General features: G+C 72.4%; 192 protein-coding genes, 1 tRNA gene, 1 other RNA gene and 2 pseudogenes (1 of these 196 only partly in view). 100 read left to right on the plus strand and 96 right to left on the minus strand.

Annotated elements, in window-relative coordinates; all coding sequences use genetic code 11:
- Nucleotides 1–1,250, minus strand: partial view of a coiled-coil domain-containing protein gene (locus JK359_RS03030; protein WP_201831270.1) — the 5' portion only. Its footprint begins 157 nt before the window's first position; the window shows 1,250 of its 1,407 coding nt (coding positions 1–1,250); the start codon lies at nt 1,248–1,250; its stop codon lies beyond the left edge, outside the window.
- 207 nt (nt 1,251–1,457) lie between these two features.
- Between JK359_RS03030 and JK359_RS03035 the strand changes: the two genes are divergently transcribed.
- A tRNA-Val gene (locus JK359_RS03035) sits at nt 1,458–1,529 on the plus strand.
- Nucleotides 1,530–1,574: 45 nt separating this feature from the next.
- Here JK359_RS03035 and JK359_RS03040 read toward each other — a convergent pair.
- Together JK359_RS03040 and JK359_RS03045 are read right to left on the minus strand one after the other, a co-directional pair.
- Nucleotides 1,575–1,916 (minus strand): DUF8825 domain-containing protein, encoded by a 342-nt coding sequence (locus tag JK359_RS03040; protein WP_201831272.1) that lies wholly within the window; start codon nt 1,914–1,916, stop codon nt 1,575–1,577.
- Nucleotides 1,917–2,000: 84 nt separating this feature from the next.
- Nucleotides 2,001–2,900 carry a ketopantoate reductase family protein gene (locus JK359_RS03045; protein ID WP_201831274.1) on the minus strand — a complete coding sequence of 300 codons (900 nt, stop codon included), beginning with the start codon at nt 2,898–2,900 and terminating at the stop codon, nt 2,001–2,003.
- Nucleotides 2,901–2,993: 93 nt separating this feature from the next.
- On the opposite strand from JK359_RS03045, the gene JK359_RS03050 reads away from it, so the two are divergent.
- Together JK359_RS03050 and JK359_RS03055 are read left to right on the plus strand one after the other, a co-directional pair.
- On the plus strand, nt 2,994–3,230 hold the full coding sequence (locus JK359_RS03050; RefSeq protein ID WP_201831276.1) for a DUF2277 domain-containing protein: 237 nt from the start codon (nt 2,994–2,996) through the stop codon (nt 3,228–3,230).
- 353 nt (nt 3,231–3,583) lie between these two features.
- Nucleotides 3,584–4,039 (plus strand): DoxX family protein, encoded by a 456-nt coding sequence (locus JK359_RS03055; protein ID WP_201831278.1) that lies wholly within the window; start codon nt 3,584–3,586, stop codon nt 4,037–4,039.
- A 50-nt stretch (nt 4,040–4,089) separates the two neighbouring features.
- Here JK359_RS03055 and JK359_RS03060 read toward each other — a convergent pair whose 3' ends face one another.
- Nucleotides 4,090–5,271, minus strand: a complete 1,182-nt coding sequence (locus JK359_RS03060; protein WP_236677133.1) for a putative hexosyltransferase — start codon at nt 5,269–5,271, stop codon at nt 4,090–4,092.
- 168 nt (nt 5,272–5,439) lie between these two features.
- On the opposite strand from JK359_RS03060, the gene JK359_RS03065 reads away from it, so the two are divergent.
- Both JK359_RS03065 and JK359_RS03070 read left to right on the plus strand, forming a co-directional pair.
- Nucleotides 5,440–5,607 (plus strand): hypothetical protein, encoded by a 168-nt coding sequence (locus JK359_RS03065; RefSeq protein ID WP_201831280.1) that lies wholly within the window; start codon nt 5,440–5,442, stop codon nt 5,605–5,607.
- 176 nt (nt 5,608–5,783) lie between these two features.
- A complete protein-coding gene (locus tag JK359_RS03070) occupies nt 5,784–6,398 on the plus strand; it encodes a DedA family protein (protein WP_201831282.1) in 615 nt (204 codons plus the stop codon).
- A 155-nt stretch (nt 6,399–6,553) separates the two neighbouring features.
- On the opposite strand, the gene JK359_RS03075 is transcribed toward JK359_RS03070, so the two are convergent.
- The gene (locus JK359_RS03075; protein WP_201831284.1) at nt 6,554–7,198 is read right to left on the minus strand and encodes an HNH endonuclease family protein; all 645 of its coding nucleotides are present in this window, start codon (nt 7,196–7,198) and stop codon (nt 6,554–6,556) included.
- A 384-nt stretch (nt 7,199–7,582) separates the two neighbouring features.
- On the opposite strand from JK359_RS03075, the gene JK359_RS03080 reads away from it, so the two are divergent.
- The gene (locus JK359_RS03080) at nt 7,583–8,164 is read left to right on the plus strand and encodes a TMEM165/GDT1 family protein (protein WP_201831286.1); all 582 of its coding nucleotides are present in this window, start codon (nt 7,583–7,585) and stop codon (nt 8,162–8,164) included.
- A 196-nt stretch (nt 8,165–8,360) separates the two neighbouring features.
- Nucleotides 8,361–9,029 carry an HAD-IA family hydrolase gene (locus JK359_RS03085; protein ID WP_201831288.1) on the plus strand — a complete coding sequence of 223 codons (669 nt, stop codon included), beginning with the start codon at nt 8,361–8,363 and terminating at the stop codon, nt 9,027–9,029.
- 259 nt (nt 9,030–9,288) lie between these two features.
- Here the strand turns inward: JK359_RS03085 and JK359_RS03090 are convergent, their stop codons facing one another.
- Entirely contained in the window at nt 9,289–10,317 is a 1,029-nt protein-coding gene (locus JK359_RS03090) for a peptidoglycan-binding domain-containing protein (protein ID WP_201831290.1), read from the minus strand.
- Nucleotides 10,318–10,390: 73 nt separating this feature from the next.
- Here JK359_RS03090 and JK359_RS03095 point away from each other — a divergent pair, with 73 nt between their 5' ends.
- Nucleotides 10,391–12,493 (plus strand): DHA2 family efflux MFS transporter permease subunit, encoded by a 2,103-nt coding sequence (locus JK359_RS03095; protein ID WP_307787948.1) that lies wholly within the window; start codon nt 10,391–10,393, stop codon nt 12,491–12,493.
- Here the strand turns inward: JK359_RS03095 and JK359_RS03100 are convergent.
- Nucleotides 12,486–13,025: a GNAT family N-acetyltransferase gene (locus tag JK359_RS03100; RefSeq protein ID WP_372445338.1), complete on the minus strand. Its 540-nt coding sequence runs from the start codon at nt 13,023–13,025 to the stop codon at nt 12,486–12,488. The genes JK359_RS03095 and JK359_RS03100 overlap by 8 nt on opposite strands.
- Before the next feature lie 166 nt (nt 13,026–13,191).
- Between JK359_RS03100 and JK359_RS03105 the strand changes: the two genes are divergently transcribed.
- Nucleotides 13,192–13,872, plus strand: a complete 681-nt coding sequence (locus tag JK359_RS03105; RefSeq protein WP_201831296.1) for a hypothetical protein — start codon at nt 13,192–13,194, stop codon at nt 13,870–13,872.
- 5 nt (nt 13,873–13,877) lie between these two features.
- The gene (locus JK359_RS38745) at nt 13,878–14,999 is read left to right on the plus strand and encodes a hypothetical protein (RefSeq protein WP_236677134.1); all 1,122 of its coding nucleotides are present in this window, start codon (nt 13,878–13,880) and stop codon (nt 14,997–14,999) included.
- On the opposite strand, the gene JK359_RS03115 is transcribed toward JK359_RS38745, so the two are convergent.
- On the minus strand, nt 14,988–15,422 hold the full coding sequence (locus tag JK359_RS03115; RefSeq protein WP_201831298.1) for a DnaJ family domain-containing protein: 435 nt from the start codon (nt 15,420–15,422) through the stop codon (nt 14,988–14,990). The genes JK359_RS38745 and JK359_RS03115 overlap by 12 nt on opposite strands.
- 99 nt (nt 15,423–15,521) lie before the next feature.
- Here JK359_RS03115 and JK359_RS03120 point away from each other — a divergent pair, with 99 nt between their 5' ends.
- Nucleotides 15,522–15,914, plus strand: coding sequence for an FHA domain-containing protein (locus JK359_RS03120; protein ID WP_201831300.1), 393 nt, complete (start codon nt 15,522–15,524; stop codon nt 15,912–15,914).
- A 16-nt stretch (nt 15,915–15,930) separates the two neighbouring features.
- Here the strand turns inward: JK359_RS03120 and JK359_RS03125 are convergent, their stop codons facing one another.
- The 4 genes and pseudogenes from JK359_RS03125 to JK359_RS03140 form a co-directional block, all read right to left on the minus strand.
- Entirely contained in the window at nt 15,931–16,602 is a 672-nt protein-coding gene (locus JK359_RS03125; RefSeq protein WP_201831684.1) for an O-methyltransferase, read from the minus strand.
- A gap of 309 nt (nt 16,603–16,911) precedes the next feature.
- Nucleotides 16,912–17,757: pseudogene (locus JK359_RS40070) on the minus strand (DUF2330 domain-containing protein); the annotation flags it as partial.
- Nucleotides 17,758–17,908: 151 nt separating this feature from the next.
- Complete coding sequence (proP, locus tag JK359_RS03135) at nt 17,909–19,279, minus strand: glycine betaine/L-proline transporter ProP (protein WP_201831301.1); 1,371 nt, start codon at nt 19,277–19,279, stop codon at nt 17,909–17,911.
- A 260-nt stretch (nt 19,280–19,539) separates the two neighbouring features.
- Nucleotides 19,540–19,932 carry an ATP-binding protein gene (locus JK359_RS03140; RefSeq protein ID WP_201831685.1) on the minus strand — a complete coding sequence of 131 codons (393 nt, stop codon included), beginning with the start codon at nt 19,930–19,932 and terminating at the stop codon, nt 19,540–19,542.
- Between the two features lie 108 nt (nt 19,933–20,040).
- Between JK359_RS03140 and JK359_RS03145 the strand changes: the two genes are divergently transcribed.
- Together JK359_RS03145 and JK359_RS03150 are read left to right on the plus strand one after the other, a co-directional pair.
- Nucleotides 20,041–20,871, plus strand: coding sequence for a helix-turn-helix domain-containing protein (locus JK359_RS03145; protein ID WP_201831302.1), 831 nt, complete (start codon nt 20,041–20,043; stop codon nt 20,869–20,871).
- Entirely contained in the window at nt 20,852–21,112 is a 261-nt protein-coding gene (locus JK359_RS03150) for a DUF397 domain-containing protein (RefSeq protein ID WP_201831303.1), read from the plus strand. The genes JK359_RS03145 and JK359_RS03150 overlap by 20 nt, the downstream gene beginning before the upstream one ends.
- Here JK359_RS03150 and JK359_RS03155 read toward each other — a convergent pair.
- Nucleotides 21,096–22,265 (minus strand): steroid 3-ketoacyl-CoA thiolase, encoded by a 1,170-nt coding sequence (locus tag JK359_RS03155; RefSeq protein WP_201831306.1) that lies wholly within the window; start codon nt 22,263–22,265, stop codon nt 21,096–21,098. The two genes, JK359_RS03150 and JK359_RS03155, sit on opposite strands and share 17 nt — an antisense overlap.
- Nucleotides 22,266–22,495: 230 nt before the next feature.
- On the opposite strand from JK359_RS03155, the gene JK359_RS03160 reads away from it, so the two are divergent.
- Nucleotides 22,496–23,731, plus strand: coding sequence for a cytochrome P450 (locus tag JK359_RS03160; RefSeq protein WP_201831307.1), 1,236 nt, complete (start codon nt 22,496–22,498; stop codon nt 23,729–23,731).
- Between the two features lie 14 nt (nt 23,732–23,745).
- Here JK359_RS03160 and JK359_RS03165 read toward each other — a convergent pair whose 3' ends face one another.
- The 9 genes from JK359_RS03165 to JK359_RS03205 all read right to left on the minus strand — a co-directional run bounded on the left by JK359_RS03165 (nt 23,746) and on the right by JK359_RS03205 (nt 34,610).
- The gene (locus tag JK359_RS03165) at nt 23,746–25,005 is read right to left on the minus strand and encodes a DMT family transporter (protein WP_201831308.1); all 1,260 of its coding nucleotides are present in this window, start codon (nt 25,003–25,005) and stop codon (nt 23,746–23,748) included.
- Nucleotides 25,006–25,064: 59 nt separating this feature from the next.
- Complete coding sequence (locus tag JK359_RS03170) at nt 25,065–25,751, minus strand: YoaK family protein (RefSeq protein WP_201831309.1); 687 nt, start codon at nt 25,749–25,751, stop codon at nt 25,065–25,067.
- Nucleotides 25,752–26,279: 528 nt separating this feature from the next.
- Entirely contained in the window at nt 26,280–26,693 is a 414-nt protein-coding gene (locus tag JK359_RS03175; protein WP_201831316.1) for an aggregation-promoting factor C-terminal-like domain-containing protein, read from the minus strand.
- A 333-nt stretch (nt 26,694–27,026) separates the two neighbouring features.
- Complete coding sequence (locus JK359_RS03180; RefSeq protein ID WP_236677135.1) at nt 27,027–27,995, minus strand: ECF transporter S component; 969 nt, start codon at nt 27,993–27,995, stop codon at nt 27,027–27,029.
- On the minus strand, nt 27,992–29,857 hold the full coding sequence (locus tag JK359_RS03185; protein ID WP_201831318.1) for an ABC transporter ATP-binding protein: 1,866 nt from the start codon (nt 29,855–29,857) through the stop codon (nt 27,992–27,994). Before JK359_RS03185 ends, JK359_RS03180 begins: the two co-directional genes overlap by 4 nt.
- Nucleotides 29,854–30,939 (minus strand): energy-coupling factor transporter transmembrane component T, encoded by a 1,086-nt coding sequence (locus JK359_RS03190; RefSeq protein ID WP_236677264.1) that lies wholly within the window; start codon nt 30,937–30,939, stop codon nt 29,854–29,856. The genes JK359_RS03185 and JK359_RS03190 overlap by 4 nt, the downstream gene beginning before the upstream one ends.
- 316 nt (nt 30,940–31,255) lie before the next feature.
- Complete coding sequence (locus JK359_RS03195; RefSeq protein ID WP_201831322.1) at nt 31,256–31,933, minus strand: SCO2322 family protein; 678 nt, start codon at nt 31,931–31,933, stop codon at nt 31,256–31,258.
- Nucleotides 31,930–33,141 (minus strand): SCO2321 family membrane protein, encoded by a 1,212-nt coding sequence (locus JK359_RS03200; RefSeq protein WP_201831687.1) that lies wholly within the window; start codon nt 33,139–33,141, stop codon nt 31,930–31,932. Before JK359_RS03200 ends, JK359_RS03195 begins: the two co-directional genes overlap by 4 nt.
- Before the next feature lie 422 nt (nt 33,142–33,563).
- Nucleotides 33,564–34,610, minus strand: coding sequence for an ATP-grasp domain-containing protein (locus JK359_RS03205; RefSeq protein ID WP_201831325.1), 1,047 nt, complete (start codon nt 34,608–34,610; stop codon nt 33,564–33,566).
- Between the two features lie 251 nt (nt 34,611–34,861).
- Here JK359_RS03205 and JK359_RS03210 point away from each other — a divergent pair, with 251 nt between their 5' ends.
- The 4 genes from JK359_RS03210 (at nt 34,862) to JK359_RS03225 (ending at nt 38,711) form a co-directional block, all read left to right on the plus strand.
- On the plus strand, nt 34,862–35,455 hold the full coding sequence (locus JK359_RS03210) for a helix-turn-helix domain-containing protein (protein WP_201831327.1): 594 nt from the start codon (nt 34,862–34,864) through the stop codon (nt 35,453–35,455).
- A gap of 166 nt (nt 35,456–35,621) precedes the next feature.
- On the plus strand, nt 35,622–36,089 hold the full coding sequence (locus tag JK359_RS03215; protein WP_236677136.1) for a hypothetical protein: 468 nt from the start codon (nt 35,622–35,624) through the stop codon (nt 36,087–36,089).
- On the plus strand, nt 36,089–37,306 hold the full coding sequence (locus tag JK359_RS03220) for an MAB_1171c family putative transporter (RefSeq protein ID WP_201831332.1): 1,218 nt from the start codon (nt 36,089–36,091) through the stop codon (nt 37,304–37,306). Before JK359_RS03215 ends, JK359_RS03220 begins: the two co-directional genes overlap by 1 nt.
- Nucleotides 37,299–38,711: an FAD-dependent oxidoreductase gene (locus JK359_RS03225; protein WP_201831336.1), complete on the plus strand. Its 1,413-nt coding sequence runs from the start codon at nt 37,299–37,301 to the stop codon at nt 38,709–38,711. The genes JK359_RS03220 and JK359_RS03225 overlap by 8 nt, the downstream gene beginning before the upstream one ends.
- Nucleotides 38,712–38,773: 62 nt before the next feature.
- On the opposite strand, the gene JK359_RS03230 is transcribed toward JK359_RS03225, so the two are convergent.
- Together JK359_RS03230 and JK359_RS03235 are read right to left on the minus strand one after the other, a co-directional pair.
- Nucleotides 38,774–39,805 carry a Strvi_7410 family MBL fold metallo-hydrolase gene (locus JK359_RS03230; protein WP_236677137.1) on the minus strand — a complete coding sequence of 344 codons (1,032 nt, stop codon included), beginning with the start codon at nt 39,803–39,805 and terminating at the stop codon, nt 38,774–38,776.
- Nucleotides 39,806–39,962: 157 nt separating this feature from the next.
- The gene (locus JK359_RS03235) at nt 39,963–40,964 is read right to left on the minus strand and encodes a beta-propeller domain-containing protein (RefSeq protein WP_201831338.1); all 1,002 of its coding nucleotides are present in this window, start codon (nt 40,962–40,964) and stop codon (nt 39,963–39,965) included.
- Between the two features lie 291 nt (nt 40,965–41,255).
- Here JK359_RS03235 and JK359_RS03240 point away from each other — a divergent pair, with 291 nt between their 5' ends.
- The 3 genes from JK359_RS03240 to JK359_RS03250 all read left to right on the plus strand — a co-directional run bounded on the left by JK359_RS03240 (nt 41,256) and on the right by JK359_RS03250 (nt 43,454).
- Entirely contained in the window at nt 41,256–42,707 is a 1,452-nt protein-coding gene (locus tag JK359_RS03240) for an aldehyde dehydrogenase (RefSeq protein WP_201831340.1), read from the plus strand.
- 3 nt (nt 42,708–42,710) lie between these two features.
- Nucleotides 42,711–42,944 carry a ferredoxin gene (locus tag JK359_RS03245; RefSeq protein ID WP_201831341.1) on the plus strand — a complete coding sequence of 78 codons (234 nt, stop codon included), beginning with the start codon at nt 42,711–42,713 and terminating at the stop codon, nt 42,942–42,944.
- Nucleotides 42,945–43,034: 90 nt separating this feature from the next.
- Nucleotides 43,035–43,454, plus strand: a complete 420-nt coding sequence (locus JK359_RS03250) for a hypothetical protein (RefSeq protein ID WP_201831342.1) — start codon at nt 43,035–43,037, stop codon at nt 43,452–43,454.
- Nucleotides 43,455–43,948: 494 nt separating this feature from the next.
- Here JK359_RS03250 and JK359_RS03255 read toward each other — a convergent pair whose 3' ends face one another.
- Nucleotides 43,949–44,572 (minus strand): TetR family transcriptional regulator, encoded by a 624-nt coding sequence (locus tag JK359_RS03255; RefSeq protein ID WP_201831343.1) that lies wholly within the window; start codon nt 44,570–44,572, stop codon nt 43,949–43,951.
- Between the two features lie 220 nt (nt 44,573–44,792).
- Between JK359_RS03255 and JK359_RS03260 the strand changes: the two genes are divergently transcribed.
- Genes JK359_RS03260 through JK359_RS03270 form a run of 3 tightly spaced genes read left to right on the plus strand, consistent with a single transcriptional unit; the run spans nt 44,793 to nt 48,045 of the window.
- The gene (locus JK359_RS03260; protein ID WP_201831344.1) at nt 44,793–46,232 is read left to right on the plus strand and encodes a glycosyltransferase family 4 protein; all 1,440 of its coding nucleotides are present in this window, start codon (nt 44,793–44,795) and stop codon (nt 46,230–46,232) included.
- Entirely contained in the window at nt 46,226–46,978 is a 753-nt protein-coding gene (locus JK359_RS03265) for a class I SAM-dependent methyltransferase (RefSeq protein WP_201831345.1), read from the plus strand. The genes JK359_RS03260 and JK359_RS03265 overlap by 7 nt, the downstream gene beginning before the upstream one ends.
- Nucleotides 46,975–48,045, plus strand: coding sequence for a prenyltransferase/squalene oxidase repeat-containing protein (locus JK359_RS03270; protein ID WP_201831346.1), 1,071 nt, complete (start codon nt 46,975–46,977; stop codon nt 48,043–48,045). The genes JK359_RS03265 and JK359_RS03270 overlap by 4 nt, the downstream gene beginning before the upstream one ends.
- Before the next feature lie 99 nt (nt 48,046–48,144).
- On the opposite strand, the gene JK359_RS03275 is transcribed toward JK359_RS03270, so the two are convergent.
- Entirely contained in the window at nt 48,145–48,438 is a 294-nt protein-coding gene (locus JK359_RS03275; protein WP_201831348.1) for a hypothetical protein, read from the minus strand.
- A gap of 129 nt (nt 48,439–48,567) precedes the next feature.
- On the opposite strand from JK359_RS03275, the gene JK359_RS03280 reads away from it, so the two are divergent.
- Nucleotides 48,568–49,140: a hypothetical protein gene (locus JK359_RS03280; RefSeq protein WP_201831349.1), complete on the plus strand. Its 573-nt coding sequence runs from the start codon at nt 48,568–48,570 to the stop codon at nt 49,138–49,140.
- On the opposite strand, the gene JK359_RS03285 is transcribed toward JK359_RS03280, so the two are convergent.
- From JK359_RS03285 to JK359_RS03305, 5 genes are all read right to left on the minus strand, one after another.
- Entirely contained in the window at nt 49,137–50,147 is a 1,011-nt protein-coding gene (locus tag JK359_RS03285; RefSeq protein ID WP_201831351.1) for an LLM class F420-dependent oxidoreductase, read from the minus strand. The two genes, JK359_RS03280 and JK359_RS03285, sit on opposite strands and share 4 nt — an antisense overlap.
- Before the next feature lie 104 nt (nt 50,148–50,251).
- The gene (locus JK359_RS03290) at nt 50,252–51,061 is read right to left on the minus strand and encodes a DUF5336 domain-containing protein (RefSeq protein ID WP_201831353.1); all 810 of its coding nucleotides are present in this window, start codon (nt 51,059–51,061) and stop codon (nt 50,252–50,254) included.
- Between the two features lie 82 nt (nt 51,062–51,143).
- Nucleotides 51,144–52,142, minus strand: coding sequence for an N-acetylmuramoyl-L-alanine amidase (locus JK359_RS03295; protein ID WP_201831354.1), 999 nt, complete (start codon nt 52,140–52,142; stop codon nt 51,144–51,146).
- Nucleotides 52,143–52,164: 22 nt separating this feature from the next.
- Complete coding sequence (locus JK359_RS03300) at nt 52,165–52,815, minus strand: class I SAM-dependent methyltransferase (RefSeq protein ID WP_201831355.1); 651 nt, start codon at nt 52,813–52,815, stop codon at nt 52,165–52,167.
- Nucleotides 52,816–53,054: 239 nt separating this feature from the next.
- Nucleotides 53,055–54,800, minus strand: coding sequence for an MFS transporter (locus tag JK359_RS03305; protein WP_201831356.1), 1,746 nt, complete (start codon nt 54,798–54,800; stop codon nt 53,055–53,057).
- Nucleotides 54,801–54,957: 157 nt separating this feature from the next.
- Between JK359_RS03305 and JK359_RS03310 the strand changes: the two genes are divergently transcribed.
- The 3 genes from JK359_RS03310 (at nt 54,958) to JK359_RS03320 (ending at nt 57,615) form a co-directional block, all read left to right on the plus strand.
- Nucleotides 54,958–56,145 carry a thiolase C-terminal domain-containing protein gene (locus tag JK359_RS03310; RefSeq protein ID WP_201831357.1) on the plus strand — a complete coding sequence of 396 codons (1,188 nt, stop codon included), beginning with the start codon at nt 54,958–54,960 and terminating at the stop codon, nt 56,143–56,145.
- A 115-nt stretch (nt 56,146–56,260) separates the two neighbouring features.
- Nucleotides 56,261–56,800, plus strand: a complete 540-nt coding sequence (locus tag JK359_RS03315) for a SigE family RNA polymerase sigma factor (protein ID WP_201831358.1) — start codon at nt 56,261–56,263, stop codon at nt 56,798–56,800.
- Nucleotides 56,800–57,615, plus strand: coding sequence for a hypothetical protein (locus JK359_RS03320; protein WP_201831359.1), 816 nt, complete (start codon nt 56,800–56,802; stop codon nt 57,613–57,615). Before JK359_RS03315 ends, JK359_RS03320 begins: the two co-directional genes overlap by 1 nt.
- Nucleotides 57,616–57,729: 114 nt before the next feature.
- Here JK359_RS03320 and JK359_RS39765 read toward each other — a convergent pair whose 3' ends face one another.
- Nucleotides 57,730–58,371, minus strand: coding sequence for a response regulator (locus JK359_RS39765; protein WP_504739948.1), 642 nt, complete (start codon nt 58,369–58,371; stop codon nt 57,730–57,732).
- Nucleotides 58,368–59,657, minus strand: coding sequence for a sensor histidine kinase (locus tag JK359_RS03330; protein ID WP_201831360.1), 1,290 nt, complete (start codon nt 59,655–59,657; stop codon nt 58,368–58,370). Before JK359_RS03330 ends, JK359_RS39765 begins: the two co-directional genes overlap by 4 nt.
- A gap of 380 nt (nt 59,658–60,037) precedes the next feature.
- Here JK359_RS03330 and chsH3 point away from each other — a divergent pair, with 380 nt between their 5' ends.
- From chsH3 to JK359_RS03345, 3 genes are read left to right on the plus strand one after another with little or no spacing between them, the layout of a single operon-like run.
- A complete protein-coding gene (gene chsH3, locus JK359_RS03335; protein ID WP_201831362.1) occupies nt 60,038–60,895 on the plus strand; it encodes an enoyl-CoA hydratase ChsH3 in 858 nt (285 codons plus the stop codon).
- Between the two features lie 25 nt (nt 60,896–60,920).
- The gene (locus JK359_RS03340) at nt 60,921–61,997 is read left to right on the plus strand and encodes a Zn-dependent alcohol dehydrogenase (RefSeq protein ID WP_201831364.1); all 1,077 of its coding nucleotides are present in this window, start codon (nt 60,921–60,923) and stop codon (nt 61,995–61,997) included.
- 20 nt (nt 61,998–62,017) lie between these two features.
- Nucleotides 62,018–62,956 (plus strand): 3-oxoacyl-ACP reductase, encoded by a 939-nt coding sequence (locus JK359_RS03345; protein ID WP_201831366.1) that lies wholly within the window; start codon nt 62,018–62,020, stop codon nt 62,954–62,956.
- An 86-nt stretch (nt 62,957–63,042) separates the two neighbouring features.
- On the opposite strand, the gene JK359_RS03350 is transcribed toward JK359_RS03345, so the two are convergent.
- Both JK359_RS03350 and JK359_RS03355 read right to left on the minus strand, forming a co-directional pair.
- Nucleotides 63,043–63,201, minus strand: a complete 159-nt coding sequence (locus JK359_RS03350) for a hypothetical protein (RefSeq protein ID WP_201831368.1) — start codon at nt 63,199–63,201, stop codon at nt 63,043–63,045.
- 95 nt (nt 63,202–63,296) lie between these two features.
- Nucleotides 63,297–64,757: a hypothetical protein gene (locus JK359_RS03355; protein ID WP_201831369.1), complete on the minus strand. Its 1,461-nt coding sequence runs from the start codon at nt 64,755–64,757 to the stop codon at nt 63,297–63,299.
- 187 nt (nt 64,758–64,944) lie between these two features.
- Between JK359_RS03355 and JK359_RS03360 the strand changes: the two genes are divergently transcribed.
- Genes JK359_RS03360 through JK359_RS03370 form a run of 3 tightly spaced genes read left to right on the plus strand, consistent with a single transcriptional unit; the run spans nt 64,945 to nt 67,826 of the window.
- Complete coding sequence (locus JK359_RS03360; protein ID WP_201831371.1) at nt 64,945–65,784, plus strand: Nif3-like dinuclear metal center hexameric protein; 840 nt, start codon at nt 64,945–64,947, stop codon at nt 65,782–65,784.
- 13 nt (nt 65,785–65,797) lie between these two features.
- Entirely contained in the window at nt 65,798–66,541 is a 744-nt protein-coding gene (locus JK359_RS40075; RefSeq protein WP_201831694.1) for a zinc ribbon domain-containing protein, read from the plus strand.
- Nucleotides 66,542–66,557: 16 nt separating this feature from the next.
- Nucleotides 66,558–67,826, plus strand: coding sequence for a bifunctional RNase H/acid phosphatase (locus JK359_RS03370; RefSeq protein WP_201831373.1), 1,269 nt, complete (start codon nt 66,558–66,560; stop codon nt 67,824–67,826).
- Here the strand turns inward: JK359_RS03370 and eda are convergent.
- Complete coding sequence (eda, locus tag JK359_RS03375; protein ID WP_201831375.1) at nt 67,798–68,460, minus strand: bifunctional 4-hydroxy-2-oxoglutarate aldolase/2-dehydro-3-deoxy-phosphogluconate aldolase; 663 nt, start codon at nt 68,458–68,460, stop codon at nt 67,798–67,800. The genes JK359_RS03370 and eda overlap by 29 nt on opposite strands.
- Nucleotides 68,461–68,533: 73 nt before the next feature.
- Nucleotides 68,534–69,316: a peroxide stress protein YaaA gene (gene yaaA / locus JK359_RS03380; protein ID WP_201831377.1), complete on the minus strand. Its 783-nt coding sequence runs from the start codon at nt 69,314–69,316 to the stop codon at nt 68,534–68,536.
- A gap of 74 nt (nt 69,317–69,390) precedes the next feature.
- On the opposite strand from yaaA, the gene JK359_RS03385 reads away from it, so the two are divergent.
- The gene (locus JK359_RS03385) at nt 69,391–69,609 is read left to right on the plus strand and encodes a hypothetical protein (protein ID WP_201831378.1); all 219 of its coding nucleotides are present in this window, start codon (nt 69,391–69,393) and stop codon (nt 69,607–69,609) included.
- On the opposite strand, the gene JK359_RS03390 is transcribed toward JK359_RS03385, so the two are convergent.
- Nucleotides 69,596–70,162, minus strand: a complete 567-nt coding sequence (locus tag JK359_RS03390; RefSeq protein ID WP_201831380.1) for a hypothetical protein — start codon at nt 70,160–70,162, stop codon at nt 69,596–69,598. The two genes, JK359_RS03385 and JK359_RS03390, sit on opposite strands and share 14 nt — an antisense overlap.
- Nucleotides 70,159–70,983 carry a MerR family transcriptional regulator gene (locus JK359_RS03395; protein WP_201831382.1) on the minus strand — a complete coding sequence of 275 codons (825 nt, stop codon included), beginning with the start codon at nt 70,981–70,983 and terminating at the stop codon, nt 70,159–70,161. Before JK359_RS03395 ends, JK359_RS03390 begins: the two co-directional genes overlap by 4 nt.
- Before the next feature lie 146 nt (nt 70,984–71,129).
- On the opposite strand from JK359_RS03395, the gene JK359_RS03400 reads away from it, so the two are divergent.
- The 6 genes and pseudogenes from JK359_RS03400 to JK359_RS03430 all read left to right on the plus strand — a co-directional run bounded on the left by JK359_RS03400 (nt 71,130) and on the right by JK359_RS03430 (nt 74,556).
- A complete protein-coding gene (locus JK359_RS03400) occupies nt 71,130–71,546 on the plus strand; it encodes a DUF4260 family protein (protein WP_201831384.1) in 417 nt (138 codons plus the stop codon).
- A complete protein-coding gene (locus tag JK359_RS03405) occupies nt 71,539–72,060 on the plus strand; it encodes a TetR/AcrR family transcriptional regulator (protein ID WP_307787938.1) in 522 nt (173 codons plus the stop codon). Before JK359_RS03400 ends, JK359_RS03405 begins: the two co-directional genes overlap by 8 nt.
- A 26-nt stretch (nt 72,061–72,086) precedes the next feature.
- Nucleotides 72,087–72,935 carry an AraC family transcriptional regulator gene (locus tag JK359_RS03410; protein ID WP_201831385.1) on the plus strand — a complete coding sequence of 283 codons (849 nt, stop codon included), beginning with the start codon at nt 72,087–72,089 and terminating at the stop codon, nt 72,933–72,935.
- A pseudogene (locus tag JK359_RS40330) lies at nt 72,932–73,711 on the plus strand (DMT family transporter); the annotation flags it as partial. The gene JK359_RS03410 and the pseudogene JK359_RS40330, both read left to right, overlap by 4 nt.
- 115 nt (nt 73,712–73,826) lie before the next feature.
- Nucleotides 73,827–74,232: RNase P RNA component class A (rnpB, locus tag JK359_RS03425), an RNA gene on the plus strand.
- 48 nt (nt 74,233–74,280) lie between these two features.
- A complete protein-coding gene (locus JK359_RS03430) occupies nt 74,281–74,556 on the plus strand; it encodes a hypothetical protein (RefSeq protein ID WP_201831387.1) in 276 nt (91 codons plus the stop codon).
- 48 nt (nt 74,557–74,604) lie between these two features.
- Here JK359_RS03430 and JK359_RS03435 read toward each other — a convergent pair whose 3' ends face one another.
- Together JK359_RS03435 and JK359_RS03440 are read right to left on the minus strand one after the other, a co-directional pair.
- A complete protein-coding gene (locus JK359_RS03435) occupies nt 74,605–75,126 on the minus strand; it encodes an NUDIX domain-containing protein (RefSeq protein ID WP_201831388.1) in 522 nt (173 codons plus the stop codon).
- Nucleotides 75,123–76,481, minus strand: coding sequence for an NsdA family TPR-like regulatory protein (locus JK359_RS03440; protein ID WP_236677139.1), 1,359 nt, complete (start codon nt 76,479–76,481; stop codon nt 75,123–75,125). Before JK359_RS03440 ends, JK359_RS03435 begins: the two co-directional genes overlap by 4 nt.
- Before the next feature lie 145 nt (nt 76,482–76,626).
- On the opposite strand from JK359_RS03440, the gene JK359_RS03445 reads away from it, so the two are divergent.
- From JK359_RS03445 to JK359_RS03465, 5 genes are all read left to right on the plus strand, one after another.
- Entirely contained in the window at nt 76,627–77,049 is a 423-nt protein-coding gene (locus JK359_RS03445) for an ATP-binding protein (protein ID WP_201831389.1), read from the plus strand.
- Between the two features lie 230 nt (nt 77,050–77,279).
- Nucleotides 77,280–77,546, plus strand: coding sequence for a putative ATP-grasp-modified RiPP (gene tgmA / locus JK359_RS03450; RefSeq protein WP_201831390.1), 267 nt, complete (start codon nt 77,280–77,282; stop codon nt 77,544–77,546).
- Nucleotides 77,546–78,511 carry an ATP-grasp ribosomal peptide maturase gene (gene tgmB / locus JK359_RS03455; protein ID WP_201831392.1) on the plus strand — a complete coding sequence of 322 codons (966 nt, stop codon included), beginning with the start codon at nt 77,546–77,548 and terminating at the stop codon, nt 78,509–78,511. The genes tgmA and tgmB overlap by 1 nt, the downstream gene beginning before the upstream one ends.
- Complete coding sequence (gene tgmC, locus JK359_RS03460; protein ID WP_201831394.1) at nt 78,508–79,632, plus strand: ATP-grasp peptide maturase system methyltransferase; 1,125 nt, start codon at nt 78,508–78,510, stop codon at nt 79,630–79,632. Before tgmB ends, tgmC begins: the two co-directional genes overlap by 4 nt.
- A 451-nt stretch (nt 79,633–80,083) precedes the next feature.
- The gene (locus JK359_RS03465) at nt 80,084–81,016 is read left to right on the plus strand and encodes a tyrosine-protein phosphatase (RefSeq protein ID WP_201831396.1); all 933 of its coding nucleotides are present in this window, start codon (nt 80,084–80,086) and stop codon (nt 81,014–81,016) included.
- A gap of 158 nt (nt 81,017–81,174) precedes the next feature.
- Here the strand turns inward: JK359_RS03465 and JK359_RS03470 are convergent, their stop codons facing one another.
- Complete coding sequence (locus JK359_RS03470; protein WP_201831398.1) at nt 81,175–81,513, minus strand: MazG-like family protein; 339 nt, start codon at nt 81,511–81,513, stop codon at nt 81,175–81,177.
- A 143-nt stretch (nt 81,514–81,656) separates the two neighbouring features.
- Nucleotides 81,657–82,202, minus strand: a complete 546-nt coding sequence (locus JK359_RS03475) for a DoxX family membrane protein (protein ID WP_201831400.1) — start codon at nt 82,200–82,202, stop codon at nt 81,657–81,659.
- A 128-nt stretch (nt 82,203–82,330) separates the two neighbouring features.
- Here JK359_RS03475 and JK359_RS03480 point away from each other — a divergent pair, with 128 nt between their 5' ends.
- Nucleotides 82,331–82,657, plus strand: a complete 327-nt coding sequence (locus tag JK359_RS03480; protein ID WP_201831402.1) for a nuclear transport factor 2 family protein — start codon at nt 82,331–82,333, stop codon at nt 82,655–82,657.
- Nucleotides 82,658–82,868: 211 nt separating this feature from the next.
- Nucleotides 82,869–84,107, plus strand: a complete 1,239-nt coding sequence (locus tag JK359_RS03485) for a D-alanyl-D-alanine carboxypeptidase family protein (protein WP_201831403.1) — start codon at nt 82,869–82,871, stop codon at nt 84,105–84,107.
- A 324-nt stretch (nt 84,108–84,431) separates the two neighbouring features.
- Here the strand turns inward: JK359_RS03485 and JK359_RS03490 are convergent, their stop codons facing one another.
- Entirely contained in the window at nt 84,432–85,190 is a 759-nt protein-coding gene (locus JK359_RS03490) for an SDR family oxidoreductase (RefSeq protein ID WP_201831404.1), read from the minus strand.
- 166 nt (nt 85,191–85,356) lie between these two features.
- Here JK359_RS03490 and JK359_RS03495 point away from each other — a divergent pair, with 166 nt between their 5' ends.
- From JK359_RS03495 to JK359_RS03515, 5 genes are all read left to right on the plus strand, one after another.
- Nucleotides 85,357–86,646 (plus strand): multidrug effflux MFS transporter, encoded by a 1,290-nt coding sequence (locus tag JK359_RS03495; RefSeq protein WP_201831405.1) that lies wholly within the window; start codon nt 85,357–85,359, stop codon nt 86,644–86,646.
- A complete protein-coding gene (locus tag JK359_RS03500) occupies nt 86,598–87,767 on the plus strand; it encodes a serine hydrolase domain-containing protein (protein ID WP_201831406.1) in 1,170 nt (389 codons plus the stop codon). The genes JK359_RS03495 and JK359_RS03500 overlap by 49 nt, the downstream gene beginning before the upstream one ends.
- A 131-nt stretch (nt 87,768–87,898) precedes the next feature.
- On the plus strand, nt 87,899–88,876 hold the full coding sequence (locus JK359_RS03505; protein WP_201831407.1) for a small ribosomal subunit Rsm22 family protein: 978 nt from the start codon (nt 87,899–87,901) through the stop codon (nt 88,874–88,876).
- A gap of 31 nt (nt 88,877–88,907) precedes the next feature.
- On the plus strand, nt 88,908–89,522 hold the full coding sequence (locus JK359_RS03510) for a TetR/AcrR family transcriptional regulator (protein ID WP_201831408.1): 615 nt from the start codon (nt 88,908–88,910) through the stop codon (nt 89,520–89,522).
- 229 nt (nt 89,523–89,751) lie between these two features.
- Complete coding sequence (locus JK359_RS03515) at nt 89,752–90,495, plus strand: bifunctional DNA primase/polymerase (RefSeq protein ID WP_201831410.1); 744 nt, start codon at nt 89,752–89,754, stop codon at nt 90,493–90,495.
- 15 nt (nt 90,496–90,510) lie between these two features.
- On the opposite strand, the gene JK359_RS03520 is transcribed toward JK359_RS03515, so the two are convergent.
- Genes JK359_RS03520 through efeO form a run of 4 tightly spaced genes read right to left on the minus strand, consistent with a single transcriptional unit; the run spans nt 90,511 to nt 94,742 of the window.
- Entirely contained in the window at nt 90,511–91,503 is a 993-nt protein-coding gene (locus tag JK359_RS03520) for an SCO2278 family lipoprotein (RefSeq protein ID WP_201831412.1), read from the minus strand.
- Nucleotides 91,463–92,335 carry an iron uptake transporter permease EfeU gene (efeU, locus tag JK359_RS03525; protein ID WP_201831414.1) on the minus strand — a complete coding sequence of 291 codons (873 nt, stop codon included), beginning with the start codon at nt 92,333–92,335 and terminating at the stop codon, nt 91,463–91,465. Before efeU ends, JK359_RS03520 begins: the two co-directional genes overlap by 41 nt.
- A 3-nt stretch (nt 92,336–92,338) precedes the next feature.
- Nucleotides 92,339–93,589, minus strand: coding sequence for an iron uptake transporter deferrochelatase/peroxidase subunit (efeB, locus tag JK359_RS03530; protein WP_201831416.1), 1,251 nt, complete (start codon nt 93,587–93,589; stop codon nt 92,339–92,341).
- Between the two features lie 16 nt (nt 93,590–93,605).
- On the minus strand, nt 93,606–94,742 hold the full coding sequence (gene efeO / locus JK359_RS03535; protein WP_201831418.1) for an iron uptake system protein EfeO: 1,137 nt from the start codon (nt 94,740–94,742) through the stop codon (nt 93,606–93,608).
- Nucleotides 94,743–95,101: 359 nt separating this feature from the next.
- On the opposite strand from efeO, the gene JK359_RS03540 reads away from it, so the two are divergent.
- Both JK359_RS03540 and JK359_RS03545 read left to right on the plus strand, forming a co-directional pair.
- The gene (locus JK359_RS03540) at nt 95,102–95,746 is read left to right on the plus strand and encodes a PhzF family phenazine biosynthesis protein (RefSeq protein ID WP_201831420.1); all 645 of its coding nucleotides are present in this window, start codon (nt 95,102–95,104) and stop codon (nt 95,744–95,746) included.
- 116 nt (nt 95,747–95,862) lie between these two features.
- On the plus strand, nt 95,863–96,060 hold the full coding sequence (locus JK359_RS03545) for a hypothetical protein (RefSeq protein WP_201831422.1): 198 nt from the start codon (nt 95,863–95,865) through the stop codon (nt 96,058–96,060).
- Nucleotides 96,061–96,111: 51 nt separating this feature from the next.
- On the opposite strand, the gene JK359_RS03550 is transcribed toward JK359_RS03545, so the two are convergent.
- Both JK359_RS03550 and map read right to left on the minus strand, forming a co-directional pair.
- Nucleotides 96,112–96,759, minus strand: coding sequence for a biliverdin-producing heme oxygenase (locus tag JK359_RS03550; RefSeq protein ID WP_201831424.1), 648 nt, complete (start codon nt 96,757–96,759; stop codon nt 96,112–96,114).
- Nucleotides 96,760–96,958: 199 nt separating this feature from the next.
- Nucleotides 96,959–97,816, minus strand: coding sequence for a type I methionyl aminopeptidase (gene map / locus JK359_RS03555; protein WP_201831426.1), 858 nt, complete (start codon nt 97,814–97,816; stop codon nt 96,959–96,961).
- Between the two features lie 58 nt (nt 97,817–97,874).
- On the opposite strand from map, the gene JK359_RS03560 reads away from it, so the two are divergent.
- The gene (locus JK359_RS03560) at nt 97,875–98,105 is read left to right on the plus strand and encodes a hypothetical protein (RefSeq protein ID WP_201831427.1); all 231 of its coding nucleotides are present in this window, start codon (nt 97,875–97,877) and stop codon (nt 98,103–98,105) included.
- A 9-nt stretch (nt 98,106–98,114) separates the two neighbouring features.
- On the opposite strand, the gene JK359_RS03565 is transcribed toward JK359_RS03560, so the two are convergent.
- The gene (locus JK359_RS03565) at nt 98,115–99,383 is read right to left on the minus strand and encodes an MFS transporter (protein WP_201831429.1); all 1,269 of its coding nucleotides are present in this window, start codon (nt 99,381–99,383) and stop codon (nt 98,115–98,117) included.
- A 279-nt stretch (nt 99,384–99,662) separates the two neighbouring features.
- Nucleotides 99,663–100,259, minus strand: coding sequence for a hypothetical protein (locus JK359_RS03570; RefSeq protein ID WP_201831430.1), 597 nt, complete (start codon nt 100,257–100,259; stop codon nt 99,663–99,665).
- A gap of 105 nt (nt 100,260–100,364) precedes the next feature.
- Between JK359_RS03570 and JK359_RS03575 the strand changes: the two genes are divergently transcribed.
- Genes JK359_RS03575 through JK359_RS03585 form a run of 3 tightly spaced genes read left to right on the plus strand, consistent with a single transcriptional unit; the run spans nt 100,365 to nt 102,478 of the window.
- Complete coding sequence (locus JK359_RS03575; protein ID WP_201831431.1) at nt 100,365–101,438, plus strand: sialidase family protein; 1,074 nt, start codon at nt 100,365–100,367, stop codon at nt 101,436–101,438.
- Between the two features lie 43 nt (nt 101,439–101,481).
- Nucleotides 101,482–102,186: an NADPH-dependent F420 reductase gene (npdG, locus tag JK359_RS03580; RefSeq protein WP_201831432.1), complete on the plus strand. Its 705-nt coding sequence runs from the start codon at nt 101,482–101,484 to the stop codon at nt 102,184–102,186.
- A 13-nt stretch (nt 102,187–102,199) separates the two neighbouring features.
- Nucleotides 102,200–102,478, plus strand: coding sequence for a hypothetical protein (locus tag JK359_RS03585; protein WP_236677141.1), 279 nt, complete (start codon nt 102,200–102,202; stop codon nt 102,476–102,478).
- On the opposite strand, the gene JK359_RS03590 is transcribed toward JK359_RS03585, so the two are convergent.
- A complete protein-coding gene (locus JK359_RS03590; protein WP_201831434.1) occupies nt 102,468–103,268 on the minus strand; it encodes a site-2 protease family protein in 801 nt (266 codons plus the stop codon). The genes JK359_RS03585 and JK359_RS03590 overlap by 11 nt on opposite strands.
- 109 nt (nt 103,269–103,377) lie before the next feature.
- On the opposite strand from JK359_RS03590, the gene JK359_RS03595 reads away from it, so the two are divergent.
- Both JK359_RS03595 and JK359_RS03600 read left to right on the plus strand, forming a co-directional pair.
- On the plus strand, nt 103,378–103,866 hold the full coding sequence (locus tag JK359_RS03595) for a DUF6578 domain-containing protein (RefSeq protein ID WP_201831435.1): 489 nt from the start codon (nt 103,378–103,380) through the stop codon (nt 103,864–103,866).
- Nucleotides 103,867–103,880: 14 nt separating this feature from the next.
- Entirely contained in the window at nt 103,881–107,138 is a 3,258-nt protein-coding gene (locus JK359_RS03600) for an AfsR/SARP family transcriptional regulator (protein WP_201831443.1), read from the plus strand.
- Between the two features lie 13 nt (nt 107,139–107,151).
- On the opposite strand, the gene JK359_RS03605 is transcribed toward JK359_RS03600, so the two are convergent.
- From JK359_RS03605 to panB, 3 genes are all read right to left on the minus strand, one after another.
- Entirely contained in the window at nt 107,152–107,973 is an 822-nt protein-coding gene (locus JK359_RS03605) for an ABC transporter permease (RefSeq protein WP_201831445.1), read from the minus strand.
- Nucleotides 107,970–108,995, minus strand: a complete 1,026-nt coding sequence (locus JK359_RS03610) for an ATP-binding cassette domain-containing protein (protein ID WP_201831449.1) — start codon at nt 108,993–108,995, stop codon at nt 107,970–107,972. The genes JK359_RS03605 and JK359_RS03610 overlap by 4 nt, the downstream gene beginning before the upstream one ends.
- Before the next feature lie 205 nt (nt 108,996–109,200).
- The gene (panB, locus tag JK359_RS03615) at nt 109,201–110,067 is read right to left on the minus strand and encodes a 3-methyl-2-oxobutanoate hydroxymethyltransferase (RefSeq protein WP_201831450.1); all 867 of its coding nucleotides are present in this window, start codon (nt 110,065–110,067) and stop codon (nt 109,201–109,203) included.
- A gap of 206 nt (nt 110,068–110,273) precedes the next feature.
- Here panB and JK359_RS03620 point away from each other — a divergent pair, with 206 nt between their 5' ends.
- The 3 genes from JK359_RS03620 (at nt 110,274) to JK359_RS03630 (ending at nt 113,792) form a co-directional block, all read left to right on the plus strand.
- Nucleotides 110,274–111,860 (plus strand): MFS transporter, encoded by a 1,587-nt coding sequence (locus tag JK359_RS03620; RefSeq protein WP_201831451.1) that lies wholly within the window; start codon nt 110,274–110,276, stop codon nt 111,858–111,860.
- A 76-nt stretch (nt 111,861–111,936) separates the two neighbouring features.
- Nucleotides 111,937–112,566, plus strand: a complete 630-nt coding sequence (locus tag JK359_RS03625) for a TetR/AcrR family transcriptional regulator (RefSeq protein WP_201831459.1) — start codon at nt 111,937–111,939, stop codon at nt 112,564–112,566.
- Between the two features lie 188 nt (nt 112,567–112,754).
- A complete protein-coding gene (locus JK359_RS03630; protein ID WP_201831467.1) occupies nt 112,755–113,792 on the plus strand; it encodes an endonuclease/exonuclease/phosphatase family protein in 1,038 nt (345 codons plus the stop codon).
- 229 nt (nt 113,793–114,021) lie between these two features.
- Here the strand turns inward: JK359_RS03630 and JK359_RS03635 are convergent, their stop codons facing one another.
- Nucleotides 114,022–114,861 (minus strand): AraC family transcriptional regulator, encoded by an 840-nt coding sequence (locus tag JK359_RS03635; RefSeq protein ID WP_201831469.1) that lies wholly within the window; start codon nt 114,859–114,861, stop codon nt 114,022–114,024.
- A gap of 76 nt (nt 114,862–114,937) precedes the next feature.
- On the opposite strand from JK359_RS03635, the gene JK359_RS03640 reads away from it, so the two are divergent.
- From JK359_RS03640 to JK359_RS03650, 3 genes are all read left to right on the plus strand, one after another.
- Entirely contained in the window at nt 114,938–115,798 is an 861-nt protein-coding gene (locus JK359_RS03640; RefSeq protein WP_201831471.1) for an alpha/beta fold hydrolase, read from the plus strand.
- Nucleotides 115,799–115,812: 14 nt separating this feature from the next.
- Nucleotides 115,813–117,096 carry an FAD-dependent monooxygenase gene (locus JK359_RS03645; RefSeq protein WP_201831473.1) on the plus strand — a complete coding sequence of 428 codons (1,284 nt, stop codon included), beginning with the start codon at nt 115,813–115,815 and terminating at the stop codon, nt 117,094–117,096.
- Between the two features lie 155 nt (nt 117,097–117,251).
- Nucleotides 117,252–118,469, plus strand: a complete 1,218-nt coding sequence (locus JK359_RS03650) for an MFS transporter (protein ID WP_201831475.1) — start codon at nt 117,252–117,254, stop codon at nt 118,467–118,469.
- Between the two features lie 150 nt (nt 118,470–118,619).
- On the opposite strand, the gene JK359_RS03655 is transcribed toward JK359_RS03650, so the two are convergent.
- Nucleotides 118,620–118,946, minus strand: a complete 327-nt coding sequence (locus tag JK359_RS03655) for a hypothetical protein (RefSeq protein WP_201831477.1) — start codon at nt 118,944–118,946, stop codon at nt 118,620–118,622.
- Between the two features lie 307 nt (nt 118,947–119,253).
- On the opposite strand from JK359_RS03655, the gene JK359_RS03660 reads away from it, so the two are divergent.
- Genes JK359_RS03660 through JK359_RS03675 form a run of 4 tightly spaced genes read left to right on the plus strand, consistent with a single transcriptional unit; the run spans nt 119,254 to nt 121,959 of the window.
- A complete protein-coding gene (locus JK359_RS03660; RefSeq protein WP_201831479.1) occupies nt 119,254–119,409 on the plus strand; it encodes a lasso RiPP family leader peptide-containing protein in 156 nt (51 codons plus the stop codon).
- The gene (locus tag JK359_RS03665; RefSeq protein ID WP_201831481.1) at nt 119,406–121,265 is read left to right on the plus strand and encodes an asparagine synthase-related protein; all 1,860 of its coding nucleotides are present in this window, start codon (nt 119,406–119,408) and stop codon (nt 121,263–121,265) included. The genes JK359_RS03660 and JK359_RS03665 overlap by 4 nt, the downstream gene beginning before the upstream one ends.
- The gene (locus JK359_RS03670) at nt 121,262–121,519 is read left to right on the plus strand and encodes a lasso peptide biosynthesis PqqD family chaperone (RefSeq protein ID WP_201831482.1); all 258 of its coding nucleotides are present in this window, start codon (nt 121,262–121,264) and stop codon (nt 121,517–121,519) included. The genes JK359_RS03665 and JK359_RS03670 overlap by 4 nt, the downstream gene beginning before the upstream one ends.
- An 8-nt stretch (nt 121,520–121,527) precedes the next feature.
- Nucleotides 121,528–121,959, plus strand: a complete 432-nt coding sequence (locus tag JK359_RS03675; protein ID WP_236677142.1) for a lasso peptide biosynthesis B2 protein — start codon at nt 121,528–121,530, stop codon at nt 121,957–121,959.
- A gap of 49 nt (nt 121,960–122,008) precedes the next feature.
- Here JK359_RS03675 and JK359_RS03680 read toward each other — a convergent pair whose 3' ends face one another.
- From JK359_RS03680 to JK359_RS03690, 3 genes are all read right to left on the minus strand, one after another.
- Nucleotides 122,009–123,952 (minus strand): S53 family peptidase, encoded by a 1,944-nt coding sequence (locus JK359_RS03680; protein ID WP_201831485.1) that lies wholly within the window; start codon nt 123,950–123,952, stop codon nt 122,009–122,011.
- 210 nt (nt 123,953–124,162) lie between these two features.
- Nucleotides 124,163–124,795 carry a DUF305 domain-containing protein gene (locus tag JK359_RS03685; protein WP_201831487.1) on the minus strand — a complete coding sequence of 211 codons (633 nt, stop codon included), beginning with the start codon at nt 124,793–124,795 and terminating at the stop codon, nt 124,163–124,165.
- Nucleotides 124,792–125,475, minus strand: coding sequence for a thioredoxin-like domain-containing protein (locus JK359_RS03690; RefSeq protein ID WP_201831488.1), 684 nt, complete (start codon nt 125,473–125,475; stop codon nt 124,792–124,794). Before JK359_RS03690 ends, JK359_RS03685 begins: the two co-directional genes overlap by 4 nt.
- Before the next feature lie 138 nt (nt 125,476–125,613).
- On the opposite strand from JK359_RS03690, the gene JK359_RS03695 reads away from it, so the two are divergent.
- Entirely contained in the window at nt 125,614–126,060 is a 447-nt protein-coding gene (locus JK359_RS03695) for an RrF2 family transcriptional regulator (RefSeq protein ID WP_201831496.1), read from the plus strand.
- A 42-nt stretch (nt 126,061–126,102) separates the two neighbouring features.
- Nucleotides 126,103–126,315: a hypothetical protein gene (locus tag JK359_RS03700; protein ID WP_201831498.1), complete on the plus strand. Its 213-nt coding sequence runs from the start codon at nt 126,103–126,105 to the stop codon at nt 126,313–126,315.
- Nucleotides 126,316–126,353: 38 nt separating this feature from the next.
- On the opposite strand, the gene JK359_RS03705 is transcribed toward JK359_RS03700, so the two are convergent.
- Entirely contained in the window at nt 126,354–127,538 is a 1,185-nt protein-coding gene (locus tag JK359_RS03705) for a globin domain-containing protein (protein WP_201831500.1), read from the minus strand.
- Nucleotides 127,539–127,846: 308 nt separating this feature from the next.
- Here JK359_RS03705 and glnA2 point away from each other — a divergent pair, with 308 nt between their 5' ends.
- The gene (gene glnA2 / locus JK359_RS03710; protein WP_201831502.1) at nt 127,847–129,208 is read left to right on the plus strand and encodes a gamma-glutamylpolyamine synthetase GlnA2; all 1,362 of its coding nucleotides are present in this window, start codon (nt 127,847–127,849) and stop codon (nt 129,206–129,208) included.
- 89 nt (nt 129,209–129,297) lie between these two features.
- Here glnA2 and JK359_RS03715 read toward each other — a convergent pair whose 3' ends face one another.
- A complete protein-coding gene (locus JK359_RS03715) occupies nt 129,298–129,714 on the minus strand; it encodes a VOC family protein (protein WP_201831504.1) in 417 nt (138 codons plus the stop codon).
- A 198-nt stretch (nt 129,715–129,912) separates the two neighbouring features.
- On the opposite strand from JK359_RS03715, the gene JK359_RS03720 reads away from it, so the two are divergent.
- A complete protein-coding gene (locus JK359_RS03720; protein WP_201831506.1) occupies nt 129,913–131,262 on the plus strand; it encodes an MFS transporter in 1,350 nt (449 codons plus the stop codon).
- Between the two features lie 12 nt (nt 131,263–131,274).
- Here the strand turns inward: JK359_RS03720 and JK359_RS03725 are convergent, their stop codons facing one another.
- From JK359_RS03725 to JK359_RS03735, 3 genes are read right to left on the minus strand one after another with little or no spacing between them, the layout of a single operon-like run.
- The gene (locus JK359_RS03725; protein ID WP_201831508.1) at nt 131,275–132,294 is read right to left on the minus strand and encodes a TolB-like translocation protein; all 1,020 of its coding nucleotides are present in this window, start codon (nt 132,292–132,294) and stop codon (nt 131,275–131,277) included.
- Nucleotides 132,291–133,562, minus strand: a complete 1,272-nt coding sequence (locus tag JK359_RS03730) for an MFS transporter (protein ID WP_201831509.1) — start codon at nt 133,560–133,562, stop codon at nt 132,291–132,293. The genes JK359_RS03725 and JK359_RS03730 overlap by 4 nt, the downstream gene beginning before the upstream one ends.
- A gap of 1 nt (nt 133,563) precedes the next feature.
- Nucleotides 133,564–134,451 (minus strand): alkaline phosphatase family protein, encoded by an 888-nt coding sequence (locus JK359_RS03735; RefSeq protein WP_201831510.1) that lies wholly within the window; start codon nt 134,449–134,451, stop codon nt 133,564–133,566.
- 127 nt (nt 134,452–134,578) lie between these two features.
- Here JK359_RS03735 and JK359_RS03740 point away from each other — a divergent pair, with 127 nt between their 5' ends.
- Both JK359_RS03740 and JK359_RS03745 read left to right on the plus strand, forming a co-directional pair.
- Nucleotides 134,579–135,397, plus strand: a complete 819-nt coding sequence (locus tag JK359_RS03740) for a DUF72 domain-containing protein (RefSeq protein ID WP_201831512.1) — start codon at nt 134,579–134,581, stop codon at nt 135,395–135,397.
- Nucleotides 135,398–135,691: 294 nt separating this feature from the next.
- Nucleotides 135,692–138,706: a bifunctional [glutamine synthetase] adenylyltransferase/[glutamine synthetase]-adenylyl-L-tyrosine phosphorylase gene (locus JK359_RS03745; RefSeq protein ID WP_201831514.1), complete on the plus strand. Its 3,015-nt coding sequence runs from the start codon at nt 135,692–135,694 to the stop codon at nt 138,704–138,706.
- On the opposite strand, the gene JK359_RS03750 is transcribed toward JK359_RS03745, so the two are convergent.
- Nucleotides 138,694–139,551, minus strand: coding sequence for a phosphatase PAP2 family protein (locus tag JK359_RS03750; RefSeq protein WP_201831516.1), 858 nt, complete (start codon nt 139,549–139,551; stop codon nt 138,694–138,696). The two genes, JK359_RS03745 and JK359_RS03750, sit on opposite strands and share 13 nt — an antisense overlap.
- Nucleotides 139,552–139,619: 68 nt before the next feature.
- Nucleotides 139,620–140,654 carry a LacI family DNA-binding transcriptional regulator gene (locus tag JK359_RS03755; RefSeq protein ID WP_201831518.1) on the minus strand — a complete coding sequence of 345 codons (1,035 nt, stop codon included), beginning with the start codon at nt 140,652–140,654 and terminating at the stop codon, nt 139,620–139,622.
- A 387-nt stretch (nt 140,655–141,041) separates the two neighbouring features.
- Here JK359_RS03755 and JK359_RS03760 point away from each other — a divergent pair, with 387 nt between their 5' ends.
- The 7 genes from JK359_RS03760 to JK359_RS03790 all read left to right on the plus strand — a co-directional run bounded on the left by JK359_RS03760 (nt 141,042) and on the right by JK359_RS03790 (nt 153,733).
- Nucleotides 141,042–142,316 carry an extracellular solute-binding protein gene (locus JK359_RS03760; RefSeq protein ID WP_201831520.1) on the plus strand — a complete coding sequence of 425 codons (1,275 nt, stop codon included), beginning with the start codon at nt 141,042–141,044 and terminating at the stop codon, nt 142,314–142,316.
- A 101-nt stretch (nt 142,317–142,417) separates the two neighbouring features.
- Nucleotides 142,418–143,422 carry a carbohydrate ABC transporter permease gene (locus JK359_RS03765; RefSeq protein WP_201831522.1) on the plus strand — a complete coding sequence of 335 codons (1,005 nt, stop codon included), beginning with the start codon at nt 142,418–142,420 and terminating at the stop codon, nt 143,420–143,422.
- A 19-nt stretch (nt 143,423–143,441) separates the two neighbouring features.
- The gene (locus JK359_RS03770) at nt 143,442–144,347 is read left to right on the plus strand and encodes a sugar ABC transporter permease (RefSeq protein ID WP_201831524.1); all 906 of its coding nucleotides are present in this window, start codon (nt 143,442–143,444) and stop codon (nt 144,345–144,347) included.
- A gap of 188 nt (nt 144,348–144,535) precedes the next feature.
- Entirely contained in the window at nt 144,536–146,221 is a 1,686-nt protein-coding gene (locus JK359_RS03775) for a glycoside hydrolase family 13 protein (RefSeq protein ID WP_201831525.1), read from the plus strand.
- A gap of 153 nt (nt 146,222–146,374) precedes the next feature.
- Entirely contained in the window at nt 146,375–147,751 is a 1,377-nt protein-coding gene (locus JK359_RS03780; RefSeq protein WP_201831527.1) for an alpha-amylase, read from the plus strand.
- A gap of 184 nt (nt 147,752–147,935) precedes the next feature.
- Nucleotides 147,936–153,338 carry a pullulanase-type alpha-1,6-glucosidase gene (gene pulA / locus JK359_RS03785; RefSeq protein WP_201831529.1) on the plus strand — a complete coding sequence of 1,801 codons (5,403 nt, stop codon included), beginning with the start codon at nt 147,936–147,938 and terminating at the stop codon, nt 153,336–153,338.
- Between the two features lie 32 nt (nt 153,339–153,370).
- Nucleotides 153,371–153,733 (plus strand): 5-carboxymethyl-2-hydroxymuconate Delta-isomerase, encoded by a 363-nt coding sequence (locus JK359_RS03790; protein WP_201831531.1) that lies wholly within the window; start codon nt 153,371–153,373, stop codon nt 153,731–153,733.
- A 7-nt stretch (nt 153,734–153,740) separates the two neighbouring features.
- On the opposite strand, the gene JK359_RS03795 is transcribed toward JK359_RS03790, so the two are convergent.
- From JK359_RS03795 to JK359_RS03815, 5 genes are all read right to left on the minus strand, one after another.
- Nucleotides 153,741–154,430: a TetR/AcrR family transcriptional regulator gene (locus JK359_RS03795; RefSeq protein ID WP_236677144.1), complete on the minus strand. Its 690-nt coding sequence runs from the start codon at nt 154,428–154,430 to the stop codon at nt 153,741–153,743.
- A 36-nt stretch (nt 154,431–154,466) separates the two neighbouring features.
- Nucleotides 154,467–155,540: a PDR/VanB family oxidoreductase gene (locus tag JK359_RS03800; protein WP_201831533.1), complete on the minus strand. Its 1,074-nt coding sequence runs from the start codon at nt 155,538–155,540 to the stop codon at nt 154,467–154,469.
- Entirely contained in the window at nt 155,540–156,436 is an 897-nt protein-coding gene (locus JK359_RS03805) for a metal-dependent hydrolase (protein ID WP_201831535.1), read from the minus strand. The genes JK359_RS03800 and JK359_RS03805 overlap by 1 nt, the downstream gene beginning before the upstream one ends.
- 110 nt (nt 156,437–156,546) lie before the next feature.
- Nucleotides 156,547–158,457 (minus strand): hypothetical protein, encoded by a 1,911-nt coding sequence (locus tag JK359_RS03810; RefSeq protein WP_201831538.1) that lies wholly within the window; start codon nt 158,455–158,457, stop codon nt 156,547–156,549.
- 49 nt (nt 158,458–158,506) lie between these two features.
- Complete coding sequence (locus JK359_RS03815) at nt 158,507–159,025, minus strand: tetratricopeptide repeat protein (RefSeq protein WP_201831539.1); 519 nt, start codon at nt 159,023–159,025, stop codon at nt 158,507–158,509.
- 96 nt (nt 159,026–159,121) lie between these two features.
- Between JK359_RS03815 and JK359_RS03820 the strand changes: the two genes are divergently transcribed.
- Nucleotides 159,122–159,514 (plus strand): hypothetical protein, encoded by a 393-nt coding sequence (locus tag JK359_RS03820; protein ID WP_201831540.1) that lies wholly within the window; start codon nt 159,122–159,124, stop codon nt 159,512–159,514.
- Nucleotides 159,515–159,715: 201 nt separating this feature from the next.
- On the opposite strand, the gene JK359_RS03825 is transcribed toward JK359_RS03820, so the two are convergent.
- The 7 genes from JK359_RS03825 to JK359_RS03855 form a co-directional block, all read right to left on the minus strand.
- Nucleotides 159,716–161,281 (minus strand): DUF1996 domain-containing protein, encoded by a 1,566-nt coding sequence (locus JK359_RS03825; protein ID WP_201831541.1) that lies wholly within the window; start codon nt 161,279–161,281, stop codon nt 159,716–159,718.
- Nucleotides 161,282–161,454: 173 nt separating this feature from the next.
- The gene (locus JK359_RS03830) at nt 161,455–162,108 is read right to left on the minus strand and encodes a LuxR C-terminal-related transcriptional regulator (protein WP_201831542.1); all 654 of its coding nucleotides are present in this window, start codon (nt 162,106–162,108) and stop codon (nt 161,455–161,457) included.
- Nucleotides 162,093–163,370: a sensor histidine kinase gene (locus tag JK359_RS03835; protein ID WP_201831544.1), complete on the minus strand. Its 1,278-nt coding sequence runs from the start codon at nt 163,368–163,370 to the stop codon at nt 162,093–162,095. Before JK359_RS03835 ends, JK359_RS03830 begins: the two co-directional genes overlap by 16 nt.
- A gap of 31 nt (nt 163,371–163,401) precedes the next feature.
- Nucleotides 163,402–164,448 carry an NAD-dependent epimerase/dehydratase family protein gene (locus tag JK359_RS03840; RefSeq protein WP_201831546.1) on the minus strand — a complete coding sequence of 349 codons (1,047 nt, stop codon included), beginning with the start codon at nt 164,446–164,448 and terminating at the stop codon, nt 163,402–163,404.
- Nucleotides 164,449–164,637: 189 nt separating this feature from the next.
- Nucleotides 164,638–165,213: a winged helix-turn-helix domain-containing protein gene (locus JK359_RS03845; RefSeq protein ID WP_201831548.1), complete on the minus strand. Its 576-nt coding sequence runs from the start codon at nt 165,211–165,213 to the stop codon at nt 164,638–164,640.
- A 538-nt stretch (nt 165,214–165,751) separates the two neighbouring features.
- Complete coding sequence (gene glnII, locus JK359_RS03850) at nt 165,752–166,783, minus strand: glutamine synthetase (protein WP_201831550.1); 1,032 nt, start codon at nt 166,781–166,783, stop codon at nt 165,752–165,754.
- Between the two features lie 243 nt (nt 166,784–167,026).
- The gene (locus tag JK359_RS03855; RefSeq protein WP_201831552.1) at nt 167,027–167,491 is read right to left on the minus strand and encodes a MarR family winged helix-turn-helix transcriptional regulator; all 465 of its coding nucleotides are present in this window, start codon (nt 167,489–167,491) and stop codon (nt 167,027–167,029) included.
- A gap of 71 nt (nt 167,492–167,562) precedes the next feature.
- Between JK359_RS03855 and JK359_RS03860 the strand changes: the two genes are divergently transcribed.
- The gene (locus JK359_RS03860) at nt 167,563–168,429 is read left to right on the plus strand and encodes an alpha/beta fold hydrolase (RefSeq protein ID WP_201831554.1); all 867 of its coding nucleotides are present in this window, start codon (nt 167,563–167,565) and stop codon (nt 168,427–168,429) included.
- Between the two features lie 3 nt (nt 168,430–168,432).
- Here the strand turns inward: JK359_RS03860 and JK359_RS03865 are convergent, their stop codons facing one another.
- Together JK359_RS03865 and JK359_RS03870 are read right to left on the minus strand one after the other, a co-directional pair.
- A complete protein-coding gene (locus tag JK359_RS03865) occupies nt 168,433–169,191 on the minus strand; it encodes an SCO2207 family protein (protein ID WP_201831556.1) in 759 nt (252 codons plus the stop codon).
- 119 nt (nt 169,192–169,310) lie between these two features.
- Complete coding sequence (locus tag JK359_RS03870; RefSeq protein WP_201831558.1) at nt 169,311–169,679, minus strand: arsenate reductase family protein; 369 nt, start codon at nt 169,677–169,679, stop codon at nt 169,311–169,313.
- 263 nt (nt 169,680–169,942) lie between these two features.
- On the opposite strand from JK359_RS03870, the gene JK359_RS03875 reads away from it, so the two are divergent.
- Entirely contained in the window at nt 169,943–170,257 is a 315-nt protein-coding gene (locus tag JK359_RS03875; RefSeq protein WP_201831559.1) for a hypothetical protein, read from the plus strand.
- Between the two features lie 46 nt (nt 170,258–170,303).
- Here JK359_RS03875 and JK359_RS03880 read toward each other — a convergent pair whose 3' ends face one another.
- Nucleotides 170,304–171,485 (minus strand): winged helix DNA-binding domain-containing protein, encoded by a 1,182-nt coding sequence (locus JK359_RS03880; RefSeq protein WP_201831560.1) that lies wholly within the window; start codon nt 171,483–171,485, stop codon nt 170,304–170,306.
- Between the two features lie 189 nt (nt 171,486–171,674).
- Between JK359_RS03880 and JK359_RS03885 the strand changes: the two genes are divergently transcribed.
- Nucleotides 171,675–171,947, plus strand: coding sequence for a hypothetical protein (locus JK359_RS03885; RefSeq protein ID WP_201831561.1), 273 nt, complete (start codon nt 171,675–171,677; stop codon nt 171,945–171,947).
- A 16-nt stretch (nt 171,948–171,963) separates the two neighbouring features.
- Here the strand turns inward: JK359_RS03885 and pspAB are convergent, their stop codons facing one another.
- The 4 genes from pspAB to JK359_RS03905 form a co-directional block, all read right to left on the minus strand.
- Nucleotides 171,964–172,548, minus strand: a complete 585-nt coding sequence (gene pspAB, locus JK359_RS03890; RefSeq protein ID WP_201831562.1) for a PspA-associated protein PspAB — start codon at nt 172,546–172,548, stop codon at nt 171,964–171,966.
- Between the two features lie 3 nt (nt 172,549–172,551).
- Nucleotides 172,552–173,472, minus strand: coding sequence for a zinc metalloprotease HtpX (gene htpX / locus JK359_RS03895; protein ID WP_201831563.1), 921 nt, complete (start codon nt 173,470–173,472; stop codon nt 172,552–172,554).
- Nucleotides 173,473–173,626: 154 nt separating this feature from the next.
- Entirely contained in the window at nt 173,627–173,884 is a 258-nt protein-coding gene (locus JK359_RS03900; protein ID WP_201831565.1) for an SCO2583/SCO2584 N-terminal domain-containing protein, read from the minus strand.
- Between the two features lie 100 nt (nt 173,885–173,984).
- Nucleotides 173,985–174,974 carry a GlxA family transcriptional regulator gene (locus JK359_RS03905; RefSeq protein ID WP_201831572.1) on the minus strand — a complete coding sequence of 330 codons (990 nt, stop codon included), beginning with the start codon at nt 174,972–174,974 and terminating at the stop codon, nt 173,985–173,987.
- Between the two features lie 137 nt (nt 174,975–175,111).
- On the opposite strand from JK359_RS03905, the gene JK359_RS03910 reads away from it, so the two are divergent.
- The 3 genes from JK359_RS03910 (at nt 175,112) to JK359_RS03920 (ending at nt 178,616) form a co-directional block, all read left to right on the plus strand.
- Nucleotides 175,112–175,702, plus strand: coding sequence for an isochorismatase family protein (locus tag JK359_RS03910; protein ID WP_201831573.1), 591 nt, complete (start codon nt 175,112–175,114; stop codon nt 175,700–175,702).
- 280 nt (nt 175,703–175,982) lie between these two features.
- Nucleotides 175,983–177,110, plus strand: a complete 1,128-nt coding sequence (locus JK359_RS03915; protein ID WP_201831574.1) for a hypothetical protein — start codon at nt 175,983–175,985, stop codon at nt 177,108–177,110.
- A gap of 15 nt (nt 177,111–177,125) precedes the next feature.
- A complete protein-coding gene (locus tag JK359_RS03920; RefSeq protein WP_201831575.1) occupies nt 177,126–178,616 on the plus strand; it encodes an MFS transporter in 1,491 nt (496 codons plus the stop codon).
- 85 nt (nt 178,617–178,701) lie between these two features.
- Here the strand turns inward: JK359_RS03920 and JK359_RS03925 are convergent, their stop codons facing one another.
- Nucleotides 178,702–179,160: a hypothetical protein gene (locus JK359_RS03925; protein ID WP_201831576.1), complete on the minus strand. Its 459-nt coding sequence runs from the start codon at nt 179,158–179,160 to the stop codon at nt 178,702–178,704.
- A 279-nt stretch (nt 179,161–179,439) separates the two neighbouring features.
- Nucleotides 179,440–180,849, minus strand: a complete 1,410-nt coding sequence (gene glnA, locus JK359_RS03930; RefSeq protein WP_201831577.1) for a type I glutamate--ammonia ligase — start codon at nt 180,847–180,849, stop codon at nt 179,440–179,442.
- A 210-nt stretch (nt 180,850–181,059) separates the two neighbouring features.
- Between glnA and JK359_RS03935 the strand changes: the two genes are divergently transcribed.
- On the plus strand, nt 181,060–181,527 hold the full coding sequence (locus JK359_RS03935) for an RDD family protein (RefSeq protein ID WP_201831579.1): 468 nt from the start codon (nt 181,060–181,062) through the stop codon (nt 181,525–181,527).
- Nucleotides 181,528–181,698: 171 nt separating this feature from the next.
- Here the strand turns inward: JK359_RS03935 and JK359_RS03940 are convergent, their stop codons facing one another.
- Entirely contained in the window at nt 181,699–183,357 is a 1,659-nt protein-coding gene (locus JK359_RS03940; protein WP_201831581.1) for an FAD-dependent oxidoreductase, read from the minus strand.
- A 201-nt stretch (nt 183,358–183,558) separates the two neighbouring features.
- Between JK359_RS03940 and JK359_RS03945 the strand changes: the two genes are divergently transcribed.
- The 7 genes from JK359_RS03945 to JK359_RS03975 are packed head-to-tail and all read left to right on the plus strand — an operon-like array spanning nt 183,559 to nt 188,728.
- Nucleotides 183,559–184,641 carry a SchA/CurD-like domain-containing protein gene (locus JK359_RS03945; protein WP_201831583.1) on the plus strand — a complete coding sequence of 361 codons (1,083 nt, stop codon included), beginning with the start codon at nt 183,559–183,561 and terminating at the stop codon, nt 184,639–184,641.
- Nucleotides 184,642–184,675: 34 nt separating this feature from the next.
- Nucleotides 184,676–185,107: a cupin domain-containing protein gene (locus JK359_RS03950; RefSeq protein ID WP_307787943.1), complete on the plus strand. Its 432-nt coding sequence runs from the start codon at nt 184,676–184,678 to the stop codon at nt 185,105–185,107.
- Nucleotides 185,104–186,363: a beta-ketoacyl-[acyl-carrier-protein] synthase family protein gene (locus JK359_RS03955; RefSeq protein WP_201831585.1), complete on the plus strand. Its 1,260-nt coding sequence runs from the start codon at nt 185,104–185,106 to the stop codon at nt 186,361–186,363. The genes JK359_RS03950 and JK359_RS03955 overlap by 4 nt, the downstream gene beginning before the upstream one ends.
- A 10-nt stretch (nt 186,364–186,373) precedes the next feature.
- The gene (locus JK359_RS03960) at nt 186,374–187,618 is read left to right on the plus strand and encodes a beta-ketoacyl synthase N-terminal-like domain-containing protein (RefSeq protein WP_201831586.1); all 1,245 of its coding nucleotides are present in this window, start codon (nt 186,374–186,376) and stop codon (nt 187,616–187,618) included.
- A gap of 20 nt (nt 187,619–187,638) precedes the next feature.
- Nucleotides 187,639–187,893 (plus strand): acyl carrier protein, encoded by a 255-nt coding sequence (locus JK359_RS03965; RefSeq protein WP_201831588.1) that lies wholly within the window; start codon nt 187,639–187,641, stop codon nt 187,891–187,893.
- A 1-nt stretch (nt 187,894) separates the two neighbouring features.
- Entirely contained in the window at nt 187,895–188,374 is a 480-nt protein-coding gene (locus JK359_RS03970) for an SRPBCC family protein (RefSeq protein ID WP_201831590.1), read from the plus strand.
- Between the two features lie 21 nt (nt 188,375–188,395).
- Complete coding sequence (locus tag JK359_RS03975) at nt 188,396–188,728, plus strand: TcmI family type II polyketide cyclase (protein WP_201831592.1); 333 nt, start codon at nt 188,396–188,398, stop codon at nt 188,726–188,728.
- A gap of 76 nt (nt 188,729–188,804) precedes the next feature.
- Here the strand turns inward: JK359_RS03975 and JK359_RS03980 are convergent, their stop codons facing one another.
- The 6 genes from JK359_RS03980 to lipB all read right to left on the minus strand — a co-directional run bounded on the left by JK359_RS03980 (nt 188,805) and on the right by lipB (nt 194,426).
- On the minus strand, nt 188,805–189,800 hold the full coding sequence (locus tag JK359_RS03980; RefSeq protein WP_201831698.1) for a methyltransferase: 996 nt from the start codon (nt 189,798–189,800) through the stop codon (nt 188,805–188,807).
- Nucleotides 189,801–189,912: 112 nt separating this feature from the next.
- Nucleotides 189,913–190,998: a right-handed parallel beta-helix repeat-containing protein gene (locus JK359_RS03985; RefSeq protein ID WP_201831594.1), complete on the minus strand. Its 1,086-nt coding sequence runs from the start codon at nt 190,996–190,998 to the stop codon at nt 189,913–189,915.
- Nucleotides 190,999–191,369: 371 nt separating this feature from the next.
- Complete coding sequence (locus tag JK359_RS03990; protein WP_201831596.1) at nt 191,370–192,071, minus strand: DUF4191 domain-containing protein; 702 nt, start codon at nt 192,069–192,071, stop codon at nt 191,370–191,372.
- Between the two features lie 56 nt (nt 192,072–192,127).
- A complete protein-coding gene (locus JK359_RS03995) occupies nt 192,128–192,325 on the minus strand; it encodes an SCO2195 family GlnR-regulated protein (RefSeq protein ID WP_201831597.1) in 198 nt (65 codons plus the stop codon).
- A gap of 231 nt (nt 192,326–192,556) precedes the next feature.
- Nucleotides 192,557–193,522: a lipoyl synthase gene (gene lipA, locus JK359_RS04000; RefSeq protein WP_201831605.1), complete on the minus strand. Its 966-nt coding sequence runs from the start codon at nt 193,520–193,522 to the stop codon at nt 192,557–192,559.
- 106 nt (nt 193,523–193,628) lie between these two features.
- Nucleotides 193,629–194,426: a lipoyl(octanoyl) transferase LipB gene (gene lipB, locus JK359_RS04005; RefSeq protein ID WP_201831607.1), complete on the minus strand. Its 798-nt coding sequence runs from the start codon at nt 194,424–194,426 to the stop codon at nt 193,629–193,631.
- A 240-nt stretch (nt 194,427–194,666) separates the two neighbouring features.
- On the opposite strand from lipB, the gene JK359_RS04010 reads away from it, so the two are divergent.
- The gene (locus JK359_RS04010) at nt 194,667–196,136 is read left to right on the plus strand and encodes an NsdA family TPR-like regulatory protein (protein ID WP_201831609.1); all 1,470 of its coding nucleotides are present in this window, start codon (nt 194,667–194,669) and stop codon (nt 196,134–196,136) included.
- The last annotated feature ends 61 nt before the right edge of the window (nt 196,137–196,197 follow it).

Consider the following 196,197-nt stretch of genomic DNA (forward strand, 5'->3'; position numbering starts at 1 on the left):
GGCCGGGCGTGCCGCGGATCGGGGGTCGTCCGGCCCGTCATGGCCAGCCGCTGGGCGTCCCGGATCGCGAAGCGGGTCCGCTCCACCTCGGCCTGCGGATCCTTCTGCACCGCGTTCAGCCGGGCCAGCCGGTCACCGGCGGCCGAGACGGCCTCGTCGGTGGCGTTCAGCAGGGCCCGTGCGGTCGACAGCAGCGAGGTGGCGTCCGGCCACCGCTGGGCCTCCCGCGCCGCCTGGGCGTCCCTCAGCTTCAGCTCGGCCTGCCGCACGTTCTCCGCGGCCTGGTCGGGCACTTGCTGGAGGTCCTGCCAGCAGGCGGCGGAGAACCGCCGCCGCAGCTCGCTCAGCACCGGATCCACCTGCCCGGCGCGGGTGGTCAGCGCCTGTGCCCTGGTCCGCAGGGACACCAGCCGGTGGTCGATCTCGGCGGCCTTCTCCGGCAGCCGCTCGGCCTCGGCGCGGATCGCCCCGGCCTCCCGCTGCACCCGCTCGGCCCGGTCCACCGTCGGCTGCACCCCGTGCTGCCCGGCGCCCTGGTTCAGCTTGGTCAGCTCCGGTGACAGGGCGGCCAGCCGTGCGGCCAGGTCGTCGGCCCGCAGCCCCTTCTCCCGTACGGCGTCCAGGGCGTTGCTCGCGGCCAGCAGCGACTGCCGGGCCCGCTCCACCGCGGGCGCCAGCCGGGCGAGCTGGGTCTCGGCCTTGCCGAGCAGCGGCCCGAGCGAGTCGCCGAACCGTTCCAGCTCCTGCCGGACCCGGACCAGCTCGTCCTTGGCCGCGGTCAGCTCGCCCCGCGCGCGGGAGGCCATGGAGGCTTCCAGGTCGTCCCGGTCCAGGTCGTGGGCGTCGACGGCCTGGATGTAGCGCTGACTGACCTCGTCGATCCGGTGGCCGAGCGCGGCGAAGTCGGAGACGGCGCGCCGGGCGGCGGGGGAGTCGTCCACGGCCGTGATGGTCTCGATGGAGATCCGCAGGTCCCGCTGGGCGGTGTCGAGTTCGTAGAAGGCCGCCGCGGCGGCGTCCTTCGCGGCCTGCGCCTCGGCCCGCTGGCTCTCCGCCCGCCCGCCGAACCACCGCCGGGTGCCCCCGCCGGCGAACGCGGCGGCGAGCACCGGCGCGGCGAGCACCGGCAGGGTCAGCAGGACGAGGGCGTCGCGCAGGGCACCGCGCGGCGGGGCGGCCCCGCGCCGGGGCCGTGCGGCGGACGGCTGCGGGTAGGGCCGTGTCCCTGGCGTGCCCGGTGTCGCCGTCACATCCCTCTCCCGCGTGGTAATCCGCCCTGAGTGGTGTCATTCTCCCACCCGTTGAAGACGAACACACGGGCCGGTCAGTTCGCGATGCGCACCGTGACTTTCCCGCCCGGGGCGTCTTCCCGCACCCGGTACGGATGCCGGGAACGGAAGCGGGGAAGACGGTTTGCGGTGCAGCCCGTCGGGCAATGTAGGCTGTCGGCCTGTCCCGGGTGCGTAGCTCAGGGGTAGAGCGCCTGCCTTACAAGCAGGATGTCGGCGGTTCGAAACCGTCCGCGCCCACCGGTCCGGCCCCTCGGAGCATCTCCGAGGGGCCGTTCCCGTTTCTCACTCCTCCCGCGCCGCCTCCCCGTGGGCGTGCTTCAGCCGGGTGCGGGCGTCCATGCGGTCCGCCGCCGCGACCTCGGCCCAGAAACGGTGGGTGCTGACGAAGACCGCGAGTTCGTGCTCGCGCCGCCGCAGCTTCTCCACCTCGGCCTGCTCGTCCTCCGTCCAGCCGGGGGACGCGGGCCGCTCCAGCTTGCGCCAGCCGTTGTCGTCGCTGAAACCGTCCATCGGTTCCACCGACCAGGGGAGCCGTTTGAGCAGGGCCGACAGCTCGGCCCGGACCTGATGCAGCTCCTCCTGACCGGCGAGGAGGTCACTGGGGAATTCATAGGTCGTAGCCACGCGACAATGCTACGCCTGTTCGATTTTGTGACGCGAGATCGGCTCCGGGGTTCGGGTGGGGTTCATTCGAACGAGTGCCGGGTCTCAGTGACCGGCGGCCCGCAGCTCCTCCACCAGCCGTGCTGTCACCGGTACCGGTACGCCGTGCCGCCCGGCCGCCCGGAGCAGGGCCCCGCCGATGGCGTCCAGCTCCAGCGGGCGGCCGGACTCGGCATCACGCTGCATGGACGACTTGGCCGTGGGCGGGAAGGCGTCGTACCGGGCCAGCGCCCGGGCCGGGTCGGCGGGGGCGCCGCAGGCCCGGCTGACCGCGGCGGTCTCGGCGACCAGCGCCTCCAGCTCTCCCCGGTGCTCGGTGCGGGCCACGCCGAGCGGCACGCCGTACCGGGTGGTGAGCAGGGCGAACGGGGCGAGGAACGCCATCTTGGCCCACAGGGCCGCGGTCTCGTCCCCGACCACCCGGGCGGCCGTGCCGGCGGCCGTGAGACGGCCGGCCAGTGCCGCCAGGCGCTCCGGGGGTACGGCGTCGCCGGCCAGGTCGATCTCCGTGAACGGGCTGCCGTGTTCGATCACCCCTGGCGCGATGCGGGTGGACTCCACGCGGATCACGGCCGGTGCCACCCGGTCGGGGCGGTGCCGGGCCCGGAGGGCGGCCGGGTGTTCGATTCCGTTCAGCAGCGGTACGACGAGGGCGTCACCGAGGGCGGCGGGCGGTACGCGGGTCAGGGCCGCGTCCAGTGCGGTGTGCTTGACGGTGATCAGGCAGGCGTCCACCGGTTCGCGCAGCTCGGTGTCCGCCTCCACGGGGGCGGTGAAGTCGCCGAACTGCGCGCTGCGGACCGTGATACCGGTACGGCGCAGGGTGTCGGCGGTGGTCTCGCCGGCCAGGCAGACGACACGGTGGCCGGAGCGGGAGAGCAGGGCGGCGAGCAGGCCGCCGGTGCCGCCGGGGCCGAGAACGGCCACGGTGAGCGGATGCGTCATGGAATTGTCCTTTCGACGGTCGGCCCCGGGTGCCGGTGGCCGCCTTCGCCGTGATCATCGCAGCGGGCGGCCCCTCTGCGCCAGACTGGGGGCATGTGCCGGAGCATCAAGACGCTGCGCCCGCCCGTGCTGCCCGACGAGGCGACGGACGAGGACATTCGCGCAGCCGCGTTGCAGTACGTACGGAAGGTCTCGGGCTTCCGGGCCCCGGCGGCCCACAACCGCGAGGTCTTCGACGAGGCGGTGGAAGCCGTCGCCCGAGCCACCGCGGAGCTGCTCGGCGGGCTGGAGGTGCGAGGGCAGGCCGTGCGCGGGGTGCAGCAGCGGTAACGCCCCGAGGCGGTGAGGGACATCGCACTTGCGTGGCCTGAGGTGCCGTACGGCCCAAGGTGCCGCACGCTCCAAGTCCTCCTGCACAGGCCGATGTGCTGAACCGTCAAGTCCGTTTCCAGGCAAGGGGGTTCCTTCGGTGTGCCCGCGTGACGGGTGCGCGGGACGGCCCCGGCGGGGGCCCGTCCGGGACGGACCCGGTCACGAGGGGTCCCGGTCATGGCCAGATGTTGAACTTGCAAGCACTGCTTAGGTGTGCCTAACCTGGGCTTCCGTTCGGTACCGCCGCCCCCCACGACCGGCCCCACAGTCCCCGGCCGGCCCGACCGACACCGAAGAGGAGAAACCCCTTCATGTCCGCTCGTCTCGACTCCGCCCAGCCCTACGTCATCGCGCTGTTCCGCGTCGTCGTCGGCCTGCTCTTCGCCGTGCACGGCGCCGCCTCCCTGTTCGGCGTCCTCGGCGGCGCCGCCGGCACCGACGGCGGCACCGTCGCGGCCGGCACCTGGCCCGGCTGGTACGCGGCCGTGATCCAGCTGGCCGCCGGCGCCCTGGTGCTCCTCGGCCTCGGCACCCGGGGCGCCGCGCTGATCGCCTCCGGTTCGATGGCGTACGCCTACTTCGACGTCCACCAGCAGGCCGCCCTGTGGCCCATCCAGAACGGCGGCGAGCTGTCGGTGCTGTTCTGCTGGGCGTTCTTCCTGCTGGTCTTCACCGGCTCCGGCGCGTTCGGCCTCGACCGGCTCCTCACCCGGCGCACCGCGGCGGTGACCGAGCCCTCCGGTGAGAAGGCCCCGGTCACGGCCTGACCCGCTTGACGCGGCGTCCTCCTCCCGGTCCCGGGGCGGGGACGCCGCCGTCAGATGGCGTACGGCCAGACGGTCAGCATGTACGCGCCGTACCAGCAGCCGAACAGCGCACCGCCGCCCAGCACCATCGCGGCGGTGCCGTTGCGCGCCCGGGCGAGCGCACGCGCGAGCGGGACGAGGAACAGCACGGCAGGGACCACCAGGCGCAGCTTGGAGTGGTAGAAACTGCTCTGCCCGAGCGTCAGGACGAGGATGCCGGTGCCGTAGACGACCAGCGGCGGCCAGGTGCGCCGGCGCCAGGTGACGGCGGTGGCGTCGATGAGGGCGAGCAGGAGGACCGCCGTGCTGACGGGCACCCACCCCTCACCGTGCGCCAGCGTCTCGCCGAGGAAGTGCACGAAGGAACCGCCGCTGTCCCAGCGGGTGTCCCAGCCGGCCTTCTGGATCGTGAACCAGGCGTCCGGCCGGCCCGCCCGGCGGCCCACCCACCACAGGTAGAGCGGCGTCCCCGCGCAGCCCACCAGGACCGCGGCGAGGGGCCGCCGGTCCGCTCGGCGGGTCCGCGCCAGCCACAGCGCCACGGCGGCGGCCAGGGCCGCCACCGCCGCCACCCCGGCCGGCCGGGTCAGGCCCGCCAGCAGCGCCGAGACGCCCGCGGTCAGCCAGGCCCGCCGCCGTGCGGCCAGCAGGGTCCCGGCGGACAGGGCGAGGAACAGCGACTCGCTGTAGCCCATGACGAAGACGAGAGCCATCGGCTGCGCCGCGGCCAGCAGTACGACGGCGATGAGGGCCGTACGCCGCCCGTACAGCCCGGTCAGCAGCAGGTCGACCACGATCAGCGCGGCGACGAGGGCCAGGTTGGCGACGACGATCGCGGCGATGTCGTAGTCCAGGCGGGTCACGGCGTGGACGGCGCGGACGAGCAGCGGGTACAGCGGGAAGAACGCGAGATTGTTGCCGGCGACCCGGCCCGTGGGGTCGTACGAGAAGCCGTCGGGATAGCCGTGGGCGGCGATCTCCGTGTACAGCCGGCCGTCCCAGGCGAGCAGCCGGTCCCGCAGGCCGGGTCCGCCCGGCGGGATCATGACGGACAGGACGACGAGGTGCAGGAGGGTGGCCGCGCCGTAGACCGCGAGCAACGGCCACACCCGGCGTGCCACGCGCAGGCCGCGCCGGCCGGCGCGTTCCGTCGGCAGCGCCTTGCCCGGCCACCGCGCCGCACTCCTGGACAAGCGCCGCCTCACCCCGCTTCCCCTGACGCCGGGCCGCGAGCCGGCCGTGCCCCGATACTGCGCCCGATCCCTGCCCGCGGCGACTCGGGACCGGCCCCTGGAGTTGGCATCCGGGGGGCGGCGGTACGACCCTCGGAACATGGACCTCGTCCGAGGGGCGTCCCGGAGGTGAGCCGGCTGGCGCTGCTCAACCCCGAGGTGATGCACGTGATCGCGGGCTTCGCGGGCATCGCGGTGGTCTGCGTGTACGCGCTGCTGGTGATGCTGGTCCGCAAGGTCCACGGCAGACCACCGAGCGGCCTGCCCCCGAGGGAACGGCCCCCGAGCGGCCGCTGAGCGCGGGAGGGGACCCGCTGACCGCCGCAGCGGGGCTGCCGTCCGGAGGGGGGAATGCCGCTGAGCCGGGTCGCCGCAGGGGCGGCCGGCCCGGGACGCGAGCCCCCGCGACTCGCCTGTCACACCCCCCGCGTACGCTGTATGGCTGTCATCGGGGGATCGACGGGGGAGCAGTCGTGTGGGAGAGTGTGGGGTCGCTGGCGGCCGGGCCATGGATCTATGCCGTGGTGGCCCTGTCCGTGCTGCTCGACGTGTTCCTGCCGGTGCTGCCGAGCGGCGTCCTGGTCATCACGGCCGCCACGGCGGCGGCGGCCGGTTCGGGCGCGGCGGCCGGCCGGGTCCCGCATGACGTGCCGGACATCCTGGCCCTGATCCTCTCCGCGGCGACCGCGTCGGTCCTCGGTGACCTGGTCGCCTACCGGCTGGCCTGGCGCGGCGGCGAGCGGCTGGACCGTGCGATAGCCCGCTCGCGACGCCTCACCACCGCGCAGGAACGTCTCGGCGAGGCTCTCGCCCGGGGCGGCGGCGCACTGGTCGTCCTCGCCCGCTTCGCCCCGGCGGGCCGCTCGATCGTCTCCTTCTGCGCCGGTGCCGCGCACCGGCGCCCCCGTGACTTCGTCCCCTGGTCCGCCCTGGCCGGCCTCTCCTGGGCCGCCTACAGCGTCGCCCTCGGCTACTACGGAGCCCAGTGGCTGGGCGCGACCTGGCTCTCGACGGCCGTCTCGGTGGCCGCCCTCTTCGCGGCGGGCGCGGCGGCGGGCTTCCTGGTCCGCCGCCGCCCGGCATCCTGACGAGCAGCAGCGCAGGATCCTCACCGGCGGGGGCGCGCGCGTGGGCGCCGGCCGGTGCAGTTCCCCAGGGACGCGGGGAACTGCGCGGCCGGCCGTGACGGGCCCGCGGCCGGGATCCGGCCGCACGCCCTGCCGCCCTGGTCCGGGCCGGAGGCTCAGCAGCCGGCCAGGTAGTTCGTCAGCGCGCTCTTCTCGGCGGAGTCCACCGAGAGGTTGTAGTAGTACTTCACCTGCACCCACGCCCGTACGTACGTGCAGAGGTACGAGGACCGGGACGGCACCCACGTGGCCGGGTCCTGGTCGCCCTTGGCCTGGTTGACGTTGTCGGTCACCGCGATCAGCTGCGGCCGGGTGAGGTCGTTGGCGAAGGCCTGCCGCTGGGCGGTCGTCCACTTGCCCGCCCCGGAGTCCCAGGCCTCGGCCAGCGGCACGAGGTGGTCGATGTCGAGGTCGGACGCGGCGGTCCAGGTGGCACCGTCGTACGGCGAGTACCAGCTGCCGCTGGTCGCGGCGCAGGAGGAATCGGTGACGACGTTCGAGCCGTCCCGCTTCAGGACCGTCTCGCGGGTGTTGCAGGAGCCGCTGACGGTGATCCAGTGCGGGAACAGGTCGCGGCTGTATCCGGTGCGGTTCTCGGTGGCCACGGTCAGCTGCGAGAGGTAGCTGCGGGCGGTGGCGCCGCTGACCGGCGTCGGGAGGGCCGCGGAGGCGCTGGGGGAGTTGAAGAGGGCGGCGGAGGCTATGAGTCCGGTGAGGGCGGCGAGTATGCTCACCCGTCGACGCGCGTAGAACTTCGGCATGGAGGAACTCCCTTGTGGGGTGGGGGTGTTGGAGCCCGGGCGAGGGAATGCTCGCGGGCCTGTGTTGCCGGAGGGTGAGCGCTCGGTGAGAATGTAGTGACGCGTCCATGTCATGCCAAGGTTGACCGCGGAACCTTCACATCCCGTACGATGGGCGGCGCAGAAGGGGAGTAGCTCTTCGCCGGACCGTCGACATACTGCTCAGCGAGCCTGAGCCGGCGCCCGGAGGCGGACCCTCGATCCCGTCGAGGCCGCCAGCGAGACCTTCGGCAAGCAGTGCACGCCCGTGCCCCCGGCACGGGCGCCGAGTGCGCTGCCGTGCCGAGGTGTCATCGCGTGACGTACCGCACTCTCGGTGGGGCAGCCCCGACCGATTGAGGAACCTTGATCAGCATCACCGTGACGGCGCTCGTCTTCGGCGTCATCTTCCTCGCCGAACTGCCGGACAAGACCGCGCTCGCCGGCCTCGTCCTCGGCACCCGCTACCGCGCCTCGTACGTCTTCGCGGGCGTCGCCGCCGCCTTCCTGCTGCACGTCGTGCTCGCCGTCGCCGCCGGCAGCGTGCTGACCCTGCTGCCGCAGCAGATCGTGCACGCCCTCACCGGCGTCCTCTTCCTCGGCGGTGCCGCGATGCTGCTGCTGAAGAAGGACGAGGACGAGGAAGAGGTCAAGAAGCCCGCCGACCAGTCCTTCTGGAAGGTCGCGGGGACCGGCTTCATGCTGATCCTGGTCGCCGAGTTCGGCGACCTCACCCAGATCATGACCGCCAACCTCGCCGCCCGCTACGACGACCCGCTCTCCGTCGGCCTCGGTGCGGTGCTCGGTCTGTGGGCCGTCGCCGGGCTCGGCATCGTGGGCGGGAAGGCCCTGATGAAGCGGGTGCCGCTGCGGCTGATCACGCAGATCGCGGCGCTGCTGATGCTGGCGCTCGGTGTGTGGAGCCTGTGGGAAGCCGTGAGCGGCTGAGCTGAACTGCGGGTGAACGCTCGACGGGGGTGGTGGCGGGACCCGGCGCTATTTTGTACCGTGGAGAAACAAAGTGGCTCCCGTCCGTTTTCCCTGACCGGCGGACGGGGCCGCCTTGTCTCTCCGGGACACCCCCGGGGGGCCTCAAGGGGGACCTCATCCGTACGTTCCCCCGCACCGTGTCCTGGAGCTGCCGATGCCGGCCACCGCCACGCCCGCCGTTCTCACCGCCCGCGCCCTCCTGCTCGACATGGACGGCACCCTCGTCAACTCGGACGCCGTGGTCGAGCGCATCTGGCGGCGCTGGGCCGAGCGGCACGGGCTCGACGGCGACGAGGTGATGAAGGTCGTGCACGGCCGACAGGGCCACGCGTCCATGGCCGTACTCCTGCCCGGCCGGCCGGTCGAGCAGAACCTCGCCGACAACGCCCGCATGCTCGCCGAGGAGACCGCCGACACCGAGGGCGTGGTCGAGGTTCCCGGTGCGAGCGTCTTCCTCGCCGCGCTGTCCGGGCTGCCGCACGCGCTGGTGACCTCGGCGGACGTCGCCCTGTCCACGGCCCGCATGAACGCCGCCGGGCTGCCGCTGCCCGACGTCCGTGTCACCGCGGAGTCGGTGGGGGCGAGCAAGCCCGACCCTGAGGGTTTCCTCAAGGGCGCCGCGGAACTGGGTGTCGATCCGGCCGACTGCATCGTCTTCGAGGACTCCGGTGCGGGGATCGCTGCGGGGCGTGCCGCGGGGATGCGGGTCGTGGGGGTCGGGCCGCGTGCGGGCGCCCACCGGCCGGACGTGCTCGTGTCCGACCTCACGCAGGTGAGCGTCGAGGGGCCGGCCGACGGCACGATACGTCTGCGGGTCGGCTGAGCGGCGGGCGCTGGGCGCCGGTGCGGTGGCGGGGGCGGGTCTTCGGGTGCGGGCCGGTTGTGGCTGGTCGCGCCGTTCCCCGCGCCCCTCGGGGGTTGGGGTGGGCGTGTTTTGAGGGGCGCGGTGGGGGCGTTTTGCCGTGAGCCGTCGGTCGGTTGTGCGGGTGCGGGCCGGTTGTGGCTGGTCGCGCCGTTCCCCGCGCCCCTCGGGGGTTGGGGTGGGCGTGTTTTGAGGGGGCCCGCGCCCAGCTGGTGGTGTCTCAGGGCGTTTGGGGGGTTGTCGTCTCGGTTTCCAGGGATTTGCGGGTTGCCGGGCCGTACTCGCCGAGGGTGTCGCCCAGGATGCCCCGGGCCAGTTGGTAGGTGCGTACGGCATCTTCCACACGCGCGGTGAAGACGCCGTCGATCCGGTCGCCGTAGAGATTCAGCTGCCGCAGTCGCTGCTGCAGCTCGGTGACCTCCGGGCCGGTGTCGCCACGGCGCAGCACCGGCGCGGCGGCGGGTGTCTGGAGCGGGGTGCCGGACGCCGTAGCGGACGGGGTGGGAGAGGCGGAGCCGGACGCGCTGCCGGATGCCGTCGGGGTCGGAGTCGGCGACGGTGAGGCGGAGACCCGGGACGGGCTCGGGTCGGCCGGCGTCGAGGGGGAGGCGGCCGATGAGCGCGGCGCGACCGGAGGTGCGGAAGCCGTCGCCGACGCGGGTGCCAGGGTGGCCGTGTCCGGGATGCGCTCCCTGACCTCCTGGGCCGCCCGGTCGTGGGTCGGCGTGTGATAGGAGACCAGCGCGAAACCGGCCGCCGCGACGACCGCCGCCGCAGCGCCTCCCGCGACCAGCAACGCGGTGCGCCGGGAACGCCGGGAACGCCTGGGCCGCCGCTCGTCCGCATCGGGCGTGAGGAGGGGCGCGTCCCAGGCCGCATCCCCCTCCTCTGTGCCCGCTCCCGCGGGACCGGACGCACCCCGGCCCCCTGTGCCTGCGCCCGCCGAGCTGGACGTGTCTCGGAGCCCTGTGCTCGTGCCCGTCGAGTCGGACGGTGTCGGTGTCTTGCTGCCCGAGGGTGGTGTGTCGGTGGGGTCAGGGGTTTCGGGGCTTCGTGTCTCCGGTTCGGGCGGTGTGCCGACGTACGGTCGGATGCGCAGCGGATCGAAGTCCTCCGCCGCCGCTGCCTCGGCCGTCCGCGTTTCGCGCAGCGCCTCGGCCGCCCGCTCGGTGCAGTCGCACGACGGACTGTGGTCCGTGCCCCTCGGCGCCCCGCACTCCGGGCAGGTGCGGCCCTCGGAATCACTCACGTGTTCGCCCTCCCCTCGCGAACTTCAGAGACTATGCGCACACCTCCTCCACATCCGAAGGACTCGACAGGCCATAAGTGGTGACTCCGATCACGATGGAAGGGGTGCACCCGAGCCCCGGGAGGTCTCCATGGCCCTGGACACGCACGGCACGGCGGAGGAACTGAGCGGCGGCGAGAACGTTCCGGGAAGTGTGCTGGTGCCGATCGGCGCGCTGCTGCTGGGGCTGCTGCTCGCCGCGCTCGACCAGACCATCGTCTCGACCGCGCTGCCGACGATCGTGAGCGATCTCGGCGGTCTCGAGCACCTCTCCTGGGTCGTCACCGCCTACCTGCTGGCGTCGACCGCCGCGACCCCGCTGTGGGGCAAGCTCGGCGACCAGTACGGGCGCAAGCGGCTCTTCCAGACGGCCATCGTGATCTTCCTGATCGGATCGGCGCTGTGCGGCATGGCGCAGGACATGCCCCAGCTGATCGCCTACCGGGCGCTGCAGGGTCTGGGCGGCGGCGGGCTGATGGTGCTGTCCATGGCGATCGTCGGCGACCTCGTGCCACCACGCGACCGCGGGCGCTACCAAGGACTGTTCGGTGCCGTGTTCGGTGCGACCAGCGTGCTCGGGCCGCTGCTCGGCGGGGTGCTCACCGAGCAGCTGAGCTGGCGCTGGGTCTTCTACGTCAATCTGCCCGTCGGCGTGGTCGCGCTGGCCGTGATCGCCGTCGCGCTGAACATCCCGCGCCGCACCGCCCGGCACGTCATCGACTACCTGGGGACGTTCCTGATCGCCGCCGTCGCCACCTGTCTGGTGCTGGTCGCCTCGCTCGGCGGCACCACCTGGGCCTGGGGCTCGGCGCAGGTCGTCGGGCTCGCCGTGCTCGGTGCCGTACTCGCCGTCGCCTTCGTCGCCGTCGAGCGGCGGGCCGCCGAACCCGTGCTGCCGCTCAAGCTGTTCCGCATCCGCACCTTCACCCTGGCCGCCGTCATCAGCTTCATCGTCGGCTTCGCGATGTTCGGCGCGATGACCTACCTGCCGACCTTCCTCCAGGTCGTGCAGGGCATCTCGCCGACGCTCTCCGGGGTGCACATGCTGCCGATGGTCGCCGGCCTGCTGCTGTCGTCCACGGTGTCCGGGCAGATCGTCAGCCGCACCGGCCGCTGGAAGGTGTTCCCGGTCACCGGCACCGCGGTCACCACCCTCGGACTGCTGCTCCTGCACCGGCTCGACGAGCACAGCCCGACCGCCGAGATGAGCGCCTGCTTCTTCGTCTTCGGCCTCGGACTCGGCCTGGTCATGCAGGTCCTGGTGCTCATCGTGCAGAACTCCGTCTCGTACGAGGACCTGGGCGTCGCCACCTCCGGCGCGACCTTCTTCCGCTCCATCGGCGCCTCCTTCGGCGTGGCCGTCTTCGGCACGGTCTTCGCGAGCCGCCTCGGTGGCGAACTCGCCGACGCCTTCCGGGGCGTACGGCTGCCGCCGGGCGCCACCGCCGACGCGCTGGAGGCCGACCCGCGGGGCATCGCCACGCTGCCGCCCGCGCTGCGCCCGGCGGCCCTGCACGCGTACGCGTCCGCCATCACCGACGTCTTCCTGTACGCCGCACCGGTCGCCCTGCTCGGCTTCGTGCTGGCCTGGTTCCTCAAGGAGGACCGGCTGCGCGGCTCGGTCACCGCGCCGGACGCCTCCGAGACCATCCCGCCCAACCCGGTCGAACGCTCCTCCTACGACGAGGTGTGCCGTGCCCTTTCCCTCCTCGGCACGCGTGAGGGCCGCCGCGAGGTCTACCGGCGGATCACCGAACGGGCCGGGTACGACCTGTTGCCCGCCGCCAGCTGGATGCTGCTGCGCATCCGCAGGTACGGCTCCGTCGAACCCGGGGTGCTCGCCGAACGCAGCCCGGTGCCGCTCCAGGCGGTCATGGCCGCCGCCCGCCAGGTGGAGGAGCGGCGGCTCGCCGAACGCCAAGGCCTGGACCTGGTGCTGACCGACAGCGGCCGTGCGGTCGCCGAGCGGCTCGCCGAGGCACGCGAGGAGTCGCTGGCCGAACTCCTCGGCGACTGGTGGCGGCCCGGCTGCTCGAGCGACCTCACCCGGCTGGTCCGCGAACTCACCGGCGAACTGTGCGGAGCGGAGCGCGAGCGGCCGCACGACGCCGCCGGTACGGCCGCCAAGCTCAGCTGACGGATCCGGCTGGATCAGAGGTCGCGTCCGGGGCCGGGGCGGGTGGCAGCTCCTTGCGGAACCAGTGTTCGGCGTAGGGGTCGGTGTTGTGCGGGCCGGTCTCGGTGTAGCCGAGGCGTGCGTACAGGGCGCGGGCCTCGACCAGGTCGCCGCGGGTGTCGAGGACGATACGCCGGGCACCGAGGGCGCGGGCCGCCTCCTCGGCGGCGGCCACGAGGAGCGCGGCCCCGCCCCGGCCCCGCATCCCCTCGGCCACGAACACCCGGGTCAGCTCGGCGGTGTCCGGGTCCAGCAGCCGCACACCCGCCGACCCGGCCGGCGTCCCGTCGTACCGCCCGACGAGCAACTGCCCGTGCGGCGGGGCGAGTTCCGCGCCGGTGTCGGCCGCGATCTGCCGTTCCAGCTCGTCCGGACCGGTGCGGTGCCCCTGGTGCAGCAGGTACCAGCGGTCACTCACCTCCGTGTAGTACGCCCGCCACAGCGCGGCGGCGGCCGGTGAGTCGTACGGCTCCGGGGTGATCGTCCACGTCATGCCGGTCATTGTCGGCAGGCGTCCCGCAGCTTCCGCAACCCGATATCCGGGGGCGGCGGCGCCGGTGGTGCCGGGCGCGGGCGGGTGCGCGAGCCGTTTGTGGGACGGGTTCCGGGTCACCCGAAGGAAGAGCCGGCCAGCGGGGCCGGCCCGACCGGAGGGCAGCATGTCCACAGGCCTGATCATTCTGCTTATCGTGATCGCGGCGGTCGTGGTCGCCGGGGCGGCCACCTTGATCCTGCGCAGCCGAGCCGGGCACGGCGGGTCCGCCCTGAAGCGGCGCTTCGGACCCGAGTACGAGCGGGCCGTCGCCCTGCACGACGGGGACACCAAGGCCGCCGAACGGGAACTGTCCGAGCGCGTGGAACGCCACGGCGACCTGCGGGAACGCCCGCTCGACGCAGCTCAGCGCGAGCAGTACGCGGACCGCTGGACGGCCGTGCAGGAACACTTCGTCGACTCGCCGCGGCAGGCGGTGGCCGAGGCCGACCGGCTCCTCGGGGAGCTGGCGGCGCTGCGCGGATACCCCGACGGCGGGCGCTACGAGGAGCAGCTCGCCGCGCTGTCCGTGCACCACGCCGAGCACGTCGAGGGCTACCGCCAGGTGCACCGGGTGGCCCGTGCGGGCGCCGGCAGCGGGATGAGCGAGGACGGCCCGGGGACCGAGGAGATGCGGTCGGCGCTGCTCGGGGCCCGCGCCCTCTTCGACGACCTGACCAGCGCGGAGTCCGGCCGTCACCGTGCTGCCCACGGCACCGGCCGGCCCGAGACGCCCGCCGGCAGCCGGTCCCACGCGCGCTCCCACGCGCCGTGGGCCCTGCACCGGAGCCGACCGAAGGAGAGCTGAGCACCATGCCGGACAGGACGAGCGGCGCCGGCGGCGACCGGCGGCCCACGGAACGCTACTCCCGCATGCCGGGAGAGGAGTGGGTGCCGGAGCAGGAGTCGGCGCAGACGGACGAGTGGGCGCCGGGCGATGCGACGCCGGGGCGGCGGGCGCGGAGGGAGCCCAGGGCGGAGGAACGGCTGCCGGGCGAGCCGGCCCCGCCCGGCAGGGCGAGCCCCGGCGCGACCGGCACGGAAACGACGGGCCGCGCCCCCAGCCCCGGCACGACGGGCACGACCGGCACGGGTACGACGGGCCGCGCCCCCGGCCCCGGCACGACGGGCACGACCGGCACGGGTACGACGGGCCGTGCCGCCGGTTCCGGCACCACCGGCACCACCGGCACCACCGGCACCACCGGCACCACCGGTACCGGCCGCGAGGGGCTGACCGGCGATGACCGCACCCCGGAGGACGCCCCGCACCAGCAGCCCGGCCACGCGGCCACGGACGCCGGGGCGCGGCACGGCGCCGAAGGGCTGCGGCCCGGTACGGAGCAGCTGGGGGCCGGGGTGGACGATGGGTTCACGGCCAGCCACCGGTCGGCGACGGCCGCACGCGCCGGAGCGGACCCGGGGACCGGGGCGCCCGGCTGGGAGCCGGGGCCGGGTCCGGACGAGAGCCGGATGCCCGACAACGGGCTCGGCGCGCCGGCCGTCGGCGAGGCCACCGAACGAGAGGCCCGCACCACGGACTCTCCGGCACCGGACGCCTGGCCGGCCGCCGCCGGCAGCCCCTCCGCACCCGGCGCGTCCACGGCGCCCGTCCAGCAGCCCGCACCCTCCGGCACCGGTGCGCCGCTGCTGGCCCGGGAGGAGACCGAGCGGTGGGAGCAGCGGATGCGCGAGGTGGCCGTCGGCTTCGTGGACGAGCCACGCACGGCCGTGGAACAGGCCGACCGCACGCTGGAGGAGATCGCCGCGCGGTTCACCGAGGCCGTCACCCGGCGCCGCCGCACCCTGCGCACGTCCTGGGAGGGCGCGGAGGACACGCGGGGCCGCGGACCCGGTTCCGAGTCCGACACCGAACAGCTGCGCCTCGCCCTGCGCGACTACCGGGACCTGGCCGGACGCCTGCTACACGGCTGACCCCGGCACCTCCCGACCGGCGGCAGCCCTGCGCTGCCGCCACTCGCGCACGACCTCCTCGACGTCGTACGGCTTCTTGCCCAGCGGGGGGCCGGGCGGAGGCTTGAACATCATGTCGCGGATGAGGACGTTCACGTCCTCGATGATCTTCCGGGCCATCCGTTCCGAGGGCGCCGCGTAGGCCGCCTCCAGGGCGTCCTCGGCCTGCTTGCGCAGCGCGAGCGCGGGCGGCAGCACGGCCAGCCCCTCACGCACCAACTTCCTCTTGACCCACCACAGTTCGTCGTACGTGGAGTCGACGTCGGCGGGCAGCGGCTCGCCCCGGCCCGGCAGCCGGTCGAATTCCCCGCGCCCCTGCGCGTCGCGGATCTGCTTGTCCACCCAGGACTCGAACGCAACCCCTGGTGGCTTTCGCTCGGTCATGGCCCCATTGTGCCGGACGCGATCCCGCCGGGCGTTTTATCATGCGGCGGCGGTACGGCAATCCGCCCACCGCACCAGAACGTTTCAGGGGGAGCGCTCGTGCTCGAACTCACCATGGCCGCCGTCTCCGGGGCGGACACGGGTGCCACGGCCGGCATGACGATGGCCGAGGCGCCCAGCGAGCCCGGCGCCGTGCTGCGGGTCGGCCGCGACGCGGCCGTGTGCCGGCTGGTCACCCCCGAGGACTGGCTGTTCGTCTCCCGGGTCCACCTGGAGTTCCTGTGCGGCCCCGACGGCACCTGGCAGCTGACCTGGCTGCGCGGCTCGCAGCCCGATCCGGCGTCCGAGGTGCGGCTCGGCGTCGGCGAGTACGCCCAGCCCCTCGGCTACGGCGCGACCGTGCCGCTGCCGCACGGCGGATCCGGCGAGATCGTCATCCAGGACCGCACCGAGCCGCGCAGCGTGAACGTGGGCTTCTACCACGAGCTGTGAGGGCCGCCCCGGGCGGTCAGGCCAGCACGCGGGCCAGCGCGAAGCCGTCGTGGCCCTTGCTGCCCACCGTCTGGATCGCGGTGCCGCTCAGCCTCGGGTGGGTGGCGATCAGTTCGATCGCCGCCCGGGTGCCGAGCACGTCCGGCTCGCTGCTGCCGGCGTCGGCCACCCGGCCGCCGCGCACCACGTTGTCCACGATGATCAGGCTGCCCGCCCGGGTGAGCCGCAGTGCCCACTCCACGTAGTGCGCGTTGTTGGCCTTGTCCGCGTCGATGAAGACCAGGTCGAAGGGGGCCGGGTTCTCGTCGGCGAGCTGGGGCAGCGACTCCAGGGCCGGCCCGATCCGCACCTCCGCGACCTTGTCCAGGCCCGCGCGGGCGAGGTTGCGGGTGGCGACGTCGGCGTGCTTGGCGTTGTGCTCCAGTGAGATGAGCCTGCCGTCCTCGGGCAGGGCACGGCCCAGCCAGATCGTGCTGTACCCGCCGAGGGTGCCGATCTCGAGGATGTGCCGGGCGCCCTGCACCTGGGCGAGCAGCTGCAGGAACTTGCCCTGCGCGGCCGTCACCGCGATGCCCGGCAGCCCGGCGGCCTCGCTCTCCCGCAGGGCCGCCTCCAGCGCCTCGTCGTCCGGTGAGAGGTTGCTGATGAAGTAGTCGTCGACATCGTCCCAGAGCTGCGACCCGCTCATAGCGCCTGCTGCCTTTCCCGAGTGTCTACCGGTGCCCGCTTCGATGATCTCAGCCGAGCGGCGCCGGAGGGAGACCGGAGGCGGCGGAATCACCGGCCGGCGGGAACGTCGTACGACGAACACGGCCGCGACCGCGACCGCCGCGGCCAGGGCACCGCCGACGGTCAGCGCCCAGGCCGGGATCCCGGCGACCCGGCGCAGCTCGTCCTCGTAGATCACCTGCTGGACGGGCGTGTCCGAGGCCGCCCGGCGCAGCTCGTGGTCACCGGAGATGCGGCTGGGGTCGGGGAAGCTCTGGGTGAGGGCCGTCAGGTACGGGGTGCCGTCCGCCAGTTTCCCGAGGGCGCCCTGACGGGTGCCGAGCCGGCCGGCGAACAGCACGTCGGGCCGCATGCCGCCGATTGTGCCGCCGGTCTCCATCCGGTGCGCGGCGAGCACGTAGAGGCCCAGCGACTGCGGGGTGGTGGCCAGCCGGGACAGGCGCATCGGGTAGACGGGGCGGTCGGCGGCGAAGGTGAGGTGGAGCGGGTCGAGGGCGCCGTTCAGCGGGATGCCGTGCGCGTCCGGGGCGAGCCGGACGGCGACGTACTCCCAGCGGTGGTCCACGTAGGGCCGCAGGGCGGTCTTCAGGCGGGCCGGCAGGGAGAAGCCGTGGTCGTGCAGCCAGTCCTGCAGTGCGGCCGGGTCGGTGGCGGTCAGCCGGGCCACGTCGAACGGGCCGAGCCGCTGGCGGCCGACCACGCCGACGCCGGCGCCGGGGGCCGTGCCGTCCACCGGGGCGTCGGCGGCGATGTCGTGGTCGTCGAAGGGCCAGTCGCCGTTGTGCGGCCAGAAGTGGTAGCGCGGACGGTGGACCGGGGCGACGGCCTCGGCGAGCTGGTCGAACAGGGCGGGGTCGCCGAGGCGGACGGTCGCCCGGTGCGGGACCGGCATGATCCAGGCGGCGTGCTCGGCACTGCCGGTCACGGTCAGCCGCATCACGATCTGCTCCTGCCGGCCGTCCCAGCGGACGACCGACTGCTCGTGGGAGACGGCGATGCGGCGGGCCGGGTCGGGGACCATGGCGCCGCAGCCGCAGGCGAAGGCCGGGGCCATCAGCCAGCTGAGCTGTACGCCGAGCAGGGCGAGTACGACCGTGAGTATCCGAGCACGCATCACGCGCCTACAGACGGCCCCCGCCGAAGAACGGTTCCGCCGGGACCGGCCGGGTGCCTCGACCGCCCCGCGCCCCGTCAGGGGCGCGGGGAACGGCGCGAACAGCCACGACGCACCCGCGCCCGGAACACGGCCCCCGCCCCCGCGGCGCCTACCGGCCCTCGACCGCCCGCGCGGACCCCGGCAGCGGCCGCCCCGCACACTCCGACATCCTCCACACCGCGACACCGCCCACCACAGCCGCGGCCATCATGTAATACGCAGGCATCATCATGTTCCCCGTCGCCCCGATCAGCGCCGTCACGACCAGCGGCGTCGTCCCGCCGAACAGGGACACCGACACGTTGAAGCCGATGGACAGGGAGCCATAACGCACCCGGGTCGGGAACAGCGCCGGGAGCGCGGCCGGCATCGCCGCCGTGAAGCAGACCAGGAGCAGCCCCAGCGCGGCCATGCCCAGCCCCACCGCCACCAGGCTGCCCTGCCGGATCAGCAGCAGCGCGGGGATGGAGAGCAGCAGGAAACCGGCGCAGCCCGCCGCGATCACCGGGCGCCGGCCGACACGGTCGGTCAGCGCGCCCGCGAACGGCTGGACGATCATCATCAGGACCATCACACCGAGCACGACCAGCAGACCGTGCGTCTCGTCGTACTTCAGCTCACTCGTGAGGTAGCTCGGCATGTACGACAGCAGCATGTAGTCGGTGACGTTGAAGACCAGCACCAGGCCCATGCACAGCAGCAGCGACTTCCACTGCCCCACGACCACCTCGCGCAGCGGCACCTTCGGCCGGGCCGCCTCCGCCTTCTCGACCTCCGCCGCGAACGCCGGGGTCTCCTCCAGCCGCATCCGCAGGTACAGGCCGATGATGCCCATCGGACCCGCGATCAGGAACGGGATGCGCCAGCCCCAGGAGGTGAGGTCGTCCGAGGAGAGGAGGGCCGTCATCACGGTGACGAGGCCCGCCCCGCCGATGTAGCCGGCGAGCGTGCCGAACTCCAGCCAGCTGCCGAGGAAGCCGCGCTTCTTGTCCGGCGCGTACTCGGCGATGAACGTGGTCGCGCCCGCGTACTCACCGCCGGTGGAGAAGCCCTGCACCAGGCGGGCGGCCAGCAGCAGGATCGGCGCACCGACCCCGATCGTGGCGTACGACGGGATCAGGCCGATCGCGAACGTGCCCGCCGCCATCATGATCATCGTGAGGGCGAGCACCTTCTGCCGGCCCACGCGGTCGCCGAGCGGGCCGAAGAGCATGCCGCCGAGCGGACGGACCAGGAAGGCCGCGGCGAAGGCGCCGAACGTGGAGAGCAGCTGTGCGGTCGGGTTGCCGGACGGGAAGAAGACCTTGCCCAGGGTGACCGCGATGTAGCTGTAGACACCGAAGTCGAACCATTCCATCGCGTTGCCGAGCGCGGCCGCCTTCACGGCGCGCTTGACGAGCGCGGGGTCGGTGACGGTGACGTCGGCCTTGCTGGCCCGGCGGGTCTTCTGAAGCGGGGTGACGGCTGTGGCGGTCGCCAAAACGGGGCTCGCCTACCTTTCGACGGGGACAGGGACGGACCCGGACGGCGACGGTGACGTGCGACGGGCCGAAAAGCGACCATAGGGGGACTTCTGCCCCCTACGTCCTGTATGCAGTTAGATGCAGAGTGCAGCTAAAGGCTGGATATGCAGGTACGTCTGCCCGCTCCGTCGGCGTCATGCGGCCTGCCCGGTGTGATCCTTCTCGCGCCCCGGCCGCGCAACCGGCGGAGCGGATCACCCCGCCGCGCCGCTCCCGGTCACGTGCCGCCGAGCGCCGGGAAGCCGTCCTGGCCCCGGACCTCGAACCAGACCGTCTTGCCGGCCCCGGCCCACGGGGTCACGCCCCACTTGCCGACCACCGCGTCCAGCAGCGCCAGCCCGCGCCCGCCCTCCGACTCCGGGTCCGCCTCCCGCGGCACCAAGGGCAGCCGGCGGGACGAGTCGCTCACCTCGACCCGCACCCCTACGGCCTGCCGGGCCACCAGGACGGTGCAGCGGCGGTCGGGGACATGCCGTACGACATTGGTGACCAGCTCGCTCACGCCCAGCTCCACGGCGAAGGCCAGTTCCGGCACCTCCCACTCGAGCAGCAGCGAGCGGACGATGCGGCGGATGTGGCGTACCGAGTGCTCGCCGACGGTGAGTTGCATGCGGTACTGGGGCGTGTGGGGAAAGTTGAGGTTCACAGGACGAGGCTGACCTGGCGTCACTACGCTGGGCTACAGGTTGAACACAACAGGTCCGGGAGGGGACTTGTCATGGTGAACATCAACAGCCTCGACCCCGGCGCCTCACCGCTCGACTACTACGGCTTCGAACTGCGCCGGTACCGGGAGGCCGCGGGCCTGACCCAGCGGCAACTGGGGGAGATCGTCAACTACACGGGGTCGCTCGTCGGTCAGGTGGAGACCGCGCGAAAGCTGCCGACACCGGAGTTCAGCGAGCGTGTGGACGCGGCGCTGGGGACGGGCGGGTTACTGTCACGGCTCGTCCCGTTGGTGATGCGAAGCCAACTTCCGGCCTGGTTTCAGCAGGTGGCTGAGCTGGAGGCAAGGGCTACTCAGATCAACACCTTCCACACGCACCTGTTTCACGGCCTGTTGCAGACACCGGCATATGCACGTGCTGTGCTCGGCGTGCTCGACCAGGCCAGGCTCGACGACCGCACTGCCGCGCGTATGGCTCGCCAGCTCATCTTCGAGAAGCAGGAGCCCCCGTCTTTCTGGGCAATCATCAGCGAGGGTGCGTTGCTTCAGGAGATCGGTGACAAGGACGTCATGCGTGAGCAGCTCGCACACCTGCTGGGGTTCGATGACAACCCCCTGATCAACATCCAGATCCTGCCGTTCAAGGCCGGCGCGCACGCGGGGCTGCAAGGCTCGTTCGACCTCTACCACTTCGAGCACGACCCGGCCATCGTGTACACGGAGGGGTATGGCGGCAGCGGGCATCCAACCGCCGACCGAGGCACCGTTAAGAAGTGCTCACTCCGTTACGATCATCTCCAGGCTGCCGCACTGTCCCTCCGGGACTCGGTGAAGCTGATTCGGCGAGTGATGGAGGACCGCTATGGAAACCAACTGGCGTAAGTCCAGCTACAGCGGCGACGAGGGCGGCTCGTGCGTCGAGTGCGCGCCGTTGGCCGGCCTCACCTGGCGCAAGTCCTCGTACAGCGGGGACCAGGGCGGCAATTGCATAGAGGTCGCCGACACCCCCTGCGCCACCCTCGCCATCCGCGACAGCAAGAACCCGGCGGGCCCGATCCTCACCGTCGGACCCGCCACGTTCACCACCTTCGTCTCCTGGGCGTCGGCTACAGCCGCTGAATGATCGTCCCGGTCGCCAGCCCGCCGCCCGCGCACATGGTGATCAGCGCGAACTCCTTGTCGGCGCGCTCCAGTTCGTGCAGGGCGGTGGTGATCAGGCGTGCGCCCGTCGCGCCCACCGGGTGCCCCAGGGCAATCGCACCGCCGTTGACGTTGACCTTCTCCAGGTCCTGCTCGAAGACCTGAGCCCAGCTCAGCACCACGGAGGCGAAGGCCTCGTTGATCTCGACCAGGTCGATGTCCTTCAGGGACATGCCCGCCTTGCCCAGCACCGCGCGGGTCGCGTCGATCGGGCCGTCGAGGTGGAAGTGCGGGTCCGCGCCGACCAGGGCCTGGGCCACGATCCGGGCCCTCGGCTTCAGCTTCAGGGCGCGAGCCATCCGCTTGGACGCCCACATGATCGCCGCCGCGCCGTCCGAGATCTGGGAGGAGTTCCCGGCCGTGTGGACGGCCGTCGGCATCACCGGCTTCAGTGCGGCCAGCGCGTCCATGGACGTGTCCCGCAGCCCCTCGTCCTTGTCGACCAGCCGCCACATGCCCTGCCCGGCGTGCTGCTCCTCCTCGGTCGTGGGCACCTGAACGGCGAAGGTCTCCCGCTTGAAACGTTCCTCCGCCCAGGCGCCCGCCGCCCGCTCCTGCGAGGCCAGGCCCAGCGCGTCGACGTTCTCGCGGGTCAGGCCCCGGTGCCGGGCGATGCGCTCGGCCGCCTCGAACTGGTTGGGGAGGTCGACGTTCCACTCGTCGGGGAAGGGCTTGCCGGGGCCGTGCTTGGAGCCGGAGCCGAGCGGGACCCGGGACATCGCCTCGACGCCGCAGCTGATGCCCACGTCGATCACGCCCGCCGCGACCATGTTGGCGACCATGTGGGACGCCTGCTGCGAGGACCCGCACTGGCAGTCGACCGTCGTGGCCGCAGTCTCGTACGGCAGTCCCATGGTCAGCCAGGCCGTGCGCGCGGGGTTCATGGACTGCTCGCCGGCGTGGGTCACCGTGCCGCCGACGATCTGCTCGACGGCGTCGGCGGGGATGCCGGTGCGGCCGAGGAGTTCACGATAGGTCTCGCCCAGGAGGTAGGCGGGGTGCAGATTGGCTAGCGCGCCGCCGCGCTTGCCGATGGGGGTGCGTACGGCTTCGACGATCACGGGTTCGGCGGCCATGGGTGCGGGTCCTCTCCGAGAGGGCTCTCCTCCAGAACTAGTACGCGTTCTAGTTCTGTTGAGCAGTCTGCTGGCGTGACGTCCATCACTGCAAGGGTCTTGCAGGTACCGGCGGCGCGATCCGCGCGACTTCCGCACGGATTGGGGGCGTCGTACCCCTTGCCACTTGTAGAACCCGTTACTACCTTCACGGCACCCGCTGATGGACCGTCAGATGGCTGGAGCCGCCGATGCCCTGTCCAGCGCTGCCCGACGGGTTCGACCTCACCGACCCCGACCTGCTGCACCACCGCGTGCCCCTGCCGGAGTTCGCCGAACTGCGCCGTACCGAGCCGGTCCGCTGGATCCCGCAGCCGCACGGCGTCGCGGGCTTCGCCGACACCGGCTACTGGGCGGTGACCCGGCACGCGGACGTCAAGTACGTCTCCACGCACCCGGAACTCTTCTCCTCCTCGCTCAACACCGCGATCATCCGCTTCAACGAGCACATCGAACGCGACGCGATCGACGCGCAACGGCTGATCCTGCTCAACATGGATCCACCGGAACATACGCGCGTGCGGCAGATAGTGCAGCGCGGGTTCACGCCACGCTCCATCCGCGCCCTGGAGGACCGGCTGCGCGCCCGCGCCGAGGCCATCGTCGCCGCCGCCCGGGCCCGGTCCGGACCCTTCGACTTCGTCACCGAGGTCGCCTGCGAACTGCCCCTCCAGGCCATCGCCGAGCTGATCGGCGTCCCGCAGGAGGACCGGTCCAAGATCTTCGACTGGTCCAACAAGATGATCGCCTACGACGACCCCGAGTACGCGATCACCGAGGAGGTCGGCGCCCAGTCGGCCGCCGAGATCATCGCCTACGCCATGAACATGGCCGCCGAGCGCAAACAGTGCCCGGCCGGGGACATCGTGACGACGCTGGTGGCCGCGGAGGACGAGGGCAACCTGAACTCCGACGAGTTCGGATTCTTCGTGCTGATGCTGGCGGTGGCCGGCAACGAGACCACTCGCAACGCCATCACGCACGGCATGCACGCCTTCCTCACCCACCCCGGCCAGTGGGACCTCTTCCGCCGTGAGCGCCCCGCCACCACGGCCGAGGAGATCGTCCGCTGGGCGACGCCGGTGAACGCCTTCCAGCGCACGGCGACCCGGGACACCGAACTGGGCGGCGCGCGGATCAGGAAGGGCGACCGGGTCGGTCTCTTCTACGCCTCGGCCAACCACGACCCGGAGGTCTTCGCCGACCCCGACACCTTCGACATCACCCGCGATCCCAACCCCCACCTGGGCTTCGGCGGAGGCGGTCCCCACTACTGCCTCGGCAAGTCCCTGGCGGTCCTGGAGATCGACCTCATCTTCAACGCCCTGGCCGACGCGATGCCCGGCCTCCGCCTGACCGATCCCCCACGCCGCCTGCGCTCCGCGTGGATCAACGGAGTGAAGGAGCTGCGGGTGAGGGTCGGCTGAGTCCGGGGAGGGTGTTACAGGACCGCCTCCGTGGCTCCGCTGGCCAAGTAAGTGAACCCATACCTTTCCAGTACCTGCCCCCATTCGGAGTACGACGGCTCCGCCCGCTCTTCGCCCACAGGCTCCAGAGAAGCGACCAGTGGTGCGAGAGAGCTGGTGTTCTCGGTCCCCAGCATCCACCACAGGGTGACATTCCTGCGTTTCCTTGTGAGGTTTAGGATCTCATTGCTGTAGGTGACCGGTACGGTGTACCTGATGTAAGCAGAGTCCGAGGGAAGATGTGCATAGTTCGCTACCCACTCAGGAGCCTTCTCTCCCTTGCCCATCCGTGAATGATAGATCGCCGGGGGATTGGATTGAAGCATCCTGTCTTTCCGTAGCAGATAAGCTTCGCCTTGCACCCAGATCGCCCTATAAGCATTGGTCGGCAATTCGATGATCTTCTCCTGGGTGTACTTCTGTCCCGGCCCCAGGTCGCTATCGAAAGGTGCCGAAAGCAAACCCAGGCTGACTGTGTAGGGTTCCGGCTTGTCGGCGTAGGTGTGCAGATCGGTCAATCCGTCGGTATCGACTTCCTCGTCCCACTGCTTCACGTTTCTGGGAGTCTGGTAAGTGGAATTCCAGTTGACCCCGCTGACCGCGTAGCTCGCCCCCACGATGTTCGCGGCCACCTTTCCGGTGTTCTCCAACCGGAACGTCACCCCGACGTACGTGGTGTTCTTTTCCTTGCGGATATGCCCGATCTCTGTCGAAAGGGTAACCGTCAGGGGCGAGGCGTAGGGCGTGTAGATCTGCGTGTAAACGAAGTTCGCCACGGTGATCAGCGCGGTGACGGACGCGATCGCCGCGAAGTTGCGGCGGAAGGTGATATCCCGCCACGCCCGGCGTCGGTGGAGCAGCTCCCACAGTGCCCAGCCCGACCACACGATGAGACCCAGCCAGCCCCAGAGCCAGCGGGTGTACTCCTCCAGTTGAATCGCCAGCAGCATCAGACCGGCGCCCAGCACGGCCAGCACACCGAACAGGATTATCGCGGTCGTGTATTTCGTGCCGTGCCCCAGGAATCTGTCGACGACGACGCAGACCGCCGCGGTGAAGGCCACCAGTCCCGCGAGGACGAGGAATCCGCCGAGGAGGCGACCGGCATACGACAGCGCATGAATGGTGTCCGCACGCCCCAGATAGACGAGTAGACCCGCGGCCGCGATCAGTCCGGCAACCATGAACGCGCCGGATATCCTCCCGCGGCCCACGCCACGAGGTGTCTGTTCCATGCCGTCATGCTCATGTGCCGCACTGCAGCACGCCGCCCCCGCTGCTCCGATCGGCCGAGTCACTCCCGCCCCGAGGCCAGGACCGCCAGCACGCCGGAGGCCAGGGCCGCGATCAGCAGGGGGATGCCCAGGCCGTGGTGGAGGACCAGCCATGCGCCCAGGCAGGCGCCGCCGGCCATCGCGAGCACCGAGGCCGTGCGGCGCGGGGGGCGGTGGCCCGTGCCATCGCCGAGGCGGGACTCGGAGGCCAGGCCGGCCAGTGTCATCGTCAGGACGGTGGTGGTCAGATCGGGCACGCCCAGTTTGCGGACCGTCGCATTGCGCAGGCCCATCGCGAAGGCCGTGAGGGCGATCAGGGCGTACAGGGTGCCCTCGGTGTACGGCCGGACGAAGGCCACCGCCGCCGACAGGGCGACCAGCACCGCCTCCGCCGCCAGGGTCAGCCGGACCCACCGGCGCCGGGAGCCCGTGCGGTGGCGGGCCGCCACCCGGCCGCCCGCCACCGCACCGAGCAGGAAGCAGGCCAATGACGTGCCCGTGTGGGGCACGGAGAAGCCCGGGGCGCCGGCGGCGGCGAAGCCGAGGACGACCACGTTGCCGGTCATGTTGGCGGTGAAGACCCGGCCCAGGCCCAGATAACTGACGGCGTCGATCAGCCCGCTCACCACGGTCAGCGTCAGCAGCACGACCACCAGCCGCACCCCGCGCGACTCCGGGTCCCGCACCGGTGGCGTCGGCGTCGTCATCGTTCCTCCGCGGGGACGGGCAGCGGCGCGGGCACGGCCCGGCACGTGCGGGTGGCGGGGCGTGCGGGTGTCCCGGCGCAGCCTGCGTCGGAGGCCGCCGGGACGTGACACCTGACACGCGCGGAACGGTGGAAAGCAGCCCGGTCGGCCCATCCGCACCGCCCGGGGGTCACCTGCCGGCCGTCCGCGTGGGCCTGGCGGTCGCTTGCCGGCCATGCGCGCGGGCCGGCGGTCACCGGCCGGTGGGCAGTGCCCGGACATGCGCGCGCACCCTCGCCCGGCGGGGGCGAGGGTGCGGATGCATGGGGTGGGCCCGGCGGCCACTGCCGGCCCAGCCGGGCCGGGTCGGCCGGGTTCGCGGGCCGGTTCAGCGGTGGGCGCGGGCCGGTTCACGGCGGATGCGCGCCGGTTCAGCGGTGGGCGCGGGCCGGTTCAGCGGTGGTTGCGCGCCGGTTCAGCGGTGGGCGCGGGCCGGTTCAGCGGTGGGCGCGGGCCGGTTCAGCGGGGGAGCGGTGGACTGGAGTCGGCTCAGTACCAGCCGTTGGCCTGCCAGAAGCTCCAGGCCTGGACCGGGCTGCCGTAGCGGGAGTTCATGTAGTCCAGACCCCACTTGATCTGGGTGGCCGGGTTGGTCTTCCAGTCGGTACCGGCCGAGGCCATCTTCGAACCCGGCAGGGCCTGGACCAGGCCGTAGGCGCCGGACGAGCTGTTGGTCGCGGCGGGGTTCCAGCCGCTCTCGTGCTCCACGATCTTGCTGAACGCGTTGAACTGCGCGGCGTCCGGGATCATCTTGTGCGCGATCGCCTGGGCGGAGGAGGCCTGGTCGGTGGCGGCCTGGGCGGGCGCCGCGGTCAGCGCCATGCCTGCGGTGGCGGCGGCCAGGGCGGCGGCGGTGAGGGCCTTCTTCGGGGAAGCGATGCGGCGGATGAAGGAGACGGACACGGAGAACCTCTTGCGTCGGGGACAGGGGATCGCCCGCATGGGACGGACCACGTGCTGTGGCCGCATGCGTCGGCGCCTCGGCCCTGAGGGGCTTGCGGCGCCTGGCGACGTCGTCCAGACAAGCAGCCCGAGAACCCGTCCGCAATGACCCCTTTTACTAGTTGTGGCCGGATCGACGGCAAAAGTCGGCGCTGTGGCGTGGGTCTCAATCCGCAGGTCAGAAGGGGTGCACGGGTGGGCGTATCGGGCAAATGCGACTACGGCCCTCCGTCGTAGGTGACGTGGGTCATGTGGGGTGCTTCACCGGCTTGCTCACCGGCCGGAGGCGAGCCCTCACCCAGGGGGACCGTCGAATGTGACCGCGGTCTCGAAAGCGGCCCGCCGCGTGGCCCGGCGCAGGGCACGCAGCACCGCCGGACCGAGGACGAGGGTCAGTACGACGGTGCAGACCGCCCGGCCCAGGTCCCAGCCGAGCGAGGTGGCCAGGCAGTACGCGACGAAGTGGGCCAGGTTGGTGGCGAGGGGGGCACCGGCGCTGAAGGAGATGTTCGAGGCCGCGGCGCCCAGGAAGGGCCAGCCGGCCAGGTTCATGACGGTGCCGTAGGCGAAGGCGGCGAGGAAGCCGTAGACGGCGAGCATCACCAGCTCGGCGCGACCGCGCAGCCGCACCGGGCCGGGGAGCAGCCCGGCGCCCGCCGTGAACCAGCCCATCGCCAGCATCTGGAACGGCAGCCACGGCCCGACACCGCCGGTGAGCAGCGCCGACGCGAACATCGTCACCGATCCCAGCGCGAACCCGAAGCCCGGCCCGAGCACCCGCCCGCTCAACACCATCAGGAAGAACATCGGTTCGATCCCGGCCGTACCGGCGCCGATGGGCCGCAGGGCCGCGCCGGTGGCGGCCAGCACGCCCAGCATCGCCACGGCCTTGGGCCCGAGGTCCGACTCGGAGATCGTCGCGGCCACCACCGCCACCAGCAGTACCAGCAGCCCCGCGAAGAGCCACGGCGCGTCCTGGGCGTGGGCGCTCAGCTGGGAGCTGGGCGGAGCGAGGAAGGGCCAGCAGAAGCCGATCACCCCGACGGCACTGGCCAGCGCCAGCGCGGCGAGGGAGCGGGGTCCGAGGCGGACGGCGCGGATGCGGGCGGAACCGCCGGGTCCGGCGGGTCCGGTGGAAGGGGCGGGTCCGGCGGAAGGGGCGGGACGGGCGGAAGCGTCGGAACCGCCGGGTCCGGTGGAAGGGGCGGGGCGGGACGGGGGTGTGGCCCCGGCGCGGTGCGGGGAGCGGCCGGGGAGGCTCATCCGAGCGCCTCCCGGATCTCGGACACCGTCAGCCACTGCTGCGGGGCCAGGACCTTCGTCACCTGGGGCGCGAAGGAAGGAGAGGACACCACGATCTCGGCGGTCGGGCCGTCCGCGATCACCTCGCCCTCCGCGAGCAGCACCACCCGGTGGGCCAGCTCGGCCGCCAGTTCCACGTCGTGCGTGGCCAGCACGATCGCGTGCCCCTTCGCCGCCAGTCCGCGCAGCACGGCGACCAGACGGGCCTTCGCCGCGTAGTCCAGGCCGCGCGTCGGCTCGTCCAGCAGGATCAGCGGGGGGCGGGCGGTCAGGACGACGGCCAGTGCCAGCGCCAGGCACTGGCCCTCCGACAGGTCACGCGGATGCGTGGCGTCCGCCACGTCCGGCAGCAGCTCGGACACCAGGGCCCGGCAGGTGCCGGGTGTGGCGCCGGCGTCGTGGTCGGCCGCCGTGCACTCGGCGGCGACCGTGTCCGCGTAGAGGAGGTCGCGGGGGTCCTGAGGGACCAGGCCGACGTGACGGACGAGGTCACGGGGCGGGGTGCGGTGGGGCACGACCCCCCGGACGCTGACGGTTCCGGCGCTGGGCGCCACCACCCCGGCCAGCGAGTTCAGCAGGGTCGACTTGCCGGCGCCGTTGCGGCCCATGAGGGCGACGGTCTCACCCGGGGGGACGGTGAGGTGCACCTGGCGGAGGGCGTCCCCGTGCTCCCGGCGGACGGAGAGGGAGCGGACCTCGGCGAGGTCGGAGGAGGAGGCCGGGGGAGGGACCGGGCCCGCGGAAGGGGTGCGGCGCCGGAAGAGCGAGCGGCGCGGCGGGTTGCCGCCCGCCGAGACCGGCGACGCCTGCCGGCGCCGGCCGGCTGCCACCCCCCGGCCCTCGGCCCCGCTCGAGCGCGGGTCACCCCCGTCGCCCACCCGTACCGCCCCGCCGGCACGGCTGTCCGCGGCCGTGAGGGGGGACGGCTGCCGAGTGGGAGCGGCCTCGGCGGCAGCGCGGTCCGCGCCCCCGGCAGCGCGGCCGGACGTGGCCGTGAGGGTCGGCGTGGCTCGGAGGCGGGCCCGGAGTTCCGGGGCGTGGCGGCGGGCGTCCCGTACGGTCAGCGGGAGGGGGGACCAGCCGGCCAGGCGGCCCAGGGCCACCACCGGGGGGTGCACCGGGGACACGGCCATCACCTCGGGCGGGGTGCCCGTGACGGGAGCGGCCCCGGGGGCGGGGAGCAGGACGATGCGGTCGGCGTAGTGGATCACGCGTTCCAGGCGGTGCTCGGCCAGCAGGATCGTCGTGCCGAGGTCGTGGACCAGCCGCTGCAGGACGGCCAGCACCTCCTCCGCGGCGGCCGGGTCGAGGGCCGAGGTCGGCTCGTCGAGGACCAGGACCCGGGGGTGTGGGGTCAGAACGGAGCCGATCGCGACCCGCTGCCGCTGCCCGCCGGACAGCGTGGCGATCGGCCGGTTCCGCAGCCCGGCCAGGCCCAGCAGGTCCAGCGTCTCCTCCACCCGGCGCCGCATCACCTCCGGGGCGAGCCCCAGCGACTCCATGCCGTAGGCGAGTTCGTCCTCGACGGTGTCCGTCACGAAGTGCGCGAGCGGGTCCTGGCCGACGGTGCCGACGACGTCGGCGAGTTCCCGCGGCTGGTGGGTACGGGTGTCCCGGCCGGCCACCGTCACGCGTCCGCGCAGGGTGCCGCCGGTGAAGTGCGGGACCAGTCCGCTCACCGCGCCCAGCACCGTGGACTTGCCGACCCCGGACGGGCCGGCGAGCAGCACCAGTTCGCCCTCGGGGACCTCGAAGTCGACGCCGGCGACGGTGGGCCGGTCCGCGCCGTCGTACGTCACGCTGACATCCTCGAAGCGGATCACCACGGCTCCTTGGGGACGACGAAGGCGGGCAGCAGGGCGAGCAGGACGGCCGCGGCGGGCCAGAGCGGGAGCGTGGGGGCGACGAGGGGGACGACCCCGGGGTTCAGCGCCTGCGGATCACGGACGGAGGCGAGCGTGAGCAGGGCGGCCACGGCCACGCCCGAGCCCGTGACCAGCCACGCCCGCAGGCCCCAGGGGTCCGGACGGTACCGGGTGCGCAGGGAGCGGCGGCCACCGAGCCGCAGGCCGGCGAGCGCGGCGGCGACGCCGGCGAGCAGGACCGGGATGCCGTACGTACCTCCCTCCGCGGTCAGCAGCCCGTACGTACCGGCGCAGACACCGAGGAGACCGCCGAGGGTGAGGGCGGCTGTGGTGCGGCGGACGGGGGCGGGGACCTCGGCGGTACGGCCGTAACCGCGGGACTCCATCGCGGCGGCGAGTGCGACCGAGCGCTGCAACGCGCCCTCCAGGACGGGCAGTCCGACCTGGAGCAGGCCGCGCAGGCCGCGGTCGGGGCGGCCGCGCAGGCGGCGGGCGGCGCGCAGGCGCTGGACGTCGGCGATCAGGTGGGGGGCGAAGGTGAGGGCGACGACGACGGCCACGCCGGCCTCGTACAGCGCGCCGGGCAGGGACTTGAGCAGCCGGGTGGGGCTGGCCAGGGCGTTCGCCGCGCCGACACAGATGAGGAGGGTGGCGATCTTCAGGCCGTCGTAGGCGGCGAAGACCACGGCCTCGGCGGTGACCCGGCCGCCCAGGCGGATGCCCTGCGCCCAGTGGGGGAGGGGGACTTCGGGGAGGGTGACGAGGGTGTGCGTGCCGGGGATGGGGGAGCCGAGCGCCACCGCGAACACGACGCGGACGAGGAGGACGGCGAGGGCGAGCTTGGCGAAGGCGGTGTAGGAGCGGGACCAGGGGGCGGGGGTGCGGTGCGCCGCCACGACGTAGGCGGAGGCCGATATGAGGAGGGTGAGGAGGAGGGGGTTGGTGGTGCGGGTGGCAGCGGTACCGAGCGAAAGCGCCCAGAGCCACCAGGCGCCGGGATGCAACACCGCCCGCCGCCGGGCCGCACCGCTCACCGGCAGGTCCGGAGCCACGGCCGCCCGGGGCCCGGCTGCACTGCCCCGCGCCCGCAAGGTGCCGCTGCGCCCACCCGTGCCGCCCCAGCGGCACGACTGCCCGCAGCTACGCCGAGACGACCACCCACGGCGCGATTCAGCCTGCGCCGCCCGCAACCCCCCAGGGCCCCGGGGAACCGCGCGCCCGGCCACACCGCATCCGCATTCGCACGGCTGCCCGTACTCTCGGTGCGATTCAGCCTGCGCCGCCCGCATTTCCCCAGGGGCGCGGGGAACTGCGCGAGCGGCCACGCCGCACGCGCACTCGCACGACGGCCCGCAGTCAGCCCGTGTCATCGCGTCGCCGCCGTGCCTGCCACACCGCCGCCCCGGCCAGCGCGGCTACGACACCCGCGCCGATCGGCAGGCCCAGCGAGGGCCCGCTGCCGGAACTGCTGCCGGATCCGCCGGACTTGCCGGAGCCGGCGGTGTTCCCGGGCCCGGCGGAGCCGCCCTTGGCGGAGACCTGCTCTCCGCAGCCCTTCTCCGGGTACCCGGCGATCGCGCACAGCAGGGCATCGCTGTCGTACCGCAGCGGCTTGGCCACAGCGGCCAGCGCCTCCGCGGTGGTCGCGTCGCCGGACACCCGCGCGCACGCCGTCCGCCGCCCCGGCGGCCTCTCCCCGGACGGCGCATCCGCCGCCGTACCGAAGTCGAGGACCAGAGCGACCCGCTTCGTACCGGACTTCGCGGGCGTACGCCCGCAGATCGTGCCGAAGTCCGCCGCGCCGCGCGGCCGGCTAGCGTCCGCGGAGTCCGCGCTCACCGCGAACCGGAAGCCCTGCACGGCACCGTCGTCGGGGCGGACGGCCGAGGGACCCTGCGTGGCGTACGTCCACTCGCCCCCGGTGCGCTCCCAGAACGACCAGTAGCGGTACCCGGTGGCACCCGCCCGCCCCGCGGAGCCGAGCAGCAGCAGCGCGGCGGCGAGCACCGGCACGGCACGGCGGACGGCGGTCACGGCTGCCGCTTCTTCCGGCCGCTGAGCAGGAAACCGATGCCGACGCCGGCGACGAGACCGACACCGACGATCCACCAGACGCTCGTGCCGGAGTCGGCGTCCTCCGACTCCGTCCGCCGCTCCTCCGCCCCGGCCGCCTTGCCGGACCGCGGGGCCGGACCCGTCGCGCCGAGCAGGGCGACCAGGTCCCGGCCGCCGAAGTGCCGCGGGTCGGCCCCCGCGGCGTCGGCCGCGAGGATCAGCTGGGCGTAGGCCGCCGGACCGCTCTTCTCGGCCCAGCCCGCGGAGTTCTTCTCCAGCCACTTCAGGGGCCCCTGCGCCGCCGCGGAACCGTTCTGCACGGCGAGTGCGACGACGGCGTCCGCCGTGTTGCCGTAGTCGGGCTGGTCCTTGGCGCCGGGCAGGACGGACGTCAGGTAGCCGTCCTTCGCGACCGCCTTCGCCAGGTACGCCGCGCCGTTGGCCGCCGCCCGCTCCGGGCCCGGAGAGGAATCGGTGCAGGCGGCCGCCGACTTGGCACCGGCCTTCGCCGACACCATGCCCATGCCCCGCGCGCCGACCACGGCCGCCGCCGTCGCGTCCGCGTTGGCCGCCAACTCGCCCTTCTTGTCCGGCTGGAAGGCGAAGGCACCCCCCTTGTCGCACGGCAGCGCGAGCTTCAGCAGGGCGTCGTAGGGCGACTTGCCGGCCTTCAGGACCTTCCCGGGGCCGTCCCCGGCGGCGGCGAGCGCGCCGATCACGACGGACGTCGAGTTCGCGTCGCTGGCCCCGCCGGGGGCGTAGCCCCAGCCGCCGTCCTTGTTCTGCACGGACTTCAGCCAGGACACCGCCTTGCCGACCTCGGCGTCGTGGTCGCCGAGCGCGGACAGGGCCTGGGCGGCGACGGCCGTGCTGTTGGTGTCGACCATCAGCTTCGTGTCGCAGGCCTTGCCGGGCTCGGCGCGGAACGCGGCGAACGCCCCGCTCGCACACTGCTGTCCGGCCAGCCAGTCCACGGCCTTCGTCGCGGGCTCGACACCGGACCGGTGCTGCGCCAGCAGCGCCAGGGACTGCCGCCAGACGCCGTCGTACTTCGGGTCGGCGGTGCCGTAGAGGCCGGAGGGCAGGGCCTGCGACGGCTCGGGGGACGGGGACGCGGCCACGGCGGGCGCGGCGGCGGCCAGCACGCCCACGGCGGCGAGGGCCGCGGCACTGCGGCGTACGTTCATGGTCGGCGACTGCCTCTCCTGCGAGGAGCCGGGCAGCGCAGGGGGACACCCGCGCGGCTCGGCTCCGTGGATCTCGACGGTGCCGTGCGCGGCGGGCTGCCGACGCACGCGAGCCGGTCAACGTCCCGTCCGGGTCGGTCCGGCTCACCGCCTTCGTCTCGGCGGTGTACGGATCAGGTCTTCCCTGCCCGGGTGGGACCGAGGACTCCGGGAAGGGGCTGCGCCGGAATTGCACCGGCTTCCCCCCGTACGGGTGTGATGACGACCCCGCCACTTTACCGGCCGCCCCGAGCGGGCCGGGGGGTGGCCGTGCGCACACCGCGCCGGTGACCGGGATCACGGCCGCCGCGCCCACCGGGAGCCGGCGAGGAGAGGACCGGCCCAGACCCCCTGCGTGCCGGCTCGGCCGCGTGCGGGCCGGCTCAGGCCGCGTACGTGCCGGCCGTCGGGGTCACCGCCGCGCTCAGGTGGCGGGCCATGCGGCGCAGCGCCTCCTCGCACTCCGGGATGTCCTCGCCCGTCACCACCCAGTGCGCGAGCCGGTCGGTGACGTCCCCGTGCGGGGCCGCCGTCACCGGGTCCCCGGCCCGCCGGGTGAGGACCATCCGTTCGGCGGCCGGCTCCTGCGCGGCGGCCGGGTCCAGGTGCAGATGGGTCAGGCGGCCCGTCGCGGCCGGGTAGGCGAACTGCACGGCGGCGGCCCGCTGCCGGGTCGGGGTCAGTTCCGGCGGCCGGCCGGTGGCCAGCGCGACGGCGGCCCGGGCGAGGTCGACACCGGTCGCCCGCTGCACCAGCAGCGGGATCAGATCGCCGGCCAGGAACGGGGTCACGTCCGTGACCCGCGGGCCGCGGTCGGTCAGCCGCAGCGTGAGGTGCGCGACCGTGTGGGCGAGCCCGAGCGCCCGGACCGTCCGCTCGACGCACTGGCGCAGGAACCGGTTGTGCAGCAGCCCGTCGTGCGCGTGGACGCAGTGCCGCAACGCGCTGCGGGCCGGGGCCGGCCCCGTCGTCGTACGGGTCAGCGCGACGATGCGGACCTCGTCGTCCAGGACGACGGTCTCGGCGGACACCAGTGGCCCCGCCGCGTCCTCGGGGTCGCTGGGCGCCACCCGGTGCCGCAGCAACAGGGTCCGTAACGCGACCGGGTCGGCGCAGGCCGCCGCCGTCTCGTACGGCAGGCCCGGCGTCCCCAGCAGCCCGGCGACCCGCGCGGCGCAGCCCAGGTGCTCCGCGGACCAGGTCAGCACCCCGTCGACCGGGCGTCCGGCCGCGTACCGCGCCACCGCCTCGGCCGTCTCCGTCTCCCGGGCCGGGTCGGCCGCGAGATGGCCGCTCAGGTACGGGCGCGCCCAGGCCGGCGGATCGGGGTCGACCAGGACCACCGGGCGGACCGCGGCGATCCGCGCCAGCGGGAACTCGCCGCAGGTGCCCCGGCGGCCGGCCCCGAGGAGGAGGACGGGCTGCGCCATGGATGCCTGCACCTTCCTCGGGGGGAAGGCGGGCAAGAAACACCCCGGATGCCGCTCCCCCATAGGCGGCACCCGGGGCGGGTCAGATCTTGCTCTCTGTGCGGTGATCCTCACCCACCGCGCCCTCAACTGTCAACGATTGCTGCGTAATTGCGCAGGCGCCGTTGTCACGTCTGGTCGCCGAACGGGCGACCGGGTAGCCTCGCGTCAGCCCAGCCGCCGAACGGACGACACGCCCAGGGGGGACCTCGGTGAGTGACGCCTACTCCTCGCTGGCCGATGTCCTGGACCGGCTCGGCGAGTTGACCGGCAGGCCCGGCCGCCTGCCGGAGGCCCTGGACGTGGCCGGCCTCTCCTACCGCACCGGAGTGCCCGTCGGCACCGTCGTGGAACTGCTCTCCGGCGGCCGGGCCCCCGAGGCCTGCCTGAGCCAGCGGGTGCGCCAGCGACTGGACTTCATCCGGGAGAGCAGGCGCCGTCCCGACGGCAAGCGGTACTCGCTGGACGAGCTGGCCCGGATCGCCGGAACCAGCCGGCAGTGGCTGAGCGAGTGGCGCAAGAGCGGCATGCCGAGCCTGGAGCACGCCGACCGGCTGCGCCGCTTCTTCGGCCTGCCCGCGGGCTTCTTCACCGCGGACGAACCTGAGGCCCTGCACGAAGCCCTGCAGCCGGTGCTGCAGAGCCTGGAGGCGGAGGCGGACCCGCTGCTGCGGCTGCGCGAGAGCGGACTCGTCCGGCTCGCCGCCCGCGCCCCGCAGATGAACGCCCGTCAGCTCGCCACCCTGGCCGACCTCGCCGAGATGATCATCTCCTCGGAACGGGTGAAGGACAGCGGGCGTGCCTGAACCGACCGGCTCCACGCCCCCCGCATCCGGCAGGTCCGCGAAGTACCCGCGGTTAACGGCGTCCTCGAGATCACCGAGGTCCCCCAAGCGCTTCCTCGACCAGCTGGTCCGGGACACCGTCCGCGCCCTCACCCCGCCGACCGGCCCGGAGGCGTTCCTGCACGCGTTGTGCGACACGCTCAGCCCGCAGCTGGACCGCCCGGTCCGGCTGAAGTTCGTCGCCTTCCCGCCCGGCCTGGACGTCTCCGGGATCACCCTCGCCCGGGACGAGGACTACATCGTCGTGGTCGAGGACCGGGCCCCGGACACGCACAAGTTCGTCATCGCCGGGCACGAGATCGGCCACATCCACTACGGCACGCTCGACGTGCACTACCCGTCCGGGCTGCCGGCCGCCGCCCGCCGGCTGCTGTCCCGGGACGAGGACGACATCCCCTGGGGCCGGGTCGTCGCCATGGCCACCCGGTCGCCCGCCGCGGCGGCGGCCGCCGCCGAGTGGGAGGCCGAGGAGTGCGGGCTGCGGCTGGCGGCCAAGTTCTCCAAGGTCGTCGGGCCGGGCGCGGCCGGCCGCGTGACCCAGGACACCCTCACCGACCGGCTGTCCTCCTCGCTGGGCAACATCGGCGGGCCCTGATGAACTGGGACATCGCCGGCTGCTTCGCCGCCTACGCCGTCCCGGCCGGCCTGCTCGCCGTGGCCTTCGTGATCAAACTCCCGGTGCTGCGGCGCGCCTGGCAGGACCCGATCCTGCGGGCCACCGCCCTGCTGCTCGGCATCGGTGCGATCGTCTTCGCCTCGCTGCCGCCCGCCAACCTGCACCGCATCAACCAGCTCGCCGGCATCCCCAACTTCGCCGGTCTGTGGGTCTATTCGCTGCTGACCGCCTACTGCGGCGCCTGCCTGTGGCTCATCATCACCTGGCGCGACCCGCCGTCCGCCGTCCGCCGCCGCAACACGCGGCTGGTCTGGATGACGTACGGCATCATCATCGTCGGCCTGTGGGCGACGTTCCTGCTCGGCGACCACCACGTGGAGCGGCTGCGCGACCTCGACACCTACTACGCCGACACGCCCTGGATGCGCGAGTTCGTCCTGCTCTACCTGTGCGCCCACCTGGTGTCCGCACTGATCGCGGCCGGCATGCTATGGACCTGGTACCGCAAGGTCGAGGACACCTGGCTGCGCCGGGCGGTGATCTTCCTGCAGGAGGCCTACGCCCTCGGCCTCCTCTTCGACCTGGGCAAGCTCACCGCGATCGGCGCCCGGTGGAGCGGCCGGGACTGGGACTGGCTGTCCACGTACGCCGCCCCGCCCTTCGCCATCGCCGAGGCCGGCCTGGTGGCCGTGGCCTTCATCGCCGGGCAGGCCGGGCCGCTGGTGGCGGAGCGCCGGCGGCTGGTGGGCTCCTACCGGCGCCTGAAACCGCTGTGGCAGACCATGCTGACCGTCACCGCACCGTCGGCCCCCGCGACCGGCCGGGTCAGCGGTGCCGCCCTCCGCCTCGAACTGCGCCGGGCCGCCATCAACGACGGCCTGCTCAAACTGGCCCCGCACCTCAGCGGAGCCCGGCGCGAACGGGTCGGGAAGGCGGCACTGGCCGTGGGCTACCCGGACTGCGTCGCGCGGGGCATCGCCGGCGCGGTGGACGTCCTCATCGCGGCGGCGGCGCTGCACACACCCGGCGAGCCGCACGGTGAGCCGCACGGTGAGCCGCCGGCCGGGGACCCCGGGTTCGCCTCCGACCCCGGCGAACTGGAGTCGGTCGCCCACGCGTTGCGGTTCCACGCAGCCGCCATCGAAAGGTTCCGCCGGCAGGCGGTCGCCACGGAAGGTGTCACCTCACATGCCTGACATACCCACCGCCCGCCGCACCGCGCTCGTCATCGGCGGCAGCACGGCCGGCATGCTCGCCGCGTCCGTGCTCGCCGGCCGCTTCCACGAGGTGACGATCGTGGAGGCCGACCGGCTGCCGGCGGGCCCGGAGCCGCGCAAGGGCCTGCCCCAGGCCCGGCACGCGCATCTGCTCTGGTCCGGTGGGGTGGCCGCGCTCGAGGAACTGCTGCCGGGCATCACCGGGGAGCTGACCGGCCGGGGCGCGGGACTCATCGGGGTGATGTCCGACCTGGTCAGCAAGGCGCCCTCCGGACAGTGGTTCCGGCGGTTCACCGACTCCCGGCACCACATGATCGTGTGCAGCCGGGACCTGCTGGACGCGGTGATCCGTGCGGACGTCCTCGCCCGGCGCCGGATCACCCTGCTCGACGGCACCCGGGTGGCGGGCCTGACCGGCGACCGGAACCGGGTGACCGGCGTCCGGGTCCCCTCCGGCACCGGCGGGCAGCTCACCACCCTCCACGCCGACCTGGTGATCGACGCGAGCGGACGCGGCTCCCAGGCGGACAACTGGCTGCGGGCGCTGGGCCACGCCCCGGTCGAGGAACGCGTGGTGGACGCCGGCGTCGCCTACGCCAGCCGCATCTACGCGGCCCCCGACGGCACGGCCGGCCTGCGCTACCCCGTGGTCAACGTGCAGGCCGACCCGCGGGACGCACCCGGCCGCGGCGGGGTCGTCGTACCGATCGAGGGCGACCGCTGGCTGGTCACGCTCTCCGGTACGCGCGGCGGACAGCCGACCGCCGACCCCGACGCGTTCGAGCACTTCGCGCTCACCGGCCTCAAGGACCCGGTCATCGGCCACCTCCTCGCCGGGGCCAAGCCGCTGACCGACCCGGTGACCACCCGCAGCACGGCCAACCGGCGCCGCTACTACGAGAAGGCCGAGACCTGGCCGGCGGGCTTCGCCGTCCTCGGGGACGCCGTCGCCGGCTACAACCCCGTCTACGGGCACGGGCTGTCGGTGGCCGCGCAGAGCGTCATCGCCCTCGGCCGGGTCCTCGACCGGTACGGCCCCACCGCGCCCGGCACCGCCCGCCGCATCCAGCGCGCGGTGGCCCGGCCGGTCGGCAACGCGTGGAACCTCGCGGTCGGCCAGGACGCCTCCTACCCGGGGGCCGCGCCCCAGCCGCCGACCTTCGTCGAGCGTCTCCTCACCGCCTACGTCGACAAGGCCGTGGCCGCCGGCTCCGAGAACCCGCACGCCCTGCGGGGCCTGCTGGACGTGATGAGCCTGAAGACCGCGCCGCCGCGCCTGTTCGCCCCCGACATGCTCTGGCACATCGCCTTCGGCCCCCGCACGGGCCCCCTGCCCGGCCCACCGCTGACGGAGAGCGAACGAGAGGCGGCAGGGCTGCGCTGACGACGCGTACGGCGGCGGGGCTTGAGGGCCGAGGCCGGTGCCGGCCGCGGGGAGCGGGCGGGTCAGGCCGCCACGTAGGTCACCGGCTCGCTGCCGGCCACCGGCTCCGCACGGCCCTGCTTCACCAGGCGGCGGAGATGGGACTCGGCCTCCGACACGGCGATGTTCCGGGAACCGTAGGGGATCTCGGCCCAGGGGCGGTTCCACTCCATGCGCTCGGCGAGCTGCCACGGGGTGAGGGGCTCGGCGAGGAGGGCGAGGAGGCCGGCCAGCCGGCTCGCGTGGTGACCGAGCAGCTCCCGCACCCGGCCGGCGGCGTCGGAGAAGGCGTACTGGTGGGCCGGGAGGACCTCGGCCGGGGCGAGGCGCGCGACCCGCTCCAGGGAGTCGAGGTAGTCGCCGAGGGGATCGGTGACGGTCGCGTCGTCGGGATCCTCGTACAGACCGATGTGCGGGGTGATCCCGGGCAGCAGATGATCCCCGCTGAACAGTCGTCCCCGCCCCGCCGGTCCCCCCGGGTGCTCCTCCTCCAGGTGCAGGCAGACGTGGCCGGGCGTGTGGCCCGGGGTCCAGATCGCGCGCAGCCGGCGGCCGGGCAGGTCCAGCAGTTCGCCCGGCACGATCTCGCGGTCCGGCAGGGCGGGGGAGAGCCCGGGCAGGGTACGGCGGCCACGGGCCGCGCGCAGCGGGGCGACGTGCGCCTCGGGCGCCCCGGCCGCGGCCAGCTTGGCGGCCATGTACGCGTACCACCGCTCGGGCCGGGTCTCCCGCGCCCTGCGCACGATCGCCGCGTCGGCCGCGTGCAGCGCCACCCAGGCACCGGAGGCCTCACGCACCTGCGCGGACAGCCCGTGGTGGTCGGGGTGGTGGTGGGTGACCACGACGCCGTACACGTCGTGCACCGTCGTACCGCATGCCGTGAGTCCCGCCGCGAGGGTGTCCCACGACGCGGGGTCGTCCCAGCCGGTGTCCACCAGCACGGGCCCCCGGTCGGTGTCCACGACGTACACCAGCGTGTACCCGAGGGGGTTGTCCGGGATCGGGACCCGCACCGACCGCACGCCCCCGCCGTGATCGAACGTCTCCGCCACCATCGGTGCCCCGCCCCCTCCGCCCACGACCGCCGCCCACTATAACTAGAACTGGTTCCAGATCAGAGGGGTCTGCGGCCCGATGTGACGGGGCGCGTGCCGGCCGGCCGGGAGGCGGCCGGCGCGGGCCGGGGTCGTGGAGCCGGTGGCGCGGGCGGGATCAGGGGCGCCAGTCCGCCTCCAGGTCGTGGGAGTCGGTCTTGGTGAGCTGCTTCAGGCCGGTGCCGTCGGCGCGTACCAGGAAGAGGTGTTCGGGGTCCGCGTCGTCGCTGCCGCCCCGGGTGAAGACCAGGCGGCTGCCGTCCGGGGACCACGAGGGGTACTTGTCGTTGAGGCGGGCCGAGGTGATCCGGTGCACGCCGGAGCCGTCGGGGCGCACGAGGTAGAGGTGGGCGAAACCCGAGGCGTCCACGCGGCTGAAGGCGATCCGGCCGGTACGCGACCAGTCGGGGGTCCAGTCGTGGGATCCGGCCGGGGTGACCGCCTTCTCGGCCAGCGTGGAGAGCCGGATCCGCATCACCCTGCTGTGCCCGGCCGCGTCCGCGCGGTTGAAGGCCAGATACGTGCCGTCCGGGGACCACGTCGGGTGGAGGTCGTCAGCCGTGGTGTGGGTGAGCCGCTTGGCGGGGGTGCCGTCGACGTCGGCGACGTAGATCTCGCGCTGGGTGCCGACCGGCCTGGCGTAGGCGAGCCGCTTGCCGTCCGGGGACCACGCCGGGTCGGAGGCGCCCTTGGTGCCGGGGACGGCCTTCAGGCCGGCGCCCGTGGTCTTCATGGTCCAGATGCCGTCGATGGCACCACCGGAGCCGTAACGGACGAACGCCACCCGCTTGCCGTCCGGTGACCAACTGGGCATCACGTCGCTGACGGTGGGGGTGTGGGTGAGTTCGACGGGGGTGCCGCCGGAGGGTGAGACGGCGTACAGGTCCTCGATGGACGCCGTCGCGGTGTAGCGGGCGAAGACGATGGAGTGGTCCGCCGCCGCCGCCCCCGCGTCCCCTGCGGCGCCCAGTGTCAGGGGCACGGTCACGGCGAGTGCGGCGGCGGCCACCACCGCCCGGCGGCGCCCCGCCGTCCCCCTCCCGCCGGCCCTGCCGGTTCTCCGGGCCTTCCCGTCGGTTCTGCCGTCGTCGGTGCGCTGTCGATGCGTCAAGGTGTCCACCCGATCCCTCCCTACGGCCCGCCGTGGGCCGCACCGGCTGGAAACATCCCACCCGACGGACGCCACGGGAAGCGCCGTGCGCCTGCGGTGCGAGCCCTGTGACACGTTCCGTACACCGCTGTCACACGGGGCGGCACCGAACGCCCGGACGCTGCGCCGCACACGACTCGAGAGCGGAGTCGCCCCGACATCGGACTCCGGGTATGGCCTAGTCGAAGTAGAACTGGTATCAGTTCTGAAACAGCGTCAGAAACGACGGATGCGGTGCCGTTCGGTGGGAGGCAGTCGGTCATGACCGGGCTCGTGGAACACGGACAGCTGTTTATCGGCGGGGAGTTGACCGACCCACTGGGCCGGGACGTCATCGAGGTGGTCTCTCCGCACACCGAGGAGGTCATCGGCCGGGTGCCGCACGCCTCCCGGGGGGACGTCGACCGCGCCGTGGCCGTCGCGCGCCGCGCCTTCGACGAGGGCCCCTGGCCACGCGCCACGCTCGAGGAGCGCATCGAGGTCGTCACCCGCATCAAGGACGGCATCGCGGCCCGGCACGAGGAGATCGCCCGCGTGATCTCCTCCGAGAACGGCTCCCCTTACTCCTGGAGCGTCCTGGCCCAGGCGCTCGGCGCGATGATGGTGTGGGACGCGGCGATCAAGGTCGCCCGCGACCACCCGTACGAGGAGCGGCGGGACGGCGTGCTCGGCCCGATCCTCGTCCGCCGGGAACCCGTCGGTGTGGTGGCCGCCGTGGTCCCCTGGAACGTCCCGCAGTTCGTCGCCGCCGCCAAGCTCGCGCCGGCACTGCTGACGGGCTGCACGGTGGTGCTCAAGCCGTCCCCCGAGTCCCCGCTGGACGCCTACCTGCTGGGCGAGATCGCGCGCGAGGCCGGTCTGCCCAAGGGCGTGCTCTCCATCCTCCCCGCCGACCGCGAGGTCAGCGAGTACCTGGTCGGCCACCCCGGCATCGACAAGGTCGCCTTCACCGGCTCGGTGGCGGCCGGCCGGCGCGTGATGGAGGTCGCCGCCCGCAACCTCACCCGGGTCACCCTGGAACTGGGCGGCAAGTCGGCGGCGGTCGTACTGCCGGACGCCGACGCGCAGACCGCGGTGTCGGGCATCGTCCCGGCGGCCTGGATGAACAACGGCCAGGCCTGTGTGGCCCAGACCCGCATCCTCGTCCCGCGCGCCCGCTACGACGAGTTCGCCGACGCCTTCGCCCAGGCGGCGAGCGCCCTGAAGGTCGGCGACCCGCTGGACCCGGCGACACAGGTGGGCCCCCTGGTCGCCGAACGCCAGCAGCGGCGCAGCCTCGACTACATCCGCATCGGCCAGGAGGAGGGCGCCAAGATCCTCACCGGGGGCGGCCGCCCCGCCGGCCTGGAGAAGGGCTGGTACGTCGAACCGACCCTCTTCGGCGACGTCGACAACTCCATGCGCATCGCCCGCGAGGAGATCTTCGGCCCGGTCATCTGCCTCCTGCCCTACACCGACGAGCAGGACGCGGTCCGGATCGCCGACGACTCCGACTACGGCCTGTCCGGCAGCGTCTGGACGGCGGACGTCGAACACGGCATCGACATCGCCCGCCGGATCCGCACCGGCACCTACTCCGTCAACACCTTCAGCCTGGACATGCTGGGCCCGTTCGGCGGCTACAAGAACTCCGGCCTGGGGCGGGAGTTCGGGCCGGAAGGGTACGGCGAGTACCTCGAGCACAAGATGATCCACCTTCCGGCGGGGGCGTAGCCCATGGGCGACCGCTGGCACATCGAGGTCGACCGCTCGGTCTGCATCGGCTCGGCCCAGTGCCTCCACCACGCCCCGGCCGGCTTCCGCCTCGACCACGCCCGCCAGTCCCACCCGCTCGAACCCGACACCGACGCGAGCGAACAGGTCCTGGCGGCGGCCGAGAGCTGCCCCGTGGAGGCGATCGTCATCACCCTGCTGGGCAGCGGGGAGGCGGTGTTCCCGCCCGAGGAGTAGCGGCGCCCCGCCGCGGGGTACGCTCCTGCGGTTCGCGGTGAGCGGGAGGTCGTCTGGATCGACCGGCTGTGCCCCATCCGCGGCCGGGTCATGAACGTGCCGGGCAGTGCCGGCCGGCGGTTCGGGGAGATCGTCGTGCACGACGGCGAACCCAGGGGCCACCGGGTCGTCGACGGCCGTGAGTACCCGGTCTTCGACGAACTCCTCCTCTTCGAGGCCTCGGGCGTGCCCACGCTCGCGGTGACGGTGAACGCGGGCGCGGCCGAGGACGTCGAGGCGCTGGTCGACCTGTTCTCGGGTCACGACTACCGCGCCGAGCCCGCGAGCAGCTTCGAGCTGATGTGCTCCTGCTGCAGCGAGGGCACGGTGGAACGCGAGCGCAGCACCCACGGAGGCACGCAGCAGGTGCTGCTCGCCGCCCCGGAGGAAGAGGCCCGCCGCCTGCTGGCGGAGTGGGCCGCCGGGACGGGCCCGGACCGCAGCTGGAGCGGGCTGGAGACCCTCGCCTGAGGGCGTCCGCGGCGCGGTTCGGCCGCTCGCCCGGGGGCGTCCGCCGAGCGGACCGGCCCGGCCGGGACAGGGTGTTGCCAAATGGTGCTAAATGGTGGGTTCCGTCCCCGGTGGGGGATTTATCCTAGAGGAAGCCTACGAGGCGAGTGAGGGAGTCCGACCGCAGTAGCCGACTCAGGCGAGACGCAGAAGCATCCGCCCGGGCCGACAGCGACGGTAGGGCTGAGAGGCTGAAAGGCAGCAGTCAGGCCGGACAGCGACCCCCATCACCTGATCCGGACCATACCGGCGAAGGGAACCCGTCTCGTAGGTCTTTCCTTGCGTGGCCCCGGTGCGCCGTCTTCAGTGCCCGGCCTTCGGCGCCCGGCTTTCAGTGCCCGGCCTCAGCGCCCGCCGTCCGTGCGTGATCTTTCAGCGCCCGGCCTTTCAGCGCCCGCCGTCCGTGCGTGATCTTTCAGCGCGTGATCTTCAGGGGCGGTCCTCAGGGGCGGTCCTCAGCGTGCCGGGCGTCCCGGTTCCGTCAGGTCGATCAGCCGGCACACCGTCTCGATGTCGATCTTCACCTGGGCGATGGAGGCCCGGCCCGACAGCCAGGTGATGAGGGCCGAGTGCCAGGTGTGCTCGATGACCCGGACCGCGGAGAGCTGCTCGGGGGTCGGGTCGGGCTGCCCCATCGCGTCCAGGATGATCGCCGTCGTCTGCCGGGAGACCTGGTCCACCTCGGGCGAGACGCTGCGGTCGGCGAAGGTGAGGGCGCGGACCATCGCGTCGGCCAGATGCGGCTCGCGCTGCAGCGCGCGGAAGGCCCGCATCAGCGTCTCGGCGACACGCCCGGCGGCCGTGTCCCCGGCGGGCGGCTTCTTGCGCAGCGTGCCGTGCATGTGCTCCAGCTGGTCCTGCATGGTGGCCACCAGCAGGTGCACCTTGGACGGGAAGTACCGGTAGAGCGTGCCGAGGGCGACCTGCGAGGACTCGGCGACCTCACGCATCTGCACGGCGTCGAAACCGCCCCGGCTGGCCAGCTGCGCGCTGGCGTGCAGGATCCTGCGTCGGCGGGCCTCCTGCCGCTCGGTGAGCGGGGGCGAGGCAGGACGCGAAGTGCTGGCTTCCGCAGGCATGGGTCCCGTTCCGTGACAGTCGGTGAGGGCGTCTGTAGGGCTCGTGATCAGACAGCATGGCAGGGCCGCGCGCCGTGGCGCGAATCACCCGATCCACTGCTCACAGTGCCCCTACCTGCCGGTAGATTCAGAGCCTCTTGAACGATCAAGTCTGAAACTTGTTCTAGATTAGCGTCCCGGCGTAATCTCGCGGGACAGTGCAGGCAGAAGGGGGCACGGAGTGACCGCTGAGGCCCGGGCAGCGGGTGCCGACCAGGAACCCGCTGCCGACGGCGAGCGACCGCTCGACATCGCGCTTCTGACCTATAAGGGGAACCCGTTCTGCGGGGGACAGGGCGTCTACGTACGGCACCTGTCACGTGAGCTGGCCCGGCTCGGGCACCGGGTCGAGGTCATCGGCTCGCAGCCGTACCCCGTCCTCGACGAGGGGTACCCCCGGCTCACCCTCACCGAGCTGCCGAGCCTCGACCTCTACCGCCAGCCCGACCCCTTCCGCACCCCCGGGCGCGAGGAGTACCGGGACTGGATCGACGCCCTCGAAGTCGCCACCATGTGGACCGGCGGCTTCCCCGAGCCGCTGACCTTCTCGCTGCGCGCACGCCGTCACCTGCGGGCCCGCCGCGGCGAGTTCGACGTCGTCCACGACAACCAGACCCTCGGCTACGGGCTGCTGGGCGACATCGGCGCCCCCCTGGTCACCACGATCCACCACCCCATCACCGTGGACCGGCAGCTGGAGCTGGACGCCGCCGAGAACTGGCAGCGCCGCTACTCGGTGCGCCGCTGGTACGCCTTCACCCGCATGCAGAAGCGCGTCGCCCGCCGCCTGCCGTCCGTCCTCACCGTCTCGGGCAGCTCCCGGCAGGAGATCGTGGACCACCTCGGCGTCCGTGACGACCGCGTCCACGTGGTCCACATCGGTGCCGACACCGACCTGTTCGCGCCGAATCCGGCCGTCCCCGAGGTCCCCGGACGGATCGTCACCACCTCCAGCGCCGATGTGCCGCTGAAGGGACTGGTGTTCCTCGTCGAGGCGCTCGCCAAGGTGCGCACCGAGCACCCGGCCGCCCACCTGGTCGTCGTCGGCAAGCGCCCGCAGGAGGGCCCGGTCGCGCAGACGATCGAGCGGTACGGTCTCGAAGGCGCCGTCGAGTTCGTCAAGGGCATCTCCGACGCCGAGCTGGTCGACCTGATCCGCTCCGCCGAGGTGGCCTGCGTGCCCTCCCTGTACGAGGGCTTCTCGCTGCCCGCCGCCGAGGCCATGGCCACCGGCACCCCGCTCGTCGCCACCACCGGTGGTGCGATCCCCGAGGTGGCCGGCCGCGACGGTGAGACCTGCCTGGCCGTACCCCCCGGCGACCCGGGGGCGCTGGCCGCCGCCCTGAACCGGCTGCTCGGCGACCCGGAGCTGCGGGTGCGCCTCGGCCGGGCCGGCCGCGAACGGGTGCTGCGGAACTTCACCTGGGCCCGCGCCGCGGAGGGAACGGCGGCCCGGTACCGCGAGGCCATCGCCCGCTCCGCCCACGCCCACCGTCCGGCGGCCGTCGACAGGCGCCCCGCGCCCCCGATCCCCGGCCGCTCCGCGGCCTCCGCGAGTGTTGCCCCCGCGACCTCGACGAGTGACACCGGCGTCTACCCCGAAAGCAGGGCCACGTGCTGACCGTCGACTTCTCCCGGTTCCCGCTCGCCCCGGGCGACCGTGTCCTGGACCTCGGCTGCGGGGCCGGCCGGCACGCCTTCGAGTGCTACCGGCGCGGCGCCCAGGTCGTGGCCCTGGACCAGAACGCCGAGGAGATCCGCGAGGTCGCCAAGTGGTTCGCGGCGATGAAGGAGGCCGGGGAGGCGCCGGAGGGCGCCACCGCCACGGCCATGGAGGGCGACGCCCTCGCCCTGCCGTTCCCGGACGAGTCCTTCGACGTCGTCATCATCTCCGAGGTGATGGAGCACATCCCCGACGACAAGGGCGTCCTCGCCGAGATGGTGCGCGTGCTCAAGCCGGGCGGACGCATCGCCGTCACCGTGCCGCGCTACGGCCCCGAGAAGGTCTGCTGGGCGCTGTCCGACGCCTACCACGAGGTCGAGGGCGGCCACATCCGCATCTACAGGGCCGACGAACTGGTCGGCAAGATCCGCGAGGCCGGCCTGAAGCCTTACGGCAGCCACCACGCGCACGCCCTGCACTCGCCCTACTGGTGGCTGAAGTGCGCGTTCGGCGTCGACAACGACAAGGCGCTGCCGGTGCGGGCGTACCACAAGCTGCTGGTCTGGGACATCATGAAGAAGCCGTTCGCCACCCGCCTCGCCGAGCAGGCGCTGAACCCGCTGATCGGCAAGAGCTTCGTGGTCTACGCGACCAAGCCGCACCTGCCCCGGCTCGCCGAGACCGACGGGGTGGCCGCACAGTGACCACCCCCCGGACAGAACACCTCGTCCTGCCCGGGGTCCTCACCGCCGGGCAGGCTGCCGCGACCGTCCGCGGCATCCTGGCGGTGCAGCGGGAGGACGGTGCGATCCCGTGGTTCCGCGGGCACCACCTGGACCCCTGGGACCACACCGAGGCCGCCATGGCCCTGGACGCCGCCGGCGAGCACGAGGCCGCCGAGCGGGCGTACGACTGGCTGGCCCGGCACCAGAACGAGGACGGCTCCTGGTACGCCGCCTACGCCGACGGCGCCCACGACGACGTCACCGACCGCGCCCGCGAGTCCAACTTCGTCGCCTACATAGCCGTGGGCGTCTGGCACCACTACCTGTCCACCGGTGACGACACGTTCCTGGACCGCATGTGGCCCACCGTCTACGCGGCCACGGAATGGGTGCTGCGGCTCCAGCAGCCCGGCGGCCAGATCGGCTGGCGCCGCGAGGACGACGGCACGCCCACCGCGGACGCCCTGCTCACCGGCAGCTCCTCCATCCACCACGCCCTGCGCTGCGCGCTCGCCATCGCCGAGCAGCGCGAAGAGCCGCAGCCCGACTGGGAGCTGGCGGCCGGGGCGCTGCGCCACGCGATCCGCCGGCATCCCGAGCGCTTCCTGGACAAGGACCGCTACTCGATGGACTGGTACTACCCGGTCCTCGGCGGCGCACTGACCGAGGCGGAGGCCAAGGCCCGCATCGAGGCCGACTGGGACCGGTTCGTCGTCCCCGGCCTCGGTGTGCGCTGCGTGGTCCCCAACCCGTGGGTGACGGGAGGCGAGTCCAGCGAACTCGCCCTGGCCCTGTGGGCGGTGGGCCAGTCCGACCGGGCCCTGGAGATCCTCCAGTCCATCCAGCACCTGCGCGATCCGGACAGCGGCCTGTACTGGACGGGGTACGTCTTCGAGGACGGGGCGATCTGGCCCCGGGAACTGACCACCTGGACGGCGGGCTCCCTGCTGCTGGCCGTGGCCGCGCTGGGCGGCCACGACGCGACGTGCGCGGTGTTCGGAGGGGAACAGCTGCCTTCCGGGCTCGAGGTGGATTGCTGCGCCTGAGGGGCGTGGGGTTCCGTCGCACGGCGGGGGCGGTCCGTCGTGGCCGCCCGAGCAGTTCCCCGCGCCCCCTCGGGGGCGCGTTCCCCGACCCGGCGTCCTTCAGTGCCGGTGCATCCGGTTGGCGATGGCGTGGCCGACGAACAGGTAGACCACGGCGGCGAGGCCGTATCCGGCGACGACCCGGGCCCACGCCTCGTCGAACGTGAACAGGTCGTGCGACCAGCCGGCCAGCCAGGCTGCCGCGTCATGGACGAACTGGACCAGGCTGTTGGCCCGGTTCGCGTCCAGCAGGTACATCAGGATCCACAGGCCGAGGATGAAAGCCATGACGTCGGCGACGATCGCGATGACCGTCCCGGCCTGATTCGCACCGTTGCGATATCGAGGGGACATACCTTGCGGATTGCCGGGCGGCGGGCGGTGAAACCCGAACGGAGTCGCCCGAGTGGCGCACGGCGCCGCCCCGGGCGAGGCTGCCGGAGGAAGCCAACCGCTCGGGGAGACACGGTCGGAGGAATCCCTGTGCCCGTACCGATACGGCGCCTCTGCGTGGCGTTGACCCTGTGCTGTGCCCTGCTGGCCGTTTCGACCGCCTGCGGAAGCGGTGACAAGACGACCGGCACCAAGGCGGCCGCGTCGGCGGTCGCCGCGGCCGACGAGGCCACACCCAGCCCGAGCACGTCCGCCGAACGCCAGAAGTTCGCCAAGGCCCGCTTCGTCGCGAACGCGGGCCTCGCCGCCGGCGCCACCTACCAGTGGATCGTGAAGCCCTGGAAGGCCGGCAAGTTCAAGAAGGGCGCCAAGGGCCGCAAGACGGCCCTGGTCAAGGCCGGCCTCGCCGGCGCCTTCGCCTACAACCGGCTCAAGGCGGCCCAGCGCAACGCCCAGGGCGACCCCGCCCTCGCCAAGGCCCTCGCGCCCCTCGCCGGCGGCATCGAGGCCCTGAAGAGCCTCCCGGCCAAGCTGCGCCAGGGCGACGGGAGCGCGGCGAGCACCTTCAACGACATCATCGGCAAGGTCAAGGACGCGGGCAAAGACGCCGGCGCCCCGGTCCAGGACCAGGTGCCCTCCTCCTCCCAGCTGGCGGGCGGCTAGGCGTTCAGCTCCGCCAGCACCCGGAGCGTGTGCCGGTCCGGTGACAGGACGAGCAGGTCCGTCACCGGGCCGCCGCGCCACAACTCCAGCCGCTCGGCGATGCGTTCGCGGGGGCCGACCAGCGAGATCTCGTCGGCGAAGGCGTCCGGCACGGCCAGTACGGCCTCCTCGCGCCGCCCGGCCAGGAACAGCTCCTGGATCCGGCGGGCCTCCGCCTCGTACCCCATGCGGGCCATCAGGTCGGCGTGGAAGTTGCGGGCCGCGTGGCCCATGCCGCCGATGTAGAAGCCGAGCATGGCCTTGACCGGCAGCAGCCCCTCGGTCACGTCGTCGCACACCTTCACCCGCGCCATCGGGGCCACCAGGAATCCCTCGGGCAACTTGTGCACCACGTCCCCGTACACCTCGGGACGGCTCGGCGCCCAGTACAGCGGCAGCCAGCCGTCGGCGATCCGGGCCGTCTGCGCGACGTTCTTCGGCCCCTCCGCGCCGAGCAGCACGGGCAGGTCCCGGCGCAGCGGATGGGTGATCGGCTTGAGCGGCTTGCCGAGCCCGCTGCCGTCCGCACCCCGGTACGGAAGGGGGTGGAACCGTCCGTCCACCTCCACCGGCCCCTCCCGGCGCAGCACCTGCCGTACGACGTCCACGTACTCCCGGGTCGCGGTCAGCGGCGACGCCGGGAACGGGCGGCCGTACCAGCCCTCCACCACCTGCGGCCCGGACAGCCCGAGCCCGAGCATGACGCGTCCGCCGGAGAGGTGGTCCAGGGTGAGCGCGTGCATCGCGGTGGTGACCGGTGAACGGGCGGCCATCTGGGCAACGGCCGTACCGAGCCTGATCGTTGACGTCTGCGCGGCGATCCAGGTCAGCGGCGTGAAGGCGTCCGAGCCCCAGGACTCCGCCGTCCACACGGAGTCGTAACCGAGCCGCTCCGCCTCCCGGGCGAGCGGCACGTGCCCGGCGTCCGGACCGCGTCCCCAGTAGCCGAGTGCGAGTCCGAGCCGCATACGCCTGCCTCCTGACGTGCCGTCAGTTCCAAGCCGGGAGGCGACTGTACGACAACGGCCCCCCGCCCGGAAGGGCGAGGGGCCGGTGCGGTGCGGGCCGCGGCTCAGCCGCGCTGGATGCCCGAGGTGTCCTGCAGCACGCCGCGGCGGCCGTCCTGGGTCTGCGCCACCAGCGCGGCACCGCGCTGCTCGACGGCCAGGTACCAGGTGCCCGGCGCCAGTTCGGCGATCGGGTTCGGCGAGCCGTCCTCCGCGAACAGCGGACGGGTCACCGGCACGGCGAACCAGAACGGCGAGAAGTCCCCGGCCGGAGCCGGCGCGGGAGCCGCCGGGGCACCCTGACCGGCGGCCGGAGCACCCGGCCCGGCCGGCGGCTGCTGCCCGAACGGCTGCCCCGGCTGCGGCTGCGCACCGTAGGGCTGCTGCGGCTGGGCACCCGGGTAGCCGTAACCACCGGGCGGCTGCGCGCCGTAGGGCTGCGGGGCGGCCGGCTTGGGGGCCGAGAGCAGGGCAGCCTGGAGGGCGGGGACCAGCGGGGTGGCGATGGCGGCACCGGCCAGGACGAGAGCGGCGATGAACCCGAGGATCAGGCCGGCACCGGCGTCCGCACGGTCCAGGTCGAGCAGCGTCCACAGCAGCGTCCACGCGGACAGGACGGCGAAGGAGGTCCCGACCGTGGCGAGGTCCAGACCGGCCACCTTGCGCGGCTGCGGCAGGCAACGGTTGACGACGATGAGGGCCGCACCGACCACCGCGCCCATGTAGGTGCCCAGAGCGAGGGGCAGGTTGTCCCAGGCGTTCTGATCTATGTCGTAGCCGGAGATGCTGATGGAGTTGAGGAACGACGCGATGAACAGCACCACCGCTGCTCCGATCACCACGCCGTCGCCTCTAGTGAGGGAGCGGATATTCACTTCAGGTCCTTCGTAGGTCGTCTCGTCGTCGTAGACACTATCGCCCACAAGATCCGGCCGTCCGGCCGGATCCGCCCGTCGGTCACGACTCGCGCAGGAAACTCACGATTCCCTCAGAGATCCCTTGCGCCGCTTTCTGCCGCCAGGCGCCGCTGGTCAGAAGTGCCGAGTCCTTGGTATCGCGCATGTTGCCGCACTCGATGAACACCTTGGGAACCGTTGACAGATTGAGACCGCCCAGGTCCGTGCGCGTGACGAGACCGGTACCTTCGCCGATGTAGTTGGAGGGCGGCTCGCCCGTCTCGCGGACGAAGTTGCCCGCGATGCGCACCCCGAGATCGTGGGACGGGCCGACGATGGCACGGGTGTCGGCCGCGCCGGCGTGCACGGACCCCGGCAGGATCACGTGGAAGCCGCGGTTGCCCTGGGCGGAGCCGTCGGCGTGGATCGAGACGGCCGCGTCGGCGTGCGCGGTGTTGCCGATCCGGGCCCGCTCGTCCACGCACGGTCCCCAGGACGGGCTGTCCCCGTCGCGGGTGAGCTTCACCGTGGCGCCCTGCTCCTCCAGGAGCGTGCGCAGCCGGTGGGCGACGTCGAGGGTGAACCGGGCTTCGGTGTAACCGCCGTTGGTGGAGGTGCCGGTGGTGTCGCACTCCTTGCGGTTGGTCCCGATGTCCACGGGCCGGTTGATCTCGGCGGTGTGCTGGAAGTTGCCGGGGTTGTGTCCCGGGTCGACGACGACGACCTTCCCCTTGAGCGGGCCGGAGGCGTTGGGCCGGGCGGGGGCCGAGGCGGAGCCGCCGTCGTCGTCCTTGCGGCCGTGGTCGGCCTTGCCGTCGTCGCCGGGCGAGGCGGTCAGGGCGGAGGGGGAGGAGGGGGAGGAGGACACCGCGGAGGTGCGCGGGGCCGGTGCCGGGGAGGCCGTGCGGTCCTCGCCGCCCGGCCCGCCGCCGCCCACCGCCTCGTACACCACCCAGCCGAGCAGCGCGCCGGGCACGAGAGCGGCCAGCGCCACGGTCAGGGGGCCCCGCCGGGGCCGGCGGGGCTGTGGGGGATCGAAGTCCGGGCCTGTGTACGACACGTCTGCGACTCTAACCGGGGTGTCAGATCCCTGCCCGCGTTCGCCGCAGGACGCGCAGCGAGCCGGTCGCCGATACCTCGGTGAACGCACCGGACTCCAGTGCCCGCAGGTACACCCGGTAGGGGGCCTGCCCGGTGAACTCGTCCTCGGGGTGCGGGAAGACGTCGTGGATGACGAGCAGGCCGCCCTCGGCGACGTGCGGTGCCCAGCCCTCGTAGTCGGCGCCGGCGTGTTCGTCCGTGTGGCCGCCGTCGACGAACACGAAGCCGAGCGGCGAGTTCCAGATCTGTGCGATCTGCGGGGACCGGCCGACGAGGGCGACGACGTGCTCCTCCAGACCGGCGTGGAAGAGCGTGCGGCGGAAGGTGGGCAGCGTGTCCATCAGGCCGATCTCGGGGTCGACCGTCTCCGGGTCGTGGTAGTCCCAGCCGGGCTGCTGCTCCTCGCTGCCGCGGTGGTGGTCGACGGTCAGCGCGGTGACCCCGGACGCCCGGGCCGCGTCGGCCAGCAGAACGGTCGAGCGCCCGCAGTAGGTGCCCACCTCCAGCAACGGCAGCCCCAGCCGTCCGGCCTCCACCGCGGCCGCGTACAGCGCCAGCCCCTCGTCCACGGGCATGAACCCCTTGGCCGCCTCGAACGCGGCCAGGGTCTCGGGCTTGGGGGCGGTGGGCATGGGGCGGCCTTCCGGTCGTACGACAATCCGCACCCCATGCTGCCGCACCCCCGCCCCCCGACACGACAGGGGGTGCGCCCGTCAGGGGCGCGGGGAACTGCGCGACCACCCCCAACGAACCCGCAGCCACCGACCGGCAGAACCCGGACGGCCCCGTCAGGGGGCGCGGGGAACTGCGCGATCGGCCACACCGAACCCCGCAGCCGCCGACCGGCAGACCCCAACCCCCCCGGCGCGCGCTACGCCGTCACCGTCTCCCCCGGCAAGGCGAGGTCCACGTCAACCGCCCCCTCCGCACCGGAATGCGTCGCCGACGAGGCCAGCGGCCCGTGACCGGCCGCCCGCGCCGCCAGCACGTACGCCCCCTCGGCCGGCACCGCCAGCACATAGCTGCCGTCCTCGTCGGAGACGGTCGCCCCGGCCTGCCGCCCCCGCCGGTCGATCAGCGTGACCTTGGCCCGGGCCACCGGCGCCCCGTCGGCGTCCAGGACCCGTCCACGGAAGCCGCGCAGCACTTCCTCGGCCCGCTCCAGCGCCGCGTCCTCCTCGCTGCTCGCCCGCAGCTGCGTGTGCTGCTGACCGGGGCCCGCGGCCTTCGGCAGGAAGACCGCCAGCAGCAGGCCGACCGCCACCGCGGCCGTGGCGATCAGGAAGGAGACGCGGAAGCCGTGCATGGTCGGGATCTCGACGCCGCCGACGTCATCGGCGGTGTTGGCCAGCACCATGCCGATGACGGCGCTGGAGACGGACGTGCCGATGGACCGCATCAGCGTGTTCAGACCGTTGGCCGCGCCGGTCTCCGAGGCCGGCACCGCGCCGATGATCAGCGCGGGCAGCGAGGAGTAGGCGAGGCCGATGCCCGCGCCGAGCACCACGGACGTCACGATCGTCTGCCAGGCCGCGTCCATCAGGCCGAGCCCGCCGCCGTAGCCGAGGGCGATGATCAGCAGGCCCATGATCAGGGTGGTCTTGGGGCCGTAACGGGCGGACAGGCGGGCGTACACCGGCGCTGTGAACATCATCGTCAGGCCCAGCGGGGCCACGCACAGACCGGCGACCACCATCGACTGGCCGAGGCCGTAGCCGGTGGCCTCCGGCAGCTGGAGCAGCTGGGGCAGGACCAGCGAAACCACGTAGAAGCTGACACCGACCATGATCGAGGCGAGGTTGGTGAGCAGCACCTCACGGCGGGCGGTGGTGCGCAGGTCGACCAGGGGCGCCGCGACGCGCAGTTCGTACAGGCCCCACAGGACCAGGACGACGAGGGACGCGGCGAACAGACCGAGCGTCGTGCCCGAGGACCAGCCCCAGTCGCTGCCCTTGGTGATGGGCAGCAGGAGCAGCACCAGACCGGTGGACAGGCCGAGCGCGCCGAACAGGTCGAAGGAGCCCTCGGCCCGCATCGGCGACTCGGGGACGACGAGGAGGGTCAGGACGATGGCGAGGGCGCCGAGGCCGGCCGCGCCGTAGAACAGGGCGTGCCAGTCCGTGTGCTGCGCGACCAGGGCCGCGGCGGGCAGGGCGAGGCCGCCGCCGACGCCGATCGAGGAACTCATCAGGGCCATGGCCGAGCCGAGCTTCTCGCGCGGCAGCATGTCGCGCATCAGGCCGATGCCGAGGGGTATCGCGCCCATCGCGAAGCCCTGGAGGGTGCGGCCCACGATCATGGTGAGCAGCTCGCTGGTGAGCGCGCTGATCAGGGCGCCGGCCACCATCACGGCGATGCTGAGGATCAGCATGCGCCGCTTGCCGTACAGGTCGCCGAGCCGGCCCATGATCGGGGTGGAGACGGCACCGGACAGCAGCGTCGAGGTGAGGACCCAGGTGGCGTCGCTGGGGGCGGCGTCCAGCAGCTGCGGCAGGTCCTTGATGACCGGCACGAGCAGGGTCTGCATCACTGCGACCACGATGCCCGCGAAGGCGAGCACGGGGATCACGGCGCCGCCCGCTCTCCGGGTGGGCTGATCGGTCGTCGTGTCTGTCATGTGAGGCCTTCCGCGTGTCATGGTGCCGGATAAACCTCGTATGCACAGGCAACTATTCCGTTGCTTCGGGCCTCTAATGAATCTTTGACCAGTCCATGGGTTACTGACGCGGTGTCAGCTCTGGAGAGTTTTTGGAACGCGTTCTAGTCTCCGCGCCATGAAGGCCTATGTCGCCGGCGTCGGGATGACCCGGTTCGAGAAGCCAGAGACCCGGGAATGGCAGTACTGGGACATGGTCCGGGAGGCGGGCGGCGCGGCGCTCGCGGACGCCGGCATCACCTACAGCGATGTGGAACAAGTTCCCATCGGCTACTGCTTCCAGCCCTCGACCGCCGGTCAGCGCGCCGTCTACGAACTCGGCCTGACCGGCATCCCCGTCCTCAACGTCAACAACAACTGCGCGACCGGCGCCACCGCCCTGATGCTGGCCCGCCAACTGGTCGAGGGCGGCGTCTGCGACTGCGTCCTGGCGGTCGGCTTCGAGAAGATGAAGAAGGGCGCACTGGGGGGAGGGGACGGCGGAGCCGACTTCTCCGTCTCTCCCGTGGCCCGGCACTACGGGATCATGGCCGCCCGGCACGGCTTCGCCGCGGCCCCGCCGACCGCGCAGATCTTCGGCGCCGCGGCCCGCGAGCACATGGAGACCTACGGCACGACCGAGGCGCAGCTCGCCGCGGTCGCCGCCAAGAACCACCGGCACTCGGCGCACAATCCGTACGCCCAGTTCCGGGACGTCTACGAGGTGGACGAGATCCTCGCCGCGCGCACGGTGCACCCCCCGCTCACCAAGCTCCAGTGCTCGCCGACCTCGGACGGCGCGGCGGCGGCCGTGGTGGTCTCGCAGCGGTTCGCCGAACGGAGGTCCCTGACCGGCCTGGCCGAGATCGCCGGGCAGGCCATGACCACGGACACCGAGGCGTCCTTCGCCTCCGGCTCCTGCATCGACGTCGTCGGGCAGCCCATGTCCCGGCAGGCCGCCCGGCAGGCGTACGAGCGCGCCGGGCTCGGCATCCAGGACGTGGACGTGATCGAGCTGCACGACTGCTTCTCGGTCAACGAACTGCTGACGTACGAGGCGCTCGGCATGTGCGCGCCGGGGGAGTCGGGGAAGCTGGCCGAATCGGGCGTGACGACGTACGGCGGCCGGTGGGTGGTGAACCCGTCCGGCGGGCTCATCTCCAAGGGCCACCCGCTGGGTGCGACCGGGCTGGCCCAGACGGCCGAGCTGGTCTGGCAGCTGCGCGGCGAGGCGGGTCCGCGGCAGGTGCCCGGGGCCCGGGTGGGGCTCGCGCACAACATCGGGCTGGGCGGGGCGGCCGTGGTGACCCTGCTCCGGGCGGTGTAGTCCCGGGCGGGCCGAACGGGCCGGCGACCGGCGGTGAAGATTTCTCCCGAGTTCTGCGAACCGAGGCAACGGTCCGGGCGGCCCGTGGACTCCTATGACCATCTAGGAGGTGCTCATGGGGGATCGGAAACAGGCTCGGGACGCGGAGTTCCAGAGCTTCATGGTCGGCCGCTGGCCGCGGCTGATGCGTACGGCATTTCTCCTCACGGGGGAGCAGCACGCCGCGGAGGACCTGGTCCAGTCGACGCTCGAACGGGTCTTCGTGGCCTGGCGCCGGGTCGGCTCGGCCGACGATCCGGAGGCGTACGTACGACGCGTGATGATCAACGCTCATGCCCGCAGGCACAGAAGAAGGCTGAAGGAGTTCCTGGCGCCGAAGGACGACTCGGGACTCGTGCGCGAGGTGGCCGACACGGGTGACCGGATCGCGCAGGCCGACGACCGCAGTGCCCTGCTCACAGCGCTCGCCCGACTGCCCGTGCGGCAGCGGGAGGCGGTCGTACTGCGCTACTGGGAGGACCTGACGGAGACGCAGACGGCCGAGGCGATGGGCTGTTCGGTCGGCACGGTCAAGAGCAACGCGGCCAAGGGGATCGCGAAGCTCCGCGCCGTACCGGGACTGGCGGACATGGTGACGCACGGAGGGCGGAAGTGATGAGCGCGCAGGAGAACCACGACATGACACAGACGGACATCGCCCTCCTCCTCGCGGACGCCGCGGACGAGGCCGAGATCGGCATGGCCCCCGTGCAGGCGGTCATCCGCGGCGGCCGGCGGCGCAGGGCCCGGCGGTGGGCGCTGGCGGCGGTCACCACGCTGGTGGTGGCCGGGTCGACGGGCGTCCTGGCGGTGACGGGGCTGCCGGACGGCGGGCATGCGGACCGGCGGACGGATGTGGCGGTGCGGCCGGTCCCCGCCGAGGCGCGGCATGTGTACCAGCCCGAGAGCACCGATCTGGCGCGGGGCACCTACCAGGGCAAGGAGTGGCGGGTCAGCGTGGACGTGTGGGGGGCTCCGCGCACCGAGGCGGAGGCGAACCGGCAGTTCGACGCCATGGCCGAGCTGGGCGTCAAGCCGGCGGACGTCCGCAGGCCCGCCGACCTGATCGGCAAGGTCTCGTACTTCGCCAGCCGGGGCTGGGGCGAGAACAGGCCGCAGCAGGTCATGTTCGACACGGTCGAGAAGTTCGAGCAGTACTCGGGCACGGACCTGCAGGCCGTCGCCACCCGCCTGGGATACGGCGGCGAGAGTTCCGGCCGGCTGGTGATCGGCATGGTCTCCAAGAGCGCCCGGCAGGTCACCTGCCACTGGAAGGACGGCACGACGGCCCTGGCCGAGCCGACCGAGGGCTTCTCCGCCCAGGACACGGGATCGGCGATCCGCACGGTGGACGGCTTCAAGGGCGGCAACTGGTTCGTGTGCACCGCACCGGCGGGGACGTCCTACGGATCGGCGGAGGTGACGAAGTAGACCCCGGCCGCGGCCAATCCTTCGACAGCGGGGGCGGGGACGCGCCGGTGGGCACGGAGGACGCGCCGGTGGGCACGGAGGACGCGCCGGAGGGCACGGGGGACGCGCCGGGAGTCACAGCCACCCCTGCTGCCTGGCCTCCCGCACCGCCTCCGCCCGGTTCCGGGTGCCGGTCTTGCCGATGGCGGCGGACAGGTAGTTGCGGACGGTGGACTCGGACAGATGGAGTCTGGCGGCCACGTCGGCGACGGTCGCCCCGTCCGCCGACGCCTTCAGCACCTCGCACTCGCGGGCGGTCAGCGGATTCGGACCGGCGCTCAGCGCGGCCGCGGCCAGCGCCGGATCGACCACGGTCTCCCCGGTGAGCACGCGCCGGATCGCCTGGGCCAGTTCCTCCACCGGCCCGTCCTTGACGAGGAAACCGGCCGCTCCGGCCTCCATGGCCCGGCGCAGATAGCCGGGCCGGCCGAAGGTGGTGAGTATCAGCACCCGGCAGTCGGGCGCCTGCTCACGCAGCTCGGCCGCCGCGTCCAGCCCGCTGACGCCCGGGAGTTCGATGTCCAGCAGGGCCACGTCCGGCCGGTGCGTGAGCACACCGTCCACGATGCCGTCGCCCGTGGACAGCTGGGCCACGACCTCGATGTCCTTCTCCATGCCGAGCAGCAGGGCGAGGGCGCCCCGCATCATGCCCTGGTCCTCAGCGAGCAGAACCCGGATGCACTTGGCGGGCCGGTGGTCCCGGGGCATCTCGTTCATGGACTCAGATTACGGCGGACACCCGGGCCCGCCCCGGGTGCCGTGGCCGCCACCGGCTGCAAGGACTCTGCGGCCATGGGGAGTTCGGCGGCGACCGTGAAGCCGCCGCGCGGTGCCGGGCCGGCCGTGAGGGAGCCGCCCGCCGCCGCGAGGCGCTCGGTCAGCCCCTTCAGACCGGTGCCGCCGATGCCCTCGCCCGGCGTACGGACGGTCCGGCCCGTGCCGTTGTCGGCGACCGTCAGCCGGGCCCGCTCGACGGTGCCCTCCACGGTGATCTCGCAGCGGCTCGCGTCGCTGTGCCGTACGACGTTCGTGACCGCCTCCCGCACCACCCAGCCGAGCAGCGCCTCGGTCTGCGGATCGAGCGGTGTCCCGGACTGGCGGACCACCGGCTCCACGCTCGCCGCGGCCAGCGCGGAGCGGGCCCGGGTCAGTTCGGTGGCCAGGCTGCCCTCGCGGTACCCGGTCACCGCCTCGCGGATCTCGGTGAGCGCCTGGCGGCCCACCGACTCGATGTCCGTGATCTGCCCCAGCGCCGCGTCCATGTCGCGCGGGGCCAGCCGGCGGGCCGCCTCCGACTTGACCACGATCACCGACAGGGTGTGCCCGAGCAGATCGTGCAGATCGCGGGAGAAGCGCAGCCGCTCCTTCTCCACCGCCCGCCGGGCCAGCTCCTCACGGGCGTCCCGCAGTTCCCGCACGGCCTCCGAGAGGCTCAGGATCGCGGCGGTCACCATGCTGGAGATGAAGGTGGCGTACCCGATGCCCGACGCGTCCCCCCAGCCGCCGCGCAGGTAGGAGACGGCGCCCGCGTAGAGGGCGAGCAGCAGTCCCGTACGGCCCAGCCACGGGCCGCGCAGGGAGGCGCCCGTCGCCAGCCCGAGGAGCGGGAAGAACGTCAGCCAGTCCCCGCCGTACCCGAGCGCCAGACCCGTGGTCAGCAGGCCCATCAGCGCCAGCGCCACCCGGGTGGAAACCGCCTCCCGCTTCGCCCGGTCGAAGGAGCGGAACGTGACGTAGATGTAGAGGGAGTTGAAGGTCAGCAGGCCCAGGCCGCCGATCCACGGGTTCGGGGTCCTGCCCTGGAGCACATTGGAGAGGGACCCGAGGCCCAGCAGCAGCCAGGGCAGCAGGGCGAAGCCGGTGGGCGGCGGCCCCGGGTGGCCGGCCTCCGCGAACGCACGCTTCCTGCCGGCGGCCCGCCCCGCGGCCGTGGAACGCCCGTGATCCGCCTCGCACTCCGTCCGTGCCCCCCGCCGGGCCCGCAGTCTTTCCGCCCATGTCATGTCCGTGTATCCCCCGATCAGCCGGTCCCCGCCGGTCAGCAGGGCGACAGCACAGCGTACGAACCGAACACTACGAAGCCGGACCCCCGTTCCGGCAGATGCCTGTGTACGGAACCGGGCAGTACCAATGTCACTCGCCGCCCCGCCTGACGCCACGTCAGGAGCCTTCACAACTGTGGGGTGCTGGGCTATACAGAGGGCGCCGGACTGGAACGCGTTCTAGATCGGCCCGCAGCGACCCCGGTGCGGCCGACGGTGCGGACGTCCGCGCCGGGGTCTTGAACCGCCGTGTGAACCGCCCGTGTGAACCGTCAGCGCGAACCGCCCGTGCGAACCGCCCGTGCGAACCGCCCGTGTGAACCGCCAGTGTCAGGAGCCGTATGCCCATCGACGCAGCGAAAGCCCTCGCGGCCGGACCCCGGACCGGCGAGATCTCCTGGACCACCAAGGACGTGCAGCTCTACCACCTGGGCATCGGCGCCGGCACCCCCGCCGCCGACCCCGACGAACTGCGCTACACCCTGGAGTCCCGGCTGCACGTCCTGCCCAGCTTCGCCACCGTCGCGGGCTCCGGTGCGCCCGGTGTGATCAGCGGCCTGTCCCTGCCCGGTGTGGAGGTCGAGCTGACCAAGGTCCTGCACGGCGGACAGACGCTCCGGATCCACCGCCCCATCCCGGCCGAGGGCACGGCGACGACGACCAACCGGCTCGCCGCCGTCTACGACAAGGGCAAGGCGGCCGTCCTGGTGCTGCGCACCGAGGCCGCCGACGCCCAGGGGCCGCTGTGGACCAACGACGCCCAGATCTTCGTGCGCGGTGAGGGCGGCTGGGGCGGCGACCGGGGCCCGTCCACCCGGCTGGAGGCGCCCTCCGGCGATGCCGACAGGACCGTCGAACGCCCCGTCCGCGAGGACCAGGCCCTCCTGTACCGCCTGTGCGGAGACTGGAACCCGCTGCACGCCGACCCCGAGTTCGCCAAGCTCGCCGGCTTCGACAGGCCGATCCTGCACGGGCTGTGCACCTACGGCATCACGCTGAAGGCGGTCGTGGACACCCTGCTCGGCGGCGACGTCACCCGCGTCCGCTCCTACGCGACACGCTTCGCCGGTGTGCTGTTCCCGGGCGAGACCCTGCGCATCCGGATGTGGCGGCAGGAGGGGAGCGTCCGGGTGGCCGTCAGCGCGGTGGAACGGGACGACGCGCCGGTCCTCGCGGACACCGTCGTAGAGCACTCCTGAAACCCGTATCGAGGGGAGCCGCACCATGCGCGCAGCCGTACTGCACGAGATCGGCCAGGAAAAGCTGGAGGTCCTCGACGACGTCGAGGCGGTGGGCTTCGGACCCGGCAAGGTCAGGGTCCGGGTGCGCGCCACCGGGCTGTGCCACTCGGACCTGTCCGCGATGAACGGGGTGCTCCCGCAGCCGGCCCCCTTCGTGCCCGGCCACGAGGGCGCCGGCGAGATACTCGAAGTGGGGGAGGGCGTACGGCACCTGAAGCCCGGTGACCGGGTCGTCCTGTGCTGGCTGCCCGCCTGCGGCGCCTGCCCCGCCTGCACGCGCGGGCAGACCCAGCTGTGCCTGGCCGGGTTCATGAACGCGGGCACCCCCAACTTCAAGCGTCCCGGCGGTGACCTGTTCGGCTTCGCGGGCACCGGCACGTTCGCCGAGGAGGTCGTGGTCGACGCCGGATGTGCCGTGCCCGTCCCGGAGGACGTGCCCTTCGACATCGCGGCCCTGATCGGCTGCGGGGTGACCACGGGACTCGGCGCCGCCCTCAACACCGCCGACGTGGAGGCCGGTTCGTCGGTCGCCGTCATCGGGTGCGGCGGCGTCGGCATCTCGGCGGTGCAGGGGGCACGGCTGAAGGGCGCCGCCGAGATCGTCGCCGTCGACCCGGTCGCCTCCCGGCGCGAGGCCGCGCTCGCCTTCGGCGCCACGAAGGCCGTCGCACCGGACGAACTCGCCGACGCCAAGCAGCGGATCACCGGCGGCGAGGGCTTCGACTACGTCTTCGAGGTCGTCGGCAGGTCCGCCACCGCCCGCACCGCCTACGAGAACACCCGGCGCGGCGGCACCCTCGTCGTGGTCGGCGCGGGCGCCATGGACGACTTCCTGCGACTCAACATGTTCGAGCTGTTCTTCGACGAGAAGCGGATCCTGCCGTCCATGTACGGCGGCGGCGACGTGCTGCGCTCCTACGAGCGCACGATCGCCCTGTGGCGGGCCGGCCGGGTCGATCTGGCCGGCCTGATCACCCACCGGGTGCCGCTCGCCGAGATCAACGAGGCGCTGGACCAGATGCGTACCGGGGCCGCCCTGCGTACCTGCATCGAGATCTGAGAGAGCCGAGGACTCCCGCAATGTCACTGCCACTCGAGGGACTGTCCGCGATCGTCACCGGCGCGGGACGCGGGCTCGGCCGGGCCGAGGCCCTGGAACTCGCCCGGCTCGGCGCGGCCGTCGTCGTCAACGACTACGGTCAGCCCGGCCGGGACGGGTCCGGCGCCGCGTCCGCGGGCCCCGCCGAGCAGGTCGCGGAGGAGATCCGCGCGGCCGGGGGCAAGGCCCTGGCGCACACCGGTGACGTCGCCGACTTCCGGCAGGCCGGTGAACTCGTCGGCTCGGCGGTCGCCGAGTTCGGAAAGCTGGACATCCTGGTCAACAACGCCGGCATCCTGCGCGACCGCATGGTGTTCTCCATGTCGGAGGACGAGTGGGACTCGGTGATCCGCGTCCACCTCAAAGGGCACTTCAACACCACCCGCTTCGCCGCGGCCCACTGGCGGGAGCGTTCCAAGGAGGCCGGGGCGCCGGTGTACGGGAGGGTCGTGAACACCTCCTCCGAGGCGTTCCTGGCCGGTTCCGCGGGCCAGCCCAACTACGCGGCCGCCAAGGGCGGAATCGTCGGCCTGACCACCTCCACCGCGCTGGCCCTCGCCAAGTACGGCGTCACCGCCAACGCCATCTGCCCGCGCGCCCGGACCCGGATGACCGAGGACGTCTTCGCCGGCTTCGCGCAGCCGGCCGAGGGCCTGGACCCGCTCGCCCCCGAGCATGTCGCCCCGCTCGTGGGCTATCTGGCCGCACCGGCCGCCGCCCGCGTCAACGGCCAGCTGCTCGTCGTGCACGGCGGCATGGTGGCCGTCGTGGAACGGCCCCGGGTGCGGGCGAAGTTCGACAGCGAGGGGGAGACGTTCACGTACGACGAGCTGGACGCGCTGCTCACGCCGCACTACGCGGACCGGCCGGCGGGGGAGACCTTCGCGGCGGCCGAGGTGCTGGGGCTGAAACGCGGCTAGGGCGGGCCGGCCCGGACCGCGGACGGGGAACGGACATGGAGAAGGGGGCGCTCGTCGGACGAGCGCCCCCTTCACTTCCCCTACCGTCAGGCAGCCGCCTCGGACGCCTCCTGGGCCGGCTTGCGGTGCCGGCCGTGCGGAGCCGTCTCGCTCTCCTGGGCCGCTACCGGGCCCCGGTGCCGGCCGTGGCCGGCGGTCTCGTAAGAGTCGGCAGACAGCTGCTCGGTCGTGCTGGTGTCGCTCATCGGACGTATTCACCCCGTCACATGATCATTCGTACAGCCGGGCGAGTTTAACCGGCGCACCACGGGCCGAATCCAGGAGCACACGCCAACCGGCACTAGTTCGTTACAAGCCGTCCCAAAGGCGCCTGCTGCAACGGCACCGGGCGGGCCGCGACCGGCCCCCGCACGGCCCCGACCGGCTGCGGGGCGCTCGCGACCGGGTCCGGCGCGAGCGGCACCGGTTCCCGGACGGTCGTGGCCGGTCCTCCCGCGACCGCTCCCGGTCCCGGCCGCGACAGGGGCGGCGCGGGCTGGGCAGGGTCCGGTTCCGTCGCAGGCCGGAACGCCTCCGGTGCCCCGTCGGTGACGCCGTCCCGGACCGAACCCCCCATCCCCGCCTCCCCAGACCCTCCGGCTTCTCCCGGCCCACCGGCTTCTCCTGGCCCAGCGACTCGTTCCGGCCGACCTGCTCCTCCTGGCCGACCGGCTTCTCCCGGCCGACCGGCTTCTCCTGGCCCAGCGACTCGTTCCGGCCCACCGGCTCCTCCCGGCCCCCTAGGCACCGTCAGCTCCGCTACGCCGCACGGAGTCGTCTCCGTGGCGTACGGCAGCCGCAGCACCCCCTCCCGCGTCCACAGCCCGGCCCCGGCCAGCCATCCGTCCGGCGCCGGAAGGTGACGGAGCCGCCGCTCGGCCGGCCGCCAGACGCCCACCCAGGTGCCGAACCCCCCGTCCACCCGCAGGCCCACCGCGCAGTTCTCCGGCATCAGGACCTGCCCGGGCTGGATCGCGAACGGCGTCACCGCGCACTCCGGCAGCCGCAGGCACTCCGGGAAGCGCACCGGCAGCGTGCTGCCGAGTACGCCCCAGCCCAATCGTTCCTGCCCGGGGGAGGGCGCGTCGGAGGAGATCAGCAGCAGTCCGCTGTCGGGGTCGGCGAGCAGCAGCCGGTCGTCGCTGCCGTTCGCGATCTGCAGCAGCGGCGTCACCTCCCCGCCACGCCCCAGGTCCACCACGACCGTCTTGGTGCGCCCGCCCAGCTCCCGGTCGAGCGCCAGCAGCCGCCCCCCGTGGTCCAGCCAGACCCCGCCCGAACAGCGCCCCTGCACCTCGGCCAGCCGCTCCGGGCCGGACGACCCGCCCGCCACCAGCCACAGCACACATGAACGCGGGCCGACCGCCAGCGCGTACGCCCGCTCGCCCCCCGGCGCCGGCGGCAGCAGGGTCAGCCGGGTGCCGGGCTCAGGGCACTCCACCGCGCCCAGCGGCAGCTCGCCGGTGCCGGGCCCGGTCGGGTACAGCAGTGAGAAGGCGTGGCGCCCGTCCACCAGCCGGTGGATCAGCACCCGCCCGTCGCCCATGGGCTGCACCTCGGTACCGGGCTCCTCCGGCTGATCGCCGGGCAGCGGCACCGCGTAGGGCTCCGGGCCGTCCAGGGTCCAGCGCTCCGGGAACCAGGAGTCACCGGCCGGCGCGAGCCGGGCGGCGTACGCACCGTCCGCCGTGATCGCGTATCCCGCTCCCGGCGCACCGTCGGCCCCGTCCGTGGACGGGGGTTCGATCGCACAGGCCGTCATCGTTCGGTCACCTCCGGCGACGAAGCTAGTTTTCGCACGCACAGGCGTGGAACCGGCCGACTCCCGCTTCACACGTACGGGTGGCGCAGAACCGATTCGCCTGAGGAAGCCGGGGCGTCTGTGCTGACCGGGGGCAGAGGCGGCGGATGCGGTACAGGCCCGCCGAACAGCCAGGTAGCCTTGGGCCGTGCCCCGTCTGTCTGAAGTCATCGCCGCGCTGGAGAACCTGTGGCCCGCCGAGCGGGCCGAGTCCTGGGACGCCGTCGGCACGGTGGTGGGCGACCCCGACCAGGAGGTCACCCGGGTCCTGTTCGCCGTCGACCCCGTGCAGGAGATCGTCGACGAGGCCGTGAAGCTCGGCGCCGACCTGCTGGTCACCCACCACCCGCTCTATCTGCGCGGTACGACCACGGTCGCGGCCACGCACTTCAAGGGCCGGGTCGTGCACACGCTGATCAAGAACGACATCGCGCTGCACGTCGCCCACACCAACGCCGACACCGCGGACCCGGGTGTCTCGGACGCGCTCGCGGGAGCCCTCGACCTGCGGGTCGTACGGCCCCTCGTGCCGGACCCGGCCGACCCGTCCGGCTGCCGGGGGCTCGGCCGTGTCTGCGAACTCGACCACCCGCTCACCGTCCGTGAGCTGGCCGCCCGGGCCGCCGAGCGGCTGCCCGCCACCGCGCAGGGCATCCGGGTGGCCGGCGACCCCGAGGCCGTCGTCCGCACGGTCGCCGTCAGCGGCGGTTCCGGCGACAGCCTCTTCGACCAGGTCCGCGCGGCCGGCGTCGACGCCTTCCTCACCGCCGACCTGCGCCACCACCCGGCCTCCGAGGCGGTGGCCCACAGTCCCCTCGCGCTGCTCGACGCGGCGCACTGGGCCACCGAGTGGCCCTGGTGCGAGCTGGCCGCGAGCCAGCTCGACGAGATCTCCGACCGTCACGGCTGGGACCTGCGGGTCCACGTCTCCAAGACGGTCACCGACCCCTGGACCGCCCACGCGGCGTCCACCACCACGACTAGCTAACGGGAGCCCCCAACTGAACGCCGCGCCCGCCGACCAGATCCGACTCCTCGACGTCCAGGCCCTCGACGTCCGCCTGCAGCAGCTGGCGCACAAGCGGAAGTCGCTGCCCGAGCACGCCGAGATCGAGTCGCTGACGAAGGACCTCACGCAGCTGCGCGACCTGCTCGTGGCCGCGCAGACCGAGGAGAGCGACTGCGCCCGCGAACAGACCAAGGCCGAGCAGGACGTGGACCAGGTGCGCCAGCGCGCCGCCCGTGACCAGCAGCGCCTGGACTCCGGCGCGGTCACCTCCCCGAAGGACCTGTCCAACCTCCAGCACGAGATCGCCTCGCTCGCCAAGCGGCAGGGCGACCTGGAGGACGTGGTCCTGGAGGTCATGGAGCGCCGTGAGGGCGCGCAGGAGCGGGTGGACGAGCTGACCGAGCGGGTCGCCTCCGTCCAGTCGAAGATCGACGACGCGAACGGCCGCCGGGACGCCGCGTACGAGGAGATCGACGGCGAGGCCGCCTCGGTCACCAAGGAGCGCGAGGTCGTGGCGGGCTCCGTCCCCGCGGACCTGCTCAAGCTGTACGACAAGCTGCGCGCGCAGCAGGGCGGGATCGGTGCGGCCAAGCTGTACGCCCGCACCTGCCAGGGCTGCCGCCAGGAACTGGCGATCACCGAGCTGAACGAGATCCGCTCCGCCGCGCCGGACACCGTGGTCCGCTGCGAGAACTGCCGCCGCATCCTGGTGCGTACGGCGGAGTCGGGTCTGTAGACGGGGGATGGGGCCGGTGCGGGAGTTCATCGTCGAGGCCGACGGCGGATCGCGGGGCAACCCGGGGCCCGCGGGTTACGGGGCCGTGGTCCGCGACGCGGCGACGGGCCAGACCCTGACGGAGACGGCCGAGTACATCGGCGTCGCCACCAACAACGTGGCCGAGTACCGCGGTCTCCTCGCCGGCCTCCGCGCCGCCCACGCCCTCGACGCCTCGGCCTCGGTCCACGTCCGCATGGACTCCAAGCTGGTCGTCGAGCAGATGTCGGGCCGCTGGAAGATCAAGCACCCGGGCATGAAGCCCCTGGCGGCGCAGGCCCGGTCCGTCTTCCCGCCGGACCAGGTCACCTACGAGTGGATCCCCCGCAGCGAGAACAAACACGCCGACCGCCTGGCCAACGAGGCCATGGACGCCGGTGCCAAGGGCGGGCAGTGGTCCGCTTCGGCGTCCCGGGCGGAGCTGGACGCTCCGCCCGCCGTCCCGCAGCCCTCCGGCCCGCCCGGGGACGCGACGGCCGGCGCGGCGAAGGCCCGGGCGGCACTGGCGGAGGGCCGTGCGGCCGCCGCGCCGGGACCGGCGGCGGCACCGGCGGCGGCACCGGCTCAGGAGGCCGCCCCCGCCGAGCAGCGCCCCGGCTGGAGCGCCGCCCCCGACCTCGGCGCCCCCGCCACCTTCGTCCTCCTCCGGCACGGCGAGACCCCCCTCACCCCCCAGAAACGCTTCTCCGGCAGTGGCGGCACGGACCCCTCCCTCTCCGACGCCGGCCGCGAGCAGGCCCGCCGGGTCGCCGAGGCCCTGGCGCGGCGCGGCACGATCGAGGCCGTCGTCGCCAGCCCCCTCGCCCGTACCCGTGAGACCGCCGCGATCGTCGCCGGCCGCCTCGGCCTGGACGTCACGGTCGACGACGGTCTGCGCGAGACCGACTTCGGCGCCTGGGAGGGCCTGACCTTCGGTGAGGTCCGCGACCGCTACCCGGCCGACCTGAACGCCTGGCTCGCCGACCCCGAGGCGCACCCCACCGGCGGCGGCGAGAGCTTCGCCGAGACCGCCACCCGCCTGGCCGCGACCCGCGACAAGCTGGTCGCGGCCCACGCCGGCCACACGGTCCTGCTGGTCACGCACGTCACCCCGATCAAGACGCTCGTCCGCCTCGCCCTCGGCGCCCCGCCCAAGTCCCTCTTCCGGATGGAACTCTCGGCGGCCTCCCTCTCCGCGGTGGCGTACTACGCGGACGGCAACGCGAGCGTACGGCTGTTCAACGACACGTCCCACCTGCGGCCCTGAGTCCGGCCGCGGTCCGGGCCAGTTCCTCGATCAGACCCCAGTCCCCGGCGCTCACCGCCTCCGCCGGCACCATCCAACTGCCGCCCACACAGCCGACGTTGGGCAGGGACAGGTACGCGGGCGCGGTCTCGGGGCCGATCCCGCCGGTGGGGCAGAACCGCGCCTGCGGCAACGGCCCGGCCAGCGACCTCAGGTAGGCCGTACCGCCCGCCGCCTGTGCCGGGAAGAACTTCATCTCCCGCACCCCGTGCTCCAGCAGCGCGACCACCTCCGAGGTGGTCGACACGCCGGGCAGGAACGGCACCCCGGACCCGCGCATCGCCGCCAGCAGCGTGTCCGTCCAGCCCGGGCTGACCAGGAACCGCGCCCCGGCCGCCGTGCACGCGGCCACCTGCTCCGGAGTGATCACCGTGCCCGCCCCGACCACGGCCCGGGGAACCTCGGCGGCGATCGCCCGGACGGCATCAAGCGCGGCCGGCGTCCGCAGCGTCACCTCGATCGCGGGCAGCCCCCCGGCCACCAGCGCCCGGGCCAGCGGTACGGCGTCGGCGGCATCGGAGAGCACCACCACGGGCACGACGGGCGCGACATCGAGCACGGAGGCAGCCGGGGAGGAGGGCAGCGGCGAGGGCATGCCCTCATCGTGCCCACGGAGTGCAGCACACGCAATGATCGTTGCGCATGCTGCAACACCCGGTGGTCGTGGGTCAGTGGACCTCGTCCACCAGCACGTCCAGCGACCACGCCTTGCCCGCCCTGCCGGGGGCCTCCGCCTCCACGACGTACCCCAGCCCGCGCAGCGCCTCCATCAGCCCGGCGGGATCCTGCGGCGCCGCCCCGGCCGTCAGCAGGCTGCGTACGATCCGGCCCTTCGTCGCCTTGTTGAAGTGGCTGACGACCTTCCGGGTCGGCGCGTGCAGCACCCGGACCGTCGCCGTCCGCCCGGCCACCTCGCCCTTCGGCTTCCAGGCCGCCGCGTACGCCGCCGACCGCAGGTCCAGGACCAGGCCGTCGCCGGCCGCCGCGGGCAGCGCCTCGGCCATCGGCGTCCGCCAGTGCCCGGCCAGCGAGCCGAGCCCCGGCAGCTTCACCCCCATCGAGCAGCGGTAGGAAGGGATCCGGTCGGTCACCCGCACCGCGCCCCACAGCCCCGAGAACACCAGCAGCGAGTCCGCCGCGCGCCGCTGCGCGTCCGCGTCCAGCGTGGCCAGGCCGAGGGCGTCGTACAGGACACCGGTGTAGATCTCCCCGGCGGGCCGGGCGCCGGCCGTGCGCAGCCCGGCGTTCTTGGCGACCTCGCCGCGCAGCCCCTCGCTCAGCCCGAGCACCTCGCGCGCCTTCTCCTCGTCGGCGGAGCACAGCTCGACCAGCTCACCGAGCACCGCCTCCCGCGCGCCGGTCAGCCCCGGCAGGGACAGCGACTCCAGCGCCGTCGGGGCACCCTCGCCCGGGTTCGCCTTGCCTTCCGAGGGCGGCAGCAGGACCAGCAACACGTACTCCTCACGTAGACCTCCGCGCCAGGGTACGGCGTGCCGCCCGGGCGGCCCCGGCCCGCGCTCGCCGTATGGAGGCGGCCCTGCTCAAGGACCGGGCCGGGGGCCTCTTCGACGGCTGCGTGGTGGACGTGGGCGAGCACCGGCCGACCAGGGGGACCGTGCAGGTGATCTCCCCGGCGGTCATCGGCCGGATCGAGGGCGAGCACCTGCCGCTCGGCGTCCGCCTGCGGGTACGGCTCACCCGGGCCGAGCCGGGCAGCGCGAAGATCCTTTTCACTCCGGCGTGAGGGCCCGGACCAGGGTGCCGGCGTCGTCGGCGTACAGCCGTACCACGCTCACCCGCTTCCGGCGGCCGAGCACGCTCGTGTGGACGAGGGGCTCGGTGAGTTCCAGCGTCACCGTGGTCCGGGAGCCGACGGCGAGGTCCAGCGTGCCCTCCGCCGGCTCGTGCGTGGTCCGGGTCTCCCGGCGTACGGCGCCGATCGAGGCCAGCGGGATGCGCAGGTCCACGTGGGCGCCGTACCGCACCCGCAGCGCGTCCGGGGTGAGCACGTGCGGGCGCACCGCGCAGGCCGCGTGCAGGCCGGTCAGGAACAGCACGGTGTAGACGTCCAGCACCAGCATCACCTCGTGCGCGACCGGGACACCGCGCAGCAGCACGGCCATGCCGACCGTCTCGACCACGCACACGAAGGCCAGCCCCAGCATCATCGCGCCCTGCCCGCGCACGTACCCGAACGCCCGCCCGCCCGCGGTGCCCTGGGTGCGCCGGGCCAGCCACAGCGGCAGACTCGCGAAGAGGCGCATCTCGTGCCGGGCCAGCCGGTACAGCGTCCTCATGCTCCCTCCCCCGAGAGGATCTCCAGCGTACGGCGGACCGCCTCCGCCTGGGCGGGCGCGAAGTCGGCGTACAGGGCCCGCAACAGGGCGTGGTCCAGGTCGATCGGACCCCCCGTCAGCAGATCGGGCGGTACGCAGTCGGCCAGCATGCGCGCGGCCCGGGCCACGCGCGGGTCGTCCGGGCCGGCGTCCGCGAGCGCGTCGAGCAGCGCGTACGCCTCCCGGGCGCGGGTCACCGTGTCCGGGTCGTCCAGGGCGCCGCGCAGCGCGGTCAGCAGCCGCTCCCCCTCCTCGGCGCCGGCGCCGGTGTCGACCAGGGCGAGGATCTCCCGGTCCTTGGCGGCCATCGGGGAGTCGACCTCGGGCAGCGCGGCGAGCAGGGCGGCGAGCCGGGGTGAGACGGGTCCTTCGGCGGGCAGCTCCCCGGCGTCCAGCAGGGTGCGCAGCCGCTGCCGGCGCTCCCGGATCGCCGCCTCCTGCCGGGCGAGGTCCTCGTCCAGCTCGGTGAGTACCTCGACGAGGTCCTTGCCCTCCCCCGGGCTGCCGGCGCTCGCGGTGCTCCCGGCCGCGCTCGATCCGGTGACGCCGGGGGCGCCGCCGCCTGTGCCCCCGCCCTCGGCGAGCACGTCGCGCACTTCGGTGAGGCTCAGCCCCAGCCCGGTCAGCCGACGGATCCGGGCGAGGACGACGGCGTGCCGCAGGGTGTAGCGCCGGTACCCGTTGGACAGGCGTTCGGGCTCCGGCAGCAGGCCCAGGTGGTGGTAGTGCCGCACGGTCCGCGTCGTGACGCCGACGGCGGCGGCGAGTTCTCCGATCCGCATGCGACCAGTACAGACGTTGACGTTGCGGAAGGGTCAAGCGGCGGTCCGCGGCAGGACTCCGCCCCCTTGACGGCTAACGTCGTTAGCCATACCGTGAGGCTAACGGCGTTAGCCAGCCTGGCCCGCCGTACGACCCGGAGGCAGCCATGACCGCAACAGCCGGCACGAGCACCCCGCGCACCACGACCACCGCCCTGCGCCGCGCCGCCTGGCTGGCGTCCGCCCTGTTCTGGACCGGCTTCGCCGTGCTGGAGTCCGTGAACCACGGCTGGCTCGCCGGCGCCCTCACCCTGGCCTTCCTCGTCCTGCCCGACCTGGCCTTCCTGGTCGCTCTGGACGAGGCCCCCCGCACGGCCAAGGGGCAGCTGGCGCCGCGCGCGGTGCCGTACTACAACGCGATGCACCGCGCCCTGGTCCCGCTCGCGCTCGCGCTCGCCTACACCGCGCTCCCGGTGGACTGGCCGCCCGCCTTCGCGGCGCTGTGCGGCTGGCTGGCCCACATCTCGTACGACCGCGCCCTCGGCTACGGCCTGCGCACCAAGGAGGGATTCCAGCGTGGCTGACCGGCTCACCCCGCGGGCACGGGAGATCGTCGCGGCGGCCCGGGACCTCCTGGAGGAGTCCGGGCCCGACCGGCTCACCATGCGGACCCTCGCCGACCGCCTCGGCATCAAGGCCCCGTCCCTCTACAAGCACTTCCCGGACAAGCACGCCGTGGAGGTCGAGCTGGTCGTGCAGCTGCTCACCGAGACCGCCGAGGTCCTGGAAACCGCCGAGGCCGGCGCCCCCGGCTCGCTGGAGGCGCTCGCCGGGGCCTACCGCGGCTACGCCCTCGCCCACCCCCACCTGTACTGCCTCGGCACCGAACGGCCCCTGCCCCGCACCGAGCTGCCCGCCGGTCTGGAGGACCGGGCCGCCCTGCCGCTGCTGCGGGTCTGCGCCGGCGACACGGACCTGGCCCGCGCCGTCTGGGCCTTCGCCCACGGCATGGTCGTCCTGGAGATCCACGGCCGCTTTCCCGCCGACGCCGAACTGGACGCGGCATGGAAAAGGGGCCTGCGGGCGTTGCACCCCTAGCAGGCGGCGCCGCGAAGGAGAGCCCGATGGCGGAACAGGCACGGTGGACACGGGCCCGGCTGGGCCGCTGCGGGCCCCCGCTCGACCTGCTCACCGCGAGCTTCCGCCGGCACGTCTACGCCCCGCACGCCCATGACGAGTACACCGTCGGCGTCTGCGTCGGCGGCTCCGAGATCATCGACTACCGCGGCGGCCACCTGCGCACAGGACCCGGCACGATCGTCGTCCTCGAACCCGGCGAGATGCACACCGGCGGCCCCGGCAACCCCACCGACGGCTACGCCTACCGCGCCCTGTACGCCGAACCGGCCCTGCTGGCCGACGCCACCCGCGGCGGCCTCCCGCACTTCCGCGAACCGGTCATCGAGGACCCCGCGCTGGCCGCCGCCCTGCGGGCCGCCCACACCGAACTCAGTGCCTGCCCCGACCCGCTGGAGGCCGAGTCCGTTCTGCCCTGGCTGCTGGCCGCCCTCGCCCACCGCCACTCCACGGGCAGACCGGTCCCCGACCGCGTCCCCGGCGCCGGCCTCGTGGCCCGCACGGTCCGCGACCGCCTCGCCGACGAACTCACCGACCCGCCCTCCCTCGCCCTCCTCGCCGCGGACCTCGGCCTCTCCCGCTACCAGCTGCTGCGCGCCTTCCGTACGACGATGGGCGTACCCCCCTACGCCTGGCTCGCCCAGCACCGGGTGACCAGGGCCCGGGCCCTGCTGGAGGCCGGCCTCCGCCCGGCCGACGTGGCCCCCCTCGTCGGCTTCGCCGACCAGGCCCACCTGACCCGCTGGTTCCGCCGGGTGCTCGGGGTGACCCCGGCGGCCTACCGCAACAGCGTTCAAGACGGCCCGTACCGGGGTGGCCGAGACTCGGCCGCATGACTGCACGCGGCTGGTTCCTGTTCTCCCTGATGGGAGTGGTCTGGGGCATCCCCTATCTGATGATCAAGGTGGCGGTGGACGTGGTGTCCCCGGCCACGGTGGTGTTCGTACGCTGCGCCCTCGGCGCGGCGCTGCTGCTCCCCTTCGCCCTGCGGCAACCGGGCCTGGCCCGCACGGTGCGCGCCCACTGGCGTCCCCTGCTGGCCTTCGCGTGCATCGAGATCATCGGCCCGTGGTTCACGCTCACCGACGCCGAACGCCATCTGTCCAGCTCCACCGCGGGCCTGCTGATCGCCGGCGTCCCGGTCGTCGGGGTCGCCCTGGCCCGGTTCTTCGGCAGCCACGAACGCCTCGGCGTACGACGCCTGACCGGCCTCGCCCTCGGCCTCGCCGGCGTCGGCGTGCTCACCGCCCCGCACCTGACCGGCGGCGACGCCCGCTCCCTGGCCGAGGTGCTGCTCACGGTGGTGGGCTACGCCACGGCACCGCTGATCGCCGCGCGTCACCTGAAGGACGTCCCGTCCCTGCACCTGACGGCCCCCTGCCTGGCGCTGGCGGCGCTGGTGTATGCCCCTGCGGCCGCGGCCACCTGGCCCTCGCAGGCGCCCTCGGCGTCCGTCCTCGCCGCGCTGGCCGGCCTGGGCGTGATCTGCACGGCGGTGGCCTTCGTCGCCTTCCTGGAGCTGATCAAGGAGGCCGGGCCGACCCGGGCCACGGTGATCACGTACGTCAACCCGGCGGTCGCGGTGGCCGCGGGCGCGCTCTTCCTGGACGAGCGGCTGACGGCGACGATCGCCGTCGCCTTCACCCTGATCCTGGCGGGTTCGGTGCTGGCCACGGCCGAGAGTCCACAGCGCCCGCCGCGCCCGGTACCATGGTCCACACGGCAGACGAGCCGGGCGGACGGCCGCGTGGAGTCCCCTTGACGGGGGCTTCCCGAGGAACGTCCGGGCTCCACAGGGCAGGGTGGTGGCTAACGGCCACCCGGGGTGACCCGCGGGACAGTGCCACAGAAAGCAGACCGCCCGGGGCTTCGGCCCCTGGTAAGGGTGAAACGGTGGTGTAAGAGACCACCAGTGCCCAGGGTGACCTGGGCAGCTAGGTAAACCCCACCCGGAGCAAGGTCAAGAGGGGCGCCGTGAAAAGCGCCCTGCGCGGACGTTCGAGGGCTGCCCGCCCGAGTCCGCGGGTAGACCGCACGAGGCCGGCGGCAACGCCGGCCCTAGATGGATGGCCGTCGCCGAGGCGCCCGCGAGGACCCTCGGAACAGAACCCGGCGTACAGCCCGACTCGTCTGCCATTGGGGCCCTGCCCGGAGAAAACTTCCTGGTCGGGGCCCCAATGCATGGTGTGGCTGGCTGCATCTGAGCGGAATAAAGGTGGCGATCGCCCGCTGCGCGGCGGCGTCGCTCTTCTGCCGCCTGCTGCTGAGCAGAACCCGCCCTTCCCGGGCCACGATGGCAGCAGCAACATCACGCTCGTCATCGGCGTTCGTGCACAGCCCTACGAGTCGGCGGACTACGTGCGGGAGGAACTGCCCGAGGAGCTTGGGCAGAAACTGTCGGTCCTGGAACTTACTGAGCCGGATCAGGCGCTCACGGAGCGCCTCAAACTCGCGTAGCCCTGAAAGCAGCCATGCCTCGGGGCAAGAGGCGGGCGACACGCATTGTCATAGGAGGGGTGTGCCGTCGCGGAGGTACAGCGGCCGTCCGGCGTCCAGTGCCTTCAGGGCGTGCTCGAACCGGCGCCGCATGCGGTCTCGGAGGCGACCGGTGGCTTCGGCGGCCGTGACGAAGGCGGCTTCGGACAGTTCGTCGTCTCGTGGCCGTAGCTTGTCGGCCTGGGTCTTGTCCAGGGTGCCGCCGTGGAAGATGAACGCGAGCTGATCGTCCCAAGGGCCGTGCGGGGCCACCCAGTCCACCACCAGCAGACCGAGCAGCGTGACGCGTAGGCCGAGTTCCTCCATCAGTTCACGGCGTACCGTATCCTCCGGCGGCTCGTTGGCTTCCGCCATCCCGCCGGGCAGATCCCATCCCGGTTTGTAGGTGGGGTTCACCAGCAGCACTCGGCCGGACGGGTCCCGCAGCAACACGTCGGCCGCCACGCGCTTGCGGGCCTGCTTGGCGTTGCCCTCCGCGAGATACGCGTTCCACGCGTCGGTGTCGGCGGGATCGGGTGCTGTGGGCCTCATGCGGTCGTGCCTCCCGGGGGTGGCGGAATCAGATCAGCCAGCAGGAGCATTCTGGCGCGGCGTGCATCATCGAACCGCGCCAGGTACTCCCGGACCGGCAGGTAGCCCCGGTGCGGCTCGAGCAGCCGGCGCAGCCCGTCGAGTTGCTGGACCACCCGGACCGAACCGAGAGTCGGGCTCGTACTGAGCAGGTCGTGGCCGACGCTCACCGCGGCGTCCAGGTCACCCCGGCGCACGTGGATGTCCACGAGGCTGATCCGGCTGAGCGCCAGGGACCGCGCCCGCCCCGCCTCACGCAGCGCAACAGCTTGTTCGGCGTGTGACAGCGCCTCGTCGTACTGCTCCAGGTCACGCAGAATCAGTGCTGACTCGCTGGCCAGCGCGGCGGCGTCGAACGGGCTCAGCCACGGGTGATCAGCAGCGGGCGAAGCCTCCAGGTCACGGTGCGCGGCCTCCAGCGCGTGCGCGGCCGGGGTGCGCTGAGCCGCGACGGCTAGCGCACGCGCCTGCATGGTGTGCAGCCGCGCCGTCAGCGCGGGAATCCGAGGTCCTTGCGCGGCCAGGTCGAGCCCGGTCCGCGCCCAGCCGACAGCTCCGGCCGCATCCCCGGCCTCAAGGGCAAGGTGGCTGCTGCTCGCAGCGACGTGCGCGGCCAGCGAGAGGTCACCGGAGGTGCGGGCCAGAGGGAGAGCGCGGGCGAAGTGCCGGGCCGCGCGGTCGTCATGACCGGAGTCGTGAGCCATCCAGCCCGCCATCTCAGTCAGCGCGGCTGCGGCGGCGAACACCTGCGGACCGCTGCCGATGTCGACCAGCCGGGGCGCCACCCGGTCCGACAGGTGCCGGATGACAGCCCCGTACAACCTGCCGCCGCCGGTCTGCCGGTCAACGCTACGGAAATGATCCATCGCCACCAGATCGTCACCGTCCGGCGGCGGCCGATCCGTCCGCTCGTGCTCGGCGGTCGCCGGCGCAGGCTCCCACGAGCGTCGAACCAGCCCAAGCAGATGGCCGGGGATGTGGAAGGCGTCGGCGATCTGCTCGAACAGGGCCAGCTTCTCCACCCGGCTCTTGCCGTTCATGTAGTCGTACAGCCGCCCCTGCGTGATGTCGACGGCGGCAGCGATGCGCCGCGTACTGACACCGCGCGCATTGAGCATCCGGAACACCGCACCCATGTCCCGCTGGGCGCACGCATGGAGCAGGCGTTCATCCCCGAGCAGACCGGCGACGACCTCACGCGGGTCCGGTGACAGACGGTCCATCTGCAACTCCCCCGGGTAGCGAACGGAACCGATGCTAAGGCCAACCCCGCCGTCGTGACTCCGCGTTGGAGTCACCTTCTGGAGTCTCCCCATCCCCTACTCCACGCGTTGACTGACTGTCAGCCGCCGGGAGGCGCACCCGTGAATGCACCCCGGCGCCGCCCCGCCCGCAGGCTTCTCCCCGAGGCACGCGGGCGGGGCCTCCCCCAGCCGCCCAGACCAAGGCGTGACGACGACCATGACCAACGAGCGAACGAGTCCAGCGCAATACCCACGCCAGAGCGCCACCCTCACAAGCGAGGCCGTCAGTGTTCCGGTGGCGCGTCAGATAGTCCGCGAGGCATGCGCGGAGTGGGGCATGGACCAGGACGCCGCAGAGACCGGCACGCTCCTGATCTCCGAAATCGTCACCAACGCAGTCCGCCACGGTCACTCCCACAGCGTCCGGGTGATCGCCGAGCAGCCGCGCCCTGACCGACTCCGTGTCGCCGTGGTCGACAAGTCCTGCCGCGTGCCCGAGCTGCACATCGTCGGACCGGACGCCATCGGTGGCCGTGGCCTCCTCCTGGTCGACGCCCTCTCCGACCGTTGGGGAACCGATCTCCTTCCCTGGGGCAAGCGTGTCTGGGCTGAGATCGCGATCAAGGTCGGAGACCGATGACCGGCGCCACCGCATGCCGGAAGCCGACGGGGTGACCACCGGCAGCGCGCGGGACGCTCGCTCACCCCCGAGGGCGACTGCTACGGCCGCCCGCCCCATCCCCTTGGGCGGGCGGCCCAACACCCCCGGCCGCTCGTTCACACCGACTGTCCCGGCCGAGCCCCTCTCGCCGTCCGGAAGCCCCGGGCGGCGGCTGCCACTGCCGGATCACCTGAGAGACGAGGAAACTCATGCAACAGACCTTGACGTCACTGGACCAGGTGAAGCCCTGGGGACTCGGACGCATGCGGCCCTACCCGGCTGCGGCCGTCCTCTCCGCCGCCCGGCCCGTCCTCGACCCGCACACGCAGGTCCCCGCATGGGTCGGCCCCGACGGTGCACCGCTGACGGTGGAGGCCAAGCACAAGCGGTCGGAGACGTCGCAGGAGACGAGCACGAAGACGAGCCTGGACGGCACCCCGGACCAGGGGAGCGACCAGAACGGGGACTCTGACTGATGGCTGTGGGTGGGCCGCCCGTCCTCGTCGTCACGCGCCTGGACGACGCGACTGCGGATGAAGTGATCACCGAACTGAACCAGCGTCGTGTGCCGGTGGTCCGCCTGGACCCCGGCGACTTCCCCCGCGAGGTGACCCTCTCTGGCACGTTCGCCGGCACCGGAACCGGCGGCACTCTCGCCACCGCGTCCCGGAGCGTCGACCTGGGGAACGTCCGCTCGGTGTACTGGCGGCGGCCCACCCCCTACACCGCCGACCTCGCCATGGACGAGCAGACCGGCCGATGGGCCGTCGAAGAAGCCCGCTACGGGCTCGGCGGCATTCTCGCCGCTCTCCCCGGCGCGCACTACCTGAACCACCCATGGCGCAACCGGGACGCCGAGTACAAGCCGGCACAACTGGCCACGGCTGCCGCCTGCGGCTTCACCGTGCCACCCACGCTCATCACCAACGACCCCCACCGCGCCCACACCTTCATCGCCGAACACGGGCCGGTCATCTACAAGCCGCTCAGGGAAACCGAGTACACCGACGCCACCGGCCGCGCGCTGACCGTGTGGATCGAGGACGTCACCTCATGCCAGATCGACAGCCATCTACGTCACACTGCACATCTGTTTCAGCAGCGCGTCAGCAAGTCCGCCGACATCCGCCTCACCGCCGTTGGTGACTACCTCACCGCCGTCCGCATCGACGGTTCACCTGGCGCGGACTGGCGCCGCCACTACGACCGGCTCGCCTACACCCCCGTGCCCGTCCCCCCAGCCATCGTCAAAGGCGTGCGCACCTACCTCGATGCTTTCGGACTCAGCTTCGGCGCCTTCGACTTCGGTCTGGACCGTGATGGCGTCTGGCACTGGTATGAGTGCAACCCCAACGGTCAATGGGCCTGGTTCCCCGACCACATCACTGCTCCCATCAAGCACGCCATCGCCGACTGCCTACAGCATGGAGCCCCCGCATGACGGACCCCGCCGACCTGCGCCGCCAACTCGCCGCCGCCGTCCCTGCGGACGACCCGGCATGGCGCACAGCCCTCGAAACGGTGCCCCGCGAACTCTTCCTGGGCAACGGTCTGTTCCAGTTCGACGGCCGCCACTGGACCCCCGTGCACCGCGACCGGACCGATCCCGGAAAGTGGCTGGGGCTCGTCTACCAGGACACCACCTGGGTCACCCAGGTCGACGGCACCACCGCCGTCGACGCCACCGGACCCGTCACCGGCCGCCCCACCTCGTCCAGTACGCTGCCCTCCCTGATCGTGCGTATGCTCGACGTCGCCGGGATCAGCGAGGGCCACAAGGTGCTGGAGATCGGCACCGGCACCGGATATTCCACCGCCATCCTGTGCAGCCGCCTCGGCGACAACAAGGTGTACTCGATCGAGTACGACTCGGGCTTGGCCGCCGCGGCGGCCGATCACATCCACGCCGCCGGGTATCACCCCACCCTGATCACCGGCGACGGCCTCGCCGGACACGAGACCGACGCCGAATACGACCACATCGTGGCCACCTGCGCCGTCCGCCACATCCCCCCAGCCTGGCTCTGCCAACTACCGGCCGGTGGAACCATCACCACCACCATCAGCGGATGGATGCTCGCCTCCGGACTGGTCCGCCTCACCGTCCAGGACGACGGCACCGCCACCGGTCGCTTCCACCCCGATCAGATCAGCTACATGCTCGCCCGCCCCCACGAACGCCCACCCCGACCCACCTTCCACCAGCATCCCGGCCACACCCGCGCCACCCGCGTCAACCCCGCACTCCTGGAAGACTGGACCGGGCAGTTCCTCGCTCAGCTCGCTGCACCGTCAGCCGAACTCATGACAACCGCCGCGGGGGTGATCCTCGTGGACGTCGCCACCGGATCACAGGCGTGGACCGAACCGGCCAAGGGCGGCTGGACCGTGCACCAGCACGGCCCTCTACGCCTCTGGGATCAAGTGGAAGACGCTCTCACTGTCTGGCAGGACGCGGGCTCGCCCCCACACTCCGACCTCGGCTTGACAGTGGACCCAGACGGCACGCAACGTGTGTGGCTCGGCACACCCGATGGCTGCTCCTGGAACCTGCCGGTCTGACCTACCGATCACACAAGCGCCCGTCCTCAAGAAGCCGGAGGCGGGCGCCATCCGGAGTGGGGTTCAGGGACGACGATGCCTCTTCTGGACCGCTCCGGGGCTGGGGTGACTCGTTACGCAGCCATCAAAGTGCCACGGAAGCGCCCCTGCCTGCACATTCGTGCAGGTCATAGCGCTGCGGTGACTCTCCCCGGCGCACAGCCCGACTCGACTGCCTCTCACGGTGCGGCTCCGGCGGCCGGCGTTGCGCGTCGAGTCGCCGCACCGTCCCGGCGACGCCCCCGGCGTGCCGCGCACCCGGACCCCGGCGCCCCCCGTCTGAGCCCGGAGGGGGACGGCCACGCGGCCTCGGCGCCGCCGATCAGCGGACTGAGCAGCCGTGTCGTCGTGCTTCCTCTCTCAAGATCCAGGCGCTAGCTTCCCGCCCCTGCTTCCAGGAAGGGGTACCTCCATGCCATCCAGGACACACGTCGTCGGCGTCGTCACCCTCTCGCTGGCCCTCGCCGGTTCGCTCGCGCCCGCCGCCGCGGACGCCGCACCGGCGCACCAGGTACGGCCCGTCTCGGTCCGGAACATCTCGGTCCGGACCGCCCCCGCCGGCCGCGTCCTCCCGGTCCCCGGCACCGTCAACGCCCGTGACACCGGCGGCTACCTCACCTACGACGGCAAGAGGACACGGTGGGGGGTGCTGTACCGGTCGGAGAGCCTGGCGAAGATACCGGCGGACGGTACGGCCGCCCTGGCCGCGCTCGGACTCGGCAGTGTCCTCGACCTGCGCACCGCGCCGGAGATCCGGGCCGACGGCGCCGACCGGCTCCCCGCCGGGGTGACCTCCGTGCCGGACGCGGTGGACGACACCGGTCTGTACGCGTTCATCGGGCAGGCGGTGCTCAGCAGGGACCCGGCGTACCAGCAGGCACTCCTCGGGGACGGCAGGGCGCGGGCGCGGATGATCTCCCTCTACCGGGGCTTCGTCACCAACCCCGCCAACCGGGCCGCACTCGGTACCGCCGTCCGGGCCGTGTCGAACTCCTCGAAACCGGTGCTGTTCCACTGCTCGGCGGGCAAGGACCGCACCGGTGTCCTCGCCGACACGGTCCTGCGTGCCGTCGGCGTCCCGGCGGCGACGTCCGAGCAGGACTATCTGCTGTCCGGCCCGCTGCGCGCCGCCTCGGACCAGGCCCTGCGGGACCAGCTGAAGGCGGCCGGCTACATGCAGGACCCCGGTCTGCTGATCCCGCTCCAGCAGGTGAGCAGCGACTACCTCGGCGCGTTCCGGGACCAGGCCGTACAGGACTACGGCAGTTTCGGCAACTTCCTCACCGACGGGCTGGGACTCGACGCGTCCACGCTGCTGCGGCTGCGGATCCGTCTCGTGGGATGACTCCGGGCGGGCGTTCAGGGCCGGGGGGCGAGCGTCTTCACGACGGGGGCCCCGGGCGGGCGTTCACGACGGGCGGCCGGGCGGGCGTCTTCACGACGGGGCGCCGGGGGGCGTTCACGGCCGGGTGGGCGTCTTCACGACGGGGCCCGGGCGGGCGCTCACGACGGGGGGCCGAGCGGGCGGTCCCGCACCTTCCGCAGGTGCGTCTCGAACACCTCGCGGGCCTCCGGGGTCAGTGTGCGCAGGGCCACCAGTGCCGTGATGACCACGTCGCACAACTCGGCCCGTACGTCGTCCCAGTCGTGGGTGACGCCCTTGCGCGGGTTCTGGCCCGTGGCGCCGATCACCGCCTCGGCGACCTCGCCGACCTCCTCGGACAGTTTGAGGATGCGCAGCAGGACGCCCTCCCGGCCGGCGTGCACACGGCCGGCCTCCAGCCGGGACCAGAGTTCGTCGACGGTGTCCCAGAGGGCGGCGGTGCCCTGATGTTCGGTCATGCCCCGCAGCCTGCCACGAGACGGGGAGGGTGGGGAGCGCCGTCCCGTGAGGGTGGGGGAGCGCCGTCCCGTGGGAGGGGGGAAGCCCTGTCACCTGACAGAGGGGAAACCCCGTCACCTGACAGCAGGGAGCGCGCGGGGTGTCATTCCTCGAACAGCGCCTCCTGCTCACCCACCGTCCTGGCCCGCACCCGCTTGTTCCGGGCGCCGACGACCACGGCCGTGGCCGCCGCTGCCACCCCGAGCGCGGCCGGGACCATCCAGCCGCGGTTGAAGACGTCCCCGACGGCGTGGTCGAGGGAGAGGCGGCCCGGGCCGGCGACGGCGAGGCCGGCCGCGGCCAGGCCCAGGCTCGCCGCGTGCTCGTAGCCGCCCTCCTGGGCGAAGAAGCCGTTGGGCACGTGGACCGCCGACGCCCCCGCCATCGCGCCGGCCGCCGCCGCGCCCGCCGCCGGGGTGGCGAGGCCCAGCGCCAGCAGGGTGCCGCCGCCGGCCTCCGCCAGGCCCGCCGCCGTCGCGCTCGCCCTGCCGGGTGCGTAGCCGACCGACTCCATGAACTGGCCGGTGCCCTCCAGGCCGTGCCCGCCGAACCAGCCGAACAGCTTCTGGGCGCCGTGCGCGAAGAGCACCCCGCCCGTCCCCAGACGGAGCAGCAGCAGGCCCAGATCACGTCGGTCGTAACAGCTCACGGTGACTCCCATGCAGACAGGCGGACAGGTCCCTCCCGCGTTTCCACCGTCGCACCCCGTACACCCCCGGGCCCGTCCTGGAGGGCGTTCGGGTGGCGGGACCGGGGGAGCGGTGTGAATCTGACGCCATGACGATTCAGCCAGCCAAGCTCAGCGATCCGGCCGTGCGGGCCTTCGTGAACGCTGTCAACTCCCACGACCGCGAGGGCTTCATGTCCCTCCTCGCGCCGGGCGCGACCATGTCCGACGACGGCTCCGACCGCGACCTCGCCGACTGGATCGACCGGGAGATCTTCTCGTCCCACGGCCACATGGAGGTCGACAACGAGTCCGACGGCGGCCGCACCGTCCTCGCCCGCTACAGCAACGACACCTGGGGCGAGATGCGCACCAAGTGGTCGTTCGTCGTCGAGGACGACGGTCGGATCTCGCGGTTCGAGACCGGGCAGGCCTGAAGTTCGTCAACGTCCCGTGCCCAGAGGGCGCTTGACGTCCGCGCCGGGCGCGGCCATGCGGCGGTGAGGAGCCCTTGGGGCGCCCAGGGCGGCAGTGGTGCGGGGACGGGAAACCGGGGCGGCTCATCGGATTTTCATATGCTGGCAAATTCACCTGCCAGGACCGCATCCGGTGCTCAAACCCCTGGTCGAGCCGGTGTACGGTCCCCGAGTGCGTGAATGTTCCCGGCTCAGCCGGCGTGCCGTTCTCGGGCTGACGGCCGCCGCCCTGCCCCTCTCCACGGCGACCGGTGCCGCCGCGGCCACCGTGATCGGCGGTGAGCGTCTGGCCCGCGCCGGAGTCCAGGTGCGCGGTGCCTCCGGACTGCCGAAGAAACTCACCGCCCGCTCGTGGCTGGTCGCCGACTGCGCGAGCGGGGAGGTGCTCGCCTCCTTCGGCGCGCACCGGCGGCTCGCGCCCGCGTCGACGCTGAAGATGCTGTTCGCGGACACCGTGCTGAAGAAGTTCGACCGCACCCGGCGGTACCGGGTCACCGACGCCGACCTCGCCGACGTCCCGTCCGGCTCCAGCCTCGTCGGCATCAAGCCCGGTATCACCTACACCGTCGAGCAGTTGTGGCAGGGCGTCTTCCTGCGCTCCGGCAACGACGCCGTGCACGTGCTCTCCCACATGAACGGCGGCATCGCGAAGACGGTCGCCGAGATGCAGGCCCGGGCCGAGGACCTGCAGGCCCTGGACACCCATGTGGTCAGCCCCGACGGCTTCGACCACAAGGGACAGATCTCGTCGGCGTACGACCTGACGCTCTTCGCCCGCCACGGTCTCAAGGACGGTGACTTCCGCGGCTACTGCGGCACGCGGACGGCCGACTTCCCGGCGGGCGGCAAGAAGACCTTCCAGATCCAGAACACCGACCGTCTGCTCACCGGGGCGTGGGGCCTGAAGACGTACGAGGGTCTCATCGGCGTCAAGAACGGCTACACCAGCCACGCCGGCAACACCTTCACCGGCGCGGCTACCCGGGGCGGGCGCACCCTGCTGGTCACCGTGATGCATCCGGACTCCGGCGGCAACGCGGTCTACGAGGAGACCGCCGCGCTGCTCGACTGGGGCTTCGGGCAGGGGAGTTCGGCCCGGGCCGTGGGCACACTGGCCGAGCCGCGCAGTGAGGGCGGCGCGAGCGCGAGCCCGGCGCCCGCGCACCGGGCCGTGCAGGCGGCGGCCGGCGCACCGGGCGCGGCCGACGGGGGCGGCTCGGCGTGGCGGACGGCGGGGAGTGCGGCGGCGGCGCTCGCGGTACTGGGGGCCGGGGCCTGGACCGTCCACCGGCGCAGGGCGCAGACGGCGGCCCGGGCGGAGCGCGGGGGACGCAGTGCCGGGGCCGGGCGCGCGGAACGGGGTGCCGAGGCCGGGCGCGGTGTGCAGGGCTCGGGGGACGAGCGCGGGTAGCGGAACTCGGGGCGCGGACGCAGAGGTTGGGCCGGCCGTACGTGGGACCGGTGCCGTGCGATCCGTCACACGGGCCGTCACGCTGGCCGTGCGGCGTCGTGCGGCGGCCGTTCCACCGATCCGGTGCGTACCCCGCGGTGCCGCGAGGTCCACCCCCAAAACTCCGGTCCGGTGGAACGGCCGCCGCCTCCCCCCTCGGAGTGGCTACGGAACTTCCGTGCGTCAACTGTGAAGTTCTGGTGGAGAAAAGTGGAGCACATGTCCGCGACCGGCCGCAATACCGCGGATGTTGAAATTCCGCTTGTGCCGGGCGCGGAGCCGGGCTCAGCCCCGCCCGATGAACGGCATCGTGGTCGCCAGCACCGTCGCGAACTGCACGTTCGCCTCCAGTGGCAGTTCCGCCATGTGCCGTACGGTTCGCGCCACATCGGCCACGTCCATCACCGGTTCCGGGGTTACTTCCCCGTTCGCCTGGAGCGCGCCGGTCTCCATCCGGGCCGTCATGTCGGTCGCCGCGTTGCCGATGTCGATCTGCCCGACCGCGATGCGGTACGGCCGCCCGTCCAGCGACAGCGACTTGGTCAGGCCGGTCAGGGCGTGCTTGGTCGCGGTGTAGGCGACCGAGTGCGGGCGGGGCGTATGGGCCGAGACGGAGCCGTTGTTGATGATCCGGCCGCCCTGCGGGTCCTGCTCCTTCATCCGCCGGTAGGCCGCCTGCGCGCACAGGAACGCCCCGTTGAGGTTGGTGTCCACCACGTGCCGCCAGGCATCGTAGGGCAGCGCCTCGACCGGCACCCCGCCCGGGCCGAAGGTCCCCGCGTTGTTGAACAGCAGGTCCACCCGGCCGAACCGTTCCGTGGCCGCCGCGAACAGCGCCTCCACGTCCTCGGGACGGGACACGTCGGTGCGCACGGCGAGGGAGGCGCCCTCCGGTGCCAGTGCCGCCGTCTGCTCCAGCGTCTCGATGCGCCGGCCGGCCAGCGCCACCGACCAGCCGGAGCGCAGCAGCTCCACGGCGACGGCCCGCCCGATGCCGGAGCCGGCGCCCGTCACCACCGCGATCTTCGCTTGCGTCTCAGTCATGCTCCGCAGCGTAGGCAGAAGGTCCGCGATGTGGAATCGATTGTCCGCCATACGGTTAGTCCGTCGTACGGTCACCCGACCGCGGCCGAACTCGCTCACCTGTGCCTCGGCAGTCTGTGCGAGCTGAGAGCATAGGTGCCCGGTCCGGTACGAGAGGGAGGGACACATGACCGAGCACGCGACGGCACCGGAGGCGCACCAGCGCTCCGGCCCCGCCGGGCCGCCGGCCGCCGCCACCCGCCGCACCGGCCTGCTCGTCACCTTCGTCCTGGGCGGCCTCACCGCCACACCCCCGCTCGCGATGGACATGTACCTCCCGGCCCTGCCGGAGGTCACCCGCTCGCTGCACGCCCCCGCCGCCACCGTCCAGCTCAGCCTCACCGCGTGCCTGCTCGGCATGGCACTCGGACAGCTGGTGGTCGGCCCGATGAGCGACCGATGGGGCCGCCGCCGGCCGCTGCTGGCCGGCCTCGCCGTCTACGTCCTCGCCACCGCCCTGTGCGCGGTGGCGCCGAACGTCGAGGCCCTGGTCGCCTTCCGCCTGGCCCAGGGCCTCGCGGGCGCCGCCGGGATCGTGATCGCACGGGCCGTCGTACGCGACCTGTACGACGGCGTGGCCATGGCCCGCTACTTCTCCACCCTGATGCTGATCTCCGGGCTCGCCCCGATCGTGGCGCCCCTGGTCGGCGGGCAGATCCTCCGGGTGACGGACTGGCAGGGCGTGTTCCTCGTCCTCACCGCGGTCGGTGCCGTCCTCGCCGCCCTGGTCTGGCTGCGGCTGCCCGAGACCCTGCCGCCGTCCGAGCGGCACAGCGGGGGAGTGGGGGAGGCCCTGCGCGCGATGCGCGGGCTGCTCGCCGACCCGCCCTTCACCGGCTACGTGCTGGCCGGCGGCTTCGCCTTCGCCGTCCTGTTCGCCTACATATCCGCCTCCCCCTTCGTCGTCCAGGAGATCTACGGCGCCTCCCCGCAGACCTTCAGCCTGCTCTTCGGCCTGAACTCGGTCGGCCTGATGATCGCCGGGCAGGTCAACGGGCGGGTGCTGGTGGGACGGGTCCGCCTGGACCGGGTGCTCGGCACCGGCCTCGGCGTGATCGTGCTCGCGGCGACCGCCCTGCTGCTGATGACCTCGGGTGTCCTCGGCGAGGTCGGCCTGGCCCCGATCGCCGCCGCCCTGTTCGTCCTCATGTCCGCGATGGGCATCACCCTGCCCAACGCCCAGTCCCTCGCCCTGCTGCGCACCCGGCACGCGGCCGGCTCCGCCTCCGCGCTGCTCGGCACCTCCTCCTTCCTCGTCGGCGCGGTCGTCTCCCCGCTCGTCGGCGTCGCCGGGGAGGACACCGCCGTACCCATGGCAGTGGTCCAGCTGGCCGGAGCACTGGTCGCGACGGCCTGCTTCGTGGGACTGTGCCGTCCCTGGAGGGCACCTGCGGGGCCGGAGGGAGAGGACAACTGAGCGCACCGAGACTGCGCGCCGGCACACCGGAGCGGGCCGGACTCGACCCCGTCGAGCTGGGCCACCTGGTCGGCGAGGTGCACGCGCTGACCGCCGGGGAGCGCCCCTGGGCGGCCGGCGCCGTCGTGCTGGCCGGCCGCGGCCCCCTGATCGCCGTCGCCGAGGCCGCGGGCTGGGCCGTGCGCTACGCCTCCTACGACCCGCAGACCGACACCGGCGTCGAACTGCCGCCCGCCGCCCGCGTGCCGGCCACCGTCGATACACCCTTCGACCTCGCCTCCCTCACCAAACTGTTCACGTCCGTCGCCGCCGTGCAGCAGATCGAGCGCGGCACCCTCGGCATGGACGCCCGGGTCGGCTACTACCTGCCCGAGTTCGTCGGCGCCGCCGCCTACGGCGTCACCGTGCGCCAGCTGCTCACGCACACCTCCGGCCTGCGCCCCGAACTCCCGCTGTACGACTGCCGGGACGACAGGGCCCGGCTCGCCCTGCTGCGGGCCGAGGCGCCGACGGCGGACCCGGGCACCTACCGGTACTCCGACCTGAACATGCTCCTGCTGCAGGCGGTCCTGGAACGCGTCACCGGCCGCACCCTCGACGTCCTCGTCCACGACGGGATCACCCGGCCGCTCGGCATGACCGCCACCGCCTTCGGTCCCTGCCCCGGTGCGGCGGCCACCGAGGACCAGCGGCGGCCGTGGGCCAAGACGGACCGGGGCATGCTGCGGGGCGTCGTCCACGACGAGAACGCCTGGGCGCTCGGCGGGGTCGCCGGTCACGCGGGCCTCTTCTCCACGGCACCCGACCTGGCCGTCTTCTGCCGGGCCCTCCTGTGCGGCGGCTCGTACGGCCCCGCGCGCATCCTCGGCCCCGACTTCGTGGAACTGCTGTTCACCCCGCCCGGGCTGGGCTTCGCCCTGGACCAGCCGTGGTTCATGGGCGAGCTGGCGGGCCGCGGCGCCGCGGGCCACACCGGCTTCACCGGCACGTCCCTGGTCCTCGACCCGGCGACCGACACGTTCCTGATCCTGCTGGCCAACACGGTCCACCCCAGACGCCGCCCACCGAACAGCGCACCACGCGCGGCACTGGCCACGCACCTGGCACGATCGGTGATCTGACCTCCTGCCCCGCCGGCCCGTGCCCGGCTCGGGCCCGGCCTGCGACGGTGCCTCTCCAGTCGGCCGAGCCGGGGTGGGCAGGTGAGCGAACCGGGCCCGGGGGCAACCCCGCCGCGCCGTAGAATCACCGGGTGAACGACCCCCTCCGCACCGCACTGGCCGAACTGCTCGACGGCCTGCCCCCCACGGAGGTGTCCGCGGCAGTGGACCGGCTGATCGCCAACTACCGCGGCGACACCCCCACCACCGCGCCGATCCTCCGCCACCGCGCCGACGTCGCCGCCTACGCCGCCTACCGGATGCCCGCCACCTTCGAGGCGGTCCGCTCCGCACTGGAGGCGTTCACCGAGGCCGTCCCCGACTGGACGCCCGGCAGCCACGTCGACGTCGGCGGCGGCACCGGCGCCGCCACCTGGGCCGTCACGGCCACCTGGCCCGGCGGGCGCAGCGTCACCGTGCTGGACTGGGCCGAACCCGCGCTCGCCCTCGGCCGCGAACTGGCCGCCGCCAACCCGGACCTCCAGGGCGCCCGCTGGCAGCGCGCCCGGATCGGGGCGGACCTCACCCTGGACGCCACCGACCTCGTCACGGTGTCGTACGTCCTCAACGAACTCTCCCCGGCGGACCGGACCGCCCTGGTGGACGCCGCCGCGGCAGCCGCACAGACCGTCGTGATCGTCGAAGCCGGCACCCCGGCCGGGTACGAGCGCGTCATCGAGGCCCGCGACCGGCTCGTCCGGGCCGGCTTCCGGGTCGCCGCGCCCTGCCCGCACAGCGCCGCCTGCCCGATCGTGCCCGGCACGGACTGGTGCCACTTCTCCGCCCGGGTCGGCCGGTCGTCCCTGCACCGCCAGGTGAAGGGCGGCTCGCTGGCCTACGAGGACGAGAAGTTCTCCTACGTCGCCGCCACCCGCCTCCCGGCCGAGCCCGCCCCCGCCCGCGTGGTCCGGCGCCCGCAGATCCGCAAGGGGCAGGTGCTCCTCGACCTGTGCGAGGCCGAGGAGCAGCTGCGCCGCACGACGGTCACCAAACGCCACGGCGACCTGTACAAGGCGGCCCGGGACGCCGGCTGGGGCGATGCCTGGCCGCCGTACGGCTCCGCGTCGTAGCCCGCCCCCGCGGCTTGTTACTTTCGGTCCCATGGTCACCAAGCCCGCACCCGACGCCACCCGCCGCAGCGAGAAGTCGCGCCGGGCGATCTACGACGCCGCCCTCGCCCTGGTCGGCGAGGTCGGGTACCCGAAGACCACCGTCGAGTCCATCGCCGCCCGCGCCGGGGTCGGCAAGCAGACCATCTACCGGTGGTGGTCCTCCAAGGCCGACGTCCTGCTGGAGGCGTTCCTGGACCTCGCGGAGCAGGCGGCCCGGGCGGCGGGGCAGGAGCCGTACGCCATCCCGGACACCGGCGACCTCGCCGCCGACCTGAAGGCGGTGCTGCGGGCCACGGTGGACGAGCTGCTCGACCCGCGCTTCGAGGCGCCCTCGCGGGCGCTGGCCGCGGAGGGGCTGGTCAACGAGCAGCTCGGCCGCGAGTTCGTGAGCAAACTCCTCGAACCGCAGCTCCAGCTGTACGTCGACCGGCTGTGCGCCGCGCAGGACGCGGGGGCGGTACGCGCCGACGTGGACCCCCGGATCGCGCTGGAGCTGTTCGTGTCACCGCTGGCACAGCGGTGGCTGCAACGGACCGGGCCGATCTCGTACGCGTACACGGACACCCTCGTGGACTACGCCCTGCACGGAATCGCCCCCCGCTGACCTCCCACCCGACCACCCGCCCGTAGCCCGTCCGACCACCGCGCACCCGTCCCGGTCGCCTGTGCGGTACCGACTCGACCGGCCGTGGGAAGCCGGCCCGGGCGGCTGTGAGGCTCGTCTCCTCCCGGTCCGGCGGAACCGGCCTACGGACCCCCGAAGCACATGAAGACGGGACGATAAGGCATGCTGTCCGCACACCAGCGAGGCGACCACCAGACTGAGGCGATAGATGAGCGCGACGTTCGGCGGCCGGTCCGGCCGGCAGGGCAAACTGTCCCAGTGGCTGCTCGGACGCCGCTCGAAGGAGACCGGCGCCGTCGACGACGGCGGCCGTGAGGCGCTGCTGCTCGCTGCCGCCGGCGCGGGTCTGCCGCTCGCCCCCGCCGCGTACCCGGCCCCCGGCTACCGCTGTTCCTGTGACCGCATCGGCTGCCCCACCCCGGCCCGGCACCCGGTGTCGTTCGCCTGGCAGACGCAGTCCACCACCGACCGCGCCCAGATCGAGCGCTGGGCCCGGCACCAGCCGCAGGCCAACTTCATCACCGCCACCGGCATGGTGCACGACGTCCTGGACGTGCCCCTGGCGGCCGGCCGTGAGGCGCTGGAACGGCTGCTGGGCGACGGCGTCGAGGTCGGCCCGGTCGCCGAGAGCGACGACGGCCGCATGCTGTTCTTCACCCTCACCCGGGGCACCCCCGAGGACGAGGACGAGTGGTGGCCCTGCGAACTGGACTGCCACCCCGAGACCATGGACGAGCACCCCGGCCTGCGCTGGCACTGCCGAGGCTCCTACGTCCTGGTACCGCCCGCCCGGCTGCCCGGTGACGAGGACCGGCAGGTCCGCTGGGCGCACGGCCCGGAGCATCCGCTGCCGGACCCGCTGTCCCTGCTGGAGGCGCTCACCGACGCCTGCGCCCGGCACGCGGGCGCGGAGACCGGCCACCAGGGCGCGGCCTGGCCGCTGCGGCACTGACGGCCCGCCGGCGGCTCACTCGCCCTGCGCGGCCGTCAGCCCCTGAACCCGCCCCAGCACCTGCACCGCGCCGCTGCCGGCGGGGTCCAGTACGGCCTCGTTGGCGATCGACTCCAGCGTCAGGGACTGCTTGACCTCGCCCTTGACGAGGGCCTGCACGTCCTTGTTCGGGGCCGGCACGGTGCCGCCCGTGTAGGCGGTCCGCTTCTCGTAGTGGTGCGTGGTGAAGAACACGAGCGCCCCGCCGTCCGCCGTGCGCAGCGCGAGCGGCGCGTAGTCGCCGTCGGTGAGCGGCTCGTCGATGAACTGGCGGACCAGGCCCGGCTTCTCGGCCGCCTTCTTGCGGTCCGCGCGCAGCCGGCTGGTGTCACGGCCGTCCGCGAACGTCTTCCCGCCGCTCTTGAGGTAGGTCGCGTACGTCCTGCTCAGCTCGTCCGGACGGACCGCGAGCTGGGAGGTGTCCGCCGGTACCGCCTCGGCCCAGCCGTCCTCGTCCGTCCTGAACTGCGGTACGGCACCGGGCGCCATGAGCGTCAGATACGCCACCTGCCACCGCTCGCCGAGGTCGTTGCGGGTGAACACCAGCACCCAGCGGGCGTCACCGCCCTTGTTCCCCTTGGCGTCGGCGACGAACCAGCGGGGCCAGCCGGCCTTCTTCGGGATCGTGATCTTCACGTCCGTCAGCGTCAGCGGGGTGTGGTCGGCGTTGCCCGACGGGCTGTTGGTGCGCCCGGCCTTCAGCCGGGCGGAGTCGATGTCGGCGAGGGCACCGGTGACGTACGGCGCGTCCAGGGAGCTGTCGTAGGCCTCGTCGGCCTTGTTGTACGCGTCCGTGAACGCGGTCAGCGCCCTGGCGGCCTCGGCACGGGTGGCCGCGGGGAGCACCTCGCGCTCCCCGTGCACCACCACACAGCCGCTCGCCGTCACCGACAAAGCGGTCAGCGAGGCAGCTATGAGTGCGTTCCGGTCACGCCTGCGAAGCCGTCGACGGCTGCGTTCCCTGGTCATCGGGCTCCTTCACCTTCCCCTTCCCGGAGGCGAACCCTACCGGGGACAGGAACAGCGCGAGCACCGGGACCAGATACAGCGCCCACACCGTGATCTGGACGACCGTCGGGTCCGGCTGGAAGTTGAAGACGCCCTTCAGCAGCGTGCCGTACCAGCTGTCCGGCGGGATGGTGCCGCTGATGTCGAAGGCCAGCTTGTTGATGCCCGGGATCCAGTCGGCCTCCTGCAGGTCGTGGACGCCGTACGCGAGCACGCCCGCCGCGACCACGACCAGCATGCCGCCGGTCCAGGTGAAGAACTTGGCCAGGTTGATCTTCAGGGCGCCGCGGTAGAACAGCCAGCCCAGCAGGACGGCGGTGGCGAGGCCGAGGGCGACCCCGACCAGCGGGCGCGGGGTGCCGTCGCTCGCCGCGTGCACCGACGCCCACACGAACAGCGCGGTCTCCAGGCCCTCCCGGCCGACCGCGAGGAAGGCGGTGGCGACCAGTGCGCCCGTGCCCAGGGCGAGGGCGGCGTTCAGCTTGCCGTGCAGCTCCGACCTCAGGTGCCGGGCGGTGCGCCGCATCCAGAACACCATCCAGGTCACCAGGCCCACGGCGACGATCGACAGGGAGCCGCCGAGCGCCTCCTGCGCCTGGAACGTCAGCTCCTGGGAGCCGAACTCCAGGGCGCAGCCGAAGCCCATGGCGATGGCGATCGCGATGCCGATGCCGGCCCAGATCGGCTTCAGGGCGTCCCTGCGGCCGGTCTTGACCAGGTAGGCGATCAGGATGCAGACGACGAGCGACGCCTCCAGCCCCTCGCGCAGGCCGATCAGATAGTTGGAGAACACGGGCTACGCCTCCTTCGAGAACAGCGTGCGACCCCACCAGTCGCCGGAGTCCCGGACGCCCGGGGGCACCGCGAAGACCGCCGAACCCACGTGCTGGATGTACTCGTTGAGCGCGTCCTGCGCCGACAGCCTGCGCTGGACCGGGATGAAGCCCTTGCGCACGTCCCGCTGGTAGGCGAGGAAGAACAGGCCCGCGTCCAGCCGGCCGAGGCCGTCGGTGCCGTCGGTGAAGGAGTAGCCGCGCCGCAGGATGGTGGCCCCGTCGTTGGAGTCGGGGTGCGCGAGCCGCACGTGCGCGTCCGGCTTCATCGCCTTCAGGAACGGCGCGTCGTGCTCCTTGGCCTTGCCGACCGGGGCGCCCTCGCGCTTGTCCCGGCCGAACACGTCCTCCTGCTCCTGCAGCGAGGTGCGGTCCCAGGTCTCGATGTTCATGCGGATGCGCCGGGCGACGAGGTACGACCCGCCGGTCATCCAGTCCTGCCCGTCACCGTCGCCGACCCACACGAACTTCTTCAGCCGGTCCGTCTCGGTACCCGCGATGTTGCGGGTGCCGTCCTTGAAGCCCATGAGGTTGCGCGGCGTCTGCGCGTCGGGGGTGGTGGAGGAGGTCTTGCCGAACCCGAGCTGGGACCAGCGGATGGCGACCTTGCCGAAGCCGATCCGGGCCAGGTTGCGGATGGCGTGCACGGCGACCTGCGGGTCGTCGGCGCAGGCCTGGACGCACAGGTCACCGCCGGTGCGGGTCCGGTCCAGGTTGTCGCCGGGGAACTTGGGCAGGTCGACCAGGGCCTCGGGACGCTTGTCGCGCAGACCGAACTTGTCGAAGAGCGACGGCCCGAACCCGATGGTCAGCGTCAGCCGGGACGGCTTGAGGCCGAGCGCCTCACCGGTGTCGTCCGGCGGGGCCTCGGCGAGCCCGCCGTACGCGCCCTCGCCGACGGCCTTGCCCTGGGTCATCCGGCGGGCCGCCTCGGTCCAGTCCTTGAGCATCTGGACGAACTCGGCGCGGTCCTCGGTCTTCACGTCGAACGCGGCGAAGTGCAGCCGGTCCTGGACCGGCGTGGCGATGCCGGCCTGATGCGCGCCGTGGAACTCCACCGCGCCGCCCGTCTCGGCGGCCACCGGGTCCACGTCGTTGCCCGTCCTGGCCATCGCCACGGCCCCGCCGGCCGCGGCGGCCCCGAGCGCGAGCCCGGCACCGCCCCAGCCGATCAGTGCGCGACGCGACGGAGTGCTTCCCTGGGTCTCGGTCATCGCCCTTGCCCCCCTGCTACTTCACGACCGCGGCGGCGAGCTTGGACAGCGGCTCGGCGAGCGCGTTCACCGCGTCCGACAGCTCCTTGCGCTGGTCCTTGGTGACCTTGTCGTAGGAGACGAAGTCGTACGAGTCCTTGTCCGAGCGGTACTTGTCGAGCAGCGCGTCCAGCGCCGTGAACTGCTTGTCCAGTTCCCCGGCCAGCGCCGGGTCGTTCTTCGCGGCGACCGGCTTCAGCAGCTCGTACGCCTTCTGGGCGCCCTCGACGTTGCCCTTGAAGTCGACCAGGTCGGTGTGGGCGTAGCGGTCCTCCTCACCGGTGACCTTGCCCGTGGCGACCTCGTCGAGCAGTTCCTTGGCGCCGTTGGCCATGGAGGTCGGGGTGATCTCGGCCTTGCCGACCCGGCCCTGCCAGTCCTTCAGGTCCTTCACCAGCTGGTCGGCGAGGGTCTTCTCCTCGGCGCCGATCTTCTTGTCCTGCCAGAGGGCCTTCTCCAGGCGGTGCCAGCCGGTCCACTTCTGGCCGTCCTCCAGGCCGTCCTCGCGGACGTCGACCTTGGGGTCGATGTCGCCGAAGGACTCGGCGACCGGCTCGGTGCGCTCCCAGCCGAGGCGGGAGATGCCATAGGCCTTCTTGGCGGCCTCGAGGTCGCCGTCCTTGACGGCCTTCACGAAGGTCTCGACACGCGGCAGCGTCTCGTCGGCCTGGTCCTGGGCGTACTGGCGGTAGTCGGCGACGGCCTTGTCCAGCCTGGGGTCGCGCTTGGCGGCGCTGCCGCCGCCGGTCACGGTGAGCTTCTGCCGGACGCCGTGGCCCTTCATGCCGGGCCGGCAGGCGATCTCGTACGAGCCCGCCTTCACCTCGGCGGTGAGGGTGTACTTGGTCCCCGGGCCGATGTTCTCCTTCTCGGAGACGATCCGGTCGTCCGGGAAGAGGATCTCGACCTCGGTCGCCTGCGAGCCCTTGTTCTCGATCTTCAGGGTGACGTGGCCGGCCGGGGTGGTCTTGGCGGAGGTGTCGCACTTGGCGTCGGCCGCGGTGACCCGGATGGCGTCGCCGTCCTTGGCATCGCTCTTCGCGGTGCAGGCCGAGAGGGCGGTCAGAGCGGCCGCGGTGGCGGCGGCGGTGACGGTCAGTCGGACGGCTCGCATGCAGGCTCCAAGCGGATCTGGTCTGGTGAGGCTGCCCTAACTTACATGAGGCTTACCTCACCCATACCCCTGCGGGTCGTGATTCAGCTCTCACGTGGATCTCACAGGCACGGCTTGATCTCACTGGCTCAAAAGAGCCACCAGGGAACGGTAAAGGAAAGGTCAAGGGGGAACGTCTGGCGGGCCGCCCCGCCCCGCCACCCCGGGGACCGGGCGCATGCGGGCGGCCGTGGAGCGCGGCTGCGGTGATGCCGTCGCCGAACCGGCCCACGAGCCGCCTGACGTCCCCGCCCGGCCACTGCCCGGTGGTGTCCGCGCCCGGGACGCGCCGGCCCGGGCCGCGATGTTTCAATTCCCAAGTGACTGATTACGACGTACTCCGCGTCTTCTGCGGGCCGAACGGCGGCTACGGCAACGAGCTGGGCGTCGTCCGTGAGGGCTCGGTGCTGCCCGAGCGCGCCGACCGGCAGGAGCTGGCGCGCAAACTCGGCTTCAGCGAGACCGTGTTCGTGGACGACCCCGAGCGCGGAGTGATCGACATCTACACCCCCACCCTGCGCCTGCCCTTCGCCGGGTACCCCTGCGTCGGCGCGGCCTGGCTGCTCGACGTGCCCGAGCTGGTCACCCCCGCGGGGATCGTCGGGGCCCGGCAGGACGGCGAGTTCAGCTGGATCGAGGCCCGCGCCGAGTGGGCGCCGCCGCGCGTGCTGCGCCAGTACGCCACCGCCGCCGAGGTGGAGGCGCTCGACGTGCCGGGTCCGGGCGAGTGGATCTACGCATGGGCCTGGGAGGACGAGGCGGCCGGGCGGGTGCGGGCCCGCGCCTTCCCGGGCCGTGACGACGGCATCGAGGAGGACGAGGCGACGGGCGCGGCGGCGCTGCTCCTCACCCACCGGCTGGGCCGGGCGCTGAACATCATCCAGGGCAGGGGTTCGCAGCTCCTGACGGCCCCTCAGCCGCACGGCTGGATCGAGGTCGGGGGACGGGTGCGCCTGGAGCGCTGACCGAAGCACCCGGCCGGGTGGCCGCCCGCACCCCCGTTCGGGTGGTTCCGCGTGTGCGCGCGAGGGTGAGCGGGGACCTCTGGGCGTGACCAGTCCCCCTCCTCGAGAGGAGCACCATGCGCATCAGATCTGTCCTGGCCGCGACCGCTCTCGCCGCCGCGCTGGTTGCCACCGGCGCCACGTCGGCCGCCGCCTACACCTACGAAGTGCATGACGACGGCGGGGCGGTCTGCAGCCCCTACTCCGGCGGACTCACCACGCTGGAGAACCACGCGACCTGGTCCGGCACCCACTGCAGCGACTACCTGCGCTGATCCGGCCCGGGTCCCCCTCCCGCACACGGCGGGGGACCCGGCCGGCAGGGCTCACGCCGACTGCGGGAACTCCTCACCCAGGGCCCGGAAGACGTCGGTGTTCAGCGCGAACGCCCGCTTGCACTCGCCCACGACCCGCTGTCTCCCCAGGTCGTCCAGGGGCATCGCGTCCAGCAGCTCCCGGTAACCCCGCTTGAACGCCGCCGGGTTGGCGATCTCCTCGAAGACGTAGAAGCGGACGCCGTCGCCCTTCTTCGCGAAGCCCCACGCCTTCTCCGCCCTGTCGCGGATGATCTGGCCGCCGGAGAGGTCGCCGAGGTACCGCGTGTAGTGATGGGCGACGTAACCGCCCGGCCAGCGCTCGGCACACTTACGCACCCGGTCCGCGTACGTCAGCGTCGCCGGCAGCGCGCTCAGGCCCGCCCGCCAGTCCGGCCCCCGCAGATGGGCCAGGTCCCGCTCCAGCGCGGGCAGCCGCAGCAGCTCCGGCCGGACGAACGGCCCCGCCACCGGGTCCGCGGCCAGCCGCTCCACCGCGCTCTCCAGGGCCTCGTACACGAACCACAGCTGCTCGGTGTAGCGCGCGTACGCCGTCAGGCCGAGCCGGCCGCCGAGCAGGTCGCCCATGAACGCCGAGGCCTCCGCCTCGGCGTGCTGTTCGTGCGACGCCGTGCGGATGAGGGTCGAGAACGGCTCCATGGGCACTCCTCGGTTTGCCGACCTGCTGTCGGTAAGTTTACCGACGTGGTGTCGGAAAAAAACAGCGGGACGGGACCCGTGGCGGGATCCGGCCGGCACCGGCACCGGCACCGGCACCGGCACCGACGCGGGGCCGGGCGAGGGGCGCGGGAAGAAACCCGCCCCGGCAGGCCGGAGCGGGCTCGGCGGGGCGGCCGGGTCACGGCAGGGTCAGGATCTCCGCGCCGGTCTCCGTCACCACCAGCGTGTGCTCGAACTGGGCCGTCCGCTTGCGGTCCTTGGTCACGACCGTCCAGCCGTCGTCCCACATGTCGTACTCGTGCGTGCCCAGCGTCAGCATCGGCTCGATCGTGAACGTCATCCCCGGCTGCATGACCGTCGTCGCGTGCGGGCTGTCGTAGTGCGGGATGATCAGGCCCGAGTGGAACGACGAGTTGATGCCGTGACCGGTGAAGTCGCGGACGACGCCGTAGCCGAAGCGCTTGGCGTACGACTCGATGACCCGGCCGATGATGTTGATCTGCCGGCCGGGCTTGACGGCCTTGACCGCGCGCTCGAGGGACTCGCGGGTGCGCTCCACCAGCAGCCGCGACTCCTCGTCCACGTCACCGACCAGGTAGGTGGCGTTGTTGTCACCGTGCACCCCGCCGATGTACGCCGTGACGTCCAGGTTGACGATGTCGCCGTCCTTCAGGACCGTCGAGTCCGGGATGCCGTGGCAGATCACCTCGTTGACCGAGGTGCACAGGGACTTCGGGAAGCCGCGGTAGCCGAGCGTGGAGGGGTAGGCCCCGTGGTCGCACATGTAGTCGTGGGCGACCTTGTCCAGCTGGTCCGTGGTCACCCCGGGCGCGATGATCTTCGCGGCCTCCGCCATCGCCCGCGCGGCGATGCGGCCGGCGATCCGCATCGCCTCGACGGTCTCGGCGGTCTGCACCTCCGGGCCGGTGTACGGCGTCGGCGCGGGCTTGCCGACGTACTCGGGACGGCGGATGTTTCCGGGGACCGAACGGGTGGGAGACAGCTCCCCTGGTACGAGCAGCGACTGGCCAGACATACCAGCGAGTCTAACCAGCGGACATGGGGGAACATGTCGGTGGCGAGAGGAGCTGGTCATGGCCCTGTTCAAGAAGCGCACGGTCGGCAAGCCGGGCGAGTGGTACTACTGCCTGGAGCACAAGAAGGTCGAGGAGGGCCCGGACTGCCCGGGCAAGGACCGCTTCGGTCCGTACGCCTCCCCGGACGAGGCCCGGCACGCGATGGAGACCGCCGCCGAGCGCAACCTCCAGTGGGAGAACGACCCCAAGTGGCACGACGCGCCGAAGGGCGACACCCAGGAGCGGTGAACGCACCGGTCACACCGGGACGGTCGCGCGTCGCTCGCGCATCCGTACCGCGTGTTCGTTCGTCCGGGCGTCGTACGACATGAGGCCCGGCAGGCACAGCGCCAGCAGCCCCACCGCGCCCGCGCACGCCAGACCGCCGGACCACACCGAGGCGCGGACGCCCGCCCAGGCGGCGAGGGCGCCCGCCCAGACCTGGCCGAGCTGCGGGCCGACCGAGTAGGACAGCAGTTCGATCCCGGCGAGCCTGCCGCGCAGCTCGTCCGGGATCGTCTGGTTCCACATCGCCGCCCGGAAGATCCCGCTGACCATGTCGAAGGCGCCGCCGAGGGCGAGGAACAGCAGCACCAGCCACAGGTTCCCGCAGACCCCGGCCGCCGCGACCGCCAGCCCCCAGCCGGCCGCGGACAGCGCCACCATCAGCCCGTGCCGGTGCACCCGGGAGGTCCAGCCGCTGGTCAGAGTCACCAGCAGGGACCCGGCCGGGATGCTCGCGTACATCAGCCCGAGCGCCCAGTCGGCGCCCAGCTCGTCCGCGAGGAACGGCAGCACCGCCAGTGGCATGGCCAGGAACATCGCCGCGAGGTCGACGGCGTAGGTGCCGAGGAGTTCCTTGCGGCTCCAGGCGTACCGGGCGCCCTCCGCGACGGCCCGGAGCGACGGCCGCACGGCTTCCTCGGCGGCGGGGGAGGGGGCGATCCGCAGGATGTACGCCAGCGACACCGCGAAGGTCAGCAGATCGGCGGCGTAGGCCCAGCCGAGGCCGGCGTAGGCGACGACCACGCCCGCCAGTGCCGGGCCGGCGACGCCGCCGACGGTCCAGCGCAGGGAGTTCAGCGAGGCCGCGGCCGGCATGTCGTCGTGGGCGACGATCCGCGGCCACAGCGAGTCGAGGGCCGGGCGCTGCACGGAGACCAGGGCGGAGGAGAGCGCGGCGACGGCGTACAGCGGCCAGATCGCGGGATGCGGCAGCAGCGCGTCGACCAGCAGGGCGGCACTGAGCAGGCCCTGGCCCGCCTCCGTCCACACGATCAGCTTCCGCTTGTCCAGGGCGTCGGCGAGGGCGCCGCCGTAGAGACCGCACACGACCAGCGGCAGCAGTTCCACGGCACCGATCGCGCCGACGGCCGCGGTGGACTCCGTCAGCTCCTTCAGCTGGACGGGCAGGGCGACGACGGTCAGGAAACTGCCGAAGTTGCTGATCAGGCCGGACATCCAGAGCCGGCGGAAGTCGCGCGAGGCCTTCCAGGGGGTCAGGTCGGGCAGGAGGGCGGAGGTCACTGAGGCATGCTCGACGGCCCGCCCCCACCGGGCAACCGCTTTTCCCCCGATCCGGCCGCCTCCCCCGCCCCACCGGAAGCCCCGCCGGCCGGCCTCCGCCCCTGCCCCACCGGAAGCCCGCCGGCCGGCCTCCGCCCCTGCCCCGCGGGAGACCTCCCGACTCGCCGCGTTCCCTCGCCCCGCGGAGAAGCCCCCCGGCCCGCCTCCGCCCCTTCCCCGCGGGACAGCCCGCCGGCCGGCCTCCGCCCCTGCCCCCGTGCCCGCTCGGGCGGGGGCGAGTCACCAAGGGGCCGGCGGTGGAGCCGTCAGCGCTTCCGTCAGCCTCGCCAGACGGTCCCGGAAGCCGCGCCGCCCCCTCGGCGAGCCGCCGTTCTCTCCCGCCGCAGCGCTGACCAGGTGCTGCACGCTGTCCAGGTCCAGCTCCGCCCCCTCCGGCACGGCCAGCGTGTCGTGCGCCATGGCGGCCAGCTCGCCCCCGCCCGCCCCCAGCGCCAGCACTGTCACCCCGGCCCGCCGCGCCTCGTGCACCCGTTCCAGCAGCGGCCAGGGCTCCTCGGGTGCCACGACCAGCAGGGTCTCACCGCGCCGCGCCGCCGCGAGCCGGCCCGGCCCGACCGCCAGGTGCGCGGGATCCGACGGGCGCGGCCGCTGCCGCACCAGCGTCGGCGCCAGCTCCGGCGTGCCCGACCAGGCCGCCTCGTCCACCAGGTGCGCGGCCAGGTGCCAGGGCTCGTGCCCGGGCGCGCCCACCAGCAGCAGCCCGCCCCCGTGCGCCACCACCGACCCGCGCAGCACCCCCGCGAACCTCCGGGTGGCCCCCAGCCACTCGGTCCCGGCGAGTACCTCACGCAGCAACGCGACCCGTACGGCGTCCATGCGGCCGCATCCTGCCGCAACAGACCACTCGTGACCCGGAGTTCACCCCGAATTCGCCCGACCTGGGGATGGTCCCGGCCCATCCGTTCGCGCGAGGAGCCGCCCATGACCGACGTCACCGTCCCCTTCCGCGCGGGACACGAGGGGTACGCCAGCTTCCGCATCCCCGCGGTCGTCATCACCCGGGCCGGCACGCTCCTCGCGTTCTGCGAGGGCCGTGCCGAGTCCGCGGCCGACCACGGGCACATCGACATCGTGCTGAAGCGGTCCACCGACGGCGGCCGTACCTGGGGGCCGCTGAAGGTCGCCGCGAACAACGGCAGGAACCTCGCGGGCAACCCCGCCCCCGTCGTCCTCGACACCGGCCGCGTCCTGCTCGTGCACGTCCGCGCCGCCGCCACCGCCACCGAGGACGCCATCCTGCGCGGCCGGATCAAGGACGCCGACGGCCGCCGGGTCTGGGTGCAGCACAGCGACGACGACGGTGTCACCTGGTCCCCGCCGAAGGAGATCACCCGGCAGGTGAAGAAGCCCGGCTGGCGCTGGTACGCCACCACCCCCGGCCACGCCCTCCAGCTGACCTCCGGCCGCGTCCTCGTCCCGGCCAACCACACCCTCCCGCCCACCGGCACCGACACCGGCGCCGAAGCCAGGTACAACAGCGGGCACTGCCTGCTCAGCGACGACCGCGGCGAGAGCTGGTACCTCGGCTACCTGGACGAGAACACCGACGGATACGTCAACGTCAACGAGACCACCGCCGCCGAACTCCTCGACGGCCGCGTCTACTTCAACACCCGCAACGACTCGCCCTCGCCGGGCAACCGCGCCGACGCCCACTCCCGGGACGGCGGGAAGACCCTCGTGAAGCCCTTCCGCCCGCAGGCCGGACTGACCGCACCGGTCTGCGAGGCCTCCGTGCTCCAGCTCCGCGACCCCGACCTGCTCCTCTTCTCGGCACCGGCCGACCCCGCCGCCCGCGCCCTGATGACGATCCGCGCCTCCACGGACGGAGGCACCACCTGGCGCCCGGCGTTCACCGTCGACGGGCTGCCCGCCGCCTACTCCGACCTGGTCCGCGTCGACCGCGACACCGTCGGACTCCTCTACGAGACCGGAGACTTCAGCGCCTACAGCACGATCACCTTCCGCCGGGTGCCGGTGCGGCGGCTGACCTGAGCCGGTGCCCGTACCGGCCCCGGCACGGACGTAGAGTCGGGCCATGACCTCTACCGACAGCGCACAGAAGGCCCCCGCCAAGGACCCCTGGGACCTGCCCGACGTCTCCGGTCACGTCGTCGGCGTGCTCGGCGGCACCGGCCCGCAGGGCAAGGGCCTCGCCTACCGGCTCGCCCGGGCCGGCCAGAAGGTGATCATCGGCTCCCGTGCCGCCGAGCGCGCCCGGGCCGCCGCCGACGAACTCGGCCACGGCATCGAGGGCGCCGACAACGCCGAGACCGCGCGCCGCAGCGACATCGTGATCGTCGCCGTACCGTGGGACGGCCACGGCGACACCCTGAAGGCGCTGCGCGAGGAGCTGGCCGGAAAGCTCGTCGTGGACTGCGTCAACCCGCTCGGCTTCGACAAGAAGGGCGCCTACGCGCTCAAGCCGGAGGAGGGCAGCGCCGCCGAGCAGGCCGCCGCCCTGCTGCCGGACTCCCGGGTCGCCGCCGCCTTCCACCACCTGTCGGCCGTCCTGCTCCAGGACCCGCAGACCGAGCGGATCGACACCGATGTGATGGTGCTCGGCGAGGAGCGCGCCGACGTGGAGATCGTCCAGGCGCTGGCCGGGCGCATCCCCGGCATGCGCGGTGTCTTCGCGGGCCGGCTGCGCAACGCCCACCAGGTCGAGTCGCTCGTCGCGAACCTGATCTCCGTCAACCGCAGGTACAAGGCGCACGCCGGGCTCCGCGTCACCGACGTGTGAGCCGCGCGGGGCGATGGGGGACACTGGTCGGCGAAGCAGTCCCGAGCAGTGTCCCCGACAGGAGCCCTCCGTCATGTCCCCCCTGCCCCCGCCCAGCCCGGCCCGGCGCCTCGCCCTCTACGCCCTGACCGTCTGCCTCCTCGCCGTGGCCGCCGCGGTCGTCTCGTTCGCCCGGGGGAGCTGGCTGGGGATCGTCTGGGTGCTGCTGGCGGGCCTGACGTCCAACATGACCTGGTACTACCTCAAGCGTGCCCAGGCATCGGCGGACCGGGGCGGGTCCGTCACGGGTTGACCGAGCAGATCTCCGGGGTCTCCTCCCAGAAACGGTAGAGCGCATGGCCGCAGGCCTGCGAGAATTCGTCGACGCCGAGGCCCCTGAGGACCGTGTCGATCACGTCGAAGAACGCACTGTTCACCGACGGCAGCCACAGCAGCGCGAACACGAACAGCAGGCCGAACGGCGCGAACGGCTCCACCTGCCGCTTGACGGAGTACGAAAGCCAGGGCTCGATCACGCCGTAGCCGTCCAGGCCCGGCACCGGCAGGAAGTTCAGGATCGCCGCCGTCACCTGCAGCAGCGCCAGGAACGCCAGCGCGTTGCGGAAGTCCGCCGGCACCCCGTCCAGCGCGTGCAGCCAGAACGGAGCCGTGCACACCGCCGCGAACAGCACGTTCGTCAGCGGGCCCGCCGCCGAGATCAGGCTGTGCCGCCAGCGCCCCCTGATCCGGTTGCGCTCGATGAACACCGCGCCGCCGGGCAGACCGATCCCGCCCATGATCACGAACAGCACCGGGAGCACGATGCTCAGCAGCGCGTGCGTGTACTTCAGCGGGTTCAGCGTGAGGTAGCCCTTCGCGCCGACCGTGATGTCCCCGCCGTGCAGGGCGGTGCGCGCGTGCGCGTACTCGTGCAGGCACAGCGAGACGATCCAGGCGGCCGTCACGAACAGGAACACCGCGATGCCCGGCTGCGCGGCGAACCCGGCCCAGGTGGCCCAGCCGGTCACCGCCGTCACGGCCAGGATGCCGACGAACACGGGACTGACCCGGCGGTCGCCGTGGCGGGTGGTGACGGTGGTCATGAGACGGGCTCCCTGTCGGCGTGAGCGATCGGAAGCCCGACCGTACCCGGCGCGGGCCCGCGGGGAAAACGTCTCGCGGCCGCCGCCCGGTTCCTGGAAGGTAGGGGCCATGCCACGGATGACGGTGCTCTACGAGGACTGGCAGATGGAGTGCTGCGGCACGCCCTTCGCGGTCGGGGACGAGGTCGGCTGGCGGCTCGTCACCGTCGACGAGGAGGCACCGCAGGGCGAGTTCCACGGCGCCACGGCATGGGTGGAGAACCACGGCGGCTCCGACCACGAGACCCGCGGCCGTGTCCACGCCATCGACCTGCTGCTCCAGGAGTACCTCGCCCACCACGACCCGCTCGCCGTGGAACCGGAACCCGGGCCGGCACCCGGCACCCTGGTCCTGCGCGCGACCGGGCGGGCCCTGGAGGCCGTGCCCGGCGCCACGGCCCGGGAACCCCTCGACGCCTGCCCGAAGTGGTTCGACGCCTTCGAGGACGAGGAACAGCCGCCCCGGCAGGTGCCGTACCGGGTCCGTCGTGCCGTCGGCGTCCTCGTCACCCTGGACGTCCCGGACGGCACGCCACCGCAGCCCGGTGACCACCGCTGACCACTCCGGTGACAATGGACCCCGTGCGCTATCAGCTCCTCGGTACCACCCAGGCGATCCGCCCCGACGGCACGGCCGTCCCGGTCGGCGGGGCGCGGCTGCGCACCCTGCTGAGCGTGCTCGCGCTCCGGGCCGGCCGGACCGTACCGGTCGGCGTGCTGGTGGACGAGGTGTGGGGTGCCGAGCCGCCCGCCGACGCCGCCGGCGCGCTGCAGGCGCTCGTCGGCCGGCTGCGCCGCACCCTCGGCGCCGCCGCCGTCGCCTCCGCCGACGGCGGCTACCGGCTCGCGGCCGGCCCCGACGACGTCGACCTCACCCGCTTCGACCGGCTCACCGCCGACGGCCTCGCCGCCCTCGCCGGCGGCGACCCGGCGAAGGCCGCCGCCGTCCTCGACGACGCCCTGGCCCTGTGGCGCGGTCCGGCGCTCGCCGATCTGCCCGACCACACCGCCGAGGCGAACCGCTGGGAGAGCCGCCGTCTCGACGCCCTGCGCGCCCGGCACACCGCCGCCCTCGCCCTCGGCCGCGCCGAGCAGTCGCTGCCCGAGCTGACCGCCCTGTGCGACGGCCACCCGCTGGACGAGCCGCTCCAGGCGCTGCGGCTGCGTGCCCTGCGCGACGCCGGCCGCCCGGCCCAGGCGCTCGCCGGCTACGAGGACGTACGACGCCTGCTCGCCGACCGGCTCGGCTCCGGCCCCGGCCCCGAACTGCGCGCCCTGCACGCCGAGCTGCTGCACGCGGCGCCGGCCGACCCGCAACCCGCGGCCCGTCCCGGCAACCTGCCCGCGCGGCTCACCTCCTTCGTCGGCCGGGAAGCCGACATCCGGGCCATCGGCGCCGATCTCGCGGCGGCCCGCCTGGTCACCCTGCTCGGGCCCGGCGGTGCCGGGAAGACCCGGCTGTCCCAGGAGGCCGCCGAGGCGGTACGGCACACCCTCCGGGACGGGGTGTGGCTCGCCGAGCTGGCCCCCGTGGACGACCCGGACGCCGTACCGCAGGCCGTGCTCACCGCGATCGGCGCCCGCGAGACCGTGCTGCACGGCGCCGGCGCCGACAGCATGCGCGCGGTCACCGACCGGAGCGGCGACCCCTTCGAGCGGCTCGTGGAGCACTGCGCCCGGCGCCGGATGCTGATCGTCCTGGACAACTGCGAGCACGTCGTCGCCGCCGCGGCCGAGCTGACCGGGCGACTGCTGGCCCGGTGCCCCGGGCTGACCGTCCTCGCCACCAGCCGGGAACCCCTGGGCGTGCCGGGGGAGCTGCTGCGGCCGGTGGAACCGCTGCCCGAACCCGTCGCGCTGCGGCTGCTCGCCGAGCGCGGCGCCGCGGCCCGGCCCGGCTTCCGGACCGGGGACGACCCCGAGGCGTGCGCCGAGATCTGCCGCCGTCTCGACGGGCTGCCCCTGGCGATCGAGCTGGCCGCGGCCCGGCTGCGGATGCTGTCGCCCCGGCAGATAGCCGACCGGCTGGACGACCGCTTCCGGCTGCTCACCTCCGGCAGCCGGACCGTGCTGCCCCGCCAGCAGACCCTCAGAGCCGTCGTGGACTGGTCCTGGGACCTGCTCGACGCCGACGAACGGGACGTGCTGGCCCGGCTGTCGGTCTTCGCCGGCGGCTGCGACCTGGCCGCCGCCGAGGCCGTGTGCGGGCCGGTCGCCCTGGACGCGCTCGGCTCCCTGGTCGACAAGTCCCTGGTCGTGGCCGCCCCCGCGGCCGACGGAGGCATGCGCTACCGGCTGCTGGAGACCGTCGCCGAGTACGCGGCCGAACGGCTCGCCGAGACCGGCCGCCGCGCCGAGGCCGAACGCGCCCACCTGACGTACTACCGGGAACTCGCCCGCACCACCGACCCGTTGCTGCGCGGCCCCGAGCAGCGTGCCGCCATCGAACGGTTCCAGCTGGAGTACGAGAACCTGCGCACCGCCCTGCGGCACGCCGTCACCGCGCGCGACGAGCAGGAGGCCCTGTGCCTGGTGCTCTCCATGATCTGGTTCTGGCAGATGCGCGACCAGCGCATCGAGACCCGCAACTGGTGCCGGGACGTCATGGCCCTGGGCCCGGACCCGTTCGCCGAACCGGTCCGCCGCGCCCAGCCCGTGTGGGAGCGCTGCACCGACGCCCCGCCCCCGTACACCGGAGAGGTGCTCGCCGAGGCCCGGCGCGGTGTCCATCTGGCCCACCTGGCCTGCATGGACACCGACATGGCGGCCTGGCAGACCCCCGAGGCACAGGCCAAGCTGCACGCCGTCACGCAGGTCTACGAGCCCGGGCTGCCGCAGACCTGCCGCGCGCCGGGCCTCCTGTGGTTCTTCGCCGTGATGCTGACCGGGGGCATGGACCGGCTGCGCACGATCATCGACGCCGCCGTACGGACCTGCCGGGACACCCCGGGATACGAGTGGGAGCTGGCCGGCGTCCTGCAGTGGCGCGCCAACCTCCTCGCCAACCGCAGCGCCTGGGCCGGCGACGCCACCCGCGACGCCGACGAGTCGCTGGAGATCTACCGCCGGCTCGGCGACGACTGGGGCACCGCCGAGGCGCTGTCCGCCCGCGGCGAGTCCCGTGAGCGCAGGGGCGCCTACCCGCAGGCCGTCGCCGACTACCAGGCGGCCATCGACCGCGCCGAACGCCTCGGTGCCCGCGCCCAGGTGGCCGTGCTCCGTTCCCGCCTGGGCAGTGTGCTCATGGAGTCGGGCGACACCGAGCGCGGTGAGCGGCTGCTGCGTGAGGTCATAGCGAGCCAGGACGGCGCCCAGAACGAGGCGATGCCCGCGGCCCGGCTCTTCCTCGCCTGCTGGCTGGGCCTGGTCGGACGGATCGGCGAGGCCCGCGAGCAGCTCCGCCTGCTGCGCGAGGAGTTCAAGATCGCGCACTTCGTCGTCTTCGACGCCATGATCCTGACCCAGGAGGCCTGGCTGGACGCGCTGGAGGAGCGGACCGAGGAGGCGCTGGACCGGGCGCGCCGGGCGCTGCGGCGCGCCGGTGACCCGCTGACCGAGGCCATCACCCCGCACCTGCACTCCATCTGCCTCTGCGTGGCCGCGATGGCCCTCGCCCGTGCCGACGGCGGCAGCCGCGCCACCGACGCCGCCCGCTGCCTGGCCGCCGCGGACGCCCTCGTGCCTGCCGGTCACATCGCCGTCGGAGTGGAGCGGCGGGTGCGCGACATGACCGAGGCCCGGGTCCGGGAGGTCCTCGACGACCGGGCTTACCGGGCCGCGTACGCCGAGGGCGGTGGCCTCTCCCTCGCGGAGGCCACCGCCCTCGTCTGACCGCAGGAGAGCCTCAGCTCTTCGTGCGGAACTTGTGGATCGCGACCGGGGCCATGACCGCGGTCAGACCCACCGACCAGATCAGCGTCACCCAGAGGTCGTGCGCGACCGGGCCGCCTTCCATCAGGCCGCGCGCGGTGTCGGCCAGCGTGGAGAGCGGGTTGTAGTCGGTGAAGGCCTGCAGCCAGCCCGGCATGGAGGCGGGCGGGGCGAAGATGGACGAACCGAACTGCAGCGGCATCAGGACCAGGAAGCCCATCGCCTGCACCGACTGGGCGTTCTTCATCACCACGCCGAGGGTCAGGAACACCCACATCAGCGCGGAGCCGAAGACCGCGGAGAGCCCGACCGAGGCCAGCAGGCCGCTCCAGTGCTTGATGTCGTAGCCCACGAGGACGGCGACCACCATCAGCACCGCGGTCGCGAACAGCATCCGCATCAGCTCCACCGCGATCTTCGCGAAGAGGACGGAGCCGCGCCCGATGGGCAGCGAGCGGAAGCGGTCCATGACACCGGAGTTGAAGTCCTGGTTGAAGCCGGTGCCCACTCCCTGGGCCATGTTCATGCCCATCATGGCCATGAGCCCGGGGATGACGTACTGGACGTAGCGCTCCTGGCCGCCGCCCAGCGACTGCCCGATGGAGCCGCCGAAGACGTACACGAACAGCAGGGTGAAGACGACCGGGAACAGGACGGCGTCGAACATCGACTCCGGGTCCTGCCGGATCCACAGCAGGTTGCGGCGGATCAGCGCACCGGTGTGCCGCAGGTGGGCCCGCAGCGAGATCGGTGTGTCCGCCTTCGTGGCGGCCGGGGACAGCGTGGCGGAACTCATACGGCGACCTCCTGGCGGTCGTCGGCGGGCGTGACGTCCTGCGGGGTACCGGCACGGTGACCGGTGAGCGACAGGAACACCTCGTCCAGGCTGGGCAGTTCGGTGGTGACGGAGGAGATCGTGATGCCGCGAGCGGTGACGGCGCCGACCACGGCGGTCAGCTGCTCGTCGCTGAGGATCGGCACCAGCAGGGTCCCGGTCTCGGTGTCCACGGTGGTGGCGGCGAGCCCGGTGATGCCCAGGTCGTCCAGCATCCCGGCGAGCGGGCGCAGCTCCAGCGGGTCCACCGGGCGCACCCGGAGCGTGCGTCCGCCGACGCGGGCCTTCAGCTCCTCGATGCCGCCGGTGGCGATGACCTTGCCGCGGTCCACCACGGTCAGCTCGGAGGCGAGCTGTTCGGCCTCCTCCATGTACTGGGTGGTGAGCAGCACGGTGACGCCTTCGCCGACCATCGCCTTGACCTCGTCCCACACCTCGTTGCGGGTGCGGGGGTCCAGGCCGGTCGTCGGCTCGTCCAGGTAGAGCACCGCGGGCCGGCCGATCATGGAGGCGGCCAGGTCGAGCCGCCGTCGCATTCCGCCGGAGTAGGTGCCGGCGGGCCGCCTGGCGGCCTCCGTCAGCGAGAACCGCTCCAGCAGTTCGTCGGCGCGGGTACGGGCGTCCCTGCGGGACAGGTCCAGCAGCCGGCCGATCAGGTACAGGTTCTCCCAGCCCGGCAGTTTCTCGTCCACGGAGGCGTACTGGCCGGTCAGGCCGATCACCCGGCGCAGCTGCCGGGGCTGCCGTACGACGTCGTAGCCGGCCACCGTGGCCTGCCCGGCGTCCGGGGTGATCAGGGTGGACAGGATCCGTACGAGGGTGGTCTTGCCGGCGCCGTTCGGCCCGAGCACACCCATCACGGTGCCCTCGCGCACGTCCAGGTCGACACCGTCCAGTGCCTTGGTCTCGCCGTAGTGCTTGACCAGTCCCCGCACGGTCACGGCGGAGTTACCGCCGACGGGGTTGTCGTCGATGCGTGTCATGCGGACGACAGTGTCAGGGCCCACCGACAAACCACCGACAGGCCACCGACAGGGGACCGGCCCGCCACCGACAGGCCACCGACAGGGGGACCGGCCCGCCACCGACAAGCCAACGACAGGGGGACCGGCCCGCCACCGGCAGGGCGCAAAGGGACAGCCCGCCGACGGGGGAAGATCGGCGGGCTGTCCGTGGTGCGACGGTGGATCAGTGGACGGAGTGCGCCTCCGTCGGGAACGCGCCGCCGACGACGTCCTCGGCGAACGCCTTGGCCGCGCCGGTCATCACCTCACGCAGATCCGCGTACTGCTTCACGAACTTCGGCACCCGGCCCGGGGTCAGCCCCAGCATGTCGGTCCACACCAGGACCTGCGCGTCCGTCTCCGGGCCCGCGCCGATGCCCACGGTCGGGATGTGCAGCACGCGCGTGACCTCGGCCGCCAGCTCGGCCGGGACCAGCTCCAGCACGACGGCGAAGGCGCCCGCGTCCTGCACGGCCTTGGCATCGCGCAGCAGCTGCTGCGCGGCCTCCTCGCCCCGGCCCTGCACGCGGTAGCCCATGGCGTTCACGGACTGCGGGGTCAGGCCGATGTGCGCCATCACGGGGATGCCGGACTCCACCAGCAGCCGGATCTGCTCGTGCGAGCGCTCACCGCCCTCCAGCTTGACCGCCCCGACCCCGGCCTCCTTCACCAGCCGGGTCGCCGAGCGCAGCGCCTGCACCGGCCCCTCCTGGTAGGAGCCGAAGGGGAGGTCGCCGACGATCAGCGAGCGCTGCGTGCCGCGGACCACGGCCGCGGACAGCATGGTCATCTCGTCGAGGGTGACGGGTACGGTCGTCTCGTACCCGAGGTGGCAGTTGCCCGCCGAGTCGCCGACGAGGATCACCGGGATCCCGGCCTCGTCGAAGACGGACGCGGTCATCGCGTCGTAGGCGGTGAGCATGGGCCACTTCTCGCCCCGCTCCTTGGCGAGGGCGATGTCGCGGACGGTGATGCGGCGGGTGCCCTTCCCCCCGTACAGCGCCTTGCTGCCGTCGGAAGGCTTGTTCTGGGCAGCCGAAAGCTGCGTCATGGCAACGGCTCCTTCAGTCATCTCGAGGCGCCCTCACGGCGTCCCCGGACCGTCTCCATGGTGGCACCTCGTGCCAGCCAGGGCCAGGGGTACCCCCTGTGACACCGGCCCGTCGCCCGGCTTGGCCGGAACCCGACGCGTAAGGCCTTGGTAAAGGAATAAGATACGAGACCGTTCCGTATCGAAATGGCCGTAGGGTCGGACACATGACAAGTTCCGTCCCTGCCTCCCGAATACCGGAAGCGGTGCACCGGCGCCGCTGGGCGATCCTCGGCGTGCTGATGCTGAGCCTGCTGATCGTGGTGCTCGACAACTCGATCCTGAACGTGGCCATCAAGACCATCTCCACCCCGGCGCCCACCGGCCTCGGCGCCACCCAGAGCGAGATCGAATGGGCGATCAACGCCTACACCCTCGTCTTCGCCGGCCTGCTGTTCACCGCCGGGCTCGTCGGCGACCGCATCGGCCGCAAGAAGGTGCTGCTCGGCGGCATCGCGGTGTTCGGCATCGGCTCGGCCCTGGCCGCCGAGTCCGGGTCGCCGGGCCAGCTGATCGCCTACCGCGCGCTGATGGCCCTCGGTGCCGCCTTCGTCATGCCCGCCACCCTCGCCGTGCTGATGAACGTCTTCGAGCGCGACGAGCAGCCCAAGGCCATCGGCATCTGGGCCGGCGGCGTCGGCCTCGCCATCGCCATCGGCCCCATCACCGGCGGCGCGCTCCTCGACCACTTCTGGTGGGGCTCGGTCTTCTTCGTCAACGTGCCCATCGTGATCATCGCGCTGGTCCTGATGGCCTGGCTGGTGCCCGACTCCCGCGACCCCCGGCCCGGCCGCCTCGACCCGGTCGGCGTGGTGCTGTCCGTGGTCGGCCTCGTGCTGCTGGTCTACGGCATCATCAAGGGCGGCGAGCTGGCCGACTTCACCGACGCCAAGGTCCTGGCGACCATCATCACCGGACTCGTCGTGCTGGCCGCCTTCGTCGTCTTCGAGAAGCGCAGTGACCACCCGTCGCTGGACGTCAGCTACTTCAAGAACAAGGTCTTCTCGGCCGCCATGAGCGCCATCGCGCTGGTCTTCTTCGCGCTGATGGGCGTCACCTTCTTCGGTGTCTTCTACACCCAGAGCGTGCGCGGCTACTCCCCGCTCGAGTCCGGCGTGCTGATGCTGCCGCTCGCCGTCGCCCAGCTGATCTTCGCGCCGCGCGCCCGGCTGGTGGTCGACCGGTTCGGCAACAAGGCCACCACCACGGCCGGCCTGATCCTGATCGCCGCGACGCTGGCCGCCTTCGCCGGCTTCGAGGCGGACACGCCGATCTGGCTCCTGGAGGTCGTCTTCTTCCTGATGGGTGCCGCCATGGCGCACATCATGACCCCCACCTCGGTCGTCATCATGCAGGCCCTGCCGCGTGAGAAGGCCGGTTCCGCCTCCGCGCTCAGCAACACCTTCCGCCAGGTCGGCGGAGCCCTCGGCATCGCCGTCCTCGGCTCGGTCCTCGCCACCTCCTACCGCAACGGCATCGAGGGCAAGCTCGGCCTGCTGCCGCCCGGCCTGCGCGACACCGCCGCCGAGTCCATCGAGGCCACCCTGGGCATCGCCGAGAAGCTCGGCCCTCGCGGGGAGGCCCTGATCACCCCCGCCGACGACGCGTTCCTGCACGCCATGCACGTCACCGCCCTGTGCGGTGCCGGTGTCGCGCTGGTCGGCGCCGTCGTGACGGCCCTCTTCCTGCCGGGCAGGCCGCCGGCCGGTCAGCAGGGCGAGAAGGAACCGGAACTGGTCGGCGCCACGGACTGAGGTCCGCGAGCGCTTCCACGGGGGAGGAGGCGGCTGCGGGACAATCCCCGCAGCACAGTTGAGAGGACGGAACCACGTGAGCCTTGCCGACAGCCGGCCGTGCCCTGCCGGTCCCGTACGGGGCAGGCCCCGCAGCGAGGCCGTGGAACGGGCCATCCTGGAAGGCGTGATGCAGCTCCTGGAGGAAGGCGTGCCCCTGGCCGAACTCTCCATCGAGCGCATCGCCCGCACCGCCGGGGTCGGCAAGGCCACCATCTACCGCCGCTGGAGCGGCAAGGAGGAACTGTTCATCGACGTCGTGCGGGCCGCCGAACCCCCGGACCCCGAACTCCCGGGCACGTCCATGCGCGACGACCTCCTCGTCCTGCTGGAGAACCTGCGGCAGCGGGGACTGGCCAGCCGGTCCTCGGCCCTGCTGCACAACGTCCACACCCAGATGAAGAGCAACCCCAGGATCTGGGCCGCGTACCACGAGAACGTGATAGCGCCCCGGCGCGCGCTCGTGCTCGACGTGCTGCGCCGCGGGCAGCGCGACGGCGAACTCCGGCCGGACGTCGACGTGGAACTGGCCAACGACCTGTTCGTCGGACCGATCCTCGTCCGGAGCGTGCTGCGCCCCGACGCCGAGCTGCCCGAAGGACTGGCCGGACAGATCCTCGACACCGTCCTGGCAGGCCTACGACCCGTCAGCTCCACCGTCGCGTAGCACTAATGTGCGCGTTTTGTCACAGACCACTCCGGTCTCCGGGCCAACCGGAACTTCCGGGCCCGCCTTGTTCGTCCTCGTCTTCCGTACGGCCGTCACGGGACGGCGGGAACGGAGCCGATCATCCCCTAGGGTCGGAAGAGCACGGGGGGCGAACGGTGTGCACGGCAGGCAGTGAGGCAGACGGTATGGCGCAGCAGGCGTACATGACGGAGACGGCGGGCGGCGGCTCGGGACCCGAGCGACCGGGATCCCGGCTCCGGCGCCTCGCGCACCGCCTGACCACCGGCTGGCGGGGCGACCCGTGCATCTGGCGCCGCGGCATCGTCCTCGCCGTACTGGCACTGCTCCTCGCCCTGGTGATGCTGGTGCACTCGCACATCCCCAACGCCGTGGGCAATCTCGGCAGTCTGACCGAGACGTTCCTGCCCTGGCTGGGCATCGCCATCCCGGTCCTGCTCGTCGCCGGCGTGCTGCGCAGGTCGGCGACCGCCCTCATCGCCGTGGTACTGCCGACGGTCGTGTGGCTGAACCTCTTCGGCGGGCTGCTCACCGACAAGTCGGGGGGCGGCACCGGGCTGATGGTGGCCACGCACAACGTCAACGCCGACAACCCGGACCCGGCCGCGACCGCCCGGGACGTGGCCGCCTCGGGCGCCGACGTGCTGGCCCTGGAGGAACTGCCCGCCTCCTCCGTCCCCGTCTACGAGAAGGCGCTCGCGGCGACGTACAAGCACCACGCGGTGGTCGGCACGGTCGGCCTGTGGAGCAAGTACCCGATGACCGGCGTCGAGGCCGTCGACATCAAGCTCGGCTGGAAGCGGGCGATGCGCGCCACGGTCGCCACGCCCCAGGGCCCGCTCGCGGTCTACGTAGCCCATCTGCCCTCGGTACGCGTGAAGATGGAGGCCGGGTTCACCGCCCGGCAGCGGGACAAGAGCGCCGACGCGCTCGGCGAGGCCATCGCCGACGAGACCGTCGAGCGGGTCGTCCTGCTCGGCGACCTGAACGGCACGATGAACGACCGCTCGCTCAACGCCGTCACCTCGCAGCTGCGTTCCACGCAGGGAGCGGCCGGCAGCGGCTTCGGGTTCAGCTGGCCGGCGTCCTTCCCCATGGCACGGATCGACCAGATCATGGTCAAGGGCGTCGAGCCGGAGAGTTCCTGGACGCTGCCGCGCACCGGCAGCGACCACCTGCCGGTGGCGGCCCGCGTGAAGATGTGACCCGTTCGCGGAACACGCCGCGGCCTCGACGCCGGCACGGCACCACCCTCGGCCGGAGCGCGGACCGGCACCCCGGCCCGGGTCCGGCCGCTCCGGTGCGGGTCCGGCTGCTCCGGCGCGGAGCTGGCTGCTCCTGTGCGGGTCCGGCTGCTCCTGTGCGGGTCCGGCTGCTCCGGTGCGGGTCCGGCCCCTCCGGCCCGGCGCCGGCCGCCCCGGGGGACGCGTGCGGCTAGGCGGTCGATCCGCGGCCGGGCCACGCGATGTCGTCGACGGCGAGAAACGGCTCGCCGGCGACGGTCGCCGGGGTCGCCCCGGTGAACGCCATGACGTCCCGGTGCAAATGGGACTGGTCGGCGTAGCCGGCGTCGGCCGCGACGCGGGCCGCGCCCTCACCCGCGACCAGGCGGTGGGCGGCGTGGTCGAAGCGGACCAGCTTCACCGCGCGCTTCGGCGGCAGGCCGAGCTGCGACCGGAACCGGGTCCACAGCCGCTTACGGCTCCACCCGACCTCGGCCGCTAGCCCCTCGACCCGGGTCAGGCCACGGCTGCCGACGATCCGGTGCCAGGCCCAGGCCACCTCCGGGTCCACCGGCGGCCCCGCCTCGTACCGGCGGGCGAGCAGCGCATCCGTCAACGCGAAGCGGCCCTGCCACGACGGGACACCGGCCAGCCGCTCGCGGATCAGGGACGCCTCCCGGCCCCACAGGTCCTCCAGGGACACGACGGCGCCGTCGAGGCCGGCGGGGGAGGCGCCCAGGACCGCACGTGCGATCACCGGGGACAGACGCACCTGCACGCACTCGACGTTCACCCCCCGCGCCCGGACCGCGCCTCCGGACCCGAGTCCGGGCCCGGCGACGAGACTTCCCCGCCGCTGTCCGGCGGCACAGTCGAGGACGGGCGAGCCGGCGCCGAACTCCAGGAGCATCGTCACGGCCGGGTGCGGGACCATCCGGAGCGCGTCCAGGTCTCGCACCCGGAACCCGGCCATGGTCAGACCGGCCACCCGGCTGGGCCGCTGCGGGCATGCGACGTCCCACACCGCCGCACCGTGCCTGAACGTCCGCACCGGCCCATGCTACGGGAGCCGGCCGAAGGAACATTTGTCCAATCCGCCGGCGGGTAGCGGCGGCGACAGTGGGCCCATGACTGTTTCTGACGGCGGACCGCACGTGCACGGCGGAGCCGGGGCCACCGGGCGTACGACCCTGTCGCTGGACGACGGCGACATCCACGTGTCCCAGGACGGCCCCCGCGACGCCCCCGCACTCCTGCTCATCCACGGCACCGCATCCTCGGCCCGCTCCTGGGACCCGATGGTTCCGCTGCTGACCGGCTCTCACCACGTCATCCGGATCGACCTGCTCGGGCACGGCCGGTCGGCCAAACCGGCCGACCGCAGCTACACCCTCCCGGACCAGGCACGCCGGGCCGGCGCCGCACTGGACCGGCTCGGCGTCGAACACGCCGTCATCGTCGGCCATTCCAGCGGCGGCGTCGTCGCCACCGCCCTCTCCGAACAGCGACCCGGCCTGGTGACCGCGCTCGCCCTCATCAACACCGGACCCGGCCTGGACGCCTCCATCGCACCGCAGTCCGGCGCGAGCGGCCCCGCGCAGTGGCCGCCGGCCGACGAGCAGCTCCGGCTGTTCGCGAGCACCGGGTTCAGCCGCCCGGGCTACCGGTTCCCGGAAGAACTCCTCGACGACGCGCGCTGCATGACCCACCACACGTTCACCGCGACGACGCAGGGCACCCGCGCCTACCTCGGGCAACGGGCACTGCCGGACCGGCTGCGGGCCGTCGGCAAGCCGCTCCTGGTCCTCTTCGGCGAGGACGACCGCCGGTGGCGGTCCTCGTCCGCCGCCGACTACCGCTCCGTTCCGGGCGCGACGGTCGAGCTGCTGCCCGGTCTCGGACACTCACCCATACTCGAGGATCCCCCGCGGACCGCCGCCCCCCTGCTGGCCTTCACCACGCTCCACGCCGTACGGGCGGACCGATGACAAGGAGGGGCGCCATGCGGATCCTCATCTCCGGCGCCGGCGTCGCCGGTCCGGTGCTGGCCTACTGGCTCACCAGGCACGGCTTCCGCGTCACCGTCGTCGAGCGCGCACCGGCCCTGCGCAGGACCGGCGGCCACGCGGTCGACCTGTTCCGGCCGGCGCTGGACATCTCGGAGAAAATGGGCGTGCTCCCGCGCATCGAGGAGCGGGCCACCGCCACGAACCGGATGACGGTCCAGCAGGAGGGCGCACGGCACCTGGTCCGGGTGGACCTCGCCAAGATCTTCCGCGCCACCTCCGGCCGGCACGTCGAGATCATGCGCGACGAACTGAGCGAGATCTACTACGACGCCGCACGCGACGACGCCGAGTACGTCTTCGGCGACTCGGTCACCGCGATCGCGCCCGACGGCGAGGTGCGCTTCGAGAACGCCGCACCGCGCCGCTTCGACCTCGTCATCGGCGCGGACGGCCTGCACTCCAACGTGCGCCGCCTCGTCTTCGACGAGGTCTCCCTCGCCGGCGGCTTCATCGGGGCCTACTTCGGGGTGCTGAGCCTGCCGAACGCCCCGGGCCTCGACCGCGAGCTGCGCATGCACGTCGGCGTCGGCCGCACCGCCGGCATGTACGGCGCGCGGCACCTCGGCGACGCGCGGGTGCTGTTCCTCTTCCGGAGCGAGCGCGAGCTGGGCTTCCACCACCACGACGTACCGCGGCAGAAGGAACTGCTGCGCGGTGCGTTCGCCGGCATGCACCCCGACGTGGACGGCTGGCTGGACGAACTCGACCGCACCCCGGCGTTCTACTTCGACTCGATCACCCAGCTCCGCATGGACACCTGGTCGCGGGGGAGGGTGACGCTCGTCGGCGACGCGGGCTACTGCCCCGGCCCGGCCGTCGGCGGCAGCACCAGTCTGGCCGTCGTCGGCGCGTACGTCCTCGCCGGGGAGCTGGCGCGGGCGGGCGGCGACCACGAACGCGCCTTCCCCGCCTACGAACAGGCGATGGCGGAGCACGTGCGCGGCAGCCGCGCGGCCGCGCTCAGCGCCGCGAAGACCCTGGTCCCCACCTCACGCCTCGGCGTGCGGGGACTGGCCGAGGGCGCCCGCCTGATCTCCGCCCTGCCCGCGGGGCCCGGCCGGGCCCTCCTCCGCCTCACCAGCAGGACCGCACGCCTCCACAACGCCATGACCGTCGGCGACTATCCGCCACCGCCCACCGCACCACGAGGCCGGGCCGACCTCACGGGCAGCCCCGGCGGCACCCCCGCAGGCGCCCCGGAGGCCGGCCCGGGATGAGGTGACCGGGCCGGAGCCCGGGGCCCACAGCGGTGGACGTGAAGGTGCTCACACCGGTGACCGGGCCCCGCCCAGCTGGAATACCGGACCCGGCAGAGTTTGTTCCGTACGGGAACATAGCGCGACAGCTGTACGCACTCTCTGGAAGGTCCTTCATGCCCCTGGCTCTGCTCGCCCTCGCCGTGGGTGCTTTCGGCATCGGTACGACGGAGTTCGTCATGATGGGGCTGCTGCCCGGCGTCGCGGACGACCTGCACATCTCGATCCCCGCCGCCGGGCACCTGGTCTCGGCGTACGCGCTGGGCGTCGTCGTCGGTGCCCCGCTGCTGGCCGCCCTGACCGCCCGCAGGTCCCGGCGTACGGTCCTCATCGCCCTGATGGTCCTGTTCGTCGCCGGCAACGTCCTCTCCGCGCTCGCCCCCGGCAACGGCTCCCTGCTGGCCGCCCGCTTCCTCAGCGGCCTGCCGCACGGTGCCTTCTTCGGTGTGGGGGCCGTCGTCGCCACCACGATGGTCCCGCCGGAGCGCAAGGCCCGCTCGGTGTCCCTGATGTTCCTCGGCCTGACCGTCGCGAACATCGCGGGCGTCCCCGCCGCCACGCTCATGGGCCAGCACTTCGGCTGGCGGGCGACCTTCCTCGCGGTGAGCGCGATCGGCCTGGCCGCGATCGCCTCGCTGGCCCTCCTCGTCCCGCACGACGGCGAGCACGCTGCCGCGCAGGCCGGCCTGCGCGGCGAACTGGCCGCCCTGAGGTCCCTGCCGGTCTGGCTCGCCCTCGGCACCACGGTGGCCGGCTTCGGCGCGCTCTTCGCGGCGTACAGCTACGTGACACCCATGCTGACGGACGCGGCCGGCTTCGCCGAGGCGGACGTGACCCTGCTCCTGGCCCTCTTCGGCGTAGGCGCCACGGCCGGGAACCTGCTGGGCGGCCGCCTCGCGGACCACTCCCTGCGCGGCACCCTCTACGGAGGCCTGGCCGCCCTGGCGGTGGTGCTGACGCTCTTCCCCCTGCTGATGCGCGCGCAGGGGAGCGCGGCCCTCGCCGTCGCCCTGCTCGGCACGGCGGCCTTCGTGACCGGCTCCCCGCTCCAGCTGATGGTGATGGAGAGGGCCGCCGCCGCCCCGTCCCTCGCCTCCTCCGCCAACCAGGCGGCCTTCAACCTGGCCAACGCCGGCGGCGCCTGGACCGGCGGCCTGGCCCTCGCGGCGGGCCTCGGCACGACGTCCCCGGCACTCGCGGGCGCGGCACTGGCCGTACTCGGCCTGGGTGTGGCGAGCGTGGCGTACGCGGTGGACCGGCGCCGGGAGACTCCGCCCACGGGCCTCGTGGTCACCTCCCACGTGCCGGAGGACACGGGCGCGCTGCACCACTGAGACGCGGCGGCGGCGCCGGCCGAGGTACCGGGTCGGCGCCGGCTGGGACGCGGGGGCGGCGCCGGCTGGGACACCGGGTCGGCGCCGGCTGAGACACCAGGCCGGAGCCGGGCCGGAGCCGGCCGGGGCGCCGGGGGGGGGCCGGTGCGGCTAGTCACCGATGAACCAGAGGCAACTCCCCGGCGTCGCGACGCAGTCCTCCAGCAACTCGGCCAGATCGAGGAGGGCGGCCCGGTGGGACGGCTCGGTGCACTCCCGCACCAGGGCGGCCACCTCCGCCAGCGCGACCTGCGCGTCCTGCTCGGTGAACCGGGTGTCCCGGTAGGGGTCCACCTGACCGAGCCGCCCCCGCCGCACCCCGTCCAGGGCCCGGGCGAGCGCGTCCTGGTGCTCGTGGGTACCGCGGACCACGGTGTCCCCGCGAGCGGCCTTCCCCCGCCTGGCCCGCTTCACCCGCAACTCCAGCTCTATCCCCACGGCACCTCCGCCACGATCCGCACAGCCGGCTGACCCGCCAAGGTAACCGCCGGACTGCCGCCGGGTGCTGAAGGATGCCCGCGACGGTGGTTGCCGACCGGCGAGCGGGACCGCTTGGTGAGCCCGTCCACCAGGGCCAGTTCCCTTCCCGGCCCCCGGGCGGCCGTGGGGCAGTTCCCGGGGGTGAGACGAAGTCTGGCAAACGGCTGTACGTGCCCGCGAAGCCGAATTGCCTTCTCTTGATTTCCCTTATTATCCTGGAAATTGATCAAATATCCGATTGAATCACGTGCAAGGAGGTGGCGCGATGGACACCCCCGTAGACCAGACAGTCCACCCCGAGGACGAGATGGGGTACGAGCCACCGACCTTGGTGGAGGTGGGGGACTTCGCTCAGCTCACGATGGGGGGCTGCGATTACGGGAACGACAACCACTACCAGACGATGTGCCCCAGCCCGTGATCGGACGGACGTGGCTGCTGGTGGTGCCGGACACTGAAGGGGGCGCTTGCGCGGCTGCCCCGCTGGTTCACCGGGCGCGCCATGTTCTGCGGCACGCCTCAGGCCGGCCCTGGGTGCTCGGTTGTTGGCCGGATGCCGACGCGGTAGTCGCGACGGCCGGCGCGGCGCGGATCGCGGTGATCGGGAGGAGCGCGGTCACCGCCGCCGGCCTGGAGCCGTCGCTGGCCGCGATGCGCCGTGCATCTGATGCAGACACCGTGGCCGGCCGCTTGCCCGGAAGCTTTCACCTGGTCACGTCTTTCGCGGGGCAGGTGCGGGTCCAGGGGACCATCGCGCAGACCCGGCGCGTCTTCTACGCATGCGTCGGCAGCGCGACGCTCGCGGCGGACCAGGCCGACGTGCTGTCCCAACTCCTGGACAGTGACGTGGATGAGGCAGTGCTGGCCACGCGCTTGACAGTCCCTCCCGTGCCACCGCCCCTGGCCGGCTGTTCCCCCTGGAGGGGGGTGCATGCCGTGGCCGGCGACAGCTATCTGTGTCTGGATACCGATGGATCAATTCGAGTGACACGATGGTGGCGGCCCCCCGTACCGCACGCACCGCTGGACGAGGCGGCCCAGGGTGTACGGCAGGCGCTGCTGACCGCCGTCGCGGTGCGCTCTCGAGCCGGCAGCTCGTTCAGCGCGGATCTCTCGGGCGGTCTGGACTCCACCAGCCTGTGCTTTCTCGTCGCAGCGCAGGGCGTCCCACTGGTGACCTTCCGCCACGAAGCCGCCGACCCGGCTAACGATGACGCGAGGTGGGCGCAGCAGGCGGCAGCCGCGTTGCCGAACGCTTCCCACACCGTCGTCGGTCAGGGCCGGCTGCCGGAGAAATATGCTGGCCTTGACGCGTACGGCACCGATCCGGAGGAGCCGTTGGATTGGGTACGCTCGCGGGCTGCTCTGGCGGCGATCGGCCGTCGTGTGGCAAGCACCGGTGCTCGATTTCATCTGGCCGGTCACGGTGGAGACGAGATATTCACCCTCCCGCCCTCTTACCTGCACACCCTGATCCAGACGCACCCTTGGGAGGCGGTGCGGCGCCTCCGCGGCCACCAAGCGGTGCGACGCTGGCCGACCGGGGCGATGGTGCGCTCTCTCGCCGACCGGGACGACTACTCCCGTTGGCTGAGCCGGCAGGCCGACCGGTTGGCCGGGCCCGGCCTGAGCCGAACCACGCCGTACCTGTCCTGGGGAGCGCCCAGCCGGATGCCGCCCTGGGCCACCGCCAAGGCGGTCGAGCTGTCCCGCACACTGATGCGGCAGACCGCAGAAGCCGGCCCTCTGCCTCTTGCGCCGCTGCGCGCCCACCATCAGATCCTGCACCACGCCGCCGTCTGCGGCCGCCAAGTCCGGCTGGTCGGCCGGACGTTCGCCGCAGCCGGATCCGGTCTGGAAGTCCCGTACCTGGACGACCGGGTGATCGAAGCCGTGCTGTCGACCCTGCTCCACCACCACGCCGTCACCCGCCGGTACAAACCGCTTCTGGCCACGGCGATGGACGGCATCGTCCCCGCACCGCTTCTCCGCCGCGCCACCAAAGGCGAGTTCAGCGCCGACACCTACCCAGGACTGCGCCGGCACCGAGCCCGGCTGCTTCAGCTGACCGAGGACTCCCTGCTGGCCCGACGCGGCCTGATCGATCCCCAGGCCCTACGCACCGCCGTATCGGCCACCTACCCCGACCCCGATCCGCTCTGGCACCTGGACATGACCCTCGCCTGCGAGCTGTGGCTGCGTGTCCAGTCCGCGGCCCCCCATGACCACATCGCCCGATCGGCAGCCGCTCACCGCTCCCCTGGGGGATCGGCATGACCTTGACCCTGCGCCCCGACGTCACCGCCACCGCCACGGGCGACAGCCTGGTACTCCTGGACCAACGGTCCGGCCGCTATTGGCAGCTGAACGCCACGGGTGCCCTGGTGCTGTGCGCTCTGTTGAACGGCTCCACGCCCGAACAAGTAGGCCAGGACCTCTCCCACCACTATCCGGTTTCCGCCGAGCAGGCCACCGTAGACGTCACTGCATTGGTGCAGCAGCTGAGCACAGCTCACCTGGTGACCCCATGAGTCAGCAGATGACACTTGAGCACGCCCCGGCCGTCCCCCTCCGGGACCGTCTCGCCGCACGGACGGCCGTCGCCCTGGCCCGGCTGCTCGGTCACATGCCACCCCGCCGACTACGCTTCATGCTGTACCTGGCCCGATGCGGTGCTGCCCCCGCCACCGGCGCACAAGCTCTGGCCGCCCGCCACGCCGTCGTCGCCGTCAGCAACCGCTGTGCGGGACCATGGTGTCTCCAACGGTCCCTGTCCACCGCTCTGCTGTGTCGCCTTCGCGGGGTCTGGCCCACTTGGTGCACCGGCGTACGCACCGAACCCTTCCGCGCCCACGCCTGGGTCGAAGTCGACGGCCGTCCCATCGGTGAGCCCCATCCTCCCGGCTACTACACCCCGATCCTCACTGTCGCACCCAGGGAAGGGGCGGAGGGGTACGGGAAAGGGGCGTGAGGTGCCCGGCAGGCGCCTCACGCCCCTTCGGTGGAGCGGTCCGTACGGCTCAGCGGCGCCGGAACGACTGCACGTAGCCGTTCGCCGGCGAGCCGACACCCGTCACGTCGTCGTACCCCTTCACCGCGGACAGCGAGCTGTCCTTGCCGAGGCTGCGGACCGAGGTCAGCAGGCCGCCGGAGGCGTCGAGGCCGTTGGCGAAGTCCACGCGGGCGACCGCCAGGCCGGAGCCCGTCGGGTTGTCCGTGACGTCGTGGAAGACGCCCTTCTTGCCGTACTTGGCGTAGATCGCCGGGTTGGCGAAGCCGAGCGTCTTGCCGCCGCGCGCCTCCTGGGCCAGCGCCTGGACCGCCGCGATGACCGGAGCGGCGAGCGAGGTGCCGCCGATGCGGTACTCGCTGTACTTCTCCGAGCCGTCGGGGAAGGTCTGGGTCTGGCCGACCAGGAAGCCGGTGTTCGGGTCGGCGATGGCCGCGATGTCCGGGACGACGCGGTTGCCGGCGGCGTTGTTGGCCTTGGCGAGCGAGTCCGGGACGACGCCCTTCTGGTAGTACGGCGCGGCGACCGTCCTGCTGGTGCCGCCGCCCGCTCCCGAGGTGAACGCGCCGGGGAAGCCCTCCCAGCTCTTGCCGTCGGCCGACAGCGAGGCCTTCTCGGTGCCCCAGCCGGTCTCCCACAGGTACTTCTCGCCCTTGCCGACGGCCAGCGAGGTGCCGCCGACCGCGGTCACCCACGCCGAGTTGGCCGGGGTGTCGACCTGCTTGACACCGGTGTTGGCGACCTGGTCGCCGTCGTCACCGGAGGAGAAGTAGAAGCCGATGCCCTGCACCGCGCCCAGCTGGAAGACCTGGTCGTAGGCGGCCTGGACGTCGGGCGTCTCGTTGCCCTCGACGTCGCCCCAGGAGTTGGAGACGATGTCGGCCAGGTGGTTGTCGACGATCTTGCTGAGCGAGTCCAGCAGGTCCTCGTCGTAGCAGGAGGCCGCGCCCACGTAGGTGACGTCGGCGGCCGGCGCGACCGCGTGCACGGCCTCGACGTCGAGGGTCTCCTCGCCGTACCAGCCGGCCGCGCCGCACTCCTCGGTCTTCGTGTAGTTCTTCGGCAGCACCTGGTGCAGCTGGCCGGTCTTCCAGGCCGCGTCGCCGTTCTTCAGCGCGTACTTGCCCGCGTCGTAGGCGATCGTCGGCGAGGCGTACGCGTCCGTGATGGCGATGCGGACCTTCTTGCCGGTGTAGGAGCCGGCGCCGTAGGCGGCGCGCAGCTGCTTGCCGGTGTAGCCCTTGACCGCGTACGGGATCTTCCGGCCGTACGCGTCCGGCAGCGCGGTCGCGACGTTCGAGCCGTAGTACGAGGAGAACGGCCCGGAGTTCTTGAACACGGCGTCCGGCGGCGGCAGCTGGTCGTCGTGGCTCGCCTTGTGCGGGGCGTTGTCCAGGCCGGTGACGGTCAGGACGGCGCCCTTCAGGCCGGCCGGGACGGAGGCCGTCCGCGCGGGGGCGCGGTACGTCCTGGAGCCCTTGGTGAAGTTGTGCAGCTGGGTGCCGAACGCCTTCTCGGCGGCGGCCACGTCACCGGAGACGGCGACGTAGTGCGGGGTGACCGCGGTGACGGTCAGGCCCGCCGACCTCAGCCAGGACTTGACCGCGGCCACCTGGGCCCTGGTGGCCCCGAAGCGGCTCTGCGCCTTCCCGGCGCTCAGGTACTTGCCGTAGAGCGGTGAGGCGGGGTCGGACACGGCCCTGGCGTAGGCGGCGAGTCCGGCCGCGTCCTTGCCGGCCAGGTAGACCCGGGCCTTGACCTGCGCGCTGTCCGAGGTGGCGCCCTTGTCCGCCTTGGCCGTGGCCCAGGCCGGCTTGGTGCCCTTCAGCGCGTCACGGGCGGGGCTGTCCGCAGCGTGTGCCGCGGGTATGCCCAGCGCCAGCGCGCCGGCGATCATGGGCAGTGTCGCTGCCATGCTCACACCGGCGCGCACCTTGGCGCGGTTGGATCTCATAGAACCCCCTGCGATGCGGTTCGCATGCATGTAGTGGCTGGAACACCGTGGTCCCGTGCGCCGGCCCGCGGCGGTGTCGGCCGGCGAATGGATCACACGGTGGGGGCCACTCTGGCGATGAACCGTTCATGCCAGGGGAACGTGAGGGTCAAGAGAAGCTCAAGGACCCTTCATCCGGGGGATTTTGCGTCTTTCGTCCGTGCAGCGGTGTCAGGAACGGGCTTGCGCGCCGCGCTCCTTGAGCATGCCGGCCATCAGCTGGATCTCCGACTGCTGCGCTTCGACCATGCCCTGCGCGAGTCTCTTCTCCACGTCCACGGAACACTTGGCGGCGCAGCCCTCGGCCATGTGGACACCGCCCTTGTGATGGTCCGTCATGAGCTGGAGGTAGAAGACCTCGGCCTGCTTGCCGTTCAGCGACCGGAGCTTCTCCAGGTCGGTGTTGGTCGCCATCCCCGGCATCAGCGCGCCGTCCTTGCCGGCGGGCATGTCGCCCATGCCCATCCAGGTCATGGGCGGCTCGGCCGACACCTTCGGCAGCCCCCACAGGTCCAGCCAGCCCAGCAGCATGCCGCGCTGGTTGGCCTGGGTCTGCGCGATGTCGTACGCGAGCCGCCGCACCTCCTCGTTCCTGGTGCGGTCCCGCACGATGTACGACATCTCGACGGCCTGCTGGTGATGGACGGCCATGTCCCGCGCGAACCCGGCGTCGGCCGACTCCGCGCCCGGCGTCTTCGGGCCGGAGCCGCCCGTGTCCTCGGCGACCGCGTACGTGATGGCGCCGGCCGCGACGAGCACCGCCGCCGCGGCCCCGGCGGCCCAGCCGACGTGCTGCCGCCTCACTTCATGACCCCGCCGGTGCAGGAGGCGCCCGGCTCGGGCGTCTGCCGGCCCTGGACGTAGGTGGCGAAGAACTTGTCCACCTCCGGGTCCTTCGCGCTCTTCACCGCCACCTGGTGACCCCAGGCCGACAGGATCAGCGGGGCCTCCTGGTTCTCGTACGGGCTCATCAGCGAGTACGGCGTCTTCTTCACCTTGGCCGCGAGCGCGTCGATGTCGGCCTTCGGCGCCTTGCCGGTGTACGTCACCCAGACCGCGCCGTGCTCCAGCGCGTGCACCGCGTTCTCGTCCTGCACCGGCTCGGTGTAGACGTCGCCGTTGCAGTTGAGCCAGACCGGGTTGTGGTTGCCGCCGACCGGCGGGTGCATCGGGTACGACACCTTGGTCGTCACGTGCGTCCGGGACAGCTTGCCCGACCAGGTCTTCACCCCGTCCTTGCCGGCGGTGAAGTGCCCGGAGTCCCCGGAGCCCTTCGCGTCGCCGCTCGGGGTCGAGACGTTCTTGCCGGAATCGCTCTGCGACCTCACGAGCACCACACCGCCGACGACGAGACCGGTGACGACCACCACACTGGCGGCGACGGTGAACACCCGGTTACGGCGCTCACGCGCACGCTCCGCGCGCCGCATCTCCTCTATGCGCGCCTTGCGCGCCGCGGTGCTGCTGTTCTTGCCGGAACCCATGAGGCGTGTCCTTCTGGGGGAAAGGTGCGTGGACGGTGGGCCCGCTGATCGTAGTGCGCCCGAGTGGCCCGACCGTAGGGAGGGCACGCCGGGTCCGGATAATTTGAACCGGGGATGCGCATTACCTACCCTCGCGGTATGCGGTTGCTGCGCTCCACCGACCTGGCCCTGCGGGTCCTCATGCGGCTCGCCGTCGCCGGCGGGACCAGCCCCACCACCCGTCAGGTCGCGGCGGACATGGACGTGCCGTACACGCATGCCGCGAAGGTGGTGGCGGAACTCCAGCACCTCGGGCTGCTCGACGCCCGCCGCGGCCGGGGCGGCGGCCTGGCCCTCACCGAGCGTGGCCGCACGGCGTCCGTCGGTGCGGTCGTCCGCACCTTCGAGGGGGACGGCGACGTGGTCGACTGCGAGGGAGCGACCCCCTGCCCGCTGAACTCCGGCTGCCGGCTGCGCGGCGCCCTGCGCCGGGCCCAGGAGGCGTTCTTCGCCGCGCTGGATCCGGTCACGGTGGCCGACATCGTCGCCGACCCGACCGGCCCGCTGCTGCTGGGCATCTCCCGGGGCCCGGCCGGAACCGGCTGAACCCGATGGCCGGAAACGGCCGTTGATCATCGGCAGGGCCTCGTGGAGGCTGGCCCCCGACTCGACACGACGACGGGGGTTCCCGCGGCACGTCGAAGGCGGCGCCCCGGGTGCGCGGGCGCGCCACCGGGATGCCTCGCCGGATCCGGCGGCGACCACGCCGAGGCCCTCGCCGGCTACGAGAAGGAGCTGCGCCCGTACGTGGCCGAGAACCAGGAGGCCGGCCGCGAGGGCGCGCTCCGCTTCGGAGCCTGAGCCCGGCTCCCCGGGCCCGCACCGGCTGGGTCCGCCTCCTAGGCCTGCGCCAGCCACAGGTCCGGTCCGAACACCTCGTAGCGGATGTCGGCCGGGGCCACGCCCCGCTCGACCAGCCGGGCGCGGACGGTGCGCATGAAGGGCAGCGGGCCGCACAGGTACGCGCGCGTGCCGGGCCGTACGGGGACGCCGGTCAGGTCGACCAGGCCGGTCCGCGTGCCCGGCTCGGCGTCGCGCTCGTAGAAGAAGTGCACGGACGCCTCCGGCAGCTTGGCGGCGTACACGGTGTGGTCGGCGCGCAGGGCGTGGTCGGCGGGGGAGCGGTCGCCGTGCACGACGGTGACCGGGGCGCGGTGGCCGTCGGCCGCCAGTCCGGCCAGCATCGCGATCATCGGGGTCACCCCGATGCCCGCCGAGGCGAGCAGCAGGGGCGTGTCGGGCCCGCAGTCCAGGACGAGGTCGCCGTAGGGCCCGGACAGCTGAAGGACGTCACCGGGCCGCACGCGCGCGTGGAGGTGGTTCGAGACCTCGCCGTCCGGCGCCGCACCGCCGTGCACCCGCTTGACGGTGATCCGGCGCACCGTCTCGCCCGGCGCCCCGGACAGGCTGTACTGCCGTATCTGCCGGGCACCGTCCGGCAGCCCCACGCGGACGGAGACGTACTGGCCCGCCCGGAAGTCCCGCACCGGGCCGCCGTCGGCCGCGCGCAGCGCGAAGGTGACCACGTCCGGGGTCTCCTCGACCCGCTCCACGACCTCGAACTCCCGGAAGCCCCGTGCGCCGCTCTCCTCGTACAGCCGCTTCTCGACGGCGACCAGCGCGTGGGCCATCAGCCAGTACACCTCGTCCCAGGCGGCGGCCACCTCGGGCGTGACGGCCTCGCCGAGGACCTCCGCGATGGCGGCGAAGAGGTGCTCGTGGACGATCTCGTACTGCCCGGGCGTCACCCCGAGGGAGGCGTGCTTGTGCGCGATACGGGCGAGCATCGCGTCCGGCCGCTGCTCCGGGTGGTCCAGCAGATGGCCGGCGAACGCGGCGATCGAGCCGGCGAGGGCCTGCTTCTGGGTGCCCGCGGCCTGGTTGCCGCGGTTGAAGAGGTCCCGGAGCAGTGCGGGGCGGGCGGCGAAGAGGCGGGCGTAGAAGCGCTCGGTGATCTCGCCGATGGCCGCGCCCACGGCGGGCAGGGTGGCGCGGACGGTGGCTGCGGACTGCTCGGTCAGCATCGGGACTCCTCGGAGGACTCGGCTGATCCGCACGCTATGAAAACTTGCATCTGAGATGCAACTTAAAGGGGTGTGGTCTCGGACACCGGCGGACCGGCCCGGCCATTACGGATACCGGTGCGAGCAGGCAAGATGGATCGAGAGCGCAGTACACCTGCCGTACGAGAGGCGTTCAGGGCGCGGACGCTCGGGCGATCAAGGTCCGCAACGCGCGTGAAATGGTGTTGTGGTGGGATGCTCAGGTGCCCGACCGCCTCCCGTGATACGGGGGACAGGCGGCCTGACCAGCAAGGATGGGGAAGCGGAAGATGGACAAGCAGCAGGAGTTCGTGCTCCGGACCTTGGAGGAGCGCGACATCCGGTTCGTACGGCTGTGGTTCACGGACGTGCTGGGCTTCCTCAAGTCCGTGGCCGTGGCCCCTGCCGAGCTGGAACAGGCCTTCGACGAGGGCATCGGCTTCGACGGCTCCGCCATCGAGGGCTTCGCCCGGGTCTACGAGTCCGACATGATCGCCAAGCCGGACCCCTCCACCTTCCAGGTCCTGCCCTGGCGCGCGGAGACACCCGGCACCGCCCGCATGTTCTGCGACATCCTCATGCCGGACGGCTCCCCGTCCTTCGCCGACCCCCGCTACGTCCTCAAGCGCATCCTCGCCCGCACCTCCGACCTCGGCTTCACCTTCTACACCCACCCCGAGATCGAGTTCTTCCTGCTGAAGGACCGCCCGCTGGACGGCACCCGCCCCATCCCGGCCGACAACTCGGGCTACTTCGACCACACCCCGACCAACGTCGGCATGGACTTCCGCCGCCAGGCGATCACCATGCTGGAGTCGATGGGCATCTCGGTCGAGTTCTCCCACCACGAGGGTGCGCCCGGCCAGCAGGAGATCGACCTGCGCTACGCCGACGCCCTCTCGACGGCCGACAACATCATGACCTTCCGCCTGGTCATGAAGCAGGTGGCGCTGGAGCAGGGCGTCCAGGCGACGTTCATGCCGAAGCCGTTCTCCGAGCACCCCGGCTCCGGCATGCACACCCACCTGTCCCTCTTCGAGGGCGACCGCAACGCGTTCTACGAGTCGGGCGCCGAGTACCAGCTCTCCAAGGTCGGCCGCTCCTTCATCGCGGGCCTGCTCAAGCACGCGGCGGAGATCTCCGCGGTCACCAACCAGTGGGTGAACTCCTACAAGCGCATCTGGGGCGGCTCCGAGCGTACGGCCGGCGCGGGCGGCGAGGCCCCGTCGTACATCTGCTGGGGCCACAACAACCGCAGCGCCCTCGTCCGGGTCCCCATGTACAAGCCCGGCAAGACCGGCTCGGCCCGCGTCGAGGTCCGCTCCATCGACTCCGGCGCGAACCCCTACCTGGCCTACGCCGTCCTGCTGGCCGCTGGCCTCAAGGGCATCGAGGAGGGCTACGAACTCCCGCCGGGCGCCGAGGACGACGTCTGGGCCCTCTCCAACGCCGAACGCCGCGCGATGGGCATCGACCCCCTCCCGCAGAACCTGGGCGAGGCCCTGACCCTCATGGAGAACAGCGACCTGGTCGCCGAGACCCTCGGCGAGCACGTCTTCGACTTCTTCCTGCGCAACAAGAAGTCGGAGTGGGAGGAGTACCGCTCCGAGGTGACGGCGTTCGAGCTGCGCAAGAACCTGCCGGTGCTGTAGGGGCAGGCCGGGCGGGTTTCCGCGGAAACGGTCCCCTGGGGCCGGCGGTCGTGGGCCGGCGGCCCCGGGGTGTGTACCGCTCGGGTGTGTCAGGCCTGTCGTTCGGTGATGTTGACCATCCAGGGGATGCCGAATTTGTCGGTGCACATGCCGAACACGTCGCCCCACATCTGCTTCTCCAGGGGGACGGTCACCGTGCCGCCGGCGGACAGCTTGTTCCAGTAGCCGCGCAGTTCGTCCGCCTCGTCGCCGCTCAGGCTCACCGTGATGTTGTTCCCCGCGGTGCGTTCCATGCCCGGCGGATTGTCGGAGGCCATCAGGGTGAATCCGCTGGTGGTCTCGAGCATGCCGTGCATGACCTTGTCGCCGTGTCCGGGCGGCGCCTCGGACATGGAGTCGCCGTAGGTGTGGGCGGCCAGGTTGCCGCCGAAGACCTCCTCGTAGAACTCCAGGGCCTGTTTCGCGTCACCGGAGAAGCTGATGTACGGGTTGAGACGAGAGGGCATGTTCAGACCTTTCGTGGCGAATCATCACTTCGGGCAGCTTATGTCCGTCTCCGTGCGGCGCGGATGATCCGAGGGCCGGTTTCACCGCCGGCCGGCCGGTGATCCGGTGCCCCCGCCGCGCCGGGGCGGCGGACCGCCTTCCCCGCGCCGCGGCGCGGGTCCTTCGTCTCGCCGTCGCCCCGCGCCTAGCATGCGCCCGTGGCACCCCTCCTGGCCGTATGCGCCGGCTACTTCATGGTCATCCTGGACGTCACGATCATCAACGTCGCCGTGCCCGTCGTGGGCCGGGAGCTGGACGCCTCGCTGACCGGGATCCAGTGGATCACGGACGGGTACACGCTCGTCTTCGCCGGGTTCCTGATGACCGGTGGGGCGCTGGGGGACCGGCTCGGCAACCGGCGGGTCTTCTGCTGCGGCGTCGGGGTGTTCACGGCGGCCTCGGCCGCCTGCGCCCTCGCGCCGAGCGCCGGCTTCCTCGTCGCGGCCCGCCTGGTCGAGGGGCTCGGCGCGGCGCTGATCGTCCCCGGCTCCCTCGCCCTGCTCCAGGAGGCGTACCCGCAGTCCGCGGCGCGCTCGCGGGCCTTCGGGCTGTGGGGGTCGATGGCGGGCATCGCCGCCTCCGCCGGCCCGCTGCTGGGCGGGCTGCTGGTGTCGACCGTGGGCTGGCGGTGGGTCTTCCTCATCAACCTGCCCGTCGGAGCGGTCTGCCTGGTGCTGACGCTGCGGTACGTCGCGTCCTCGCCGCTGCGTGCCGACCGGGCCCTGGACGGGCCGGCGCAGTGCGCCGTCGTCGCGTCCGTGGCCCTGCTGACCGCCGCGCTGAACGAGGCCGGCCGGCGCGGCTGGTCCGATCCCGCCGTGCTCGCGGGGCTGGGCCTGGCCGTCCTGGCCGTGGTGGCGTTCGCGGTGCGCGAGCGGCTCGCCCGTCGTCCCGCCCTGCCGCTGCGCCTGCTGCGCTCCCGCACGATGAGCGGCGGGGCCGCCATCGGCCTGCTGTTCAACTTCGGCTTCTACGGCATGGTGTTCACCGCCAGCCTCTACTTCCAGCACCAGCGCGGCTTCAGCGCCCTGCGGACCGGGCTGGCGCTGTTCCCGGCGGTCGCCATGACCATGTTCGCCTCGGTGCTGTCCGGCCGGCTGAGCCGCCGCACCGGTGACCGCCCGCTGGTGGTCACCGGCATGCTCCTGGGTGCCCTCGGCCTGGGCGGCTGGGCCGCGGCCGGATCCGACCCGGCGTACGCACTGCTCGTGCTCCCGATGATGGCCACCGGGTTCGGTACGTCCTTCGCCCTCACCGGCTCGACCGCCACCGTCATGGGCGCCGTTCCCCCGTCGTACGCGGGCACCGCCTCCGCGCTGTTCAACACCACCCGCCAGATCGGCAGCGCCACCGGCGTGGCCCTCGGCGGCAGCCTGCTGGCGACCAGCACCGACTACGGCACCGGACTGCGCGTCGGCATGGCCGCCGGCGCCCTCGCCTACCTGACCGCCGCCGCCCTCGCCTGGTGGTGCGTGCCGGGCGGGGCGGACCGCTCGGGCGGGCGGTGACCGCGGAGCGGGCTATCCCAGGTACGCCGGCGACACGGCGGCCCCGCTGATGCGCCGGGAGGCGCCCGAACCGTCCGCCGGGACCTCGTACAGGTCGGCGCCGTAGTCGCCCGGCAGCGCGTACACGACCGTGTGCGCGTCCCGCCACACCGCCTGGTCGTCCACGCTGCGCGACTCGGCGAGCGGAGTCTCACGCATCGTCCGCAGGTCCAGGACGTACAGACGCCAGGGGGCGTCCTCCGGCAGCCCCGCGACCCGCTTCTTGTACGCGACGCGCGTGCCGTCCGGCGACAGGGAGGGGCACTCCACATTCGCGTGCACGGTGGTGACCGTACGGCTGCGCAGGTCGCCGCGGACCAGGTAGGTCCGCCCCTTCGTGGCCAGGGTCGCGTAGAACGTGCGGTCGTCGGCCGCGAACGTCACGCCCCAGAAGTTGACGTCCGCCGCCCGGTACGGATGCCCGTCCTTGACGATGCGGAAGGCCTCCAGCGACGGGATCAGCTCACCGCTGCGGGTGTCCACGATCGCCGCGCGCGTGGAGAAGTCCGTCCCGGCGTACGAGTCGCCGCCCACGAACGCCGTCCAGGCCGCGTAGTGCCCGGTGGGGGAGACCCGGGCGCGGGACGGGATGCCCGGCACGTCGTAGCGGTCGACGGTCCGCAGCCGGGCGTCCAGGACCAGTGCCCGGTAGGTGTCCGAGACCGTCCCGTGCACGGCCTGCAGGCACACGCCGGTGCCCGAAGCGGCGTGGAAACGCAGGCACTTGAGACCGGCGGCGGTGCGCGGCCCGGCCGGGGCGCCGGCCGGGACGCTCGTCAGCTCGTCGCGGTGCGGCCCCCACGCCATGTTCCGGAACACCAGCCGCCCGGACCCGGTCAGCGTCACCGTCCCCGGCGTGACCCGCGGGCCGCCCGCCTGCGTCCGGTCGCGCCGGTCCGCCCGCGCGGAGGCGTGCAGCACCGAGGCCAGCGCGACCGCCGCCAGCACGGCGATGGCCGCGACCAGGATCAGCACCCGGTTGCGTACGGTCATGCGGTCACCGTCTCCTTCGTCCCGTCGTTCCCCCGCGGCCGCAGCGTCAGTGCGAACGCGGCACACCCGGCCAGCGCCACCACGGCCCCCGCCAGCGCCGCCCGGTCGCCCCACACCGTCCAGGCCGCGCCGAACAGCAGCGAACAGGCGAACCGGGTCAGCGCCTGCCCGGTCTGTACGACGGCCAGGCCCGACGAGCGCAGCGCCTCCGGCACGCTGTCCGAGGCGGCGGCCATCAGCACGCCGTCGGTGGCCGCGTAGAACGCACCGTGCAGGGTGAGCACCACGTACGGCAGTCCGGCGCCGTGCCACGAGGTGAGCAGCAGTGCGTACACGACGAGCAGGGCACCGTGACCGGCCAGGAAGACCGTCCAGCGGCCCACCCGGTCCGCGAGCCGGCCCAGCGGCACCGCCAGCAGCAGGAACGCGGCGGCCGTCCCCAGGGGCAGCAGCGCGAACCAGCGGTCGGGTACCCCGAGGCGGCGCTGGAGCAGCAGGTACACGAAGGAGTCGCTGACCGTGGCGAGGCCCAGCAGCAGCGCACAGACAGTGATCCGGCGCAGGTCACGACCGCGCAGCAGCCCCACCGCGCCCCGCAGCGTCGGGCGTTCGCCGGCGACCGCCGTACCCCGCCCGCCCGGCACGAAGAGCACGAGCACCAGGACGCCCAGCACGGCCACGCAGAAGCTGACGGTGAACACCGCGTCGTAGCCGTCCACGGTGGCCCGGAGCACGAGGAACGCCGCCACCGGCCCGAGCAGGGCACCGGCCGTGTCCATGGCCCGGTGCACCCCGAAGGCCCGCCCGCGTGTCTCCGGTGTGCTGGACAGCGAGATCAGCGCGTCGCGCGGGGCCGTCCGCAGTCCCTTCCCCGTCCGGTCGGCGGCGAGCACGACCCCGATGGGGGTCAGCGAATGCGCCATCAGCAGCAGCGGCTTGCACACGGCCGAGATGCCGTACCCCAGCCCGGCCACCCACTTGTGCCGCCCGCCGCCGCGGTCGGCGAGGTGCCCGCCCACGAGACGTACGAGCGCCGAGAACCCGTTGTAGATGCCGTCCAGCACGCCGAAGCCCAGCGGGGACAGGCCGAGTCCGGTCACCAGGTACAGCGGCAGCACCGCCGTCACCATCTCCGAGGACACGTCGGTGACCAGGCTCACCGTCCCCAGCGCGAGCACGGTCGGCGCGACCGCGGCACGGCGCCGCCCGGCGCGAGGCCGGACGGCACCATGAGCGGACGTACTCGAGCGGCTGTCCGCTACGTACACGTCAGGACGTCCAGATGCCGGTGATGTCCTTGGCGGATGCCGCGTTGCCCGCGTGCGTGGTCAGACCCTGGGTGTCCTCCAGGGTGCGCAGCAGGTCGTAGTGGTTGTACGTGGTCGCCGAGCCGGACCCGGCGGCCACGGGCTGCCCGTAGAACACCGTCGGGATCCGGTTCCCGCTCAGCCGGTTGTCCTCGTCGAACGTGACGACGAGCAGGCTGTTGTGGGTCTTGGCCCAGGTCGCGTACGCACCCAGGTTGTTCTTCAGCCAGGTGTCACCGGTGGACACCGAGCAGTCGTGCATGTCGCTGCACAGGTTCGGCACCACGAACGACATGTGCGGCAGCGTCGAGTAGTCCGCCGGGAACTGCGCGAAGGTCTTCGCGCTCGACGTGGGCACGTTGCTGAACCCGAACCAGGGGTTGTGCTTGCGGGCGTACTTGCCGCTGCTGCACGTGGTGGATCCCTGGCTCGGCAGGGTCTCGTTGTAGCTGGCCCAGCTGCGGCCGGCGGCGATCACCTCGGACGCGAGGTTGCGCGCCGAGGAGAAGCCGGGGGTGTAACAGCTGTCGTCGGTGATGCCCTGCGTCGAACCCGAGAACATCGCGAAGTAGTTCGGCTGGCTCGGGTGGGTCTCGGCGTACGACTGGGTCAGACTGGCGCCCCCGGTCCTCAGCGAGTTGATGTACGGCGCGCTGGAGGATCCGATGACCTGGCTGTAGGCATGGTTCTCGAAGACCACGACGACGACGTGGTCCGGGCTGGGCACGACGCCCGCGGCGTGCGCGGACCCCTCACCGACCCCGGTCCACACCCCGACCGCGGCCGCGGCGAGGGCCGCCGCGGCCGCCACGACGGTACGGGCACGGCGGTACACGGAACTGCCGGACACATCAACCTCCGGGTGGGAATGGACGGCTGGCGGTGCGGACAGAGCATGCGCACGCCAATATTCCCCCGGCCCACGAAGGCCAACCCCGAGGGTGAAGACCGGATGAACGACGGGTACCCCCGCCCGTATGTCGGACATCTTCATCGGCACCTGCGGCTGGACCGACCCGGCACTGCTCAGGAGCGGCTGGTACCCACCCGGCCACCGGACCCCGGAGAACCGCCTGCGCCACTACGCGACCCGCTTCCCCCTGGTGGAGGCCGACTCCCCGTACTACGCCCTCCCGACCGCCCGCACCACCACCCTGTGGGCGGACCGCACACCCCCCGGCTTCCGCTTCGACGTCAAGGCGTTCTCCCTCCTCACCGGCCATCCCACCCGCCCGTCCGCCCTCCCCGCGGACCTCCGCGGCCACCCCCGCGACGAGACCCTGCGCACCGAGGTCTGGACCCGCTACGCCGCGGCGCTCGCGCCCCTCCGGGAGGCGGGCCGCCTGGGGACCCTCCTCTTCCAGTACCCGCCCTCCCTCGTCCCCGGCCCGGAAGCCGAGTCGTTCATCCGCACGGCCCGGGAACGCGCCCACGACTGGCCGTTCGCCGTCGAATTCCGCAACCCCGCCTGGTGGGAGACCGACCGTACGGCTTCCTTCCTCAGGGACCTGGGGGCCACCGCCGTGGCCACGGACACCCGCGAGGGTCCGCGGCAGGCCCCGGTCACCACCCCCCACCTGGCCCTGGTCCGCTTCCACGGCCGCAGTCCGCACTGGCTGACGGGCACCAAGGAGGAGCGGTTCCGGCACACCTACACCGAGCGCGAACTCGCCGAGTGGCTGCCCCGCATCCGCTCCCTGTCCACCCGGACCAAGGAACTCCACCTCCTCTTCAACAACTGCTGCGCGGACGCGGCGGCCGAGGCGGCACGGACGATGCGGGACCTGCTGGCATAACCGCACGGCCACGCCCCCGCAACGACCAGGCCCCGGCCCGCCACCCCGCCCGCGCACGAACCCTCGCCCGCCCCACCCCGCACCCGCACGAACCCCGTCCGCATCCCACCCGCACCCGCACGAACCCCCGTCCGCATGCCACCTCGCATTCGCACGAACCCCCGCCCGCATACCACCCCGCACCCGCACGGACCACGGCCCGCACCCCACCACGCACCCGCAGACGAAGCCGTACCCGTCCCCTCCGGTTAGGCTCTGGCCAGGACGACAGCCGACCGAGGGGAGGCCACGGAGATGACGCCGGGGCGCAGGAGCAGTACCTTCACCCGCCTGCTGCGACACGGCTTCACCGACCCCTCCGCAGCCGAGCGCCTCCTCGACGCCCCCGAACTGGCCCCCGTCCGCGACGACCCGTTCCTCCTGGAGGCCCTGGGCGCCACGGCCGACCCGGACCTGGCCCTGCAGGGCCTGGTCCGCCTCCTGGAGGCCCAGCCCGACCCCACCGCCCACCGCGGACTGCTGGACACCCTCATCGCGGCCAAACCCCTGCGCGACCGCCTGCTGGGCATCCTCGGCGCCTCCTCCGCCCTCGCCGACCACCTCGCCCGCCACCCCGCCGACTGGCAGGCCCTGGTCACGTACGAGCCCCAGGACCTCCACCCGGGCGTCACGGAGTTCGAACGCGGCCTGGCCGAGGCCACCGACCCGGTCTCCCTCCGCGTGGCCTACCGCCGCTGCCTGCTCTCCATCGCCGCCCGGGACGTCTGCGGCACCACGGACGTCGCCGAGACCGCCGCGGAACTCGCCGACCTGGCCACCGCCACCCTCCGCGCGGCCCTGGCCCTCGCCGAACGCTCGGCACCGGAGGACGCGGCCGCCTGCCGCCTCGCGGTGATCGCGATGGGCAAGTGCGGCGGCCACGAGCTGAACTACGTCTCCGACGTGGACGTGATCTTCGTGGCGGAACCGGCCGAGGGCACCCCCGAGCCCCAGGCCCTCAAGTCCGCGACGAAACTCGCCTCCCACCTGATGCGGATCTGCTCCGAGACGACCGTCGAGGGCTCCATCTGGCCGGTCGACGCCAACCTCCGCCCCGAGGGCCGCAACGGCCCCCTCGTCCGCACCCTCAGCAGTCACCTCGCCTACTACCAACGCTGGGCGAAGACATGGGAGTTCCAGGCCCTCCTCAAGGCCCGCCCGGTGGCCGGCGACGCGGACCTCGGCCGGGCGTACGTCGACGCGCTCGAGCCCCTCGTCTGGAAGGCCGCGGAACGCGACAACTTCGTGGCGGACGTCCAGAAGATGCGCCGGCGCGTGGTCGAGAACATCCCCGCCGCCGAGATCGACCGTGAGCTGAAGCTCGGCCCCGGCGGCCTCAGGGACGTCGAATTCGCGGTGCAGCTCCTCCAGTTGGTGCACGGCCGCACCGACGCCGGCCTGCGCAGCGGCACCACCCTGGACGCCCTCCAGGCCCTGGCCGCCGGCGGCTACGTCGGCCGGGAGGACGCCGCCCGCCTGGACGAGGCGTACCGCTTCCTGCGCTCGCTGGAGCACCGCATCCAGCTCTACCGGCTGCGCCGCACCCACCTCGTCCCGGAGGCGGAGGCGGACCAGCGCCGTCTGGGCCGCTCCCTGGGCCTGCGCACCGACCCGGTGACCGGGCTGAACCGGGAGTGGAAGCGGCACTCCGGCGTCGTACGGCGGCTGCACGAGAAGCTGTTCTACCGCCCGCTGCTCGACGCGGTGGCCCAACTCGGCCCCGGTGAGACCCGGCTGAGCGCGGCGGCGGCCCGTGAACGCCTGGTGGCGCTCGGCTACGCCGACCCGGCCGCCGCCCTGCGCCACCTGGAGGCGCTGGCCTCCGGCGTGACCCGCAAGGCGGCGATCCAGCGCACCCTCCTGCCGGTACTCCTCGGCTGGTTCGCCGACTCGGCCGACCCGGACGCGGGCCTGCTGAACTTCCGCAAGGTCTCCGACGCGCTCGGCAAGACACCCTGGTACCTCAGGCTCCTGCGGGACGAGGGCGCGGCGGCCGAGAACCTGGCCCGCGTCCTGTCGGCGGGCCGTCTCGCCCCCGACCTGCTGATGCGCGCCCCCGAGGCGGTCGCGCTGCTCGGCGACGGCACCGGCGCGGGCCCGGTGGCCCTCGGCGGCGGCCTGGCCCCCCGCGACCGCGGCCAGCTGGAGCAGGAGATCCTCGCCGCGGTGCGCCGGGCCGGGAACGCCGAGCAGGGCGTCACGGCGGCCCGTGGCGTCCGCCGCCGCGAGCTGTTCCGTACCGCCGCCGCCGACATCGTCGGCTCCTACGGCACCGAGACCAGCCCCGCCGAGGCCGACCAGGGCGCCCTGGTGGACCGGGTCGGCGCCGCCGTCTCGGACCTCACCCGGGCCACCCTCGCCGGGACCCTGCGCGCGGTCGTCCGGGACGGCTGGGGCGACACCCTGCCCACCCGGTTCGCGATCATCGGGATGGGCCGCTTCGGCGGCCATGAGCTGGGTTACGGCTCCGACGCCGACGTGCTCTTCGTCCACGAGCCGCAGGACGGGGTGGACGAGCACGAGGCGGCCGCCGCCGCGAACAAGGTGGTCGCCGAGATGCGCCGCCTGCTGCAGCTGCCCAGCGCCGACCCGCCGCTGCTCATCGACGCCGGCCTGCGCCCGGAGGGCAAGTCGGGACCGCTGGTGCGCACCCTGAAGTCGTACGAGGCGTACTACCGGCGCTGGTCCCTGGTCTGGGAGTCGCAGGCGCTGCTGCGGGCCGAGCCGGTGGCCGGCGACGAGGACCTGGGCCGGCGGTTCATCGAGCTGATCGACCCCCTGCGCCACCCGGTGAACGGCCTCACCGAGGAGTCCGTGCGCGAGATCCGCCGGCTGAAGGCACGGATGGAGTCCGAGCGGCTGCCGCGGGGCGCCGACCCCAAACTGCACACGAAGCTCGGCCCCGGCGGCCTGTCCGACGTCGAGTGGACCGTCCAGCTGCTCCAGCTCCGGCACGGCCACCGCGTGCCCGGCCTGCGCACCACCCGCACCCGCGGGGCCCTGGCCGCCGCCCGCCAGGCGGGGCTGCTGTCCGCCGAGGAGCAGGAGACCCTGGACGAGGCGTGGGTGCTCGCCACCCGGGTGCGCAACGCGGTCATGCTGGTCCGCGGCCGGGCCGGGGACACCTTCCCGACCGAGCCGCGCGAGCTGGCCGCCGTCGGCCGGTACCTGGGCTACGGCGCCGGGCACGTCGGGGACATGCTGGACGCGTACCGGCGCACCACCCGCCGGGCGCGCACGGTCGTGGACGAGCTGTTCTACGCCGACTGACGTACCGGCTCGCCCGCGCGCGCCGGTACCCGCCGGGGCAGCAGGTAGGGCAGGTCGCCGTACCACAGCCGGGCCACCGCGAAGCCGAAGGCCATGCAGAGGACACCGCCCACCGCGTCCAGCCAGAAGTGGTTGGCCGTGGCGACGATCACCGCCAGGGTCGCCACCGGGTACAGCAGGCCCAGAACCCGCGCCCACGGCACCGACGCCAGCGCGAAGATCGTCAGCCCGCACCACAGCGACCAGCCGATGTGCATCGACGGCATCGCCGCGTACTGGTTCGACATGTGCTTGAGGTCACCGGAGGCCATCGACCCCCAGGTGTGGTGAACCATCACGGTGTCCACGAAGCGCCCGCCGTGCATGAGCCGGGGCGGTGCGAGCGGGAACAGGTAGTAACCGACGAGGGCCACGCCCGTGGTGGCGAACAGTGTCAGCCGGGTCGCCGCGTACCGGCCGGGATGCCACCGGTACAGCCACACCAGCACCCCGAGCGTGAGGACGAAGTGCAGTGTGGCGTAGTAGTAGTTCATGCCCACGATCAGCCAATTCACCGAATTCGCGGCATGGTTGACCGACTGCTCGACGGCGATGCCCAGCTCGTGCTCGACGCGCAGGATCCAGTCCGCGTTGCGCAGGGCCGCGCCCCGCTGTTCCGGGACGGCGTTGCGGATCAGTGAGTACGTCCAGTAACTCACCGCGATCAGAAGGATCTCGAACCACAGCCGGGGCCGTCGCGGACGCCGTAGCCGGCCCAGCGGACCCCGTCGGTACTCGCCCGTGACGGCTCCTGGAACGGCCACCTCCTCGCGACCTTCCTGCTGTGTCACGGTCGAGTCACTCATAGGCACAGAGTCTGCCAGAAAAGGCTTCCTCGACCGATCATCCCCTGGTCGGGTCCGCAGCGCACCTTCTACGGCGTACGGAGGACATGGGGGGCCGATGCCGTCGAGCCGCGCACCACCAGTTCCGGCATGAAGACGAACTCGCTGTGCGGTGCCGGTGTCCCGCCGATCTCCTCCAGCAGCGTGCGCACCGCGGCCTGCCCCATCGCCGGGACCGGCTTGCGGACGGTCGTCAGCGGCGGATCGGTGAAGGCGATCAGCGGGGAGTCGTCGAACCCGACCACCGACACGTCCCGGGGCACCTCCAGGCCGCGCTGCCGGGCCGCCCGTATGGCCCCCAGCGCCATCATGTCGCTGGCGCAGACCACCGCGGTGCAGTCCCGGTCGATCAGCGCCGTCGCCGCCGCCTGGCCGCCCTCCAGGGTGTACAGCGAGTGCTGGACCAGCTCGGTCTCGACGGTCTCCGCGGCGAGCCCCAGGCGGTCCTGCATCGCCCGGACGAAACCCTCGATCTTGCGCTGCACCGGCACGAACCGTTTCGGCCCGAGCGCCAGCCCGATCCTGGTGTGCCCGAGCGAGGCCAGGTGCGTCACGGCCAGCGTCATGGCCGCCCGGTCGTCGGGGGAGATGAACGGCGCCTGCACCTTCGGCGAGAACCCGTCCACCAGCACGAACGGCACGCCCTGCGCCCGCAGCCGCTCGTAGCGCTGCATGTCGGCGGTGGTGTCGGCGTGCAGCCCTGAGACGTAGATGATCCCGGCGACCCCGCGGTCCACGAGCATCTCGGTCAGCTCGTCCTCGGTCGATCCGCCGGGGGTCTGCGTGGCGAGCACCGGCGTGTAGCCCTGGCGGGTCAGCGCCTGGCCGATGACCTGGGCCAGGGCCGGGAATATCGGATTCTCCAGCTCCGGCGTGATCAGACCCACCAGGCCCTCGCTGCGCTGCCGCAGCCGCACCGGCCGCTCGTAGCCCAGTACGTCCAGCGCGGCGAGCACGGACTGGCGGGTGGTGGCGGCGACGCCCGGCTTCCCGTTGAGGACCCGGCTGACAGTCGCTTCGCTCACCCCCGCCTGCGCAGCGATGTCAGCAAGCCGTGTGGTCACGGCACTGGACTGTACCGGTCGTATCTGCCCTTGCACACCGGCCGGACGCCGGGCGCGGGCGGCCGCACGGCCCGCCGTGGATTGCTGCGTCATCGCGCTCCCTCGTCCTTCTGTGAGACTCGTACGGCAAGAACTTGCAGAGTCTTGCACAAATGAGCCGCTCCGCGCTGATCGGCGACGGAACACGGTCGCCAAAGGGCCTCGCGCAGGTCACGACCGCGTAACCTCCGGGTTTCCTTGCACTTTTTTTCTGCAAGGTCTTTCGCAACGCTTACATCGCTGTTACGTTCCGAGTCGCCCGGCCGCGGCAACGGCGCAGTCGGCAAGTCGCAGGGGCGGACGGGACCGCCCTCTGTACCACTCGGGCTTGAACCTCAAGGAGAACTCATGCGGCGTGGCATAGCGGCCTCCGCGCTGGTGGCGTCCCTCGCCCTCACGGCGACGGCGTGCGGCGGGAGCGACAACGACAGCGGCAAGTCGGACGGCCCGGTCACCATCACCTGGTGGGACACCTCCAACGCCACCAATGAGGCGCCGGCGTACAAGGCCCTGGTCCAGCAGTTCGAGGCTGCCAACAAGAACATCAAGGTCAAGTACGTCAACGTCCCCTTCGACCAGGCGCAGAACAAGTTCGACACCGCGGCCGGTGCCACGGGCGCCCCGGACGTGCTGCGCTCCGAGGTGGGCTGGACCCCCGCCTTCGCCAAGAAGGGCTACTTCCTGCCGCTGGACGGCACCGACGCCCTCTCCGAGCAGGGCAAGTTCGAGCCGAACCTGATCAAGCAGGCCCAGTACGAGGGCAAGACCTACGGCGTGCCGTTCGTCACCGACACCCTCGCGCTGGTCTACAACAAGGCCCTGTTCAAGAAGGCCGGCATCACCGAGGCCCCCAAGACCTGGGACGAGCTGAAGGCCGACGCCGCCAAGATCAAGAGCAAGGCCGGGGTCGACGGCTACTGGGGCTCCACCCAGGCCTACTACGCCCAGACCTTCCTCTACGGCGAGGGCACCGACACCGTCGACGTCGCCGCCAAGAAGATCACCGTGAACTCGGCCGAGGCCAAGAAGGGCTACGGCACCTGGCTGAGCCTGTTCTCCGGCAAGGGCCTGCACAAGGCCGACACCACCGCCGACGCCTACGCCCACATCCAGGACGCGTTCGTCAACGGCAAGGTCGCCGCGATCGTCCAGGGACCCTGGGAGATCACGAACTTCTACAAGGGCAGCGCCTTCAAGGACAAGGCGAACCTCGGCATCGCCACCGTCCCGGCCGGCTCCACCGGCAAGGCGGGCGCCCCGACCGGCGGCCACAACCTCGCGGTCTACGCCGGCTCGGACAAGGCCCACCAGCAGGCGGCGCTGAAGTTCGTGAAGTTCATGACCTCGGCGAAGTCCCAGGAGGCCATCGCCCTGAAGAACTCCACCCTGCCCACCCGCTCCGACGCCTACACCGCCCAGGTCAAGGCCGACCCCGGCATCGCCGGCTACCAGGGCGTCCTGAGCGCCGCCCAGCCCCGCCCGGCCCTGCCCGAGTACAGCAGCCTGTGGACCCCGCTCGACCAGGAGCTGCCGAAGATCGCCGGCGGCAAGGTGTCGCTGGACAAGGGCCTGAGCAACGCCGAACTGGCCATCTCCAAGCTCGTGACCGGCTTCAGCAAGTGAGCCCCGGTGGCCGTCGGATCCTCTCGTGACGGAGGGGAAGGATCCGGCGGCCACCGCCCTGTGCCCGGCCCAACCCCGTGAACCATTGAAGGTGTCGAACCATGACAGTCGCCATCGACCGCGCGACCGGCAAGCGCCGCGGTGACCGCGCGCCTCGGCCCGGGCTGGGGCAGCGCTTGAAGAACGGCCTCCAGAAGTACTGGTACGCCTACGCGATGATCGCCCCGGTGGTCATCGTGCTCGGTGTTCTCGTGGGCTACCCGCTGGCGCGGGGCGTCTACCTCACGCTCACCGACGCCAACAGCCTCAACTCGGCGCGCACGATCGGCGTCAACCACATCGACGCCACCTACAAGTTCATCGGCCTCGACAACTACCAGGACATCCTGTTCGGCCCCACGGCCTACGACCGCTTCTGGTCCCACTTCCTGTGGACCGTGGTCTGGACGGTCGCCTGCGTGGCCCTGCACTACACCATCGGACTGGGCCTCGCGCTCATGCTCAACGAGAAGCTGCGCGGCCGCACCGCCTACCGGCTGCTGCTCGTGCTGCCCTGGGCCGTGCCGACCTTCGTCACCGTCTTCTCCTGGCGGATCATGCTCGCCGACTCCGGTGTGCTCAACCAGATCCTCGGCTCCCTGCACCTGCCCCAGCCGGAATGGCTGGAGGACACCTTCTGGCAGCGGTTCGCCGCGGTCATGGTCAACACCTGGTGCGGTGTGCCGTTCATGATGCTCTCCCTGCTCGGCGGCCTGCAGTCCATCGACTCCTCGCTCTACGAGGCCGCGGAGATGGACGGCGCGAGCGCCTGGCAGCGCTTCCGGCACGTCACGCTGCCCGGTCTGCGCTCGGTCAGCTCCACCGTCGTGCTGCTCGGCATCATCTGGACCTTCAACCAGTTCGTCATCATCTTCCTGCTGTTCGGCAAGAACTCCGCCCCGGACGCCCAGATCCTCGTCACCTGGGCCTACGCACTGGGCTTCGGCCAGCAGCCACGGGACTTCGCCCAGTCCGCCGCCTACGGCGTGCTGCTGCTGTCGATCCTGACCGTCTTCACCTCCTTCTACTTCCGCTGGCTGAAGCGCAATGACCAGCTCGCCGTCTGACGCCGCAGGAGCCGCCGCCATGAGCACCACGACCCTGGACAAGACCGAGACCGCACCGGCTCCCGCCCCGGCGCCCCGGCGCCGCGTCCGCCGGCGGGGCGAGCGCGGCCCGCTCGGCGCCGCCCTGCTGCACGGCGGCCTCGCCGTGGCGAGCCTCATCGCGGTGGCCCCGGTGGCCTGGCTGTTCTACCTGTCCCTCGGCCCGGACAAGGAGGACTACCTGCACCCGGGCGAGATCGCGGGCAAGCTGACCCTGTCCAACTACCGCTTCGTGCTGGAGGACACCGCGTTCTTCGACTGGTTCAAGTCGACGCTGATCGTGGCCCTCGGCACCACCTTCATCGGTGTCTTCGTCGCCGCCACCACCGGCTACGCGGTCTCCCGCATGCGCTTCCCCGGCTACAAGCAGCTGATGTGGGTGCTGCTGCTCACCCAGGCCTTCCCGATCGCCATCCTGATCGTGCCGATGTACGAGATCTTCAGCGAACTCGGTCTGATCGACACCTACTGGTCGCTGATCATCATCAACTGTTCCACCGCGGTCCCGTACAGCGCCTGGCTGCTCAAGGGGTACTTCGACACCATCCCCTTCGAGATCGACGAGGCCGGACGTGTGGACGGGCTGAGCCCCTTCGGCACCTTCTTCCGGCTCATCCTCCCGCTGGCCCGCCCGGGCCTGGCCGTCGCCGCGTTCTACAACTTCATCACCGCCGTCGGCGAGGTCGCCTTCGCGACCACCTTCATGCTGGACGACTCCAAGTACACCTTCGCCGTCGGCCTGCAGACCTTCGTCAGCGAGCACGACGCCCAGTGGAACTACATGGCCGCCACCGCGGTGCTGATCGCGATACCCGTGACCGTGTTCTTCTACCTCGTGCAGAAGAACCTCGTCACCGGCCTCACCGCCGGCGGCACCAAGGGCTGACGCCCGCCGGAAACAGGCTCCCGCGCGCACGGTCGCGCGGGTAGGCGGGCCGCGGTGCCCATCCGACCCCGCTGTCACCGCGGCCCGCCTCGCACCTTCCGTCCGCCGCCGTACCCACGCCCACCACTGCCCTTCCCCCCACTCTCGACCGCGTTCGAGCGGGGGACCTCCATCGCATCAAGGACGCCATGAGCCAGCAGCACTCCGCCGCACCGGCCCGACACTCCGCCGCCGGCACCGTCGCCGACCGCCGCGACTGGTGGCGGGACGCGGTCATCTACCAGGTCTACCCGCGCAGTTTCGCCGACAGCAACGGCGACGGCATGGGCGACCTGGAGGGCGTACGCTCCCGCCTCCCGTACCTGCGCGACCTCGGCGTCGACGCCGTGTGGCTCAGCCCCTTCTACGCCTCCCCGCAGGCCGACGCCGGCTACGACGTCGCCGACTACCGTGCCGTCGACCCCATGTTCGGCAACCTGCTCGACGCGGACGCGCTGATCCGCGACGCCCACGAGCTGGGGCTGCGCATCATCGTGGACCTGGTCCCGAACCACTCCTCCGACCAGCACGAGTGGTTCAAGCGGGCCCTCGCCGAGGGCGCGGGCTCGCCGCTGCGCGAGCGCTACCACTTCCGCCCCGGCAAGGGGAAGAACGGCGAACTGCCGCCCAACGACTGGGAGTCCATCTTCGGCGGGCCGGCCTGGACGCGGGTCACCGAGCCGGACGGCACGCCCGGTGAGTGGTACCTGCACCTGTTCGCCCCCGAGCAGCCCGACTTCAACTGGGACCACCCGGCCGTCGGCGACGAGTTCCGCTCCATCCTGCGCTTCTGGCTGGACATGGGCGTGGACGGCTTCCGCATCGACGTCGCCCACGGTCTGGTCAAGGCCGACGGCCTGCCGGACCTCGGCTCCCACGACCAGCTGAAACTGCTGGGCAACGATGTCATGCCGTTCTTCGACCAGGACGGCGTGCACGCCATCTACCGGCAGTGGCGCACGATCTGCGACGAGTACGCGGGCGAGCGCATCTTCGTGGCGGAGGCCTGGACCCCGACCGTCGAGCGCACCGCCAACTACGTGCGCCCCGACGAACTCCACCAGGCCTTCAACTTCCAGTACCTCGGCACCGAATGGGACGCGGAGGAGCTGCGCACGGTCATCGACCGCACCCTGGAGGCCATGCGGCCGGTCGGCGCCCCCGCCACCTGGGTGCTGTCCAACCACGACGTCACCCGGCACGCCACCCGCTTCGCCAACCCGCCCGGCCTCGGCACCCAGATCCGTACCGCGGGCGACCGGGAACTGGGCCTGCGCCGGGCCCGCGCCGCCACCCTGCTGATGCTCGCCCTGCCCGGCTCGGCGTACGTCTACCAGGGCGAGGAACTGGGCCTCCCGGACGTCGTGGACCTGCCCGACGAGGTGCGCCAGGACCCGGCGTACTTCCGCGGGGCCGGCCAGGACGGCTTCCGCGACGGCTGCCGGGTGCCGATCCCGTGGACCCGTACGGGCAGCTCGTACGGCTTCGGCAGCGGCGGCAGCTGGCTCCCGCAGCCGGCGAGCTGGGCCGAGCTGAGCGTGGAGGCGCAGACCGGCGTCGCCGACTCCACCCTGGAGCTGTACCGGGCCGCCCTGCGCGTGCGGCGGGCGCAGCCGGACCTCGGCGCGGGCGACGCGGTGGAGTGGCTGAGGGCGCCCGAGGGCGTCCTGGCCTTCCGGCGCGGTGAGTTCGTGTGCGTCGCGAACACCACGGGCGAGTCGGTCATGACCCCGGCGTACGGCCGGCTGCTGCTCGCCAGCGGGGAGATCGCCGAGACCGGCGGCGAGGCGAAGGTGCCCGCGGACACCACCGTGTGGTGGACCGCGGCGGTCTGACGCCCCGTCCGGAAAGTTCTTGCATCAACTTCACAACGGCCCGCTGTCTTTCCGGCAGCGGGCCTTTAACATCTGCGTCACCGCAAGTTTGCTGAAACATTTCAGCAAGCGTCCCCAGCGGTCCTCCCCGCCTTCAATGTCGAAGGACCCCACATGGCACGCAGAATCCTCCCCGCGGTGCTGGCCCTCGCGGCCGCCGCCACCGTTGGCATGAACCCGACGAACGCCGCGGCCGCACCGCCCGGCACCAAGGACGTCACCGCCGTCCTCTTCGAGTGGAACTACGCCTCGGTCGCCAAGGAGTGCACCCACACCCTCGGCCCCGCCGGCTACGGATACGTCCAGGTCTCCCCACCCGCCGAGCACATACCGGGCGCGCAGTGGTGGACGTCGTACCAGCCGGTGTCGTACAAGATCGCGGGCCGCCTCGGCGACCGCACGGCGTTCCAGAGCATGGTGAACACCTGCCACGCGGCCGGAGTGAAGGTCGTCGTCGACACGGTGGTCAACCACATGGCGGCGGGCAACGGCACCGGCACCGGCGGCTCGTCGTACACGAAGTACGGCTATCCGGGCCTGTACTCGGGCTACGACTTCGACGACTGCACCGCCCAGGTGTCGAACTACTCCGACCGCTGGAACGTCCAGCACTGCGAACTCGTCGGCCTGGCGGACCTGGACACCGGCGAGGAGTATGTCCGCAAGACGATCGCCGGATACCTGAACGACCTGCTCACCCTGGGCGTGGACGGCTTCCGCATCGACGCGGCCAAGCACATCCCGGCCGACGACCTCGCCAACATCAAGAGCCGGCTGACCAACCCCTCGGTCTACTGGAAGCAGGAGGTCATCTACGGCGCGGGCGAGGCCGTCCAGCCCTCCGAGTACACCGGCAACGGGGACGTCCAGGAGTTCCGCTACGCCTACGACCTCAAGCGCGTCTTCACCAGCGAGAAGCTGGCGTACCTCACCAACTACGGTGAGGGCTGGGGATATCTGGGCAGCCCGGCCGCCGGGGTCTTCGTGGACAACCACGACACCGAGCGCAACGGCAGCACCCTGAACTACAAGGCCGGCGCCGACTACACCCTGGCCAACGTCTTCATGCTCGCCTGGCCGTACGGCGCCCCGGACGTCAACTCCGGCTACGAATGGTCGGACGTCGACGCCGGACCGCCCAACGGGGGCAAGGTCAACGCCTGTTGGCAGGACGGGTGGAAGTGCCAGCACGCCTGGCCGGAGATCATCCGCATGGTCGCCTTCCGCAACGCGACCCGCGGCCAGTCGGTCACCGACTGGTGGGACAACGGCAACGACGCGATCGCGTTCGGCCGGGGCGGCAAGGGCTACGTGGCCATCAATCACGAGACCGGCAGCCTGACCAGGACGTACCAGACCTCCCTGCCCGCGGGGACCTACTGCAACGTCCAGAACAACACCACGGTGACCGTGAACTCCGGCGGGCAGTTCACCGCCACCCTCGGCCCGAACACCGCTCTCGCGATCTACGCGGGCAAGTCCGGTTGCTGAACCCGCAGGGGACGCACCACGGTGTCACGGCCCGGGCGGCTGGTGAAAGGTCTTTCCATCGCTTTCAAGCCCCTTGCTGAAACCTTGCGTTGGCGATACGGTCACGCGGGCGCCCGGCAGCGGAGCCGCGCCGCGGCGTAGGGGTCGGACCCGAAAGAGCCGTACTCGCAAGGAGTTCCCGCCTGTGACACCGAGATGGCCGGCGCCCCCCACGCGCCGCACCCCACATGTCAGAAGGGCGGCGGCCGTCACCGCCGCCGCCCTCGCAGCAGCACTGGTGCAGCCCCTCACGGCGCACGCCGCCACCCCGCCGGCACCCCCTTCGGACGCACGGCTCGCATCCGTGCCCGCCCGGCACGACGACACCCGCGAGCAGTTCTACTTCGTCATGCCGGATCGTTTCGCCAACGGCGACAGGTCCAACGACAGGGGCGGACTGACCGGCTCCCGTCTCAGCACCGGCTACGACCCCGCCGACAAGGGCTTCTACCAGGGCGGCGACCTCAAGGGCCTGACGAAGAAACTCGACTACATCAAGGGGCTCGGCACCACCGCCATCTGGATGGCGCCGATCTTCAAGAACCGCCCGGTGCAGGGCACCGGTTCGAACGCCTCCGCCGGGTACCACGGTTACTGGATCACCGACTTCACCCGGGTCGACCCGCACTTCGGCACCGACAAGGACCTCCAGACCCTCATCTCCAAGGCGCACGCCAAGGGCATGAAGGTCTTCTTCGACGTCATCACCAACCACACCGCCGACGTCGTGGACTACAAGGAGAAGACCTACGACTACCTGTCCAAGGGTGCCTTCCCCTACCTGACGAAGGACGGGCGGCCCTTCGACGACGCCGACCACGCCGACGGCCGCCGGAGGTTCCCGGCCGTCGACGCCGGCTCGTTCCCGCGCACGCCGGAGATCACCAGCGACAGCAAGGTCCCGGCCTGGCTCAACGACCCGACGATGTACCACAACCGCGGCGACTCCACGTACGCGGGCGAGTCCGCGACGTACGGGGACTTCTCCGGGCTCGACGACCTGTGGACCGAGCGTCCCGAGGTCGTCATCGGCATGGAGAAGATCTACCAGCGCTGGGTGAGGGACTTCGGCATCGACGGCTTCCGGATCGACACCGTGAAGCACGTGAACATGGAGTTCTGGACGCAGTGGGCGACGGCGCTGGACAAGTACGCCGCCGCGCACGGCCGCAAGAACTTCTTCATGTTCGGTGAGGTCTATTCCGCCGACGCCTCGGTCACCTCCCCGTACGTCACCCGGGGCCGCCTGGACGCCACCCTCGACTTCCCCTTCCAGGACGCCGCCCGCCAGTACGCCTCCCAGGGCGGCAGCGCGCAGAAGCTGGCCGGTGTCTTCGGCGACGACTACCGGTACACGACCGACAAGGCCAACGCCTACGAACAGGTCACCTTCCTCGGCAACCACGACATGGGCCGCATCGGGTACTTCCTGAAGCAGGACGACCCGAAGGCGACCGACGCCGAGATCCTCGCCAAGGACCGGCTCGCCAACCAGCTGATGTTCCTCAGCCGCGGCAACCCGGTCGTCTACTACGGCGACGAACAGGGCTTCACCGGCTCCGGCGGCGACAAGGACGCCCGCCAGACGATGTTCGCCTCCAAGGTCGCCGACTACCTCGACGACGACGAGATAGGCACCGGCCGCACCCACGCGAGCGACGCCTACGACACCGAGGCACCGCTCTACCGGGAGATCGCCGCCCTCGCGAAGCTCCGGAAGGACAACCCGGCGCTCACCGACGGAGTCCAGACCGAGCGGTACGCGGCCGACGGCCCCGGCGTCTACGCCTTCACCCGCACGGACGCCAGGACCGGCGCCGAGTACGTCGTCGCCTTCAACAACGCGGGCGAGGCCAGGACCGCGGCCTTCGCGACCGGCTCCGCGGACATGACGTACCGCGGGATCTACGGCACGGACGCCACCGCGAGGACCGGCGCCGACAGGAAGATCACCGTCACCGTCCCGGCCGGCTCCGCCGTCGTCCTGCGGGCGGCCGGCACCCTCGCCGAGCCGGAGACCAAGCCCGAGATCACCCTGAAGGCCCCGGACACCGGTGCGACCGGGACCGTCGAACCGGCCGCCGACGTCGACGGCGGCCGGCTCGACCGGGTCGTCTTCGCCGCCCAGGTGGGCAACGGCGCGTGGCGCGTCCTCGGCTCCGCCGACCACGCCCCCTACAAGGTCACCCAGACCATCGGCAAGGACGTCCCCGCCGGCACCGCCCTGCGCTACAAGGCCGTCGTGATCGACTCCGCGGGCCGGACCGCGAGCGCCACGGCGAGCAGCACCACCGGCACGCCGCCCGCCCCCGAGGTCCCCACGGCCTCCTCCCGCGACTACGCGATCGTCCACTACAAGCGCACCGACGGCGACTACGCCGACTGGGGCCTGTACGCCTGGGGCGACCTCGCCGACGGCGAGGCCACGAACTGGCCCGCCAGCCACCCCTTCACCGGCCGCGACGCCTACGGCGCCTTCGCCTACGTCAAGCTGAAGTCCGGCGCCTCGAACGTCGGCTTCCTGGTCATCGACAAGGACGGCGACAAGGACGTCTCCACCGACCGCACGATCGACGTCACCAGGACGGGCGAGGTCTGGATCGAGCAGGGCAAGCCGGACGTCCGGACCCACAGGCCCGACCTCCCCGCACAGGACGGGACCAAGGCGGTCGTCCACTACCACCGCGCCGACGGGAACTACGACGGCTGGGGCCTGCACGTCTGGACCGGCGCCGCGAACCCCACCGACTGGTCGAACCCCCTGAAGCCGGTGAAGACTGATGCCTATGGCGCGGTCTACGAGGTGCCGCTCAGCGGCGGTGCCACCAGCCTCAGCTACATCATCCACAAGGGCGACGACAAGGATCTCCCCGCCGACCAGTCCCTGGACCTCAAGACCAACGGTTACGAGGTGTGGCTGTTGAACGGCCAGGAGAAGTACCTGCTGCCCCAGCCCGCGGGCAGCGCCGCCGCCCTCGACCTGACCACCTCCAAGGCGGTCTGGATCGACCGGGACACGGTCGCCTGGAACGGCGTCGACGGTGCCGCCTCCACCCAGCTGCTGTACTCCCGCGACGGCTCGATCGCCGTCCAGGACGGGACGCTGACCAGCGACGACGAGCGCTGGCTGCGGCTGACCAGGAGCACGCTCACCGACGCCCAGAAGGCCAGGTTCCCGCACCTGAAGGACTACACCGCCTGGTCCGTCGACCCGCGCGACCGGGACCGGGTCCGCCGGGCGCTGAGCGGCCAGATCGTGGCCACGCAGCGCGCGGCGAACGGCGCGGTGCTCGCCGCGACCGGCGTCCAGATCGCGGGCGTCCTCGACGACGTGTACGACGCGACCGGGGCGAAGCTCGGACCGGTCTTCCACCACGGAAAGCCGACCCTCTCCGTCTGGGCGCCGACGGCACAGAGCGTCTCCCTGGAGCTGGCCGGCTCGAAGGTGGCCATGCACCGCGACACGGCCACCGGCGTCTGGTCCGTGACGGGTCCCGCGTCCTGGAAGAACAAGCCCTACCGGTACGTCGTGAAGGTCTGGGCCCCGAGCGTCCGCAAGGTCGTGACGAACAAGGTCACCGACCCCTACTCGCTCGCCCTCACCGCGAACTCCGAGCGCAGCCTGGTCGTCGACCTGGACGACCGGGCCCTCGCCCCGGGCGGCTGGTCGGCCCTGCGCAAGCCCGAGGCCGTACCGCTGAAGGACGCGCAGATCCAGGAGTTGCACATCCGGGACTTCTCCGTCGCCGACAAGACGGTCCCGGCCGAGCACCAGGGCACCTACCTGGCCTTCACCGACAAGGGCGGCGACGGCTCGAAGCACCTGCGCGAACTGGCGAAGTCGGGCACCTCGTACGTGCACCTGCTGCCCGCCTTCGACATCGCCACCATCCCCGAGAAGAAGGCCGACCAGGCGAGCCCCGACTGCGACCTGGCCTCCTTCGCCGCCGACTCCGACAAGCAGCAGGAGTGCGTCGCCCGGACGGCCGCGAAGGACGCCTACAACTGGGGCTACGACCCGTACCACTACACGGTCCCGGAGGGCTCGTACGCCACCGACCCGGACGGCACCGCGCGCACGGTCCAGTTCCGCAAGATGGTCAAGGCGCTCAACGACGACGGCCTCCGGGTCGTCATGGACGTCGTCTACAACCACACGGCGGCCAGCGGCCAGGCGGACACCAGCGTGCTGGACAAGATCGTGCCGGGCTACTACCAGCGGCTCCTCGCCGACGGACGCGTGGCCGACAGCACCTGCTGCGCCAACACCGCGGCCGAGAACGCCATGATGGGCAAGCTGGTGGTGGACTCGATCGTCACCTGGGCCAGGCAGTACAAGGTCGACGGTTTCCGCTTCGACCTGATGGGCCACCACCCGAAGGCCAACATCCTCGCCGTGCGCAAGGCGCTCGACGCGCTGACCGTCGCGAAGGACGGCGTCGACGGCAAGAAGATCATCCTGTACGGCGAGGGCTGGAACTTCGGCGAGGTCGCGAACGACGCCCGCTTCGTGCAGGCCACGCAGGCGAACATGGCCGGCACCGGCGTCGCCACCTTCTCCGACCGCGCCCGTGACGCGGTGCGCGGCGGCGGCCCCTTCGACGCGGACCCCGGTGTCCAGGGCTTCGGGTCCGGGCTCTACACCGACCCCAACTCCTCCACGGCCAACGGCACGAAGGAGGAGCAGAAGGCCCGCCTGCTGCACTACCAGGACCTGATCAAGGTGGGTCTGTCCGGCAACCTGAAGTCCTTCACCTTCACCGACACCGCCGGCAAGGAGGTCAAGGGCTCCGAGGTCGACTACAACGGCGCACCCGCCGGCTACGCGGACGCGCCCGGTGACGCCCTCGCCTACGTGGACGCCCATGACAACGAGTCGCTGTTCGACGCGCTGACGTACAAGCTCCCCAAGGACACGTCCGCCGCGGACCGGGCCCGCATGCAGGTCCTGGCGATGGCCACGGCCGCCCTCTCGCAGGGGCCGGCGCTCTCCCAGGCGGGCACCGACCTGCTGCGCTCCAAGTCGCTGGACCGCAACTCCTTCGACAGCGGCGACTGGTTCAACGCCATCCACTGGAACTGCGCCGACGGCAACGGTTTCGGACGCGGGCTGCCCCCGGCCGCCGACAACCGGTCCAAGTGGGACCACGCCAGGCCGCTGCTGGGTTCGGTCCGGGTCGGCTGTCCGCAGATCACCGCTGCCTCGGCCGCCTACCAGGACCTGCTGAAGATCCGTACGACCGAGCGGGCGTTCTCGCTCGGCACGGCCGCGCAGGTACAGCAGCACCTGGCGTTCCCGCTGTCCGGCAAGGACGAGACGCCCGGCGTGCTCACCATGCGGCTCGGTGACCTGGTCGTCGTGTTCAACGCCACCCCCGGGCAGCAGGAGCAGCGGATCCCGGCGCTGGCCGGGGACCACTACCGGCTGCACCCGGTGCAGGCCGCCGGAACCGACGCGGTGGTGAAGACCTCCGCCTACGCGGCCGGCTCCGGCACCTTCACCGTGCCGGCGCGGACCGTGGCCGTGTTCACGCGCGCGGCGAAGTAGGGTCTGGTCGTCGCCGCAGAACAGGAGTGCTCATGCCGCAGATCACCATCGACTACTCGGACACCATGGAGAACGCCTTCGACCGTGAGGGCTATGCCCTGGCGCTGCACGAGGTGACCGTGGAGATCGCGGCGGCCAAGCCGGAGGCCTGCAAGACGCAGTTCCGGCCGAGCACCTCCACCGTGTTCGGGTACGAGGACCCCGGGGCGCGCGGGCACGCGATCGTGCACGTGACGATCGGGCTCCTCGCCGGACGCAGCGACGAGACGAAGGCACAGCTCGCGCAGGCGGCCCTGGAGCTGCTCCGGGGGCATGTGGCGGAGACCGCGTTCACCGTGCACGCCTCCGCCGAGGTCCGTGACCTCGACGCGTCGTACCGCAGGTTCGACCGCTAGCGTCCGCTCAGGACGCCAGGGACATGAGCCGGCCGGCCAGCTCCGCGAAGGGGCCGTCGGCCGGCTCGTCCTTCACCATCGTCCGCAGCAGCTCGGCCATGTCCGTGTCGTAGGCCGCGCTGACGGCGGCGAGTGCGGCGAAGTCGTGCACCAGCTGCAGCTCCAGCTCGGCGCGCGGGATGCGCCGGCCGTCCAGCCAGATCAGTGCCGTCGACTCGGCGAGCGAGATCCAGGAGCGGACGACCAGTTCCAGTCGCGGGGGTGCCTCGGTGACGCCCAGGTGCGAAAGCATCTGGACATAGGCGGCCTGTCGTACGGAGTCGACGAGGGCGTTGGTCGTCGAGGAGCCGACAGCCGGGCCGCCGCGCATCAGCGCCGAGAAACCGGGCCCGTGCTCGTCCACGAAGTCGAAGAAGCGGCACATCACGCGGAGCAGCCGGGCGCCGAGCGGACCCTCGTGCGGCTCGGCGAAGCGGCTCGCGAGATCTTCCGAGGCACGCTTCAACGCCGCTTCGTACAGGCTGAGTTTGCCCGGGAAGTAGTGGTAGACGAGCGGCCGCGAGATGCCCGCGGCCGACGCTATCTCGTCGATGGAGACCTCGTCGGGCGAGCGTCGGCTGAACAGCTCGAGGGCGACGCCGATCAGCTGCTGCCGACGCTCCTCGACGCCCATCCTGCGGCGAACCCCGGTACTCATGCGAACACCTTACCGATTGAATTCGGCCGCACGCGTTCACATGTCGAGCACCAGGCGATCGCTCCGCGCCCGCGACACACAGATCAGCATCGAGTCGCCACGCTCCGCATCCGTCAGCAGCTCGTCCCGGTGATCCACCTCCCCCTCCAGCACCCGCTGTTGGCAGGTCCCGCAGAAGCCCTGTTCGCAGGAGTAGGCGGTGTCGGGCAGTGCGCCGCGCACGGCGGCCAGCACGGTCGAGCCGGCCGGCACGGTCAACGTCCGTCCACTGCGCCGGAGTTCCAGCTCGAACTCGGTGTCGCCGCCGGCGGTGGTGCGCGGCGCGAACCGCTCCAGGTGCAGGGTGGCACCCGCGGGCAGCTTCTCCTCCACCGCCGCCATCAGGCCTTCGGGGCCGCAGCAGTAGACGGCGGTGCCCTCGGCCGTGTCCGCGAACAGGGTGGCCAGATCGGGCCGCCCGTCCTCGTCCTCGGCGATCACCGTCACCCGCTCCCGGGCGCCCGGCCCCGCTGCCGTCCCGGCGAGCCCCTGCACCTCCTCCAGGAACGGCATCGAGGCGCGCGTCCGGCCGCCGTACAGCAGCCGCCACTCGGTGCCCTCCGGCAGCGCCCGCAGCATCGGCAGGATCGGGGTGATGCCGATACCGCCCGCGACGAAGACGTACGCGGGCGCCTCGGCCAGGGGGAAACGGTTCCTCGGTCCGCGCACCTCCAGCTCCATGCCCTCGGTCAGCTGCTCGTGCACCTCCCGGGAGCCGCCCCGCCCGTCCTCCACCAGCCGGGCGGCGACCGTGTAGGAGGAGGTGTCCTGGGGATCCCCGCACAGCGAGTACTGCCGGACGAGCCCTGACGGCAGCACCAGGTCGAGATGGGCGCCCGGCTCCCAGCGCGGCAACCCGCCACCCTCCAGACGGAGTCGGACGACCCCGTCGGCGACCGTCTCGTGCGAGGTGAGCAGGAGCCGCAGGGCCCGGGAGCGGGGCCGGCCGGAGACCGGCGGGTCCAGCGCGGGCAGCGGCCACAGCGGTGAGACCCGGACCCGGCGGCGCAGGGCCCGGCGGGTGAGCAGGGCGGCGCCCGCGACGAGCGCGACCGTGCGCAGCCGGGGCATCACGCACCTGCCTTCTGCGCGGCGAGCGCGGCGGGGGAGGAGGCCAGGTACGCCACGGCCTGGGCGGTGGAGCCCTCCTGGGAAGGGTGGTAGCTGCGGCTGAGGTAGCGCGGGACGGACCTGAGCATGTCCCCGGTGGCGGGGAGCGTGCCCTGCCGGCCGCGCACGTAGAAGTCCTTGAGGGAGGCCTTCGGGTCCGTCAGCGTCGGATCGTTCTCCAGGAAGAAGCGGATCCCGCGCTGCCACAGGAACACCAGCGCCGAGAAGGCCGTCGCCCAGGTACGCGCCCGGCGCCGGTAGCCGCCGTCGACGTGCAGGAACAGGTCGAAGGCCACGGACCTGTGCTCGACCTCCTCGGCGCCGTGCCAGCGCAGCAGGTCCAGCATGGTCGGGTCGGCGCCGCGCCGGTCCAGCTCGGCGGCGTTGAGCACCCAGTCGCCGAGGAAGGCCGTGTAGTGCTCGATGGCCGCGATCAGCGCGACCCGCTCCATCAGCCACCACCTGCGGGCCCTGCCCGGCGGCAGCGTGCGGTCGCCCAGCAGCTTCTCGAAGAACCAGTCGACCTGCGCGGTGTACGGCGTCGGGTCGAGTCCCTGTTCCCGCAGGTGCGGCAGCACCTCGTCGTGGGCCCGGGAGTGCATGGCCTCCTGCCCGATGAAGCCGAGGACGTCCTCACGGAGCCGGTCGTCCCGGATCAGCGGCAGCACCTGCTTGTAGACGTGCACGAACCATCGCTCCCCGGCGGGCAGCAGCAGGTGCAGCACATTGATGGTGTGCGTGGTGAACGGATCGCCGGGCACCCAGTGCAGCGGTGTGTCCTCCCACGAGAAGGACACGTTGCGGGCCTTGAGCGCGATGCGTTCGGACTCCACGGACCGGGCCGGCGTGTTAGACATGGCGTCAATGTACTGGCGGGTAGGACGCCTGAGAAGCCCCGTGGCCCAGCTTGTTTACGCGGATGTCAGCAACCGTCAGGGTCGCCAGTCGTGGTCGGTCGCCGCCGTCCCTACCGCAGCCCGCTGATCGCCCGGCCGTCCGACAACGTACCGGCCAGGTCGGCCCGGGCCCCCTGCTCGGCCTTCGCGGCCAGCAACGGCCCGTGCCCGGACGCGGTGACCCCACCGGTCGCCCGGATCGAGGAGGTGCCCTCGCCGCCCGCCGCCAGCAGGTACCAGTGCCCGCCCGCCGACTTCCACAGCACCCCGGCCAGCACCTGCGGATCCCGCGGCCCGCAGGCCGGCACGTCCGTGCCCTTGGCGACCACCGCACCGGCCGCCCCGCCCGGCGTACGGAACTGGGCCAGCGCGGCCGTGCCGGCACCGCGCCAGGTCTCGGCCCTGGTGCACACCCAGGTGCCGGACCCGCTGCCGTCGGGCAGCGGCTGCTGCGCGAACGCCCAGGCGTTGACGCTCCGGACGCCCGCCGAGCGCTCGGCCGACAGCGAGCACGCGAACGGCGCCCAGGTGCGCAGGGCCTCGGCGCCGGACGCTTCCCCGGCCGAGCCGGGCCGGCCGGCCGTGAGGTGCGCCGGGACCAGCTCCCCCAGGTCGGTGACCAGCCGGCTGCCCGTGGCGTCGGTCAGCTGGAGCACGGTCCACGAGGTGCAGGTGCCGGACTGCAGGGCGGGGCTGGCCAGCGGTGCGGTGACGCCGTCGGACAGCGGGAGTGGCTGCGCGGCCGAGTCCGGCTCGGTCAGGTCCCGCTGCGCCGCCTTCGTCACCCAGGGCGCGGTCAGGTAGCGGACGTTGCCGTCGGAGCGGCCCAGCACCAGGGCGCCCGCCCCGGCGTCCGTCGCGCCGTCGACCCGGGCGAAGTCGAGGGCCGCGCCCCGGGTGCCGTCCCTCGGTTCGGCATAGCGGGCGATGCGCAGGCCGTCGTGGAGGATCACCACCCGGGCGTTGTCGACCTCGCCCGCGTACAGCAGCTGCGGCGGACCGGCCGGTCCGCCGGTCTGGGTGCCGGGGGTCGCCGAGACGCGGACCGTCTCGCCGGGCCGGGCCCAGACGGCGAGGGCGCGGCGCAGCAGGGCCTTGTCGCCGGTGAGCGGGCCGCGTGCCGGCCACACGGAGAAGTCGGTGCGGGCCGAGGTCTGCCAGGCGGTGGGGGAGACCCGGGTCAGCCTGCCGGGGTCGAGGGCGGCCTCGGCGGCCGGGTTCCCGGCGTAGACGGGTGCGGCGGCGCCGTCGGGGCCCCAGCCGCCGCTCGGCAGGGCGAGCAGCGTGCCGCACACCGCGAGCGCGGCGGCCGCGACGAGTGCCGCCTTGGTGTGCTGGCGGCGGCGCATCAGATCGGTGGGCCGGGCCTGCAGCGAGCAGGGGTCGAACTCGGGCGAGGAGAGCAGCCCCGGCTGCACCGGCACGCTGTTCGCCGACGCCAGCGCGCCGCCCGGATCCTCCACCCCGGCGGCCCCGAGGATCTCGCGGACGGCGGGGTCGGGCAGCTGCTCCAGGCCGCGCAGCACGTAGGCGGCGCGGGCGGGGCCGGACAGGGCCGACAGCCGCTGGTCCAGGGCGAGTTCGTCGGCGCCGCCCGAACGCGGGAACAGCCGCAGGCCCCACACCTGGGGGAGGAGCGGCGGGAGCTGGGGGAGCCGGGGCAGTCCCTTGCGGGGGCGGGCCGGCTCCAGAGCGGCCCGCAGGACCCGCTCGCGCAGATAGACGTACCCGGGGTCGCCGTCCCCGCCCGAGGCCTGGGCCGGGATCGCGGCCGGCTGCTTGCGTCCCCGGGGCAGGGCGCGCTGGGCGAGGGCGTGTGCGGTCAGCACGCGGCGGCTGCGGCCGAGTCCCGGCGGCAGCACGAGGTAGGCGAGCCTGACCAGCCGGGGGTAGTGCTCGACGAGCGCGGCCTCGGCCTGTTCGAGGTCGACCGGACCGGCGGAGACGGGCGCGTGACGCTGGGCTACATCCTGTGACTGCACGTCCGGGAGAACGAGCGGACCGTCGGTTGGTCACCGCCGGACGGGTGATTCACCCTTCGGGCTCGACCAGGGCCCGCGCGTAGTTCGCCATCGACCGCTGGTAGCGCGGCAGATGGGCGGCGAGGGCGCCGAGGACGAGGGACAGGCCCTCGCGGTCACGGCCGAGACTCGACAGGCACAGCGCCAGCGTCGCCCGGACCGCGTCGTCCAACTCGTCCGAAGGAGCGACCAGTTCCGGGGTCAGCAGCTTGACGCCCTCCTCCGGACGCCCGAGGTTCCGCAGCGAGCTGGCCAGCTGGATCCTGGCACGCCGGCCCTTGTACCCGCGCAGCCCGCGGTCCAGCGCCTCCCAGTACAGCGGCACCGCCTTGTCGGAGTGCCCGGTCGAGTCCCAGGCGCAGGCCTGTTCGAAGGGGCCGAGCGGGCTCCCGGCCGGCAGCTCGGCGACCAGCGCGTCGATCACGGCCCGGAATGCGTGGGCCTGTTCTTCCGGCCAGTCGTCGAAGGCGGACCATGCGGCGGCCACCCGGTCTTCCCAGTCCTCGTTCACCGCGTCAGCCTCGCACACCCGTGCGCACCGGTCGACGGATTTGAGCGGATCGGGGGCAGGAGCCGTATCCGAAGGGGCTGGGGCATGCTGGGTTCACCTGGACCGGAGGAACAGATGAGGTTGACGCGACTGACGCTCGGCGCGGCGGCGCTGCTGGCGCTGGCGGGCTGCAGCTCGGGCGGGGGCACCGAGGCGGTGCCACCCACCGCGACCGGCAGTCTGGAGCGCCTGGCCGCCGAGGTGAAGTGCAAGCCGAACATGCAGACCGACGCCGACGAGATCCGCCAGGCACTGTGCCGGAACGGCGACGGCAAGTTCATCCTCGCCACCTTCGCCACCGACCGCGGCCAGCGGGAGTGGATCAACGACGCCAAGGACTACGGCGGTCACTACCTGGTCGGCCGCAAGTGGGTCGCCGTCGGCGAGGACGGGGTGGTCAAGGCGCTGCGCGGCACGCTCGGCGGCGATCTGGAGGCCGGCGCCGACCATCACGCGCACAAGGGCTGAGGGGGCGCCCGGCAAAGCGGCTGAAAGGGCGTCCGCCACAGCGGCTGAAGGGACGCCCGCCGCAGCCGGGTCCACCACAGCTGAAGGGGCGTCCGCGCCGGTCGCGGGCACGGCGAAGGCCGGTGACGGGGGGGGGGATCGTCACCGGCCTTCTGTCATGTGCCCCGTGCGGGGATCTCCGTCATGCGCCCCTGGCGGGGATCATGCGCAGTTCTGACCGCGGTTGATGCAGTTGGCGATCTTGTTGGCCAGACCGTTCTTCGTGATGCTGATGAAGTCGTCGTGGTCCGTGGCCGCCTTGTGCAGCTGCTCCGGGAAGCCGTCCACCGCGTAGGCGTTCTTCACCTGGCCGTTCTGGACGGTCGGCGGCTGGATGTTGTACACCAGGCGCATCGTCAGCTGCGGGATCGCCTTGAAGCCGTTCTGGCAGTTGCCGTTGGCGTCGGCGAACGCGACGTGCGTGCGGTGGTTGGCGCTGTCGGCGTTCTGCCCGTCCCAGCAGCTCTGGAAGGCGAACGTCCGCACCACCTTGCTGCCCTGGGGGCAGATCGGGTACTGCGTGGTCAGCTGGACCTTGTTCTCGAAGCCGGTGCAGCTCCAGTGCGCGTTGGCGTTGGCCAGGCCGTTGGTGGTGGTCTTGGCGTCACCGGTGATGATCCGCAGGAACTGCGGCATCGCGACGACCTTGCTCTTCGGGCTGCCGACGTACTTGATCTGCGCCTGTACCGGCGTCAGGATCTTGCCGACGTTGCCCTCCTTGCCACCGCCGTCCCGGTTCTGGTCGAAGTCCTGCGTACCGTTCTGCACGCGGACGACCGGCCAGTAGTACGACGAGACGTCGTTCCGGTTCTGGCAGCTGGTGCCGCCCTGCAGGAACGTCTGGTTGCTGGAGAACGCGTTGACCTTCTGGTTGCCGACGTAGTCGTGCAGGTGGTGCGCGCCGTTGGCGACACCGGGAGCCACGATCACGTTGTCGGTGTTGAAGTTCTTGTTGGCGTTCACACCGCAGCGCGTGGTGAACGTGCCGGTCGACGCGTTGCGGGAGTTGCGGGGCTTGCCCTGCACGTTCGGCTGGACCTTGGTGATGTCCACGAAGTCGGCCGCGACCGGACCGTTGCCGGCCTGCCCGCCGATGTTCTGCTGCTGGCCGTTCCCGCCCTGCTGCTGACCACCGTTCTGCTGCTGACCACCGGTGTTGTTCTGCTGCTGACCGCCGTTCTGCTGCTGGCCGCCGGTGTTGTTCTGCTGCTGGCCGCCGTTCTGCTGCTGGCTGCCGGCGGTCGTCTGGTTGGCGGTCTGCGAGGTACAGGCGGCGAGCGCGTTCAGGTCGCCGGGCGCGGTGCCACCGGCGCGGGTGATCTCCAGCTTGATCCGGTCGAGGATCGCCTTACGCCGGTCCTGGAGCGGCTGCAGGATGGAGTTCTGAACGAAGCTCGCGTCCTGCGCCTGCGCGTCCCGCGTGGTCGCCAGCCGCTGGTAGGCGTCGGTGATCTGACGGTCGAGGTTGGCCAGTTCCCCGGCCACCTCGGTACGGGCCTGGTTGGGCACGTTGGTCAGCTTCTGGCCGACGTCCGGGCAGGAGATCGTCGCGACCTGGGCCGTCGAGGCCTTGGTCTGGTTGCCTCCCCACGACTGATTGCTCGACTCGTGCGCCGAGGCGTAGAAGTTCGCCCAGATCAGCCCGCCCCCACCGAGCGCTAGGGCCGCCGATGCGGCTATGGCCTTGGTGGCCAGCGGCGTACGGCGTTTTCGTGTGTTGCGTCCCATGGAACTCCTCTGACTTCCTTGCGGGGCAGCATCGAGGCGCCCGACAGGAGTGAAGCGGCGCCCTTCCATACGGACGCCGCCCCGCGGGTGTTCAGCGGTCTCACGAATTCGTCGCCGGACCAGTGGTCACGGCCTGCCGCAACTGCCGCTCGGGCAGCTGAAGTTCGCTCTGATCAGCGGTCTCGGTCGAGATGGGCGAGCACGGCCAGAACGCGCCGGTTGTCGTCGTCCGACACCTCGAGGCCCAGTTTGGCGAAGATGTTGGAGGTGTGCTTCGCAATGGCCCGTTCCGTCACCACGAGCTGCGCCGCGATGCCCGCGTTGGACCGGCCCTGCGCCATCAGCTCCAGCACCTCCCGCTCGCGCGGGGTGAGACGGTCCAGCGGCCGGTCCCCGCCCGCCCGCCGGGACAGCAGCTGCTGGATCACCTGCGGGTCCATCGCCGTACCGCCCGCGGCCACCCGGCGGACGGCGTCCACGAACTGCTCCACGTCGAACACCCGGTCCTTCAGCAGGTAGCCGATCCCGCCGTCGCCGTCGGCGAGCAGCTCGCGCGCGTACAGCTGTTCCACGTGCTGGGAGAGGACCAGCACCGGCAGCCCGGGCCGCTCCCGGCGGGCCGCGAGCGCGCACTGCAGGCCCTCGTCGGTGTGCGTCGGCGGCAGCCGTACGTCGACCACGGCCACGTCCGGCGTCAGCTCGCTCAGCGCCCTGCTGAGTTCGGGGCCGGACTCGACGGCGGCGACGATCTCGAAGCCGTGGGCCGTGAGCATCCGCACCAGCCCGTCGCGCAGCAGGAAGAGGTCTTCGGCTAGGACAACACGCACGGGATCTCCATGGTCACCATGGTGGGACCGCCGGCGGGGCTGCTGACGGCCAGGACTCCGTCGAAGGTACCGAGCCGGCGCTCCACTCCGGCGAGCCCCGAGCCGGCGCCGGTCACCGCACCGCCCCTGCCGTTGTCGGTGACCGTGATCCGCAGCCTGCCGCCGGTGTGGTGCACGTCGGCCCAGATCCGGTCGGCGCCGGAGTGCTTGACGGCGTTGGTCAGCACCTCGGTGACCGCGAAGTAGGCCGCCGACTCGACGGGGGCGTCGGCCCGGCCCGGCAGTTCCACGGTCACCTCGGCGGGCAGCGGCAGCCGCAGCGCCAACGCCCGCACGGCGTCCCCGAGTCCGCGTTCGGCGAGGACCGGCGGATGGATGCCGCGCACCAGGTCGCGCAGTTCCTCCAGCGCCTCGGCGGAGTTCCTCCGGGCCTGGGCGATCAGCTTCTTCGCCTGGGCCGGGTCCTGTTCGACCAGCATCTCGATGGTGCCGAGGTCCATGCCCATGGCGACCAGCCGGGCCTGGGCACCGTCGTGCAGGTCCCGCTCGATGCGGCGCAGTTCGGCGGCGGAGGTGTCCACGGCGTCCTGCCGGGTCTCGGTCAGCACCCGGACGCGTTCGGCGAGCGCCGCGTCGGGGGCGCCGATCACCGTCCGGGCGAGCCGGAAGTGCGCGGCCAGCAGGCTCGGGGTGCGGCGCCGGCCGACGGCGAGGATCACGGCGCCGAGCGCGGCCGCGCCGAGGGCGCTGACCTGTCCGGTCACCGGCACGAAGGCGTACCAGTAGACGTCGCCGGGACCGCGCACGTTCGCCCGCCACAGTCCGGCCGCCACCAGGAACCCCTGGATCGGGAAGAACACCAGCACGGCGGGCGCCAGCGCGGTGAAGAAACCCGCGGTCATGTCCACCGGCAGCCAGAGCACGTCCCGCCGCACCTGCGGGTCCCGCAGCAGCGCGGCGGTACGCGTCCAGGGGTTGGCGCCCGGGGGGAGCGGCCGGTACACCGCCGGGATGCGGATGCCGCACCACTGCGCCGCGAGCCGGCGGCGGGCGTCCGCCAGGGCGCGCACGCCGGTGAGGACCGCCGGAGTGGTGACGAGCCCGATGCCGACCGGAATCAGGGCGAGGGAGATGAGGGTCAGGGCGAAGAACGCCACCCCGCACGGCAGCACCACGACGGCCAGCACCAGGCCCTGCACTCCGGCCAGCAGTGCTTCCCTGGCCGTGGCGCGGAAGCCGTCCCTCTTCGTGTCGGTGTCCATGCCGTCAGTCTCGCGGACGGCCGCCCGCGGGTCAGTCGTCCGAGGACCCCTCTCGGGGGGTGGTGCCGGCTACACCCCCGGCCCCGCCCAGCACCTTCGCCTCCACCTCCGGGTCCAGGCCCTTGCGGGTCCGGTCCGGCCGCTGCGGTGCCGTGCCGCCGATCCCGGTCAGCCAGCGCCAGGTGTCGGCGACGGTCTCGCCGGCCGGCCGGCACACCAGTCCCGTGGCCACCGCCCGGGAGACGTCCGAGCGGTGCACGCCGTCGTACAGTTCACCGCCCGGAGGCACCCACACCGGCAGTTCCGTCCACGGCTCGATCCCGGCGTCCAGGATCACCTGCGGGTCGGTCCAGCGCAGCTCCGCGTCCGCGCCGGTGGCCTCCAGGCACGCCTGGAGCAGTTCTCCCATGGTGGTGTGGCCGGGCGGGCTCACCAGGTCGTACGGCCCGCTCAACTCCCGTTCCACGGCGCCGAGCAGCCAGTCGGCGAGGTCGCGCGCGTCGATGTACTGCAACGGCAGGTCCCGTGGTCCGGGGGCCAGCACCGGGCCGCCGCGGGCGATCCGGGTCAGCCACCAGGGCAGCCGGCCGACGTTCTCGTACGGGCCGAGGATCAGCCCGGCCCGCACCAGCAGCGAGTCCGCCGCGCCGAAGGCGCCGACGGCGGCCAGTTCGCCGCCCCGCTTGTCCCGCGCGTACTCCGTCGCCCCGGCGTCGGCGTCGGCGCCCTCGACCAGCGGGGCGTCCTCGGCGGCCCCCGGGGGCACGGGCCAGGCGTACACCGACCGGCTGGAGACGTACACGTAGCGCCGGGCACGGCCGCGCAGCAGCCGGGCCGCGCCGGCGACCGCACGCGGGGCGGCCGACCAGGTGTCGACCACGGCGTCCCAATCGGTCCCGTCCGCCGCGAGCGCGGCGAGGCCGCCGGGAGCGGTGCGGTCGCCGTGCAACGACCGCGCCCCCGACGGGGCCGGGTGCCGTCCCCGGTGGAAGACGGTCACCTCCCAGCCGCGTCCCAGCGCGGCCTCCACCACGGCCCGTCCCACGAACTCCGTACCGCCCAGCACGAGAAGTCTCATGCCGGTGATCCTGCCCGGTCCGGGACCGGACGGGTACGGGACTCTGCCGAGGGCAGAGCCGGGACCCCGGGTGCGACGCGCCCCCTCGGGGGGCCGGCCCGTCACGGCGTCCGCGTCCGGCTCGCCGGAGCCGGCGCCCCGGTGCTCCGGCTGTCCGCGCACAGCCGCTCGGGGCCGTGCGGGGGAGGTTCAGCGGCCGGTCGGCGGGGTGTACTTGTAGCCGACGCGGCGCACGGTCTGGATCGTCTGGCGGTACTGGGCGCCGAGCTTGCGGCGCAGCCGGGCGACGTGCACGTCCACGGTGCGGCCGTCGCCGACATGGCCGTACCCCCACACCGTGGTGACCAGCTGGTCGCGGGTGTGCACCCGGTGCGGGTGCGCCACCAGGTGCGCGAGCAGCTCGAACTCCAGGTAGGTCAGGTCGAGTTCGCGGCCGTCGACGCTGGCGGTGCGCCGCACGGGGTCGATCCGCACCAGCGGCCCGTCGCCGGGGTCCGTCCCGGTCTCCGGCTCGTCCGGGACCGTGACCGGCAGGAACGGGGGCCGCTGGTCGGCCGGGACCAGCACCAGGTAGCCGACCATCGGCGGCTGGCCCGGCAGGGTGGGCAGGGCGTGCTGTGGCGCGGGCAGCCAGGTGGCGCCGGGCGGCAGGAAGTCCGCGACGTCGACCACCTCGTCCCGGTCGACGGCACGCAGCCGGTGCCGGGCGCCGTTGGCGGCGGGGGACTTCAGGGTGGCGGTGGAGAGAGAGCGAGTGGTCGCCATGGAGGTCAGCTCATTTCGCGCGAGGAGTTCGTCGGGCGGGACGACGGCCGCGATTCGTGGTCGGGCGCGCCGGGGACCTACGTCATTTCGCGCTGGCCGAAGGCCGGGGGAACGGCTTTAGAGGGCCCGCGCGTTCATCGCTCGGCGACACACGCGATCGAAGTCGTGGTGCTGACGGGAAGGCCAGAACGGCTCGAGGTCATGGCGACCCGTCGCGGTGATCTTCTGGAAGCCGACCATGGGCCCCATTGAAGCAGAGGCTCGCGGCGGGCAGGACCCTTCTCTCACTGCTTGGACGCTCCTTTGGCGTGAACTTGACGTTGCGTGTGCTCGGCAGTGCGGTGTTCTGCGCTGGTCAGCGGCTTATGGGCGGCTCCGGACGTCCGGAACGGCGTCTCACTCCTCGGACAGGAGGACCGCGGCCGGCGGCTCCGGAGCCTCAGGAGGCCGTCCTCCCGGCTGCCTCCACAGGGCGTACGGAATGCGCGAGGGGCGCCCGCTGTCACAGCGGGCGCCCCTCGGGTACGGCTGGGCGGGATCAGACCTGGCCGGCCTTCTCCAGCGCGGAGCAGCAGGTGTCCACCAGCAGGCGGGTCACCACGTACGGGTCGACGTTGGCGTTCGGGCGGCGGTCCTCGATGTAGCCCTTGCCGTCCTTCTCGACCTGCCACGGGATGCGGACCGAGGCACCGCGGTCGGAGACGCCGTAGGAGTACTCGTCCCAGGGGGCGGTCTCGTGCAGACCCGTCAGACGCTCGTCGATGCCGGCGCCGTAGTTCTTCACGTGGTCCAGCGGCTTGGAGCCCTCGCCGAGCGACTCGCAGGCGGTGATGATCGCGTCGTAACCCTCGCGCATCGCCTTGGTGGAGAAGTTGGTGTGCGCACCCGCGCCGTTCCAGTCGCCCTTGACCGGCTTCGGGTCCAGGGTCGCGGAGACGCCGAAGTCCTCGGCGGTGCGGTAGAGCAGCCAACGGGCCACCCACAGCTGGTCGGAGACCTCCAGCGGGGCGAGCGGGCCGACCTGGAACTCCCACTGGCCCGGCATGACCTCGGCGTTGATGCCGGAGATGCCGAGACCGGCCTTCAGGCAGTTGTCCAGGTGGGCCTCGACGACGTCACGGCCGAAGATCTCGTCGGCGCCGACTCCGCAGTAGTAGCCGCCCTGGGGGGCCGGGAAGCCGTTCTCGGGGAAGCCGAGCGGACGGGTGCCCTCGAAGAAGGTGTACTCCTGCTCGATGCCGAAGATCGGCTCCTGCGCGGCGAACCGCTCGGCCACCTCGGCCAGCGCGGCACGCGTGTTGGACCGGTGCGGGGTCATGTCGATGTCGAGGACCTCGCACAGCACCAGGATGTCGTCGCCGCCGCGGATCGGGTCCGGGCAGGTGAAGACCGGCTTGAGCACGCGGTCCGAGGCGTGGCCCTCGGCCTGGTTGGTGGAGGAGCCGTCGAAGCCCCAGACCGGCAGCGCGTCGAGACCGGCGAAGGCACCCGTGATGATCTTCGTCTTGGAACGGAGCTTGGCCGTCGGCGCGGTGCCGTCGATCCAGATGTACTCGGCCTTGAAGGTCACGGGGCCACATCCTTCGTGGGTGGGTCGGGCGCACCCGTCTGCACGGGTGCTGCGGCGCTGCGGCACCGGTGCGCCGCTCGATCTGCCGCGCAGCTTGTCAACGGGCCGTTTCCCGGCCATTGCTCGAATGTGAACCCCGTGTTACCTGGGCCTTTTGTGGCACGGCTCACGTTGTGAGGCGGAGCGGGGCAGGTTATGGCGGCTCCGAAGGGCCCGGCGCGTCCGGTGGGCCGCGGGAAGGGCTCACCCCTGCCCGGCGGCCGCCTCACGCACCCCGCCGAGGAAGCCGCGGATCGCCGCCAGCTGCCGCTCGTCGTACCCGCGCAGCAGTTCCACCGACCGTTCGATCAGCGGCCCGAAGAACGCCTGGCCCAGGTCGACCGCACGGTCCTCCACCTCGATGACCACCTGCCTGCGGTCCCGCTCGCCGCGCACCCGCCGCACGTGACCGGCCCGCTCCAGGCGGTCCACGAGGGCGGTGGTTCCCGCCGAGTTGAGGCCGAGTACGGCCCCGAGCCGTCCGGCGGTCGTCTCCTCGCCCGCGCGCCGGGCGTCCATGAGCGCGATCAGGGCGCGCACGTCGGTGGCGTGCATGCCGTTCCGGTGCGCGAAACGAGCGCTGTGCAGGCCGAGTTCGACGGCGGTGGCGCGCAGCAGATGGACGATCTCCATCTCGGGGGCGGGATCCGTACCGGGCGGGGTCGGCATGCGGGGCCTCCTGGCCTATCATCTCGCTCATCGAACATCTCGATGAACGAGATAATAAGGGGTGCTTCCGCATGCCGCGGACGAGTGGGTACGACGCCGACGCCTTCCGGATCGCGTACGACAAGGTGCTGGCGAAATGGCCGGCGGACCGCGAGGCGCTGACGGTGGCGACGCCCTTCGGCGACACCCGGGTCAACGTCTGCGGTCCGCGCGAGGCGCCCCCGCTGCTCCTGCTGCCCGGCGGCGGCGCGGCGACCTCCGTGTCCTGGTACGCGCAGGCGGCCGACCTGGCGCGGACGCACCGCGTCCACGCCCCCGACCTGATCGGTGCCCCGGGCCTCAGCGTCCCGGCCGCCGACCGTCACCCCCGTACGGTCGCCGGCCTGGTCGCCTGGGTGGACGCCCTGCTGGACGGCCTGGGCGTGGCATCGGCCGACGTGGGCGGCCACTCGTACGGAGCCTGGATCGCGCTGCATCACGCCCTGCGCACGCCGGACCGGGTGCGTCGCCTGTTCCTCCTGGACCCGACCCAGTGCTTCGCCGGGTACAAGGCGACGTACCTGCTCCGTGCCCTGCCGATGCTGCTGCGGCCCTCACCCCGCCGGGTCCGCGCCTTCCTCGAGTGGGAGACCGGGGGAGCCGCCTCGGACCCGGACTGGCTCCGCCTCCAGGAGGCGGCCGTCGGCTTCCCGGCCCTGAAGCCGGTGACGAGCCCGCGCCCCGCGCCGGAGGCGTTGCAGGCCCTGGAGGTGCCGGTCCTGCTGCTCGTGGCCGCGAACAGCAGGACCCATGACCCCACCACGGTGACGGCCGGGGCAGATGCGTTGCTGCCGCACGTGGAGAGCGCCGTACTGCCGGACGTCTCCCACCACGCTCTGCCGCAAGCCGCACCGGCCGGCCTGGCCCGTCACCTCACTGCGTTCCTGTCCGGTGGCTGAGCCTCACCCCACCTTCTCGATGACCGCGCGGCGGATGAGGAACTTGCCGGGTTCCCGGACCTGCTCGAAGGCGGCGTTGTTCAGCAGGACACAACTGCCGGAGACCGAGGTCACCTTCACCGTCGTGGACTTGTTGTTGTCCAGGTTGGTGACCTTGAGGGTGGTGCCGGCCGGGAACTGGCCGCTGGACGCGGCCGGGGCGCCGCCCTCGCCGGAGAGCGTCACTGTGGAGCCCTTGCACACCTGCTGGCCGGAGGCCGCGGCGGCGCCGCCGTTGTCCCCGCCGGCCTGCTGATCGCCCTTGCCGCCCTGGTTGCCCTGGCCGCCCTGCTGGGCACCGCCGGCCTGCTGGCCGCCCTGGTTGCCCTTGCCGCCCTGGTTGTCCTGCTGTCCGGCGTTGCCCTGCTGTCCGGCGTTGCCCTGGCCGGTCTGGGAGTCCTGAGCCGACTCCCCAACCGTGCATCCGGCGGCCTTCTGCTGGACCTCGATCTGCTTGATGACCGCCTCGCGGTTGGCGATCCGGGCCGCCGACTGCGCGTCCGGGTTCGCCTTCTGGTCCGCGATGAACTTGTCGTTGTTGCCGTGGGCCGTGGCCAGCCCCTGACAGACGGTCGAGTTCCCGGCGGACAGCGTCTTGGCGTCCTGCGGGCTCGCGGCGTTCGAGGTGGACGCCAGCGCGAAGGCCCCGCCGCCCGCCACCGCCGCGGCACTGACGAGCAGCGCGATCTTCTTCTTCGTGCCGAGAGTTCTCCTGCGCGACATGCGCGCCTCCTGAAGAGGTAGGGGAGCGTACGTCGCTATGTACGAGATGCCGAACGAGGTTACTCAGCGGTTGCCCGGGTCGCTTGAGTAACCTGTGTCACACCTGAAGTGAGCGGGTGTCAGCTCTTGTTGTGGGCGAGGGCCTCGCGCACGGCCTCCTCGCTGCGTGCCACCAACGCCGTTCCGTCGTCCGCGGTGATGATCGGGCGCTGGATGAGCTTGGGGTGCTCGGCGAGCGCGGTGATCCACCGGTCCCGGGCGGTCTCGTCCCGCGGCCAGTCCTTGAGCCCCAGTTCCCCGGCGGCGGCCTCCCGGGTGCGCGTGATGTCCCACGGCTCGAGGTTCAGGCGCTCCAGCACGGCCCTGATCTCGGCCTCGCTCGGTACGTCCTCCAGGTAACGCCGGACGGTGTACTCGGCCCCTTCGGCGTCGAGCAGGCTGACCGCGCTGCGGCACTTGGAACAGGCCGGATTGATCCAGATCTCCATGCCGCACACGGTACGCGCCTTCCCGCGGCGGTCCTCGCCGCGGCCGCCCCGGCCCGTCGGCCGACCCGGTCTGTTCGAATTGCTGCCGACGCTCACGTGCCTCGCGTGACACGTGTGACACGGCAACAATTTCCCTGTTGACCTGGAGCTTTGACGAGCCGTCGGGCTCCCCGGATGTCAGTGCCCGGCAGTAAAATGGAGGCAGTGTTCGAGGGCAGGCGCCGATCCCCGGTGCGTGCCCTTACCGCGACAGGAGGAAGCCTGTGCCCGCCGCCGCCCTGAAGCCGAAGCCGTTGCCGACCCAGTCCACCCACCGGCGTCCCGTGCTGTTCGACTCGCCCTACGAGCCCGTGGCGAAGCGGCCCCTGCCCGCCGGCCGGCCGCGCGAGTGGTACGTCGCGCACAACCGGCGCCTGAAGGCCATGCGCCTCGCGATAGCCCTGCTCGACTCCGGGGTCCACCTGCCGGGCCAGGCCCCGGACGAGACGATCCGCGGCACGGCGGAGCGGATCGGGATGCGCCCGCCGTCCGACACCACGTGCCACATGGTGCGCGCGCTGATGCGCTACTCGCGCTGAGCCGGGGCCGGGTGCCCCGCGGTCCGCCGCGGGGCACCCGGCGCCGTCACGCCGCCAGTTCCCGCTCCAGCGGGGTGCGCAGGCGCGGGGTGACCCGGGTCGCCCCCAGCAGCCCGCGCAGCCGCTCGGCCTCCGCGGCCACCGCGGCCGTCGCCTCCCGGCGGTCGCCCTCCCCGGGGATCCGCCAGACGATCTCGCCGTCCGCGCGCTGCGCCCAGCCGCCCACCACCCGGCCGTTCCACCACACCGTCGGGCCCACATTGCCGCTGCGGTCGAAGAGCAGGGGCCGCAGTGCCGGGTCCAGATACCAGTCGCGCTGCTGCCAGCCCATCGCCGTCGGGTCCAGCGCGGGCAGCAGCGCCGCCCAGGGCTCCGCGGGGTCCGCCACCGGCTCCGCGTCGCCCGCGGCGACGTACCCCGGGCCCTCGTCCAGCGACACCGTCTCGGCGCCGATCGCGGTCAGGGCGTGGCGGACCTCGGTGACCCGCCAGCCGGTCCACCACTTCAGATCCGCCTCGGTCGCCGGACCGCACGCCCGCAGCCAGCGGCGCAGCAGACCGGCCTGGGCCTCGGCCACGTCCAGCCCGGGGTGGGGCGGGGCGGGAGCCCAGCGGAACTGGCTCGACGTCCAGGAGCCGAGCGGCCGGCCCCGGACCACCTTGCCCTCCACACCCATGAGGCGCAGCAGCCGGGTCGACACCGTGTGGACACCCTCGTAACTCTTGCCCGCCGCGTACACGAACTGCTCGCGCAGGCGGGGCTCGTCCGCGGCCAGCTCCACCGCCGTCGCCTGGCCGCGCCGGGCCAGTGCGGCAAGCGTCGCCTCCTCGACCTCCGCCAGCCAGGCGGCGTCCGGGGCGCCGGCGCTCGCCATGTCCCGGAGCAGGGCCGCGCGGGCCCGGGCGGCCACCGTCAGGTTCGTCGACGCGTGGACGGCGGCCGTCAGCTCGGCCGGGAACACGAACACCGTGTGCCGCATGCCGTGCATCCGCACCAGCGTGCGGTCCTCGTACAGCGCCCGCTCCGTCTCCGGGACCGCCTTGGCGGGGTCGGTCAGCCGTGCGGTCACCGCCAGGAAGACCGTCGCCGGGTCCGTGCCGTGCAGGGCCACCAGCGAGTCCGCGACCTCCTCGGGCGTCGCCGCCCGCGCCTGCCCCCCGAGGCGGTGCCGCAGGGCCAGCCGGGCCCGCCGCTCCGCCACGCCGATGTGCCGCCGTCCGTCCGTCATGCCGGCCTCCCCTTGGCTCACGATCCCTTGCCCGTATGGTCCCGGACGCCGCTGACAGCGGCGTCCTGCTCGGCGTGGAAAACCGGATGCACCGGCGGTCACACCCTCCCTACGCTGAACAAACGGAGGCGAAACAGACACGCTCCGCACACTCCACCCTTTCCCCCTTCACCCCAACGGAGGTCCGTCATGCGTGGCATCGTCGCGTCCGGGACCGTCGTCCTGGTGGTCCTCGGAATCGGTGACCATCTCTGGTGGCTCGCCGCCGTCGCGCTGCTGTACCTGTACGCGACGCACCGGCCCGGCACCCCCCGTACGACCCCGCCGCCGGGGCCCGCCGCCCCGCCCGACAGCTACCGCACGTACCGCGACCGCCGGGACCGGCAGGCCCGGTGGGAGCGCCGCTACCGCCGTGAGCGGCCGTTCGAGGTCCGCCGGCAGGAGCGCGAGAAGAGCAGGTGAGCAGGGGCGCCGCCGGTCACAGGCCGGGGGCGCCCCACACCGGGAACCACCGGCTCAGGTCCTGCTCGATCCGCAGATCGTCCGCGAGCGCCGCCTTCACCTGGAGTTCCAGCGCGCCGTCCCGCCGTTCGGCGGCACCGGGCAGGGGAGCGAACGGATAGAACGTGCCGCGCTTGTAGAGGTACACGAGCGCCAGCACCCGGCCGGTGCCGTCCGCGAACCCGGCGAGCGAGCACAGCAGTTGTGGGCCGAAGCCGTTGACCTCCATCGCGCTGTTCACCGCGTGCAGGTCGTTGACCAGTTCCGGCAGTTCGCCGGGGGAACGGCGCGACACCAGCCAGGAGTAGCCGTAGCCGTCCCGGCTCAGCTCCACCGGCGGGCCGGTGCGGCCGGCGTCCGCGTCCAGCAGCGCCTGCACCTCACGGTGGGTCTGTTCGAACGCCGCCCCCTCCACGGTGGCGAAGCACACCGCCCCGTCCCCGGTGGGGGCGAAGCCGGCCGCCGCCTGCAGCGTCACGGCCGCCGAGGGCAGCGCGAAGAGCTGGTCGAGGTCGGGCACGACCGGTTTCGTACGGCCCAGCAGGATGTCCAGCAGCCCCACCGCTCACCCCGCCTTCCCCGGTGTGGCGGCCTCGCCCAGCTCCGCCGAGATCCGGCCCAGCTGCTCCAGCCGTTGTCCCAGGGTCGGGTGGGTGGAGAAGAACCGCTCGATGCCGGGGTCCCGGCCGGTCGCCGGGGTGAAGTAGAACGCGTTGAACGCCTGGGCCGTACGCAGGTCCTCGGTCGGGATCCGCGCGATGTCGCCGGAGACCTTGGTCAGCGCCGACGCCAGCGCCGAGGGCCGGCCCGTCAGATGCGCCGCCGCGCGGTCGGCGGCCAGCTCCCGGTACCGGGACAGCGCCCGGATCAGCAGGAAGCTGAGCGCGTACACGGCCACCGAGACGCCGATCACGGCGGCGAAGACGGCGGCGGTGTTCTGGTCCCGGCGGCCCCCGCCGAACACCTGGGAGTAGAAGGCGAACCGCACGATCAGTCCGGCGATCACCCCGAGGAAGGACGCCACCGTGATCACGGCGACGTCCTTGTGCGCCACGTGCGACAACTCGTGCGCGAGCACCCCCTCCAGCTCCGCCGGCTCAAGCCGCCGCAGCAGCCCGGTGGTCACACAGACCACGGCGTGGTCGGGATTGCGCCCGGTCGCGAACGCGTTCGGCATGTCCATCGCGGACACCGCGACGACCGGCTTGGGCATGTCCGCGATCGCGCACAGCCGGTCCACCACGGCGTGCAGCTCCGGGTACTCCTCGCGTTCCACGACCCGGCCGCGCATGGCGAACATCGCGATCCGGTCGGAGAACCAGAACTGCGCCACGAACATCGCCGCGACCAGGACGGCGACCAGCACCCAGGACTTCAGCAGCACGATCAGCGCGGCGACGAAGCCCACGTACAGCAGACCGAGCAGGAACAGCGTCAGACCCATGCGCACGGTCAGCCGCCGGTCGCTCCGGAAGCGGCTCTGCATCTTGCATCACCCCGCAGTCAGGCACTCGCCCCGCTGTCCAGTGTGCACCCGCCGATTCCCGTGCAGCCCATGAAGGGGTACGGAACGGTTCCAGGAGGGGCAAAGGGGGTCCGCGGGGCGCCGGACGCGGGGTGCGGCGGCCGGGACGCGGGCGTCAGTAGGGGGAGCGCAGCTGGGCGTAACCCAGCAGCACGATCACCACGGCCACGCAGCCGAGCACCACGGCCGTCGACACCCACGACGACCGGCGCGGCGCCGCCGCGTCCGGGTCGGCGCGGAAGGGGGCCGGGTCCGGCGGGTTCTCCTTCCAGCGGGCGGCGAGCATCCGGGCCCGGGCGGAGGGCTCCTTGTGCTCGGCCGAGTTCGCCCAGGTGTGGTCGAACTCGCGCTCCCAGTCGTCCTGTTCCGACATCCCCGTTCAACCTCTCTCGTCCAGCAGAGTCCGGAGGGATGATCCCCCGACAATAGGAAGCCTGGGAAGCGGCAAAGGTTGCCCAGGGGGTGCGAGCCGGTCAGCCGGAGTGGCGGAAACGGCTGCGGTACTCGGTCGGGGTCGTGTCGAGCCGGCGCCGGAAGGCCCGGATGAGTGTGTCCGTCGTACCGAAGCCGCACGCGCACGCGATGCGTTCCAGGGTGTCGTCCGTGGTCTCCAGCCGGTTCCGCGCCGCTTCGACGCGGGCCGCCTCGATGTAGGCGGCCGGGGTCGTGCCGAGTTCCGTCTTGAAGACCCGGGTGAGCTGGCGTTCGCTGACGTGGGCATGGGCGGCGAGATCGGCGATGGTCAGCGGCTCGGCGATGCGCTCGGTGACGAAGTGGCGCAGCTCCGCCATGCGCCGGGTCGTCGAGACGGGCTCGATCGGCACGCTGAACTGGCTCTGCCCGCCCGGCCGCTTCAGGTACATGACCAGCTGACGGGCCACCCGCAGGGCGACGGCCTCGCCGTGGTCCTCGGCGACGAGCGCGAGCGACAGGTCCAGGCAGGCGGTGATGCCCGCCCCGGTCCACACCCCGCCGTCGCTGATGAAGATCGGGTCGGCGTCGACCTCGACCGCAGGGTGGTCGGCGGCGAGCTGCTGCGCGGTCGACCAGTGGGTGGTGGCCCGCCGGCCGTCGAGCAGTCCGGCGGCGGCGAGCAGATGGGCCCCGACGCAGACGGACGCGACGCGCCGGGTCCGGCCGGCGAGCGTCTTCACCCAGGCGACGACGGCCGGATCGGTCAGGGCGTGCACCCGGCGCTGCGCGTCGACCTCGACCGAGCCGGGCACCAGCAGGGTGTCGACGGTGCGCCGGGCCGCCTCCGCGAAGGTGATGTCGGGCAGCACCCGCACCCCGGCGGCGGTGGTCACCGGGTCCATGGTCTCGGCGGCCAGGACCACCTCGTAGCCGGCCGCGTCGTCCGTCTCCCGGCGCAGCAGGGCGAACACCTCCGGCGGACCGGTGACGTCGAGCAGGTCGACGCCGTCGAACAGCATGATGACGATGAACCGGCGGACGCCGCTCACGTGATCTCCCCTCGGCGCACCGCCGGGGCGACCGCCCGGCGCATGTCCGGATCTGCAAGTTACATGTCATTGCTGCCATGCGGGGCGGCTCATAGCGTGGTCGTCGTACCCACGACACCTCGGAAGAAAGGGCAGTCATGCCCACCACGACGCTCCGCGAACTGAACGGCTTCGACCAGACCCCGGCCTCGCTCGCCGGCTCGACGCTGATCATGGTCGACTACCAGAACACCTACACGCAGGGCGTGATGGAGCTGGAGGGCTGGGACGCCGCCCTCGACGCCGCGGCGGGCCTGCTGGCCAGGGCGCGGGCCGCGGGCGCCCGGGTCGTCCACGTCATCAACGACGGCGGCGAGGGCACCCCCTACGACGTCCGCGCCGAGATCGGCCGGATCCATCCCCGTGTGGCCCCCGCCGACGGCGAGCCCGTCGTCGTCAAGGGCGTGCCCAACGCGTTCATCGACACCGACCTCGCCGAGCACGTGGACGCCGCAGGCCACAAGGACGTGGTGATCGCCGGCTTCATGACCCACATGTGCGTGCTGTTCACCGCGCAGGGCGCGTTCCTGCGCGGCAACCGGCCCACCGTGGTGGCCGACGCCTCCGCGACCCGGCCGCTGCGGACGGCGGTCGCCGAGGTCAGCGCCGAACAGGTCCACCACGGCGCGCTCGCCACCATCGAGGACCTCTACGGCGTGGTCGTCCCGTCGGCCTCCTCGCTCGGCTGAGGGTCCGGGACCGGGGCTCCGGCCGAATCTCCCGGTCGGATTTCTGAATTCCCGGTTTACGATGTGTGAATGATTCCGGAATGCGCGACTCGGAATGCCGTACTCCGAATTCCCGGGACCGAATCCTGCATTCCGGATTTAGATGCAGTCTGATCACACAGCCGATCATTCGAACCGCTGTGTCATCGCCCCGTGTCTTTCTCCGTGCACGGCCGTATAGCGTCCTGAGTCATGGGAGCGGAAGGGGATCCGCTCCCTTTCAGGAGGGGGAACGACACACATGGCCACACGCAGGAGATTCATCGGCGCCGCCACCGCGGCCGGTGCGGCGTCGCTTCTCGGGAGCGTGCCGGGAGCCGCGTACGCCGACACCGCCGCCACGGACGCGGAGCGCGAACGGCAGGCGCGGGACGCGATCCGCGCCGTCAACGCCGACATGCGGCGCAACTACGCGGCCCTCAAGGCCGACCTGACCACCCGGCTCGGCCCGGTCGTCATCGTCCAGAACGACGCCCGGGGCGGCCTCTACACCCTGGTTCACCAGGGAGAGCAGGAGTCCCTGCACCCCGTCGCCGAGACCTTCGAACTCGCCAAGTCGATCGCCCACGTCCCGCTGGGTCTGTTCTCGGTGCTCGCGCCCTACCTGAGCAGCCGGGTGCCGGCCGCGCACAGCGCCGACATCGACCCGCACGACCTCGCCATGGTCGCCGCCAAGGGCCCGCGCGACGAGGGCTGGATCCCGCCGCTCCAGGACTTCTCCCGCACCCTGGACACCGCCCGCGCACGACTGCAGGACGCGCACCTGCCGAAGGACCTCGAGGGCTCGTGCGCGAAGATCCTGGACCGGGCGCACGAGTTCATCGCGAACGCGACCCGCACCCGCTCCTTCGACATGAAGTCGTTCGAGGACTTCTCGGGCGGCGTGTACCCGAACGTCCGCACCAACATGTACTTCGCGTCCAAGGCGCAGATCGAGGGCGTCGGCGACCTCATGACCCGCTGGCGCAGGAAGCTCGGCGAGGACGCCTGGCGCGGTCTGTACGTCGTCGTCCTGTCGATCTGGACGACGTCCGTCCTGAACCAGAACAGCATCATCATCAAGAACTACATGGACCCGGCCAAGGTCGACACCCACCTGATCGACCTGGCCACCGCGGAACTGCCCGCCGACCCGGTCCATGTGGCTCTGGACAATCTCGCGCGGATCGTGCAGGACAACATCGCCGCGGAAATGGTCTTCTCCACCGACCAGGAAGTCGCCGACGCACTCAAGGGAAAGCAGGACCTGCTCTCCGAGGAAATTCTGCGGCTGCTCGGCGGGACCGGCGCGAATTCCGTGGCCGGCGCGAACCAGCTGGTCTGTCCTTTCCGCAACAAGACGGCGGGCGGCACCACGGTAATGGCGTAGGCCGCGTGGGAAGACATGAAATTCTCGCTCGCACGCCATCGCGCGGCACACCTGTGGACACTCGCCGGTCTCGCGCTCCTCGCCCTCAACCTGCGGGCGGCCGTCACCGGCGTCCCGCCGCTGCTCGACGATCTGCAGCGCACGCTCGGGCTCAGCGGAACGCAGGCCGGTCTCCTGACCACCCTGCCCGTGTTGTGCCTCGGGCTGTTCGCCTCGCTCGCCCCGCCGCTGGCCCGCAGGGCCGGCGGCGAGGCGGCCGTCGCGGGCGCCCTCGCCCTGCTCACCACCGGCATCCTGGTACGGGCACTCCCGTCGCAGGTGTCGCTGTTCACCGGCACCGTACTGGCGGGGGCGGGCATCGCCCTCGGCAACGTGCTGCTGCCCGCCGTCGTCAAGCGTCACTTCGCCGGCCAGGTGGGACCCCTCACCGGTCTGGCCATGATGCTGATGGCGGGCGGCGGCGCCGTCGCCGCGGGCCTGGCGGTGCCGCTGTACGACCACGCGGGCCGGCGGGTGGCCCTCGCGGTGTGGGCGGCACCGGCCCTGGCCGCCGCCCTGCTGTGGGCCGCACTGGCCGCCCGCCGCCGAGAGAACCCTCCCGGCGCCGCCCACCCACCCACCCCCACAACCACCCCGGCACCCCCCGACGACTCCCGGCCGGTCGGCCCCGGGACCGCCCCGGTACTCCCCGACGACTCCCGGCGGGTCGGCCCCGGGACTGCCCCGGTACTCCCCGAGGACTCGCGGCCGGTCGGCCCCGGGACCGCCCCGGTACTCCCCGAGGACTCGCGGCCGGTCGGCCCCGGGGCCGACCCCGCGCCCCCGGGGGGCTCCCTGTGGCGCTCGCCGCTCGCCTGGGCGGTGGCGGGCTACCTGGGCATGGTGTCGTTGCTGTTCTATGCGCTGACGGCCTGGTTGCCCGAGGTCATGCGGGACCGTGGGGTCGCCCCCGCGGAGGCCGGGGCGATGGTCTCGGTCATGCAGCTCATCGGGATCCCGCTGGGACTCGCCGTCCCGGTGCTCGCGGCTCGCCGGCCGACGCAGCGCTCGCTGGTCACCGGCATCGCCGTGGCGAAGGCGGTCGGCCTGCTCGGGGTGCTCCTGCTCCCGCAGGCGGCCTGGCTGTGGATCTGCGTCCTCGGCACCGCCACCGGCAGCGCCTTCCCGCTCGCGTTCACCCTGCTCACCCTGCGGTCACCGAACCCGCAGGTCGCCGCCCGGCTGTCCGGCATGGCACAGGCCGGCGGCTACCTGGTGGCCGCGGCGGGCCCGCTGGCCGTCGGTCTGCTGCACGGCGTCACCGGCGGCTGGGCGGTGCCCCTGCTGTTCCTGCTCGTGCTGGTGGTCCCGGAGGCGCTGTTCGGCCTCCCGGCCGCCGGCCCCGGCTTCGTCCCCCACGAGCCAGGTGATCACGGTGAGTCGGGTGAGCACAGTGAGCCGGGTGACGACGGTGAGCCGGGCGGCGCCGGCACCACCGAACTGGCCGCCCTCCAGAAGACCCGCTGAACACCGCCGCCATCAGCACAGAGGCCCAGGCGCTCTCCCGGGAGAGCGCCTGGGCCTCTGTGTTCGTCGCGGGGCGTGCGGTCACTCAATGTGCCCCGTCACGTGCCTTCTCCATCGTCTTCCACGCGTCGATCCGCTCCTGGCGGGACCTGCGCAGATCTTGTTCAGGGAACGGATCCCTGGATCGGCCCGCCCACTGGCGCAGATAAGTTCCCTTGCCGCCCGGCACGTCACGTACGGCGGTGACGATCATGCAGTCCCCTGCGAACTGCTTGAAGTCGCCGGAGAGCCACTTGCCTTGACGGGGCTCCACGGCTTGGGCGAGCTTCGTGCCGTCCTCGTCGTAGATGACGATCTTCTGCGGGCCCATGCGGGGGACGCAGGAGCCCGGCGTGGGGCCGTCGTCCGCATTCTCACCCGGCACGACGCCCACCTCGTACGCGGTGAACGGAGTGCGATCGACCCAGGGCTGCCAGACTCCCACCACGATGCCGAGCGTGACGACGCACGCGCCCACGATCACCGCGCGCCGGGCTGTGCGCACCCTCGGTTTCCCAGGCTCCGGCGGTGCCTCGGACAGCGACGGTGATCCCGAGTCGTTCACAGGCCCCCCTCATCCCGGGAAAGATCATCATAAGGGCGAGTGACGGTCAAGCCGCCTGTCGACGCCGGACAGGCCTCTGACCCACCGGGCTCGGCTCGCGAGGGGCCGGGTACGCGGTGTACGACAAAGCCGTCGGCCGGCACTCAGCGAGGCGGAGTGCCGGCCGACGGCCCACAGCTGGTCCAGGGGAGCGGTTGCCCGCTCCGGCCTGGGGCGATGTCACACGTCGAAGTACAGCTCGAACTCGTGCGGGTGCGGGCGCAGCTGGAGCGGGGCGATCTCGTTGGTGCGCTTGAGGTCGATCCACGTCTCGATCAGGTCGGACGTGAACACGTCGCCCTGGAGGAGGAACTCGTGGTCGGCCTCCAGCGCGTCGAGGACGGCGTTCAGCGAGGTCGGGACCTGGGCGACGTTCGCGTGCTCCTCGGGAGCCAGCTCGTACAGGTCCTTGTCGATCGGCTCGGCCGGCTCGATCTTGTTCTTGATGCCGTCCAGACCCGCGAGGAGCAGGGCCGAGAAGGCCAGGTACGGGTTGCCGGAGGAGTCCGGGGCGCGGAACTCGACGCGCTTGGCCTTCGGGTTGGAACCCGTGATCGGGATACGCATCGCGGCGGAGCGGTTGCGCTGCGAGTACACCAGGTTGATCGGCGCCTCGAAGCCCGGGACCAGGCGGTGGTACGAGTTCACCGTCGGGTTGGTGAAGGCCAGCAGCGACGGGGCGTGCTTGAGGATGCCGCCGATGTAGTAGCGGGCCGTGTCCGACAGGCCCGCGTAACCGGCCTCGTCGTAGAACAGCGGGTCGCCGTTGGCCCACAGCGACTGGTGCACGTGCATGCCCGAGCCGTTGTCACCGAAGATCGGCTTCGGCATGAAGGTCGCGGTCTTGCCGTTGCGCCAGGCCACGTTCTTCACGATGTACTTGAAGAGCTGCAGGTCGTCCGCGGCGGCGAGCAGGGTGTTGAACTTGTAGTTGATCTCCGCCTGGCCGGCGGTGCCCACCTCGTGGTGCTGGCGCTCGACCTTCAGGCCCTGCTTGTCCAGCTCCAGGGAGATCTCGGCGCGCAGGTCGGCGAAGTGGTCGACCGGCGGGACCGGGAAGTAACCGCCCTTGTAGCGGACCTTGTAACCACGGTTGTTCTCCAGGGCGCCGGTGTTCCAGGCACCCGCCTCGGAGTCGATGTGGTAGAAGGACTCGTTCGCGCCGGTCGCGAAGCGGACCGAGTCGAAGACGTAGAACTCGGCCTCGGGACCGAAGTACGCGGTGTCCGCGATACCGGTCGACGCGAGGTAGGCCTCCGCCTTCTTCGCCACGTTGCGCGGGTCACGGGAGTACTGCTCGCCCGTGATCGGGTCGTGGATGAAGAAGTTGACGTTGAGGGTCTTGTCGCGGCGGAACGGGTCCACGCGGGCGGTGGACAGGTCGGCGCGCAGCGCCATGTCGGACTCGTGGATGGCCTGGAAACCGCGGATCGACGATCCGTCGAAGGCCAGCTCCTCGTCCGGGTCGAACGCCTCGACGGGCACCGTGAAGTGCTGCATGACGCCCGGCAGGTCGCAGAAACGGACGTCGACGAACTTGACGTCCTCGTCCGCGATGAACTTCTTGGCCTCGTCGGCGTTCTGGAACATCCAGCTCCTCCTACTCCCGACCGTCCTCGCCGGGGTGGTAGATCGTTCGTGCGGCCAGTGCGGTGGCACACGCTGGTCTCGACCCTAGGGACGGGTGATTTCTCGGGCGTGACCCGTTTGTTTCGCAGAAGTTAACCGGCCACCTGTCCACCGTAGCCCCGACACACCCCTGCGCGTAGTGCCCGAAACCGGGCACAGTACCGTGGACGCGTGGACAAGAGGCAGGCAATGGGATCGTGGCTCTCCGGGCCGCGCGCGGCCATGGAAGAGGCGGGCGCCGACTTCGGATACCGGGGCGAGCAGCTCGGTCTCCCGGAGCAGGGGCCGAACTCGATCGCACGGCCCGGACGGCGCCTCGGCGCCCTCGCCGTGGACTGGGCGCTGTGCGTCCTTATCGCATACGGCCTGGTCACGCACGGCTACAGCCCCGCTACGAGCAACTGGGCGCTCGGCATCTTCTTCGTCCTCGGCGCCCTCACCGTCGGCACGGTCGGCTCCACGCCCGGCAAGCGGCTCTTCGGCCTGCGCGTCGTGGCCCTGGAGACCGGCACGGTCAGCCCCGGCCGCGCCCTGCTGCGCACGGTCCTGCTGTGCCTGGCGATCCCCGCGCTGGTCTGGGACCGCGACGGCCGCGGCCTGCACGACCGGCTCGCGAAGACGGTCGAGGTACGGATCTGACCCCCTGAACCCGGTGGTCTGACCCCCTGAACCCGGTGTTGACCCCCTGAACCCGGTGGCCGGCAGCCACCGGGTTCACCCGGTGCCCTTTTCCGCTTCCGCGCCGGCCCGTCCGCTCGGCACGGCGCCCCTTCGAGCCCCGGCGCCCCTCACCGCCCCGGGCACGTCCGCTCAGCGTCGGCGCAGTACGTCCGCCAGCACTCCCCGCAGCTCGCCCTCCGGGTCCCCGGCCGCGCCGGCGGAGCGCCAGGCCACGAACCCGTCCGGCCGTACCAGCACCGCCCCGTCCGCCGTCGTGCCGTGCGCTGCCGCCCAGTCCCCGCCGCCTCCCTGGGCCTCCCCGTCGTACGTCAGGTCCGCGTCCGCCCCGGCACCGATCCGGTACGCCTCCAGACGTACGCCGTCCGTGCCGGCGATGCGCCGGGCGGCGGCGTGCCAGGCCGCGCCGGCCGCCGACCCCGCGTCGCAGAGCAGCACCAGCGACCGCTCGTAGAGGTCGACCGTGGAGACCCGCTCGCCCCCGCGGCGCAGCCACAGGTGCGGGGCCCGGCTGCCCGGGTCCGCGGTCAGCCGCACCCCTTCGGGTACGACCGGCTGGGACTGGTCGGCGCCCAGGACGGCGCCCTCCAGATAGCGGTAGGCGAGCACGACCGGGAGGATGCCGCTGCGCGGCCCGCCGCCCACACCGGGGGTGGGGGCGAAGCCGGGGTGGCTGTGCTCCACCGAGCGGGCCGAGGCGCGGGCGCTGGTGGCCATGGCGACCGGCCGGCGCTCGGTGTCGTAGGTCTCCAGCAGCCCGGGCCCGGCCCAGCCCTCCAGGACGGCGGAGAGTTTCCAGGCCAGGTTGTGGGCGTCCTGGATGCCGGTGTTGGAGCCGAAAGCGCCGGTCGGGGACATTTCGTGGGCCGAGTCGCCGGCGAGCAGCACCCGGCCGGCCGTGTACCGCTCGGCGACGCGTTCGGCGGCGCGCCAGGACGCCTTGCCGGTGATCTCGACGTCGAGGCCGGGGACGCCGACGGCCAGGCGGATGTGCCGTTGCAGCCGCTCCTCGGTGAACTCCTCCAGCGTCTCGCCCTGCTCCGGGTGCCAGGGGGCGTGGAAGACCCAGTGCTCCTTGTTGTCGACGGGCAGCAGCGCGCCGTCCGCCTCGGGGTTGGTGAGGTAGCAGCAGATGAACCGCCGGTCGCCGACGGTGTCCGCGAGCAGCTTGGAGCGGAAGGTGACGCTCACGTTGGCGAAGAGGTCGCCGGGGCCGCTCTGCCCGATGCCGAGTCTGCGCCGCACCGGGCTGCGCGGGCCGTCGCAGGCGACCAGGTAGTCCGCGCGGACCGTGTACAGCTCGTCGCTGTCGCGGTCCCGGACGAACGCCGTCACTCCTTCGGGGCCCTGCTCGAAGGACTCCAGTTCGTGGAAGTAGCGGAGGTCGCCGCCGAGCGCCCGAGCCGCCTTCAGGAGCACCGGTTCCAGGTCGTTCTGGCTGCACAGGCACCACGTCGTGGGGCTGAACCTCGCGAGTCCGCCACCCGGGTCGATCTGCCGGAAGAGCCACTCGCCCGCGTCACCGACCAGGGTCGGGGTCTGCAGGATGCCGTGGTTGTCCGCGAGGAGCGAGGCCGCCGACTTGATGTCCGGCTCGATGCCGGCCACCCGGTACAGCTCCATCGTCCGCAGGTTGTTGCCGCGGCCACGCGGGTGGATCGAGGTCCCGGAGTGCCGCTCGACGAGCATGTGGGGTACGCCGAGACGGCCCAGGAACACGGACAGGGACAGGCCCACCAGAGAGCCGCCCACGACGAGGACGGGGACCTGGTGATCGGCTTTCTGCTGCATCAAGGCTCCAGTGGCAGGGGTGGGGATGTGGGGCGCTCTGGTGTTTCTGTGCCCTCTGGGAGGCCTTCCGCGTGCTCAATCACCCACGTGGTTCACGCGAGTCGCGCATACCGCGGGAAGGGGCACAGGATCAAGAAGCGCTGACGTCGCGTCATCGGCGGCCGGCGTTCGCCCCTGCCCCCGTCAAGGAGATGCGCAGCAATGACCACCATGTCGGAAAAGCTTTCGGACCAGTTGACGCACCAGGTGTCGACACGGGTCTCCCAGTCCGTGTTCGACGGCTCCCGTCTCCGGGTCGTCCTCCTCGTGGACGTCCACGACGGCGCCCAGCAGCAGTTCCTGGAGGCTTACGAGCAACTGTGCAACCAGGTGGCGCAGGTGCCCGGCCACGTCAGCGACCAGCTGTGCCAGTCGATCGAGAACCCCTCCCAATGGCTCATCACGAGCGAGTGGGAGAGCGCCCCGCCGTTCCTCACCTGGGTGAACAGCGAGGAACACGTCCGGATGGTGGAACCGCTGCACAGCTGCGTCCGGGACACCCGGTCGCTGCGCTTCCACGTCGTCCGCGAGACGGGTGCGGAACCGGCCGGGGCCGCGGCCCGGCGCCGGCTCCAGGCCTCCCCGCGGATCGGCGACGGTGTCATCCGGCACGCGCTGACCTTCACGGTCAAGCCGGGCAGCGAGAAGGAGGTCAAGCGGATCCTGTCGAACTACGCCTCGCCCGAGGCACGGGTCGACGAGACCACCCGGCTGTGCCGCACCTCCCTGTTCATGCACGGCAACCGGGTCGTGCGGGCCATCGAGGTGCGCGGCGACCTGCTCGCGGCGCTGCGCCACGTCGCCCGGCAGCCCGAGGTACGGGCCGTCGAGGAGGCCATCAACCCCTACCTGGAGCAGGAGCGGGACCTCAACGACCAGGAGTCCGCACGGGTGTTCTTCACCCGGGCGGCGCTGCCCGCCGTGCACCACGTCACCGCGGACGAGAACACCGAGGGCGAGCGGCGGGCGCTCTACTACCCGGCCCGGCCGGACAGCGGGATGCGGCTGGCGGAGCTGCTCGCCCAGCAGGACACCGCGGCGGCGGACGACCCGGACAGCCCCGTCCTGCGCAGCACGATCTTCCAGCGCGACGACGTCGTCGTACGGCTGGTCGACGTACGTCCCGGTCTGGGCGCCCGCGCCGGACTGCCCGAGCCGGCGCGGCAGGCCGCGCTGAGTGCCCTGCTGGACGGCGAGCCCGTCGGCATGGACCTCGTCACCGACCGCCGTTCGCCGGACGCCTGACCCGGCCCGCTCAGCACACCAACGGAGGAACGCCGTGATCAAACCCCTTCCGAAGATCGTGGACCTCAGCGAGGTCGAGCCCAACACCCGGCGCGGCGGCGATCTGCGCGCCATGCTCACCCCGGCCACGGTGGGGTCCACCAGCGGATTCATGGGCGTGGCCATCATCAGCCCCGGCGACCGCATCGGCGAGCACTACCACCCGTACTCCGAGGAGTTCGTGTACGTCGTCTGCGGCCAGCTCGAGGTGGACCTGGACGGCGAGCCGCACCCGCTGCGGCCCGAGCAGGGCCTGATGATCCCCATCAACATGCGGCACCGCTTCCGCAACGTCGGCAACGTGGAGGCGCGGATCGTCTTCCACCTGGGGCCGCTGGCCCCGCGGCCGAGCCTCGGCCACGTCGACACGGAGGAGACGGAGGCCGTCGCCGCCGAGCCGGCCGGCCGGGAGCAGGTCCGGTCATGAGCCGGCGCGTGGCGGTCACCGGTATAGGCATCGTGGCCCCGGGCGGGATCGGCGTGCCGGCCTTCTGGGACCTGCTCGCAGACGGCCGTACCGCGACGCGGGGCATCACGTTCTTCGACCCGGCCGGGCTCAGGTCCCGGATCGCCGCCGAGTGCGACTTCGAGCCCGCCGCGTACGGCCTGGACGCCGAGCAGGTCGAGCGGGCGGACCGGTACATCCAGTTCGCCCTGGTCGCCGGCGAGGAGGCGGTCCGGGACTCCGGGCTCGACCTCGCCCGGGAGGATCCCTGGCGGGTCGGTGTCTCGGTGGGCACCGCCGTCGGCGGCACCACCCGGCTGGAGCACGACTACGTCCTGGTCAGCCATCGCGGGCAGCGCTGGGACGTCGACCACGCCGAGGCGGAGCCGCAGCTGCACCGGGCGTTCTCGCCGAGCACCGTGGCCTCCGCGGTGGCGGAACGTTTCGGCGCCCAGGGTCCGGTGCAGACCGTCTCCACCGGCTGCACCTCCGGCCTGGACGCCGTCGGATACGCCTTCCACACCGTCCAGGAAGGCCGCGCCGACATATGCATCGCGGGAGCCTCGGACTCCCCCATATCCCCGATCACCATGGCCTGCTTCGACGCGATCAAGGCCACGTCGCCGAACAACGATGACCCCGCGCACGCCTCCCGGCCCTTCGACAACAACCGTGACGGCTTCGTCATGGGCGAGGGCGGCGCGGTGCTCGTCCTGGAGGAACTGGAGCACGCCCGGGCCCGCGGTGCACACGTCTACTGCGAGTTCGGCGGCTACGCCACCTTCGGCAACGCCTACCACATGACCGGTCTGACCAAGGAGGGCCTGGAAATGGCACGGGCCATCGACACCGCCCTCGACCAGGCCCGGCTCGACCCGACGGCGATCGACTACGTCAACGCGCACGGCTCCGGCACCCGGCAGAACGACCGCCACGAGACGGCGGCCGTGAAGCGGGCCCTCGGCCACCACGCCTACGACACCCCGATGAGCTCCATCAAATCGATGGTGGGGCACTCCCTCGGGGCGATCGGCGCCATCGAACTGGTCGCCTGTGTGCTGGCCCTCGCCAAGCAGGTCGTACCGCCGACCGCCAACTACGAGATCCCCGACCCCGAATGCGACCTGGACTACGTCCCGCGGGTCGCCCGCGAACGCAAGCTGACCAGCGTGCTGTCCGTGGGCAGCGGATTCGGCGGCTTCCAGTCAGCGGTGATCCTGACCCGGCCCAGGGAGTGAGGACAACACGATGAGCGAACCACAGGACCGGCGTGCGGCCGTCACCGGCATCGGGGTGGTCGCGCCCAACGGCACCAGCACCGACACCTTCTGGAAGGCCACCCTGGAGGGCCTCAGCGTCCTCGACAGGGTCACCCGTGAGGGCTGCGAGCACCTTCCCCTCAAGGTGGCCGGTGAGGTCCGCGCCTTCGAGCCGGCGGCCACGATCGAGGAGCGCTTCCTCGTCCAGACCGACCGGTTCACGCACTACGCCATGGCCGCGGCCGACTTCGCGCTGGACGACGCCCGGCTCGCGCTGGCCGACATCCCCGACGCGCCGTACTCCATCGGCGTGGTCACCGCGGCCGGCTCCGGCGGCGGCGAGTTCGGCCAGCGCGAACTCCAGCAGCTGTGGGGCAAGGGCAGCCGGTTCGTGGGCCCCTACCAGTCCATCGCCTGGTTCTACGCCGCGAGCACCGGCCAGGTCTCCATCCGCCGCGGCTTCAAGGGACCCTGCTCGGTCGTCGCCTCCGACGAGGCCGGCGGCCTGGACGCCCTCGCCCACGCGGCACGGGCGGTGCGGCGCGGCACCGATGTGATCGTGGCCGGCTCCACCGAGGCACCGCTCGCGCCGTACTCGATGGTGTGCCAGCTCGGCTACGACGAGCTGAGCCGCGAGGAGGACCCGTCCCGGGCGTACCGCCCGTTCACGGAGGGCGCCTGCGGGTTCGTGCCGGCCGAAGGCGGTGCCATGCTCGTGGTGGAGGCGGCGGTCGCGGCCCGGGAACGCGGCGCCGACCTCCGGGCCCTCGTCGCGGGACACGGAGCCACCTTCACCGGCGCCTCCCGGTGGGACGACTCCCGGGACGGTCTCGCCCACGCCGTCCGGCAGGCACTGCAGGAGGCCGACTGCGCCCCCGAGGAGATCGACGTCGTCTTCGCCGACGCCCTCGGGGTCCCGGAGGCCGACCGGGCCGAGGCGCTGGCGCTCGCCGACGCCCTCGGCGCGCACGGCACCCGGGTCCCGGTCACCGCGCCGAAGACCGGGATCGGCCGGGGGTACTGCGCGGCCCCCGTGCTGGACACCGCGGCGGCCGTGCTGGCGATGGAGCACGGCCTGATCCCGCCGACGCCGAACGTCTTCGACGTCTGCCACGACCTCGATCTCGTGACGGGCAGCGCCCGCGTCGCCGAACTACGGACGGCACTGGTCCTCAGCCGTGGACTCATGGGGTCGAACTCGGCGCTGGTGCTGCGAGCCGGCACCGCGCTGTGAGTACAGCAAAGGAGGAGAACATGCCCCAGATCACCCTGGAAGAACTCGCCGCGCTGATGAAGAAGGCCGCCGGGGTCACCGTCAGCCCGCAGCAGCTCCAGGACAAGCCCGACACCGGCTTCGACGTCCTCGGCGTCGACTCGCTGGGCCTGCTCGGCATCGTCGGCGAACTGGAGAACACGCACGGCACCCCGATGCCGGTCGACGCGGAGCGCTGCAAGACACCGCAGCAGTTCCTGAACCTCGTCAACAGCACCCTGATGGCAGGAGCCTGATATGGCAGGACACACCCGGAACGAGATCACCATCGCCGCCCCCCTCGACCTGGTCTGGGACATGACCAACGACCTGGAGCGGTGGCCGCAGCTGTTCAGCGAGTACGCGTCCGTCGAGGTCCTCTCCCGCGAGGGCCGGAAGACGACGTTCCGGCTGACCATGCACCCGGACGAGAACGGCACCGTGTGGAGCTGGGTCTCCGAGCGTGAGCCGGACCGCGACTCGCTCACCGTCACGGCACGCCGGGTGGAGACCGGGCCCTTCGCCCACATGAACATCCACTGGCAGTACGAGGAGGTGCCCGGCGGCACCCGGATGGTCTGGACCCAGGACTTCGAGATGAAGCCGGACGCCCCCGTCGACGACGACTGGATGACCGACAACATCAACAAGAACTCCAAGATCCAGATGGCCCTGATCCGGGACAAGATCGAGAAGGCGGCCGCCGGTCACCGGCCCGCCCCCGCCCTGGCCGACTGAGCCGGACGACAGGAGACGACCGTGCACCAGGCCCTGATCGTCGCCCGCATGGCCCCGGGCTCCGCCCCCGACATCGCCAAGGTGTTCGCGGAGTCCGACCGGGGAGAGCTGCCGCACCTCGTCGGAGTGGTCCGGCGCAGCCTCTTCCAGTTCGGCGATGTGTACATGCACCTCATCGAGTCCGAGCGCGAGCCCGGACCGGCCATCGCCAAGGTCACCTCGCACCCGGAGTTCAGGGAGGTCAGCGACCGACTTCAGGCGTACGTCAGCGCGTACGACCCGGAGACCTGGCGGTCCCCGAAGGACGCCATGGCACAGCGCTTCTACGTCTGGGAGCGCGACGCCGGCGCCTGATCCCCCGTCCGGACCACCGGTGCCGGGCCCGCGTCGGACGCGGACCCGGCACCGGTGTGCTCGGAGGGGGCGTCGCTCACACGGAGACCGTGCAGTCGAACGCGTGCAGGAACGGGTTCACCGGCCGGATGTCCCCGACGGTCAGGCCCGCGGCCGTGAGCCGGGCGACCATGCTGTCGGTGGTGTGCTTGGCCCCGCCCACGTTCAGGAGCAGCAGCAGGTCCATCGCCGTGCTGAACCGCATCGACGGGGTGTCGTCGACGAGGTTCTCGATGACCACGACCCGGGCGCCGGGGCCGCCCGCCTCGACGACGTTGCCCAGCAGCCGGGTGGTGGACTCGTCGTCCCACTCCAGGATGTTCTTGATGATGTAGACGTCGGCCTCGACCGGCACGGACTCGCGGATGTCACCGGGCACGATCCGCATCCGGTCCGCGAGGTCGCCGCCCTCGCGCAGCCGCGGCAGGGCGTTCTCCACCACCCGCGGCAGGTCCAGCAGGCTGCCCCGCATGGCCGGGTACTTGTCCAGCAGGCAGGCCACCACGTGCCCCTGCCCGCCGCCGAGGTCGGCGACCGAGCGGCTGCCGGACAGGTCGAGCAGGGCCGCCACCTCCCGCGCCGACTGCTCGCTGGAACGGGTCATGGCCCGGTTGAAGACGTCCGCGGACTCGGGGGCGTCCTCGTTGAGGTAGTCGAAGAACTCCTTGCCGTAGAGGTCCTCCACGACGTTCTTCCCGGTGCGCACCGCCTCGTCCAGCCGGGGCCAGGCGTCCCAGGTCCACGGCTCGGTGCACCACATGGCGATGGCCCGCAGGCTGTTCGGGTCGTCCTCGCGCAGCAGCCGGGACATCTCGGTGTGCGCGAACGACCCGTCGGGCCGCTCGGTGAAGACGCCGTAGCACGACAGGGCGCGCAGCAGCCGGCGCAGCGGCTTGGGTTCGGTGTGCACCGCGGCCGCCAGGCCTTCCGCGGTCATGGGAGCGTCGCCGAGCGCGTCGGCCACGCCCAGCCGGGCGGCGGCGCGGACTGCGGCGGCACACGCCGCCCCGAACACCAGCTCGCGCAGCCGCATCGAGGGCGGAGGGGTGGGGGGTGCCGCCGCCTGGTGCGGTGCCGAGACCTCGGGGGATGGTGCGGTCATGTGCCGCCTTCCTTCCTTGCGTGGGTGGGTTACGGCCGTCCGGTCAGCACAGCCCCGCGGGCTTGGAGACCAGGCAGTGGTTGGCGTCGAAGGCGTTGTTGCGCTTGGTGGCTTCCTGGTTGACGAGGTCCGCCGGGGAGTTGTTCTCCAGGTGGTTGCTCGTGACCCGGTTCTTGTCGCTCGTGACGCCCACGAAGCTCTTGAACAGGACGATGCCGCCCGACAGCGGGGACTTGCCCTTGTGCCCGACGACCCGGTTCCCCATGACGAGCGTCTTCTCGGTGCCGGTCAGGACGATGCCGGAGCCCTGCAGGTAGGGCAGCCGGGCGGTCTTCTTGCAGTACTTGTTGTTCTGCGTGACCAGGTTCTCGCTGACGGTCATGGATCCCGCCTTCGGCTTGTTCTCGTCGCCGACGACGAACACGCCCGCGCAGTTCGCGGTGACGTAGTTGTGCGTGACGGTGAGGTTGCGCAGCCGGCGGACGGTGATGCCGATCCGGTTGTCCGCGAGGTAGTTCTCCTCGACGAGAGCGCCCTTGCTGTCCTTGGCGCCCTGCTCGGCCTTGACGTTGTTGGCGAGGAACAGGCCGGCGTCCCCGTTGCTGCGGGCGGTGTTCTCGCGGAAGACCCCGCGGGTGGAGTGTTCCTCGGCGATGCCCCACTGGCCGTTGCCGTCCGCGGTCACGTGCTCCACGGTCAGCCGGTCGGTGCCCATGGACCACAGACCGGTCTTGGCGAACCCGGTCACCTTCAGGTCGGCGACGGTGACGTCCCGCAGGGCCTTGTTCTTGCCCCCGACCACGCAGATGCCGTTGCCGGCCCCGAGGCAGGTGACGGAGGCCTTCGTGCCACCGGTCGCGGACTTGGTCTTCTTGGGCGGCATGATCACCGTGCGCTGGCCCACACCGCGCAGCGTCAGCCCCGGCGTCTTCACCGTGACGCTCTCCCGGTAGGTGCCGGCCAGTACGAGCACCGTGTCACCGGACTTGGCGGCGTTGACCGCCTTCTGGATCGACTGCCCCGGCCGCACCATGAGGGTCTGGTGCGCGGCGGACGCAGGGGTCGCGCCGATGAACGCACCGACGAGGGTCGTGGCGCAGGCGAGGTATGAAATATGGCGTTTTGTCACATGCCGAGGCTAGAAGCGCAAGGCCCGATCAACGGCCGCATACTCCATTCAGCGGCGTGTCAGCGACGCCAGGCCACGACGGCGCCCCGAAAGAGGCGCGGGGAACCACGAGACCGGCCACGACGGCGCCCCGAAAGAGGCGCGGGGAACCACGAGACCGGCCACGACGGCGCCCCGCAAGGGGCGCGGGGAACCACGAGACCGGCCACGACGGCGCCCCGCAAGGGGCGCGGGGAACTGCGCGACCGGCCACGACGGCGCGGTGGACGGTGGACGGCGGACGACCTGACGCGGCGCGACACGACCCGCACAGCGCAACAGCCCCGCACCCGAAACGGGCACAGGGCTGTGATCCGGCAGCAGCGGAGCGCTCAGCGCCCCCGAGGGCCACCCTTCGGCAGCTTCATGCCCTTCGGCATGGGCCCCTTCGGCAACGGCATGTTGCTCATCAGGTCCCCCATGGCCCGCAGCCGGTCGTTCGTGGCGGTCACCTGCGGCCCGGTCAGCACCCGCGGCAGCTTCAGCATGGTCGTGCGGAGCTTCTTCAGCTCGACCTGGCCCTCGCCGGTGCCGACGATCAGGTCGTGCACCGGCACGTCCGCGACGATGCGGTTCATCTTCTTCTTCTCGGCCGCCAGCAGGCTCTTGACCCGGTTGGGGTTGCCCTCGGCGATCAGCACGATGCCGGCCTTGCCGACCGCCCGGTGCACGATGTCCTGGCTGCGGTTCATCGCCACCGCCGGAGTGGTGGTCCAGCCCCGGCCGATGTTGTCCAGCACGGCCGCCGCGGCACCCGGCTGGCCCTCCATCTGGCCGAACGCGGCCCGCTCGGCCCGGCGGCCGAACACGATCGCCGTCCCCAGCAGGGCGACCAGCAGGCCGAAGATGCCCAGGTACCAGGGGTGGTCGATCAAGAAGCCGATCGCGAGGAAGACACCGAAGGTGCCGATGCCGACGGCCGCGAGTACAAGACCGATCTTCTTGTCGGCCTTGCGGGTCATCTTGTACGTGAGGGCGATCTGCTTCAGTCGCCCTGCGTTCGCGGCGTCCGCCGCGGTTTCCTTCCTCGCCATGCCACGAAGTCTACGTGCCCCCGGAAGCGCAGACGACGGCAGTGCCCGGCGGGACGTCAGGGGCGGTCGGCGGCCCGGTCCAGGACCCGCTGGGCCTCGACCCGGTCCTTGGCCCGGCGGCGGTCCTCCAGGACGGAGGTCCAGGCGTTGCGGCGGGCGGTGCGCTGGCCGCTGCTCATCAGCAGCGACTCGACGGCGCGCAGGGCGGCGGAGAAGGACGGGATGGCGGTGGCGCGAACCGGCGCGGCCTGCATGATCGGGATCCCCCTTGGGAGCGATGGCGATACGGGGCGTGATACCAGAGTCACTGATTGGTGTTACCAGGGCGTGTCCGGGCGGTCAAACACCGATGAAACCTTGATGCGGCGAGCCGGAACGCGAACGCGGCCCGGACGGCGTCCTCATCAGCGAGGACGGTCGGGACCGCGTCGACTCGGCCATTACTGGCCAGTAATCACTTGTGCGCGAATTCACACGCGCCGGGCTCAGACCGCCTGGACGGCGATGTAGTCCCCGCGCTTCTCGACGGCCATCTGGTACAGCCGCCCGGCGCGGTACGAGGACCGCACCAGCGGGCCGGACATCACACCGGAGAAGCCGATCTGCTCGGCCTCCTCCTTCAGCTCCACGAACTCCTGCGGCTTCACCCAGCGCTCCACCGGGTGGTGGCGCACGGACGGACGCAGGTACTGGGTGATGGTGACCAGCTCGCAGCCCGCGTCGTGCAGCTGCTTCAGCGCCTCGCTGATCTCCTCGCGGGTCTCGCCCATACCGAGGATCAGGTTGGACTTGGTGACCAGACCGAAGTCGCGGGCCTCGGTGATCACCTTCAGGGAGCGCTCGTAGCGGAAGCCGGGGCGGATCCGCTTGAAGATCCGGGGGACGGTCTCGACGTTGTGCGCGAAGACCTCGGGGCGGGACTCGAAGACCTCGGCCAGCTGCTCGGGGACCGCGTTGAAGTCGGGGGCCAGCAGCTCGACCTTGGTGCGGCCGCCCTCGCGGCCGGCCGTCTGCGCGTGGATCTGGCGCACGGTCTCGGCGTACAGCCAGGCACCGCCGTCCTCCAGGTCGTCACGGGCGACGCCGGTGATGGTGGCGTAGTTCAGGTCCATGGTGACCACGGACTCACCCACGCGGCGCGGCTCGTCACGGTCGAGCGCCTCGGGCTTGCCGGTGTCGATCTGGCAGAAGTCGCAGCGCCGGGTGCACTGGTCGCCGCCGATGAGGAAGGTCGCCTCGCGGTCCTCCCAGCACTCGTAGATGTTCGGGCAGCCGGCTTCCTGGCAGACCGTGTGCAGGCCCTCGCTCTTCACGAGGTTCTGCATCTTCGTGTACTCGGGACCCATTTTCGCCCGGGTCTTGATCCACTCGGGCTTGCGCTCGATGGGGGTCTGGCTGTTGCGGACCTCCAGGCGCAGCATCTTGCGTCCGTCGGGTGCGACTGCGGACACGACCGGCTCCCTAAGCTTTGATTCCTCGGCGCACACCAGGGTACGCCCGTGTTCATTGCGCCCCGCCCCGGAGATCAACCTCTCCGTCGCAGGGCGCATTCCCCGGTCAGGCGGAGGCCTTCTCGATCTCCCGCGGCTTGAGGTCCGCGTTCTCCAGGATGTCCTTCAGGTGCTTCTCGATCACCGGCAGGACCTCCTCGATGGTGATGTCCCGGCCCAGCTCGGCCGCGAGGGAGGCGACGCCCGCGTCCCGGATGCCGCACGGGATGATGCGGTCGAACCACTTCATGTCGGGGTTCACGTTGAACGAGAAGCCGTGCATCGTGACGCCCTTGGCCACGCGGATGCCGATCTGGGCGATCTTCCGGTCCTCGCGCCGCTGGCCCGCGTTGGAGGGGGCGTACTCGGGGCCGTTCAGCCGGGGGTCGAACTCCTCGTCCTGCAGCCGCGGGTCGAAGTCCAGGGACAGCCCGCCGAGGGCCGGCCGCTGCTCGACCGGGTCGCCGAGCACCCACACCCCGCTGCGGCCCTCCACCCGGGTGGTCTCCAGACCGAACTCGGCGCAGGCGCGGATGATCGCCTCCTCCAGCCGCCGTACGTGCGCGACCACGTCCACCGGGCGGGGCAGCTTCTGGATCGGATAGCCCACCAGCTGGCCGGGGCCGTGCCAGGTGATCTTGCCGCCGCGGTCCACGTCGATGACCGGGGTGCCGTCCAGCGGGCGCTCGCTGTCCTCGGTGCGCCGGCCGGCCGTGTACACCGGGGGGTGCTCCAGGAGGATCACGGTGTCGGGGACCTCGTCGGCGAACCGGGCCGCGTGCACCCGGCGCTGCTCGTCCCACGCCTCCTGGTAGTCGACGGCGTCCGCGCCGAACCCCATACGGACGAACCGCAAATCACTCACGGCAAGCGCCTCCCTCAGCGAACCGGTGTGTCAGGCACGTAACGCGCCCACGTCACTGTACGTCCGTCCGGCCTACGTCAGCCCGGAGGGCGTTCCTCACACGATCGGATGAATGCGCAGCGAAGTGTGCGATCGTCTGCTCACTCTCCGCTACATTCGCGCCGTTCGTGAGGCCATAAGGGCTGCTCAAAGGCAATCCGGGCACTTCAGAGGCCCGGAAGGCAGGAGACCGCACCGCAGATGACGGACCGACCCGCGCAGCGCACCCCCAACCGCCAGCTCGCCGCGCTCATCGCAGAAGCGGGGTTCTCCAACGCGGGTCTGGCTCGTCGCGTCGACCAGCTCGGTCTGGAGCACGGGCTGGACCTCAGATACGACAAGACCTCCGTCACCCGCTGGCTGCGCGGGCAGCAGCCACGGGGCACGACCCCCGCCCTCATCGCCGAGGTGTTCACCCGCCGGCTCGGGCGCCGGCTCACCGCCCAGGACCTCGGGCTGGACGCGTGCGCGCCGGTGTACGCGGGGCTGGAGTTCGCGGCCACTCCCGAGGAGGCCGTCGACATCGTCAGCGGGCTGTGGCGCAAGGACTCCGGCAGCCACGCCGAGCTGCGCAAGATCGCGTTCACCCCGGCCGGGCTGGTCGTGCCGAGCCGGGACTGGCTGATCGGCAAACCCGACGACAGGGTGGCCCGCGAGCCGCTGCCCCGGGTGCCCGCGCAGGCCCGGCCCGGCGCGGCCAAGCCCCAGCTCCGGCCGGGGCTGCCGGTGCCGCCGCGGGTGCGGGTGAACTCGGAGCGGGCCCCCGGTCACAAGGTCACCGGCGGTGACATCGCCGCGCTGCGCTCGGTGGGCGAGCTGTTCCGCACCCTGGACGACCGGTTCGGCGGCGGCCACGCCCGGCAGGCGCTGGTGCGCTACCTGGAGCACGAGTGCGAGCCGATGCTCCGCGGCAGCTACGACGAGCAGACCGGCCGCCGCCTGTTCGGTGCCGCGGCCGATCTGACCCGGCTGGCGGGCTGGACGTCGTACGACATCGCCGCGCACGGACTCGCCCAGCGGTACTTCGTGCAGGCCCTGCGGCTCGCCCAGGCGGCCGGTGACCGGGCGTACGGCTCCTTCGTCCTGGTCACCATGAGCCGCCAGGCCGTCTATCTCAGCCACGGCAGGGAGGCCGTGCAGCTGGCCCGGGTCGCCCAGCAGGGCGTGGGCACGGGCGCTCCGCCGGTCGTGCAGGCGCTGCTGCACGCCGCAGAGGCGCGGGCGCACGGGGTGCTGGGCGAGGTGCGGGCGTGCACCGCGGCGCTCGTCCGGGCCGAACGCGCCCTGGAGGCGGCCCGGGCGGGGGACGAGGTGCCGTACTGGGCCGCGTTCTTCGACGAGGCGCAGCTCGCCGACGAGTTCGGACACTGCCACCGGGATCTGCAGCAGTTCCGGGCCGCCGCCCAGCACGCCGAGCGTTCCCTCCAGCTCCGGGCGCCCACGTACGCCCGCAGCCGGCTGTTCTGCCGACTCGTCCTCGCCACCGCCCGCCTCGGGCTCGGCGAACTCGACCAGGCCTGCCTGCTGGCCGCGGAGGCGGCGGGCCAGGCTGCGGAGATGCGGAGCGCTCGCGCGATCGAGTACGTGCGGGAGTTCGAACGTCGCCTGGAGCCCTACAAGGACGCGGCACCGGTCCGCGGCTACCGCGAGAAGGTAGCCGCCCTGGGCTGACGCCACCCGCATGCCGAGCAGCGCCCGGTGAAGGCCGGAGACCAGACCAGTGCCCGGTGAA

It is taken from the genome of Streptomyces actinomycinicus, from assembly GCF_016741775.1.
GTDB lineage: Bacteria > Actinomycetota > Actinomycetes > Streptomycetales > Streptomycetaceae > Streptomyces > Streptomyces actinomycinicus.

What these genes read in the sequence shown, in the direction of transcription:
- JK359_RS03915 (WP_201831574.1), top strand. Translation starts at nt 175,983, where the DNA reads ATGGCCACACGCAGGAGATTCATCGGCGCCGCCACCGCGGCCGGTGCG.
- glnA (WP_201831577.1), bottom strand. Translation starts at nt 180,849, where the DNA reads ATGTTCCAGAACGCCGACGAGGCCAAGAAGTTCATCGCGGACGAGGAC.
- JK359_RS03495 (WP_201831405.1), top strand. Translation starts at nt 85,357, where the DNA reads ATGACCGAGCACGCGACGGCACCGGAGGCGCACCAGCGCTCCGGCCCC.
- JK359_RS03990 (WP_201831596.1), bottom strand. Translation starts at nt 192,071, where the DNA reads ATGGCGAGGAAGGAAACCGCGGCGGACGCCGCGAACGCAGGGCGACTG.
- JK359_RS03750 (WP_201831516.1), bottom strand. Translation starts at nt 139,551, where the DNA reads ATGAGTGACTCGACCGTGACACAGCAGGAAGGTCGCGAGGAGGTGGCC.
- JK359_RS03055 (WP_201831278.1), top strand. Translation starts at nt 3,584, where the DNA reads ATGTCCGCTCGTCTCGACTCCGCCCAGCCCTACGTCATCGCGCTGTTC.
- JK359_RS03725 (WP_201831508.1), bottom strand. Translation starts at nt 132,294, where the DNA reads ATGACCGTACGCAACCGGGTGCTGATCCTGGTCGCGGCCATCGCCGTG.
- JK359_RS03620 (WP_201831451.1), top strand. Translation starts at nt 110,274, where the DNA reads ATGACAAGTTCCGTCCCTGCCTCCCGAATACCGGAAGCGGTGCACCGG.
- JK359_RS03305 (WP_201831356.1), bottom strand. Translation starts at nt 54,800, where the DNA reads ATGACAGACACGACGACCGATCAGCCCACCCGGAGAGCGGGCGGCGCC.
- JK359_RS03595 (WP_201831435.1), top strand. Translation starts at nt 103,378, where the DNA reads ATGCCACGGATGACGGTGCTCTACGAGGACTGGCAGATGGAGTGCTGC.
- JK359_RS03355 (WP_201831369.1), bottom strand. Translation starts at nt 64,757, where the DNA reads ATGACGGCCTGTGCGATCGAACCCCCGTCCACGGACGGGGCCGACGGT.
- JK359_RS03910 (WP_201831573.1), top strand. Translation starts at nt 175,112, where the DNA reads ATGCCCACCACGACGCTCCGCGAACTGAACGGCTTCGACCAGACCCCG.
- efeO (WP_201831418.1), bottom strand. Translation starts at nt 94,742, where the DNA reads ATGCGAGCCGTCCGACTGACCGTCACCGCCGCCGCCACCGCGGCCGCT.
- JK359_RS03285 (WP_201831351.1), bottom strand. Translation starts at nt 50,147, where the DNA reads ATGCGGCTCGGACTCGCACTCGGCTACTGGGGACGCGGTCCGGACGCC.
- JK359_RS03865 (WP_201831556.1), bottom strand. Translation starts at nt 169,191, where the DNA reads ATGTCGCGCAGGAGAACTCTCGGCACGAAGAAGAAGATCGCGCTGCTC.
- htpX (WP_201831563.1), bottom strand. Translation starts at nt 173,472, where the DNA reads ATGCAGAGCCGCTTCCGGAGCGACCGGCGGCTGACCGTGCGCATGGGT.
- JK359_RS03995 (WP_201831597.1), bottom strand. Translation starts at nt 192,325, where the DNA reads ATGCAGGCCGCGCCGGTTCGCGCCACCGCCATCCCGTCCTTCTCCGCC.
- JK359_RS03410 (WP_201831385.1), top strand. Translation starts at nt 72,087, where the DNA reads ATGGCGGAACAGGCACGGTGGACACGGGCCCGGCTGGGCCGCTGCGGG.
- JK359_RS03955 (WP_201831585.1), top strand. Translation starts at nt 185,104, where the DNA reads ATGAGCCGGCGCGTGGCGGTCACCGGTATAGGCATCGTGGCCCCGGGC.
- JK359_RS03550 (WP_201831424.1), bottom strand. Translation starts at nt 96,759, where the DNA reads ATGGAGCCGTTCTCGACCCTCATCCGCACGGCGTCGCACGAACAGCAC.
- JK359_RS03860 (WP_201831554.1), top strand. Translation starts at nt 167,563, where the DNA reads ATGCCGCGGACGAGTGGGTACGACGCCGACGCCTTCCGGATCGCGTAC.
- JK359_RS03250 (WP_201831342.1), top strand. Translation starts at nt 43,035, where the DNA reads ATGAACGTGCCGGGCAGTGCCGGCCGGCGGTTCGGGGAGATCGTCGTG.
- JK359_RS03150 (WP_201831303.1), top strand. Translation starts at nt 20,852, where the DNA reads ATGGAAACCAACTGGCGTAAGTCCAGCTACAGCGGCGACGAGGGCGGC.
- npdG (WP_201831432.1), top strand. Translation starts at nt 101,482, where the DNA reads ATGACCTCTACCGACAGCGCACAGAAGGCCCCCGCCAAGGACCCCTGG.
- JK359_RS03805 (WP_201831535.1), bottom strand. Translation starts at nt 156,436, where the DNA reads ATGTCTAACACGCCGGCCCGGTCCGTGGAGTCCGAACGCATCGCGCTC.
- JK359_RS03590 (WP_201831434.1), bottom strand. Translation starts at nt 103,268, where the DNA reads ATGACCACCGTCACCACCCGCCACGGCGACCGCCGGGTCAGTCCCGTG.
- JK359_RS03960 (WP_201831586.1), top strand. Translation starts at nt 186,374, where the DNA reads ATGAGCGAACCACAGGACCGGCGTGCGGCCGTCACCGGCATCGGGGTG.
- JK359_RS03315 (WP_201831358.1), top strand. Translation starts at nt 56,261, where the DNA reads ATGGGGGATCGGAAACAGGCTCGGGACGCGGAGTTCCAGAGCTTCATG.
- JK359_RS03170 (WP_201831309.1), bottom strand. Translation starts at nt 25,751, where the DNA reads ATGACGACGCCGACGCCACCGGTGCGGGACCCGGAGTCGCGCGGGGTG.
- JK359_RS03470 (WP_201831398.1), bottom strand. Translation starts at nt 81,513, where the DNA reads ATGACCGAACATCAGGGCACCGCCGCCCTCTGGGACACCGTCGACGAA.
- JK359_RS39765 (WP_504739948.1), bottom strand. Translation starts at nt 58,371, where the DNA reads ATGAACGAGATGCCCCGGGACCACCGGCCCGCCAAGTGCATCCGGGTT.
- JK359_RS03180 (WP_236677135.1), bottom strand. Translation starts at nt 27,995, where the DNA reads ATGAGCCTCCCCGGCCGCTCCCCGCACCGCGCCGGGGCCACACCCCCG.
- JK359_RS03085 (WP_201831288.1), top strand. Translation starts at nt 8,361, where the DNA reads ATGCCGGCCACCGCCACGCCCGCCGTTCTCACCGCCCGCGCCCTCCTG.
- JK359_RS03160 (WP_201831307.1), top strand. Translation starts at nt 22,496, where the DNA reads ATGCCCTGTCCAGCGCTGCCCGACGGGTTCGACCTCACCGACCCCGAC.
- JK359_RS03310 (WP_201831357.1), top strand. Translation starts at nt 54,958, where the DNA reads ATGAAGGCCTATGTCGCCGGCGTCGGGATGACCCGGTTCGAGAAGCCA.
- JK359_RS03855 (WP_201831552.1), bottom strand. Translation starts at nt 167,491, where the DNA reads ATGCCGACCCCGCCCGGTACGGATCCCGCCCCCGAGATGGAGATCGTC.
- JK359_RS03880 (WP_201831560.1), bottom strand. Translation starts at nt 171,485, where the DNA reads ATGACGGACGGACGGCGGCACATCGGCGTGGCGGAGCGGCGGGCCCGG.
- JK359_RS03970 (WP_201831590.1), top strand. Translation starts at nt 187,895, where the DNA reads ATGGCAGGACACACCCGGAACGAGATCACCATCGCCGCCCCCCTCGAC.
- JK359_RS03165 (WP_201831308.1), bottom strand. Translation starts at nt 25,005, where the DNA reads ATGGAACAGACACCTCGTGGCGTGGGCCGCGGGAGGATATCCGGCGCG.
- JK359_RS03480 (WP_201831402.1), top strand. Translation starts at nt 82,331, where the DNA reads ATGACGATTCAGCCAGCCAAGCTCAGCGATCCGGCCGTGCGGGCCTTC.
- panB (WP_201831450.1), bottom strand. Translation starts at nt 110,067, where the DNA reads ATGACGCAGCTTTCGGCTGCCCAGAACAAGCCTTCCGACGGCAGCAAG.
- JK359_RS03400 (WP_201831384.1), top strand. Translation starts at nt 71,130, where the DNA reads ATGACCGCAACAGCCGGCACGAGCACCCCGCGCACCACGACCACCGCC.
- JK359_RS03680 (WP_201831485.1), bottom strand. Translation starts at nt 123,952, where the DNA reads ATGAGATCCAACCGCGCCAAGGTGCGCGCCGGTGTGAGCATGGCAGCG.
- JK359_RS03155 (WP_201831306.1), bottom strand. Translation starts at nt 22,265, where the DNA reads ATGGCCGCCGAACCCGTGATCGTCGAAGCCGTACGCACCCCCATCGGC.
- tgmC (WP_201831394.1), top strand. Translation starts at nt 78,508, where the DNA reads ATGACGGACCCCGCCGACCTGCGCCGCCAACTCGCCGCCGCCGTCCCT.
- JK359_RS03780 (WP_201831527.1), top strand. Translation starts at nt 146,375, where the DNA reads ATGGCACGCAGAATCCTCCCCGCGGTGCTGGCCCTCGCGGCCGCCGCC.
- JK359_RS03670 (WP_201831482.1), top strand. Translation starts at nt 121,262, where the DNA reads ATGACCTTGACCCTGCGCCCCGACGTCACCGCCACCGCCACGGGCGAC.
- JK359_RS03585 (WP_236677141.1), top strand. Translation starts at nt 102,200, where the DNA reads ATGGGGGACACTGGTCGGCGAAGCAGTCCCGAGCAGTGTCCCCGACAG.
- JK359_RS03510 (WP_201831408.1), top strand. Translation starts at nt 88,908, where the DNA reads ATGGTCACCAAGCCCGCACCCGACGCCACCCGCCGCAGCGAGAAGTCG.
- JK359_RS03075 (WP_201831284.1), bottom strand. Translation starts at nt 7,198, where the DNA reads ATGCCGAAGTTCTACGCGCGTCGACGGGTGAGCATACTCGCCGCCCTC.
- efeB (WP_201831416.1), bottom strand. Translation starts at nt 93,589, where the DNA reads ATGACCGAGACCCAGGGAAGCACTCCGTCGCGTCGCGCACTGATCGGC.
- JK359_RS03240 (WP_201831340.1), top strand. Translation starts at nt 41,256, where the DNA reads ATGACCGGGCTCGTGGAACACGGACAGCTGTTTATCGGCGGGGAGTTG.
- JK359_RS03100 (WP_372445338.1), bottom strand. Translation starts at nt 13,025, where the DNA reads ATGACGTGGACGATCACCCCGGAGCCGTACGACTCACCGGCCGCCGCC.
- JK359_RS03140 (WP_201831685.1), bottom strand. Translation starts at nt 19,932, where the DNA reads ATGCAACTCACCGTCGGCGAGCACTCGGTACGCCACATCCGCCGCATC.
- JK359_RS03050 (WP_201831276.1), top strand. Translation starts at nt 2,994, where the DNA reads ATGTGCCGGAGCATCAAGACGCTGCGCCCGCCCGTGCTGCCCGACGAG.
- JK359_RS03870 (WP_201831558.1), bottom strand. Translation starts at nt 169,679, where the DNA reads ATGGAGATCTGGATCAATCCGGCCTGTTCCAAGTGCCGCAGCGCGGTC.
- JK359_RS03980 (WP_201831698.1), bottom strand. Translation starts at nt 189,800, where the DNA reads ATGCGGCTGCGCGAGCTGGTGTTCGGGGCGGCGTGTGCCGCCGCAGTC.
- JK359_RS03690 (WP_201831488.1), bottom strand. Translation starts at nt 125,475, where the DNA reads ATGGGTTCCGGCAAGAACAGCAGCACCGCGGCGCGCAAGGCGCGCATA.
- JK359_RS03255 (WP_201831343.1), bottom strand. Translation starts at nt 44,572, where the DNA reads ATGCCTGCGGAAGCCAGCACTTCGCGTCCTGCCTCGCCCCCGCTCACC.
- JK359_RS03765 (WP_201831522.1), top strand. Translation starts at nt 142,418, where the DNA reads ATGACAGTCGCCATCGACCGCGCGACCGGCAAGCGCCGCGGTGACCGC.
- JK359_RS03205 (WP_201831325.1), bottom strand. Translation starts at nt 34,610, where the DNA reads ATGGCGCAGCCCGTCCTCCTCCTCGGGGCCGGCCGCCGGGGCACCTGC.
- JK359_RS03790 (WP_201831531.1), top strand. Translation starts at nt 153,371, where the DNA reads ATGCCGCAGATCACCATCGACTACTCGGACACCATGGAGAACGCCTTC.
- JK359_RS03435 (WP_201831388.1), bottom strand. Translation starts at nt 75,126, where the DNA reads ATGAGGCCCACAGCACCCGATCCCGCCGACACCGACGCGTGGAACGCG.
- JK359_RS03660 (WP_201831479.1), top strand. Translation starts at nt 119,254, where the DNA reads ATGGACACCCCCGTAGACCAGACAGTCCACCCCGAGGACGAGATGGGG.
- JK359_RS03770 (WP_201831524.1), top strand. Translation starts at nt 143,442, where the DNA reads ATGAGCACCACGACCCTGGACAAGACCGAGACCGCACCGGCTCCCGCC.
- JK359_RS03465 (WP_201831396.1), top strand. Translation starts at nt 80,084, where the DNA reads ATGCCATCCAGGACACACGTCGTCGGCGTCGTCACCCTCTCGCTGGCC.
- JK359_RS03490 (WP_201831404.1), bottom strand. Translation starts at nt 85,190, where the DNA reads ATGACTGAGACGCAAGCGAAGATCGCGGTGGTGACGGGCGCCGGCTCC.
- JK359_RS03675 (WP_236677142.1), top strand. Translation starts at nt 121,528, where the DNA reads ATGACACTTGAGCACGCCCCGGCCGTCCCCCTCCGGGACCGTCTCGCC.
- tgmA (WP_201831390.1), top strand. Translation starts at nt 77,280, where the DNA reads ATGCAACAGACCTTGACGTCACTGGACCAGGTGAAGCCCTGGGGACTC.
- JK359_RS03645 (WP_201831473.1), top strand. Translation starts at nt 115,813, where the DNA reads ATGCGGATCCTCATCTCCGGCGCCGGCGTCGCCGGTCCGGTGCTGGCC.
- JK359_RS03045 (WP_201831274.1), bottom strand. Translation starts at nt 2,900, where the DNA reads ATGACGCATCCGCTCACCGTGGCCGTTCTCGGCCCCGGCGGCACCGGC.
- JK359_RS38745 (WP_236677134.1), top strand. Translation starts at nt 13,878, where the DNA reads ATGCCGGACAGGACGAGCGGCGCCGGCGGCGACCGGCGGCCCACGGAA.
- JK359_RS03760 (WP_201831520.1), top strand. Translation starts at nt 141,042, where the DNA reads ATGCGGCGTGGCATAGCGGCCTCCGCGCTGGTGGCGTCCCTCGCCCTC.
- JK359_RS03430 (WP_201831387.1), top strand. Translation starts at nt 74,281, where the DNA reads ATGGTGTGGCTGGCTGCATCTGAGCGGAATAAAGGTGGCGATCGCCCG.
- JK359_RS03745 (WP_201831514.1), top strand. Translation starts at nt 135,692, where the DNA reads ATGACGCCGGGGCGCAGGAGCAGTACCTTCACCCGCCTGCTGCGACAC.
- JK359_RS03715 (WP_201831504.1), bottom strand. Translation starts at nt 129,714, where the DNA reads ATGCCCTCTCGTCTCAACCCGTACATCAGCTTCTCCGGTGACGCGAAA.
- JK359_RS03230 (WP_236677137.1), bottom strand. Translation starts at nt 39,805, where the DNA reads ATGGTGGCGGAGACGTTCGATCACGGCGGGGGCGTGCGGTCGGTGCGG.
- JK359_RS03900 (WP_201831565.1), bottom strand. Translation starts at nt 173,884, where the DNA reads ATGTCGGAACAGGACGACTGGGAGCGCGAGTTCGACCACACCTGGGCG.
- JK359_RS03920 (WP_201831575.1), top strand. Translation starts at nt 177,126, where the DNA reads ATGAAATTCTCGCTCGCACGCCATCGCGCGGCACACCTGTGGACACTC.
- JK359_RS03395 (WP_201831382.1), bottom strand. Translation starts at nt 70,983, where the DNA reads ATGCGGATCGGAGAACTCGCCGCCGCCGTCGGCGTCACGACGCGGACC.
- JK359_RS03225 (WP_201831336.1), top strand. Translation starts at nt 37,299, where the DNA reads ATGCCTGACATACCCACCGCCCGCCGCACCGCGCTCGTCATCGGCGGC.
- JK359_RS03740 (WP_201831512.1), top strand. Translation starts at nt 134,579, where the DNA reads ATGTCGGACATCTTCATCGGCACCTGCGGCTGGACCGACCCGGCACTG.
- JK359_RS03610 (WP_201831449.1), bottom strand. Translation starts at nt 108,995, where the DNA reads ATGACACGCATCGACGACAACCCCGTCGGCGGTAACTCCGCCGTGACC.
- JK359_RS03695 (WP_201831496.1), top strand. Translation starts at nt 125,614, where the DNA reads ATGCGGTTGCTGCGCTCCACCGACCTGGCCCTGCGGGTCCTCATGCGG.
- glnA2 (WP_201831502.1), top strand. Translation starts at nt 127,847, where the DNA reads ATGGACAAGCAGCAGGAGTTCGTGCTCCGGACCTTGGAGGAGCGCGAC.
- JK359_RS03105 (WP_201831296.1), top strand. Translation starts at nt 13,192, where the DNA reads ATGTCCACAGGCCTGATCATTCTGCTTATCGTGATCGCGGCGGTCGTG.
- JK359_RS03820 (WP_201831540.1), top strand. Translation starts at nt 159,122, where the DNA reads ATGAGGTTGACGCGACTGACGCTCGGCGCGGCGGCGCTGCTGGCGCTG.
- JK359_RS03125 (WP_201831684.1), bottom strand. Translation starts at nt 16,602, where the DNA reads ATGAGCGGGTCGCAGCTCTGGGACGATGTCGACGACTACTTCATCAGC.
- JK359_RS03630 (WP_201831467.1), top strand. Translation starts at nt 112,755, where the DNA reads ATGGCGCAGCAGGCGTACATGACGGAGACGGCGGGCGGCGGCTCGGGA.
- eda (WP_201831375.1), bottom strand. Translation starts at nt 68,460, where the DNA reads ATGCCCTCGCCGCTGCCCTCCTCCCCGGCTGCCTCCGTGCTCGATGTC.
- JK359_RS03385 (WP_201831378.1), top strand. Translation starts at nt 69,391, where the DNA reads ATGGAGGCGGCCCTGCTCAAGGACCGGGCCGGGGGCCTCTTCGACGGC.
- map (WP_201831426.1), bottom strand. Translation starts at nt 97,816, where the DNA reads ATGTCTGGCCAGTCGCTGCTCGTACCAGGGGAGCTGTCTCCCACCCGT.
- JK359_RS03545 (WP_201831422.1), top strand. Translation starts at nt 95,863, where the DNA reads ATGCGCATCAGATCTGTCCTGGCCGCGACCGCTCTCGCCGCCGCGCTG.
- JK359_RS03220 (WP_201831332.1), top strand. Translation starts at nt 36,089, where the DNA reads ATGAACTGGGACATCGCCGGCTGCTTCGCCGCCTACGCCGTCCCGGCC.
- JK359_RS03275 (WP_201831348.1), bottom strand. Translation starts at nt 48,438, where the DNA reads ATGTCCCCTCGATATCGCAACGGTGCGAATCAGGCCGGGACGGTCATC.
- JK359_RS03345 (WP_201831366.1), top strand. Translation starts at nt 62,018, where the DNA reads ATGTCACTGCCACTCGAGGGACTGTCCGCGATCGTCACCGGCGCGGGA.
- JK359_RS03145 (WP_201831302.1), top strand. Translation starts at nt 20,041, where the DNA reads ATGGTGAACATCAACAGCCTCGACCCCGGCGCCTCACCGCTCGACTAC.
- JK359_RS03440 (WP_236677139.1), bottom strand. Translation starts at nt 76,481, where the DNA reads ATGGGGAGACTCCAGAAGGTGACTCCAACGCGGAGTCACGACGGCGGG.
- chsH3 (WP_201831362.1), top strand. Translation starts at nt 60,038, where the DNA reads ATGCCCATCGACGCAGCGAAAGCCCTCGCGGCCGGACCCCGGACCGGC.
- JK359_RS03840 (WP_201831546.1), bottom strand. Translation starts at nt 164,448, where the DNA reads ATGAGACTTCTCGTGCTGGGCGGTACGGAGTTCGTGGGACGGGCCGTG.
- JK359_RS03115 (WP_201831298.1), bottom strand. Translation starts at nt 15,422, where the DNA reads ATGACCGAGCGAAAGCCACCAGGGGTTGCGTTCGAGTCCTGGGTGGAC.
- JK359_RS03705 (WP_201831500.1), bottom strand. Translation starts at nt 127,538, where the DNA reads ATGCTGACCGAGCAGTCCGCAGCCACCGTCCGCGCCACCCTGCCCGCC.
- JK359_RS03775 (WP_201831525.1), top strand. Translation starts at nt 144,536, where the DNA reads ATGAGCCAGCAGCACTCCGCCGCACCGGCCCGACACTCCGCCGCCGGC.
- JK359_RS03800 (WP_201831533.1), bottom strand. Translation starts at nt 155,540, where the DNA reads ATGCCCCGGCTGCGCACGGTCGCGCTCGTCGCGGGCGCCGCCCTGCTC.
- JK359_RS03520 (WP_201831412.1), bottom strand. Translation starts at nt 91,503, where the DNA reads ATGACCAGGGAACGCAGCCGTCGACGGCTTCGCAGGCGTGACCGGAAC.
- JK359_RS03340 (WP_201831364.1), top strand. Translation starts at nt 60,921, where the DNA reads ATGCGCGCAGCCGTACTGCACGAGATCGGCCAGGAAAAGCTGGAGGTC.
- tgmB (WP_201831392.1), top strand. Translation starts at nt 77,546, where the DNA reads ATGGCTGTGGGTGGGCCGCCCGTCCTCGTCGTCACGCGCCTGGACGAC.
- JK359_RS03245 (WP_201831341.1), top strand. Translation starts at nt 42,711, where the DNA reads ATGGGCGACCGCTGGCACATCGAGGTCGACCGCTCGGTCTGCATCGGC.
- JK359_RS03445 (WP_201831389.1), top strand. Translation starts at nt 76,627, where the DNA reads ATGACCAACGAGCGAACGAGTCCAGCGCAATACCCACGCCAGAGCGCC.
- JK359_RS03825 (WP_201831541.1), bottom strand. Translation starts at nt 161,281, where the DNA reads ATGGGACGCAACACACGAAAACGCCGTACGCCGCTGGCCACCAAGGCC.
- JK359_RS03390 (WP_201831380.1), bottom strand. Translation starts at nt 70,162, where the DNA reads ATGAGGACGCTGTACCGGCTGGCCCGGCACGAGATGCGCCTCTTCGCG.
- JK359_RS03600 (WP_201831443.1), top strand. Translation starts at nt 103,881, where the DNA reads ATGGACCCCGTGCGCTATCAGCTCCTCGGTACCACCCAGGCGATCCGC.
- JK359_RS03575 (WP_201831431.1), top strand. Translation starts at nt 100,365, where the DNA reads ATGACCGACGTCACCGTCCCCTTCCGCGCGGGACACGAGGGGTACGCC.
- JK359_RS03200 (WP_201831687.1), bottom strand. Translation starts at nt 33,141, where the DNA reads ATGAACGTACGCCGCAGTGCCGCGGCCCTCGCCGCCGTGGGCGTGCTG.
- JK359_RS03570 (WP_201831430.1), bottom strand. Translation starts at nt 100,259, where the DNA reads ATGGACGCCGTACGGGTCGCGTTGCTGCGTGAGGTACTCGCCGGGACC.
- JK359_RS03940 (WP_201831581.1), bottom strand. Translation starts at nt 183,357, where the DNA reads ATGCAGCAGAAAGCCGATCACCAGGTCCCCGTCCTCGTCGTGGGCGGC.
- JK359_RS03650 (WP_201831475.1), top strand. Translation starts at nt 117,252, where the DNA reads ATGCCCCTGGCTCTGCTCGCCCTCGCCGTGGGTGCTTTCGGCATCGGT.
- JK359_RS03835 (WP_201831544.1), bottom strand. Translation starts at nt 163,370, where the DNA reads ATGGACACCGACACGAAGAGGGACGGCTTCCGCGCCACGGCCAGGGAA.
- JK359_RS03350 (WP_201831368.1), bottom strand. Translation starts at nt 63,201, where the DNA reads ATGAGCGACACCAGCACGACCGAGCAGCTGTCTGCCGACTCTTACGAG.
- JK359_RS03330 (WP_201831360.1), bottom strand. Translation starts at nt 59,657, where the DNA reads ATGACATGGGCGGAAAGACTGCGGGCCCGGCGGGGGGCACGGACGGAG.
- JK359_RS03965 (WP_201831588.1), top strand. Translation starts at nt 187,639, where the DNA reads ATGCCCCAGATCACCCTGGAAGAACTCGCCGCGCTGATGAAGAAGGCC.
- JK359_RS03885 (WP_201831561.1), top strand. Translation starts at nt 171,675, where the DNA reads ATGCGTGGCATCGTCGCGTCCGGGACCGTCGTCCTGGTGGTCCTCGGA.
- JK359_RS04010 (WP_201831609.1), top strand. Translation starts at nt 194,667, where the DNA reads ATGACGGACCGACCCGCGCAGCGCACCCCCAACCGCCAGCTCGCCGCG.
- JK359_RS03605 (WP_201831445.1), bottom strand. Translation starts at nt 107,973, where the DNA reads ATGAGTTCCGCCACGCTGTCCCCGGCCGCCACGAAGGCGGACACACCG.
- JK359_RS03515 (WP_201831410.1), top strand. Translation starts at nt 89,752, where the DNA reads ATGAGCGCGACGTTCGGCGGCCGGTCCGGCCGGCAGGGCAAACTGTCC.
- JK359_RS03320 (WP_201831359.1), top strand. Translation starts at nt 56,800, where the DNA reads ATGAGCGCGCAGGAGAACCACGACATGACACAGACGGACATCGCCCTC.
- JK359_RS03560 (WP_201831427.1), top strand. Translation starts at nt 97,875, where the DNA reads ATGGCCCTGTTCAAGAAGCGCACGGTCGGCAAGCCGGGCGAGTGGTAC.
- JK359_RS03945 (WP_201831583.1), top strand. Translation starts at nt 183,559, where the DNA reads ATGACCACCATGTCGGAAAAGCTTTCGGACCAGTTGACGCACCAGGTG.
- JK359_RS03845 (WP_201831548.1), bottom strand. Translation starts at nt 165,213, where the DNA reads ATGGCGACCACTCGCTCTCTCTCCACCGCCACCCTGAAGTCCCCCGCC.
- JK359_RS03300 (WP_201831355.1), bottom strand. Translation starts at nt 52,815, where the DNA reads ATGCCCACCGCCCCCAAGCCCGAGACCCTGGCCGCGTTCGAGGCGGCC.
- JK359_RS03795 (WP_236677144.1), bottom strand. Translation starts at nt 154,430, where the DNA reads ATGAGTACCGGGGTTCGCCGCAGGATGGGCGTCGAGGAGCGTCGGCAG.
- JK359_RS03640 (WP_201831471.1), top strand. Translation starts at nt 114,938, where the DNA reads ATGACTGTTTCTGACGGCGGACCGCACGTGCACGGCGGAGCCGGGGCC.